At 57.6% G+C, this 223,257-nt stretch carries 222 protein-coding genes, 1 tRNA gene, 1 other RNA gene, 2 pseudogenes and 1 riboswitch (1 of these 227 only partly in view); of the genes and pseudogenes, 128 read left to right on the forward strand and 98 right to left on the reverse strand.

Annotation, left to right across the window (positions count from 1 at the left end):
• The 4 genes and pseudogenes from B9Z39_RS17205 to B9Z39_RS00020 form a co-directional block, all read left to right on the forward strand.
• Positions 1–1,002 (forward strand): annotated as a pseudogene (locus tag B9Z39_RS17205) (FG-GAP repeat protein); the annotation flags it as partial.
• Between the two features lie 139 nt (positions 1,003–1,141).
• Complete coding sequence (locus B9Z39_RS00010) at positions 1,142–1,870, forward strand: glycosyltransferase family 2 protein (RefSeq protein ID WP_108300313.1); 729 nt, start codon at positions 1,142–1,144, stop codon at positions 1,868–1,870.
• Positions 1,871–1,887: 17 nt separating this feature from the next.
• On the forward strand, positions 1,888–4,113 hold the full coding sequence (locus B9Z39_RS00015) for a tetratricopeptide repeat protein (RefSeq protein WP_158269435.1): 2,226 nt from the start codon (positions 1,888–1,890) through the stop codon (positions 4,111–4,113).
• Positions 4,106–5,749 (forward strand): radical SAM protein, encoded by a 1,644-nt coding sequence (locus B9Z39_RS00020; RefSeq protein WP_108300315.1) that lies wholly within the window; start codon positions 4,106–4,108, stop codon positions 5,747–5,749. Before B9Z39_RS00015 ends, B9Z39_RS00020 begins: the two co-directional genes overlap by 8 nt.
• A gap of 10 nt (positions 5,750–5,759) precedes the next feature.
• Here the strand turns inward: B9Z39_RS00020 and B9Z39_RS00025 are convergent, their stop codons facing one another.
• From B9Z39_RS00025 to B9Z39_RS00060, 8 genes are all read right to left on the reverse strand, one after another.
• Positions 5,760–6,149: a hypothetical protein gene (locus B9Z39_RS00025; protein WP_108300316.1), complete on the reverse strand. Its 390-nt coding sequence runs from the start codon at positions 6,147–6,149 to the stop codon at positions 5,760–5,762.
• Between the two features lie 85 nt (positions 6,150–6,234).
• The gene (locus B9Z39_RS00030; protein ID WP_108300317.1) at positions 6,235–7,548 is read right to left on the reverse strand and encodes a citrate synthase; all 1,314 of its coding nucleotides are present in this window, start codon (positions 7,546–7,548) and stop codon (positions 6,235–6,237) included.
• A gap of 28 nt (positions 7,549–7,576) precedes the next feature.
• Positions 7,577–7,900: a succinate dehydrogenase assembly factor 2 gene (locus tag B9Z39_RS00035; protein ID WP_108300318.1), complete on the reverse strand. Its 324-nt coding sequence runs from the start codon at positions 7,898–7,900 to the stop codon at positions 7,577–7,579.
• Positions 7,901–7,931: 31 nt separating this feature from the next.
• Positions 7,932–8,636, reverse strand: a complete 705-nt coding sequence (locus tag B9Z39_RS00040) for a succinate dehydrogenase iron-sulfur subunit (protein ID WP_100147073.1) — start codon at positions 8,634–8,636, stop codon at positions 7,932–7,934.
• Positions 8,637–8,649: 13 nt separating this feature from the next.
• Positions 8,650–10,446, reverse strand: coding sequence for a succinate dehydrogenase flavoprotein subunit (gene sdhA / locus B9Z39_RS00045; protein ID WP_108300319.1), 1,797 nt, complete (start codon positions 10,444–10,446; stop codon positions 8,650–8,652).
• Between the two features lie 3 nt (positions 10,447–10,449).
• Positions 10,450–10,815, reverse strand: coding sequence for a succinate dehydrogenase, hydrophobic membrane anchor protein (gene sdhD, locus B9Z39_RS00050; protein ID WP_108300320.1), 366 nt, complete (start codon positions 10,813–10,815; stop codon positions 10,450–10,452).
• Between the two features lie 18 nt (positions 10,816–10,833).
• On the reverse strand, positions 10,834–11,265 hold the full coding sequence (sdhC, locus tag B9Z39_RS00055; protein ID WP_100147070.1) for a succinate dehydrogenase, cytochrome b556 subunit: 432 nt from the start codon (positions 11,263–11,265) through the stop codon (positions 10,834–10,836).
• A 90-nt stretch (positions 11,266–11,355) separates the two neighbouring features.
• Positions 11,356–12,168 carry a GntR family transcriptional regulator gene (locus B9Z39_RS00060; RefSeq protein WP_108300321.1) on the reverse strand — a complete coding sequence of 271 codons (813 nt, stop codon included), beginning with the start codon at positions 12,166–12,168 and terminating at the stop codon, positions 11,356–11,358.
• A 146-nt stretch (positions 12,169–12,314) separates the two neighbouring features.
• Here B9Z39_RS00060 and B9Z39_RS00065 point away from each other — a divergent pair, with 146 nt between their 5' ends.
• The 4 genes from B9Z39_RS00065 to acnB are packed head-to-tail and all read left to right on the forward strand — an operon-like array spanning position 12,315 to position 17,590.
• Entirely contained in the window at positions 12,315–13,304 is a 990-nt protein-coding gene (locus tag B9Z39_RS00065; RefSeq protein ID WP_100147068.1) for a malate dehydrogenase, read from the forward strand.
• 22 nt (positions 13,305–13,326) lie between these two features.
• On the forward strand, positions 13,327–14,370 hold the full coding sequence (locus tag B9Z39_RS00070; RefSeq protein WP_108300322.1) for a CoA ester lyase: 1,044 nt from the start codon (positions 13,327–13,329) through the stop codon (positions 14,368–14,370).
• Positions 14,363–14,968 carry a hypothetical protein gene (locus B9Z39_RS00075; protein WP_100147066.1) on the forward strand — a complete coding sequence of 202 codons (606 nt, stop codon included), beginning with the start codon at positions 14,363–14,365 and terminating at the stop codon, positions 14,966–14,968. Before B9Z39_RS00070 ends, B9Z39_RS00075 begins: the two co-directional genes overlap by 8 nt.
• Positions 14,969–15,004: 36 nt before the next feature.
• The gene (acnB, locus tag B9Z39_RS00080) at positions 15,005–17,590 is read left to right on the forward strand and encodes a bifunctional aconitate hydratase 2/2-methylisocitrate dehydratase (RefSeq protein WP_108300323.1); all 2,586 of its coding nucleotides are present in this window, start codon (positions 15,005–15,007) and stop codon (positions 17,588–17,590) included.
• 90 nt (positions 17,591–17,680) lie between these two features.
• Here the strand turns inward: acnB and B9Z39_RS00085 are convergent, their stop codons facing one another.
• The 3 genes from B9Z39_RS00085 to B9Z39_RS00095 are packed head-to-tail and all read right to left on the reverse strand — an operon-like array spanning position 17,681 to position 21,148.
• A complete protein-coding gene (locus tag B9Z39_RS00085; RefSeq protein ID WP_108300324.1) occupies positions 17,681–18,757 on the reverse strand; it encodes a nitronate monooxygenase family protein in 1,077 nt (358 codons plus the stop codon).
• An 18-nt stretch (positions 18,758–18,775) separates the two neighbouring features.
• A complete protein-coding gene (gene yegQ / locus B9Z39_RS00090) occupies positions 18,776–20,143 on the reverse strand; it encodes a tRNA 5-hydroxyuridine modification protein YegQ (RefSeq protein WP_108300325.1) in 1,368 nt (455 codons plus the stop codon).
• Positions 20,144–20,176: 33 nt separating this feature from the next.
• A complete protein-coding gene (locus B9Z39_RS00095) occupies positions 20,177–21,148 on the reverse strand; it encodes a tripartite tricarboxylate transporter substrate binding protein (protein WP_100147062.1) in 972 nt (323 codons plus the stop codon).
• Between the two features lie 88 nt (positions 21,149–21,236).
• On the opposite strand from B9Z39_RS00095, the gene B9Z39_RS00100 reads away from it, so the two are divergent.
• A complete protein-coding gene (locus tag B9Z39_RS00100; RefSeq protein ID WP_108300326.1) occupies positions 21,237–22,451 on the forward strand; it encodes an FAD-dependent oxidoreductase in 1,215 nt (404 codons plus the stop codon).
• On the opposite strand, the gene B9Z39_RS00105 is transcribed toward B9Z39_RS00100, so the two are convergent.
• The 3 genes from B9Z39_RS00105 to B9Z39_RS00115 are packed head-to-tail and all read right to left on the reverse strand — an operon-like array spanning position 22,448 to position 24,884.
• Positions 22,448–22,759: a YkgJ family cysteine cluster protein gene (locus B9Z39_RS00105; RefSeq protein ID WP_108300327.1), complete on the reverse strand. Its 312-nt coding sequence runs from the start codon at positions 22,757–22,759 to the stop codon at positions 22,448–22,450. The genes B9Z39_RS00100 and B9Z39_RS00105 overlap by 4 nt on opposite strands.
• Complete coding sequence (gene argF / locus B9Z39_RS00110) at positions 22,759–23,691, reverse strand: ornithine carbamoyltransferase (RefSeq protein ID WP_108300328.1); 933 nt, start codon at positions 23,689–23,691, stop codon at positions 22,759–22,761. Before argF ends, B9Z39_RS00105 begins: the two co-directional genes overlap by 1 nt.
• Positions 23,688–24,884, reverse strand: coding sequence for an aspartate aminotransferase family protein (locus B9Z39_RS00115; RefSeq protein WP_108300329.1), 1,197 nt, complete (start codon positions 24,882–24,884; stop codon positions 23,688–23,690). The genes argF and B9Z39_RS00115 overlap by 4 nt, the downstream gene beginning before the upstream one ends.
• 218 nt (positions 24,885–25,102) lie before the next feature.
• On the opposite strand from B9Z39_RS00115, the gene B9Z39_RS00120 reads away from it, so the two are divergent.
• A complete protein-coding gene (locus tag B9Z39_RS00120) occupies positions 25,103–25,423 on the forward strand; it encodes a DUF3579 domain-containing protein (RefSeq protein WP_100147057.1) in 321 nt (106 codons plus the stop codon).
• A gap of 117 nt (positions 25,424–25,540) precedes the next feature.
• On the opposite strand, the gene rpsT is transcribed toward B9Z39_RS00120, so the two are convergent.
• Positions 25,541–25,840: a 30S ribosomal protein S20 gene (rpsT, locus tag B9Z39_RS00125; protein WP_100147056.1), complete on the reverse strand. Its 300-nt coding sequence runs from the start codon at positions 25,838–25,840 to the stop codon at positions 25,541–25,543.
• A 114-nt stretch (positions 25,841–25,954) separates the two neighbouring features.
• Here rpsT and murJ point away from each other — a divergent pair, with 114 nt between their 5' ends.
• Together murJ and B9Z39_RS00135 are read left to right on the forward strand one after the other, a co-directional pair.
• Positions 25,955–27,523 (forward strand): murein biosynthesis integral membrane protein MurJ, encoded by a 1,569-nt coding sequence (murJ, locus tag B9Z39_RS00130; RefSeq protein ID WP_369908101.1) that lies wholly within the window; start codon positions 25,955–25,957, stop codon positions 27,521–27,523.
• 14 nt (positions 27,524–27,537) lie between these two features.
• Positions 27,538–28,248, forward strand: a pseudogene (locus B9Z39_RS00135) (SirB1 family protein); the annotation flags it as partial.
• Positions 28,249–28,270: 22 nt separating this feature from the next.
• Here the strand turns inward: B9Z39_RS00135 and purM are convergent.
• The gene (gene purM / locus B9Z39_RS00140) at positions 28,271–29,299 is read right to left on the reverse strand and encodes a phosphoribosylformylglycinamidine cyclo-ligase (protein ID WP_108300331.1); all 1,029 of its coding nucleotides are present in this window, start codon (positions 29,297–29,299) and stop codon (positions 28,271–28,273) included.
• A gap of 85 nt (positions 29,300–29,384) precedes the next feature.
• Between purM and B9Z39_RS00145 the strand changes: the two genes are divergently transcribed.
• From B9Z39_RS00145 to B9Z39_RS00180, 8 genes are all read left to right on the forward strand, one after another.
• Complete coding sequence (locus B9Z39_RS00145; protein ID WP_100147053.1) at positions 29,385–30,458, forward strand: AI-2E family transporter; 1,074 nt, start codon at positions 29,385–29,387, stop codon at positions 30,456–30,458.
• A 6-nt stretch (positions 30,459–30,464) separates the two neighbouring features.
• Complete coding sequence (gene hda, locus B9Z39_RS00150) at positions 30,465–31,151, forward strand: DnaA regulatory inactivator Hda (protein WP_100147052.1); 687 nt, start codon at positions 30,465–30,467, stop codon at positions 31,149–31,151.
• A gap of 1 nt (position 31,152) precedes the next feature.
• Entirely contained in the window at positions 31,153–31,824 is a 672-nt protein-coding gene (locus B9Z39_RS00155; RefSeq protein WP_100147051.1) for an HAD family phosphatase, read from the forward strand.
• On the forward strand, positions 31,821–33,374 hold the full coding sequence (pcnB, locus tag B9Z39_RS00160) for a polynucleotide adenylyltransferase PcnB (protein ID WP_100147050.1): 1,554 nt from the start codon (positions 31,821–31,823) through the stop codon (positions 33,372–33,374). Before B9Z39_RS00155 ends, pcnB begins: the two co-directional genes overlap by 4 nt.
• Before the next feature lie 12 nt (positions 33,375–33,386).
• Positions 33,387–33,875, forward strand: a complete 489-nt coding sequence (gene folK / locus B9Z39_RS00165) for a 2-amino-4-hydroxy-6-hydroxymethyldihydropteridine diphosphokinase (RefSeq protein ID WP_100147049.1) — start codon at positions 33,387–33,389, stop codon at positions 33,873–33,875.
• Positions 33,872–34,234, forward strand: coding sequence for a DMT family protein (locus tag B9Z39_RS00170; protein ID WP_100147048.1), 363 nt, complete (start codon positions 33,872–33,874; stop codon positions 34,232–34,234). Before folK ends, B9Z39_RS00170 begins: the two co-directional genes overlap by 4 nt.
• Positions 34,235–34,298: 64 nt before the next feature.
• On the forward strand, positions 34,299–34,946 hold the full coding sequence (locus tag B9Z39_RS00175) for a DUF47 domain-containing protein (RefSeq protein ID WP_100147100.1): 648 nt from the start codon (positions 34,299–34,301) through the stop codon (positions 34,944–34,946).
• Positions 34,947–34,959: 13 nt separating this feature from the next.
• The gene (locus tag B9Z39_RS00180) at positions 34,960–35,970 is read left to right on the forward strand and encodes an inorganic phosphate transporter (RefSeq protein ID WP_100147047.1); all 1,011 of its coding nucleotides are present in this window, start codon (positions 34,960–34,962) and stop codon (positions 35,968–35,970) included.
• A gap of 1 nt (position 35,971) precedes the next feature.
• Here the strand turns inward: B9Z39_RS00180 and B9Z39_RS00185 are convergent, their stop codons facing one another.
• Positions 35,972–36,418 (reverse strand): TM2 domain-containing protein, encoded by a 447-nt coding sequence (locus B9Z39_RS00185; RefSeq protein ID WP_100147046.1) that lies wholly within the window; start codon positions 36,416–36,418, stop codon positions 35,972–35,974.
• A gap of 110 nt (positions 36,419–36,528) precedes the next feature.
• On the opposite strand from B9Z39_RS00185, the gene rpsP reads away from it, so the two are divergent.
• From rpsP to B9Z39_RS00215, 6 genes are all read left to right on the forward strand, one after another.
• The gene (gene rpsP, locus B9Z39_RS00190) at positions 36,529–36,780 is read left to right on the forward strand and encodes a 30S ribosomal protein S16 (protein WP_100147099.1); all 252 of its coding nucleotides are present in this window, start codon (positions 36,529–36,531) and stop codon (positions 36,778–36,780) included.
• Positions 36,781–36,792: 12 nt separating this feature from the next.
• Complete coding sequence (gene rimM / locus B9Z39_RS00195) at positions 36,793–37,362, forward strand: ribosome maturation factor RimM (RefSeq protein WP_100147045.1); 570 nt, start codon at positions 36,793–36,795, stop codon at positions 37,360–37,362.
• A gap of 21 nt (positions 37,363–37,383) precedes the next feature.
• Positions 37,384–38,145 carry a tRNA (guanosine(37)-N1)-methyltransferase TrmD gene (gene trmD / locus B9Z39_RS00200; RefSeq protein WP_108300332.1) on the forward strand — a complete coding sequence of 254 codons (762 nt, stop codon included), beginning with the start codon at positions 37,384–37,386 and terminating at the stop codon, positions 38,143–38,145.
• A gap of 89 nt (positions 38,146–38,234) precedes the next feature.
• Complete coding sequence (gene rplS / locus B9Z39_RS00205) at positions 38,235–38,630, forward strand: 50S ribosomal protein L19 (protein WP_100147043.1); 396 nt, start codon at positions 38,235–38,237, stop codon at positions 38,628–38,630.
• A 72-nt stretch (positions 38,631–38,702) separates the two neighbouring features.
• The gene (locus tag B9Z39_RS00210; RefSeq protein WP_100147042.1) at positions 38,703–39,377 is read left to right on the forward strand and encodes a CoA pyrophosphatase; all 675 of its coding nucleotides are present in this window, start codon (positions 38,703–38,705) and stop codon (positions 39,375–39,377) included.
• 34 nt (positions 39,378–39,411) lie between these two features.
• Complete coding sequence (locus B9Z39_RS00215; protein ID WP_108300333.1) at positions 39,412–40,398, forward strand: CobD/CbiB family protein; 987 nt, start codon at positions 39,412–39,414, stop codon at positions 40,396–40,398.
• Between the two features lie 14 nt (positions 40,399–40,412).
• Here B9Z39_RS00215 and rsgA read toward each other — a convergent pair whose 3' ends face one another.
• Both rsgA and B9Z39_RS00225 read right to left on the reverse strand, forming a co-directional pair.
• Positions 40,413–41,300: a ribosome small subunit-dependent GTPase A gene (gene rsgA, locus B9Z39_RS00220; protein WP_100147040.1), complete on the reverse strand. Its 888-nt coding sequence runs from the start codon at positions 41,298–41,300 to the stop codon at positions 40,413–40,415.
• A complete protein-coding gene (locus tag B9Z39_RS00225) occupies positions 41,297–42,553 on the reverse strand; it encodes a M48 family metallopeptidase (RefSeq protein WP_108300607.1) in 1,257 nt (418 codons plus the stop codon). The genes rsgA and B9Z39_RS00225 overlap by 4 nt, the downstream gene beginning before the upstream one ends.
• Before the next feature lie 54 nt (positions 42,554–42,607).
• On the opposite strand from B9Z39_RS00225, the gene orn reads away from it, so the two are divergent.
• Together orn and B9Z39_RS00235 are read left to right on the forward strand one after the other, a co-directional pair.
• On the forward strand, positions 42,608–43,189 hold the full coding sequence (gene orn / locus B9Z39_RS00230) for an oligoribonuclease (protein WP_108300334.1): 582 nt from the start codon (positions 42,608–42,610) through the stop codon (positions 43,187–43,189).
• A 196-nt stretch (positions 43,190–43,385) separates the two neighbouring features.
• Positions 43,386–45,176 carry a DEAD/DEAH box helicase gene (locus tag B9Z39_RS00235; protein WP_233248883.1) on the forward strand — a complete coding sequence of 597 codons (1,791 nt, stop codon included), beginning with the start codon at positions 43,386–43,388 and terminating at the stop codon, positions 45,174–45,176.
• A gap of 71 nt (positions 45,177–45,247) precedes the next feature.
• On the opposite strand, the gene B9Z39_RS17210 is transcribed toward B9Z39_RS00235, so the two are convergent.
• Positions 45,248–45,373, reverse strand: a complete 126-nt coding sequence (locus B9Z39_RS17210) for a hypothetical protein (protein WP_255408417.1) — start codon at positions 45,371–45,373, stop codon at positions 45,248–45,250.
• On the reverse strand, positions 45,370–45,978 hold the full coding sequence (locus B9Z39_RS00240; RefSeq protein WP_100147038.1) for a hypothetical protein: 609 nt from the start codon (positions 45,976–45,978) through the stop codon (positions 45,370–45,372). Before B9Z39_RS00240 ends, B9Z39_RS17210 begins: the two co-directional genes overlap by 4 nt.
• Before the next feature lie 99 nt (positions 45,979–46,077).
• Here B9Z39_RS00240 and B9Z39_RS17045 point away from each other — a divergent pair, with 99 nt between their 5' ends.
• Positions 46,078–46,248: a hypothetical protein gene (locus B9Z39_RS17045; protein WP_199172976.1), complete on the forward strand. Its 171-nt coding sequence runs from the start codon at positions 46,078–46,080 to the stop codon at positions 46,246–46,248.
• 78 nt (positions 46,249–46,326) lie between these two features.
• On the opposite strand, the gene minE is transcribed toward B9Z39_RS17045, so the two are convergent.
• Genes minE through minC form a run of 3 tightly spaced genes read right to left on the reverse strand, consistent with a single transcriptional unit; the run spans position 46,327 to position 48,184 of the window.
• The gene (minE, locus tag B9Z39_RS00245) at positions 46,327–46,581 is read right to left on the reverse strand and encodes a cell division topological specificity factor MinE (protein WP_100147037.1); all 255 of its coding nucleotides are present in this window, start codon (positions 46,579–46,581) and stop codon (positions 46,327–46,329) included.
• A gap of 3 nt (positions 46,582–46,584) precedes the next feature.
• Positions 46,585–47,400: a septum site-determining protein MinD gene (gene minD / locus B9Z39_RS00250; protein ID WP_100147036.1), complete on the reverse strand. Its 816-nt coding sequence runs from the start codon at positions 47,398–47,400 to the stop codon at positions 46,585–46,587.
• Positions 47,401–47,440: 40 nt separating this feature from the next.
• Positions 47,441–48,184 carry a septum site-determining protein MinC gene (gene minC, locus B9Z39_RS00255; RefSeq protein WP_108300335.1) on the reverse strand — a complete coding sequence of 248 codons (744 nt, stop codon included), beginning with the start codon at positions 48,182–48,184 and terminating at the stop codon, positions 47,441–47,443.
• Between the two features lie 73 nt (positions 48,185–48,257).
• Here minC and B9Z39_RS00260 point away from each other — a divergent pair, with 73 nt between their 5' ends.
• Together B9Z39_RS00260 and B9Z39_RS00265 are read left to right on the forward strand one after the other, a co-directional pair.
• Positions 48,258–50,420 carry a TonB-dependent siderophore receptor gene (locus tag B9Z39_RS00260; protein ID WP_108300336.1) on the forward strand — a complete coding sequence of 721 codons (2,163 nt, stop codon included), beginning with the start codon at positions 48,258–48,260 and terminating at the stop codon, positions 50,418–50,420.
• Positions 50,417–51,280: an alpha/beta hydrolase gene (locus B9Z39_RS00265; protein WP_108300337.1), complete on the forward strand. Its 864-nt coding sequence runs from the start codon at positions 50,417–50,419 to the stop codon at positions 51,278–51,280. Before B9Z39_RS00260 ends, B9Z39_RS00265 begins: the two co-directional genes overlap by 4 nt.
• A gap of 55 nt (positions 51,281–51,335) precedes the next feature.
• Here B9Z39_RS00265 and B9Z39_RS00270 read toward each other — a convergent pair whose 3' ends face one another.
• Positions 51,336–52,313: a GMP reductase gene (locus B9Z39_RS00270; protein WP_108300338.1), complete on the reverse strand. Its 978-nt coding sequence runs from the start codon at positions 52,311–52,313 to the stop codon at positions 51,336–51,338.
• Positions 52,314–52,539: 226 nt separating this feature from the next.
• Here B9Z39_RS00270 and B9Z39_RS00275 point away from each other — a divergent pair, with 226 nt between their 5' ends.
• Genes B9Z39_RS00275 through B9Z39_RS00300 form a run of 6 tightly spaced genes read left to right on the forward strand, consistent with a single transcriptional unit; the run spans position 52,540 to position 63,264 of the window.
• A complete protein-coding gene (locus tag B9Z39_RS00275; protein WP_108300339.1) occupies positions 52,540–55,605 on the forward strand; it encodes a type I restriction endonuclease subunit R in 3,066 nt (1,021 codons plus the stop codon).
• Positions 55,595–56,905, forward strand: coding sequence for a restriction endonuclease subunit S (locus tag B9Z39_RS00280; protein WP_108300340.1), 1,311 nt, complete (start codon positions 55,595–55,597; stop codon positions 56,903–56,905). Before B9Z39_RS00275 ends, B9Z39_RS00280 begins: the two co-directional genes overlap by 11 nt.
• Positions 56,902–58,143, forward strand: a complete 1,242-nt coding sequence (locus tag B9Z39_RS00285; RefSeq protein WP_108300341.1) for an AAA family ATPase — start codon at positions 56,902–56,904, stop codon at positions 58,141–58,143. Before B9Z39_RS00280 ends, B9Z39_RS00285 begins: the two co-directional genes overlap by 4 nt.
• Positions 58,144–58,177: 34 nt before the next feature.
• Complete coding sequence (locus B9Z39_RS00290; protein ID WP_108300342.1) at positions 58,178–59,260, forward strand: YhcG family protein; 1,083 nt, start codon at positions 58,178–58,180, stop codon at positions 59,258–59,260.
• A complete protein-coding gene (locus B9Z39_RS00295) occupies positions 59,257–60,864 on the forward strand; it encodes a type I restriction-modification system subunit M (RefSeq protein WP_108300343.1) in 1,608 nt (535 codons plus the stop codon). The genes B9Z39_RS00290 and B9Z39_RS00295 overlap by 4 nt, the downstream gene beginning before the upstream one ends.
• Positions 60,865–60,900: 36 nt before the next feature.
• Positions 60,901–63,264: a UvrD-helicase domain-containing protein gene (locus B9Z39_RS00300; RefSeq protein WP_108300344.1), complete on the forward strand. Its 2,364-nt coding sequence runs from the start codon at positions 60,901–60,903 to the stop codon at positions 63,262–63,264.
• Between the two features lie 9 nt (positions 63,265–63,273).
• On the opposite strand, the gene B9Z39_RS00305 is transcribed toward B9Z39_RS00300, so the two are convergent.
• Together B9Z39_RS00305 and B9Z39_RS00310 are read right to left on the reverse strand one after the other, a co-directional pair.
• Positions 63,274–64,050 carry a BPSS1780 family membrane protein gene (locus tag B9Z39_RS00305; protein WP_108300345.1) on the reverse strand — a complete coding sequence of 259 codons (777 nt, stop codon included), beginning with the start codon at positions 64,048–64,050 and terminating at the stop codon, positions 63,274–63,276.
• 2 nt (positions 64,051–64,052) lie between these two features.
• Entirely contained in the window at positions 64,053–65,024 is a 972-nt protein-coding gene (locus B9Z39_RS00310) for a homoserine kinase (RefSeq protein WP_108300346.1), read from the reverse strand.
• A gap of 99 nt (positions 65,025–65,123) precedes the next feature.
• Between B9Z39_RS00310 and polA the strand changes: the two genes are divergently transcribed.
• Positions 65,124–67,928 carry a DNA polymerase I gene (gene polA, locus B9Z39_RS00315; RefSeq protein ID WP_108300347.1) on the forward strand — a complete coding sequence of 935 codons (2,805 nt, stop codon included), beginning with the start codon at positions 65,124–65,126 and terminating at the stop codon, positions 67,926–67,928.
• A gap of 13 nt (positions 67,929–67,941) precedes the next feature.
• Here the strand turns inward: polA and B9Z39_RS00320 are convergent, their stop codons facing one another.
• Both B9Z39_RS00320 and B9Z39_RS00325 read right to left on the reverse strand, forming a co-directional pair.
• On the reverse strand, positions 67,942–68,232 hold the full coding sequence (locus B9Z39_RS00320; RefSeq protein WP_100147028.1) for an addiction module antidote protein: 291 nt from the start codon (positions 68,230–68,232) through the stop codon (positions 67,942–67,944).
• A complete protein-coding gene (locus B9Z39_RS00325; RefSeq protein WP_369823320.1) occupies positions 68,216–68,524 on the reverse strand; it encodes a type II toxin-antitoxin system RelE/ParE family toxin in 309 nt (102 codons plus the stop codon). The genes B9Z39_RS00320 and B9Z39_RS00325 overlap by 17 nt, the downstream gene beginning before the upstream one ends.
• 102 nt (positions 68,525–68,626) lie before the next feature.
• On the opposite strand from B9Z39_RS00325, the gene B9Z39_RS00330 reads away from it, so the two are divergent.
• Positions 68,627–69,490 carry a ZIP family metal transporter gene (locus B9Z39_RS00330; protein ID WP_108300348.1) on the forward strand — a complete coding sequence of 288 codons (864 nt, stop codon included), beginning with the start codon at positions 68,627–68,629 and terminating at the stop codon, positions 69,488–69,490.
• A gap of 58 nt (positions 69,491–69,548) precedes the next feature.
• Here the strand turns inward: B9Z39_RS00330 and B9Z39_RS00335 are convergent, their stop codons facing one another.
• Genes B9Z39_RS00335 through B9Z39_RS00345 form a run of 3 tightly spaced genes read right to left on the reverse strand, consistent with a single transcriptional unit; the run spans position 69,549 to position 72,457 of the window.
• Positions 69,549–70,406 (reverse strand): sulfurtransferase, encoded by an 858-nt coding sequence (locus B9Z39_RS00335; RefSeq protein WP_100147026.1) that lies wholly within the window; start codon positions 70,404–70,406, stop codon positions 69,549–69,551.
• Positions 70,407–70,424: 18 nt separating this feature from the next.
• Positions 70,425–71,321 carry a DMT family transporter gene (locus B9Z39_RS00340; protein ID WP_108300349.1) on the reverse strand — a complete coding sequence of 299 codons (897 nt, stop codon included), beginning with the start codon at positions 71,319–71,321 and terminating at the stop codon, positions 70,425–70,427.
• Positions 71,322–71,326: 5 nt separating this feature from the next.
• Positions 71,327–72,457 carry an aromatic ring-hydroxylating dioxygenase subunit alpha gene (locus B9Z39_RS00345; protein ID WP_108300350.1) on the reverse strand — a complete coding sequence of 377 codons (1,131 nt, stop codon included), beginning with the start codon at positions 72,455–72,457 and terminating at the stop codon, positions 71,327–71,329.
• A 169-nt stretch (positions 72,458–72,626) separates the two neighbouring features.
• On the opposite strand from B9Z39_RS00345, the gene B9Z39_RS00350 reads away from it, so the two are divergent.
• From B9Z39_RS00350 to B9Z39_RS00365, 4 genes are all read left to right on the forward strand, one after another.
• Positions 72,627–72,869: an exodeoxyribonuclease VII small subunit gene (locus tag B9Z39_RS00350; protein ID WP_100147023.1), complete on the forward strand. Its 243-nt coding sequence runs from the start codon at positions 72,627–72,629 to the stop codon at positions 72,867–72,869.
• 5 nt (positions 72,870–72,874) lie between these two features.
• Positions 72,875–73,798 (forward strand): polyprenyl synthetase family protein, encoded by a 924-nt coding sequence (locus B9Z39_RS00355; protein ID WP_108300609.1) that lies wholly within the window; start codon positions 72,875–72,877, stop codon positions 73,796–73,798.
• Positions 73,799–73,803: 5 nt separating this feature from the next.
• Positions 73,804–75,651 carry a 1-deoxy-D-xylulose-5-phosphate synthase gene (gene dxs / locus B9Z39_RS00360; protein ID WP_108300351.1) on the forward strand — a complete coding sequence of 616 codons (1,848 nt, stop codon included), beginning with the start codon at positions 73,804–73,806 and terminating at the stop codon, positions 75,649–75,651.
• Positions 75,652–75,828: 177 nt separating this feature from the next.
• Complete coding sequence (locus B9Z39_RS00365; RefSeq protein ID WP_100147021.1) at positions 75,829–76,908, forward strand: TRAP transporter substrate-binding protein; 1,080 nt, start codon at positions 75,829–75,831, stop codon at positions 76,906–76,908.
• 68 nt (positions 76,909–76,976) lie between these two features.
• On the opposite strand, the gene B9Z39_RS00370 is transcribed toward B9Z39_RS00365, so the two are convergent.
• From B9Z39_RS00370 to B9Z39_RS00390, 5 genes are all read right to left on the reverse strand, one after another.
• On the reverse strand, positions 76,977–77,504 hold the full coding sequence (locus B9Z39_RS00370) for a hypothetical protein (protein ID WP_108300352.1): 528 nt from the start codon (positions 77,502–77,504) through the stop codon (positions 76,977–76,979).
• A 60-nt stretch (positions 77,505–77,564) separates the two neighbouring features.
• On the reverse strand, positions 77,565–79,085 hold the full coding sequence (locus tag B9Z39_RS00375; protein ID WP_100147019.1) for a TRAP transporter large permease subunit: 1,521 nt from the start codon (positions 79,083–79,085) through the stop codon (positions 77,565–77,567).
• 13 nt (positions 79,086–79,098) lie between these two features.
• The gene (locus B9Z39_RS00380) at positions 79,099–79,638 is read right to left on the reverse strand and encodes a TRAP transporter small permease subunit (protein ID WP_100147093.1); all 540 of its coding nucleotides are present in this window, start codon (positions 79,636–79,638) and stop codon (positions 79,099–79,101) included.
• Positions 79,639–79,754: 116 nt separating this feature from the next.
• Complete coding sequence (gene selD, locus B9Z39_RS00385; protein WP_100147018.1) at positions 79,755–80,834, reverse strand: selenide, water dikinase SelD; 1,080 nt, start codon at positions 80,832–80,834, stop codon at positions 79,755–79,757.
• 7 nt (positions 80,835–80,841) lie between these two features.
• Positions 80,842–81,972 (reverse strand): substrate-binding domain-containing protein, encoded by a 1,131-nt coding sequence (locus B9Z39_RS00390; RefSeq protein WP_100147017.1) that lies wholly within the window; start codon positions 81,970–81,972, stop codon positions 80,842–80,844.
• 61 nt (positions 81,973–82,033) lie between these two features.
• Between B9Z39_RS00390 and B9Z39_RS00395 the strand changes: the two genes are divergently transcribed.
• The 9 genes from B9Z39_RS00395 (at position 82,034) to B9Z39_RS00435 (ending at position 88,986) form a co-directional block, all read left to right on the forward strand.
• Complete coding sequence (locus B9Z39_RS00395) at positions 82,034–82,771, forward strand: ABC transporter permease (RefSeq protein ID WP_108300353.1); 738 nt, start codon at positions 82,034–82,036, stop codon at positions 82,769–82,771.
• Positions 82,768–83,472, forward strand: coding sequence for an ATP-binding cassette domain-containing protein (locus B9Z39_RS00400; RefSeq protein WP_108300354.1), 705 nt, complete (start codon positions 82,768–82,770; stop codon positions 83,470–83,472). Before B9Z39_RS00395 ends, B9Z39_RS00400 begins: the two co-directional genes overlap by 4 nt.
• Positions 83,469–84,284, forward strand: coding sequence for a substrate-binding domain-containing protein (locus B9Z39_RS00405; RefSeq protein ID WP_108300355.1), 816 nt, complete (start codon positions 83,469–83,471; stop codon positions 84,282–84,284). Before B9Z39_RS00400 ends, B9Z39_RS00405 begins: the two co-directional genes overlap by 4 nt.
• A 171-nt stretch (positions 84,285–84,455) precedes the next feature.
• Positions 84,456–84,932, forward strand: a complete 477-nt coding sequence (locus B9Z39_RS00410; protein ID WP_100147013.1) for a 4Fe-4S dicluster domain-containing protein — start codon at positions 84,456–84,458, stop codon at positions 84,930–84,932.
• A 22-nt stretch (positions 84,933–84,954) separates the two neighbouring features.
• A complete protein-coding gene (locus B9Z39_RS00415) occupies positions 84,955–86,802 on the forward strand; it encodes an aldehyde ferredoxin oxidoreductase family protein (protein WP_108300356.1) in 1,848 nt (615 codons plus the stop codon).
• 11 nt (positions 86,803–86,813) lie between these two features.
• Positions 86,814–88,109, forward strand: a complete 1,296-nt coding sequence (locus B9Z39_RS00420; RefSeq protein ID WP_108300357.1) for an NAD(P)/FAD-dependent oxidoreductase — start codon at positions 86,814–86,816, stop codon at positions 88,107–88,109.
• Between the two features lie 24 nt (positions 88,110–88,133).
• Positions 88,134–88,388, forward strand: coding sequence for a MoaD/ThiS family protein (locus tag B9Z39_RS00425; RefSeq protein ID WP_100147010.1), 255 nt, complete (start codon positions 88,134–88,136; stop codon positions 88,386–88,388).
• Positions 88,389–88,434: 46 nt separating this feature from the next.
• Positions 88,435–88,749, forward strand: coding sequence for a hypothetical protein (locus tag B9Z39_RS00430; protein WP_108300358.1), 315 nt, complete (start codon positions 88,435–88,437; stop codon positions 88,747–88,749).
• A gap of 9 nt (positions 88,750–88,758) precedes the next feature.
• Entirely contained in the window at positions 88,759–88,986 is a 228-nt protein-coding gene (locus tag B9Z39_RS00435) for an oxidoreductase-like domain-containing protein (RefSeq protein WP_233202634.1), read from the forward strand.
• Here B9Z39_RS00435 and B9Z39_RS00440 read toward each other — a convergent pair.
• From B9Z39_RS00440 to B9Z39_RS00450, 3 genes are read right to left on the reverse strand one after another with little or no spacing between them, the layout of a single operon-like run.
• A complete protein-coding gene (locus tag B9Z39_RS00440) occupies positions 88,967–90,277 on the reverse strand; it encodes a TRAP transporter large permease (RefSeq protein ID WP_108300359.1) in 1,311 nt (436 codons plus the stop codon). The two genes, B9Z39_RS00435 and B9Z39_RS00440, sit on opposite strands and share 20 nt — an antisense overlap.
• A 13-nt stretch (positions 90,278–90,290) precedes the next feature.
• Positions 90,291–90,824, reverse strand: a complete 534-nt coding sequence (locus tag B9Z39_RS00445) for a TRAP transporter small permease (RefSeq protein WP_108300360.1) — start codon at positions 90,822–90,824, stop codon at positions 90,291–90,293.
• A complete protein-coding gene (locus B9Z39_RS00450; RefSeq protein WP_108300361.1) occupies positions 90,824–91,828 on the reverse strand; it encodes a TRAP transporter substrate-binding protein in 1,005 nt (334 codons plus the stop codon). The genes B9Z39_RS00445 and B9Z39_RS00450 overlap by 1 nt, the downstream gene beginning before the upstream one ends.
• A gap of 142 nt (positions 91,829–91,970) precedes the next feature.
• Between B9Z39_RS00450 and B9Z39_RS00455 the strand changes: the two genes are divergently transcribed.
• Positions 91,971–92,504, forward strand: a complete 534-nt coding sequence (locus tag B9Z39_RS00455) for a winged helix DNA-binding protein (protein WP_100147005.1) — start codon at positions 91,971–91,973, stop codon at positions 92,502–92,504.
• 15 nt (positions 92,505–92,519) lie between these two features.
• Positions 92,520–96,170, forward strand: a complete 3,651-nt coding sequence (locus B9Z39_RS00460; protein ID WP_108300362.1) for a hydantoinase B/oxoprolinase family protein — start codon at positions 92,520–92,522, stop codon at positions 96,168–96,170.
• Here B9Z39_RS00460 and B9Z39_RS00465 read toward each other — a convergent pair.
• From B9Z39_RS00465 to gyrA, 12 genes are all read right to left on the reverse strand, one after another.
• Positions 96,167–96,466, reverse strand: a complete 300-nt coding sequence (locus B9Z39_RS00465) for a DUF655 domain-containing protein (protein ID WP_108300363.1) — start codon at positions 96,464–96,466, stop codon at positions 96,167–96,169. The two genes, B9Z39_RS00460 and B9Z39_RS00465, sit on opposite strands and share 4 nt — an antisense overlap.
• Before the next feature lie 72 nt (positions 96,467–96,538).
• Positions 96,539–97,543 carry an ADP-glyceromanno-heptose 6-epimerase gene (gene rfaD / locus B9Z39_RS00470; RefSeq protein WP_108300364.1) on the reverse strand — a complete coding sequence of 335 codons (1,005 nt, stop codon included), beginning with the start codon at positions 97,541–97,543 and terminating at the stop codon, positions 96,539–96,541.
• 46 nt (positions 97,544–97,589) lie between these two features.
• Positions 97,590–98,519, reverse strand: coding sequence for a D-glycero-beta-D-manno-heptose-7-phosphate kinase (rfaE1, locus tag B9Z39_RS00475; protein ID WP_100147001.1), 930 nt, complete (start codon positions 98,517–98,519; stop codon positions 97,590–97,592).
• Positions 98,516–99,667, reverse strand: coding sequence for a lipopolysaccharide assembly protein LapB (gene lapB, locus B9Z39_RS00480; RefSeq protein WP_100147000.1), 1,152 nt, complete (start codon positions 99,665–99,667; stop codon positions 98,516–98,518). The genes rfaE1 and lapB overlap by 4 nt, the downstream gene beginning before the upstream one ends.
• Complete coding sequence (locus tag B9Z39_RS00485; protein ID WP_108300365.1) at positions 99,657–99,938, reverse strand: lipopolysaccharide assembly LapA domain-containing protein; 282 nt, start codon at positions 99,936–99,938, stop codon at positions 99,657–99,659. Before B9Z39_RS00485 ends, lapB begins: the two co-directional genes overlap by 11 nt.
• A 43-nt stretch (positions 99,939–99,981) precedes the next feature.
• Positions 99,982–100,299 carry an integration host factor subunit beta gene (locus tag B9Z39_RS00490; protein ID WP_100146998.1) on the reverse strand — a complete coding sequence of 106 codons (318 nt, stop codon included), beginning with the start codon at positions 100,297–100,299 and terminating at the stop codon, positions 99,982–99,984.
• Positions 100,299–101,981, reverse strand: a complete 1,683-nt coding sequence (gene rpsA / locus B9Z39_RS00495) for a 30S ribosomal protein S1 (protein WP_100146997.1) — start codon at positions 101,979–101,981, stop codon at positions 100,299–100,301. The genes B9Z39_RS00490 and rpsA overlap by 1 nt, the downstream gene beginning before the upstream one ends.
• A 166-nt stretch (positions 101,982–102,147) precedes the next feature.
• On the reverse strand, positions 102,148–104,163 hold the full coding sequence (locus tag B9Z39_RS00500) for a bifunctional 3-phosphoshikimate 1-carboxyvinyltransferase/cytidylate kinase (RefSeq protein ID WP_108300366.1): 2,016 nt from the start codon (positions 104,161–104,163) through the stop codon (positions 102,148–102,150).
• Positions 104,164–104,188: 25 nt separating this feature from the next.
• The gene (locus tag B9Z39_RS00505) at positions 104,189–105,094 is read right to left on the reverse strand and encodes a prephenate dehydrogenase/arogenate dehydrogenase family protein (RefSeq protein WP_108300367.1); all 906 of its coding nucleotides are present in this window, start codon (positions 105,092–105,094) and stop codon (positions 104,189–104,191) included.
• Positions 105,091–106,191 (reverse strand): prephenate dehydratase, encoded by a 1,101-nt coding sequence (gene pheA, locus B9Z39_RS00510; protein ID WP_108300368.1) that lies wholly within the window; start codon positions 106,189–106,191, stop codon positions 105,091–105,093. The genes B9Z39_RS00505 and pheA overlap by 4 nt, the downstream gene beginning before the upstream one ends.
• Before the next feature lie 15 nt (positions 106,192–106,206).
• Positions 106,207–107,301, reverse strand: coding sequence for a 3-phosphoserine/phosphohydroxythreonine transaminase (gene serC, locus B9Z39_RS00515; RefSeq protein WP_108300369.1), 1,095 nt, complete (start codon positions 107,299–107,301; stop codon positions 106,207–106,209).
• A 10-nt stretch (positions 107,302–107,311) separates the two neighbouring features.
• Entirely contained in the window at positions 107,312–109,990 is a 2,679-nt protein-coding gene (gene gyrA / locus B9Z39_RS00520; protein ID WP_100146993.1) for a DNA gyrase subunit A, read from the reverse strand.
• Positions 109,991–110,215: 225 nt separating this feature from the next.
• Between gyrA and ompA the strand changes: the two genes are divergently transcribed.
• From ompA to B9Z39_RS00545, 5 genes are all read left to right on the forward strand, one after another.
• Positions 110,216–110,842: an outer membrane protein OmpA gene (gene ompA, locus B9Z39_RS00525; protein WP_100146992.1), complete on the forward strand. Its 627-nt coding sequence runs from the start codon at positions 110,216–110,218 to the stop codon at positions 110,840–110,842.
• Between the two features lie 66 nt (positions 110,843–110,908).
• Positions 110,909–111,625, forward strand: a complete 717-nt coding sequence (gene ubiG, locus B9Z39_RS00530) for a bifunctional 2-polyprenyl-6-hydroxyphenol methylase/3-demethylubiquinol 3-O-methyltransferase UbiG (protein ID WP_100146991.1) — start codon at positions 110,909–110,911, stop codon at positions 111,623–111,625.
• The gene (locus B9Z39_RS00535) at positions 111,625–112,284 is read left to right on the forward strand and encodes an HAD-IA family hydrolase (protein WP_108300370.1); all 660 of its coding nucleotides are present in this window, start codon (positions 111,625–111,627) and stop codon (positions 112,282–112,284) included. Before ubiG ends, B9Z39_RS00535 begins: the two co-directional genes overlap by 1 nt.
• An 18-nt stretch (positions 112,285–112,302) precedes the next feature.
• Positions 112,303–112,692: a transfer-messenger RNA gene (ssrA, locus tag B9Z39_RS00540) on the forward strand.
• Between the two features lie 372 nt (positions 112,693–113,064).
• Entirely contained in the window at positions 113,065–113,598 is a 534-nt protein-coding gene (locus tag B9Z39_RS00545) for a DUF2721 domain-containing protein (protein WP_158269436.1), read from the forward strand.
• 16 nt (positions 113,599–113,614) lie between these two features.
• On the opposite strand, the gene arsB is transcribed toward B9Z39_RS00545, so the two are convergent.
• From arsB to B9Z39_RS00560, 3 genes are read right to left on the reverse strand one after another with little or no spacing between them, the layout of a single operon-like run.
• A complete protein-coding gene (gene arsB / locus B9Z39_RS00550; RefSeq protein ID WP_108300372.1) occupies positions 113,615–114,676 on the reverse strand; it encodes an ACR3 family arsenite efflux transporter in 1,062 nt (353 codons plus the stop codon).
• Complete coding sequence (locus B9Z39_RS00555; RefSeq protein ID WP_108300373.1) at positions 114,669–115,193, reverse strand: arsenate reductase ArsC; 525 nt, start codon at positions 115,191–115,193, stop codon at positions 114,669–114,671. The genes arsB and B9Z39_RS00555 overlap by 8 nt, the downstream gene beginning before the upstream one ends.
• A 5-nt stretch (positions 115,194–115,198) precedes the next feature.
• Entirely contained in the window at positions 115,199–115,522 is a 324-nt protein-coding gene (locus tag B9Z39_RS00560; RefSeq protein WP_108300374.1) for a helix-turn-helix transcriptional regulator, read from the reverse strand.
• A gap of 189 nt (positions 115,523–115,711) precedes the next feature.
• Here B9Z39_RS00560 and B9Z39_RS00565 point away from each other — a divergent pair, with 189 nt between their 5' ends.
• Positions 115,712–116,671: a tripartite tricarboxylate transporter substrate binding protein gene (locus tag B9Z39_RS00565; protein WP_108300375.1), complete on the forward strand. Its 960-nt coding sequence runs from the start codon at positions 115,712–115,714 to the stop codon at positions 116,669–116,671.
• A gap of 2 nt (positions 116,672–116,673) precedes the next feature.
• Here the strand turns inward: B9Z39_RS00565 and B9Z39_RS00570 are convergent, their stop codons facing one another.
• The 15 genes from B9Z39_RS00570 to B9Z39_RS00640 form a co-directional block, all read right to left on the reverse strand.
• A complete protein-coding gene (locus tag B9Z39_RS00570) occupies positions 116,674–117,951 on the reverse strand; it encodes an HlyD family efflux transporter periplasmic adaptor subunit (RefSeq protein ID WP_199173015.1) in 1,278 nt (425 codons plus the stop codon).
• An 8-nt stretch (positions 117,952–117,959) separates the two neighbouring features.
• Positions 117,960–120,095, reverse strand: a complete 2,136-nt coding sequence (locus B9Z39_RS00575) for an ATP-binding cassette domain-containing protein (RefSeq protein ID WP_108300376.1) — start codon at positions 120,093–120,095, stop codon at positions 117,960–117,962.
• 22 nt (positions 120,096–120,117) lie between these two features.
• The gene (locus B9Z39_RS00580; RefSeq protein WP_158236206.1) at positions 120,118–121,365 is read right to left on the reverse strand and encodes a TolC family protein; all 1,248 of its coding nucleotides are present in this window, start codon (positions 121,363–121,365) and stop codon (positions 120,118–120,120) included.
• Between the two features lie 173 nt (positions 121,366–121,538).
• Entirely contained in the window at positions 121,539–121,985 is a 447-nt protein-coding gene (locus B9Z39_RS00585) for a GatB/YqeY domain-containing protein (RefSeq protein ID WP_100148135.1), read from the reverse strand.
• A gap of 103 nt (positions 121,986–122,088) precedes the next feature.
• Complete coding sequence (gene rpsU / locus B9Z39_RS00590; RefSeq protein WP_007833691.1) at positions 122,089–122,301, reverse strand: 30S ribosomal protein S21; 213 nt, start codon at positions 122,299–122,301, stop codon at positions 122,089–122,091.
• A gap of 126 nt (positions 122,302–122,427) precedes the next feature.
• Positions 122,428–123,675 carry an NAD(P)/FAD-dependent oxidoreductase gene (locus B9Z39_RS00595; protein WP_100148134.1) on the reverse strand — a complete coding sequence of 416 codons (1,248 nt, stop codon included), beginning with the start codon at positions 123,673–123,675 and terminating at the stop codon, positions 122,428–122,430.
• 35 nt (positions 123,676–123,710) lie between these two features.
• On the reverse strand, positions 123,711–124,508 hold the full coding sequence (gene cobA, locus B9Z39_RS00600) for a uroporphyrinogen-III C-methyltransferase (RefSeq protein ID WP_108300377.1): 798 nt from the start codon (positions 124,506–124,508) through the stop codon (positions 123,711–123,713).
• A 25-nt stretch (positions 124,509–124,533) separates the two neighbouring features.
• Positions 124,534–125,439: a DNA-binding protein YbiB gene (gene ybiB / locus B9Z39_RS00605; RefSeq protein ID WP_108300378.1), complete on the reverse strand. Its 906-nt coding sequence runs from the start codon at positions 125,437–125,439 to the stop codon at positions 124,534–124,536.
• 34 nt (positions 125,440–125,473) lie between these two features.
• The gene (locus B9Z39_RS00610; protein ID WP_108300379.1) at positions 125,474–128,287 is read right to left on the reverse strand and encodes a nitrate reductase; all 2,814 of its coding nucleotides are present in this window, start codon (positions 128,285–128,287) and stop codon (positions 125,474–125,476) included.
• A 2-nt stretch (positions 128,288–128,289) separates the two neighbouring features.
• Positions 128,290–128,628, reverse strand: coding sequence for a nitrite reductase small subunit NirD (gene nirD / locus B9Z39_RS00615; protein WP_108300380.1), 339 nt, complete (start codon positions 128,626–128,628; stop codon positions 128,290–128,292).
• A 14-nt stretch (positions 128,629–128,642) separates the two neighbouring features.
• Positions 128,643–131,105, reverse strand: a complete 2,463-nt coding sequence (nirB, locus tag B9Z39_RS00620) for a nitrite reductase large subunit NirB (RefSeq protein WP_108300381.1) — start codon at positions 131,103–131,105, stop codon at positions 128,643–128,645.
• Entirely contained in the window at positions 131,102–131,935 is an 834-nt protein-coding gene (locus tag B9Z39_RS00625; protein WP_100148128.1) for an ABC transporter ATP-binding protein, read from the reverse strand. The genes nirB and B9Z39_RS00625 overlap by 4 nt, the downstream gene beginning before the upstream one ends.
• Positions 131,932–132,726, reverse strand: coding sequence for a nitrate ABC transporter permease (ntrB, locus tag B9Z39_RS00630; protein WP_100148127.1), 795 nt, complete (start codon positions 132,724–132,726; stop codon positions 131,932–131,934). Before ntrB ends, B9Z39_RS00625 begins: the two co-directional genes overlap by 4 nt.
• Positions 132,727–132,736: 10 nt before the next feature.
• Positions 132,737–133,981: a CmpA/NrtA family ABC transporter substrate-binding protein gene (locus B9Z39_RS00635; RefSeq protein ID WP_100148126.1), complete on the reverse strand. Its 1,245-nt coding sequence runs from the start codon at positions 133,979–133,981 to the stop codon at positions 132,737–132,739.
• A 232-nt stretch (positions 133,982–134,213) separates the two neighbouring features.
• Positions 134,214–134,867 carry an ANTAR domain-containing response regulator gene (locus B9Z39_RS00640; protein WP_100148125.1) on the reverse strand — a complete coding sequence of 218 codons (654 nt, stop codon included), beginning with the start codon at positions 134,865–134,867 and terminating at the stop codon, positions 134,214–134,216.
• Positions 134,868–134,964: 97 nt separating this feature from the next.
• Here B9Z39_RS00640 and tsaD point away from each other — a divergent pair, with 97 nt between their 5' ends.
• Positions 134,965–136,008 carry a tRNA (adenosine(37)-N6)-threonylcarbamoyltransferase complex transferase subunit TsaD gene (gene tsaD, locus B9Z39_RS00645; protein WP_100148124.1) on the forward strand — a complete coding sequence of 348 codons (1,044 nt, stop codon included), beginning with the start codon at positions 134,965–134,967 and terminating at the stop codon, positions 136,006–136,008.
• 5 nt (positions 136,009–136,013) lie between these two features.
• On the opposite strand, the gene B9Z39_RS00650 is transcribed toward tsaD, so the two are convergent.
• Positions 136,014–136,376, reverse strand: a complete 363-nt coding sequence (locus B9Z39_RS00650) for an Hsp20/alpha crystallin family protein (protein ID WP_108300382.1) — start codon at positions 136,374–136,376, stop codon at positions 136,014–136,016.
• 276 nt (positions 136,377–136,652) lie between these two features.
• Here B9Z39_RS00650 and rpsO point away from each other — a divergent pair, with 276 nt between their 5' ends.
• The 22 genes from rpsO to B9Z39_RS00760 all read left to right on the forward strand — a co-directional run bounded on the left by rpsO (position 136,653) and on the right by B9Z39_RS00760 (position 157,800).
• Complete coding sequence (gene rpsO, locus B9Z39_RS00655; protein ID WP_100148143.1) at positions 136,653–136,916, forward strand: 30S ribosomal protein S15; 264 nt, start codon at positions 136,653–136,655, stop codon at positions 136,914–136,916.
• A gap of 232 nt (positions 136,917–137,148) precedes the next feature.
• Positions 137,149–139,368 (forward strand): polyribonucleotide nucleotidyltransferase, encoded by a 2,220-nt coding sequence (gene pnp / locus B9Z39_RS00660; RefSeq protein WP_108300383.1) that lies wholly within the window; start codon positions 137,149–137,151, stop codon positions 139,366–139,368.
• Between the two features lie 25 nt (positions 139,369–139,393).
• A complete protein-coding gene (locus tag B9Z39_RS00665) occupies positions 139,394–140,398 on the forward strand; it encodes an NAD(P)H-quinone oxidoreductase (protein WP_108300610.1) in 1,005 nt (334 codons plus the stop codon).
• Positions 140,395–141,153, forward strand: coding sequence for a triose-phosphate isomerase (gene tpiA / locus B9Z39_RS00670; protein ID WP_108300384.1), 759 nt, complete (start codon positions 140,395–140,397; stop codon positions 141,151–141,153). The genes B9Z39_RS00665 and tpiA overlap by 4 nt, the downstream gene beginning before the upstream one ends.
• A 23-nt stretch (positions 141,154–141,176) precedes the next feature.
• Positions 141,177–141,539: a preprotein translocase subunit SecG gene (gene secG, locus B9Z39_RS00675; protein ID WP_100148120.1), complete on the forward strand. Its 363-nt coding sequence runs from the start codon at positions 141,177–141,179 to the stop codon at positions 141,537–141,539.
• A gap of 102 nt (positions 141,540–141,641) precedes the next feature.
• Positions 141,642–141,726: transfer RNA gene (locus B9Z39_RS00680), tRNA-Leu, on the forward strand.
• Positions 141,727–141,813: 87 nt separating this feature from the next.
• Complete coding sequence (locus B9Z39_RS00685) at positions 141,814–142,173, forward strand: NADH-quinone oxidoreductase subunit A (protein WP_100148119.1); 360 nt, start codon at positions 141,814–141,816, stop codon at positions 142,171–142,173.
• 41 nt (positions 142,174–142,214) lie between these two features.
• On the forward strand, positions 142,215–142,691 hold the full coding sequence (locus B9Z39_RS00690; protein WP_100148118.1) for an NADH-quinone oxidoreductase subunit B family protein: 477 nt from the start codon (positions 142,215–142,217) through the stop codon (positions 142,689–142,691).
• Between the two features lie 14 nt (positions 142,692–142,705).
• A complete protein-coding gene (locus B9Z39_RS00695) occupies positions 142,706–143,317 on the forward strand; it encodes an NADH-quinone oxidoreductase subunit C (RefSeq protein WP_100148117.1) in 612 nt (203 codons plus the stop codon).
• Between the two features lie 90 nt (positions 143,318–143,407).
• Positions 143,408–144,661 carry an NADH-quinone oxidoreductase subunit D gene (locus tag B9Z39_RS00700; RefSeq protein WP_108300385.1) on the forward strand — a complete coding sequence of 418 codons (1,254 nt, stop codon included), beginning with the start codon at positions 143,408–143,410 and terminating at the stop codon, positions 144,659–144,661.
• On the forward strand, positions 144,658–145,179 hold the full coding sequence (gene nuoE, locus B9Z39_RS00705; RefSeq protein WP_108300386.1) for an NADH-quinone oxidoreductase subunit NuoE: 522 nt from the start codon (positions 144,658–144,660) through the stop codon (positions 145,177–145,179). The genes B9Z39_RS00700 and nuoE overlap by 4 nt, the downstream gene beginning before the upstream one ends.
• 85 nt (positions 145,180–145,264) lie before the next feature.
• A complete protein-coding gene (nuoF, locus tag B9Z39_RS00710; protein ID WP_108300387.1) occupies positions 145,265–146,617 on the forward strand; it encodes an NADH-quinone oxidoreductase subunit NuoF in 1,353 nt (450 codons plus the stop codon).
• Positions 146,618–146,629: 12 nt separating this feature from the next.
• Complete coding sequence (gene nuoG / locus B9Z39_RS00715; RefSeq protein WP_108300388.1) at positions 146,630–148,753, forward strand: NADH-quinone oxidoreductase subunit NuoG; 2,124 nt, start codon at positions 146,630–146,632, stop codon at positions 148,751–148,753.
• Entirely contained in the window at positions 148,753–149,835 is a 1,083-nt protein-coding gene (gene nuoH, locus B9Z39_RS00720; protein WP_108300389.1) for an NADH-quinone oxidoreductase subunit NuoH, read from the forward strand. The genes nuoG and nuoH overlap by 1 nt, the downstream gene beginning before the upstream one ends.
• 16 nt (positions 149,836–149,851) lie before the next feature.
• Positions 149,852–150,364 (forward strand): NADH-quinone oxidoreductase subunit NuoI, encoded by a 513-nt coding sequence (gene nuoI, locus B9Z39_RS00725; RefSeq protein WP_100148111.1) that lies wholly within the window; start codon positions 149,852–149,854, stop codon positions 150,362–150,364.
• A gap of 11 nt (positions 150,365–150,375) precedes the next feature.
• The gene (locus tag B9Z39_RS00730) at positions 150,376–151,107 is read left to right on the forward strand and encodes an NADH-quinone oxidoreductase subunit J (protein ID WP_108300390.1); all 732 of its coding nucleotides are present in this window, start codon (positions 150,376–150,378) and stop codon (positions 151,105–151,107) included.
• Positions 151,104–151,412 carry an NADH-quinone oxidoreductase subunit NuoK gene (gene nuoK, locus B9Z39_RS00735; protein ID WP_100132908.1) on the forward strand — a complete coding sequence of 103 codons (309 nt, stop codon included), beginning with the start codon at positions 151,104–151,106 and terminating at the stop codon, positions 151,410–151,412. Before B9Z39_RS00730 ends, nuoK begins: the two co-directional genes overlap by 4 nt.
• A 92-nt stretch (positions 151,413–151,504) precedes the next feature.
• Positions 151,505–153,532, forward strand: a complete 2,028-nt coding sequence (gene nuoL, locus B9Z39_RS00740) for an NADH-quinone oxidoreductase subunit L (RefSeq protein ID WP_108300391.1) — start codon at positions 151,505–151,507, stop codon at positions 153,530–153,532.
• Between the two features lie 12 nt (positions 153,533–153,544).
• Positions 153,545–155,023: an NADH-quinone oxidoreductase subunit M gene (locus tag B9Z39_RS00745; RefSeq protein ID WP_100148108.1), complete on the forward strand. Its 1,479-nt coding sequence runs from the start codon at positions 153,545–153,547 to the stop codon at positions 155,021–155,023.
• Positions 155,024–155,036: 13 nt separating this feature from the next.
• Positions 155,037–156,524 carry an NADH-quinone oxidoreductase subunit NuoN gene (nuoN, locus tag B9Z39_RS00750; RefSeq protein ID WP_100148107.1) on the forward strand — a complete coding sequence of 496 codons (1,488 nt, stop codon included), beginning with the start codon at positions 155,037–155,039 and terminating at the stop codon, positions 156,522–156,524.
• Positions 156,525–156,616: 92 nt separating this feature from the next.
• Positions 156,617–157,237 (forward strand): NUDIX domain-containing protein, encoded by a 621-nt coding sequence (locus B9Z39_RS00755; RefSeq protein WP_108300392.1) that lies wholly within the window; start codon positions 156,617–156,619, stop codon positions 157,235–157,237.
• Positions 157,238–157,263: 26 nt separating this feature from the next.
• A complete protein-coding gene (locus B9Z39_RS00760) occupies positions 157,264–157,800 on the forward strand; it encodes a DUF1178 family protein (RefSeq protein ID WP_100148141.1) in 537 nt (178 codons plus the stop codon).
• Here the strand turns inward: B9Z39_RS00760 and miaA are convergent.
• On the reverse strand, positions 157,781–158,767 hold the full coding sequence (miaA, locus tag B9Z39_RS00765; protein ID WP_108300393.1) for a tRNA (adenosine(37)-N6)-dimethylallyltransferase MiaA: 987 nt from the start codon (positions 158,765–158,767) through the stop codon (positions 157,781–157,783). The genes B9Z39_RS00760 and miaA overlap by 20 nt on opposite strands.
• On the reverse strand, positions 158,767–160,680 hold the full coding sequence (gene mutL / locus B9Z39_RS00770) for a DNA mismatch repair endonuclease MutL (protein ID WP_108300394.1): 1,914 nt from the start codon (positions 160,678–160,680) through the stop codon (positions 158,767–158,769). The genes miaA and mutL overlap by 1 nt, the downstream gene beginning before the upstream one ends.
• Positions 160,681–160,712: 32 nt before the next feature.
• Here mutL and B9Z39_RS00775 point away from each other — a divergent pair, with 32 nt between their 5' ends.
• Positions 160,713–161,357, forward strand: coding sequence for a VTT domain-containing protein (locus B9Z39_RS00775; RefSeq protein ID WP_100148103.1), 645 nt, complete (start codon positions 160,713–160,715; stop codon positions 161,355–161,357).
• Between the two features lie 6 nt (positions 161,358–161,363).
• Here the strand turns inward: B9Z39_RS00775 and B9Z39_RS00780 are convergent, their stop codons facing one another.
• From B9Z39_RS00780 to tsaE, 4 genes are read right to left on the reverse strand one after another with little or no spacing between them, the layout of a single operon-like run.
• Positions 161,364–161,624, reverse strand: a complete 261-nt coding sequence (locus B9Z39_RS00780; protein ID WP_100148102.1) for a VF530 family DNA-binding protein — start codon at positions 161,622–161,624, stop codon at positions 161,364–161,366.
• Between the two features lie 3 nt (positions 161,625–161,627).
• The gene (locus B9Z39_RS00785; RefSeq protein WP_108300395.1) at positions 161,628–162,782 is read right to left on the reverse strand and encodes an aminotransferase class V-fold PLP-dependent enzyme; all 1,155 of its coding nucleotides are present in this window, start codon (positions 162,780–162,782) and stop codon (positions 161,628–161,630) included.
• 8 nt (positions 162,783–162,790) lie between these two features.
• Positions 162,791–164,224, reverse strand: a complete 1,434-nt coding sequence (locus B9Z39_RS00790) for an N-acetylmuramoyl-L-alanine amidase (RefSeq protein ID WP_233248884.1) — start codon at positions 164,222–164,224, stop codon at positions 162,791–162,793.
• Positions 164,221–164,709 (reverse strand): tRNA (adenosine(37)-N6)-threonylcarbamoyltransferase complex ATPase subunit type 1 TsaE, encoded by a 489-nt coding sequence (gene tsaE, locus B9Z39_RS00795; protein ID WP_100148099.1) that lies wholly within the window; start codon positions 164,707–164,709, stop codon positions 164,221–164,223. The genes B9Z39_RS00790 and tsaE overlap by 4 nt, the downstream gene beginning before the upstream one ends.
• A 53-nt stretch (positions 164,710–164,762) precedes the next feature.
• Here tsaE and queG point away from each other — a divergent pair, with 53 nt between their 5' ends.
• Both queG and B9Z39_RS00805 read left to right on the forward strand, forming a co-directional pair.
• Positions 164,763–165,839, forward strand: a complete 1,077-nt coding sequence (gene queG, locus B9Z39_RS00800; RefSeq protein ID WP_100148140.1) for a tRNA epoxyqueuosine(34) reductase QueG — start codon at positions 164,763–164,765, stop codon at positions 165,837–165,839.
• A 306-nt stretch (positions 165,840–166,145) separates the two neighbouring features.
• Positions 166,146–168,626 carry an autotransporter-associated beta strand repeat-containing protein gene (locus B9Z39_RS00805; protein WP_108300396.1) on the forward strand — a complete coding sequence of 827 codons (2,481 nt, stop codon included), beginning with the start codon at positions 166,146–166,148 and terminating at the stop codon, positions 168,624–168,626.
• A 77-nt stretch (positions 168,627–168,703) separates the two neighbouring features.
• On the opposite strand, the gene mltB is transcribed toward B9Z39_RS00805, so the two are convergent.
• Positions 168,704–169,759: a lytic murein transglycosylase B gene (gene mltB / locus B9Z39_RS00810; RefSeq protein WP_108300612.1), complete on the reverse strand. Its 1,056-nt coding sequence runs from the start codon at positions 169,757–169,759 to the stop codon at positions 168,704–168,706.
• A gap of 147 nt (positions 169,760–169,906) precedes the next feature.
• Here mltB and B9Z39_RS00815 point away from each other — a divergent pair, with 147 nt between their 5' ends.
• From B9Z39_RS00815 to B9Z39_RS00840, 6 genes are all read left to right on the forward strand, one after another.
• Positions 169,907–170,860: a histone deacetylase family protein gene (locus B9Z39_RS00815; protein ID WP_108300397.1), complete on the forward strand. Its 954-nt coding sequence runs from the start codon at positions 169,907–169,909 to the stop codon at positions 170,858–170,860.
• 15 nt (positions 170,861–170,875) lie between these two features.
• Positions 170,876–172,111, forward strand: coding sequence for a mechanosensitive ion channel family protein (locus B9Z39_RS00820; protein ID WP_100148096.1), 1,236 nt, complete (start codon positions 170,876–170,878; stop codon positions 172,109–172,111).
• A 125-nt stretch (positions 172,112–172,236) separates the two neighbouring features.
• A complete protein-coding gene (locus B9Z39_RS00825; RefSeq protein WP_100148233.1) occupies positions 172,237–172,986 on the forward strand; it encodes an electron transfer flavoprotein subunit beta/FixA family protein in 750 nt (249 codons plus the stop codon).
• A 32-nt stretch (positions 172,987–173,018) separates the two neighbouring features.
• Entirely contained in the window at positions 173,019–173,951 is a 933-nt protein-coding gene (locus tag B9Z39_RS00830; RefSeq protein ID WP_108300398.1) for an electron transfer flavoprotein subunit alpha/FixB family protein, read from the forward strand.
• 67 nt (positions 173,952–174,018) lie between these two features.
• A complete protein-coding gene (locus tag B9Z39_RS00835; protein WP_108300399.1) occupies positions 174,019–175,839 on the forward strand; it encodes an acyl-CoA dehydrogenase in 1,821 nt (606 codons plus the stop codon).
• Between the two features lie 18 nt (positions 175,840–175,857).
• Complete coding sequence (locus tag B9Z39_RS00840) at positions 175,858–176,811, forward strand: nitronate monooxygenase family protein (RefSeq protein ID WP_108300400.1); 954 nt, start codon at positions 175,858–175,860, stop codon at positions 176,809–176,811.
• A 66-nt stretch (positions 176,812–176,877) separates the two neighbouring features.
• Here B9Z39_RS00840 and B9Z39_RS00845 read toward each other — a convergent pair whose 3' ends face one another.
• A complete protein-coding gene (locus B9Z39_RS00845) occupies positions 176,878–177,321 on the reverse strand; it encodes a universal stress protein (RefSeq protein WP_100148171.1) in 444 nt (147 codons plus the stop codon).
• A gap of 107 nt (positions 177,322–177,428) precedes the next feature.
• Here B9Z39_RS00845 and B9Z39_RS00850 point away from each other — a divergent pair, with 107 nt between their 5' ends.
• The 9 genes from B9Z39_RS00850 to B9Z39_RS00890 all read left to right on the forward strand — a co-directional run bounded on the left by B9Z39_RS00850 (position 177,429) and on the right by B9Z39_RS00890 (position 185,143).
• Positions 177,429–179,678, forward strand: coding sequence for a cation-translocating P-type ATPase (locus B9Z39_RS00850; RefSeq protein WP_108300401.1), 2,250 nt, complete (start codon positions 177,429–177,431; stop codon positions 179,676–179,678).
• On the forward strand, positions 179,678–179,815 hold the full coding sequence (gene ccoS / locus B9Z39_RS00855) for a cbb3-type cytochrome oxidase assembly protein CcoS (RefSeq protein WP_100148173.1): 138 nt from the start codon (positions 179,678–179,680) through the stop codon (positions 179,813–179,815). The genes B9Z39_RS00850 and ccoS overlap by 1 nt, the downstream gene beginning before the upstream one ends.
• A 61-nt stretch (positions 179,816–179,876) precedes the next feature.
• Entirely contained in the window at positions 179,877–181,304 is a 1,428-nt protein-coding gene (ccoN, locus tag B9Z39_RS00860) for a cytochrome-c oxidase, cbb3-type subunit I (RefSeq protein WP_100148174.1), read from the forward strand.
• A gap of 9 nt (positions 181,305–181,313) precedes the next feature.
• The gene (gene ccoO / locus B9Z39_RS00865) at positions 181,314–181,937 is read left to right on the forward strand and encodes a cytochrome-c oxidase, cbb3-type subunit II (RefSeq protein WP_100148175.1); all 624 of its coding nucleotides are present in this window, start codon (positions 181,314–181,316) and stop codon (positions 181,935–181,937) included.
• 11 nt (positions 181,938–181,948) lie between these two features.
• Positions 181,949–182,086: a cbb3-type cytochrome c oxidase subunit 3 gene (locus B9Z39_RS00870; protein ID WP_100148176.1), complete on the forward strand. Its 138-nt coding sequence runs from the start codon at positions 181,949–181,951 to the stop codon at positions 182,084–182,086.
• 30 nt (positions 182,087–182,116) lie between these two features.
• The gene (gene ccoP / locus B9Z39_RS00875; protein WP_100148177.1) at positions 182,117–183,046 is read left to right on the forward strand and encodes a cytochrome-c oxidase, cbb3-type subunit III; all 930 of its coding nucleotides are present in this window, start codon (positions 182,117–182,119) and stop codon (positions 183,044–183,046) included.
• Between the two features lie 5 nt (positions 183,047–183,051).
• Complete coding sequence (ccoG, locus tag B9Z39_RS00880) at positions 183,052–184,497, forward strand: cytochrome c oxidase accessory protein CcoG (RefSeq protein WP_369908102.1); 1,446 nt, start codon at positions 183,052–183,054, stop codon at positions 184,495–184,497.
• A gap of 4 nt (positions 184,498–184,501) precedes the next feature.
• Complete coding sequence (locus B9Z39_RS00885) at positions 184,502–184,780, forward strand: FixH family protein (protein WP_100148178.1); 279 nt, start codon at positions 184,502–184,504, stop codon at positions 184,778–184,780.
• A 57-nt stretch (positions 184,781–184,837) separates the two neighbouring features.
• A complete protein-coding gene (locus B9Z39_RS00890) occupies positions 184,838–185,143 on the forward strand; it encodes a hypothetical protein (protein WP_108300402.1) in 306 nt (101 codons plus the stop codon).
• A 63-nt stretch (positions 185,144–185,206) separates the two neighbouring features.
• Here B9Z39_RS00890 and fnr read toward each other — a convergent pair whose 3' ends face one another.
• Positions 185,207–185,932, reverse strand: a complete 726-nt coding sequence (gene fnr, locus B9Z39_RS00895; RefSeq protein WP_100148180.1) for a fumarate/nitrate reduction transcriptional regulator Fnr — start codon at positions 185,930–185,932, stop codon at positions 185,207–185,209.
• Between the two features lie 88 nt (positions 185,933–186,020).
• Between fnr and hemN the strand changes: the two genes are divergently transcribed.
• Positions 186,021–187,442, forward strand: coding sequence for an oxygen-independent coproporphyrinogen III oxidase (gene hemN, locus B9Z39_RS00900; RefSeq protein WP_108300403.1), 1,422 nt, complete (start codon positions 186,021–186,023; stop codon positions 187,440–187,442).
• The gene (locus B9Z39_RS00905) at positions 187,442–188,161 is read left to right on the forward strand and encodes a sulfite exporter TauE/SafE family protein (RefSeq protein ID WP_100148182.1); all 720 of its coding nucleotides are present in this window, start codon (positions 187,442–187,444) and stop codon (positions 188,159–188,161) included. The genes hemN and B9Z39_RS00905 overlap by 1 nt, the downstream gene beginning before the upstream one ends.
• A 51-nt stretch (positions 188,162–188,212) precedes the next feature.
• Here B9Z39_RS00905 and B9Z39_RS00910 read toward each other — a convergent pair whose 3' ends face one another.
• Complete coding sequence (locus B9Z39_RS00910; RefSeq protein ID WP_108300404.1) at positions 188,213–191,302, reverse strand: FAD-binding and (Fe-S)-binding domain-containing protein; 3,090 nt, start codon at positions 191,300–191,302, stop codon at positions 188,213–188,215.
• A 3-nt stretch (positions 191,303–191,305) separates the two neighbouring features.
• Complete coding sequence (locus tag B9Z39_RS00915; protein ID WP_108300405.1) at positions 191,306–192,013, reverse strand: GntR family transcriptional regulator; 708 nt, start codon at positions 192,011–192,013, stop codon at positions 191,306–191,308.
• 115 nt (positions 192,014–192,128) lie between these two features.
• On the opposite strand from B9Z39_RS00915, the gene B9Z39_RS00920 reads away from it, so the two are divergent.
• From B9Z39_RS00920 to B9Z39_RS00935, 4 genes are all read left to right on the forward strand, one after another.
• Positions 192,129–193,343 (forward strand): alanine--glyoxylate aminotransferase family protein, encoded by a 1,215-nt coding sequence (locus tag B9Z39_RS00920; protein WP_108300614.1) that lies wholly within the window; start codon positions 192,129–192,131, stop codon positions 193,341–193,343.
• A 46-nt stretch (positions 193,344–193,389) separates the two neighbouring features.
• Entirely contained in the window at positions 193,390–194,367 is a 978-nt protein-coding gene (locus B9Z39_RS00925; protein ID WP_108300406.1) for a tripartite tricarboxylate transporter substrate binding protein, read from the forward strand.
• A 74-nt stretch (positions 194,368–194,441) separates the two neighbouring features.
• A complete protein-coding gene (locus B9Z39_RS00930) occupies positions 194,442–194,714 on the forward strand; it encodes a prevent-host-death protein (protein ID WP_108300407.1) in 273 nt (90 codons plus the stop codon).
• Positions 194,715–194,718: 4 nt separating this feature from the next.
• Positions 194,719–195,138: a PIN domain-containing protein gene (locus tag B9Z39_RS00935; RefSeq protein ID WP_108300408.1), complete on the forward strand. Its 420-nt coding sequence runs from the start codon at positions 194,719–194,721 to the stop codon at positions 195,136–195,138.
• A 27-nt stretch (positions 195,139–195,165) separates the two neighbouring features.
• Here the strand turns inward: B9Z39_RS00935 and B9Z39_RS00940 are convergent, their stop codons facing one another.
• From B9Z39_RS00940 to B9Z39_RS00950, 3 genes are all read right to left on the reverse strand, one after another.
• On the reverse strand, positions 195,166–195,981 hold the full coding sequence (locus tag B9Z39_RS00940; RefSeq protein WP_108300409.1) for a sulfite exporter TauE/SafE family protein: 816 nt from the start codon (positions 195,979–195,981) through the stop codon (positions 195,166–195,168).
• Between the two features lie 220 nt (positions 195,982–196,201).
• Positions 196,202–196,504, reverse strand: a complete 303-nt coding sequence (locus B9Z39_RS00945; protein WP_100148186.1) for a cell division protein ZapA — start codon at positions 196,502–196,504, stop codon at positions 196,202–196,204.
• Complete coding sequence (locus B9Z39_RS00950) at positions 196,501–196,722, reverse strand: DUF904 domain-containing protein (RefSeq protein WP_108300410.1); 222 nt, start codon at positions 196,720–196,722, stop codon at positions 196,501–196,503. Before B9Z39_RS00950 ends, B9Z39_RS00945 begins: the two co-directional genes overlap by 4 nt.
• 35 nt (positions 196,723–196,757) lie before the next feature.
• Positions 196,758–197,003, forward strand: a riboswitch (cobalamin riboswitch).
• A 74-nt stretch (positions 197,004–197,077) separates the two neighbouring features.
• Between B9Z39_RS00950 and B9Z39_RS00955 the strand changes: the two genes are divergently transcribed.
• The 6 genes from B9Z39_RS00955 to B9Z39_RS00980 are packed head-to-tail and all read left to right on the forward strand — an operon-like array spanning position 197,078 to position 203,979.
• The gene (locus B9Z39_RS00955; protein ID WP_146183256.1) at positions 197,078–198,931 is read left to right on the forward strand and encodes a TonB-dependent siderophore receptor; all 1,854 of its coding nucleotides are present in this window, start codon (positions 197,078–197,080) and stop codon (positions 198,929–198,931) included.
• Positions 198,932–198,935: 4 nt separating this feature from the next.
• Positions 198,936–199,748: an ABC transporter substrate-binding protein gene (locus B9Z39_RS00960; RefSeq protein ID WP_108300411.1), complete on the forward strand. Its 813-nt coding sequence runs from the start codon at positions 198,936–198,938 to the stop codon at positions 199,746–199,748.
• A complete protein-coding gene (locus B9Z39_RS00965; RefSeq protein WP_108300412.1) occupies positions 199,741–200,682 on the forward strand; it encodes an ABC transporter substrate-binding protein in 942 nt (313 codons plus the stop codon). Before B9Z39_RS00960 ends, B9Z39_RS00965 begins: the two co-directional genes overlap by 8 nt.
• Complete coding sequence (locus tag B9Z39_RS00970; RefSeq protein WP_199221154.1) at positions 200,679–201,713, forward strand: iron ABC transporter permease; 1,035 nt, start codon at positions 200,679–200,681, stop codon at positions 201,711–201,713. The genes B9Z39_RS00965 and B9Z39_RS00970 overlap by 4 nt, the downstream gene beginning before the upstream one ends.
• Positions 201,710–202,507 (forward strand): ABC transporter ATP-binding protein, encoded by a 798-nt coding sequence (locus tag B9Z39_RS00975; protein WP_108300413.1) that lies wholly within the window; start codon positions 201,710–201,712, stop codon positions 202,505–202,507. The genes B9Z39_RS00970 and B9Z39_RS00975 overlap by 4 nt, the downstream gene beginning before the upstream one ends.
• A complete protein-coding gene (locus tag B9Z39_RS00980; protein ID WP_108300414.1) occupies positions 202,504–203,979 on the forward strand; it encodes a cobyric acid synthase in 1,476 nt (491 codons plus the stop codon). Before B9Z39_RS00975 ends, B9Z39_RS00980 begins: the two co-directional genes overlap by 4 nt.
• Here the strand turns inward: B9Z39_RS00980 and B9Z39_RS00985 are convergent.
• Positions 203,963–204,286, reverse strand: a complete 324-nt coding sequence (locus tag B9Z39_RS00985; protein WP_100146222.1) for a type II toxin-antitoxin system HicB family antitoxin — start codon at positions 204,284–204,286, stop codon at positions 203,963–203,965. The genes B9Z39_RS00980 and B9Z39_RS00985 overlap by 17 nt on opposite strands.
• Positions 204,283–204,531 (reverse strand): toxin HicA, encoded by a 249-nt coding sequence (locus tag B9Z39_RS00990; RefSeq protein WP_100146221.1) that lies wholly within the window; start codon positions 204,529–204,531, stop codon positions 204,283–204,285. The genes B9Z39_RS00985 and B9Z39_RS00990 overlap by 4 nt, the downstream gene beginning before the upstream one ends.
• Before the next feature lie 97 nt (positions 204,532–204,628).
• On the opposite strand from B9Z39_RS00990, the gene B9Z39_RS00995 reads away from it, so the two are divergent.
• From B9Z39_RS00995 to B9Z39_RS01030, 8 genes are all read left to right on the forward strand, one after another.
• Positions 204,629–205,621, forward strand: coding sequence for a tripartite tricarboxylate transporter substrate binding protein (locus tag B9Z39_RS00995; RefSeq protein ID WP_100146251.1), 993 nt, complete (start codon positions 204,629–204,631; stop codon positions 205,619–205,621).
• A gap of 5 nt (positions 205,622–205,626) precedes the next feature.
• Positions 205,627–206,514 carry a MaoC family dehydratase N-terminal domain-containing protein gene (locus tag B9Z39_RS01000; protein WP_108300415.1) on the forward strand — a complete coding sequence of 296 codons (888 nt, stop codon included), beginning with the start codon at positions 205,627–205,629 and terminating at the stop codon, positions 206,512–206,514.
• A gap of 10 nt (positions 206,515–206,524) precedes the next feature.
• Positions 206,525–207,709 carry a CaiB/BaiF CoA-transferase family protein gene (locus B9Z39_RS01005; RefSeq protein ID WP_108300416.1) on the forward strand — a complete coding sequence of 395 codons (1,185 nt, stop codon included), beginning with the start codon at positions 206,525–206,527 and terminating at the stop codon, positions 207,707–207,709.
• Between the two features lie 99 nt (positions 207,710–207,808).
• Complete coding sequence (locus B9Z39_RS01010) at positions 207,809–208,792, forward strand: tripartite tricarboxylate transporter substrate binding protein BugD (protein WP_108300417.1); 984 nt, start codon at positions 207,809–207,811, stop codon at positions 208,790–208,792.
• Positions 208,793–208,804: 12 nt separating this feature from the next.
• The gene (locus tag B9Z39_RS01015) at positions 208,805–209,395 is read left to right on the forward strand and encodes a KilA-N domain-containing protein (protein ID WP_199172951.1); all 591 of its coding nucleotides are present in this window, start codon (positions 208,805–208,807) and stop codon (positions 209,393–209,395) included.
• Positions 209,396–209,578: 183 nt separating this feature from the next.
• Positions 209,579–211,240 (forward strand): FAD-dependent oxidoreductase, encoded by a 1,662-nt coding sequence (locus B9Z39_RS01020; RefSeq protein ID WP_108300418.1) that lies wholly within the window; start codon positions 209,579–209,581, stop codon positions 211,238–211,240.
• 15 nt (positions 211,241–211,255) lie between these two features.
• On the forward strand, positions 211,256–211,504 hold the full coding sequence (locus tag B9Z39_RS01025; protein WP_108300419.1) for a DUF2783 domain-containing protein: 249 nt from the start codon (positions 211,256–211,258) through the stop codon (positions 211,502–211,504).
• A gap of 13 nt (positions 211,505–211,517) precedes the next feature.
• Positions 211,518–212,051, forward strand: coding sequence for a VOC family protein (locus B9Z39_RS01030; RefSeq protein ID WP_108300420.1), 534 nt, complete (start codon positions 211,518–211,520; stop codon positions 212,049–212,051).
• 20 nt (positions 212,052–212,071) lie between these two features.
• Here the strand turns inward: B9Z39_RS01030 and B9Z39_RS01035 are convergent, their stop codons facing one another.
• The 3 genes from B9Z39_RS01035 to nth form a co-directional block, all read right to left on the reverse strand.
• Positions 212,072–212,548 (reverse strand): RES family NAD+ phosphorylase, encoded by a 477-nt coding sequence (locus B9Z39_RS01035; protein ID WP_233248886.1) that lies wholly within the window; start codon positions 212,546–212,548, stop codon positions 212,072–212,074.
• Positions 212,549–212,553: 5 nt separating this feature from the next.
• Positions 212,554–213,066, reverse strand: a complete 513-nt coding sequence (locus tag B9Z39_RS17120) for an antitoxin Xre/MbcA/ParS toxin-binding domain-containing protein (RefSeq protein ID WP_233248887.1) — start codon at positions 213,064–213,066, stop codon at positions 212,554–212,556.
• 93 nt (positions 213,067–213,159) lie between these two features.
• On the reverse strand, positions 213,160–213,798 hold the full coding sequence (nth, locus tag B9Z39_RS01045) for an endonuclease III (RefSeq protein ID WP_108300422.1): 639 nt from the start codon (positions 213,796–213,798) through the stop codon (positions 213,160–213,162).
• 42 nt (positions 213,799–213,840) lie between these two features.
• Between nth and B9Z39_RS01050 the strand changes: the two genes are divergently transcribed.
• From B9Z39_RS01050 to B9Z39_RS01060, 3 genes are read left to right on the forward strand one after another with little or no spacing between them, the layout of a single operon-like run.
• Complete coding sequence (locus B9Z39_RS01050; RefSeq protein ID WP_108300423.1) at positions 213,841–215,031, forward strand: PLP-dependent aminotransferase family protein; 1,191 nt, start codon at positions 213,841–213,843, stop codon at positions 215,029–215,031.
• A gap of 30 nt (positions 215,032–215,061) precedes the next feature.
• Positions 215,062–215,286: an addiction module protein gene (locus B9Z39_RS01055; protein ID WP_158269437.1), complete on the forward strand. Its 225-nt coding sequence runs from the start codon at positions 215,062–215,064 to the stop codon at positions 215,284–215,286.
• A 28-nt stretch (positions 215,287–215,314) separates the two neighbouring features.
• Entirely contained in the window at positions 215,315–215,623 is a 309-nt protein-coding gene (locus B9Z39_RS01060; protein ID WP_199221155.1) for a type II toxin-antitoxin system RelE/ParE family toxin, read from the forward strand.
• Between the two features lie 3 nt (positions 215,624–215,626).
• Here B9Z39_RS01060 and B9Z39_RS01065 read toward each other — a convergent pair whose 3' ends face one another.
• On the reverse strand, positions 215,627–216,064 hold the full coding sequence (locus tag B9Z39_RS01065; RefSeq protein ID WP_108300425.1) for a MarR family winged helix-turn-helix transcriptional regulator: 438 nt from the start codon (positions 216,062–216,064) through the stop codon (positions 215,627–215,629).
• Between the two features lie 69 nt (positions 216,065–216,133).
• Between B9Z39_RS01065 and B9Z39_RS01070 the strand changes: the two genes are divergently transcribed.
• Positions 216,134–217,282, forward strand: a complete 1,149-nt coding sequence (locus B9Z39_RS01070; protein WP_199221156.1) for a PLP-dependent aminotransferase family protein — start codon at positions 216,134–216,136, stop codon at positions 217,280–217,282.
• On the opposite strand, the gene gcvH is transcribed toward B9Z39_RS01070, so the two are convergent.
• Both gcvH and B9Z39_RS01080 read right to left on the reverse strand, forming a co-directional pair.
• Complete coding sequence (gcvH, locus tag B9Z39_RS01075) at positions 217,279–217,644, reverse strand: glycine cleavage system protein GcvH (RefSeq protein ID WP_100146210.1); 366 nt, start codon at positions 217,642–217,644, stop codon at positions 217,279–217,281. The two genes, B9Z39_RS01070 and gcvH, sit on opposite strands and share 4 nt — an antisense overlap.
• Positions 217,645–217,649: 5 nt before the next feature.
• Positions 217,650–219,356: an electron transfer flavoprotein-ubiquinone oxidoreductase gene (locus tag B9Z39_RS01080; protein WP_108300426.1), complete on the reverse strand. Its 1,707-nt coding sequence runs from the start codon at positions 219,354–219,356 to the stop codon at positions 217,650–217,652.
• 110 nt (positions 219,357–219,466) lie between these two features.
• On the opposite strand from B9Z39_RS01080, the gene B9Z39_RS01085 reads away from it, so the two are divergent.
• The gene (locus tag B9Z39_RS01085) at positions 219,467–220,249 is read left to right on the forward strand and encodes an SDR family oxidoreductase (protein WP_108300427.1); all 783 of its coding nucleotides are present in this window, start codon (positions 219,467–219,469) and stop codon (positions 220,247–220,249) included.
• The gene (locus B9Z39_RS01090; RefSeq protein ID WP_108300428.1) at positions 220,246–220,668 is read left to right on the forward strand and encodes a thioesterase family protein; all 423 of its coding nucleotides are present in this window, start codon (positions 220,246–220,248) and stop codon (positions 220,666–220,668) included. The genes B9Z39_RS01085 and B9Z39_RS01090 overlap by 4 nt, the downstream gene beginning before the upstream one ends.
• Here B9Z39_RS01090 and B9Z39_RS16845 read toward each other — a convergent pair.
• The 5 genes from B9Z39_RS16845 to B9Z39_RS01110 all read right to left on the reverse strand — a co-directional run bounded on the left by B9Z39_RS16845 (position 220,658) and on the right by B9Z39_RS01110 (position 222,758).
• Positions 220,658–220,918, reverse strand: a complete 261-nt coding sequence (locus tag B9Z39_RS16845; RefSeq protein ID WP_158236144.1) for a YkgJ family cysteine cluster protein — start codon at positions 220,916–220,918, stop codon at positions 220,658–220,660. The genes B9Z39_RS01090 and B9Z39_RS16845 overlap by 11 nt on opposite strands.
• Positions 220,918–221,502: a peroxidase-related enzyme gene (locus tag B9Z39_RS01095; protein WP_108300429.1), complete on the reverse strand. Its 585-nt coding sequence runs from the start codon at positions 221,500–221,502 to the stop codon at positions 220,918–220,920. Before B9Z39_RS01095 ends, B9Z39_RS16845 begins: the two co-directional genes overlap by 1 nt.
• Positions 221,503–221,533: 31 nt before the next feature.
• Positions 221,534–221,926: a type II toxin-antitoxin system VapC family toxin gene (locus B9Z39_RS01100; RefSeq protein ID WP_108300430.1), complete on the reverse strand. Its 393-nt coding sequence runs from the start codon at positions 221,924–221,926 to the stop codon at positions 221,534–221,536.
• Positions 221,923–222,138: an AbrB/MazE/SpoVT family DNA-binding domain-containing protein gene (locus B9Z39_RS01105; protein WP_100146204.1), complete on the reverse strand. Its 216-nt coding sequence runs from the start codon at positions 222,136–222,138 to the stop codon at positions 221,923–221,925. The genes B9Z39_RS01100 and B9Z39_RS01105 overlap by 4 nt, the downstream gene beginning before the upstream one ends.
• 65 nt (positions 222,139–222,203) lie before the next feature.
• Positions 222,204–222,758 (reverse strand): PAS and helix-turn-helix domain-containing protein, encoded by a 555-nt coding sequence (locus B9Z39_RS01110; protein ID WP_100146203.1) that lies wholly within the window; start codon positions 222,756–222,758, stop codon positions 222,204–222,206.
• Between the two features lie 88 nt (positions 222,759–222,846).
• On the opposite strand from B9Z39_RS01110, the gene B9Z39_RS01115 reads away from it, so the two are divergent.
• Positions 222,847–223,257: the 5' portion of a CoA transferase subunit A gene (locus B9Z39_RS01115; protein WP_100146202.1), read on the forward strand. 291 nt of this gene lie beyond the right edge of the window; 411 of the gene's 702 nt are visible here — the first part of the coding sequence; its start codon is at positions 222,847–222,849; its stop codon lies beyond the right edge, outside the window.

A 223,257-nucleotide genomic window follows, 5' to 3' on the forward strand; every position in this document is an offset into this window, starting at 1 on the left:
TCAGACCCCGTCACAGGCAGCAATGCAGGGCGCAGCTATGTGGTGTTTGGCAAGACCGGTACGGCAGCGGTGGATTTGTCTGCCGTGGCGGTGGGCAATGGGGGATTTGCCATCACCGGAGAGACGGACAGCGACAGCAGCGGTTATTCGGTCAGTGCGGCTGGTGACGTCAACGGTGACGGCTTGGCCGACTTGTTGGTGGGCGCACCCAATTCGTCTGGCACAGCGGGTGCCAGTTCAGGGCGCAGCTATGTGATTTTTGGCAGCACCAGCGGCGCGTTTGCGCAAACGGCAGTCGACCAAATGGGCACTTCAGGTGCCGACAGCCTCACCTCCACCGGCAGCCAAACCCTGGTGGGCGGTGCGGGCAATGACACGCTGACAGCCAGCGCCACCACAGGGGCCGATGTGCTGTATGGCGGCTCTGGCAACGACACCTTCGTGGTGACCAGCGCCATGGTGACGGCCTTGCGAAGCAGCTTTGGCTCGGGCGGCAACACCACACAACTGGCGTGCATTGACGGGGGCACGGGCATTGATGTTTTGCAATTGGTCAGTGGCACAGCCCGCGCCATGGCCGGTGCAGCGTTTGATTTGACGGCCATCAAAAACGCCGGGGTGGACGGTTCTCGTTTGAGCGCCATCGAGGTGATTGACCTGTCTGCCGATACCTCCACCAGCAGCAGCAAAGGCAACATGTTCACACTGGGATTGAATGATGTGTTGGACATGGCGGGCATGAACGTGTTCAACCTCAGCACTTCAGGCCTCGGCAGTTCGGGTGGCACGGCATTGGGGGGGAGCGTGGCCATGCACCAATTGATGATTTGGGGGGATGCGACGGATTACGTCACCCTGGGTGTTGCCAACTGGACCAAGTCAACGACCAATACCGCCATCACCTACGGCGGACACACCATGACGGTTTACACGTCAAATTCAGGGTACGCCCAATTGTTGATTGATAACAATATCGTGAATGCGTCAGGGCATGTGATTTGATGTGGGATGCACAGTGGGCCAGATACACTTTCAGCCGTTTGTTCGGTGGTCCATGGCAGGTGTTTTTTGCCGTGGGGTGTGGCGCGAAAGACAGGAAGGGTTCGATGGCTCAGTGGCTCCATGGTGGCGATGATGTGGCATGTTCAGACATGTGCTCTTGCCGGGCGCAAGCTTGCGACAGGTGCATGCGATGGCGTTGATTTTTGTCACCGCCACCCGCTGGACGCAGGCCGAGTTTGAGGCCCGTGCCCCTTTGAGCCACTCGCTTGCGCCGGTGCACGAGGTCACGCCGCTGGAGTTGCGGGTGTTTGCCAATAACACGCAAGCGTTGGCCTTGCATTACAACGCGGTGATTGACGCCGCTGCCCCCGACGATGTGCTGGTGTTTGTGCACGACGATGTGGTGGTGGACGACTGGATGCTGGGCTGGCGTGTGCAAGAGGCTTTGCTGCACTTTGATGTGGTGGGGGTGGCAGGCAACCGGCGTCGTCGACCCGAACAAACCGCCTGGCTGATGTTGCCCCACAGCAGCCAGTGGGATGCGGCGTATTTGAGTGGTGCCATCATGCACGGCCAACCAACTGCCAAGGCGTTGACTTTTTTTGGCCCCACGCCTGCAGAGGTGCTGCTGCTGGATGGTGTGTTGCTGGCGGCACGTGCCGGGCGCTTGCAGGCGCAAGGGGTGCGCTTTGACCCGCAGTTTGACTTTCATTTGTACGACATGGACTTTTGCCGCAGCGCCCAACAGCAGGGTCTGCGCCTGGGCACTTGGCCGTTGGCCATTACCCATGCGAGTGGTGGTGGGAGTTATTTTTCGCCGGCGTGGCAACGCAACGCCAACACCTATTTGAAGAAATGGGGCGTTTGAGCCCTGGAGACACTGCATTGACCCATCCAAAAGCCAGCCAGGCTTGGCAAGCATTGAGGAAAGCCCCCGTAAGTTCTGCGCTGTGGATGGGGCTACTGCGCCACTATGTGCGCCAAGCGCTGCCTTGGCATGCCCGTTATGTGGCCATCCAGGCGCAGCGTTGTGAAGCCCGTTTGGGCACCGAGACCCAGAGGCTGCTGAGCCAGCTCGACGTGGATGAGCCCTGGCTAGGCGGCGACCAGGTGTTGATGCAGGCCGCGCCCGTGTGGCCTGGGCTGGCCCAGGCGATGGCCTTGTTGCAAGCGCAAGTGGCTGCCGATGCCGGTGACTGGCTGAGTTGGTTGTATTTGGCGCGCTGTCACGAGCTGGCTTTGCCCGCTGGCGAAAGCACCCAGATGTCGCCTGTGTTGCGTGACGCGGTGGTGCATGCCTTGGCCTGCGAGCCTGTGCTGGGTGAGACGGGGCACTGGTTGGCGGTGTGGCGCTTGCGCAGTGGCCAGGCCGCAGGCGCTTTGGCAGCTTTGCAGGCGGTGTTGCAACAAGCCCCTGGGCGTTTTGGGTCTTGGTTGTTGCAGGCCGAAGCGCACATGCACCTGGGCAATGCCGCTGCGGCAGAACAATCGTTTGCCCGAGCGGGGGAGTCACAGAACCCTGACTTTTTGGGGTTGTTGGCCAACACCTTGTTTTTCAACAATTACTGGGAGCAGGCGTTGCAAGTGCGCGAGGCGGTGGTGCGTTTGCGGCCCAACCATGTCGAGTCGTTGCTGGCCTTGGGGCAGTTGCAGAGCAAGGTGTGGTTGAGTGAGCAAGCCGAACAAAATTTGCAGCGGGTGTTGGAGATGGAGCCCGACAACGTCGAGGCCAAAGGCGCGCTGGACGATTTGCACAACAGTGGCGTGAGCCGCCCACAGTTTGACCGTGCGTTGGCTGCCTTCGAGGCTCAGGGTGTGCTTAACAACGGGGTGGGGGCCACCCGCTTGCTGATGCAAAGCTTGTACCAAGACCATTTGAGTGCCGAGTTTGTGGCCCAACTGCACCGCCGTGTGGGCGACGCTTTGCTGGCTGATTTTGCGCAAACCTACCCCGACATGGCGCAAGCTGCGACAAGACCTGAGGTCCAGGCACATGGGGCTGTTGTTGTGCCAGCGCAGGCAACCAAGCGGCGTTTGCGGGTGGGCTATGTGTCGGGTGATTTACACCGCCAGCACCCAGTGAATTTGTTCATGTTGCCTGTGTTGAAGCGCCACGACCACAGCCGCCTGGAAGTGTTCATCTACCACGTGGGCACCATGCACGACGAGTACACACGCCAGGCGCGTGCGTGTGCCGACCACTGGCGCGAGGCCACCAAATTGGACGACCCTGCCTTGCACGCCATGGTGCAAGCTGATCAACTGGATGTGTTGGTCGATTTGGCGGGGCATACCTCATCGCATCGCTTGGGGGTGTTTGCCATGCGTGGCGCGCCGGTGCAAATGACGTACCTAGGCTATCCCCACTCCACGGGCTTGCGTTGCTTTGATTGGTTGATTGCTGACCGGGTGGTGGCCCCCCCAGAGCATGAGCGTTTGTTTGTGGAGCGCGTGGCGCGTTTGCCGGGCAGTGTGTTTTGCTGGGCACCGGTCGACCATGACCCGTTGCAAGCTGATGTGCTAAACCCTGTGCAAGGGCCGTTGGTGTTTGGTTCGTTCAATAACCTGCTCAAGCTGAGCGACAAAACAGTGGCCCTGTGGGCCCGGGTGCTGGCAGCGGTGCCTGATTCGGTGTTGTTGGTCAAAGCCCCGGTGCTGCGCGACGAGGCGGTGCAGGCGATGATGCAACAACGTTTTGTGGCACAGGGGGTGGACCCAGGTCGCTTGCAGTTCCGAGGGCCGACCGAGTTGAGCCAGATGATGCAGGAGTACCACGATGTGCACATCGCACTCGACCCCACCCCGTACAACGGGGGTACCACCAGCTTGCAAGCTTTGTGGATGGGCTGCCCGATGGTCACCTTAGAAGGCGCAAACTTTGTGTCTCGCATGGGGGCCAGTTTTTTGCGCGCCATGGGCCGGGACGATTGGGTGGCACGCGACGAGGCCGACTACGTGCGCATTGCGGCTGAACTGGCGCAGCAACTGCGCCAAAAGGCGTGGTCACGCCACGCGTTTCGCGCGCAGATGTTGGCGTCGCCAGTGTGTGACATTGAAGCGCACACGCGGCATATTGAAGCGGTGTATGAGGAGGCTGTGAAACATGTCTGAATTGTCCAAGCGACGTATCACGCTGGTGTTTCCACCGATGACGATGCCAACTTCGCCGCCCTTGGGGGTGGCCATGCTCAAAGGGTTTATTGAGCGTGAGTTGCCGCAGTGGCAGGTGACGGTGCTGGACCTGAATGTGTGGTTGTTTCAATTTTTGTTGGGCGGCATCGCCCGGGGAGAAATTCATCTGACGCCTGCCGTGCATGAGCGTATGGGGGCTGATTCACGTGTGTTGCTGCAGGCTGCGCAAGCGTTCACGGGCGGTGACGACACGGCTTTTTATGAACAGCCCCAGGTGTACGACGTGTATGGCCGGGTGTTCATTCAGTTCACGGATGTGTTTGTGGAGATTTTGACCGCCGAGTGTGCCCAGTGGGAGCGCACGGGTGAGTTGTCGGTGATGCTGCAAGCCTTGGTGGATCAGGTGTTGCAGACGCAGCCTGAGGTGGTGGGGGTGTCGATGATTTTTTCTCAGCAGTTGCCGATTGGGGCCATGCTGGGACGCTGCATGCGCGAGCAGCAGATGAAGGTGTTTTTTGGTGGCAGCTGCTTCACCGAAGGGGTGGAGCACTTCATGCGTTGGTACCCCAATGCAGCGGACGTGATTGTGACGGGGGACGGCGAGTTGCCGCTGAAGGCCTTGCTAGAACAGCAAGGCAACCCACGTGGTGTGCCGGGCGCTTTTTATTGGCAAGGTGAGCAGGTGGTGCGTGAGGCACCGGTGTTTCAAAAAAACATCGACGCGTTTGGCGCGCCGGATTTCAGAGCCGTGGATTTTTCAAGGTATTACTCGCCCCGTCCGGTGGCCGCGTTGTTGCTGTCGCGGGGGTGCTATTGGCGCAAATGTACGTTTTGTGTGCACTACTTTTCAGCGGGAGACAGCTACCGCTTGCATGGCTTGGAGCAGGTGGTGGCGATGCTCAAGACGATGGTGGCGCAAGGGGTGCGGCATTTCTCTTTTGTGGACGAGATGATTGCGCCTGGCCATTTTGTGCGCTTGGCACAAGCCATTCGCGCGGCGGATTTGGATATTGCGTATTACGCCTTGTCTAAGCCGAACAAAACTTTCACGCCCGAGATTTTGAAAGAAATGGCGGCCTCCGGTTGCAAATATATTTTGTGGGGTTTGGAGAGCGCGAACCAGCGCATTTTGGATTTGATGGGCAAAGGCACACAGGTGGAGGAGGTGGAGCAAGTGCTGCGCGATGCACGAGCTGCCGGTATTCACAACCACGTGTATGTGATTTGCGGTTTTCCGACGGAAACACCGCAAGAGTTTGCGGATACGTTGCAGTTTTTGGATCGCAACCAAGCTTTTATTTCAGCCATTCACCGCAGTGTGTTTTCGCTGGAGCAGGGGTCGCCGATTTCCAAGGACTTGCCCAAATTTTCCATTGAAGAGGTGTGGCTGCGCCAAGAAAGCCCGCTCGGCGGACGCATGGGCTATCGGTGCGCTTCTGGCATGACGATGGAGGAGGCAGCACAAAATTTTCAAGCGGCTTTGCCTTTCTTTAGGCGTTTCAACCCTTATGCGCAGTACTTGGCCAATTTCCGCGACCATGCGCTGTTGGTGTATGACCAACGTGGGCCCACACTGAATTTCGCGTCCCGCGGTATTCCAGCCTTGGCGGCGTGATCCGAAGGTCTTAGAGGTCTGAATTGATCAAGTCCGCGTCTAAGCGACGCGCGCGGTGGTCCACGTAGTAGCCACCAAACTCGGTGTAGCGCAGCACGTGTTGTTGGCAGCGCGTGCAGGCAAACACGTCGCAGCGGTTGTACGGAAAGTGTTTCACCGCCACAGGGGCTTCGGGCGAGTCGTAGCGCGTGCCGTTGGGGTGGTGTTCTTCAAAGGTGGGTTCGTACAGCTCGGGGTCGCGCAAGGTGGCAGCGATCTGTAGGTGTGCGTCAGGCCATTCGGTCTCGGTGATGCTTTCCCAACCCGCGCAGCGTTGCAGGCTGCATTGACAGTCGGTGTGGGGTGTGCGGGCCAGCGCGCGCAAGGCGTCGGGTGTGGGCAAGAAGGGGGCAGAACTCATGGGCCGAGAGCCTATCACTGTGTGTGGGAGGGATAAAAAAATGCCCCGCGGGTGCGGGGCATGGCAGAGACGAGTCTCGCAGCAATTACTTGCGTTGAGAGATAGGCAAAGCTTCGCGCACAGGTGAGCCAGTGAACAACTGACGTGGGCGACCAATTTTGTATTCGGGGTCGCTGATCATTTCGTTCAACTGGGCAATCCAGCCGACGGTGCGGGCCAAGGCAAAGATACCGGTGAACAGGTTCACAGGGATGCCGATGGCGCGTTGCACGATGCCAGAGTAGAAGTCGACGTTGGGGTAGAGCTTGCGGCTGACGAAGTATTCGTCTTCGAGGGCAATTTTCTCCAGCGCTTTGGCCAGTTTGAACAGAGGGTCGTTCTCTAAGCCCAACTCTTTGAGCACTTCGTCGCAAGTCTCTTGCATGAGCTTGGCGCGTGGGTCGTAGTTTTTGTACACGCGGTGACCAAAACCCATGAGCTTGACACCGGAGTTTTTGTCTTTGACCTTCTCCATGAACTCGCCCACTTTGGCCACGCCGCCCATGGCTTGAATCTCTTCCAGCATGTTCAGGCAAGCTTCGTTGGCACCGCCGTGTGCGGGGCCCCAAAGACAAGCCACGCCCGCTGCGATGGCTGCAAAGGGGTTGGTGCCCGACGAACCGCACAAGCGCACGGTGGAGGTGGAGGCGTTTTGTTCGTGGTCAGCGTGCAAGATGAAGATGCGGTCGAGGGCACGCTCGAGCACGGGGTTGACCACGTACTCTTCGCACGGTGTGCCAAACATCATGCGCAAGAAGTTGCCCGAGTAGCTCAGGTCGTTCTTGGGGTACATGTAGGGCTGGCCAATGGTGTACTTGTAGGCCATGGCCACGAGGGTTGGCATTTTGGCGATCAAGCGGATGGCCGAGATTTCGCGGTGCTCTGGGTTGTTGATGTCGGTGCTGTCGTGGTAGAAGGCCGACAAAGCGCCGACCAAGCCCGTCATGACGGCCATGGGGTGTGCATCACGGCGGAAACCACGCAAGAAGAACTGCATTTGCTCGTTGACCATGGTGTGGTTGGTCACGGTTTTGACGAAGGTTTCTTTTTGTGCCGCGTTGGGCAACTCGCCCTTGAGCAAGAGGTAACAGGTTTCGAGGTAGTCGCAATTGGTGGCGAGTTGTTCAATGGGGTAGCCGCGGTAGAGCAGCTCGCCTTTGTCGCCGTCGATGTAGGTGATGCCCGACTGGCACGACGCGGTGGACAAGAAGCCGGGGTCGTAGGTGAACATCCCGGTTTGACCGTAGAGCTTGCGGATGTCGATCACATCGGGGCCAATGCTGCCGTTGTAGACGGGCATGTCGATGCTGGGGCTGCCGTTGCTGAACGACAGGGTGGCTTTGTTGTCAGATAGTTTCATGGCTCTTTTTCCTAAAAATCTTGTTGAGTCAATGTCTCAGCATCGTCAGCACTTGGCGTGCTTCTTGTGGGGTGTTGGCGTCTGGCAATTCTTTGCGCTGCAAGAGCAGGTCGAGCAAGTCGTTGTCAGACAAATCCATCAGGGCGTACAAGCCGCGTGCATGGCTCACGGTCAAGCGAGTTTCGTGCCGCTCAAAAAACCGCTGGATGAACAAGTCGTTTTCCAGCAGGCCACGGCGGCAGCGCCAGCGCAGTTTGCTGAGTGCGCGCTCGTTGAGCACCTCTTGTCCATCCAAACCGTCGAGCAAAGGGTCACCCACCGAGGTGTCGCGAAATGGTGCGTCCACATCCATGTTGGTGCTCCTGTGCTTGGGGTGATGCGCCTTAGATGGCGCGACGCACCATCAACTCTTTGATCTTGCCAATGGCCTTGGTGGGGTTCAAACCCTTGGGGCACACGTCGACGCAGTTCATGATGGTGTGGCAACGGAACAAGCGATACGGGTCTTCGAGGTTGTCCAGACGGCCAGCGGTGTCTTGGTCGCGGCTGTCGGCAATGAAACGATAGGCCTGCAACAAACCGGCGGGACCGACAAACTTGTCGGGGTTCCACCAGAACGAGGGGCAGCTGGTGGAGCAGCTCGCGCACAAGATGCACTCGTACAAACCGTTCAACTCGTCACGCTCTTCGGGTGACTGCAGGCGCTCTTTTTCGGGCGGCTGGGTGTCGTTGACCAAGTAGGGCTTGATGGAGTGGTACTGCTTGAAGAACTGGGTCATGTCCACGATCATGTCGCGAATGACAGGCAGGCCAGGCAGAGGCTTCAACACGATGGTGCCGGGCAAGGTGTTCATGTTGGTCAAACAAGCCAAGCCGTTTTTGCCATTGATGTTCATGGCGTCCGAACCGCACACGCCTTCGCGGCATGAGCGGCGGAAGGAGATGGTGGGATCGACGGCCTTGAGTTTCATCAAGGCGTCCAGCAGCATGCGCTCGCTGCCGTCCAATTCAACCTCAATGGTTTGCATGTAAGGCTTGGCGTCGGTGTCTGGGTCGTAGCGGTAGATTTGAAACGTGCGTTTTGTCATGGTGCGTGCCTGATCAGAAAGTACGGGTCTTGAGCTCGACGCTCTCAACGGTGAGCGGTTTCATTTGAACCGGCTTGTAAGACAACTGGTTGCCTTCTTTGTGCCACAGGGTGTGCTTGTGCCAGTCGGTGTCGTTGCGGCCGTTGGGGTGCTCAGGCGTGTCACCGTAGTCGTCCACGGTGTGTGCGCCACGGCTTTCGTGACGGGCGGCAGCAGACACGATGGTGGCTTGTGCGGCTTCGATCAAGTTCTCGACTTCCAGCGCTTCGATGCGCGCGGTGTTGAACACCTTGGACTTGTCTTTGAGACCGATGTTTTGCACACGCTCACGCAACTCAGCAATCTTGGTCACGCCTTCGTCCATCAGCGCCTGGGTGCGGAACACGCTGGCGTGCGATTGCATGGCGTTGCGGATGTCGTTGGCCACGTCTTGGGCGTATTCTCCGGTGCTGTTGCTGTCCAAGCGGGCCAGACGGGCCAGTGACATGTCGGCAGCGTTTTCTGGCAGTGGCTTGTGGTGTTTGTTTTGCTGGTTGAACTCCACAATGTGGTTGCCTGCAGCGCGGCCAAACACCAGCAAGTCGAGCAGCGAGTTGGTGCCCAGGCGGTTGGCGCCATGCACGCTCACGCAAGAGCATTCGCCCACCGCGTACAAGCCATTGACCACCACGCTTTGGTTGTTGGCGTCTTGTGTGACGACTTGGCCGTGGATGTTGGTGGGGATGCCACCCATTTGGTAATGGATGGTGGGCACCACGGGGATAGGCTCTTTGGTGATGTCGACGTTGGCAAAGTTATGGCCAATCTCAAACACCGAAGGCAGACGCTTCATGATGGTCTCGACGCCCAGGTGGGTCATATCGAGGTTGATGTAGTCCTTGTTGGGCCCGCAGCCACGGCCTTCTTTGATCTCTTGGTCCATGCAGCGTGACACGTAGTCGCGTGGGGCCAAGTCTTTGTAGGCAGGGGCATAGCGCTCCATGAAGCGCTCGCCATTGCTGTTGCGCAAAATGGCGCCTTCGCCACGGCAGCCTTCGGTCAACAACACGCCCGCACCGGCCACGCCTGTGGGGTGGAATTGCCAGAACTCCATGTCTTCGAGTGGAATGCCTGCGCGTGCAGCCATGCCCAAGCCGTCGCCGGTGTTGATGAAGGCGTTGGTTGATGCGGCAAAGATGCGGCCTGCACCGCCGGTGGCCAGCATGGTGGTCTTGGCTTCCAAGATGTACAACTCGCCGGTTTCCATTTCCAGCGCGGTCACACCGACCACGTCGCCCGCGTCGTCGCGGATCAGGTCCAGTGCCATCCACTCGACAAAGAAGGTGGTTTTGGCGGCTACGTTTTGCTGGTACAGGGTGTGCAGCATGGCGTGACCGGTACGGTCTGCCGCAGCGCAGGCGCGCTCAACGGCTTTTTCGCCGTAGTTGGCGGTGTGGCCGCCGAAGGGGCGTTGATAAATGGTGCCGTCGGGGTTGCGGTCAAACGGCATGCCCATGTGTTCCAGCTCATACACCACTTTGGGTGCTTCGCGGCACATGTATTCGATGGCGTCTTGGTCGCCGAGCCAGTCGGAGCCTTTGACGGTGTCGTAGAAGTGGTAGTGCCAGTTGTCTTCGTTCATGTTGCCCAAGGAGGCACCAATGCCGCCTTGCGCTGCCACGGTGTGCGAGCGGGTGGGGAACACTTTGGACAACACCGCCACGTTCAAACCAGCGCGTGCCAGTTGCAGCGAGGCGCGCATGCCAGAACCACCAGCACCGACGATGACCACGTCAAATTTGCGACGTGGGATAGAGCTTTTAACAGTCATGAATCAGAGCCTCCAGAGAACCTGAATGGCCCAGCCGAGACACGACACCAGCCAAACCAAAGTGAAAACTTGCAGAACCAAACGCAGGCCCACGGGCTTGACGTAGTCCATCCAAATGTCGCGCATGCCCACCCACACGTGATAGGCCAAGGCAATGAAGATGGTGAAGGTCAGCGCCTTCATCCATTGGGTGCTGAAAATGCCAGCCCATTTGTCGTAACCGATGCTGCCACTGGTCAGCAGCACTTGGGCCAGCACGGCTGCGGTGAACAACACCATCAGGGCGGCGGTGACGCGCTGGGCCAGCCAATCGCGCAAGCCATAGTGCGCGCCCACGACGACGCGCTTGGAACCGTAATTCACGGACATTTCGTTGCTCCTAGGAAATCAGTAAAGGCCAAACAGCTTGGCACCCAGCACGGCGGTCAGGCCCAGGCTCAACACCAGAGTGACGACGGCAGATGACTTGCCAAATTCTTTGGTCACCGCATGGCACATGTCCATGTAGAGGTGGCGCAAGCCGGCAATGATGTGGTGCAGGTAAGACCAGATGATGGCTAAAGCGACCAGCTTGATGAACCAGCCTGGCACGAAGCCCAAACCGATGTTGAATGCTGCGCTGAATTTGGCGAACGAAATTTCGGAAGAGACCGACATGTCGAACATCCAGATGATGAAGGGCAGCAACAAAAACATGATGGCACCGCTGATGCGGTGCAAGATGGACACAATGCCTGCCGCCGGGAGGCGGTAGGTGGGCAGGTCCGTCAGCGCGTTGATGTTGCGGAACTCAGGCCGCTTTTTGGCAAGCTCGGTCATGGGTAAAGGTCTTTCTTCGGGTTTGTCTGCATATGAAAACAACTTTTCATTCTATTGCACCGCAACAAACTGACATGAGGGTTTCAGACATCAGCTCAGCACATTGCGGTAATGGTGGGTGTCGGTGCGGTACAGGCCGCGTCGCAACTCCATGGGGGTGTCGTTGTAGGTGTAAGCCACACGTTCTACGCTGAGCAGGGGGGTGGTGGTATTTACTGCTAGGAGTGCGGCTTGTTCTGCGTCTGGGTTGACGGCACGAATACTTTCATCTGCGCGCACCATGCGCACGCCAAACTCGGTTTCGAACATGGCGTACATGGCACCTTGGTGACTGCTCAGACGCTCTGCCGTCAATCCTTTGAAGGGCGTGCCGGGCAACCACAGGTCTTCCAAGATGGTTGGCACATCGGCAAACGACAGCACGCGGCGTACTTGCAACACCGCATCGCCGGTGCGCAGGCTCAAGGCACGGGCCACTTCTGCGCTGGCACGCAGGCGCTTGCAATCGATGATGGTGCGCGCCGCAGGGCCTTCGCTTTGCGTGTCGCCGTTGTCGGGTTGCAGCTTCAAGAAGCGGTACTGCACCTGGTGCTCGGCATGCGTGGCCACGAAGGTGCCTTTGCCTTGGCGGCGCACCACCAAGTTCTCTGCCGACAACTCGTCAATGGCTTTGCGCACCGTGCCCTGGCTGACGCGAAAGCGCGCTGCCAAGTCCATTTCGCTGGGGATGGCTTCACCGGGCTTCCACTCGCCGGATTGCAGGCTTTGCAAAATGAGCCCCTTGATTTGCTGGTACAGCGGGCTGAAGGCTGGTGTGAGGCTTGCCTGCAAGGTGCCCGAGTCTTGGGTGTCCGCACTGGCCGAGGAGGCAGAGGCGAAAACGGAAGGGGCGTGGGTGGCCATGGGTGGGTGCGAAAAGGAAAGGTGTCAGGTCTTTGTCAACCTCAGATCATATCTTCTATAAGACATAAGACAGGTCGCCCGAGGGTTTTCGAGGGTAAACTTGTCGACATCTTTTTTTCATCCCCTACTTATTTGGAGTTTTCACCATGAGCAAAAAGCCTGTTCGCGTTGCCGTTACCGGCGCAGCTGGCCAAATCGGTTATGCCTTGTTGTTCCGCATCGCCTCGGGCGAAATGCTTGGCAAAGACCAACCCGTGATCTTGCAATTGTTGGAAATTCCAGACGAGAAAGCCCAAAAAGCACTCAAGGGTGTGATGATGGAACTCGAAGATTGCGCGTTCCCCTTGCTGGTGGGCATGGAAGCCCACGCTGACCCGATGACGGCCTTTAAAGACACCGACTACGCGTTGTTGGTGGGCTCACGTCCTCGCGGTCCAGGCATGGAGCGTGCCGAGCTGTTGGCCATCAACGGCGCCATCTTCACAACCCAAGGCAAGGCCTTGAATGCCGTGGCGTCGCGCGATGTCAAAGTGCTGGTGGTCGGCAACCCCGCCAACACCAACGCCTACATCGCCATGAAGGCGGCCCCTGACCTCAAGCCTGGCAACTTCACCGCCATGCTGCGTTTGGACCACAACCGTGCGGCCAGCCAAATTGCGGCCAAGACTGGCAAAGCTGTGGCCGATATCGAAAAACTCACTGTGTGGGGCAACCACTCGCCCACGATGTACGCCGATTACCGTTTTGCCACCATCAAGGGCGAGTCGGTCAAGGACATGATCAACGACCAAGAATGGAACGCCAACGTGTTCTTGCCCACCGTGGGCAAGCGCGGCGCTGCCATCATCGAAGCCCGTGGCTTGTCGTCGGCTGCTTCAGCTGCCAACGCTGCCATCGACCACATGCGTGACTGGGCCTTGGGCACCAACGGCAAGTGGGTGACCATGGGTATTCCTTCGCAAGGCTGGTATGGCATTCCTAAAGATGTCATGTTTGGTTTCCCTGTGACCTGCGAAAACGGCGAATACAAAGTGGTCGAGGGCTTGGCCATCGACGCCTTCAGCCAAAGCTGCATCGACAAGACGCTCAAAGAGCTGACCGACGAGCAAGCTGGCGTGGCCCACTTGGTCAAGTAAGCCACCACAGGACGTCACCCGCATGAGCCTTGCTGCCGCCCCTACCGCCCAAAAGGTTGGAGGGGGTGCGCACCCGCGCGATGTGCTGTTGGGCGCGCAAGCCTCGGGCATTCAGTTGCCCGTGTGCGACCACTACAGTGGTGTCGAGGTGCGCATGCGCAAAAGCTTGCAACTGCAAGCGGAGATGACGCAAGAGTTTGGTACCTGCGTGTTTGACGCCACGCTGGATTGTGAAGATGGTGCGCCGGTGGGCGGCGAAGCCGAGCATGCGGCCTTGGTGACTGAGCTCGCACTCGGCGCAGCCCAAGAGGCGCGTGTGGCGGTGCGTGTCCATCCTGTCGACCACCCTTCGTTTGAAGCAGACATTGCTCAGATCGCCGGCAAAGCGGGCCACCGCTTGCGCCACATCATGGTGCCCAAGGTCGAGTCGGTGGCTGACGTTGAGCGTGCCGAGCGTGCCTTGGTGCAAGCCGGGGCAGGACATTTGCCTTTGCAGGTCTTGATCGAGTCACCCGCTGCGGTCCACCGTGCGTTTGAGATTGCAGCCCATCCCCGCGTGCAGTCGCTGAGTTTTGGACTGATGGACTTTGTGTCGGCGCATGGCGGTGCTATACCTGCACAGGGCATGACGTCTGCGGGGCAATTCACCCACCCACTGGTGGTGCGTGCCAAGCTGGAAATTGCCAGCGCATGCCATGCCCATGGCAAAGTACCTTCTCACTGTGTGGTGACGGAGTTCAGCGACACTCAGGCCATGCGCGCTGCGGGGCAACGTGCCGCGCATGAGTTTGGTTTCACCCGCATGTGGAGCATTCACCCAGCGCAAATCCGTCCGATTCTGGAGGCCATGGCCCCCAATGCGGCCGACATTGACCAAGCCACAGAGATTGTTCTGGCTGCACAGGCCGCTGATTGGGCACCGATCAGCCACCAAGGTCATTTGCATGACCGGGCCAGCTACCGCTTCTTTTGGCATTTGCTGGAGCGTGCGCACAGCACGGGGCGCCGGTTACCAGCCGAGGTGCGGCCATTTTTCACACACAACGAAGGAGACGGTCATGCGTAACTGGATCATGGGGTGTTGGGTCTCGCTGCTGGTCTTGCCCGGCGTGGCGGGGGCGGTCGTCGCAGATGGGGCTGAAAACCACGCCACCAAGTCAGCCCTCAAGGCCAAGGCGGATGCCAAACACAAAGACCGTGCACAGGCCAAAGCCAAAGCACCGGTGAAGACGGTGGCCGCTTACAAATACCCTGGCTTGCCAGCGCCTGTTGTGGCAGCGGAGCCCCCCATGGAACAAGAGCGCACCGCGGTGGCTGAGCAAGTCCACACCGGGCGTATGGTGTGCGAACTGGGTAACTCAGTGAACGTGATGGCAGACACGCAAAACCCTGGACACTTTCATGTCCAGATGCAAAAACACACCTACCACATGAGCCCTGTGGTGTCGGCCACGGGCGCCATTCGTTTGGAAGACAGCCATGCGGGCGCGATGTGGTTGCAGTTGTCCAATAAGTCGATGTTGATGAACAGCAAACTTGGCCAGCGCATGGCCGACGAATGCCAAAGCCCGCACCAAATGGCTGTGGCCGAAGCCATGAAATTGGCACCCCCTGTGAGCTTGCTGGAAGGCTTGAACACGGGTGCGAGCTTGGCTAAAAAATAAACCCTCATTTTGATTTGATAGACCGGAGAGAAAACCATGTTGAAAGCCTACCGTGACCATGTGGCCGAGCGCAAAGCGCTGGGCATTCCCCCGCTGCCCCTGACGGCGCAGCAAACCGGCGAGCTGATTGAGCTGCTGAAGAGCCCACCCCAAGGCGAAGAAGCCACCTTGGTTGACCTCATCACCCACCGCGTGCCTGCCGGTGTGGATGATGCAGCCAAAGTCAAAGCCAGCTATTTGGCCGCTGTGGCCCATGGCACTGAAAAAAGTGCGCTGATCAGCCGTGAAAAAGCCACCGAATTGTTGGGCACGATGCTGGGTGGCTACAACCTGACCCCGTTGATCGACTTGCTCGACGACGCGGCCGTGGGTGGTGTGGCAGCCGAAGCGCTGAAGAAAACACTGCTGATGTTTGACCAGTTCCATGACGTCAAAGACAAGGCCGACAAGGGCAACGCCAACGCGAAAGCCGTGCTGCAAAGCTGGGCCGACGCCGAGTGGTTCACCAGTCGTCCCGAAGTGCCCAAGAGCATCACCTTGACCGTGCTCAAAGTCACGGGCGAAACCAATACCGACGACTTGTCGCCCGCGCCCGATGCCTGGAGCCGCCCTGACATTCCGCTGCACGCCTTGGCCATGTTGAAGAACAAGCGCGATGGCATCACGCCCGAAGAAGATGGCAAGCGCGGCCCCGTCAAATTCATCGAAGACCTGCGCGCCAAGGGCAACCTAGTGGCCTACGTGGGCGATGTGGTGGGTACCGGTTCAAGCCGCAAATCGGCCACCAACAGCGTGTTGTGGTTCACCGGCGAAGACATTCCGTTTGTGCCCAACAAGCGTTTTGGTGGTGTGTGCTTGGGCAACAAAATTGCCCCTATTTTCTACAACACCATGGAAGACGCGGGCGCATTGCCCATCGAACTTGATGTGTCGCAAATGAACATGGGTGACGTGATTGAGTTGCGCCCTTACGAAGGCAAGGCTTTCAAAGACGGCCAAGAAATTGCCAGTTTCACCGTCAAGAGCGAGGTGTTGTTTGACGAAGTGCGTGCCGGCGGCCGCATTCCCTTGATCGTGGGCCGTGGCTTGACCACCAAAGCACGTGAAGCGCTAGGTCTGCCCGCTTCCACCATGTTCCGTCTGCCCCAAGTGCCGACCAACAAAGTCAAGGGCTTTACCTTGGCGCAAAAAATGGTGGGCCGTGCTTGTGGTTTGCCAGAAGGCCAAGGCGTGTTGCCCGGTACTTACTGCGAACCCAAGATGACCTCGGTGGGTTCACAAGACACCACGGGTCCCATGACCCGTGACGAGTTGAAAGACTTGGCCTGCTTGGGCTTTAGTTCTGACTTGGTGATGCAGTCGTTCTGCCACACCGCGGCATATCCGAAGCCCGTGGACGTGAAGATGCATCACGAGTTGCCTGAGTTCATCAGCAACCGCGGTGGTATCAGCTTGAAGCCCGGTGACGGCATCATCCACAGCTGGCTCAACCGCATGTTGTTGCCCGACACCGTGGGCACCGGTGGCGACAGCCACACACGTTTCCCGATCGGTATCAGCTTCCCCGCAGGTTCAGGCTTGGTGGCGTTTGCCGCTGCCACGGGCGTGATGCCCCTGGACATGCCGGAGTCGGTGTTGGTGCGCTTCAAAGGCAAGATGCAGCCTGGTGTGACCCTGCGCGACTTGGTGCACGCCATTCCGCTGTATGCCATCAAGCAAGGCTTGTTGACGGTGGAAAAGAAAGGCAAGAAGAACATCTTCTCTGGCCGTATTTTGGAAATCGAAGGCCTGCCCGACATGAAGGTCGAGCAAGCGTTTGAGTTGTCTGACGCCTCAGCCGAGCGCTCTGCCGCAGGTTGCACCGTGCACCTGAACAAAGAGCCTGTGATCGAGTACCTCAACAGCAACATCGTGTTGTTGAAAAACATGATTGCCCAAGGCTATGCCGATGCACGCACCATCACGCGTCGTATCCAAGCCATGGAAGCCTGGTTGGCCAACCCCCAACTGTTGCAGCCTGACGCAGGTGCCGAGTACGCGGCGGTGATCGAGATCGATTTGGCCGACATCACCGAACCCATCGTGTGCTGCCCCAACGACCCCGATGATGCCAAGACCTTGTCGGACGTGGCAGGTGCCAAGATTGACGAAGTGTTCATTGGCTCTTGCATGACCAACATTGGCCACTTCCGTGCCGCTTCCAAGTTGCTCGAAGGCAAACGCGATATCCCAGTCAAACTGTGGATGGCGCCTCCTACCAAGATGGACGCCCAGCAACTGAGCGAAGAAGGCCACTACGGCATCTTCGGCAATGCGGGTGCCCGCATGGAAATGCCAGGCTGCTCGCTGTGCATGGGTAACCAAGCGCAGGTGAAAGAGGGCGCGACGGTGATGTCCACCAGCACCCGTAACTTCCCCAACCGTTTGGGTAAAAACACACAGGTGTATTTGGGCTCTGCCGAGTTGTCGGCTGTGGCATCGAAGATTGGTTGCATTCCCACCAAGGCGGAGTACTTGGCCGACATGGGCGTGATCAACGCCGATGGCAGCAAGATCTACAAGTACCTCAACTTTGACCAGATTGCTGAGTACAAAGCAGCGGCTGACAAAGTGACGGCTTAACGATCTCACGTGCGGGGGCAACCCCGTCGCCAAGACCAAGGCCCCATGCGTGCAAACGCGTGGGGCCTTGGCTTTTAGGATTGTCCGAAATCAGTGTGGCATCAACGCCTGTGCGTCATGCCACAGCTGCCGCACCAGCGCACTCGCGGGTGCGGCTTGTGCCAAACGACTGGCCTGTCCGGCCCAGGCTTGCATGCGCTCAACGTCGTTGGCTTTCACGGCATCGTCACGCATGGCTGCCGTCAGTGCGCGTTGCACCGGGTAGGGGGCGGGCGCTGGGGCGTTTTCTGAATGAGCGGCTCGCACATAAGCGTTGGACAAGCTTCTGCCCAAGCGGCCGCTGAAGGCGCGTGTGAGGACGGTGTCTTCGGGTTGGGTCTGGGCCATCGCGTCAGCCCACGCGCGTGGCAGGTGCGCCTCGGGGCAGCGCATGAAGCCAGAGCCCATTTGTACGGCGCTGGCGCCCAAGGCAAAAGCGGCGCCAATGCCGCGAGCATCGCCAATGCCGCCCGTGGCCACCACGGGGACTTTCACAGCGTCCACGATGGCAGGCAGCAGCGCAAATAAACCGACCAACTGGTCTTGGCCCAAGCTTGCATCAAAACAACCGCGATGGCCGCCAGCCTCCATGCCTTGGGCCACGATCACATCGGCTCCCGCTGCTTCTGCGGCCAGCGCTTCGCCTACAGTGGAGACGTTGGCAAACCAGGCAATGTCTGCGGCTTTCATGGCCTGCACGAACGCAGGCGGATACAAGCCCATGACCGACGAAATCACCGCTGGCTTGACGTCGAGTATGGCCGCACATTGGTCTGCGAAATGGGGTGGTTTGGCATCGGCTGCGTCGGGCGCAACGGCAGGTCCCCATGCCCCAAGAAAGTCACGCCATTGCTGTTCATGTGTCGCATCGCGGCGTGGGGCAGGATCGGGAATCCACAAATTCAGATTGAAAGGCCCATGGGTGTGGGCGCGCACGTCAGCGGCCCAGCGGTGGATGGCCTCGGCCTGCATGAGCAAGGTGCCACAAGCCCCCATGCCCTGCGCCTGCATGACGGCAATGGACAAGCTGGGTGGACTCACACCGGCCATGGGGGCCAGCAAGATGGGGACCCCCAGGTTGAAGCGCTGACAGAACGCTTGGCTTTTGTGTGAAGAAGAGGTGGTCATGGTCTGACGCCAAGTCCATCACAGCAAGCGCGCGACCAAGGCTCCGTCACGGTTGGCAGGCAGTGGAATCCACACGCGCACAGGGTTGCCAACAGCCACCTGAATGGCTTCGCCTTGGGCGTTTTTCATGGCGGTGAGTTCAATGGTTTGGTTGCCACTGGGGTGGATGATTTCAAGCCGGTCACCCACTGAGAACTTGTTCTTTGTTTCCACCTCTGCCCAGCCATCGGCCGTGGCTTTGACTTCGCCCACAAACTGGCTGCGGTGAGCCACCGAGTGGCCTGTTTCGTAATTTTGGTAATCGTTGGCCGGGCGGCGGTCCATCAGGCCTGCGGTGTAGCCGCGGTTGGCCAAGCCTTCGAGTTCGGTGATGAGTTCGGGGTTGAACGGGCGTCCAGCCACCGCATCGTCAATGGCGCGGCGGTACACCTGGGCCGTGCGTGACACGTAGTAGAGCGATTTGGTACGGCCTTCAATCTTGAGCGAGTCAACGCCAATTTGGGTCAGGCGCTCGACATACTCCACCGCACGCAAATCTTTGCTGTTCATGATGTAGGTGCCGTGCTCGTCTTCCATGATGGGCATCAGCTGGCCGGGGCGACCTTTTTCTTCGAGCAAGTAGATGTTGTCAGCGGCGGGGTGGCGCTTGCCGTCGCCGCAAGCCGAGAAGGTGGATTCGGCTTCCTGCTGGGCCGTGGCAAAGTCAAAGTCGCCTTCCATCGGGACTGCCATAGCTTCCCCCGTGTTGGGGTCGGTGGCACTGGCTTGCGTGCTGTAGCCCCAGCGGCAGGCGTTGGTGCAGGTGCCTTGGTTGGGGTCGCGGCGGTTGAAGTAGCCCGACAGCAAACAGCGACCCGAGTAGGCAATGCACAGTGCGCCATGGACAAACACCTCCAGCTCCATGTCGGGGCATTCTTGGCGAATTTTTTCAATCTCGTCCAGGCTGAGTTCGCGCGACAAGATGATGCGAGTCAGCCCGATTTTTTGCCAAAACTTCACCGCCGCCCAGTTCACCGTGTTGGCTTGTACCGACAGATGGATCGGCACCTCGGGCCACTTTTCGCGCACCATGGTGATGAGCCCTGGGTCGGCCATGATCAACCCATCTGGCTTCATGGCAATCACAGGTTCAATGTCACGCAGGTAGGTGCGCACCTTGTCGTTGTGCGGGAGTAAGTTGCTGGTGACGAAAAACTTCTTGCCCCGTTGGTGTGCTTCGGCAATGCCAATGCCAATTTGTTCCAAGCGGAATTCGTTGTTGCGAGCGCGCAAGCTGTAGCGGGGTTGGCCAGCATAGACGGCGTCGGCGCCAAAGTCGTAAGCGGCGCGCATTTTGTCGAGCGAACCTGCAGGTAGCAGGAGCTCAGGGGCTTTGAGGGTGGTCATAAAGATGGGCTGCTGGCAGGGCAGCCAAGAAAATCATTCAGGGTCGATTTTCGCATCACGCACGACCTTGGCCCAGCGTGGTGCTTCCGCCTTGATGAGTGCTGCAAACTGCTCGGGCGTACCGCCGCCCACTTCGTTGCCTTGGCTCAAGATTTTTTCTTTCACTTCGGCGGTTTGCAAGGCTTGGTTGCATGCCGCGTTGAGTTGCTTGATCAGTTCCGCAGACATGCCTTTGGGGCCAATCAGGCCTTGCCAGTTGAGCACTTCCACCTCGGGGAAACCTTGCTCAGCCATGGTTGGGATGTTGGGCAACAGGGGCGAGCGCTTTTTGCTGGTGATGGCCAGCGCCCGCATGCGACCTCCTTGGATGGAGGGCATGGCGGCATACATTTGTTCGAACATCATTTGCACCTGGCCACCCATCAAGTCGGTGGCGGCGGCGGAGCCGCTTTTGTACGGGGCATGAATCATGTCAATGCCAGCGGCATGCTCAAACAAAGCGCCGCTCAAATGGTGCGAGCCACCAATGCCACCCGAGCCGTAGCTGAGTTTGCCAGGTGATGCTTTGGCGGCTGCCACGAGGTCTTTGACGGTTTTGTACGGCGAGTCGTTGCGCACCATCAAGATGAGTGGGCCGCGCTCAATCAGGCAAATGGGGGTGAGGTCGTTGAGGGGGTCAAAGTTGAGTTTCTTAAACAAGGACTGGTTCACTGCCAACGGTGCAAAGTTGCCCATGCCTAAGGTGTAGCCATCGGGTTTGCCGCGTGCAATGGCTTCGGTGCCAATGTTGCCGCCAGCCCCAGCCTTGTTGTCCACGATGATGGGCTGCCCCAGCACCGCACTCATGGCTTTGGCCACTTGGCGCGAACGGCTGTCGGCATTGCCGCCTGCGGCATAGGGGCAAATCCACATCACGGGCTTGCTGGGGTATTTGTCTTGCGCTTGCGCCAAAGTGGGCAGGAGCGCTGACCCAATGGAAGCTTGAATGAGAGTTCTGCGTTTCATGGGGCGACCTTTGTTGGATGTCAAAGAAAGCATGGATCATAAAAGTTCTGGGCTGGTTTGTCGGCCTGGGACATGCACAATCACAAAAATGACAGAAACAGTGTTGATTGCAGGCGGGGGCATTGGCGGGCTGGCGAGTGGCTTGGGCCTGGCCCGTGCGGGTGCGGTGGTTCGCGTGTTGGAGCGTGCACCCGCTCTCACGGAAGTCGGCGCAGGGGTGCAATTGGGGCCCAATGTCACGCGCATCCTTGGCGCCTGGGGCTTGTCTTCTGGGCTTGAATCGGTGGCCGCATTTCCTGCCGGCTTGCACGCGCGCAGTGCGTTGTCAGGCGAGCTGTTGGCCACGTTGTCTTTGCGCGATATGACGGCACGCTACGGCGCGCCCTACGTCACCATTCACCGTGCTGATTTGCAAACACTTTTGTTGCAGGCTGCCCAAGCGCAGGGTGTGGCGGTGCGATGCGATGCACACGTTCAGGATGTGCAGAACCTGGGGGATGCCGTTGCTGTGGCACTGGCCCACCAAGGCAGTGAGTTGACTGAGCGTGCCGATGCACTGGTGGTGGCCGATGGGGTGTGGAGTGTCTTGCGCCAACAGTTACTCCGTGATGGTGCGCCCCTTATGACGGGGCATTTGGCCTATCGGGCGTTGGTGGCTCAGTCAGACTTGCCTGTTCATTTGCGCACGCAAGATGTGACGGTGTGGATGGGCCCTCGTGTGCATGTGGTTCAGTACCCGGTGTGTGGCGGTGAATGGCTCAATGTGGTGTGTCTCACCGAGGGGCAGCTTGAAGGGGTGGCTGTGCAAGAACTGCAGGGCTGGAACTTGCGCAAGACAGCCGCGGCTACCCGCGCCGATTTACAAGCGGCGTTAACAGGCGCTTGCCCGACCTTGCATGCTCTGGTCGACGCTTGTGGTGAGTGGCGCCTGTGGCCGCTGTGTGACCGTGTGCCCATGCGCACTGCTCACGAGCATGTGCAGGGCCGTGCTGTGTTGGTGGGGGATGCGGCCCACCCGATGCGGCCCTATTTGGCGCAGGGAGCAGGCATGGCCATTGAGGATGCGGCAGAGTTGGGTCATCAGTGGATGGCACAGGCAGGTCGCGACGTGCCAATGCGCCTGAATGCATTTGCGCAGGCCCGCTGGCAGCGTAACGCCCAGGTGCAAGCACGTGCCATTCGCAATGGGGACGTTTTCCATGCCACCGGACCGGTGCAATGGGCGCGTGATGCGGGCTTACGCATGCTGGGCGCACGCTTGATGGATATGCCCTGGCTGTACGGGTATCGCCAAGGGGCTTAGGACACGTTGAGCGGGGGCAGGTGGTGGCGACGACGTGCCTGTTCGCAGGCATCACTGCCTTCTTCAAACTCACGACAAGGCGATGGACGCCACTCGTAAATGCCACAGGTGGCTTTTTGGCCAATGGCGCCCATGAGCGCAGCGCAGCGCGGCGGTGAGTGGTCGGTGCCGCGCATGCGGCATAAGGTATTGGTCAAGTCCAAAGCCAAGCCAGTGGGTACTTCGCCACCGTGGTCATCGCGCTCGAACACCGAGAAGTCAACCCGAAAGCTGGCGCAACAGGCGCCGCACGAAGTACACGCAGACATCACTGGCGACCGAGCAGCAAATACTCCATCAAGGCTTTTTGGACGTGCATGCGGTTTTCGGCTTCGTCCCACACCACCGATTGGTCGCCGTCGATCACATCGGCGCTGACCTCTTCGCCACGGTGCGCCGGCAAGCAGTGCATGAACAAGGCGTTGGGTTGGGCCACCGCCATCATGTCGGCATCGACACACCAGTCGGCAAAAGCACGTTGGCGTGCTTCGTTTTCGGCCTCGTAGCCCATGCTGGTCCAGACATCGGTGGTCACCAAGTCTGCGTCTTGGCAGGCGTGCATCGGATCGGCGAAGACCTTGAAACACTCGCTGTGGGTCATCAGGCCTGCAATGGCGGGGTCCACCTCATAGCCGGTGGGTGTGCTGACGTGAACGGTAAAGCCCAGTAAGTCAGCGGCTTGCAGCCAAGTGTTGGCCATGTTGTTGCCGTCGCCCACCCAGGCCACCACCTTGCCTTTGAGGCAATCCAGGGGATGGCTCACGTCCCCCCGGTGCTCAATGAAGGTGAGCAAGTCGGCCATGATTTGGCAAGGGTGAAATTCGTTGGTCAAACCATTGATCACAGGCACGCGCGAGTTGGCGGCAAAGCTGTTGATCTTGTCTTGTCCGTAGGTGCGAATCATCACCAGGTCGACCATGCGGCTGATGACTTTGGCGCTGTCTTCAATGGGTTCTGAGCGTCCCAACTGGCTGTCGCCCGTGGTCAAGTGCACCACCGAACCGCCGAGCTGGTACATGCCGGCTTCAAAACTCACGCGCGTGCGGGTGGATGCTTTTTCGAAAATCATCGCCAGCGTGCGGTCTGCCAGTGTGTGGTGTTTTTCGTAGGCCTTGAACTTCTTTTTGATCAGCGCTGCACGTGTGAACACATAGGCGTACTCGTCGACGGAGAGATCGGTGAATTGCAGGTAGTGCTTCATACAGGTTCGGCTAAAAATGTTTTCACCAGAGGAGCCAAGATAGCCACCACTTCGTCCGCCTCTTCGGGGGTGATGATCAAGGGGGGCACCAAACGGATCACGCTGTCGGCAGTGACGCTCAGCAGCAAGCCTGCGTCGAGTGCGCGTTGCATCAGTGCGCCACAGGGACGTGTCAGTTCAATGCCCAGCATCAGGCCTTGGCCGCGAATTTCTTTGACGCCAGGTAGGTCGCCTAATTCGCGCTGTAGGGCTGCACGCAGATGTGCGCCCACTTTTGCTGCGTTTTCCAGCAAGCCATCTTCTTCCATGATGCGGATGGTCTCCACACCCGCACGCATGGCCAGCGGGTTGCCACCGAAGGTGGTGCCGTGGTTGCCGGGTTGAAAGATGTGGGCTGCTTTAGGTCCCGCCACCACGGCACCAATGGGCACACCCGAGCCCAGGCCTTTGGCCAGCGGCATGACGTCTGGCACGATGCCCGCCCATTGATGGGCAAACCATTTGCCAGTACGGCCCATGCCGCATTGCACTTCGTCAATCATCAGCAGCCAATCGTGCTCGTCACACAACTGGCGAACTTCTTTCAGGTACTGCGCAAACATGGGCTGGATGCCGCCTTCGCCCTGGATGGTTTCAAAAAACACCGCGGCCACATTGGGATTGCCTTGGGTGGCTTTTTTCAGCGCTTCGATGTCGTTGACAGGGACGCGGATGAAGCCCTCCATCATGGGGCCAAAGCCTTCTTTGATCTTTTCGTTGCCAGTTGCCGCCAATGTGGCGAGCGAGCGGCCGTGGAAGGCTTTTTCGTAGACCACGATTTCGGGTTTTTCAATACCTTTGTTGTGACCGAACTTGCGTGCCAATTTGAGCGCTGCTTCGTTGGCCTCCAGGCCGCTGTTACAAAAAAACACATTGGTCATGCCCGAGAGCTCAACCAGCTTGGCCGCCAAGGCCTCTTGGTTGGGGATATGGTAGTAATTGCAGCTGTGGATGATCTTGCCAATTTGGTCTTGCAAGGCTGGCGTGAGCTTAGGGTGAGCGTGGCCCAAGGTGTTGACGGCAATGCCTGCCAACGCATCCAAATAGCATTTGCCATCCGTGTCCCACACGCGCAAGCCTCGGCCATGTGACAGGGCCACAGGAAGGCGGCCATAGGTGTTCATGGTGTGGGGCGATGCAGCAGACGTGGTCATGGTTTCTCCAAATGAAAACGACCCAACGAAGGTTGAGCCGTTGAAACGCGATTTTAGAGGGTGCTGTGTGACGGTTGTTCGATGTAGTTTGCGTTCGGCGCTTACCTGGCTGCCGAGACATTGAATCGTCACAAGTCTTATATAAGATAGAATAGTTGTAACCCCGGTGACACGGGCTGATCCCCAGTCACCAAGACCCTGTTTTCAGCCTCTACCCGATGGTTTCTCACTCCGCCAAAGAAGTTTTTATCTTAGGGATTACCCAAGACGGAAGGACGTTCCGACCCAGTGACTGGGCCGAGCGTTTGGCGGGTGTGATGAGCCAGTTCAGACCTGGTGGGGCTGTGCCCGGTAGCCATTTGAGTTATTCGCCCTGGTGTGTGCCCAACACGCTGGATGGCAACAAATGTGTGATCGTTCACACCGATTTGCGTGATGACGAGCCCATGGCTTGGGATTTCGTGATGAACTTTGCCAAGGACAATGGCCTGCAAGTGGTGGAAGCCTGCTTGCTGCCAGACGTTCCCCTAAAACCTTGATGTTTGTGTTTGACCAGACAACAAAAAACCGCTCCTGAGAGCGGTTTTTGCTTTGCTGCAGCGCACCCGTTACAAACGGCGGTCTGACAATTCAGACCGGGCTGTTTGCCTGATTTATCAGGCGGCGGTAACCAAGGCCTTGACCTTGGTAGAGAGGCGGCTCTTGTCGCGAGCAGCTTTGTTTTTGTGGAAGATGCCTTTGTCGGCCACTGTGTCCACCACAGCTTGCATTTTGGCAAACAGTTCGGTGGCTTTGGTCTTGTCGCCTGCCAGAACAGCTTTTTCGACGTTCTTCACAGCAGTACGGTATTTGGAGCGCAGCGAGGTGTTCGCGGCGTTGATTTTGATGTCCTGACGGACGCGTTTACGACCCGACGCCAGGCGTGGGTTCTTTTTCTTGGGTTTGGCTGATGCCATGGTGAGAGTTCCTTAAGGTTTGAGGATGATGCAGCAAAGCCCGCAAGTATATCAAACCCCCTGTACATCACGAATGCTTTCCCGATTCGACAGCCAGCGTCTCGCTACACTGTGATGGTGTCTTTGTTCAAATCTGCCTCCATCGTTTCAGGCCTGACCCTGGTTTCCCGCATCACAGGGTTGATGCGCGAGTTGTTGATTGCTTCCATATTTGGTGCCAACGCACTGACCGATGCCTTCAATGTGGCATTTCGTATTCCAAATTTGTTTCGCCGTTTGTTTGCTGAAGGCGCATTCAGTCAAGCTTTTGTGCCGGTGCTGGCTGCCAGCAGGCAGCAGCATGGTGATGATGCGACCCACGTATTGATCAACCAAGTGGCGACTTTGCTCTTGTGGGTGCTGTTGTGGGTCAGTGTGTTGGGCGTCGTGGCTGCTCCTGGTTTGGTCTGGGTGATGGCCAGTGGTTTGCAGCAGTCGCCCCAGGGTTTCGATGTGGCGGTCGTGATGACGCGCTGGATGTTCCCCTACATCGCATTCATGTCTTTGGTGGCTTTGGCTGCGGGGGTGCTCAATACCTGGAGACGTTTTGCGGTTCCTGCGGCCACACCGGTGCTGTTGAATGTGTCCATGATTGCGGCCGCATGGTGGGGCGGGCCTTGGCTGGCGGTGTGGGGTTTGCCGCCCATTTATGTGTTGGCTGCTGGTGTGATCCTGGGTGGCTTGTTGCAACTCACGATGCAGTTGGTGGCTTTGCGCCGACTTGGCTTGTTGCCCCGCATTGGCATGGGCTGGCGCGCTGTGCGCGAGGCTTGGTCTGCCGAGGGACCTAAACGCATCTTGCGACTCATGGCACCCGCTTTGTTGGGGGTGGGTGTGGCACAAATTTCTTTGCTGATCAACACCCAGATTGCTTCGCACCTCACACCCGGCAGTGTCAGCTGGCTCAGCTACGCAGACCGGTTGATGGAGTTTCCTACCGCTTTGCTGGGCGTGGCTTTGGGCGTGGTGCTGATGCCCCAGTTATCAGCCGCCAAAGCGGCAAACAATACCGTCCAGTACTCCGACATGCTCGACTGGGGCCTGCGTTTGGTGGTTGTTCTGGCTGTGCCTTGCGCGGTGGCTTTGTTGGTTTTCTCGCTGCCTTTGGTAGCAGTGCTTTACAACTATGGGGCATTCAGTGCCCACGATGTGCAACAAACCACGTTGGCTTTGATGGGCTATGGCGTGGGGTTGCTTGGTTTGGTGGCGATCAAGGTGCTGGCGCCAGGTTATTACGCCAGCCAGGACATTCGCACCCCGGTGCGCATTGCCATCGCAGTGCTGATCATCACTCAGTTGTTTAATTTGATGTTGGTGCCTTATCTGGCACATGCGGGTTTGGCTCTGTCGATTGGCTTGGGGGCTTTGGTCAATGCGACGTGGCTGCTTTGGGGCTTGCGCAAGGCAGGCACGTACAGGCCTTGTCACGGTTGGTGGCGCTTGGTCTTGCAGGTGGTGGGCAGTAGCGCGGTGTTGGGGTGCTGGTTATTTTGGTCATCGCAGCATTGGGACTGGACACTGTTACACGCCACGCCTTGGTTGCGTGTGTTGGTGATGGCGGGTGTGTTGATGCTCAGCGCGTTGCTGTACTTCGCTTGCTTGGCCATTGTGGGCTTGAAACTGCGTGCGCTGTTGCGCCGATAAGGAGATGTCAGGGCATGGATTTCAAACTCGAAATTCCCACCGCGCTGCAGTATTTTGCGGCCCTGGTTCAAAGCGACGAACATTTTCCCTTGCTCGAAGCGGCCACCAGCTTGGCGCAAGACGAGTACCCGGATCTCGACATCCAGCATGTGCTGGAGCAGGTGGATCAATTGGGCGAGCGCATCAAACGTCGTTTACCGCCAGACGCTGGTGGTTTGCACAAATTGCGCTTGCTCAACAGTTTCTTTTTCGATGATTTGGGCTTTGCCGGTAATTTGAACAATTACTACGATCCCGACAACAGCTTTGTTCACACGGTGCTGCACACCCGTCGTGGCATTCCCATCAGCTTGGCGGTGATTTGGTTGGAGCTGGCTTTGGGTTTAGGTTTGGATGCTTCGGGGGTGAGTTTTCCAGGCCATTTTTTGCTCAAAGTCAAATTGCCCTTCCCGCACGAGGGGCAGGTGGTGATGGATCCGTTCACGGGGCAATCGTTGAGCAAAGAGGACTTGTCGGAGCGTTTGGCGCCTTTGCATGCTGAAACTGGTCTGGTGCGCGATGGCGATGTTTCAGATGCCTTGCTCAAGCATTACTTGAGGCCTGCAACACCCCGCGAAATTGTGGCGCGTATGTTGCGCAACTTGGATGAAATTTACATCACCCACGGTGACGTGGTGCGTCGTGGGTGGGTGAAAAAACGCTTGGGTGTGTTGCTGCCCCAGGCCAGCAAATTGCCCTGATCGGGCTTTAGGCCACCACCACAGCCGCACCATCGCCGCGCTCAGCGATGACGCCGATGGTGTGCACCTGTTCGCCTTGCGCGCGCAAGACCTCGGCGCACGCTTGGGCATTGGCTGCGTCAACCACGACCACCATGCCAATGCCATTGTTGAAGGTGCGGTTCATTTCGATGTCATCAATGCCTGCGGTGGCTTGCAGCCAGGCAAACAGTTCGGTTTGTGGCCAGCTACCTTTGCGCAGGTGTGCGGCCAAGCCTTCGGGCAGAACGCGCGGGATGTTTTCCAGCAAGCCGCCGCCGGTGATGTGGGCCAAGGCCTTGATCGGTTGTGTGGCCAAGGCAGCAAGCACGCTTTTCACATACAGGCGAGTGGGGGCCATGATGGCTTGTTTGAACGGCTGTCCATCCAGGGTGGCAGGCGTGTTGTGACCCGCACGCTCAATCACTTTACGGACCAGAGAAAAACCGTTGGAGTGCACGCCTGCTGAAGCCAAACCCAGCACAACGTCACCCACTTGCACGTTTTGGCCAGTCAGAATTTTGGATTTTTCGACTGCACCCACCGCAAAACCAGCCAAGTCGTATTCGCCATCGGGGTACATGCCAGGCATTTCAGCGGTTTCGCCACCAATCAGTGCACAACCAGACAACTCACAGCCTTTAGCGATGCCCCCCACCACGGCGGCTGCCGTGTCGACATCCAATTTGCCGCATGCAAAGTAGTCTAAAAAGAACAAAGGTTCTGCGCCTTGAACCAACACGTCGTTGACACTCATGGCCACCAAGTCAATGCCCACGGTATCGTGCATTTGCCACTCGAATGCCAGCCGCAGCTTGGTGCCTACGCCATCGGTACCGCTCACCAATACAGGCTCTTTGTAGCGCTTTGGCACTTCGAACAATGCGCCAAACCCCCCGATACCGGCCAGCACGCCCTCGCGCATGGTTTTTTTAGCCAGAGGCTTGATGCGTTCGACCAAGGCATCACCAGCGTCAATATCGACGCCAGCATCTTTATAAGAAAGGGGTTTATTCATTGTGGGTGAGGGTGCTGTGGCGCGCCAGAAGGTGCGCGCCGATAGAATCAAGGTGCAATTTTAAAGCCCATCCTCTACCCGCTGTATGCAATTCACTTCCGCACAACAACAAACCCTGGCCTGGGTTGCCATCGCTGCATTGGTGACACTGCTGTTGTGGTTGTTAGGGCCCGTGTTGATGCCATTTGTAGTGGCTGGGGTGTTGGCTTATGCGCTGAATCCCTTGGTGCGTGGACTTGAGCGTGCCGCAGGGGGGTACTTGCCCCGCGTGGCTTGTGTGTTGCTGGTTGAGGCGGTTTTTGTATTGGTGGTGCTGGCGCTGCTGATGTTGCTGCTGCCCATCTTGGCCAACGAGATACCGCGTATGCGCGAACAGTTACCAGCGCTGATCGAGCGTGGCCAAGCCTTTGTGAACCCTTGGTTGCAGAGCTTGGGGGTGTCGGTCAAATTGGATGCTGCCAGCCTCAAAACCTTTGTCTTGAAAAATTTCAACACCTCGTTTGAAGATGGGTTCAAGCAAGCACTGGCCTCGTTGCGTATCGGCGGCAGTGTGGCTCTGGCGGTGGTGGGCAATATGGTGCTGGTGCCCGTGGTGTTGTTTTACTTGCTTTTAGATTGGCGTCGTTTTGTGCGCCATGTCGAGGCCTTGGTGCCCTTGCCCATGCGCAGTGCCTACGACAGCTTTATGGCTGAGGCTGACTTGGTGCTGGGGCAGTACCTCAGAGGCCAGTTGTCGGTCATGTTCGTGCTGGCTTTTTATTACGGCCTGGCGTTGTGGTGGTTTGGTTTGGAGTTGGCGTGGCCGATCGGTGTGTTCACGGGGCTGGCCGTCTTCGTGCCTTATGTGGGTTTTGGTTTGGGTTTGTGTCTGGCATTGCTTGCGGGGTTGTTGCAAATGACGCCAGCTGAAACTGCGTGGATGGTGGCGTTGGTTTATGGCGTGGGGCAGTTGCTTGAGAGTTTTGTCCTGACCCCGCGTTTGGTGGGCGAGCGCATTGGCCTGCACCCCTTGCATGTCATTTTTGCGTTGATGGCCTTTGCGCAGTTGTTCGGTTTCTTGGGGGTTCTGGTGGCGTTACCCGCTAGCGCTGTGTTGCTGGTGGCGATTCGACGCATACGCCGCCAATACCAGGCGAGTGCCTTGTACCGAGGTGCTTGAGCGGGCATGAAGCAAATCGCACTCGACATTGGCTTGGCCCCCGGCCCTAGCTTGCACAACTTCTTGGCAGGCCCCAATTTGGCGGTTTTGCAGCATTTGCAACTCTGGGTTGGCAATGACAAGCGCTCGCCTGTGCCCAGCTACCTGTGGGGTGAGTCGGGCAGTGGCAAGACCCATTTGCTGCGCGGGGTGCAAGCGGCTTTGCGTGAGCAGGGGTGTCTTGTGGGGTGGATGGATGCTTCTCAGCTTGACCCTGCTGTGTTTGATGACCGTTGGCGGGTGATTGTGCTGGACGATGTGCATTTGTACACAGCTGTACAGCAACATGCAGCGTTCAATTGGTTTGTCAACGCCATGACGCCTCACGATGGACAGCAGCGCTGGGTTTTGGCTGCCGGATTGGTGCCGCCCAGTGATTTGCATTTGCGTGAAGATTTGCGCACCCGTCTGGGCTGGGGGCATATCTATCAGTTGCAAGTGCTCAGCGAATCCGAGCGGCGTGCGGTGCTGCGTCAGCAGGCTGATGAGCGCGGTATTTTTTTGAGCGACGAGGTCATGGACTTCATGCTGAACCGCTTCAGTCGTGATCTGGGCAGCTTGATTCAGTTGCTTGATCAACTCGATGGCTATGCTTTGCAAACACAACGCGCCATCACCATCCCTTTGCTGAAATCGATGCTTGAGAACCTTTGACATGAAACTTGCGTTGTTTGATCTGGATCACACCTTGCTGCCGATTGACTCGGATTACGCCTGGGGTGAATTCACCATTGCCTTGGGATGGACAGATCCTGTCGAGTTCGCGGCCAAGAACGACGAGTTTTACGCCCATTACCAGGCCGGTACTTTGGATATCCATGATTACGTGCGTTTCGCCACCGAGGCGTTTCGTCTGCAAGGCCCCGACAAAGCTGCACGCGCCCATGCGCGTTTCATGCAAGAGGTGGTCATGCCTGCCATTCGTACAGAAGCCCTTGCGTTGATAGACAAACATCGTGAAGCGGGGGATCGTCTGGTCATCATCACAGCCACCAATGAATTCGTCACGCGACCGATTGCCGAGGCGTTGGGTGTGCGTGAGCTGATTGCCGTTGAGCTGACCCGTGGTGCTGATGGGTGGTTCACCGGCGAAATCAACGGCGTGCCTTCCATCCGCGAGGGCAAGGTGCAACGTCTGCAACAATGGCTACAAGCACAAGGCTTGGATTGGCGTGATGTGGACAGCACGTTTTATAGCGACTCCAGCAACGACTTGCCCTTGCTCAAACGCGTCAACCATCCGGTGGCCACCAATCCAGACGCCAAACTGCGAGCCACTGCTCTTGAACAGGGGTGGCCGATCTTGGAACTCTTCTCTCAACAATGATCAAACAATTCATCAATAAGCTGATGGGCAAAACCACCAGCAGCAAGCCCTCACTGGGTAAGCGCCATGTGGTGCCAGCCAAGGTGCATGGCATCAATGTCGACTGGGTCGATGAGCGGGCACTCAATGTGGTGCGCACCCTGCAAGACCGTGGTTTTGAAGCTTACATCGTCGGTGGTGCTGTGCGTGATCTGCTCCTGGGTCTCAAGCCCAAAGATTTCGACGTTGCCACTGACGCCACACCCGAACAAGTCAAGGCGGCATTTCGTCGGGCCTTCATCATTGGACGACGCTTTCGCATTGTTCACGTCGTCTATGGCCGCGGACGCGAACATGAAGTGATTGAGGTGTCGACCTTCCGTGCCCATTTGGACAGTGCTGATGCAAGCCAAGTCAAAGGCAACGAGCGCAGCAGCAAGCAAGAGCTGGCCGGCATGAAGCACGCCGTCGATGCCAGTGGCCGTGTGTTGCGCGACAACGTGTGGGGCCCACAAGACGAAGATGCCGCACGCCGTGACTTCACCATCAACGCCATGTATTACGACCCAGAAACGGGCAACGTGATCGATTACCACGGCGGCATTGCCGACGCTAAGAAAAAAGTTTTGCGCATGATTGGTGACCCCGCCATGCGTTACCGCGAAGACCCTGTACGCATCATTCGTGCCGTACGTTTTGCCGCCAAACTGTCAGCTTTGGGTTTCAAGATGGAGGCGAAGACGGCTGCGCCTTTGAAACGCGCGGTGAAGTTGTTGGCGGATGTGCCACAAAGCCGTTTGTTTGATGAGATGCTCAAACTTTTGCAAACGGGTCATGCGCTTGCCAGTGTGGAGCAACTCAAGCTGCAAGGTTTGGCCAAAGGCATTTATCCCTTGCTCGATATTGTGGTTGAGCGCGCTGATCAAGAATTTGTGAAAACAGCGCTGCAAGATACCGACCGTCGAGTGGGTGAGGGCAAGCCGGTAGCCCCTAGCTTTTTGTTGGCTTGCGTGTTGTGGTCGGACGTGCGTGAGTCATGGGCCCAGCGGCTCGTCAAGCAACCGCCGTTCCCGGCCTTGCAAGATGCGATCGATGAAGTGTTCGAGTCCCGCATTGGCGATGTTTCGGGACGTGGCAAGCTTGGTGCCGACATGCGCGAGATTTGGATGATGCAACCGCGCTTTGAAAAGCGCGTGGGCAGTGGCCCCTGGAGCTTGGTGGAGCAAGCGCGTTTCCGTGCTGGTTTTGATTTCATGCGCTTGCGTGCTGATGTGGGGGAGGTCGATGAAGCATTGGCCGACTGGTGGCAAGAGTTCAGCTTGGCCGATGACAGCACGCGCGAAGACTTGCTGCAACAAGTACGTCTAGAGAGCCAAAAGGCACAACGTGCTCCGCGCGTGCATTCGGTGCGTCGTGCGGACAAGCCCGCAGAAGACCCGCGTTTTCGCGCCTCGGATGAAACGCCCTCGGGTGATGCTGAGCAAGATCCTGCTGATGCACCGGCCAAGAAACGTCGCCGTCGTCGTCGCAAGCCGACGGGTGGTGCTGAAGGCACAGCATCCAGCGAGTAAAGCACTGTTCTTATGCGCAGTGGCACCACCGTGACGGCTTGCATTGCAGTTGGCGCCAACCTGGGCTACGCCCAGGTGACTGTGCGACAGGCCTTGATAGATTTGGCGCGGTTGCCGCAAAGTCAGCTGCTCAAGGCTTCGGCGCTGTACCGCTCAGCACCTTTTGAGGCTACGGGGCCAGACTTTATCAATGCGGTGGCACTGGTCGAGACACAACTCTCTGCCCAGGCCTTGCTGGCAGCTTTGCAAGCCCTGGAGCTTCAAGCCGGACGCGAGCGGCCTTATCAAAATGCGCCGAGAACCCTGGATCTGGATTTGATCTTCCATGGCGAGCAAGTGTTGTCGACGCCAACATTGACCCTGCCGCACCCGCGCTGGCAAGAGCGCGCTTTTGTGTTGTTACCACTGGCTGAAATTTGCCCTGAGCGTGTGAGCGAGGCGATGTTGGCGCGGGTCAAACACCAAGCGATCGAGCGCATCCCCGACGACGTTGCATCATGAACTTCTCGCTTCTCTCCTTTTCTGCGCAAGCTGTTTTGCTGTTGATCGCTGCGAATGTGTTCATGACGTTTGCTTGGTATGGGCATCTCAAAAGCTTGGCCAATTCACCTTGGTATACCGCTGTCTTGGTGAGTTGGGGCATTGCTTTGATGGAGTATGTGCTGCAAGTTCCTGCCAATCGCATTGGCTTTCATGATGCTGGTTTGCAGGTGGGGCAACTCAAAATCATGCAAGAGGTGATCACGTTGGCGGTCTTCGTTCCGTTTTCGGTGTTTTTCCTCAACGAACCACTCAGACTCAACTATTTATGGGCAGGTTTGTGCATGGTGGGGGCGGTGTATTTCATTTTTAAAGCGTGAGCAACGATTACACTTCCGCCTGTCATCAAAATGTCACATGCAGTTGGATTCACAGGAGTACCGCATGCTATTTGGAAAGTTGTTGCCCACAGAGGGCAATTTTTTTGAAATGTTCAACCAGCACGCCGACCGCATCGTCGAGGCTGCGGTGGCCTTTTCTAATTTGGTTGCCAACTACAGCGATCCCATCTTGCGTGACAAATACAACCAAGAAGTGGACAACGCCGAGCGCGCTGCCGACCGTGTCACCCACGAAGTCAACCGTGCGATTCACAAAACCTTCATCACACCGATTGATCGCGAGCAAATTCACTCGTTGATCAACACCATGGACGATGTGGCCGACCTGATTCAAGACTCCGCCGAAACCATGGCTTTGTATGACGTGCGTCACATGACAGACGAGATTTCACGTCTGACAGATTTGAGTTTGAAGTGCTGCGAGCGCGTGCGCCATGCGGTGAAGTTACTCGACAAAATCACTGACCCAGCCACCGCTGAAGCCGCGCTCAAAACTTGCGAAGAAATTGACAAGCTTGAGTCAGACGCTGATCGCGTGATGCGCAGCGCAATGAGCAAACTGTTTCGTGAAGAGCCTGATGTGCGCGAAGTCATCAAACTCAAAGCGATTTACGAGTTGCTCGAAACCATCACCGATAAATGTGAGGACGTCGCCAATTTGATCGAGGGTATCGTCCTCGAAAACTCCTGAGTACAGGCGCCCCATGGAATCCGTACAAACTGCGTTTTGGGTGGTCGCTTTGTTGGTCGTGATGGCGTTGCTGTTTGACTTCATGAACGGCTTTCACGATGCGGCTAACTCGATTGCCACGGTGGTCTCCACCGGTGTGCTCAAGCCGGCTCAAGCGGTTTTGTTTGCCGCTTTTTTTAACTTTGTCGCAATTTTTATCTTCCACCTCAGTGTGGCCGCCACGGTGGGAAAAGGCATTGTTCAACCGGGCATTGTGGACACCCATGTGGTGTTTGGTGCGCTGTTGGGCGCCATCACTTGGAACATCATCACCTGGTACTACGGCATTCCCAGCAGCTCATCGCATGCATTGATCGGCGGTATTTCCGGTGCTGTGATCGCCAAGGCAGGCACCAGTGCCTTGATTTCAGGCGGCATCTTTAAAACGGTTGCCTTTATTTTCGTGTCTCCTGTGCTGGGTTTCTTGCTTGGCTCGTTGATGATGGTGGCCGTGGCCTGGATTTTCAGAAGCTTTCGTCCGTCACGCGTGGACAAATGGTTTCGCCGTTTGCAACTGATCTCGGCGGGTGCTTACAGCTTGGGTCACGGTGGCAATGACGCGCAAAAAACCATTGGCATTATTTGGATGCTTTTGCTGGCCACCGGCTATGCGTCCAGCGCGGAATCATCTCCGCCCACATGGACCATCGTGTGTTGCTACGCGGCCATTGGTCTGGGCACCATGTTCGGTGGCTGGCGCATTGTCAAAACAATGGGTCAGAAAATCACCAAACTCAAACCTGTGGGGGGCTTTTGCGCTGAGACAGGGGGGGCCATGACGTTGTTCTTGGCCACCGCCTTGGGTATTCCTGTTTCGACTACTCACACCATCACTGGTGCGATCGTCGGTGTGGGCTCGACTCAGCGTGCCAGTGCGGTGCGCTGGGGCGTGGCGGGCAACATTGTGTGGGCTTGGATCTTGACCATTCCTGCGAGTGCCTTTGTGGCAGGCGTGGCGTATTGGGTCAGCTTCACTCTGTACTGAGTCACTGCGAGATTTTCTGCGCTTCTTCGATTTGGTATTCGAAGTAGCGCTGACCACTGAACACGATGCTGGACATCAGTGCTGTGGCCCCAATCATGAGTGACACCACGATGGCCCCAATGGTTCCCCAGTTGGTTTGTCCGGCTGGGTCGTCACTGTTAGCCACTGGGTTGAATTTGGCATTCCAAACTTCTGGCGTCATCAAGGCATACACAATGGCATTGAGGGCACAGGCCGCGATCGTGAAACCCAGCATGGGGATGAGCCACCAACTGGCCATGTCATCCAGCCCGTTTTCTTGCACCCGCTCGATCCCGTAGAGTCCGAGTGCCGTTGGTATGGGCAGCAGCCAGCCCAAGGTGTCATTGAGTCCAAACAGGTAAAAGCGGTGCAGTCCCAAGGGGCCACCCAGGAAGGTCAGCCAAGCGGCGATGGTTTTGTTTTTCATGGCATCAGTGTAGACGGCTATAATGGAGAGCTTTTCAGCGTGTCGCAGGCCGGGTGGCCTTAGCGCGTGTCTCAAACGTTGAAAACACCCACCCACCCGAAGGATTCATCATGGTCGTCATTCGACTCTCCCGCGGCGGCTCTAAAGCCCGTCCGTTTTTTAACATTGTTGTGGCAGACAAGCGCGTTCGTCGCGATGGTCGCTTCATCGAGCGTATCGGTTTTTACAACCCCATCGCCAAAGGCGGTGAAGAGGGCCTGCGCATTGCGCAAGATCGTCTGACCCACTGGACTGGTGTGGGCGCACAGTGCTCGCCTACGGTCGAGCGTTTGATCAAGCAAGCTGCCAAAGCAGCCGCTTAATCGACCACAGGCATGGCGATGACCCTGGGCTTGGAGCCTGCAGATTTACCTGCAGACGCCGTGGAAGTCGGGCGCATCGCCGATGCATGGGGCATCAAGGGCTGGTTCAAGGTCCTGCCCTACAGCGCTTCTCCGGAAGCGCTTTTTTCTTCCAAGCGTTGGTTTTTATTGCCCGCTGAAAAAGGTGCCAAAACTTTCGCTGGCACCCTGCTTCTGAAAATTATTGAAGCCAAAGAACATTCCGATACGGTCGTGGCCAGTGCCCAAGCCGTCTCAGACCGAACGGCTGCTGAAGCCCTCAAAGGCGCGCGTATTTTTGTCGCCCGTTCTAGTTTTCCCACCCCAGATGCCGACGAGTACTACTGGGTGGACTTGATCGGGTTGGATGTCGTCAACCGTGAAGGCGTTGCCCTTGGGCAAGTCAAAGAGTTGTTGCATACCGGTCCGCAAACAGTGCTGGTTCTGAGCTTTACCGAAGGCGATACCGTCAAAGAGCGCATGATTCCGTTTGTCGGTGTGTATATTGATGCGGTGGATTTAGCCGCACGTCGCATCACCGCTGACTGGCAGCCCGATTACTGATGCGCTCGGCTGGGGTTATTCGTGCGTTTTGACGTCATCACGTTGTTCCCTGAGTTTTTTGAGCCGTTTTTGAAAACCGGTGTGACCCGTCGCGCCTACGAGTCGGGTGCTGTTGTGGTGAGGTTGTGGAATCCTCGTGATTACGCACAAGGCAACTACCGCCGCGTGGATGATCGGCCCTTCGGTGGCGGCCCAGGCATGGTGATGATGGCCGAGCCATTGTTGCTTTGCTTGAACGCCATCCGCGCCGATCGAGGACAAAACCGCGAGGTCGCGCCTTTGCTGCTGTTTTCACCCACGGGCGATCTGATGCTTCATGCTTTGGTGCAGCGCTGGTCCGACAGTGCGGGTGCTGTCTTGCTGTGTGGTCGTTATGAAGGTATTGACCAGCGATTCATTGATGCGCATGTGGACGCCCAACTCAGTTTGGGCGATTTTGTGCTCTCTGGTGGTGAATTGGCCGCCATGGCTTTGCTGGATGCCGTGGCGCGTCTGCAACCCGGCGTCCTCAATGACGAAGGTAGCCACCAATTAGACAGTTTCAACCCGGCGTTGGATGGTTTGCTGGACTGTCCGCACTACACACGGCCTGAGGTGTGGGAAGGGCAGGGCGTGCCCTCTGAGCTGTTATCGGGGCATCATGTGCACATTGAACGTTGGCGACGCGACCAGCGTTTGCGGTTGACCGCGCAATTGCGCCCAGAGTTGATTGAAGCGGCACGTGCGGCCCATCGGCTCAGTGCCGTAGACGAGGCCATTTTGGCGGCTAAGAAACAGCTATAATCATGGGCTTTCGATCCTCTGATCGGCCGCTTCTTGTCACCGTGCCAGAAGCCTTTTGTGTAGCGCGATCAAGATCTTTAGAGGAAAACATGAACCTGATCCAAACCCTTGAGGCAGAAGAAATTGCTCGCCTCGGTAAAACCATCCCCGAATTCGCACCTGGCGACACAGTCATTGTGAGCGTCAACGTGGTTGAAGGCACCCGCAAGCGTGTCCAGGCCTATGAAGGTGTGGTGATTGCAAAACGTAACCGTGGCCTCAACAGTGGCTTCACGGTGCGTAAAGTGTCCAGCGGCGAAGGTGTGGAACGTACCTTCCAAACCTACAGCCCCTTGATTGCAAGCATTGAAGTCAAGCGTCGGGGCGATGTGCGTCGTGCCAAGTTGTACTACTTGCGTGATCGCAGCGGCAAATCGGCTCGCATCAAAGAAAAGTTGGTCAGCAAGTCGGCAGCGGCCTCCAAGGCAGCCGCCGCAGCGCAGTAAGCAGGTTTTACCTCGTCAGCTGTTTGCTACCCACAAAGCCACCCCAAGTGAAAGCTTGCGGTGGCTTTTTCTATGTCTAAACCCCCCTTGTTCGATCCCCTGCAAGTTCCCGTGATTCGCGTGGATCAGCATTTGCCGGCGGTTTCACCAGATCAACTCACGCCACAGGCTTTGGTTGCGAGATTTGCACACCCGCCCTTGTGGGAGCCTGAGCTGGTGCGTGAGCGTCGATTCATGGACCGTGAGCCAGCTCACGCCGCTGTCTTGCTGGGGGTGGTGATGCGCGACCAGCCCACAGTGTTGCTGACGCAGCGAACAGCGCATTTGTCGACCCATTCAGGGCAGATTGCGTTTGCCGGGGGTAAGTCAGATCCCGAGGATGTGGATGCTGCTGCGACCGCCCTGCGTGAGGCACATGAGGAAGTCGGGCTGGAGGCTCGCCATGTGAAAGTATTGGGGCAACTGCCGATCTACATCACGGGGTCTGCTTTTCACGTCACGCCAGTTGTTGCGTTGATTTCTCCAGACATGGCCTTGCAGCCCAACCCTTTTGAGGTGGCCCATACGTTTGAAGTGCCTTTGGCGTTCTTGATGGACCCTGCCAACCACCGTTGGCATCGTGTGGAGCATGAGGGGTTTCATCGGGAATGGCTCTCTATGCCCTACCAAGATGGCGCGCACTTGCGCTTTATTTGGGGCGCCACTGCGGGCATGTTGCGCAACTTCTACCGTTTTTTGCAGGCCTGATTTAGAGGTTGGAGCGTCCCGCTATCATCGACCCATGAGTTTTTTGGCCCTGCTCTTTGCTTTGTTGATTGAACAAGCCCGTCCCTTGTCCTCGGACAACTGGTTGCGTCGTTTGTTGCGTAGCTGGATTTCTTGGATCAGTCGAACTTTGGATGCTGGGCACCATCAATTGGCCTGGACCACTTGGTCCTTGGCGGTCGGTGTACCGACGCTAGTGACACTGTCTGTGCATTGGCTGTTGCTGTATTTTTTGGGCTGGCCTGTGGCCATGGTGTGGAGCGTGTGTGTGCTCTATGCCTCTTTGGGGTTTCGTCAATTCAGCCACCATTTCACAGACATTCGTGATGCTCTGGATGCTGGTGACGAACGACTTGCCCGCGAACTGCTTGCGCAATGGCAGCACGTGTCGGTGGGCAGCTTGCCCCGCAGTGAACTGCTGCGCCATGTGATTGAGCACTCAGTGCTTTCCGCACATCGTCATGTGTTCGGTGTGCTGGCTTGGTTCTCTGTGTTGGCTGCTTTGGGCTTTGGGCCTGCGGGTGCCGTGTTTTATCGCATGAGTGCTTGGGTCTCGCGTTCGTGGCAGGCGTCATCTCAGCCTAAAAAAGGCTGGGTCAGCGAGCCCTTGCAAATGGCCGCACAAACAGCCTGGCATCGGGTGGACTGGCTGCCCGCACGCGTCACTGCCGTGGCCTTCGCGGTGGTTGGCAATTTCGAAGAGGCCATCGATTGCTGGCGTACGCATGCACAGCGATTTCCAGATGACAACGATGGCGTGGTCTTGTCTGCCACGGCGGGTGCGTTGAATGTGCGCTTAGGGGGCGAAGCCCTGAATGCACAAGCCGAACGTGGTGGCATGTTGTTGAGCGACGAACCTCATGAGTCGCAAGATAGCGAAAGCACGCCAGGACGAGCCCCTGAGTTGGCACATTTGCCCAGTGTGGTGGGCTTGGTGTGGCGCAGCGTGGTGTTGTGGATGGTTCTGCTGGCTTTGTTGACCTTGGCACGTTTGCTCGGTTAGAGACCGTCCACGTTTCAATAATGAGCGGGCTGTGTCAGCTCTGCAAATAACAAGCCATACAAACGGTAGCGCGAGGCGTTGATGGATCCGTTTTCCACGGCATCCCGCACCCCACAGCTGGGCTCATGCAAATGCGTGCAGTTGTAAAACTTGCAATGCGCCACATGGGGTTTGAAGTCAGGCATATAGGCAGCCAGCTGCATGGCATCAATGTGGTGTAGGCCAAACTCTTGGAATCCTGGTGAGTCGATCAAGCCCGTTGTGCGCTCACCATCGACCCAATGCCAAGTGGTTGCCGTGGTGGTGTGTTTGCCAGAGTTGAGCGCGTGCGAAATTTCCCCCGTGGCGACGTTGGCGTTGGGAATCAGAGCATTGATCAAGGTGCTCTTTCCGGTGCCTGAGGGGCCTAAAACCAAGGTGGTTTTGTGATTCAGGCGTTCGGGCAAGTCACCTAAATCACCCGTCTTAAGTGCGAGTGACAACACGGTGTAACCCATGGCCACATAAGGTTGCAAGCGAGCCAAGGCTCTTTCAAACAAAACGGTCAGATCACGTTTGTTCAGGGCGATCACAGGGGTGATATGTTCTGCCTCGGCGGCAATCAAAGCACGCGCAAGTTGCATCTCCGAGAACTCAGGCTCTGCGGCGATCAAGATGAGTACTTGGTCTAAATTGGCAGCGAAAGACTTGGTGCGCACTTCATCTTGTCGGTAAAACAAATTGCGCCGTGGTTCGACTTTTTCGATCGTCCCTTCATCTTCACTGGCCAGCCATTGAACCCGGTCGCCCACCACGACCTGACTTTTTTTGCCCCGAGGATGGCAAATGCGGCGCTCGCCGTCAGGTGTTTCCACCACACAGTGACGTCCGTGGGTGGCAATCACCAAGCCGCTGAGCGTCATGCGGCGATCCGCGCCAAGCGTTGTGAAGCCGGTGGGTGAGAGTAATAAAACGTCACAAACCAAGGATCGGGTGTGAGTGTGGAGGCATTGTCTTGGTACAGCTTGAGCAAAGCGCTGCCCAATGCTTGGGCATTGCTATTGGCCACTGCGTAAGCGTCAGCCTCAAACTCAAAACGCCGTGATCGACGCGCCGATAACGGGGACACAAAGAAAGTCACCAAAGGAAGTGTCAGCATGAACAACAGCAATGCCAACGCGCTGTTGCTGCTGTTTAAATTGGGAGACACCCCCAATCCGGTGTAGAACCACACTTGCTGTGACAACCAGCCCAGCAGAGCCAAGCCACCTAAGCTGAAAGCAAAGCTGGTGAGCATCATTTTCAAGATGTGACGGTGCTTGAAATGTCCTAGCTCGTGCGCCAACACAGCCTCCATTTCATCGGCATTGAGTTGTGCCAACAAGGTGTCAAAGAACACCACCCGTTTGGCTGATCCCACGCCTGTGAAAAACGCATTGGAATGGGCGGAACGACGGCTGCCATCCATGACAAAAAAACCTTTGGCAGTGAAACCCGCGCGGTTCATCAATGCAGTCACGCGTTCTTTCAAGGTGGCGTCTTCCAAGGGGGTGAACTTGTTGAACAGAGGCATGATCACATTGGGTGCAATCCACATCACCAGCAATTGGTAGGCCACCAAGGCGCCCCAGGCATAAAGCCACCAGGTGGCACCTCCCGTGTCCATCAACCACAACACCAATGCCAAGATGGGTAGACCCAACACCAACCCCACCAACAGTCCTTTGAGCATGTCGCTCACCCACAAAGCGGGCGTCGTGTTGTTAAAGCCAAAACGTTGTTCAATGCCAAAGGTTTGATACAAGGTCAGGGGCAAACCGATTAGGCCACCGATCAACGCAAAACTCACCACCAACACCAGTTGCTGGGTCATGCCTGCACCCAGCCAATTCAGCGTCAATTGGTTGAGTGCATCCAAACCACCCAGCAAGGTCCACCCCATCAACAGGACTGCATCCAATGCCATGTCAATCAAGCCCACGCGTGCCTTGGCCAAGGTGTAGTCCGCCGCTTTTTGATGTGCATCTAATGAAATCGTGTGTGCGAATGTTGCCGGCACGGCCTGGCGGTGCTGTGCCACATGGCGCACTTGACGCCCGCTCAGCCAGAGTTTGGTGAGCAAATTAGCCAGCAAAACCACAGCGAGCGCGACAGACATCGAAAGAGAAGGATTCATCATGTGGGGGAGTTTAGATGAACGTGTCGTGGCGATGGGTGACAATCTCTCCCCATGTCTGAAGTGTCTTCCCCCACCCCTGTGCCAAGCTTGGCGAAATCTGATCTGAATTTGGTCTGGCTTGATTGTGAAATGAGTGGACTCGATCCTGATCGTGAGCGATTGCTGGAAATAGCCATCATCGTGACTGGTCCCGACCTCACTCCCCGTGTCGAGGGGCCAGTGCTGGTGATCCACCAAAGTGATGAGCTGTTGGGCAAGATGGACGCTTGGAACAAAGGCACACACAAAAAGAGTGGTTTGATCGACAAAGTCAAAGCCTCGACCTTGACGGAAGAGCAGGCACAGGAGCAACTCATTGCCTTTCTGAAGCCCTATGTGTCTAAAGGTGTTTCGCCCATGTGTGGTAACACCATTGGTCAAGACCGTCGCTTCTTGAACAAGTACATGCCCAAATTGGAAGCCTGGTTTCACTACCGTAATTTAGATGTGAGTACCTTGAAAGAGCTGTCTCGTCGTTGGAAGCCTGAGGTGTTCAATGCATTTAAAAAAGCACAAAAGCACACCGCTTTGGCTGATGTGCACGAGTCCATCGATGAGCTGATGCACTACCGCGAACACTTCTTGAAACTTTAACTCGGGTTTTCCCGAATTTGTGCGACAATACAGATTGCAACATGAAACACGTGTTCGCTTTCATCGCACATCTACCTCACACACAAGGGCTCACACAGTGAGCCGCCCGCGCCGAGCACGGCGTAGAACTTCGTTTGATGGTTGATGTTGTTCAACCCTCGACGGAGCCGCTGCATCAATGCGAGCGGACGTGAAAATGACCGACTCTTTTGAGCTGGGCACTGCTGTGCCAGCTGATCTTTCCATTGTTACTGACGACTTAGCGCTTGCGCCTGAGACTGAGGTGATTGACGAGCCTATGGCGCCTGCTGCGCCTAATGGTTTCCAACTTTTAGGCTTGGCCCCTGAGTTGATCGCTGCAGTGGCTGACCTGGGTTATACCCAGCCCACCACCGTGCAATCCAAAACCATTCCATTGGCCATGAACGACGGCGCAGCCGGTAAGTTCAACGACCTGATGGTGTCTAGCCAGACCGGTAGCGGTAAGACAGCCGCTTTCTTGTTGCCTGTGCTCAATACCTTGATTGCTCAGATGCACGCCCAAGACGCCCAAGAAACGGCTGAATGGGAAGCCGTGGTGGCCGAAGCCGCTGCCAAAGGCGAGCCTGCGCCTAAGCGTGCACGCCGTAAAGATCCGACCAATCCACGCAACTTCAAGGCGCCAACGCCTGGCGCTTTGATCGTTTGCCCAACCCGTGAGTTGGCTCAGCAAGTGGCGCATGATGCCATCGGCTTGGTCACCCACTGCCGTGGTTTGCGCGTGGCCAACGTGGTGGGTGGCATGCCTTACCAACTGCAAATCGCCAAGCTGCAAAACGCCAATTTGGTGGTGGCTACCCCAGGTCGTTTACTTGACTTGCAGCGCTCGATGCAAATCAAGCTGGATCAAGTTCAATTCTTGGTGGTCGACGAGGCTGACCGCATGTTGGATTTGGGCTTCTCGGATGACTTGGCTGAAATCAACCAACTCACCATCCAACGTCGCCAGACCATGATGTTCAGCGCCACTTTTGCGCCGCGCATTCAGCAATTGGCAACACGTGTGATGCGTGAACCCCAACGTGTGCAAATCGACTCGCCTCAAGAAAAGCACAACAACATTCGCCAAATCTTGCACTGGGCCGACAACGCAGCGCACAAGCGCCGCCTGTTGGATCACCTCTTGCGCGACACCACGATTGACCAAGCCATTGTTTTTGCCAGCACCCAAATCGAGTGCGATGGCTTGGCCAATGACTTGCAACAAGACGGTTTTTCCGCTGTGGCATTGCATGGTGCTTTGAGTCAAGGTTTGCGCAATCGCCGTTTGATGGCACTGCGCCAAGGTCAAGTTCAAATCCTGGTTGCCACCGACGTGGCCGCTCGCGGCATTGACGTGCCCACCATCACCCACGTGTTCAACTTTGGCTTGCCCATGAAGTCGGAAGACTACACCCACCGCATTGGCCGCACAGGCCGTGCCGGTCGTGATGGCTTGGCCGTGACGTTGGCTGAGTTCCGCGACAAACGCAAAATCTTTGATATCGAAGCCTACACACGCCAGCCGTTCACAGCTGAAGTGATCCCAGGCATGGAGCCGACCCAACGCGTCGAGCGCGGGCGTGACTTCGCACCGCGCAAAGGTGGTGGCAAGTTTGACGGCCGCCGTGGTGGCAACTTCGGTGGTGGTGGTGGTTTCGGCGGCAACGACCGTTTCGATAACCGCAAAGCCGGTAATTCATTCGAGGCCCGTCAAGGCGGCGCACCTCGTGGCGGTTTTGGCGAAGGTCAGAGCCAAGGTCGTGGTGGTTTCGGTGGCGGTCAAGGCTTTGCCCATCCCGCAGGCCCACGCAGCTTTGATGACCGTCCTGCACGTGGCCCACGTCAGGCTGGTTTTGAAGCCGGTCGCACCCCGTTTGACAAGCCTGCCCGTCCGGCAGGCAAGCCTTTCAGTGGTGGTGGCTTTGATGCTAAAAAACGCAGCCCCAAACCACGCTTTGACCGTTAAGCGCTGAGCATTCTTTGCTCTAAAAAGGCCAGTTGTTTCGGCAACTGGCCTTTTTCATGTGCGCTCAGCACTTAGACAAAGATCAATGACAACATGGCTGCATCGTCGATCAAGTTGATCACCGCATAGGTGGCCAATCGATACAGCATCCAGGTGAATGCTTCCAACCACTCAGAATTCGGTAACGTTTCGCTCAAGAATTCTCTTCCTTGTTTCGATCAAGTTGACTCAGTTGAGCACGCAGCCGTTCTAGCTCGCGTTGGTAGCTTTGGGCATCACCATAGTCCACAAAACCAGCGTAATAGGGATGTGCCTGCAGCACTTTGCGCGCATGCTTGATGGGGCACCAATACATTTCGGTGCGCGCCACGATCTCGCGTGCATAGGCCATCAGGCCATTGCCATACGAGCAATAGGCGCAGTTGACTTTCTCGATCACATTCAAATACGCCAAGTGGGTGCGGTCATAGACAAAATAATCGCTGCGTTTGACGCATGGAATGCCATAAATGGGAAAGCAAACGCGCTGGTACACCGTCACGAACACATCCAGCAGCAACAAAGGGCCCAACACGGAATAAATCAGCGGAGCTGTCAACACACTCAGCCAGTTGGCCGTGATCATGTAGTTGAGCAAGCCTGTTTTGAAGCGGCGGTGTTGCGCCAAGACCTCTCGCTCGAAGCGCACACGTTTGTCTTCAAAATCGGCTTGCAACTCGGCGCGTCGCCGTTTGGTTTCTTCCTCAATCTGGTGCTCGATCTCGCGGATACGATCTAGCAGTTCGCTGATTTTGGGGTTCATAGAGACCTTTGTTTAGACAGATTATGCGTGCAGGGCGGTGTAAATCAGGGTCAACCTGTGGCCTAATATAGGGTTTTAAACCTATCTCTGGAAAATTAAATGGGCAACAAAATCGTCACCGAAGCCGACCGCAAGCGCACACCTGCTCCTACCCCCTTGCCTGGCACCACGCCACGCACCGGTGGTCGTGGCCAACGCATCAGTCTGGAGCGCGGTGTTGCCACTCGCAGCAAGAAAAATCCGGGCAAACGCTCAAGCAAGGGCGGTTGATCCGCTGTTGCGTGCGACACCAAAAAACAAAGCGTCCCGAGGGACGCTTTGTTTTTTTAGTTTGTGAGTTGTGTCGCGTCAAGCGTCAGGCAACTCAATCTTGACTTCCAACACTTCCAAATTGTCATGACGCTCCACATTGACTTTGATGTCGCTGGGGTTGATCTTGACGTACTTTGACAAAACGGCAACCAAGTCGCGTTGCAAGGCAGGCAAATAGTCTGGCTGCGTGTTGCGGTCTGTGCGCTCGTGGGTCAGGATGAACTGCAAACGTTCTTTGGCAACGTTGGCAGTTTTTTTCTTTTCGCCGAGTAAAAAAGACAGGAGGGACATGACTTATTTCCCACCAAAAATGCGTTTCAGGAAACTGGGCTTGACGTGTTCCGTAAAACGCATCGGCAGATCTTCGCCCAAGAAGCGACTGATCACGTCTTTGTAGGCTTCCGACACGTCGGTATTGACCAAGTGAACGGCAGGCAAACCTTGGTTGGAGGCTGTCAGAACCGTCTCTGACTCAGGAATCACGCCAATCAGAGGAATACGCAAAATGTCCTGGATGTCTTCCAGCGAGAGCATCTGGCCTTCTTCCACACGGCTTGGGTTGTAGCGTGTGATCAGCAAGTGTTCTTTGATGGGTGTGTCACCCTCAATGGCGCGCAGCGTTTTGCTGCTGAGCATGCCCAAGATGCGGTCTGAGTCACGCACCGAAGACACCTCAGGGTTGGTCACCACCAAGGCCTCGTCTGCAAAGTGCATGGCCATCATGGCCCCCACTTCAATGCCGGCAGGTGAGTCGCAAATGATGTAGTCAAAGCCCATCCCTTTGAGCTCGGTCAGAACGCGTTCAACCCCTTCTTTGGTCAACGCATCTTTGTCGCGTGTTTGCGAAGCGGCCAGCACGTACAAGTTGTCGCACTGCTTGTCCTTGATCAAGGCTTGGTTCAGCGTGGCTTCTCCGTTGATCACGTTGATGAAGTCGTACACCACGCGACGTTCACAGCCCATGATCAGATCCAGATTGCGCAGGCCGACGTCAAAGTCAATCACGACTGTCTTGAAACCGCGTAACGCCAAGCCAGAGGAAAAACTGGCGCTGGTCGTGGTCTTGCCTACGCCGCCCTTGCCAGATGTCACCACAACGATTTTTGCCATGAAATAAGCCTTTGGTTGTTCTCAAAATCAATCGGCAATTTTACAGCCGCTGCATCACCAACTTATCACCCAGCAAAGAGATTTGCGCCGGTTTACCCGCCACCTCAGGCGGCAGTGGCGTATCGCTGGTGCGGTAAGTGCCTGCGACAGAAATCAATTCAGCTTCGAGCGACAAAGTGAAGATGCGCGCCTCTTCGTTGCCGCGTGCACCTGCAATCGCTTTGCCACGCAGGGGCGCATACACATGGATATGTCCATCGGCCATGATTTCTGCGCCTGGATTGACCATGGCCAGCACGACCAAGTCACGTCCCTTGGCATACACGTGCTGGCCAGACCGCAAGGGCTTGTCGATCACCATCGCACCCATGTGCTCGGCGGGCACCTCACGCACGACTTCGACCTCACGAATCACCTCTTGAATCACAGTCTCCACGCGCGAGGCGCTTGCTTTTTGTGAGCTCAAGTCACGTGCTTCAAACAAGCCGGCGCTTTGAGCGTTGGCGATGTGGTGTGGCTGCCCACCACGCACTGCCACAGGCACCATGCGGTGCTTGCGCAGCAGCACGCAGATGGCGGCAAAGTCCAAGGCGCTATCGGGTTGTTCCAGGTTGCTGAGGTCAATCACCACCGGGTCGTTGTCAAAGAAATCGGGCGTGTCTCCAAGCCGACGTGTCAAATCGGCTTCCAACGCAGACAGGTCATGTGTTTTGAGGACAAAAGCAACCAAAGGCAGCGAGGCGCTCTTGATCTCATAGGCGTGGGGCGCAGCAGCGTGGCTCATGGTTCGGGCAAACGAAAATTAAAACCCAGACTTTACACGGCAAGGGCTTTCACCAACCGGTAAACTTTTTGAAATGACAACACCCCATTTTTTGCGCCACTTGCTGTGGTCTTTCCCTTTGGCAGTGAGCGTAGATTGTGCCCATGCACAACAACAACCTGCTGCGCCAGTCCAAGATTTGGGTCGTGTCGAAATCACCAGCGGACGTGACAACGACACGCAGCAGCGTCGCGAATCGACGGCTAGCAAAATTGTCATTGGTCGCGAGGAGATTGAACGCCAAGGCGATGCCAATTTAGGCGAAGTCCTCAAACGCATGCCCGGCATCACCTTGGGCGGCGTCCCTGGGCGCGGTTCTGGCGTTCGCATGCGAGGGTTGAGTGCGGGGTACACCCAAATCTTGTTGGATGGCCAGCGCGTGCCGCCGGGTTTTTCGGTGGAGTCTTTGACCCCCGAGATGATTGAACGCGTTGAAATTTACCGCGCACCCACTGCCGAAACCGGTGCACAAGCCATTGCGGGCACCATCAACATCATCACCCGTGAGGGCCGCCGCGGCATGCCGGCGGAACTCAAAGTCGGGTCTTCATGGCAAGGCGGATATGCCTCGCCCAACGGATCAATCACCAAATACCAAGAGACCGAACGCTGGAGCAGCAACTACACCTTGTCGGTCAACCGCTATGCAGCCCCTGATCACAGCGAATCCTCACTCGATCGTGTGTCTGGCCCTTTGCAGCGCAACCGTGTCAGTGACAGCCACTACGTGCGTGAAGGCCTCAACACCACCGCGCGCTTGCAGTGGAAAGGCGACCCAGGAGAAAGCCTCACCCTCATGCCTTTTCTGGTGGTGTCTCATGGCACCACCCCTGGCAGCATCGCGCTAGACCAAAGCACCAACAATGCCGCGCGCATTTACGACAGTGCCAGCACCTTGAACGACAACCACTTTGGTTTGGCGCGTATGAACGGTCAATGGCGCCGCAAACTGAGTGCCGACAGCAATATGGAGTGGAAATTCAACGTGGGGGGCTGGGACAGCCGAAGCAACTTCACACAAACACCCACAGGCTCCGGTTCGGTCTACACCTCCACCCTGTCAGAAGCCACGCTCACCAAAGACCGTTCTGCCAGCCTGAACGGCAAATACACCCACGTGTTGGGGGGCGGGCATCAGTGGGTCAGTGGTGCTGAAGTGGAGGCTGTGCGCCGCACCCAAAACGCCACTGCCACCTATGCCGACGGTGATGCCGACTTGCAAGCGCAATCAATGCGCTTTGCTGCCTACACCCAAGACGAGTGGCAACTCAACCCGCACTGGTCTGCCCACGCAGGTGCCCGCTATGAGCAACTCACGACAGAGGGCAACACCACCAGCGGTGATGTAGTCAACCGAAGCAGCGTCTTCACCCCGCTCTTGCACGCGTTGTGGAAGCCCAACCCAGAGAGTCGCGACCAAGTGCGCATGAGCCTCACGCGCAGCTTCAAAACGCCGAACATGCAAACTCTGCTGGCGCGCTACGTGCGCTCGCGCGACGATGCTCTGGGGGGCAGCAACGGCCCCACCAATCCCGACCGCATTGGCAACCCCAACCTCAAACCTGAATTGGCCACAGGCATTGACGTGGCCTTGGAGCGGTATTTGCCCCAGGGCGGCGTGCTCAGTGCTTCAGTCTTTCACCGCAACATTCAAAACCTGATCCGCAACGTTACCGTGCAAGACGCGACGTATGGCAATCGTTGGGTCTCCACCCCACAAAACTTCAGCCAAGCCGTGACCGAAGGCGTGGAGCTGGAGGCCAAATTTCGGCTGGACCAATGGATCGAGGGAGCCATGCCTGTGGATGTGCGCAGCAATGTGAGCTTTTACCGTTCACGCGTGCTCAGTGTGGTGGGGCCCAACAATCGGCTCGACCAGCAGCCCGACATGACGGCCAACCTCGGTGGTGACTACCGTTTGCGTAGCATGCCCCTGACGGTGGGCGGCAACATCAATTACAACCCCGGATACACCACGCACTTGAGTGACCCGGAGTTCATCACTGTGTCGCAAAAGCGGGTGATGGACCTGTACGGCTTGTGGCGGGTTGACGCCACCACCTCGTGGCGTTTGACCCTGAGCAACCTCGACCCACGCAACTACGTGACCGATCGCAGTTACAGTGGCGTCGAGAGTAGCAGCACGCGTGACCGCAGTTGGACCAGCGTGCAAATTCGTTTGGAGAAAAAATTATGAGTTCCACCCCGCCAGATGGCGCATGGCTAGACCGCATGTACAACAACCGAGCCTTGGTGCCGGAGCATGCAGCACACTTTGCGCATTGGCGCGAGGCCTCACAGAAAACGCGTGCCACAACACGTTGCTTCCAAGACGTGGCTTATGGACGGGGATCGAACGAAACCCTTGATATTTTCCCGACGGACAAGCCGACAGCCAAACGGGGGGCACCCGTGCTCGTGTTCATTCACGGTGGCTACTGGCGCTCACTGGACAAAGCAGATCACTCCTTCGTGGCCCCAGCCTATACGGCGCAAGGTGCTTGCGTCGTGGTGCCCAATTACGCGTTGTGCCCGGCTGTGACCATCCCAGACATCAGCTTGCAAATGGTCAAGGCCTTGGCTTGGGTATGGCGCAACATTGCGCGTTTTGGCGGTGACCCGAGTCGCATCACGGTGGTGGGACATTCGGCGGGTGGGCACTTGGCGGCCATGCTGTTGGCCTGCCACTGGCAGGCTTATGCCAAAGACTTGCCCGCAGATTTGGTGCCACGCGCCATGTCGATCTCAGGCCTGTTCGAGTTGGAATCGGTGCGCTTGACGCCGTTTTTGTCTGACCTGCATCTCACCCCGAAAGATGCGCTGCGCTGCAGCCCCGCCTGGATGCTAGCACCCAAGGCGGGCCGTTTCTACACCGTGGCTGGTGCTTTGGAGAGTGCGGAGTTCTTGCGTCACAACCTGTTGATTCAACAGGCCTGGGGCAAACAACGCGTGCCCGTGTCGGAGGCCTTGCCTGACTTGCAACACTTCAGCATCGTCGAGGCCTTTGCGCAACCCGGTCATCGTTTGCACCAACTCACGTTGGATCTGATGGCCTAAAAAAACAGCCTGCGGTGCGAGGGCACAGCAGGCTGTTTGAGGGGCGTGGTGCCGCTTACATCAACAGGTGTTCGCCTGCGTTGTCGCCACCCAGGATGACGTAGTTCACCTTGCGCACATCCATCAGCTTGGTGCCGCCGGAATAGCTGATCGAGCTTTGCACGTCTTGCTCCATCTCGATCAGTGTGTCGGCCAGCTTGCCTTTGATGGGCTCCAAAATGCGCTTGCCTTCCACGTGCTTGTACTCGCCCTTGTTGAAGTCTGATGCTGAGCCGTAATACTCTTTGAACAATTCGCCGTCCACTTCAACCGTTTTGCCAGGGGACTCTTCGTGACCGGCGAACAACGAACCAATCATCACCATCGAGGCGCCAAAGCGGATGCTCTTGGCAATGTCACCGTGGCTGCGAATGCCGCCGTCGGCAATGATGGGCTTGGTGGCCACGCGGGCACACCACTTGAGCGCTGACAGTTGCCAGCCGCCTGTGCCAAAGCCGGTTTTGAGCTTGGTGATGCACACCTTGCCAGGGCCCACACCCACTTTGGTGGCGTCAGCGCCCCAGTTTTCCAAGTCGATCACCGCTTCAGGCGTGGCCACGTTGCCAGCAATCACAAAGCTGGTGGGCAACTTGGACTTGATGTAGCCAATCATGTCGCGCACGCTGTCGGCGTGGCCATGGGCAATGTCGATGGTGATGTACTCGGGCACCAGGCCTGCGGCTGCCAGTTCATCCACCGTGGCGCGGTCGGGGACTTTCACGCCCAAAGAGATCGAGGCATAGACGCCTTTGGCGTGCATGTCACGCACAAACTGGACGTTGTCCAGATCGAAGCGGTGCATCACGTAGAAATAGTTGTTTTGTGCCATCCACAGGCAGATGCTTTCATCCACCACGGTTTTCATGTTGGCGGGCACCACGGGCAAGCGAAACTTGCGGTTGCCGAGTTCTACGCCAGCATCGCATTCTGAGCGACTTTCCACGCGGCACTTGCGTGGCAACAACAAGATGTTGTCGTAATCAAAAATTTCCATATCCCAAGCTCCAGAAAAAAACGTTCGAAGATTGAGCGCTTGGCTTGGTCGGCTTTTCTGACGCACAAGGGCAGTCCAAAAAAAACCGAGCGCAAGAATCTTGGGCCCGGTGGCTGATTTTAGCAGCTTGTATACACGCCCACGGCGAGTGGCTACCACGGCGGTCTTTGGCCGTATTAGCGCTTAAGATTTGACCTTTGAAAATAATAAATTTCGCCTCATCCACATGACTTCGTCTAACTTCACCTACGGCTCATCATCAGGCTCTACGCGCCATGCCGTGAGAGAAGAGCACATTGAAGACGGTTTCATTGGCAAGCTTCAATCGCTCAAATACGAATACCGCCGCGACATCCGTGACCGCGCAGCGCTGGAGCGCAACTTTCGTGAAAAATTTGAAGCGTTGAACCGCGTCAACCTCAGCGATGGCGAATTCGCCCGCTTGTTAGAAGACATCGTTACCCCTGACGTGTTCACCGCCGCCCGCACCCTGCGCGAGCGCAATGCATTTACGCGCGACGACGGCACGCCGCTCAACTACACCTTGGTCAACATCAAAGACTGGTGCAAAAACACCTTTGAGGTGGTCAACCAGCTGCGCATCAACACCGACTACAGCCACCACCGTTACGACGTGCTCATCCTCATCAACGGCGTGCCTTGCGTTCAGGTGGAGCTAAAAACGCTCACCGTCAACCCGCGCCGCGCTATGGAGCAAATCGTTGACTACAAAAACGATCCGGGCAACGGCTACGGCAAAACCTTGTTGTGCTTCTTGCAGTTGTTCATCGTTAGCAACCGCAGCAACACCTATTACTTCGCCAACAACAACACGCGCCACTTTGCGTTCAATGCAGACGAGCGCTTCTTGCCCATCTACCAGTTCGCCGACGAAGCCAACACCAAGATCAACCACCTCGATGACTTCGCCGAGAAGTTCTTGCCCAAATGCACGCTGGGCGAAACCATCAGCCGCTACATGGTGCTGGTGGCCAGTGAACAAAAGTTGTTGATGATGCGGCCCTATCAGGTGTACGCCGTCAAAGCCATCGTGGACTGCATTCACGACAACTCTGGCAATGGCTACATCTGGCACACCACGGGCAGCGGCAAAACGCTCACCTCGTTCAAAGCCTCTACGCTGCTCAAAGACAACCCCGACGTTGAGAAATGTCTCTTTGTGGTGGACCGCAAAGACTTGGACCGTCAAACCCGCGAAGAGTTCAACCGCTTCCAAGAAAACTGCGTTGAAGAAAACACCAACACCGCCAGTCTGGTGCGTCGCCTGCTGTCTGACGACTATGCCGACAAGGTGATCGTCACCACCATCCAAAAGCTAGGCCTAGCATTGGATGAAAACAGCAAGCGCAATAAGCAACGCACCAACAGCGGCCAAGCCACCTACAAAGAACAGCTCGCGCCGCTGCAAGACAAACGCATCGTCTTCATCTTCGACGAATGCCACCGCTCGCAGTTTGGCGAGAACCACAAAGCCATCAAAGCCTTCTTTCCCAAGGCTCAGTTGTTTGGCTTTACCGGCACGCCCATTTTTGAAGACAACGCCAGCCGCACGCAGATTGAAGACGAGCAAGCCAGCCTGCGCACGACTGAAGATATCTTTCAAAAGCAGCTACACGCCTACACCATCACCCACGCCATTGAAGACGCCAACGTGCTGCGCTTTCATGTGGACTACTTCAAGCCCGAAGGTAAAAGTGTGCCCAAGCCTGGCGAGGCCTTGGCTAAGAAAGCTGTGATTGATGCCATCTTGGCCAAGCACGACACCGCCACCGCAGGCCGCCGCTTTAACGCCGTGCTGGCCACCGCCAGCATCAACGACGCCATTGAGTACCACGCACTGTTTAAAGAGGCACAAGCAGCCAAGCAAAAGGCTGATCCTGCCTTTGTCCCGCTGAACATTGCCTGTGTGTTTTCACCGCCCGCCGAAGGCAATCCCGACGTGCAGCAAATTCAAGAAGACTTACCGCAAGAGAAGCTTGACAACCAGGTAGACCCCGACAACAAAAAAGCCGCACTCAAAGCCATCTTGGCCGACTACAACACGCGGTATGGCACGAACCACACCATCAACGAGTTCGACCTGTATTACCAAGACGTTCAAAAGCGCATCAAAGATCAGCAGTGGCCCAACGCCGACTACCCAGCCGCCAATAAGATTGACATCACAATAGTGGTGGACATGCTGCTGACCGGCTTTGACAGCAAATACCTCAACACCCTGTATGTGGACAAAAACCTCAAGCACCACGGCTTGATACAGGCCTTCTCGCGCACCAACCGCGTGCTCAACGGCACCAAGCCCTACGGCAACATCCTCGACTTTCGTTCACAAAAAGACGCGGTCGATGCCGCCATTGCTTTGTTCTCTGGCGAAAAGAGCGAAGAAAAAGCCCGCGAAATTTGGCTGGTCGACAAAGCGCCTGTCGTCATCGAGAAGCTGCAAGCTGCCGTGCAAGAGCTGGCCGACTTCATGCAAACACAAGGCTTGGCCTGCGCCCCCGAGGCGGTGCCCAACCTCAAGGGTGACGATGCCCGCACCGCTTTTGTGAAGAAATTCAAAGAAGTGCAGCGCCTCAAAACCCAGCTGGATCAATACACCGACCTCACCCCAGACAACGCTGCTGCCATTGAGCAGATATTGCCCAGCGAAGTGCAGCAAGGCTTCAGGGGCGCGTACATCGAAACCGCGCAACGCCTCAAAGCGCTGCAAGATAAAGCAGGCAAAGACGAAGGTGGCAACACCACCGACGAGGTGGACCAGCTCGACTTTGAGTTTGTATTGTTTGCCAGCGCCGTCATTGACTACGACTATATCGTGGGCCTCATGTCGCGCTTCTCTAGCCAAGCGCCGGGCAAGCAGAAGATGAGCCGTGAAGAGCTGATTGGCCTCATCAGCGCCGACGCCAAGTTCATGAACGAGCGCGATGACATTGCGGCCTACATTGCCACCCTCAAGGTGGGCGAGGGCTTGAGCGAGGCCTCTATCCGCGATGGCTACGCCCGCTTCAAAAAAGAAAAAGACAGTGCAGAACTGAGTGCCATGGCCGAACAACACAACTTGGCCCCCGCCGCACTGCAAGCCTTTGTGGACGGCATCTTGCAGCGCATGATTTTGGATGCCGACGCCTTGACCGACCTAATGGCCCCGCTGGAGCTGGGCTGGAAAGCCCGCGCACAGGCGGAGACGGCGCTGATGAAAGAGCTGGGGCCACTGCTGACCAAACGCGCCCAAGGGCGTGAGATTTCTGGATTGAGCGCGTATGAGCACTGAAGAGAAAAAGACGCAGGTGCCTATGCTTCGCTTTCCTGAGTTTTTGGAAGCTGATGCATGGGTAAAGGGCAAGTTAATTGACACTGCCGATCGCTCAATTAAATGGAGTTTTATTGGTGGTCCTTTTGGTTCTAACCTGAAATCTTCAGACTATGTTGAGACTGGTGTGCGGATCATTCAGTTACAAAATATTGGTGATGGCGAATTCTTTGACGACTACCGCATCTTTACAACAGTCGGAAAAGCCGATGAGCTGCGGAGTAACAATATTTACCCTGGCGAAATCATCATGTCGAAGATGGGTGATCCAGTTGGACGCGCTTGTTTGATTCCAAATTTGCACGACAGGTATGTCATGTGCTCAGACGGCATTCGGCTTGTAGTTAATGAAAAAATACATGCAAAGTACTTTGTGTACTCACTCATTAACTCCCCTCGGTTTCGCGCAACTGTAGAAAAAACTGCAACTGGCTCTACGCGTAAACGAATAGGTTTAGACGAACTAAAGAATTTGCCAATGTTGCTCCCGACAAAAGGGGAGCAACAAAAAATCGCCGAATGCCTAAGCTCCTTGGACGAACTGATCGTCGCGCAAGGGCGCAAAGTGGATGCGCTCAAGACTCACAAAAAAGGGCTGATGCAGCAACTCTTCCCCCGCGAAGGCGAAACCCAACCACGGCTGCGGTTTCCTGAATTTCAAAACGCTGAGGGGTGGAGTTCCGATGCGTTGGGAAACCTCTTTGACACTTCATCTGGCGGGACTCCAGACCGCACCAAAGGGGAATTTTGGAATGGGAACGTACCTTGGATCACGACGTCATTGGTTGGCTCCAGCGTCATCATGTACGCAGACGAATTTATCAGTGATGAGGGACTGAAGAATTCATCGGCGAAGGTCTTTCCAGAAAAGACGATTTTGATGGCAATGTATGGCCAAGGAAAGACGCGCGGTCAGGTCGCAATGCTTGGGATCAAAGCTGCGACAAATCAAGCATGCGCCGCAATCCTGCCACGGGACGAAATTGATCCGCTTTTCGTTTTTTTGAATCTGGCCAGTCGCTACGAAGAACTGCGGGGTTTAAGCAACAGTGGTGGGCAAGAAAACTTGAGCCAAGGGCTTATTCAGGGACTTCAGTTTTCGTATCCTGGAGACAAAGCTGAACAACAACGCATCGGCTCGTGCCTGAGCAGCCTCGATGCCCTCATCACCGCCGCCACCCGAGAACTCGACGTTCTCAAGACCCACAAAAAAGGTTTGATGCAGCAGCTTTTCCCCTCGGCGCAGGCGTTTGAAGCATGAGCGGCAATCAGAAAGTTCAAAGCTTCGAGAGCTTGCAAAAACTGGTCACTCGTTTGCGTGATGACTTGAATGGCGGCAATCAAGACTTTGTGCTGCTCTATGCCTACAACGGCACGGGTAAAACGCGGTTGTCGATGGACTTCAAGGATGCTGGAAAAAAAACGAGAACGCGCCCATTCGATGTGAATGATGCGGTTGACCAGCCTCTCACCATCAAGGATGCATTGGGCGATACGCTGTATTTCAATGCTTTTACCGAAGACCTTTTTTATTGGGATAACGACCTAGAGAAGGATAGCGAGCGTCGGTTTCATATCAATGCTGACTCCAAGTTTTTCAAGGGTCTCAAAGACTTGGCGCTGGATGAGCGCATCGGGTTCTACCTTGCGCGTTACGCAGACTTTTTGTTTGACATCGACTACGACCAATGGACTGTGAGTTTTCGCAAAGGCGATGCACAGCACATCAAGGTGTCTCGTGGTGAAGAGAACATTTTCATCTGGTGCATCTTTCTAGCCATCTGCGAACGGGTGATTGACGGTGCGGAGTCTTATGAATGGGTGCAGTACATCTACATTGATGACCCGATTACCTCATTGGACGACAACAACGCCATTGCCGTGGCTAGCGATCTGGCCAAGTTGCTTAGAAAAGCCAAAGGACGCCTCAAAAACGTTGTGACTGGGACGGAGTTCTCTGAAGGAAAAGAGACAGTCGTCATACAACAGATGGCCGACCCCATCAAGGCGGTGGTTTCGTCTCACCACGCGCTGTTTTTCAATGTGGTGTGCAATGAGCTGAAGATCGATAAACACAAAAAGTACTTTTTGCATCGTCCCGATCGAGGCACGGCCTACACCTTGCGAGCTACAGACGAGACGCCGTTTTTTCACCACGTGGCCATGTTGGCGGAACTTCAAAAGGCCGCAGACAGCGATAAGTTGTTCACCTTTCACTTCAACATCTTGCGCAGTATTTTGGAGAAGACAGCCACATTCTTTGGGCGGGATGATTTTTCAGCCTGCATTCATGGCCTTGAGGATTCCGAGTTGTTTGCTCGTGCGCTCAATTTGCTGAGCCACGGCAAATACGACATTTACCAACCCATGGAAATGGTGGATGACAACAAGAAGCTATTCCGCCAGATCTTGAATGCTTTTTTAGGCCGCTACGAGTTCTCTTTGCCAGAGATTTTTGGGCGTACGTCTAAAGATGCCAACGGAGTCGTGCCTGCATGATGTTCTCAAGCTCAACGCTCATAAAGGGACACTGATGCCCCCTAAAAACCAGATGCCATCTAAGGCCCCAGTCCACCAAGCCGAAGGCATTACCCCTTTGCTGGGCAGCCTGCGCCAACTTATTGCCAAATCACGCCAGCAAGTGCTGCGTGCGGTGGACGTGGTGCAGGTGCAAACCTACTGGCACATTGGGCAGCACATTGTTGAGTTTGAACAAGGCGGAGCACAGCGGGCAGCCTATGGGCGTGGCTTGCTGGTGCAGCTGGGGCAGGCGCTGTCCGTCGAGTTTGGGCGCGGGTTTGATGCCACCAATTTGCGCCATATGCGGGGCTTTTACCTGGCTTTTCCAATTCGCGACGCAGTGCGTCGCGAATTGAGCTGGACGCACTACCGCCTCCTGCTGCGGGTGGATAGCCCAGAGGCCCGCCAGTGGTACGTGAATGAGGCGGCCACCCAAAACTGGAGCACACGGGCATTGGAGCGCCAAATTGGCAGCCTGCATTACGACCGTCTGCTGCTGAGCCAAGACAAAGCGGCCGTAAACGCCGAAGCGCAGGCCAACTTGGCTGCACTGGATGAATCCCCCAGGGCTTTTGTGCGCGACCCGGTGATGCTGGAGTTTTTGGGCCTGCCCGACACGGGGCGCTTGCTAGAGGCCACGCTCGAAACAGCGTTGATGGACAAGCTACAGCAGTTTTTGATGGAGCTGGGCAAGGGCTTTGCGTTTGTGGCCCGCCAGCAGCGCATCAGCACCGAAACTCAAGACTTCTACATCGACTTGGTGTTTTACAACTACCTGCTCAAATGCTTTGTGCTGATCGACCTGAAAACCGGGCCGCTGACGCACCAAGACGTGGGGCAGATGGACATGTATGTGCGCATGTACGACGAGCTGCGCCGAGGTGAAGGCGACAACCCCACGGTGGGCATTTTGCTGTGTGGCAGCAAAGACCAATCGGTGGCACGTTACTCGGTGCTCAACGGCAGCGAGCAATTGTTTGCCAGCAAATATCGCCTGATATTGCCCAGTGAGGAAGAGCTGCGCCTAGAGTTGCAACGCGACCGCCAAGCCATTGAAGAACATAAAAATTTGAGCATTGAAGACGACACCCCATGACCGAACAAAACCAAAAACAATTGGGCAAGACGCTCTGGGCCATTGCCGACCAGCTGCGCGGCTCGATGGACGCAGACGACTTTCGCGACTACATGCTGTCGTTTCTTTTCTTGCGCTACCTGTCTGACAACTACGAAGCTGCCGCCCAAAAAGAGCTGGGCGCTGATTACCCCAAGGTAGATGCTGAGGCCAAGCAAGTGCCACTGGCGGTTTGGTATGCCGCCAACGCAGCAGATGTGCCCGCGTTTGAAAAGCAGATGCGCCGCAAGGTGCATTACGTCATTCAGCCTCAGCACTTGTGGAGCAGTGTGGCCCATATGGCGCGCACGCAAGACGGTGAGCTGCTAAACACGCTGCAAGCGGGTTTCAAGTACATCGAAAACGAATCGTTCGAGAGCACGTTTGCAGGCCTGTTCTCTGAGATTGATTTGGGCTCATCCAAATTGGGCAAGGGCTACAGCGAGCGCAATGCCGTGCTGTGCACCGTCATTCAAAAAATTGCCGAAGGCTTGGCTGATTTTTCGACCGACATTGACGCGCTGGGCGATGCCTATGAATACCTGATTGGCCAGTTCGCCGCAGGGTCGGGCAAGAAGGCGGGCGAGTTTTATACGCCGCAGCAAATTTCAGACATCTTGTCCACCATCGTCACGCTGGACAGCCAAGAGCCCAAGACCGGTGCCAAGCAGCGGCTGGAGAGCGTGATGGACTTTGCCTGTGGCTCTGGCTCGCTGTTGCTGAATGTGCGTAAGCGCATGGGGCCGCACGGCATTGGCAAGATTTACGGCCAAGAAAAAAACGTCACCACCTACAACTTGGCACGCATGAATATGCTGCTGCACGGGGTGAAAGACACCGAGTTTGAAATCTTCCACGGTGACACACTCACCAACGAATGGGACAAGCTGCGCGAGCTGAACCCCGCCAAGAAACCATTGTTCGACGCCATCGTGGCCAACCCGCCGTTCAGCCTGCGCTGGGACGCCAGCGAGGCCATGGCCGACGATGTGCGGTTTAAAAACCACGGTTTGGCCCCAAAGTCAGCAGCAGACTTTGCCTTTTTGCTGCACGGTTTTCACTTCCTCAAAGACGAGGGTGTGATGGCCATCATCTTGCCGCACGGCGTGTTGTTCCGTGGCGGGGCCGAAGAGCGCATTCGCACCAAGCTGCTCAAAGACGGGCACATTGATACGGTGATTGGCCTACCGTCCAACCTGTTTTATTCCACTGGCATTCCGGTGTGCATCTTGGTGCTCAAAAAGTGCAAGAAGCCAGACGATGTGTTGTTCATCAACGCGGCAGAACACTTTGACAAAGGCAAGCGCCAAAACCAGTTGAGCGAAGCGCACATTGCCAAAATCATCGACACCTACAAGAACCGCCATGAAGAGGCGCGTTACTCACGCAGGGTCGAGATGGCTGAGATTGAGAAGAACGATTTCAACCTCAACATCTCGCGCTACATCAGTACAGCGATGGCAGACGCCGAGATTGATTTGTCGGCCACACACCAGCAGTTGGTCAGCATTGAAGCGGATATCAAGGCCGCCAAAGACAAGCACAACGCTTTTTTGAAAGAGCTGGGTTTGAGTCTTTTGCCTTGATCGGGCAGCACCTCCGGGGCTTTCTACAATTCCCCAATGCACTTCTCTACCGGGCTTGACGCCTTTGCCCCATCCCAAACCGCTGCTGGCAGCACATCCCCCTTGCTGCAAGGCCTCAACCAAGAACAGGCGGCAGCGGTCACCTTGCCGCCTGAACATGCGCTGATCTTGGCCGGTGCTGGCTCGGGCAAGACGCGGGTGCTTACCACCCGCATTGCCTGGTTGTTGCAAACCGGGCAAATGTCTCCCGGCGGTGTGTTGGCGGTGACCTTCACCAACAAGGCCGCCAAAGAAATGCTGACCCGTTTGACCTCCATGCTGCCCGTCAATGTGCGTGGCATGTGGGTGGGCACCTTCCACGGTTTGTGCAACCGCTTTTTGCGCGCGCACTGGAAACTGGCCAACTTGCCGCAGACGTTTCAAATCTTGGACACGCAGGACCAACTCAGCGCCATCAAGCGCCTGAGCAAACAATTCAATGTCGACGAAGAGCGCTTTCCCCCGAAGCAAACCATGTGGTTCATTGCGGGCTGTAAAGAAGACGGCTTACGCGCCAAAGATGTGGAAGTGCGCGACGAGGAAACCCGCAAAAAAGTGGAGCTGTACGAGCTGTACGAAGCCCAGTGCCAACGCGAAGGCGTGGTCGATTTTGGTGAGCTGATGCTGCGTTCCTACGAGCTGCTGCGCGACAACGATGCGGTGCGTGAACACTACCGTCGTCGCTTTCAGCACATCCTGATTGACGAGTTTCAAGACACCAACAAGCTGCAATACGCCTGGATCAAACAACTTGCCGGGCCTGTGGGGCAGGGCGGCGGGGCCATCTTTGCAGTGGGGGACGACGACCAAAGCATTTACGCCTTCCGTGGCGCACGCGTGGGCAACATGGCCGACTTTGTGCGCGAATACCAGGTGCAGCACCAGATCAAGCTGGAGCAAAACTACCGCAGCTTCAGCAACATCTTGGACAGTGCCAACCACCTGATCAGCCACAACAAAAGCCGCTTGGGTAAAAACCTGCACACCACCCAAGGCGCGGGTGAGCCGGTGCGCGTGTACGAGTCCCCCACCGACTTTGCCGAAGCTCAGTGGATGGTCGATGAGATGAAGCAATTGCTGCGCGATGGCCAAAACGGCGATGGCAGCCAAGGCGTGGCGCATCGCCACGAAATTGCGGTGCTCTACCGCAGCAACGCGCAAAGCCGGGTGATTGAAACCGCGCTGTTCAATGCGGCCATGCCGTACCGGGTGTATGGTGGCTTGCGCTTTTTTGAGCGTGCCGAAATCAAACACGCCTTGGCCTATTTGCGACTGTTGGAGAACCCGCGTGATGACACCAGCTTCATGCGGGTGGTCAATTTCCCGCCGCGTGGCATTGGGGCACGCAGCATCGAACAGTTGCAAGACGCTGCGCGTGCCATGGGCTGCGCCATGCATGACGCGGTGAGCGCGGTCTCCGGCAAAGCCGGTGCCAACCTGAGCGCGTTTGTAGCCAAGATCGATGTGCTGCGTGAGCAGACCCAGGGCCAAACGCTGCGCCAAATCATTGAGTTGCTGTTGGACCACTCCGGCTTGACCGAGCATTACAAGGCCGAGCGTGAAGGCGCAGACCGTCTGGAGAACTTGGCCGAACTGGTCAACGCGGCGGAGAGCTTTGTGACCCAAGAAGGCTTTGGCCGCGAGGCCGTGGCTTTGCCGGTGGATGGCCAAATGATCAACCCCGACACGGGTGAAACCATGTCCCCTCTGGCGGCATTCTTGACCCATGCCGCGCTGGAGTCTGGCGACAACCAAGCCCAGGCGGGGCAAGACGCGGTGCAGTTGATGACGGTGCACGCCTCCAAAGGTTTGGAGTTTGACTGCGTGTTCATCACCGGCATGGAAGAGGGCCTGTTCCCCCATGAAAACTCGATGAACGACTACGACGGGCTAGAGGAAGAGCGCCGCCTGATGTACGTGGCCATCACACGCGCACGTCGGCGCTTGTACCTCAGCCATTCGCAAACCCGCATGCTGCATGGCCAAACCCGCTACAACATCAAGAGCCGATTCTTTGAAGAGTTGCCTGAACACACCCTGAAATGGATCACGCCCGCACGCTCGGCCTTTGCCGATCCGCAAACCTCACGGCGCGATGCTTGGCAAAACCCCGCATGGCAAAACAACCCCTGGGGTGGTGGCTCTGCCACGGCCGCGGCACCCGTGGTGCAACGCGCGGCACCCACCAGTGGCCCCAATGCCTGGGTGCGCAGCGGCGTGCAGGTGTTTCACACCAAGTTCGGTGAGGGCACGGTGATCAGCTTGGAAGGGGTGGGAGATGACGCCCGCGCCCAGGTGAAGTTTGGTCGCCATGGCATCAAGTGGCTGGCGCTCAGTGTGGCCAAACTCACCCAGGTGTGAGCGTCACACTCAGGCGTAAATCACGTCGGACACGAAGCTGTCGCGAAAGCTGTAGTAGGTCGAGCAAAAAAACATCGCGGCCAACATCAGCATGACGGGCAGCAAAGCCAGCGAAGCAAATTCGCTGTCGCCCGTGAAGCTGGAAATCAGCGTGATCACCAACGCCGTGAGCAGAAAAATAAACGACCACAACAGGCCGAACACCAAAAACGCACGCCAGTTGCTCAAACAGGCCACGGTGCTGAAAAACAAACTCTTGATAGCCGGCACGCCATGCCAATGCACCAAGGCTGGCGCATGCCAGAACACAGCCGACAAAGGCAGGTACAACAACATCGATAACCACATGGCGTTTTGAAACTCCGGCGTCATCAACGTTTCCTTGTCCAGCGCGCCACCGACCAGGTAGAGCTTGGCAAAGTCACCGCCATCGACCAGCATGGACAAGCCCATCACGCCTATGAAGCCCAGCGCATAAAGCAGCCCCAGCACCAGCATGTCACGCTTGCGTTCTTTGCCCGCGCGAAACCCACTGGCCAAAATCATTGGCATGGGGAACTTACCCAAATCCACCTCACGCGTGGCCGCCATGAGCCCCAAAGAAGCGGCAGGCAGCAGCATGAGTGCAAAAAAGCTCCCTATTACGGGCACCAGCGATGACACCGACATCAGCGCCATGAACATGAAAAACAAGCCGCTCAACGCGATGGGCTGTTTCCAGAAAGTGCGAATGCCTTGACGTACCCAAAGGGCGCCGGTGCGTGCAGGAACAACATGGAGTTTCATGGTCACAGGTGTACCGGTTGGGTCACGCGTTCGCGCAACACGTGCTCGAAGTGGCTGGGGTCGTGGGCCTGCAACAAGCTGGCTTCACGCGGCAAATGGAAGTCCCACAAGCGTGAGACCCAAAACCGCAAAGCACCGGCACGCAAGGTGGCGTTGAACAGCTGGCGCTCTGCGGCAGTCAGTGGGCGCACGGCTTGGTAGGCCTTGACCAGGGCTTGCATTTTTTCGGGGTTGTGGCGGCCATCTGTTGACGCGTCATGGTCAATGCACCAATCGTTGATGCACACAGCCAAGTCAAACAACCAGGTGTCCACACCTGCGAAATAAAAATCAAAAAAGCCGGTCAATTCGGGCGTATCGAGGGGGCCATCAAACATCACGTTGTCGCGGAACAAGTCGGCATGCACCGGGCCACGGGGCAGCGCGGTGTAAGCCGATGAAGCCGCCACGTGGTGCTGGTAGGCCAATTCCGATTGAATCAAGGTGGACTGTGAGGCATCTAAAAACGGCAACACCACAGGCACGGTCTGCGCCCACCAGTCCAGCCCACGCAAATTGGGTTGCTCACGCGCAAAGTCGCGCCCTGCCAGGTGCATGCGTGCCAGCATGTCGCCCACTGCCGCACAGTGGATGGGGGTGGGTGCCAGCTCGCTTTTGCCGCGCAAACGGTTCACCACGGCGGCAGGCTTGCCTTGCACGGTGAGCAAGATGTCGCCGTGGCGGTCAGACACCGGGTCTGGCACCGGAATGCCACGCTCAGCCAAATGCTTCATCAGGTACAGATAGAAGGGCAGTTGCGCGTGGGTGAGTCTCTCAAACAGGGTCAGCACATAAGCGCCTTCGCTGCTGGTGAGGAAGTAATTGGTGTTTTCAATCCCGCCTTGGATGCCCTTGAGTTCGACCAATTCACCCAGCTTGAGTTGTGTCAGCAGATCTTGCGCGGTGGACTCGGAAACTTCGGTGAAAACAGCCATGACGGGTTGGGGGATGAAAAGTATCTGAATTGTAGTGGTCGCCCTTGCGGGCCCCCGCTGGACGCCAACAACAGGCCATGGGCACGGCACAATCGCGGCATGTCAGAAAACAAGACCTTGCTGCTGGTAGACGGTTCCAGCTACCTCTACCGTGCTTTCCATGCCATGCCCGACCTGCGTGCCGTGCCGGGTGATCCCACCAGTGCCGCCACCGGCGCCATTCGCGGCATGATCAACATGATGCAGGCCTTGCGCAAAGAAGTGCCCACCCAATGGGCCGCCTGTGTGTTTGATGCCAAGGGCCCGACCTTTCGCGATGCCATGTACCCCGAGTACAAAGCCCACCGCTCGCCCATGCCCGACGACTTGCGCAGCCAAATTGAGCCCATCCATCAGATGGTGCGCATGCTGGGCTGGACCGTGCTGGATGTGCCGGGTGTGGAGGCCGATGACGTGATCGCCACCTTGGCGGTGACGGCTGCTCAGCAGGGCATGACGGTCGTGGTCTCCAGTGGTGACAAAGATCTGAGCCAATTGGTGAACGAACACATCACCATCATGGACACCATGAACGGCAAAAAACGCGACGTGGCGGGCGTGACCGCCGAGTTCGGCGTGCCGCCGAGTTTGATGATCGACTTTCAAACCTTGGTGGGCGACACCGTGGACAACGTGCCCGGCGTGCCCAAGGTCGGCCCCAAAACAGCCGCCAAGTGGCTGATGGAATACGGCTCGCTCGACGCCTTGCTGCAAAACGCCGATGCCATCAAAGGGGTGGCCGGGGAGAACTTGCGCCAGGCCCGCGAATGGCTGGTCACGGGTCGCCAGTTGGTAACCATGAAAACTGATTGCGATTTGTCAGACCATGTGCCGGGCTTGCCGGCGCTGGACGCCCTGCATTTGGCTGAGCCTGACAAGCCTGCGCTCAAAACCTTTTACGAAACCTATGGCTTCAAAGGCCTGGCGCGTGCAATGGGGGAGGCACTTGCCAGCCCTTGGGCAAGTGCGGCAGACACACACAGCTCAGGCGCAGGCGATCAGTCGCCGGGTGGCAATTTGGGTTTGTTTGACGAGCCAGCGCCCACGCCTTCGCAAGTCACCACCAAGTCCTATGACTGCGTGCTCAGCTGGGAGTTGTTTGATGCCTGGTTGACCAAAATTCAAGCCGCTGAGTTGGTGGCGTTCGACACCGAAACCACCTCGCTCGACGCCATGCGCGCCGAGGTGGTGGGCTTGAGCTTTTCTGTGCAGCCCGGTGCCGCCTGTTACATCCCACTGGCGCACAGCTATGGGGATGCACCCACGCAGTTGCCCCTCAACGAAGTGCTGGCCAAACTCAAACCCTGGTTTGAAAACCCCGACGCCAAAAAGCTGGGCCAGCACATCAAGTACGACCGCCACGTCATGGCCAACCACGGCATCGAGGTGCAAGGCTATGTGCACGACACCATGCTGCAAAGCTATGTGCTGGAAGTGCACAAGCCGCATGGCTTGGCCAGTTTGGCCGAACGCCATGTGGGCCGCAAAGGCTTGAGTTACGAAGACCTGTGCGGCAAGGGCGCACACCAAATTCCGTTTTCCCAAGTGGATGTGGCACCTGCCACCGAGTACTCGTGCGAAGACTCGGACATGACGCTGGAGGTGCACCAAGCCCTGTGGCCGCGTTTGCAAGCCGACGACAAGCTGCGCTTTGTCTACGAGCTGGAAATTGCCAGCAGCGAAGCGCTCTACCGCATTGAACGCAACGGTGTGTTGATCGACGGGCCCACCTTGGCGGCGCAAAGCCATGCTTTGGGCCAGCGCATTGTGCAACTTGAAGCTGAGGCCTATGAGATTGCTGGGCAACCGTTCAACTTGGCCAGCCCCAAGCAGTTGGGCGAAATCTTTTTTGACAAGCTCGGTTTGCCCGTCGTCAAAAAAACCGCCACTGGGGCGCGCAGTACCGACGAAGAAGTGCTGGAAAAACTGGCCGAAGACTACCCATTGCCTGCCAAGATTTTGGAGCACCGCTCCTTGAGCAAGCTCAAAGGCACCTACACCGACAAGCTGGCGCAGATGGCGCTGCCGCGTACCGGGCGCGTGCACACCCATTACGCACAAGCGGTGGCGGTGACGGGACGTTTGTCCAGCAACGACCCCAATTTGCAGAACATCCCCATCCGCACCGCAGAAGGTCGCAAAGTGCGCGAAGCCTTTGTGGCCCCTGCTGGCAGCGTGATTGCCAGTGCTGACTACAGCCAAATCGAGCTGCGCATCATGGCGCATTTGAGCGACGACGAGGCCTTGGTCAAAGCTTTCCATGACGGCTTGGATGTGCACCGTGCCACGGCTGCCGAGGTGTTTGGTGTGGCGGTGGACCAGGTGAGCACCGAACAGCGTCGCTATGCCAAAGTCATCAACTTTGGTTTGATCTACGGCATGAGCGCCTTTGGCTTGGCCAAGGCACTGGGCATCGACAACACCGCTGCCAAAAACTACATCACCCGCTACTTTGAGCGCTTTGCCGGTGTCAAACGCTACATGGACGACACCCGCGCGCAGGCCAAAGCACAGGGTTATGTGGAGACCGTTTTTGGCCGTCGCTTGTATCTGCCTGAAATCAACAGTCCCAATGGCCCGCGCCGCGCGGGGGCAGAGCGGGCGGCCATCAACGCGCCCATGCAAGGCACGGCGGCAGACCTGATCAAGCTCAGCATGGTCAAGGTGCAACAGGTGCTGGACGCGCAACACCGTTCGATCAAAGTGATCATGCAAGTGCACGATGAACTGGTGTTTGAAGTGCCCGAGTCAGAAGTGGATTGGCTCAAGACCGAAGTACCACGCCTGATGGCCGAGGTGGCACAGCTCAAAGTGCCCTTGCTGGCGGAAGTGGGCGTGGGTCGCAATTGGGACGAGGCGCATTAGAAACAATTGCTTGCTATTGCGTTTCAACTGAATAGGCCTGAATACGTACCCCTAATGCATGCATGACTTTCAGCATGGTGTCAAAGCGTGGTTTTGAGCCAGCCCTCAAAGCTTTGTAGAGACTTTCGCGTCCCAAGCCTGAATCAATTGCGACTTGCGTCATCCCACGTGCCTTGGCAATGTCTCCAATGGCCAAAAGCAGCAAGTCGGTATCGCCGCTTTCAAAGGCAAGGTTAAGGTATTGGGCAATCATGTCCTCGCTGTCAAGATAGCTTGCAGCATCAAATTCAATGGTCTTGCTCATCGACGTATTCCTTTGCCAGTTTGAGTGCGCGTGCAATGTCTTTCGCTTGGGTCGATTTATCGCCGCCTGCCAAAAGCAAAATTAACTTTTGGTTGCGTCGTGAGAAATAAACCCGATACCCCGGTCCGATGTGAAAGCGTAATTCAGCCACGCTGTTTTCGAGTTGCTTGAAATCGCCCAAGTTACCTGCTTCGATGCTCTTGAGTCTCAACACAATCGCAGCTTTTGCTCGAATATCTTTGAGCCATTTCACAAATTGAGGTGTTTGTGAAATTTGGTAAATTGTATCCACTTGGATACTCCTTGTCTTTGGCTTGTGTGTTCGTGAAGAACTCTAAAAAGACAGTTCCATGGGTGCTGAGGGTGCGACTTACAAAGTCCCTATGATTCACCCATGACGTTGCTTTCTATTCTGGTCGGCACTTTGGTCGCTGGCATGGGCAGTGTGTGGCTGGCCGCTTTGCTAGCCTATGCCTTGCTTTCTCGTTTCACCCAACACTTGTTGAGCTTGGCGGCGGGCGCTTTGCTGGCCACGGCTTTCATGCGCTTGTTGCCCGAGGCGTTCGAGCAGTCGGTGTCGGCAGGCGTGTCGGCACAGGCCTTGTTTGCGGTGTTGCTGGTGGGCTTGGTGTTTTTCTTTCTGCTCGACAAGGCCGAGTTGTGGCACCACGGACATGAACACCACCAAGCTGAGTCACAAGCAGAAGTCCACAGCCATGACCCCCACGACGCACACCATGGCCATGTTCATCCACATGCACATGCAGCACATGCCGGTGCAACGCACGACCATGGCCATCACCACGCACACGGCGGTGGGTGGGCGGTGTTGTTGGGCGACAGCGTGCATGCGTTTGGCGACGGCATTTTGATTGCGGCTGCTTTTGTGGCCGATTGGCGTTTGGGCTTGGCGTCTGCGGTGGCCGTGATGGCCCACGAGGTGCCCCACCATGTGGGGGACTTGGTGGTGTTGCGCCAAACCTTGGCCACACCGCGTGCGGCCTTGTTCAAACTCTCACTGGCCGGTGGTGTGACGGCCATTGGCGGTCTGGTGGGCTATTTGCTGGTGGGGGCCATGCACGAGTACCTGCCGTACTTTTTGGTGGTGGCTGCCAGCAGCTTCATCTATGTGGCGCTGGCCGACTTGATTCCGCAATTGCAAAAGCGCCTGAGCCCTGCGCAAACTGCCGCGCAAGTGGCGTGGTTGTTTTTAGGCATGGGCTTGGTGGCCTTGCTGGGCGAGTTGGCACAGCACTGATCGCGCAGGCCGCGCCTTCGATCGGGTTGTGGCCGACCCCGCGCTGCCACTCAGTGGCTTAGCCCCTGGCCACGGGCAAGCCAGGGGTGGTGCACCACTCGCTCCAGCTCCCGGCATACAAGCCGCTGCCACCCAACCCTGCCACTTCCATGGCCAACACATTGGGCACTGCGCTCACACCGCTGCCGCAGTGGTGCACCACACCTAGGGGCGTGCGCCCATCCAACAGAGCCACAAATTCTGCGCGCAACACCTCAGGTTTTTTGAAAAAACCTTGTTCGTCCAGGTTGCTGTTGAAGGGCCGGTTCAGCGCACCTGGAATGTGGCCTGCCACGGGGTCGATGGGTTCGACCTCGCCACGGTAACGCGGGGCGCCTCGGGCGTCGATCAAGGTTTGTTGCGGCACATCCAGTCGACTTGCCACGGTGGGGGTGTCGACCAAGGTCACCAACGGCGCATGCAAGGCGAAGTGAGACGGTGTGGGGGTGGGCGCGACGCCTGACGCGGTGGCACCGCCCGCAGCTAGCCAAGCTTGCCAGCCGCCATCAAGCACCGCCACGGCGTCGTGCCCACACCATTTGAGCATCCACCACAAACGGCCACAGTAGTTCATGCCGTTGCGGTCATACACCACCACTTGCATGTCGTTGGTCAAGCCAATGCTTTGTAACCATTGGGCAAATACTTCACGTTTGGGTAAGGGGTGGCGTCCACCGTTGACCGCGTGGGCAGCGTCTTTGGCACTCAGGTTGTCATTCAGGTCGGCGTACAACGCACCCGCAATGTGCTGCTCTTGAAACTGTTGCGGTCCTACGGCGGGTTGCATCAAATCGCAAGTGCAGTCGATCACCATCACGGGCGCATGCTGCGACTGCAAGGTTTGCAACTGGGTCACGCTGATGAGGGTGGTGTACATGGTGTCTCCTGGATGGTTTCAGTGTTCTTCTGCGGGTGCGTTGGGCGCTGCGCGGGCACGTAGCAAGGTGGCCACCATGCCACTGGCCACGATCAAGGCCATGCCAGCCCAGCCCATGAGCGGAATGTCGTCACCAAACAGCAGCAAGCTGTAGAGTGCCGCAAACACAATGCCCGAGTATTGCAAATTGGCAACCACCAGGGTTGCGCCCTGGCTGTAAGCGCGTGTCAAGCACAGTTGACCCAGTGACGCAAACACACCAACAGGCAGCAGCCACACAGCATGTTGCCAGTCCCAGGCAGAGACGCCATCAAACACCATCACGCCGCCGCCCGCCACCGCAGTTCCGATGGCAAAGTAAAACACGGTGCGTGTTTCCGGTTCACCCACACGGCCCAACGCCATGACTTGCATGAAGGCAAATGCGGCGACAAAGCCAGACATCAAACCGATGAGGCCGGCAAAGATTTGGTTTTGGTCGATGGTGGGGCGCAGCATCATCACCACCCCGGCAAAACCGGTCAGCACGGTGACGGCCAGCGGGCCTTGTGACCATGCGCTTTGTCCATCTTGGGGGTTCCAGTTGAGCAAGGCCCCGCCCACCAAAAAGGCCGCCACCCACACACCACTCATGTAATTGAGGGTCATGGCCGTGGCCAAGGGCAGGTGAGCAATGGCATAAAACCAAGACCCCAGCGACAACACGCCCACCGCCGAGCGCCACACATGCATGCCCGGATAACGCGTGCGCAACGAGATGCCTTGTTGCTTGGCAATGACAGCCAAAAACACGATGCCGACCAAGCCACGGTAGAACACCAGTTCAGCCGGGCTGAAATAGGCGGATGCAAACTTCACACACACGCCCATGGTGGCGAAGAAGGCTGCGCCCAGCAGCATCCACAGGGCCTGCATGGACGTTACGCGGTGGTGAAGTTCAGCTTGCCGCGGTACCACTCGTGGAAGTGCTGCATACCGTCTTCCATGGGGCTTTGGTAGGGGCCTACTTCGTTGTCGCCGCGTTGCATCAAGGCCTTGCGACCTGCGTCCATGCGCTCTGCAATTTCGTCGTCTTCAATGCACGTTTCCATGTACGCGGCTTGTTGTGCTTCCACAAATTCGCGCTCAAAAGCGACGATCTCTTCGGGGTAGTAAAACTCCACCATGTTCAGCGTCTTGCTGGGGCTGATCGGGTGCAGTGTGGACACGGTCAGCACGTGGGGATACCACTCCACCATGATGTGCGGGTAGTAGGTGAGCCAAATGGCGCCTTGCTCGGGCAGCTGACCGTTGCGATATTTCAGCAGCACGTCATGCCACTTTTGGTAGGTGGGCGAACCGGGCTTGCCAAAACCGCTGGACACACCCACGGTTTGCACCGAGTAGTTGTCTTTGAATTCCCAGCTCAGGTCATCGCAGGTGACAAACTGGCCCAGTCCTGGGTGGAAGGGCCCCACGTGGTAGTCCTCTAGATACACCTCAATGAAAGTTTTCCAGTTGTAGTTGCACTCGTGCAATTCCACGCGGTCCAGCGCAAAGCCTGTGAAGTCCAGCGCAGCGCGTGGCCCCATGTGGGCCAGGTCCGCTTCGATGTCTAAACCGTTGTCTTCAAACAGCAGGCCATTCCACTCCCGCAGTTTGTAGTTGTTGAGGTTCAGGCACGGATCGTGGGAGAAGTGCGGGGCCCCCAACAATTGGCCAGAGGGCGAATAGGTCCAGCGGTGCAGAGGGCACACGATGTTGCCACCGGCTGCGCCCACGCCTTGTGTGTTGAGTGAGCCACGGCCTTTGAGCATGACAGCTTGGCGGTGACGGCAGACGTTCGAGATGAGCTCGATGCCTTGCTGTGAGCGCACCAAAGCACGCCCTTCGCCTTCGTGCGGAAGCGCGTAGTAGTCGCCCAATTCGGGCACAGCCAATTGATGGCCCACATAACGGGGCCCGAGCTGAAAGATGGTCTCCAGTTCACGCTGAAACAGCGCTTCATCGAAGTAACTGGTAACTGGTAGTTGGCTAGATGCCTGCTGCAGTTGAAGACTTAAATCAGACATGGGGGACCTGACCTAAAGACTCCCCACAGGGAGGTGGTATGACAAAAATAAATCAGCCCATAGGCTGATTAGAGAAGCACCATTGTACCTTTCGGGGGCAGGCCCTCTCAGAGAGCCGCCTAAAATACACAGCTCTTTGACCTTTCTCACATTAGAAAGCCCGTACCGCATGCCCAAGGCAACCCCTACCACCCGTGCAGACACTGCGCCTGCCAGCTACGAAGCGGCTTTGAAAGAGCTGGAGAGCTTGGTCCAACACATGGAGTCCGGGCAAATGCCGCTGGCCGAGTTGTTGTCGGGTTACCAGCGTGGCGCTGAACTTTTGGCTTACTGTCGCGCCCAACTTGATGCTGTCGAGCAGCAAATACAGGTGTTGGACAACGGGGTCATGAAACCTTGGACGGCGACTTGAGCACCATGCGCATCTCTACAAACAACGCCTTCGATTTAGATGCCTGGAGTGACCAAGCGCTGACTCGTGTGGAGCAAGCCTTGTCGCTGTGGATCAGCCCCCAAGCCCCGGCGGGTTTGGGCGAAGCCATGCGCTACGCCGTGTTGGATGGTGGCAAACGTTTGCGCCCCTTGCTGGTGTTGGCTGCACGTCAAGCCGTGGCAAACGATGAGCCCCACTTGGGGTTGGACGAGGCGGCCTTGCGCGCGGCATGTGCGGTTGAACTGATTCATGCGTATTCCTTGGTGCACGACGACATGCCCTGCATGGACAACGACGTGTTGCGTCGTGGCAAACCCACGGTGCACGTCCAGTTTGGCGAAGCCCAGGCGCTGTTGGCGGGGGACGCTTTGCAAGCCTTGGCGTTTGAGTTGCTCACGCCTGAGTCCTTGACCATTGACGACGCTGTGCAAGCCCGTTTGTGCCGTTTGCTGGCACGTGCGGCAGGGCACGCTGGCATGGCCGGTGGCCAAGCCATTGACCTGGCCAGCGTGGGCTTGAGTTTGAATGAAGACCAGTTGCGCCAGATGCACCGCCTGAAAACCGGTGCGTTGCTGGAAGCCAGCGTGCTGATGGGGGCGGCTTGTGGGCGTCCCAGCGTCGAGGCTATTCAAGGTTTGCAGCGTTACGGTCAGGCCTTGGGCCTGGCCTTTCAGGTGGTGGACGACATCTTGGATGTCACCGCCGACTCGGCCACCTTGGGCAAAACTGCTGGCAAAGATGCTGCCAATGACAAACCCACCTATGTCTCACTGCTGGGGTTGGCGCGCGCACAAGCCTACGCCAATGCCTTGCTCGACGAGGCCTTGACCGCCTTGACTGCCAGCCAATTGACCCACACCCAAGCGCTGGCGGCACTCGCTCAGCGGGTGGTGAACCGGAATACCTGACCCCTATGTCTTCTTTGTTGTCCACCATCAACTCTCCCGCCGATTTACGGGCTTTGCCGCGTCAGCAATTGGGCACGCTGGCCGATGAGTTGCGCAGTTATCTGTTGCACAGCGTGGCCAAAACCGGTGGGCACTTGAGCTCCAACTTGGGCACGGTGGAGTTGACGGTGGCGTTGCACTACGTGTTCAACACGCCCGATGACCGCGTGGTGTGGGACGTGGGTCACCAAACCTATCCGCACAAAATTTTGACGGGTCGTCGCGAGCAGATGGCCTCTTTGCGTCAACGTCATGGTTTGAGCGGTTTTCCTAAGCGAGATGAAAGCGTGTACGACGCCTTTGGCACGGCGCATTCTTCCACCAGCATTTCTGCTGCACTGGGTATGGCGTTGGCCTCGCAGCAAAAAGGTGAGCAACGCCACGCCATTGCCGTCATCGGCGACGGTGCCATGACGGCGGGCATGGCCTTTGAAGCGCTCAACAATGCGGGCGTGAGCAATGCGCGCTTGTTAGTCATCTTGAACGACAACGACATGTCCATCAGCCCGCCTGTGGGCGCACTCAACCGCTACTTGGCGCAACTCATGAGCGGGCGTTTTTATGCCGCAGCCAAAGAAGTGGGCAAGCAAGTGCTCAAAGGTGCGCCGCCGCTGTTTGAGTTGGCCAAACGTTTTGAAGAGCATGCCAAAGGCATGGTGGTGCCTGCCACCTTGTTTGAAAAATTTGGTTTCAACTACATCGGCCCCATCGATGGCCATGACTTGGACTCTTTGATCCCCACGCTGGAAAACATCAAACACTTGGAAGGCCCGCAGTTCTTGCACGTGGTCACCAAAAAAGGCCAAGGCTATGACTTGGCTGAGGCCGACCCCGTCGCCTACCACGGCCCCGGCAAGTTTGATCCTGCTGTGGGCTTGACCGCACCTGCCACACCCGGCAAAACCACCTTCACGCAGGTGTTTGGTCAGTGGTTGTGTGACATGGCCGAACAAGACCCGCTGCTGGTGGGCATCACACCGGCCATGCGCGAAGGCTCGGGCATGGTGGCGTTTCATCAGCGCTTTCCCGATCGCTATTACGACGTGGGCATTGCCGAACAACACGCCCTGACTTTTGCGGCCGGTTTGGCCTGTGAAGGCGTCAAGCCGGTGGTGGCGATTTACTCCACCTTTTTACAGCGTGCCTACGACCAGTTGATCCATGACGTGGCCTTGCAAAAGTTGCCCATGGTGCTGGCGCTGGATCGTGCGGGCATTGTGGGCGCTGACGGTCCGACCCATGCAGGTTTGTACGACATTGCATTTTTGCGTTGTATTCCCAACGTGAGCATCGCGTGTCCGGCTGACGAAAACGAATGCCGTCAGTTGCTCACCACCGCTTACCAGCAAGACCACTGCGTGGCCGTGCGCTACCCGCGCGGCGCCGGGGCCGGTGTGCCTGTGCAAGCTGGTTTGAATGCACTGCCTTTTGGCAAAGCTGAAGTTCGACGTCAGGGGCAACGCATTGCCATCTTGGCCTTTGGCACTTTGCTATACCCCGCCTTGCAAGCAGGAGAAGCACTGAACGCCACGGTGGTCAACATGCGTTGGGCCAAGCCGTTGGATATTGATTTATTGGCGCAAATCGCAGCCAACCATGAGGCCTTGGTCACAGTGGAAGAGGGTGCACTGATGGGCGGCGCAGGCTCTGCCGTGTTGGAGGCTTTGCAGCAGTTGCAACTCCTCAAGCCCGTGCTGACATTGGGCGTGGCTGACGTCTTCACAGAGCATGGAGACCCAGTGAAGTTGCTGGTTGAACTGGGCTTGGATGCTGCCGGTATCCAAGCCTCCATCACCCAGCGATTTGGAAAATGACGGACTGCGGCTTGATGCCTTTTCACGTGGCGTGAAGTTTTTTTCAACGCCATCTGTCTCTGGTAGAAACCCGCACGAAGTCGCGCGAGCGACTGCATACAATGCCCCATCCTTTAGGCGAGCCTCTCAGAAGCGAAGCCTGTTCAGGATCTGTTGTAACAACTCAAGGGAGTCTTCATGGACCGTCGTTCCGTTATTAAAAACGCAGGTATTGCAGGTATTTTGGCAGCCGGTGCTGCTCCCGCAGTGCATGCACAAGCCGCCATCCGTTGGCGTTTGGCTTCGAGCTTTCCCAAGTCGCTGGACACCATCCATGGTGCTGCCGACACGTTTGCCCGTGCCGTCAAAAACATGTCAGGCGGCAAGTTTGAAATCTCGGTGCACGCTGCTGGCGAAATCATGCCTGCCTTTGGTGTGGTGGATGGTGTGCAACAAGGCTCCATCGAAATGGCGCACACAGCCCCTTACTATTTCTTCGGTAAGGACGAAACCTTTGCCTTGGGTTGTGCCATTCCTTTCGGCCTGAACAGCCGTCAAATGACCGCCTGGATGTACGAAGGCAACGGCTTGAAGCTGATGCGCGAGTTCTACGCCAAGTACAACATCGTCAACTTTCCTGGCGGCAACACGGGCGCTCAAATGGGTGGTTGGTTCCGCAAGGAAATCAAATCGGTGGCAGACCTGAAAGGTTTGAAATTCCGTATCGGTGGCTTTGGCGGCAAAGTGCTCGAGCGCTTGGGCGTGGTGCCCCAAAACATTCCAGGCGGAGACATTTACCCCGCCCTGGAAAAAGGCACCATCGACTCTGCCGAGTGGATTGGCCCTTATGACGACTTGAAGCTGGGCTTCAGCAAAGTGGCACCGTTCTACTACTACCCAGGTTTCTGGGAAGGCGGCCCTGAGCTTGACTTCTTCATCAACGACAAAGCCTTCAATGCTTTGAGCCCTGAGTACAAAGCCATTGTGGAAGCTGCTGCGGCACAAGCCCACACGGACATGCAAGCCAAGTACGATGCACGCAACCCTGGCGCCTTGAAGCAATTGGTGGGCTCTGGCACCAAGCTGCGCGAGTTCCCCAAAGACGTGATGGCAGCCAGCTTCAAAGAAGCCATGGCCTTCTACGAAGAGCTGTCTGCCAAGAACGAAAACTGGAAGAAGGTCTACACAGACTATTCCAAATTCCGTGGCGATCAGAACCTGTGGTTCCGTTTCACTGAAGCGCGTTTTGACGCATTCATGCAAGCACAAAAGCTGTAACCAGCCTTTTAGCTGACCAAAAAAACCGCGCTCTCGGGCGCGGTTTTTTTATGCGTGGGTGTTGAACTTCACATCTGGCGAAATGCTTTGAGTTCCGCAGACAGGCGCTCGCACTCAGCCAAGACCGTGACGTCTGTCACATAGAACACGGCGAACTTGCCCACCAAGGTGCGTACGTACAAGCGTGGCGCCATGAACCATTCCAAGCCACGAATGCGAATCAGCTTGGCAAATGCCAAGTCATCAAACGCCATGTGTTTGTCCCAGATCCAGGTTTGATGAATGCCCTGCGCATCGATGCGGACACGGCTTTGCAGCACATGCCACGCGGTCCAGGCCAGCAAGGCCCACGCCACGATGAACCAGCCAGCGGCTTTCAACCCAGCCACGCCTGTGTCACCGCCAAATTTGCCTTGTTGCCACAAGCTCAATAGCCAATAGGCAGAGCCCAACACGATCAACCCGGTGAGGGTTTGAAAGCTGCGTGAAAACGCGGCCCCCTCCAGCACCTCGGGGTGCGGTTGAAAGTGGAAAGGCGCGATGCCTGGTTTGGTCTGCGGCTCAACAGAGGCAGGCGAGTGAGTGTCGTGGTTCATGGGTTACCAAGAAAAAGCCCCTCACGGTTGGACCGGAGGGGCTGGAGAGAGGGAGACGATTTATTTTTTGAACAAGTCGTCGATCTTTTTCTGCTCATCGGCAGCATTTTCCGCAGCCGACGGCTTGCTGCCATCGAGCTTGAGTTCGGCTTCTGGCACTTCTTGTTCAGAAGGCATGTCGATCACCACTTTGTCGAGGTCCACCTTTTCTTCTTTGTCCAAGAACATGGTGACGGTTTCAGGCACAAAGATCACGATCACGACCAAGATCAATTGCATGATCACCCAAGGAATGGCACCCATGTAAATGTCGTTCGAGCGCACGGGTTTTTCAATGCGACCTTCTTTGAACAAGGTGTCGGCAATGCCGCGCAGGTAGAACAGCGCAAAACCAAACGGCGGGTGCATGAAGCTGGTTTGCATGTTCACGCACAACAGCACGCCGAACCACACCATGTCGATGCCCATTTTTTCGGCCACGGGCCCGAGCATGGGCAAGATGATGAAGGCGATTTCAAAGAAGTCGAGGAAGAAGGCCAGGAAGAAGATGAACACGTTCACCACCACCAAAAAGCCCACTTGACCGCCGGGCAAGCCCGACAGCAAATGCTCCACCCATTTCGCACCATCGACGCCTTGGAACACCATTGAGAATACGCGTGAGCCGATCAGGATGAACACCACCATCGCCGTCAGGCGCATGGTGCTGTGCATGGCTTCCCAAATCAGGTCTTTGTCCAAGCGCTTGTGCATGGCCGCCAAGACCAAGGCACCCACGCAGCCCATGGCCCCTGCTTCGGTGGGGGTGGCGATGGCAGTGTTGATGCCAGGCAGTCCGCCCATCGAGCCCAACACGGCAAAAATCAAGAACGCGGAAGGAATGATGCCGCGCAAGCACTTGGCCCACAGCGCCCAACCGTTCAAGGTGCGTGCTTCTTTGGGCACGCCGGGCACGTACTCGGGTTTGAGCAGTCCCAAGCCAAAGGTGTAGAGCGCGAAGATGCCCACTTGCATCAGCGACGGGCCCCAAGCCCCTTTGTACATGTCGCCTACTGAGCGGCCCAGTTGGTCAGCCATCACCACCAACACCAGCGAAGGCGGGACCAATTGTGTGATGGTGCCCGAGGCCGCCAGCACGCCGGTGGCGTAACGCATGTTGTAGCCGTAGCGAATCATCACGGGCAAGGAGATCAAGGCCATGGCAATCACTTGACCCGCCACAGTGCCGGTGATGGCGCCCAAAATGAAGCCCACGATGATCACCGAGTAGCCCAGGCCGCCTTTGACGGGGCCAAAGAGCTGACCCATGGAGTCGAGCATGTCTTCGGCCAGGCCGCATTTCTCAAGAATGGCCCCCATGAAGGTGAAGAACGGAATGGCCAGCAGCAAGTCGTTGCTGAGAATGCCAAAAATGTTCAAGGGCAGATTGGCCATAAAGCTGGCGGGAAACCAGTCCATGCTGATGGCGAAAAAGCCGCAGGCCAGACCTAGAAAGGACAGCGAGAAAGCGACCGGGAAGCCAATCAACATGGTGAGCACAAGGCCCACAAACATGATGGGTGCGAAGTTTTCCATTTGCATGATCGTGTGTCCTTTATTGCACCGGCTTTTCGTAGTGCGTGTCCATTTCAAACTTGCCTTGCAAGTAAGCCACGCGCTTGATGATTTCACTCACACCTTGCAGGAACATCCACGCAAAGCCCAACGGCAGCAACAACATGGCGGGCCAGCGGATCAGGCCCCCAGCGTTGCTGGACATCTCGTTGGTGACCAACATTTTCAAAAACAAGGGAAAGCTCAGGTAGGTCAAGGTCACCATGACAGGCAACAAGAACACAACCAAACCCAACAGGTCGATGTAGACCGGACCCTTGCCTTTGAGCTGGCCGTAAAAAATGTCAACGCGCACATGCTCGTTGAGCTTGAGCACCAAAGGTGCACCCAACATCACCGTGGCTGCAAACAGATACCACTGAATTTCGAGCCAGCCATTGGAGCTGACATCAAAGCCATAACGAATGAACGCATTGCCCGCAGAAATCAAGGCTGCTGCCAGCACGGTGAATGCGGCCACATGCCCAAACTGTTGACTCGTCTTGTCAACACCCAATGCAAATTTAAGAAGTTTTGACACGTTGTGTCTCCATTTTTTGCCAACCGGCGATCCTACCAATTCTTGGCATCTGGCTGAATACTTCAGGATGAACTTTCACCCTGTATTTGTGAAATTACTTCAATCTGGCGTCGGGTTTACCCGTTGACGCGTAAGCCGCTGCCTGCTTGAACTGTGCCAATCACGCGGGCTTGTTCGAAGCCGCCTTGCTGAAAAAGTCCCAACACATCGGCGACGGCTTCGGGGGCACAACTCACCAGCAAGCCGCCGGAAGTTTGGGGGTCACTGAGCAGCGCTTGGTCAGCGCTGGCAAAACCGCTGGGCAGTTGCACTTCGTGGCCGTAGCTGGCCCAGTTGCGGCCCGACGCGCCCGTGATGAAGCCTTGCTCGGCCAAGGCACGTGCCCCCGCCACCAATGGGACAAGTTTCCAATCGATCGTGACTTGGTTGTGTGCGCCGCGTGCGATTTCCAAGGCATGACCGGCCAAGCCAAAGCCCGTCACGTCCGTCAAGGCATGCACCCCGGGGTGCTTGGCCAAGGCAATGCCCGGTCGGTTGAGTTGGGTGGTCAAGCGGATCATGTCTTGGTAGCCGGCTGCGCTGAGCGCTTCTTTCTTGAGTGCGGCAGACAAAATGCCCACACCCAGAGGTTTGCCCAGCACCAACACGTCGCCCACTTGTGCGCCGTTGTTGCGCTTGACCTGAGAGGGGTGGACCAAGCCCATCACCACCAAACCGTAAATCGGCTCCACCGAGTCAATGGTGTGTCCGCCTGCGATGGGAATGCCTGCGGCATGGCACACGTCTTGACCGCCTTGCAAGATGCGGCCAATCGTTTCAACGGGCAACACATTCACCGGCATACCGACCAAGCCCAGCGCCATGATGGGGGTGCCGCCCATGGCGTAAACGTCGCTGATGGCGTTGGTGGCGGCAATGCGGCCAAAGTCATACGGGTCGTCCACGATGGGCATGAAGAAGTCGGTGGTGGCGATCAACGCCTGCTCATCGTTGAGTTGGTAGACCGCCGCATCGTCGGCGGTCTCAATGCCCACCAGGAGTTGCGGGGGCATCACAAAACCGGTGCTGTGCTGCATGCTTTGCAAGATGTCGCGCAGCACGGCGGGGGCAATCTTGCAGCCGCAGCCGCCGCCATGCGACAGCGAACTCAAACGGGGGACAGGGGGTGGGGTGAGGGAGGGGGGAGAGGCAACCATGCCCCAATTATCGGGCGGCCTTGGTTTCTGACTTTTTGGCGCGCTTGAAGGTCCACCAGGGCAACAAGGCGCGCAGCGACTGGACCTCACCACTGTGGTCACTTTGGTAGCCGGCCAGTGCGTTGAGCTGCGATGCCCATTCGGTGGTGCGCAACACGTGGCGCAGAGCTTGGGTGGCCGGTGTGTCCAGGGCCGACTTCAAGCAGACCAGATGAAAGTGTTCTTGTGTCAGCGCCACAAAACCCAAGCCCCGTGCACGTGCCGTGCTCTCTAAACCCAGGCCCACATCGCCCCGACCGGCTGCAATGGCTTCAGCCAGTGCTGTGTGCGAGGGCTCGGCGTCTGCGTTGCAGTTCAAGCTGGCGCTGTTGAGCTGTGCTTGTTGCAACAAGTCGTCCAGCAAGACGCGCGTGCCTGTGCCCAGGCTGCGCTGTACAAAACGGGCTTGGGTGCGCGCCACATCCATCAGACTGTGCAAGCGCAGCGGATTGCCGGGGGCCAACATCAGTCCTTGGGTGCGTGTGGCAAAGCCAATGATTTTGTGCAAGCCGGGTTGGAGCAGATGTTCGTAGGCTTGTTTGGTGTGTGTGCCCATGCCCGGTTGCGTCTGGGTGTGAAACCCCGCCAGCGTGCAGCGGCCTTCGTTGAGGGCGCGGATCGCGTCCACACTGCCACAAAAACGAATGTCCAAGTGCAGGCCAACGCTGCTCGTGTGTTCACGCAAGCGCGGCAGTGCGTCGTCATGGCTGGCGTACAGCGTCAGCACATGGGCCTTAGGGTCAAACGCCACGGCAAAGGTCCGCTCCAGATCGGCGCGCAGGGCTTCGATTTGTGGGGCCAGACGGGCCTGGGTTTGGCGTTCGGCCCACATCAGCTTGGTGCCGAATTCGGTCAACCTGGCCGACTGGCCTTTCTCCCACACGATCAACTCTTGCCCCATCACCTCTTCCCAGCGTTTGAGCTCGCCCCACACATGACGGTACGACAAGCCCAGGTCACGTGCCGCAGCAGAGATCGAGCCGTGCAAGGCCACGGCTTGCAGCAGCGTGATCAGGGGATGGCGCAGCAACGCGGCGTCGTTGCTGGGGGCGCTGTCATCACGATGGCCGAGGGTGTAGTGGAGGTTGACGCTATGCACAGGGGTTCATATGGCAGGGTTTTAGAAGCCTCACTACGATAGCGCAACTTTTTTGGCTCCGATGAATTCTTTCTCTGACAGCGCATGGTCTGCGCTGGAACTCCTTTTCAATGTGGATCCCGTGCTGTGGTCCATCGTGGGCCGCTCGTTGTGGGTGAGTCTGCTTGCGTGCAGCATCGCTTGCACGGCCGGTGTCGTGTTGGGTGCATGGCTGGGCGTGGCGCGCTTTGCCGGGCGTGATGCGCTGCTGACGGTGCTCAACACCTTGTTGGCCTTGCCTTCGGTGGTGGTGGGCTTGCTGGTGTACTTGCTGTTGTCGCGCAGTGGGCCATTGGGATTTTTAGGCTGGCTGTTCAGCATCAAAGCCATGGTGTTGGCACAAGCCGTGTTGGTGCTGCCCGTGGTCACCGCGCTCACGCGCCAGTGTGTCGAAGATGCGGAGCGCAGCCACGGAGAGCAATTGCAGTCTTTGGGCGCACACACGTGGATGCGCAGTCTGTTGCTGGCCTGGGACGAGCGCTATGCCTTGCTCACCGTGCTGATTGCCGCATTCGGGCGTGCCGTGTCTGAGGTGGGGGCCGTCATGGTGGTGGGTGGCAACATCGAAGGCTTCACCCGCGTGATGACCACGGCGATTGCTCTGGAAACCAGCAAGGGCGATTTGCCGCTGGCGCTGGCCTTGGGCTTGGTGTTATTGGCCGTGGTGCTGGTGCTCAACGTGTGTATTTCTGCGCTGCGTCGCTGGCGCCAAGGGCTAGATGGTGCATTGATCACCTCGTTGCAAGGAGGTGTGTCATGACCTCGGCTGTCCTGCGTTTGGATCGGGTCTCTGTGCAGTTCGGTTCGCATGTTGCCTTGCGTGATGTGCAGTTGTCTATCCGTGCTGGTGAGCGTGTGGCCCTTGTAGGTGCCAATGGTTCTGGCAAGAGCACGTTGTTGCGTGTGGCCCATGGCTTGCTGCCCGCCACCCGCGGTGAGGTGCAAGCAGCCCCTGCGGTCCGTCAGGCGATGGTGTTTCAGCGCCCGCATATGTTGCGCACCAGCGTGTTGCGTTTTGTGGTCTGGGGCTTGTGGTTGCAAGGTGTGGCTTGGCGTCGTGCCCATGCGCAAGCAGCGGCAGCCTTGCACCGCGTCGGGCTGCATGATTTGGCCGAACGTTCTGCCCGCACCTTGTCTGGAGGTCAGCAACAACGCTTGGCCTTGGCCAGGGCATGGGCCTTGCAGCCCGACGTCGTGCTGCTGGACGAACCCACCTCCAGCCTGGATCCACATGCCAAACGCGAGGTTGAACGTTTGGTGTCTGACTGGTTCTCGGCGGCGGGCACCACCTTGCTGTTCAGCAGCCACAACCTGGGCCAAGTCAAACGCTTGGCCACACGCGTGATTTATTTAGAGGCCGGCCGTGTCATGGCCGACTTGTCTGTCGACCATTTTTTCAACCAATCGTTGGTGCACAGCCACCCCGAAGCCCATTTGTTTTTAAAAGGAGAACTGGTATGACCCGTCGTTCGCATCTCATCGCTTGTGTGACCTTAACGGGCGCTTTGTTCGCAGGCCACGTTTGGGCACAAAGTACACCGTCTCTCGTGATGGCCTCGACCACCTCCACCGAGCAGTCAGGCCTGTTTGCCCACTTGTTGCCAGCATTCAAGCAAGCCACGGGCATTGAGGCCAAGGTCGTCGCACTCGGTACGGGCCAGGCCTTGGACATGGGCCGTCGTGGCGACGCGGATGTGTTGTTTGTGCATGACCAAGCCGCCGAAGAAAAGTTTGTCGCTGATGGCTTTGGCGTCAAACGTTTCCCCGTCATGTACAACGACTTTGTGTTGGTGGGCCCCGCCAGTGACCCAGCCAAAACACGCGGCAAAGACATCGTGTCTGCCTTGCAAAAAGTAGCCGCTGCGCAAGCGCCTTTCATTTCACGCGGCGACAAGAGTGGCACCCACGCCGCCGAGTTGCGCTACTGGAAGCAAGCCGGCCTGGACGCCAAAGGCGCGGGCTACAAAGAGTGTGGCTGTGGCATGGGCCCGGCACTCAACATGGGGGCATCGATCGGCGCGTATGTGCTGACGGATCGTGGTACCTGGTTGAGTTTCAAAAACCGACAAGACTTGCAGATTTTGGTGGAGGGCGACAAACAGTTGTTCAACCAATACGGCGTGATGGTGGTCAACCCCGCCAAGCATCCGCATGTCAAAGCGGACTTGGCGCAGAAGTTTGTGGACTGGGTGGTCTCACCTGCGGGCCAAGCCAACATTGCCAGCTACAAGGTGGGCGGAGAAACCTTGTTTTTCCCAAACGCCAACAAGTAAAGCATGCGTTGCGTCCTTTGACGCCGCGTCGTCTCTAGCCCACCTTGGCGTGGGCTTTTTTTGCTTTCTAGGGTTAGTCCTTAGGTTGGGTGCTTCATAGGGTTCTCAAAATCCTATGCATACCCATTCATAGAGAAGGGGTGTTCACCATCCCTGCCTCAGGAGACACAGATGCAAAAAATCTTGCACATCAACCCCGACAAATGCACCGGCTGCTTGCAGTGCGAAATGGCTTGTTCTTTCGAGAACTACGGCACCTTTGCCACTGCCAAGTCGCGCATCAAGGTGTTCGACTTCCACGAAACCGGCAAAAAAGTGCCCTACACCTGCACCCAGTGTGACGAGGCCTGGTGCTTGCACGCGTGTCCCGTGGAGGCCATCACGCAAGACAAAACCACCGGCGCGATGGTGGTCAACGAAACCACCTGCGTAGGCTGCAAGGTCTGCACCATTGCCTGCCCGTTCGGCACCATCAACTATGTGCAAGAAACCGGCAAAGTGCAAAAGTGCGATTTGTGCGGTGGTGACCCGGCTTGCGCTTCGGCTTGCCCCACCGGTGCCATCACCTTTGTCGACGCCAACTGGACCGGCCTCGACAAGATGAAGCAGTGGGCCAACAAATTGGGCAACCAAGCGTCTGCCGCTTGAGCCAACACAAGGAGAACACATCATGACTTGGGCTGGAAAAATCCTCCGCATCAACCTCACCGCAGGCACCGTCAAAAGCGAACCCCTGAACATGCAATGGGCGCGCGACTACGTGGGCTCACGCGGTTTGGGCTCCAAATACCTCATCAGCGAAATCGACCCCAAGGTGGACCCGCTGTCGCCTGAGAACAAACTCATCTGGGCCACGGGCCCCTTGACCGGCACCATGGCCTCCACGGGTGGGCGCTACACCGTCATCACCAAGGGGCCCTTGACGGGGGCCATTGCCTGTTCCAACTCGGGTGGCTACTTTGGCGCCGAGCTCAAGATGGCGGGCTGGGACATGGTGATTTGCGAAGGCAAGTCGCCCAAGCCGGTTTACCTCTACATCAACGACGGCGTGGCCGAGTTGCGAGATGCCGCTGATATTTGGGGCAAGAGCGTGTGGGAGACCGAAGCCCACCTCAAAAAGACCTTGCAAGACCCGCTGGTGCGTGTGTCGTCCATCGGCAAAGCGGGCGAGAACCATGTGCTGTATGCCTCGGTGGTGAACGACTTGCACCGTGCGGCAGGCCGCTCAGGCGTGGGCGCTGTGATGGGCAGTAAAAACCTCAAGGCCCTGGCCGTACGTGGCACCTTGGGCGTGGGCAATGTGCGCGATCCCAAGGCCTTCATGAAGGTCACCGCCGAGAAGAAAAAAATCTTGGCCGACAACGCGGTCACAGGCCAGGGCTTGCCTACGTTTGGCACCCAGGTTCTGATGAACGTCATCAACGAAGTGGGGGCCTTGCCCACGCGCAACCACCGCGATGTGCAGTTTGAAGGTGCCAAAGACATTTCTGCCGAAGCCATGGCCACGCCGCGCGAGAGCGACGGCAAAAAACACCTGGTCACCAACCAGGCCTGCTTTGGTTGCACCATCGCTTGCGGGCGCATCAGCAAGATGGACGAGACCCACTTCACGGTTCAAAACAAACCGCAGTATTGGGGCGCGTCTGGTGGCTTGGAGTACGAAGCGGCCTGGGCTTTGGGCGCGGCCAACGGTGTGAACGACTTGGAGGCCTTGCAGTACGCCAACCTGCTGTGCAACGAAGAGGGCATCGACCCCATCAGCTTCGGGGCCACCGTCGGCGCCGTGATGGAGTTGTACGAAATGGGCGTGCTCACCCAACAGCAGCTGGGCATCGACGCCAAGTTTGGGTCGGCCCAAGCCCTGGCCTTCTTCGCGGAAGAAACTGTCAATGGCCGAGGCTTCGGCAAAGAGATTGGCCAAGGCTCCAAGCGCCTGACCGAAAAATACGGCCACCCCGACCTCAGCATGAGCGTCAAAGGCCAAGAGTTCCCAGCCTATGACGGTCGCGCCATCCAGGGCATTGGCTTGGCGTACGCCACCTCCAACCGGGGTGCCTGCCATTTGCGGGGCTACACCATCGCGTCGGAAGTGTTGGGCATTCCCGTCAAGACCGATCCGCTGGAACACGAAGGCAAGCCAGAGTTGGTCAAAGCCTTCCAAGACGCGACCGCTGCGTTTGACTCGTCGGGCTTGTGCATCTTCACCACCTTTGCGTGGGGGCTGGCCGACTTGGCACCGCAAATGCAAGCCGCCTGCAACGAGGACTACACCACCGAAGAGCTGGAGAAAATTGGCGAGCGCATTTGGAACATGGAGCGCGAGTTCAACAACGCCGCAGGCTTCACCTCCAAAGACGACAGCCTGCCCAAGCGCTTGTTGACCGAAGCGGCCAAGACCGGCCCGGCCAAAGGTAAGGTCAGCATGCTGCCGCAAATGTTGCCCAAGTACTACGACGTGCGCGGTTGGGACAAGGACGGTCGTCCGACCGAAGCCACCAAACAACGCCTCGGACTTTGAGGCGTTAGGTCATGACCCATCACGTCATTCTTGGTGCTGGCCCAGCGGGCGTGATTGCCGCAGAAACCATCCGCAAGCACGCGCCCCACGACCGCATCACCCTGGTGGGCGATGAGACCGAGCCACCATACTCGCGCATGGCGATTCCGTACTTGTTGATCGGCAACATCGATGAGCGTGGCACCTATCTGCGCAAAACCGCAGACCATTTCAAGCGATTGAACGTGACGCAGGTCACGGCCCGCGCGGAATCGGTGGATGTGTCCGTACGCCAAGTGGTGCTCGACAACGGCAGCCGTTTGGACTTTGACACCTTGCTGATCGCCACCGGATCGCGTCCGGTGCGCCCACCCATTCCAGGGATCGACAGTGCCGGCGTGCACCCATGCTGGACCTTGGAAGACGCACGCGCCATCATGGCCTTGGCTCAACCCGGCGCACGCGTGTTGCAAATGGGGGCGGGCTTTATTGGCTGCATCATCATGGAAGCCTTGGCGTCACGCGGTGTGAAGTTGAGTGTGGTGGAGATGGGTGACCGCATGGTGCCGCGCATGATGGGCCCGGTGGCCGGCGGCATGATCCGCAACTGGTGTGAGGCTAAAGGCGTGCGGGTGTTCACAGGTGCCAAGGTCGAGGCGATTGTGCCGACTGGCGGCGCGCACGACACCACCGATGCTCACCTGCAAGTGCGCTTGTCCACGGGTGACAAAATCGCCGCCGATTTGGTGATCAGCGCCACCGGTGTGAAGCCCTGCATCGACTTTCTTCAACACAGCGGCATCACCTGCTTGCAAGGGGTGTTGACCGACGAGCATTTGCAAACCAATGTGCCGGGCATCTACGCTGCGGGCGACTGCGCCGAAGCGTTCGACAAAGTCAGCGGCACCACCATCGTCAGTGCCATCCAACCCAATGCGGCCGAGCAGGCTCGCGTGGCTGCCTTGAACATGGTGGGTCAACACACGGCCCTCAAAGGGGTGACGCAAATCAACGTGCTCGACACCCTGGGGCTGATCTCGGCGAGCTTTGGCAACTGGCAAGGTGTGCCCGGCGGCGAACACGCCGAACTCACCGCCGATGGTCGCCACCTGAGCTTGCAGTTCAAAGACGATGTGCTGGTGGGCTGCAACAGTGTGGGCTGGACCGAGCATGTGGGCGTGATGCGTGGCTTGGTCGAAGGTCAGGTGCGACTGGGCGCTTGGAAAGACAAGCTACGGCAAGACCCCACACGCCTGATGGACGCCTACTTGGCGTGTGCCCAGGGGCAGGGGCAGTGGTCGGGTGCCACGGATCACCGCCGCCGTTGAGGCGTGCGTGTAGAGTCTCGCGGCATGCAGATCACCTTCAAGCTTTTTGCCACGCTCACCGACTACCTGCCGCCCGCTGTGCGGCGTGACAACCTGATACAGCTAGAGGTGGCGCCTGAGGCCACCATTGCCCAAATCATCGAGCCCTTTGGCATGCCCCCGAAGCTGGTGCACTTGGTGCTGGTGAATGGCCGCTACATCGAACCCGAGAAACGCTTGACCACCACCTTGGTCGAGGGCGATGTGCTGGCCATTTGGCCGCCAATCGCGGGTGGTTGACGTTCAGTTCACCCTTTACTCCCTCGCGCCCCGAACCTTTCCAACTGTGCAATCGCATTACGACGCCTCCTTTGCCCGCGAGACGGGATGCACTGAAGCCGAGTGGTTGGGCTGGTTGCCTGCTGCCATCGGCGCCCATGCCTGGCAGCGCGAGGGGCAGTGTGTGTGCATCACCTTGAACGAACCCAACACTGTCCCTGCCGGCTTGTGCATCCGCTGGTCGGTGGGCGAGCCCCGTGTGATCGCGCTGGTGCGCATCCCGCGCTTGCTGGTGCAGTTTGATTTCAGCGCGGCCGATGCGGCGCAGCGTTACCGCTTCATGCGTCGCTTTGACCTCTACATGCAACGTGGTGGTGGCTAAGATCTCGCGATGTTGTTAGAGCGTTTGAAATACATGCCCCTGCGCGACGCCACCGAGGCACGTGCAATGTTTGCGGCTGGGCAGGCCTTGGCCGCCCAGCATGGGCTGGCCATGCGTTCACCGCCGCCCGAGCCCACCACCTGTTGTGGCCGTGGCTGCAACGGGTGTGTGTGGGACGGATTCTTGAGTGCTGCCGAATACTGGCGCGAAGACGTGCTTACTTCTCTACACCCATGACCATGTCGGGCAGGATGGTGACGATTTGTGGGAACACCGTGATCAACACAATGCACACCACCAAGCAGGCAAAAAACGGAATGGCCGCTTTGGCAATCGTGTTGCTGTCTTTGCCGGTCATGTTTTGCAACACAAACAGGTTGAAACCCACAGGCGGTGTGACTTCGGCAATTTCGACCAGCAGCACAATGAAAATGCCAAACCACACCAAATCGAAACCTGCTTTTTGAATCATCGGCAACACCACCGCGCTGGTGAGCACGATCATGCTGATGCCGTCGAGCGCCGTGCCCAAAATCAAGTACACCACGGTCAACACCGCGATCAAGGCCAACGGTGACAGGTGCATGCCATTGACCCACTCAGCCAGTTCACGCGGAATACCGGTGAAGGCCATGGTCTTGGTGAGAAACGCCGCACCGGCCAGGATGAACATGATCATGCAGCTGGATCGGGTGGTGCCCATCAGGCCTTCGCAGAAGTTGTTCCAGGTCAGGCTGCGACTCCAGGCAGCCAAAGCCAACGAGCCCACCACCCCGTATGCAGCGCATTCGGTGGCGGTGGCGTAGCCCGCAATCAGCACCCAGCAAACAAACACAATCAAGGCGCCGCACGGAATGAGGCTGCGTGAGAGTTTGATTTTTTCCCAAAAGGTGGTGGGGGCGTCCGCCGGTGGTACTTGGTCGGGGTGGCGCAAGCTCCACCACATAATGTAGCCGCTGAACAGCGCCATCAACAGCAGCCCCGGCAGAAAGCCCGCCAAGAAAATACGAATGATCGACGCATCGGCGGCCACCGCATACACCACCATGGTGATGGAGGGTGGAATTAAAATACCCAAGGTGCCCGCTGTGGCCAGCGAGCCCAAGGCCAGCTTTTCGCTGTAGCCGCGTTTCATCAACTCGGGTAAAGCCACCTTGCTGATGGTGGCGCAGGTCGCCGCCGAAGAACCGGACACCGAGCCAAAAATGCCGCAACCCAAGATGGTGGTGTGCATCAAACGACCCGGCACCCGGTTGAGCCAAGGGCGCAGGCCTTCAAACATCTCTTCACTCAGCTTGGTCCGAAACAAAATTTCGCCCATCCAAATGAACAGTGGCAACGCGGCCAGCTCCCAGCTGGCGTTGCTTTCCCAGAATGCGCTGAACAGGTTTTTACCTGGTTGCGTGTCAGTGAAGAACGCCTGACCCACCCAGCCGCAAATGGCCAGCGTCATGGCAATCCACACGCCACCCGAGAGCAGCATGAACATGATGAGCAGCAACAAGCCGCCTACGAGAAGAATTTCCATAGAACCTTGGGGCTTAGACGTCGGAAGAAAAGTCACCGCGTGCGTGCCGCTCTTCGACCTCGCGCACATACGTGGGGGTTTGGCCGCGCAGCACCAAGACCAGCTCATCGAGCACGGCAATCAGCAGCAGCACCGAGCCAATAGCAAAGCTCAGTTGTGGAATCCACATGGGGATGGGCAACAGGCCTTGGGCGATGTCGTTGAATTCCCAGCTCTCGTAGGTGAATTTGCAGGCCCACCAAGCCAGGTAAGCCACCGCGACCGAACCCACGCACAAGGCAGCAAGTTCGAGGCGCTTGCGCCAAGGGGCAGACACCGCTTCGAGCAACAAGGTCACGCGCACAAAGTCGCCGTGCTTGAAGGCGTGGGCCATGGCAAAAAATGCGGCCGCGGCACAAAACCAAGACACCACGTCGTTGACGGCGCCCGTGCGCACACTGAACTCACGCAGAATGCTTTGGGCCACCATCAAGACACAAATCAAGGCAATGAAAAGGGCCCCCAGGGCCCCCGCGGCAAGGTAGAGCCGATCGAGAAAGCGGCGCATCACTTCTTGCCAGCTTTGGCCGCAGCCGGTGCCGACTTGGCATAGGCCGCAATGATGGCTTCACCATCGGGCCCGGCTTTCTTTTGCCAATCGGCCAGCATGATGCTGCCCACTTGCCGCATGTCCTCCATCAGCTTGGCGCTGGGTGTGACCACCTTCATGCCTTTTTCACCCAAGGCTTTTTTGTAGAAGCCGTCTTTTTCTGCGCTGACCTTCCAACCACGCGCTTCCGCTTCGGCAGCCGTTTTGGTCAAGGCGGCTTGGGTGGCAGGGTCGAGTGCTTCGAACGCCTTCTTGTTCACGATCACGGCGTTCTTGGGCAACCAGGCCTGGGTGTCGTAGAAGTACTTCAAGCTCTCGTAGGTTTTGGTGTCGTAGCCCGTGGAGCCCGAGCTCATGTAGCTTTCCACCACACCCGTGGCCAGGGCTTGCGACAACTCAGCCGCTTGGATGGTGACGGGTTGGGCGCCAATCAGCTCGGCAATTTTGGCGGTGGCGGGGCTGTAGGCGCGCCACTTGATGCCCCGCAGGTCGGCCACCGAGTTGATTTCTTTCTTGGCAAAGATGCCTTGCGAGGGCCAAGCCACGGCAAACAGCAACTTCATGCCCTGGGCACCCAGCAGCTTGTCGAGCACCGGCTTTTGCGCGTCGTACAAACGCTTGGAGTCGGCATAGCTGGTGGCCAAAAACGGAATGCCGTCGGTGCCGTAAATCGGGTTTTCGTTTTCAAAGTTCACCAACAGAACTTCGCCAATTTGTGCCTGACCGCCCTGCACGGCGCGTTTGATTTCGTTGGCTTTGAACAGCGACGCGTTGGCATGCACGGTGATTTTGAGTTTGCCAGCAGTGGCCGTGTCCACGTCTTTGGCGAACTGAATCAAGTTCTCCGAATGGAAGTTGGTGGCTGCATAGGCCGCGGGCAAGTCCCATTTGGTTTGAGCGAATGCGCTACCAGCAAACAAGGCGAGGGCGAGTGCGGTGAATGGGAAGCTTCGACGTTGCATGAAAACTCCAAATAGAAAAGGGATACCCACGAGGGTGGTATGGCTTGACTATAGCCAGTGTTGTACTGGAGCTTACCTCAGTGATTTCCCGTATTGTTGATAAATTGTCGGTAATTTGTTGTTTAAATTTCTACAATCTCGCATGGCTAAAAAACCCACCCCACCGGCTGCCCACAAGTCGCACATCGTGTCGTCGGCCCACTTGGTGTCGCCCCAGAGTGCCGAGTTGAGCGAGTTCGAATTTGGCCTCATCGTCTCAGGCAACGCCTTTGAACGCTGGATCGTGCATTGCATGAGCGCGGCCGGTTTGAAAGACCTCACGCCTTTGGATGTGCTGGTGTTGCACCACGTGACCCACCGTGCGCGCGACAAACGGTTGGCCGACATTTGTTTCATCATGAATGTGGAAGACACCCACCTCATCAACTACGCACTCAAGAAGTTGCTGGGCTTGGGTGTGGTGGCCGCGCAAAAGAAGGGCAAGGAAGTGACCTACGCCGCCACGCCCGAGGGCCAAGGCTTTGTGCAGCGTTACCGAGAGATTCGAGAAAACTGTTTGATCCAAGTGCTCAAAGCCGACCCGGCCTTGAACAAAGACATTGGTGACCTGGCGCGTCTGTTGCGCGTCTTGTCGGGTATGTACGACCAAGCGGCACGTGCTGCCGCATCGCTTTAATTGTTGAGACTGTGTATGACCTCATTGGCAACCCCTGATCCCCGCTGGCAATTTTGGATTGACCGCGGCGGCACCTTCACCGACATCGTGGCCAAGCGGCCCGATGGCAGCCTGGTGACCCACAAGCTGTTGTCTGACAACCCCGAGCAGTACCGCGACGCCGCCGTGGCGGGCATTCGCCACTTGCTGGGCTTGCAGCCCGGCCAAGTCATTTCGGCGGACCAAGTGGCCTGCGTGAAGATGGGCACGACAGTCGCCACCAATGCGTTGTTAGAGCGCAAAGGTGAACCCACGTTGTTGGTGACCACCCAAGGGTTCAGAGATGCTTTGCGCATTGCCTACCAAAACCGTCCACGTTTGTTTGACCGCCACATCGTGCTGCCCGAGCTGCTGTACCAAGAGGTGATCGAGGCGCATGAACGCGTGGGCGCCCACGGTGAGGTGGTGCAAGCTTTGGACCTTGCCCATTTGCGTGGCGAGTTGCAAGCCGCATTCGCGCGTGGCCTGAGTAGCGTGGCGGTGGTCTTCATGCACGGTTACCGCTACACCGCACACGAACAAGCGGCCGCCCAACTGGCGCGTGAGGTGGGCTTCACCCAGGTGAGCACGTCGCACGGCACCAGCCCGATGATGAAGTTCGTCAGCCGGGGTGATACCACGGTGGTGGATGCGTATTTGTCGCCTATTCTGCGCCGCTATGTGGACCAAGTGGCCGCCGAGATGCCGGGCGTGACACTGTTTTTCATGCAGTCCTCGGGCGGCTTGACCGACGCCCATGTGTTTCAAGGCAAAGACGCGATTTTGTCGGGTCCAGCGGGTGGCATTGTGGGCATGGCACGCACGGCCGAACTGGCCCATGCCGAAGACGCACCGGGCGATGGCGTGAAGGTGATTGGCTTTGACATGGGGGGTACCTCGACCGATGTGTCGCACTACGCCGGTGAGTTTGAGCGTGAGTTTGAAACCCAGGTGGCAGGAGTGCGCATGCGCGCGCCCATGATGAGCATCCACACCGTGGCGGCAGGGGGCGGGTCGATTTTGAGCTTTGATGGTGCTCGCTTGCGCGTGGGGCCACAAAGCGCAGGCGCCAACCCGGGGCCTGCCAGCTACCGACGTGGTGGGCCACTGACCGTGACCGACGCCAACGTGATGCTGGGCAAGGTGCAACCCGCGTACTTTCCGAAAGTGTTTGGCCCGCAGGCCAACGAGCCGCTCAACCACGCCGTGGTGGCGCAGCAATTCGAGGCGATGGCGCATGGCTTGCAGCGCACGCCCGAAGCCCTGGCCGAAGGCTTTGTGCAGATCGCGGTGCAACAGATGGCCAATGCCATCAAGAAAATATCGGTGGCACGCGGCTATGACGTGACGCGCTACACCTTGCAGTGCTTTGGTGGTGCGGGTGGACAACACGCGTGCCTGGTGGCCGACGCCTTGGGCATGACCCGTGTGTTGGTGCATCCCTTGGCGGGGGTGCTGTCGGCCTATGGCATGGGACTGGCCGACCAAAACGTGATCCGTGAACAAGCCATTGAGCTGCCCTTGGTGCCGGCCAGCATGGACAGCCTCACACAGACCCTGGCCTCGCTTCAGGCCGCAGCACAAGCCGAACTGTTGCAGCAGCAAAGTGCCCCAGGCGCGGTGTCGGTGCGGCGCAGCGTGCATGTGCGCTACCAAGGCAGTGACTCGGCCTTGCGTGTGCCCATGGGCGAATTGCCCGACATCGTGGCCGCGTTTGAAGCCGCTTACCGCCAGCGTTTTGCATTCTTGATGACGGGCAAAGCCTTGGTGGTCGAGGCCGTGTCGGTGGAAGTGCTGCTGGCGGGCGATGCCCCTAGCGAGCAGCGCCACACCGTGCATCCCCCCCGTGAGGTGCCACGTCGCGACACGGTGCGCATGTATGCCGAGGGGGCTTGGCACGACGCCGCGCTGGTGGTGCGCGAGGACTTGCAAGCCGGCGACGTGGTCACGGGCCCGGCTATCGTGGCCGAGAAAAATGCCACCACGGTGGTGGAGCCGGGTTGGCAAGCGCGCTTGAGTGCGCTGGACCACTTGGTGTTGACCCGTCACGTGGCACGCAGCGTGCGTTATGCCGCAGGCACGCAGGTGGACCCGGTGCTGCTGGAGGTGTTCAACAACCTGTTCATGAACATTGCCGAGCAAATGGGTTTGCAACTGCAAAACACCGCGCACTCGGTGAACATCAAAGAGCGGCTCGACTTTTCGTGCGCCTTGTTCGACGCCCATGGCCATCTGATTGCCAATGCACCGCACATGCCGGTGCACCTGGGGTCGATGGGGGAGAGCATCAAAACCGTGATCCGAGAGAACGCCGCCACCATGCAGCCGGGTCATGTGTATGTGCTCAACGACCCGTACCACGGCGGCACCCACTTGCCCGACATCACCGTCATCACCCCGGTGTATCTGGACGATGCGGTACAGCCGAGTTTTTATGTGGGTTCACGGGGCCACCATGCCGACATTGGCGGCACCACGCCGGGCTCCATGCCACCGTTCTCCACCCGCATTGAAGAAGAGGGTGTGCAGCTCAACAACGTGCTCTTGGTTGAGCGCGGTGTGTTGCGCGAAGCCGAGATGCTGCGCCTGCTGCAAAGCGGCGACTACCCCAGCCGCAACCCGGCGCAGAACATGGCCGACTTGAAGGCGCAAATTGCCGCCAACGAAAAAGGCGTGCAAGAGCTGCGCAAGATGGTGGCGCAGTTTGGCCTGGACGTGGTGCAAGCCTACATGGGCCATGTGCAAGACAACGCCGAAGAGGCGGTGCGTCGCGTGATCACGCGCTTGAAAGACGGGCAATTCACGCTGCCGCTGGACAACGGTGCGCAAATTCAGGTGGCGATTCGTGTCAACGTGGCTGAGCGCACGGCAGAGATTGACTTCACCGGCACCTCGGCCCAGCAACCCAACAACTTCAACGCCCCCACGGCGGTGTGCATGGCCGCTGTGTTGTATGTGTTTCGCAGCTTGGTGAACGACGACATTCCGCTCAATGCGGGTTGTTTGAAGCCGCTTCGTGTGACCATTCCTGCGGGCTCCATGCTCAACCCCAACCCACCGGCCTCGGTGGTGGCGGGCAATGTGGAAACCTCCACCTGCATCACCAATGCCTTGTTTGGGGCGCTTGGGATGATGGCGGGCAGCCAGCCCACCATGAACAACTTCACCTTTGGTAACGCGCAGTACCAGTACTACGAAACCATCTCCGGTGGCAGCGGTGCCGGTGTGGAGACGGACGATGCAGGCCAGGTCACAGGCGGCTTTGACGGCACGAGCGTGGTGCAAACCCACATGACCAATTCACGCCTGACCGATCCCGAAATTTTGGAGTTCCGTTTCCCGGTGCGCTTGCTGAGCTACGCGATTCGGGAAGGCTCTGGCGGCGCTGGACGTTGGCGTGGGGGCGATGGTGGGGTGCGGCGCATTGCGTTCTTAGAACCCATGACGGCCAGCGTGTTGTCGAACGGTCGCATCCATCCCGCGTTTGGCGCCGCAGGCGGGCACGCTGGTGCGGTGGGCATCAACCGTGTGGTGCGCTCAGATGGACGCATTGAGGACTTGGGCCACATTGCCCAAGCTGAGATGGCGGTGGGCGATGTGTTTGAAATTCACACGCCAGGGGGTGGGGGCTACGGGGCTGAGGGTTAAGGCTTCAGGGGTTGACCGTTGACGGTCAGCCCTTGGTCTGAGAATTGCTGAGCTTTGGCAGGTCCAAAGCCTGAGACACGCTTCATCACATCGCGCCAAGATTCAAATGGCCTTTGCTCACGCGCTTGCAACACCTTGGTGCTGAGCGCCGGGCCCATGCCACGCAGGCTGTCGAGTTCGGCGGCGTTGGCTTGGTTGATTTCGAGCGCATAGCTGCTGACGCATAGGCACATGGCGCACAGGCCTGAGGCGATGCGCCAACGAGATGCCGTGAGGTCATGGAGCAGGGCGCGCATAGGGTCTGAGCGAGGTGTGAGGCTGTGCACGTGTGACGCTCAGCGATTCCCCTAGCGCATGTCCGTCAGCCATCAGGCTGTTTGGCTCAGCGTGGCCATGTACTGTGTCACGCCGCTTTGCACATCGGCAAAGGCGTGGTCGCAACCGCTGGCGCGCAAGGCGGTCAAGTCGGCCTGGGTGTAGCACTGGTATTTGCCACGCAGTGCATCGGGGAAGGGCACGTACTCGATCAAGCCCGCTTGGGCTGCGCCTATCAAGTCAAGCGCGCTGTCGCCCTTGGTCGCGCGCAAGGCATTGACCACCGACAGCGCCACGTCGTTGAAGGGTTGTGCCCGGCCCGTGCCGAGGTTGAAGATGCCTGATTGGTTGGGGTGGTCGAGGAACCACAGGTTCACGGCCACCACGTCGTCGATGAACACAAAGTCGCGCATTTGGCCGCCCGCAGTGTAGCCACCGTAATCACCAAACAACTTGACCCGACCTTCGGCGTTGAACTGGTTGAATTGGTGAAACGCCACACTGGCCATACGGCCCTTGTGCTGCTCGCGTGGGCCGTAGACGTTGAAGTAACGAAAGCCCACCACTTGGCGTTTGAACTTTTTGAAGTTGTCCCCGCACTCGCGGCGCATGCGCTGGTCGAACAGCAACTTGGAGTAGCCATAAACATTGAGCGGGCGCTCAAATTCGGGCGTTTCGCGGAAGGTGTCGCTGCCGCCGTAGGTGGCGGCTGACGAGGCATAAATCAGGCGTGTGCCTGCTTGCTGGCAACTGTTGAACAAGCCACACGACAAGGTGTAGTTGTTGTCCATCATGTACTTGCCGTCGCTCTCCATGGTGTCGCTGCAAGCGCCTTCGTGGAACACGGCTTCGACCTTGCCAAACGCACCTTCGGCAAACAGTTCGTAGAACACGTCTTTGTCGAGGTAGTCGGCAATTTTCAGGTCCGCCAGGTTGCGGAATTTGTCGCCCTCGGTCAGGTCATCGACCGCGATGATGTTGTCGATGCCGCGGGCATTCAAGCCCCGGATGATGTTGCTGCCAATAAAACCCGCGGCGCCGGTGACGACGATTTTCATGAGGCTTCCTTTACGCGCATCGCGCCAGTGTGTGTGGTCAAAAAATTCACGCGAACAATTCCTCAAAGCTGACCGTGGCGGTGCCAAACTTGCCCACCACAATGCCACCGGCGCGGTTGGCCAGGGGCATGGCCTCGCGCAAGTTCAGGCCGCTGGCCACCAGGGCAGCGAGCGTGGCAATCACCGTATCTCCTGCACCGGTGACGTCAAACACTTCGCGTGCTTGTGCCGACACATGCAGCTCGCCTTGGGCGTCAAACAAGGTCATGCCTTCTTCGCTGCGGGTCAGAAGCAAGGCGTCGAGTTGCAACTCCTCTCGCAGTGCGTGGGCTTTGTGGCGCAAGTCGTCTTCGCTGGTCCATTCGCCAATGACTTGTTGCAGTTCTGCGCGGTTGGGGGTGATGCAGCTGGCCCCGGCGTAGCGCGAGTAGTCGCTGCCTTTGGGGTCAATCAACACGGTTTTGCCTGCTGCGCGGGCGGCGGCAATCATCTGGCTCACGTGGGCCAAGCCGCCTTTGCCGTAATCAGAGAACAACACCACGGCATGCGCGGGTAGCAGCTTGGCAAACAGAGCCGACTGTGATGCCAGTACTTCGGTCTGTGGTGTGTTTTCAAAGTCCACCCGCAGCAACTGTTGCTGGCGACCAATGATGCGCAGCTTGACGGTGGTTTGGAGTTGGGCGTCGCGCCCGAGATGAGGGGCAATGCCAGTCTTGGCCACCAGATCTTCCAGCAAGTGGCTGGCGTCATCGTCGCCCACCACCGACAGCAAGCTGGCATGCGCGCCCAGGCTGACCACGTTGTAAGCCACGTTGGCGCAACCGCCCAGGCGGTTTTCTTCGCGTGTGACGCGCACCACGGGCACCGGGGCTTCAGGGCTGATGCGCTCCACCGCGCCATACCAATAGCGGTCTAGCATCACGTCGCCCACCACCAGCACCTGGGCTTGGGTGAGTTGTTCACGGCTCACGGTCATAGTTCCTCCACCCGCCTAGCGGGGTAGCTGTCCCAGGCTTGGCAGCCGGGGCATTGCCAAAAATGTTGGCTGGCTTCAAAACCACAGGCGGCGCAGCGGTAGCGTTGCAGCGGCTTGGCCGCACGCTCCAAGGCACGTTGTACCTGCGGGTGAAATTGGTCATGTTCGAACTTCTCGTGCGCAATCCATTGCGTCGCGGCTACCAATGAGGGCTCACGTTCCAGGTGTTGGGCGTAACGGGCGTTGGTGTGGGCATCGCCTTGTGCGGCACGCAGGCTCACGATGGCGTTGAGCACATCGAGCGAGGCAGTTTGGGCATAGCTGGCTTCGAGCAGGGCCAGCGCCTGGTCGATGCAACCCAAGGTGTGTGCCAAGGCGGCGAGCTTAGGCGCCAACAAAGGCCAAGCTGAGGGCACGTGTTGGGCCAAGGCTTCGAGGGTGGCGTAGGCGTCTTGCGGGCGCTGGCTATCGGCCAAGGCTTGGGCCAGGGCCATGCGTGCGCGTGCTGATTGGGGGGCCACGGCGATGGCGCGCTCGAGCAAGGCCAGCACGTCGTCGCCATGCTGTGCCAGGTCCAGGCTGGCTGCTTGCTCGCACAGGTAGTGGGCCAAGCGTCCTTGGAAGCTGCCTTGTCCGCTGTCGCTGAGTTTTTGGGCGATGACCGAGGCTTTGGCCCAGTCGCGTGAGCGCTCATAAATGCTCAGCAGCGCCAGGTGGGCTTGGGGGGCATGCACCGTGCCTTCGAGTTTGTGCAGCGCGTCTTCGGCGCGGTCTAACAAACCGGCCTTGAGGTAGTCGAGGGCAAGTGCGTGTTGGGCACGGTCACGGTCGTTTTGGCTCAGGTCGCCGCGCGACAGCAGATGCTGGTGTACTCGCACCGCACGTTCGTATTCGCCGCGGCGACGAAACAAGTTGCCCAGTGCAAAGTGCAGCTCCGAGGTGTCGGGGTCGTGCTGAACGGCTTCGATGAAGGCATCGATGGCCTGGTCTTGCTGCTCGTTGAGCAAGTGGTTCAAGCCCTTGAAATAGGCCTTGGGGGTTTGTCGGTTTTCCAGTCGCAGCTGGCGCAAGTCCATGCGTGAGGCCAACCAACCCAAACCAAAGGCAATGGGCAGGCCAATGAAAATCCAGGTGAAATCAAATTCCATGGGTGGGGTCTGTCTGTGTGGTGTTGGCGCTGGCTGGCGCTTGCTTGGCCAAACGACGATGACGCCACCAGCGGGGCACCATGCCGAGCACGCCTACGGCCACGCCCACGACAAAAGCACTCAGGACCACCAGCACCAAGGGTGCTTGCCACGTCGTGCCAAAAAAGAAATGGACCACGGCGTCGTGCTGGTTGTTGAGTGCAAAAGCGAACAGGGTAAAAAAAATGGCTGCTTTCAGTGTTAACTGAAGCAGCCACATGAGGTTTTTCAAGGCGACTCCTCTGTGACGAGGAGAATTTTAGCCCCGCCTCTGGTTAACTTTTGAGTTCTGACTTGGCCAGCAGTTCTTGCGTGCGAGCGTCCACCGCTTCGCGCAGGGCTTTGCCCGGCTTGAAGTGAGGGACGCGCTTTTCCGGAATCGCCACACTCTCGCCAGAACGCGGGTTGCGTCCCATGCGAGGAGGGCGACGGTTGATGGAAAAGCTGCCAAAGCCGCGCAGCTCGATGCGGTGCCCGCGCACCAGGGCGTCGCTCATCGCGTCAAGCAAAGTCTTGACTGCGAATTCGGCGTCGCGGTGCGTGAGCTGGCCAAACCGAGCGGCCAGTTCTTCGACCAAGTCGGAACGGGTCATCAGTTGTTGTTGTCAAGCTTGGCACGCAACAAAGCGCCCAAGCTGGTGGTGCCAGCGTTCTCACGGGCCGACTGTTGCGACAAGGAAGCCATGGCTTCTTGTTGGTCCACAGCGTCTTTGGCTTTGATCGACAACTGGATGTTGCGGGTCTTGCGATCCACGTTCACCACCACGGCTGTGACTTCGTCGCCTTCTTTGAGCACGCTGCGCGCGTCTTCCACGCGGTCACGCGAAATTTCGCTGACGCGCAAGTAGCCGATGATGTCTTCGCCCAGGTCGATTTCAGCGCCCTTGGCATCCACGGTCTTGACCTTGCCTGTGACGGTTTGGCCTTTGTCGTTGACCGACACAAAGGTGGTGAAGGGGTCAGAGTCGAGTTGTTTGATGCCCAAGCTGATGCGCTCGCGGTCCACGTCCACAGCCAAGACCAAGGCCTCGACTTCTTGACCCTTCTTGTATTCGCGCACGGCGTTTTCGCCGGTTTCGTTCCAAGACAGGTCAGACAGGTGCACCAAGCCGTCGATGCCGGCAGCCAAGCCCACGAACACGCCGAAGTCGGTGATCGACTTGATCGGGCCTTTGACGCGGTCGCCACGCTTGGTGTTGAGCGCGAACTCTTGCCAAGGGTTGGCTTTGCACTGCTTCATTCCCAAGCTGATGCGGCGCTTGTCTTCGTCGATCTCGAGGACCATGACTTCGACTTCGTCACCCAAAGACACGATCTTGGAAGGTGCCACGTTCTTGTTGGTCCAGTCCATTTCAGACACGTGGACCAAGCCTTCGATGCCGGGTTCGAGTTCCACAAACGCACCGTAGTCGGCGATGTTGGTGATCTTGCCGAACAAACGGGTGCTTTGTGGGTAGCGGCGGTTGACGCCCATCCAAGGATCGTCGCCCATTTGCTTCAAGCCCAAAGACACGCGGTTTTTCTCGGTGTCGAACTTGAGGATCTTGGCAGTGATTTCTTGACCGGCCGTGACCACTTCAGAGGGGTGACGGACACGACGCCATGCCATGTCGGTGATGTGCAACAGGCCGTCGATGCCGCCCAAGTCCACAAACGCACCGTATTCGGTGATGTTCTTGACCACACCGTGCACGATGGAGCCTTCTTTGAGGGTTTCCATCAGCTTGGCGCGCTCTTCGCCCATCGAAGCTTCCACCACAGCGCGGCGTGACAGCACGACGTTGTTGCGCTTGCGGTCGAGCTTGATGACCTTGAATTCCATGGTCTTGTTCTCGTAGGGAGACAAGTCTTTGATCGGACGGGTGTCGATCAGTGAGCCTGGCAAGAAGGCGCGGATGCCGTTGACCAACACGGTCAGGCCGCCCTTGACTTTGCCGCTGGTGGTACCAGTGACAAATTCGCCAGATTCCAGTGCTTTTTCCAAGCTCATCCACGATGCCAAACGCTTGGCGGTGTCGCGGCTGAGGATGGTGTCGCCGTAGCCGTTTTCAACGCTACCAATGGCCACAGACACGAAGTCGCCAGCTTGGACTTCGAGTTCGCCCTTGTCGTTTTTGAATTCTTCGATTGGCACGTAGGCTTCAGACTTGAGGCCAGCGTTCACAACCACGTGGTTGTGCTCGATGCGGACCACTTCAGCAGTGATCACTTCACCTGTGCGCATTTCGGAGCGCTTCAGGGATTCTTCAAACAGGGCGGCAAAAGATTCAGACATGTAGTTCCTTGTGTCTAACCACGGGAAAGAGGGCAGCACCATTGCTGCGCCACATGGGCCTGCGGTTAGCGGTGGGTTGTGGCGTGAGCCACGGGTTAAGTTGTCGATCCACTCAAGCCAGTGCGCATGTGCCGCGCGAGAGGAGCCGAGTGGGCCAGGGTGCAGCCTAGAAAGGCTGCTTGGCTTTCCACCACGTCAACACCTGATCCACCGAAGCCTCGATGGACAACGCGGAGTTGTCGAGTTGCAAAGCATCTTGTGCTGGTTTCAAGGGCGCCACGCTGCGCGATGAATCGCGGGCGTCACGAGCCTCCAAATCGGCACGAAGACTGTCAAGTGTAGTCGAAAAACCCTTTGAAATCAATTGCTTATGACGGCGCTCGGCACGCTGTGCGGCACTGGCAGTCAAAAACACCTTCAACGGGGCTTGCGGGAAGATCACGGTGCCCATGTCGCGACCGTCGGCGAGCAGCCCAGGCAGGCGCTGAAAGCTGTGTTGCAGGGCTACCAAGGCGGTACGCACGGTGGGTAAGACGGACACCTTGGAGGCATTCATGCCCGCTTCTTCGGTGCGAATGGCCTCGCTCACATCCTGGTCGCCGAGCCAGACGGTGTCGCCTTCAAAGCGCACCGGCAGGCTGCGGGCCAAGTCGGCAATGGCCGGCTCGTGGGCTGTGTCGAGCACCAAGCCTGCTTGCAGCGCTGCGTAGGCGGTGACGCGGTAGAGGGCGCCCGAGTCGAGGTAGTGGTAGCCCAAGGCGTGTGCCACGCGGCTGGCCAGCGTGCCTTTGCCTGAGGCGGTGGGGCCGTCAATGCAAATCACGGGGATGTGCGTGGTGTTGGCGTGCGCCACCGAGAACAGGGTTTCAAAGTAGTCGGGAAAAGTTTTGGCGACGCACTTGGGGTCTTCGATGCGCACGGGCAGTTGCTTGGCATTGAAGGCGGCGAGCGAGAAGCACATGGCCACCCGGTGGTCGTCGTAGGTGTGGATGCTGGCGCGCTGCCAGTGCCCCTGTGCCGATGTGTTGGCGGATGGGCCGTTGGGCAGCGGGTGGATGCGCAGCCAGTCATCCCCTTCTTCCACCGTGGCGCCGAGTTTGCGGCATTCGGTGGCCATGGCGGCAATGCGGTCGGTTTCTTTGACACGCCAGCTGGCGATGTTGCGCAGGGTGGTGGGGCTGTCGGCGAAGAGCGCCATGACGGCCAGGGTCATGGCGGCATCGGGAATGTGGTTGCAGTCGAGCGCTATCCCGTGCAGCGGCCAAGCCCCGCGCTGTACCTGCAGCCAGTTGGGGCCGCTGGTGATGTGCGCGCCCATCTGGGTGGCGGCTTCGATGAAGCGGATGTCGCCCTGAATCGAGTCGGCCCCCACGCCTTGGATGCGAATGCCTTCGCCGCTGGCGATGGCGCCGAGTGCGATGAAGTAACTGGCCGACGACGCATCGGCCTCGACGTGGATGCTGCCCGGCGACTGGTAGCGACTGCCCGCAGGAATGGTGAAGCGTTGCCAGCCTTCGCGCTCAACGGCGATGCCGTAGCGTGTCAACAAGTTGAGCGTGATGTCGATGTAGGGCTTGCTGATCAGCTCGCCCACCACCTCGATGACGATGGGTTTGTGTTGCGCCGCCAAGGGCAGGGCCATCAACAAAGCGGTCAAGAACTGGCTGGACACATCGCCGCGCACTTGGATGGGCGCATCGAGTTGCAGTGTGGGTTGCCCAATGTGCAGCGGAGGAAAACCTTCTTGGCCCAGGTAGTCAATCTGGCACCCGAGCAAGCGCAGCGCATCAACCAAGTCGCCAATGGGGCGCTCGTGCATGCGTGCCACGCCGGAGAGCGAGAAGTCGCCCCCCAGCACGGCCAAGGCGGCGGTGAGTGGACGCATGGCGGTGCCTGCATTGCCCATGAAGAACGCGACGGGTTCGTGGTGTGCCAGTTGACCACCTAAGCCGGTGATGGTGACGGTGCTGCCTTGCACGTCGACGCCACATTGGAGTTGCCGCAGTGCGTCGAGCATGACGCGGGTGTCGTCCGAGTCGAGCAGGTCCTGGACCACGGTGGTGCCTTGGCACAGGGCCGAGAGCAAGAGCACGCGGTTGGAGATGCTTTTGGAGCCCGGCAAGGTCACGGTGCCGGAGGCACCCTGCAAGGGTGGCAAGTCGAGAAAGGCCGTGGAGAACATGACGGAAAAAAGTAAGACCTGAAGCTTAGGCGTCAGAGGTCGTGTTGCACGAGGTGTGGGCTTGCAGTTGCCAGCCAGCGCGTACCTCGCTGGCTTGTTGGATGAGTTGTTGCAAAGCGTGTGTGTTGCCACTTTTCAGCGCAGCTTCGAACTGGTCGAGTGCGGCGCGAAAGTGCGCTGCTTGGGTGAGCACTTCTGCACGGTTGGCGCTCAGAATGTCGCGCCATACGGCCGCATCGCTGGCTGCGATGCGTGAAAAATCTCGAAAACCTGGGCCCGCCATGTCCAAGAACGCTGCCCCCTGAGGCTGCGAGGTGAGGGCATTCACCGCTGCAAAGGCCAACATGTGGGGCAAATGGCTGACGGCGGCAAAGGTGGCGTCGTGGGCCTCGGGTGTCATGGTGCTGACGTGGCTGCCAATGGCGGCCCAGACGTCGTGTGCGGCTTGCAAGCGCGCTAAGCCCGTCTTGGGCAGCGGCGTGAGGATGGTGCGGTGGTTTTGGTACAGGGCCGCTTCGGCGTGCTCAATGCCCGCGACTTCTTTGCCTGCAATCGGATGGGCGGGGACAAAGCAAGCCAGGCGTTCGCCCAAGCCTGCTTGAGCTGCGGCGATCACGTCGCATTTGGTGGAGCCCACGTCCATCAGCAAGGCGTTGGGGGCCAGTGCATCACGCATGGCTTCAAAGCTGGTCTGCATGGCTCCTACGGGCACAGCCAGCAACACCAGGTCGGCGCCTTGCACGGCTTGGGCCACGCTGGTGCAGGCTTGGTCGATGACCTTGAGCGCTACCGCACGCTGGCGGGTGGCGTCCGACGAGCTAAAGCCTGCGATGGTCTGGACCATACCTGCTTCACGCAAGGCCAGGGCAAAGGAGCCGCCCATCAAGCCGCAGCCGATGAGTGCCAGGCGTTGAAATGTCGGCGAACTCATTCGCTGACGGGGTAAGAGCCCAAAACTTTGTAGAAGGCGCACAGGCCTTGCAATTCTTGCAAGGCGGCGGCCACATGGGTTTGAGAGATATGGCCTTGGATGTCGATGTAGAAGTAGTACTCCCACTGGCCCGATTTGGCCGGGCGCGACTCAAAGCGCGTCATGGACACGCCGTTGTTTTTGAGTGGCACCAACAGGTCGTGCACGGCACCTGGGCGGTTGGGCACCGACACCACCAAGCTGGTGCAGTCTTTCCCTGACGCTGGAGGCGTGGCCAAGGTTTGCGGCAGGGTGATGATGGCAAAGCGGGTGCGGTTGTAGGCCTCGTCTTGGATGGCGTGGTGCACGATGTGCAGGCCAAACTGACCCGCGGCACGTTCACTGGCCAAGCCCGCCCAGGCGGGGTTGGTCGCGGCCAGCCGTGCGCCTTCGGCATTGCTGGAGACTGCACGTCGTTCGGCGTTGGGCAGGTGTTGGCTCAGCCAGACCTGGCACTGCGCCAGGGCTTGAGGGTGTGCCATGACCACCTCAATGCCGTCGAGAGAATTGATTTGACGCAACAGGTTATGACGCACCAAGAGGCTGACTTCGCCCACCACATGCACGGGGGAACGCAAGAACAAATCGAGCGAGCGTGCCACCACACCTTCGGTGGAGTTTTCCATCCCGACTACACCGTATTGGGCGGTGCCCGCCGCTGTGGCGTGGAACACCTCGTCAAAGTTGGCGCAGTAAATCAGGTTGGCGGCGCTGCCAAAGAACTCAATGGCGGCTTGCTCGCAGAAGGTGCCTTGTGGGCCCAACACGGCCACGCGTTGCGGGGCTTCAAGGGCCAGACACGCCGACATGATTTCGCGCCAGATCGCCGCGACATGTTGGTTCTTCAGCGGGCCTGGGTTGGCTTGGGTGATTTTGTCGATCACTTGAGCTACGCGGTCTGGACGAAAGAACGGTGAACCTTCGGCGCGTTTGATTTCACCAACTTGCTCGGCCACATGGGCGCGTTGGTTGAGCAGGCTCAGCAGTTGTTTGTCCAGCGCGTCGATTTGCACGCGCAGCTCGCCCAAGGCGTCAGACTGAATAGGTGTTTGGCTCATGGTGCTCAAAAGGCGTCAAGCCTGAGTTTGTTCAAACGCACGCATGTAGTCCACCAAGGCTTGTACGCCTTCGATGGGCATGGCGTTGTAGATGCTCGCGCGCATGCCGCCCACCGACTTGTGGCCTTTGAGCTGGAGCAGTCCAGCCGCTTTGGCGCCTGCCAAGAAAGCGTCGTTGCGCGCGGCGTCGGCCAAGAAGAAGGGCACGTTCATGCGTGAGCGGCAGTCAGCGGCCACGTGGTTGCTGTAGAAGCTGGAGCTGTCCAAAAAGTCGTACAGCAGTTGGGCTTTGGCGATGTTGCGTTGTTCCATTGCCGCCACGCCGCCTTGGCGTTTGAGCCATTGAAAGGTCAAACCCGCCATGTAGATGCTGTAGGTCGGCGGGGTGTTGTACATCGAGCCGTTGTCGGCCACAGTTTTGTAGTTGAACGCGCTAGGACACACCTTGAGCGCGTGGCCCAACAAGTCTTCACGCACCACCACCAATGTCACACCGGCAGGGCCAATGTTCTTTTGGGCGCCGCCAAAGGCCAGGCCCACTTTGGACCAATCGACCGAGCGCGACAGCACGTGGGATGAAAAGTCAATCACCAGTGGTGCGTTGGAGCCCAAGGCTTGCAGGTCGGGCAAGGTATGGAACTCCACCCCATGAATGGTTTCGTTGGTGCACACATGGACATAGCGTGCATTCGCGCTGAGTTGCCACTGAGCCGGTGCAGGCAGGGTGGTGAAGTGGCTGTCGGCACCAGATGCTGCCAAATGCGGCGTGCAGTACTTGGCTGCTTCTTTGAATGACTTCTCGCTCCAGCTGCCGGTGACCACCAAGTCAACCTGTTCACCGCGTGACAGGTTGAGGGGCACGATGGCATTTTCAGCAATGCCCCCGCCTTGCATGAACAAGACCTTGAAGTTGACCGGAATGGCCAGCAGCTCACGCAAGTCGGCTTCGGCTTGTTCGTAAATAGCAATGAATTCTTTGCCGCGATGGCTCATTTCCATCACGCCCATGCCACTGCCGTGCCAGTCGGTCATTTCTGAGGCGGCTTGTTGCAGCACCTCCAGCGGCATGGCCGCTGGGCCAGCAGAAAAGTTATAGGAGCGCGTGCTCATGCCGTGTGCCTCAAGCTTCGTTGGGCGTGCTGGTGTCGCCTGCTTGGCCGTCTTCGGTGCCTTCGCTGTCGTTCGCGTTGGCATCGTTTTCAACGATGCGTTGCAAGCCGCTGAGCTTGGCGCCAGCATCCAAACCGATCAAGGTCACGCCTTGGGTGGCACGACCGAGTTCGCGGATTTCAGACACGCGCGTGCGCACCAACACGCCGGTGTCGGTGATGAGCATGATTTCGTCGTCGGCTTGGACCAGTGTGGCAGCCACCACTTTGCCGTTGCGCTCTGATTGCTGGATGGCAATCATGCCTTTGGTGCCACGTCCATGACGCGTGTACTCGGTGATGCTGGTGCGTTTGCCGTAGCCGTTCTCGGTGGCGGTCAGCACACTGGCGCGTACCGCATCGGCGGGCGCGTTGGGGTCTTCTTGTTCAGACACCAGCATCGCGATCACGCTTTGGCCGTCTTCGATCATCATGCCGCGCACGCCACGGGCGCTGCGACCCAAGGGGCGCACATCGTTCTCGTCAAAGCGCACGGCCTTGCCGCCATCGCTGAACAACATCACATCGTGTTTGCCGTCGGTCAGGGCAGCGCCCACCAGGAAGTCACCATCGTCCAAGTTCACGGCAATGATGCCGCCCTTGCGTGGGTTGTTGAACTCGTCGAGCGAGGTCTTTTTGACGGTGCCCATGGAGGTGGCCATGAACACGAACTGATTTTCAGGGAAGGTGCGAGCTTCTCCTGTGAGTGCCAAGACGACGTTGATTTTTTCGCCCTCTTGCAGAGGGAACATGTTGACGATGGGGCGTCCGCGCGAGCCACGTGAGCCTGCGGGCACTTCCCAGACCTTGAGCCAGTACAGGCGACCACGGTTTGAGAAACACAAGATGTAGTCGTGCGTGTTGGCGATGAAGAGTTGGTCGATCCAGTCGTCTTCTTTGGTGGCGGTGGCTTGCTTGCCTCGGCCCCCGCGCTTTTGTGCGCGGTATTCGCTCAAGGGCTGGCTCTTGATGTAGCCGCTGTGGCTGAGTGTGACCACCATGTCGGTGGGGGTGATCAGATCTTCGGTGCCCAGGTCTTGGGCGTTGTGCTCGATCACACTGCGGCGTGCGCCGAGTTTGGTTTGTCCGAACTCTTGTTTCACCACATTGAGCTCGTCGCCAATGATGGTGGACACACGCTCAGGCTTGGCCAAGATGTCGAGCAAGTCGTCGATCTCGGCCATCACGTCTTTGTATTCGTTGACGATCTTGTCTTGTTCCAAACCGGTCAAACGTTGCAGGCGCATCTGCAAAATTTCTTGAGCTTGGGTGTCACTCAGGCGGTACAAGCCGTCGTTGCCCATGCCGAATTCTTTTTCCAAGCCATCAGGGCGGTAGTCGTCGGCATTGATCACACCACCATCGGCGCGGCTGCGGGTGAGCATTTCGCGCACCAGCTTGCTGTCCCAAGGACGGGTCATCAGCTCGGCCTTGGCTACCGGTGGGGTGGGGGCGTTGCGGATGATGGCGATGAATTCGTCGATGTTGGCCAAAGCCACCGCCAAACCTTCCAGCACATGGCCGCGTTCGCGTGCTTTGCGCAGGGTAAAGATGGTGCGGCGTGTGACCACTTCGCGGCGGTGCTGCAAAAAGACGCTGATCAGATCTTTCAGGTTGCACAACTTGGGCTGGCCATCGATCAAGGCCACCATGTTGATGCCAAAGGTGTCTTGGAGCTGTGTTTGCTTGTACAGATTGTTGAGCACCACCTCAGGCACGGCGCCGCGCTTGAGTTCGATCACCAAGCGCATGCCCGATTTGTCGGACTCGTCTTGGATGTGACTGATGTCTTCGATTTTCTTTTCGTGCACCAACTCGGCCATGCGTTCTTGCAAGGTCTTTTTGTTCACTTGGTAGGGCAGCTCGTCGACGATGATCGATTGGCGTTGGCCACGATCAATGTCTTCGAAGTGGCACTTCGCACGCATGACCACACGGCCACGACCGGTGCGGTAGCCGTCTCGCACGCCACTCATGCCGTAAATGATGCCGGCGGTGGGGAAGTCAGGCGCGGGGATGATTTCCATCAACTCATCGATGCTGGCTTGCGGGTGACGCAACATGTGCAGACAAGCGTCGACCACTTCGTTCAAGTTGTGCGGCGGAATGTTGGTGGCCATGCCCACCGCGATGCCAGACGAGCCGTTGACCAACAGGTTGGGGATGCGGCTGGGTAAGACCAAAGGTTCTTTTTCTGAGCCGTCATAGTTGGGGCCGAAGTCAACGGTTTCTTTGTCAATGTCTGCCAACATTTCGTGGGCAATTTTGGACAAGCGGATTTCCGTGTAACGCATGGCCGCAGCGTTGTCTCCATCGACTGAGCCGAAGTTACCTTGGCCATCGACCAGCATGTGGCGCAAGGAGAAGTCTTGTGCCATGCGAACGATGGTGTCGTAAACCGCACTGTCACCGTGTGGGTGATATTTACCAATCACGTCACCGACGATACGTGCCGACTTTTTATAAGGACGGTTCCAGTCGTTGTTGAGCTCGTGCATCGCAAACAACACACGACGGTGCACCGGCTTCAAGCCGTCACGCGCGTCGGGCAGTGCGCGCCCCACGATCACACTCATGGCGTAATCTAGGTAACTGCGACGCATCTCCTCTTCTAGGCTGATGGGCAATGTTTCTTTGGCAAACTGAGTCATGAAAGCGGCCGTAAAGCGGGAAACCGGACATTTTAGGCTGATAACTCCTTTGGGTCAGTTGTGGCTCACTGGCAACAGACCCGCGCATACGTCAGCATGACTTCTCTGAATTGGGTGCGGCGCATAGGAGATATGGCACAATATTTACAGCGTTATGGTGTTTGCACCTTGAATGCCTGGAATCGCAGCAAGGTCTGCGGCTTTTAAATCCCTCAGAGGTGAATCATGAAAAACTTGAAGAACTTGGCAGCTTTTGTTGCTACTGCTGCATTGGCAACTGCCGCTGTTGCTCAAACTGTTGACAACTGGCGCAATTCGTCAGGCGATGTGTGGAAAAACTCCACGGGCCTGTGCTGGCGCGATGCCAACTGGACGCCAGCAACGGCTGCCAAAGATTGCGACGGCGCAATCGTTCCTGCTGCACCTGCTGTTGTGGCCCCTAAAGCTGCTGCTCCAGCACCAGCTCCAGCTCCCCAAGCTCCCCAAGCTCCTGCTGCATCTAAAGTGACTTACGCTGCTGATGCATTCTTTGACTTCGACAAGTCGGTGCTCAAGCCCGCTGGCAAAGCCAAGTTGGATGACTTGGTTGGCAAAGTCAAAGGCATCAATTTGGAAGTGATCATTGCTGTGGGTCATACCGATTCGATCGGTACCGATGCTTACAACCAAAAACTGTCGGTGCGTCGTGCCGAGTCTGTGAAGGCTTACTTGGTGTCTAAAGGCATCGAGAAAAACCGCATCTACACCGAAGGCAAAGGCGAAAAACAGCCAGTGGCTGACAACAAGACCAAAGAAGGTCGCGCCAAGAACCGTCGCGTTGAGATCGAAGTCGTTGGCACCCGTGCTAACTGATCTTTTTGATCTTTGCGAGAACCCCGCTTCGGCGGGGTTTTTTATTGGATAAAGGACAATCGAGCCATGCAAACTTCATCACACGTCAATGTTGACCCGGCCGAATTGGCCAAGTTTTCAGATCTGGCCCACCGTTGGTGGGATCCAGAAAGTGAATTTCGTCCGCTACACCAAATCAATCCTTTGCGTTTGGAGTGGATCAACGGACTTGCGCCGCTCAAAGGCCAACAAGTGCTGGATGTGGGCTGCGGTGGCGGTATCTTGAGTGACGCCATGGCACGTTCGGGCGCTCAGGTCATGGGTATTGATTTAGCCACCAAGTCACTCAAAGTCGCTCAGTTACATGCGTTGGAAGTGCAAACGCCTAACGTTCAATACAGAGAGGTGAGCGTGGAGGCTTTGGCGGCTGAGCGACCTGCCAGTTTTGATGTGGTGACATGCATGGAAATGTTAGAGCACGTCCCCGATCCTTCGTCCATTGTTCGTGCTTGCGCACAATTGGTCAAACCCGGTGGTTGGGTGTTTTTCTCAACGCTCAATCGCAATCCCAAGTCTTTTTTGTTTGCCATCGTAGGGGCCGAATATGTGTTGAACATGCTCCCTAGAGGTACACATGAATACGCAAAATTCATTCGCCCGAGTGAACTGGCGCATGCCTGTCGTGAGGTTGATTTGGAGTGGCATCACACCCGTGGCATGGAATACAACCCTTTGACCCGCCGTTACTGGTTGAGTGCTGACACCAGCGTGAACTATTTGGTGGCTACTCAGAAAGCTGTTTGATGCTGACCCATATTCGAGCCGTTTTGTTTGACTTGGATGGCACGTTGATTGACAGCGCGCCAGACTTGGGCGATGCAGCAGACAAAATGCGCACCGACCGAGGCTTACCCTCTTTGCCGGAGGAGATGTACCGTCCTATGGCAGGCGCAGGAGCGCGTGGCATGCTCAAAGTTGCTTTTGGCATCACGCCAGAGGATGCAGACTACGACGTCATGCGCGAAGAGTTCTTTGTGAACTATGAGCATGCGATGACCCTGCGCACCTACGTCTTCGATGGCGTGCAAGAAGTGATCGAGTCACTGCGCCAGCGTGACCTGCTGTGGGGTGTGGTCACTAACAAAATGGCTCGGTTCACCGATCCTTTGACTCAAGCTATGCCTTTGTTCGCGACGGCATCCACGATCGTCAGTGGTGACACCACGCCGCATGCCAAGCCGCATCCTGAACCCATGTTTGAAGCCGCGCGTCGTTTGGGTCTGGCTCCTGAGTTGTGTTTGTATGTGGGGGACGATGAGCGTGACATCGTGGCTGGGCGTGCTGCAGGCATGCGTACGGTGGCTGCGAGCTACGGTTATTTGGGAGAAAAGACAAATATTGTCAGCTGGGGGGCCGATTTACACATAGATTCACCCGTCAAGCTCTTGAAATTGCTTGCATAGGCCTAAAATAGAAAACTTGGGGCTGCACTGGTTTCGACATGAGTTCGGACGCGTGGCAGGGCATGTCGAGGTTCTGTTACCTCGTTAAACAGCAGAAAAAAAACTAACTGCAAACGACGAACGTTTCGCACTCGCCGCTTAATCCGGTGAGCCTTGCAACAGTTGGCCGATAGGCTGGGTTAGGGTGAAGGGGGCGTTAAAACCTCACAAGTCCTAGCTGCAAGGTAACTCATATTGGCTGGCATGACACCGGGCACCTTGGTGTTGTGTGAGATCTAAGGATGCTGGTTGGGTACATAGCGTGTCGCTGCGCGATGTATTTGATGAGACTCAAATCAGACGACTACACATGTAGAACTGTACGAAAAAGACTTATGGACGCGGGTTCAAATCCCGCCAGCTCCACCATCCGTAAAGACGAAAGCCGCTAGATAGCAATATTTAGCGGCTTTTTTCATCATGAGGTGCAATCATTGTTACTCGATGATTGACATATACATATTCTGAATCAGGTATTAAAATTAAACTTTAAGTTTTATTTCTAATGGCCTTATGACTGAAGTAATTAAACTATTTGTTGTTCTTGTAGCGTTTGTAGGCTTGGTTGGGCTTGGCTTACGTGGTTCATTATTTTTACGCCAATTTGACATTCCAATGCCAAAGAGCAGAAAAAGGAAATTTCCGAAGGTCTCCAAAAGCTAAAGCTTTTCTTCCGTTATCGCCGCTTCGGATCGCTGGGCATCTGATGTGATGCTTTGCACCATTTCACGACCAAGTTACATGTTACAAACAGCATCCAGTAATAAAAGCCCTAAAACGATAGCTTGGATAGATTTGATGGATATGAGTGTAATTTCTGAAGCGATTCGATTGGCAACCGCACCTGTGTTTCTATTGACTGGAGTCGGGGGTATTCTCAACGTGTTGGGTAACCGACTTGGTCGAGTCATTGATCGAGCCAGAAAAGTACAGAATCTGATCGACGATTCCACGGACAGTCGAGGCGTTGTCTCAAGGCGCATTGAGCAATATCACCTTGAACTGGCGTCATTAGAGTATCGAAAATTAATCATCAACATCGCAACAGCCTTCTTGGTTTTTAGCGCTGTGCTGATTGCCTTGACTGTGATTGAGTTGTTTTTTTCAGTCAGTATTGAGCCCGGCAAGCTTCACTTGTCCAACTGGGTTGCGATCACCTTCATTGGCAGTTTTTTGGCGCTTGTCAGTTCATGTGTCTTGTACCTGGTTGAGATCTTGTATGCGTCACACACCATCAGTTTTAAACCGTTGTCACAAATTGATCGAGTCGACTGAACAGGGCTGATAGGTATCACTTGCATTCGTACCATTTTTTGGAATTGTTCACCACAGAGACAACCAACAGCATGGCGGGTACCTCGATCAATACGCCGACGACAGTTGCCAGTGCTGCCCCCGAGTGAAAACCAAACAAGCTGATTGCCGCAGCAACGGCAAGTTCAAAGAAATTGGACGCGCCAATCAATGCTGATGGGCAAGCGATGTTGTGCTTTTCTCCCACAGTGCGATTGAGCCAATATGCCAAGCCCGAGTTGAAAAAAACTTGAATCAAGATAGGAACCGCCAGCAAGCCAATGACCAAAGGTTGGCTCAAAATAGCTTCGCCTTGAAACGCGAAGAGTAAAACCAGCGTGGCAAGCAGTGCTGTGATAGACCATGGACCGATACGCTCCATGGCGGCGTCAAAAGCGGCCTGACCTTTTGTCAGCAATGATTGCCGCCAAACCTGAGCCAATACCACCGGAATCAAGATGTAAAGCACAACGGATGTTAAGAGCGTGTCCCATGGCACCGCTATTGCAGAGATGCCTAGGAGTAGGCCCACCAGCGGTGCAAACGCGATGATCATGATGCTGTCGTTCAAAGCGACTTGTGACAGCGTGAACAAAGGGTCACCGGCTGTCAGTCTGCTCCAGACAAAAACCATCGCAGTGCAAGGTGCTGCAGCCAACAAGATCAGTCCAGCAACATAGCTGTCGAGTTGATCTGAGGGCAAATAAGGTGCAAACCAATGACGGATGAACAACCAAGCAAGCAAGGCCATTGAAAATGGTTTGACCATCCAATTGACAAACAAAGTCACTCCGATACCTTTGATATGTTGGCGCACCTCCCCCAATGCATGGAAGTCCACTTTGACCAACATCGGAATGATCATGATCCAAATTAACAAACCGACTGGCAGGTTGACATGTGCAATCTCCATGCGACCAATAATTTGAAATGTGCCAGGAAGCCATTGACCGACGGCAATGCCAATGACGATGCACAGGAGGACCCAAACGGTCAGGTAACGCTCGAATACGCTCATTGGAGCCGCGATGTTGGCGGTTATTTCGGGTTGCTTATTCATGGAATGCTTTATCCAATTGGGTCAAATCACGTGCTGTTTGTTCGATGGCAAGACGCGTCAGACTGGATGCTGGCAGGTTCACAAAAATTTCTAAGCGTTTGCCAATGAGATGCAGCGTTTGGATAAAGGCTTCACGCTTCTTCTCGTCTTCACCCTCAACTGTGGAAGGATCTGCATACCCCCAGTGCGCTGTGGCAGGTTGCCCAGGCCAATAAGGGCATACTTCTCCCGCTGCGTTGTCGCAGACTGTGATGACCAAGTCCATATGAGGAGCGTCGGGCTTGGCGAACACATCCCAGCTTTTACTAGATAAACCTTCGATTGAAACACCAGCCATGCGCAAAGTGTCCAAGGCAATAGGGTTGGGTTTTTGGTTTTCGCGTGGACTGCTGCCGGCTGAATAAGCTTTGAACCGACCTCGTCCCAGGTGATTCAGCATCGCCTCAGCCAAGATACTCCGTGCGGAGTTGTGTGTGCATAGAAAGAGCACGTTGAATGGTTGGATATCGATGTTCATTTTCTTTAGCACTTGCATTCAGTGGCAACAGTTGTCAGACACGCTTGACCTTCACAACAGTTTTGCGTCAGGTACGAGAGCACTTGGTTCATTCGGTCAAATTGCGCACGGTAGATGAGATTGCGGCCTACACGCTCTTGTGTGACCAAGTCAGCATGTGCGAGTTCCTTCAGATGAAAAGAAAGAGTGTTCGCGGCGACATGCAATGACTCGCTCAGAGCGCTGGGTGTGAGTCCTGTCTCTCCTGCCACAACGAGTGCCCTGAAAATTTGCAAACGCGAAGGCTGAGCCAAGGCGCCCAATGCTTTGATCACCGCTTTTGATTCCATACTTCGATATTAATTGAAATATGTGAAAAAATTGTGACAAAGGTTCCCAATCGGCTGCTGCTGCTGACTGTTGTGCGTGCTTGCAGGTAAAGTGGCGCGTGCGATGGTGCTGATTGGGCTGTGCTCTACGAATGTGCAAGGCCGCAGTTTCAGTGGCCTGTTGATTCATGACATATACAAGGAGACACGATGGACTTCAAGAAAATAGCGGGGGTGATGTTGCTTGGCGTCGCACTGCCCATATTTGCCCAAAGCTACCCCAACAAGCCCATCAAAGCGATTGTTCCATTTGCTCCTGGTAGTGCAACCGATCAAATTGGTCGCGCATTCGCATCCAAGATGTCTGATGTTTTGGGTCAACCCATCATCGTAGAGAACAAAGCTGGTGTGAATGGCATGCTGGGTGCCGATGCGGTCGCCAAATCGGCAGCAGATGGCTATACCTTGCTGATTGGCACTAACAGCACCAATGCTGCCCTTAAAAGCTTGATGAAGAAGCTGCCTTACGACCAAGACATCGCTTTTGCACCCTTGGGTTATTTGGGGTCTGTTCCATTGGTTGTCGCCATCAACAACGACGTTCCTGTGAAGACGTTGCGTGATTTGGTGAACTTGGCTAAATCAAAGCCTGGTCACGTCACATTCGCCAGCGCCAGTACATCTCAATTGGTGTCCAGTGAGGTGTTGGCAAATATGGCAGGAATTGAGATGACCAGTGTCCCTTACAAAAGCGGGCCAGCGGCTATGACAGATCTCATTGGTGGACAAGTGATGCTGTTCACTGCCGACTTCGCCGTCATGCTACCCCAGGTGAACGCTGGAAAGATTCGAGGCTTGGCCGTGACATCAATGAAACGCTCTTCTGCGATTCCTGAGTTGCCGACAGTCAACGAGGCTTTGGGTCTTAAAGATTACGAAATGATTGCTTACTTTGCCATGTTCGCACCCGCAGGCACGCCTTCGGAAATCGTCACAAAACTCAACCAAGCCATCAATGTGGCCGCGCAAAGCAAGGACCTTCAAGAGAAGTTCTCTCAGATTGGTTTTGTGGTCGAGCCCGGCACGCCTGAAGCATTGGGGCGTCGCACCCAACTGGAGAGCGCTAAGTGGGCCAAAGCGATCAGAGACGCGAAAATCGAACCTCAATAATTTCAACGTTCACCCATGGATTGACTGAACGCCTTGCTGAGTGGCTTGACCAAATAGCTCAGTACAGAGCGTTCATTGGCTTTGATGTCCACCGATGCGCTCATACCAGGCTTGAGTTGAATACGACTGCCCTTGTCTGTTTGTAAGTGCCCAGCCTCTGGGCGAATGCGTACCCGGTAGTACAAAAAGGGGCCTTGTCGGGTGTCTTCACTCAGCACGTCTGAGCTGATGTAAGTTACCTTGCCTTGTAGTGATCCAAAAATGGAAGAGTCGTAGGCGTCGACTTTGATGTTGGCGTCTTGTCCGACCAAGACGAAGGCAATATCAACGGGTGTGACTTTGGCTTCGATGATCAATTCTTCGCTCCAGGGCAGCAACTCCATCACCGACTCCCCTTGACGCACGACACCGCCCAGGGTGTTGATGCGGATGTTGTTGACAACACCATCTACCGGCGCCGTCAGCACCGTGTGTTCGAGCAATTGGTTGCGATCTCTCAGCAGCTCACTTTGCGTGCTGAGATCTTCCTGCGCCTTGGTCATTTCGGCCTGAGCATCTTGAAAGTATTTGTTCTTTTTGCTGGCCAGTTGTGCGCGCACATCTGCAACCGAGCGTTCTAGGCGCAAAACTTCGGTTCTGCTCACGTCACCGCTGGCTTCCAGTTTTAAATTGATTTTTAACTCGCTGTCACTGAGCTCCAGTATCTTGGTCAGTGCATCAATGTCTTCGCGAAACGCCTGTTGTCTTTTTTTGTATAGATCGGTTTGGTTGCTGATGTATTCAGGATAGGCTTTCAAGTCGTTGTCAAAAGTCAATGGACGGCCATAGACCTCTGCTTGCAGGCGAACCAAGGTAATGCGCAGAGCTGCCACTTTGGCTTTGGTTTCTGACACAGCTGCTTCTGCACGCTCTTTTTGCAGCGTGGCCAGCACTTGCCCAGCTTTGACTTTGTCACCTTCTTTCACATGCAATTCGGTCAGCACGCCGCCATCGGGAGACTGAATGACTTGGGTTCTTGCCTCTGCCACTACCTGGGCTTGCGCGCGTGTCACTTGATCCAGTTTTCCAAGGGCAGCCCAGGTGACCAGCAATAACAATCCGGCAAACATGACGCGCAAGGTGGTGCGAGCACCACGAGGATGCTCTTGGTCATTCAGATTTCCAGACAGCGATTTCGGATTCGACTTCGGCAGCACGTCCTTGGCTGTGTCCGCAGCAACAGCTTCGCTGGTTATCTCTGTCTCGTGGCGTGATGGTGCTTCGTTGTCTGGATGCTGCATGTTTAACTTTAGATCGCGGGGTTTAAGACGGTCGGTGGTGCAGGTTGAGCCGTTGCGGGTTGAGACAATCGTTGCAGCACGGCATCGCGGGGGCCATCCATGGCAATGGTGTGCCCGGCCACGATGATGATTCGAGAGACAAGCGGCAAGATGTTGGGCTTGTGTGTGACCACGATCAACATTTTTCCGGCCTTCACGAGTTCTTGCATCACACGGATGCAACGGCGCTCTTGTTCATCGTCCATGCTGGCGGTGGGCTCATCCAACAAAAGAATGTCTGGATTGCACAAAATCAAACGTGTGAATGCAAGCAATTGACGTTGTCCACCGCTGAGCCCTTTGCCGCCTTCCATGATGGGACGATCTAAGCCTTTCGGATGCGCTGAGACAAAGTTAATCATGCCAGTACGTTCCATGGCTTGCTTGATGACGGTATCACCCGGATCCGGCATACCAATCAGCAAGTTTTCTCTCAGCGTGCCTTGAAAAAGGCGATGGTCTTGCTGTAGATAGCCTACTTTTTGGCTGATGACTTGTCGGCTGATGTGCGACAGATCAAGCCCGTCGAGCAGCACCTGTCCCTCCTGCGGCACGTACAGACCGCTGAGCAGGCGCAACAAGGTGGATTTACCCGCTCCGATGGGACCCAAAATGGCAATGTTCTCACCGGCTTGGATATTCAAATTTGCTACCACCAAAGCGGGAGGATTACCTGGGTAAGCAAACTTGGCAGAAACGATCTTGAAGTGCCCCTGTAGATGGTCTGGCACCAGTGGGCGCTGTACACCATGGGTATCTGTTTTGAGTTGGTAAATTGCTTCAATGCCTTTGAGTGCCGCCATGGCTTGTCCCTGTTGCACAAGCAAACCGGGCAAGGCCAGGATGGGGGCTAACACTCTGCCGCTCAAAATAGAACACGCGATCAATGCGCCCATGGTCATGCTGCCTTGCATGACCAGCATGGAGCCTACTATCACCAAACCGGCATAACTGAGTTGTTGGGTCATGGCCGAGATGTACCCAATGCCTTCAATGAAGCCACGCATTTTCGAATCGCTTTTGATCGTGTGGCTGTTCACCGCAATCCAACGTGCTAAGAACTTCCAACCACCTGAACCTGCTTTGATGGTTTCTACACCTTCAACCGCTTCAACCAATAGCCCTGTTTTGGCGTTTGAATATGCGGCCGAGTCCATCGAAAACTGATTGATTCTTTGTCGAGATGCCACCCCAATCAAAATACTCAGCACACCAAACACCAGTGGAACCAGGGCCACCCACACACTACCGATGGCCATCATTCCTAACAAAAAGATGATGCCAAAAGGCAAATCAATCAAGGTGAACATGGTGGAGCTGGTGTAAAACGCACGCAATTGTTCGTAGCCGCGCAGCTGTCCTGCCAGACTGCCCACAGAGGGCGGCAGTTGATCGACCCGCAGTTGCAACAAGCGGTGAAAAATTTCGCGTGACAGGCGGCTGTCAACCCCCACCACCACGTAGTCCATGAGTTTGGAGCGTGCATATTTCATGGCCAGTTCGAACAGGATCGACAACATCACACCCAGGCTCAAGATCAACAGGGTGTATTCACTGCGCGTCGGAATCACACGGTCGTATACCTGCATCGAAAACATCGATGTGGTGAATGCCAACACGCCGATAAAAAACGAAGCCAAGGAGGCCTCTACCAGCTCAGCTTTGTAATGTTTGATCGTTCCCAATGCGAATTGAATGAAGCTCTTGGTCAACATCGAATCGCCCGCTTCTGTGCTGCCGATCCAAGTTTGTTCGCTCTGAAATTTGATCAAAAACGCACCAGCAGCCAAGGCTTCAGCCGTCGTTGTGAATTCTTCTTTCTCGCTGCGCACCAACCACTGGTCTGAGGCGTCTTGGTTGAGTACAACACCCCATCCATGGTTGGAGTCACCGTAGAGAAACGGCAAATCAACGGCTTCTGGCACGACCGATTCAGATGCCAGCTCAGCATCCAAGGCCTCACACACGAGAGTCAGTTGCTGACGTGCTGGCAAGTTGTCTTGCATGTCTGCGAGACAGGTGTTGAGTTTGAGCAAATCCAGATGCTCGCCTTTGAGGCGCGCCAGATGTTGAATAGCCCATGTCAATCCGTTGTGGTTGGTCATTGTGATGGCGTCTTTGAGTCTTTTACAGTGGTATTCCAGCTCGAACTTGGTATCTGTAGACAGCGCCCATCAGACTTGTCTTTGCGTCTGCCAGTGCGTATTCGTTTTGCGTCAATTCGCGCACTGCATTGAGCAGGTCGAGCCATGATTTCTTACCACCTTGAAACTGTCGTTGGTACGAAGCCAAAACGGCTTCTGAGCCTGCGACGGCACGCAGCAAGGCCCGTACGCGTTTGTGCGACGCGACGATGTCTTCTCTGTCGTTTTGAAAGGCTTCAATCACTTCGCGCTGCGTGGTCTCTACCAGTTGTTGTGTGCTCTCAATGCGCGTGACCAAGGCCTGGGCTTGCAGCAAATTGGAGAACCCGGCGTTGGGTGTGTATTGCAGTCCCACGAACGCACTCATGCGTGTGTCTGTGTAGCTGACAACTTTGCCAATCGGTTGATCGACGCGCACAAAAATTTGCGGCCACTTCTCAGCATCCTTTGTGTTAAACCGTGCACGGGCTGCTTCCACCTCAGCTTGGGCACGCAACACAGCGTTGTCGCGAGATGCCAAGTACTCAAAGTCTTGGGACTGGATGTTTAAGAACATCGCATTGGCTTGCTGTGGGCTGTAAAAATCAAATGCAATGCGCCCTGGTTGTCGCAGTCCTAATAAACCCGTGATCTGCTCGAGACGGCTGATGCCATTTGCATAGGCACTTTGAGCAGTGCTCAATTCAACGTCTGTTTGAAACACACGCGCGTCAACCAACTCCAAGTCAATTTTGGGGGAGGCCAAGGCTTCAACCCGGCGTGCCATTTGGGCTTGAAACTCTTGCAGTCGAGACAAGGCGCGTTCAGCTGTGAGAATTCTTTCCTTGCTGGACATCACGCTTTGCCATGCGCTGACCACTGCCTGAAAAACTTGCTGCTGCTGTTGGTAGTACTTGTGCGTGGTGACTTTTTTCTGCGCCTCTGATTCAGAAACGACAGAAGCAATACGTCCGCCATCCCACAAAGGCTGTTGTGCGCGCAACGCTCTAGAAGGTGTACTGGATACCGTGCCTGTTTTAGATTCCACAATGGCTGACAGGACGGGCCATTTGCCCCGCTCTGCCACTTCTAGGTCTTGTCCACTGGCCATCACATCCAACCAAGACGCTTTGAGTTGCGGATTTCCTTCGACAGTGGCCATCAGTAAATCAGGTAAGCCAGCGCCTGGTTCTTTGGCATGGCTACCGAAGCTTGCAGCAGCAAGAGCGATACCGATTGCCACAGAGGCCATGAATGTATTCATCATCACCGCTAAAATAATCCTAAAGTTTAATTATTGTATTTGATTTAGATATTAAAGTTTAAAAAATATCAAAAACGATACAACAATTTATAAGAATTTTATGCGGCTTTTCCTACAGCCCTTTGCTTTTTGCGTGCGTTAAATGTCAACGACGTGTGTGCTTAGCCAGCCAGTGCTGTTTTGACCGCAGCAGAGACCAGTCCCATATCAGCTTTGCCAGCCAACTGAGCTTTCACCGCGCCCATGACTTTGCCCATGTCGCCAGGTCCCGTTGCACCCACTTGGTCCACGATGGCTTGAACTGCCAAGGTGATTTCTTCAGCGCTCAAACGCTGGGGTAGGTAGACCTCTAAGACCCTCATTTCAGCGGACTCCACATCGGCCAAGTCTTGGCGGTTGGCGCTCAGGTAGGCCGTCACCGAATCTTTGCGTTGCTTGATCAGTTTGTCGACGATGGCAATCACAGTGGTGTCATCCAGCTCGACGCGCTCATCCACTTCTTTTTGCTTCATGGCCGCCATGAGGAGACGAATTGTCCCCAAACGTGCGCTGTCTTTGGCACGCATCGCGGTTTTCATGTCTTCGGTGATTTGGTCTTTGAGGCTCATGGGAACTCCAGTAAAAAAATGATTGACGAAAAAAAACTCGCTTGAGCGTCCCCAAGCGAGCTTCTGAATAGACCCAGCAGGTCTGCTTCAGGGAAGAGGCTGATTAATACAGCTTCTTCGGCAATTGCATGCTGCGCACACGCTTGTAATGGCGTTTCACGGCAGCTGCTTTTTTACGTTTACGTTCAGCGGTGGGCTTCTCGTAGAACTCGCGGGCACGCAAGTCGGTCAACAGACCGAGTTTTTCAATGGTGCGCTTGAAGCGACGCAGCGCGACGTCAAACGGTTCGTTTTCTTTTACACGGATGGTGGTCATTACCAAATGTTTCCAAATATTGCAGCCAGAGGGTTCACAAGAAGATCGTGCTTATGCGCCATGTCTGCGGGGTTCCCCAACACAAAGTTGATCAGGCCGTTGGGGGTTTGCCAGCAAAGACGATGATTATAGCGGCTTTAATGCCGCCCCCAAAGCCCGGCCACACGCGTGCGCACTGGCCCAGGCCCACTGAAAGTTGTATCCCCCCAGCCAGCCGGTGATGTCCACCACTTCCCCAATGAAATACAAGCCCGGCTGTTTGGATTCCATGGTTTGCTGAGACAAATCTCGCGTGTCCACGCCACCTACCGTCACTTCGGCTTTTTTGTAGCCCTCTGTCCCTGTGGGTGTGAGGGGCCAACTGCCCAAGCGCTGTGCCAGTTGCATCAAGGCTTTGTCGCTCGCCTCCAAGACGGGGCGTTGCCAGGCGGCGTCTTGGCTGGTCCAGGCATCGGCCAGTCGCGAGGGCACCCAAGCAGCCAAAGCGTTGGCAATGAGCTTTTTGGAATGTTGCTTGGCCTGCATCAGTTGCTCACGCAAATCGATTTCTGGTGCCAGATTCACCCGAATGTCGCTGCCCGTTTGCCAGTAGCTGGAAATTTGCAGCACCGCCGGACCGGACAGGCCGCGGTGGGTGAAGAGCAGGTCTTCGTCAAATCCTTGCAAGTTCTTCTTCGATCCTGTTTCGATGCGCACAGGCAGCGACAGACCAGACAGTTGTGCATAAGGCGCCCAGTCTGCGCCATCAAACGTCATGGGTACCAAGCCCGGACGGGGTTCCACCAAGCGCAAGCCGAATTGCTTCGCGAGTCGATAGCCCAAATCTGTTGCGCCGATCTTAGGAATGGACAGGCCACCCGTGGCAACCACTACCGATGCGGCACTGACCGTGCCTTGGTCGGTGTCGACCTCATAACGCAAAGCGGTGGGAGCGGCTGCGTTGAAGCGCACTGCCTTCAAGCCACAGGGCTGCCAGCGGGTCACATGCCCGCCTTGCGCACCTGCCTCGCACTCGCGCAGCAGCATCTGAATCAGGTCTTCGGCAGAGCGGTCGCAAAACAGCTGCCCTTTGTGCTTTTCGTGAAAAGGGATTTGATACCGCTGCACCAGTGCAATGAAATCCTGCGGGGTGTAACGCGACAGCGCGCTGCGACAAAACTGTGGGTTCTCGCCGAGAAAGTGCTTGTGCGGTGCACGCACATCGAGTTCGCGGTTGGTGAAGTTGCTGCGCCCACCGCCTGAGATGCGGATCTTCTCGGCCACCTTCTCGCTGTGGTCCAGCACCAGCACCTGCAAACCTTGTTGGGCGGCCACGCCCGCACAAAACAAACCGGCAGCACCGGCTCCGACAATCACCACATCAAACGAATTCATGCGGTGAGTTTAGTGGGGTCAGTGTGTGTGGCGCTTTAGCGCGATGCTTGTCGCGGTGCCTCGGCGTGAGCGTTTTGCATCTCCAACAAGCCTTTGAAGACATCGCCCACCACGATCACCGAGGGACTGGCCATGGCTTCGCGCACCACGGTGTCATGCAAGCAGCCCAAGCTGCACACCACATGGCGCTGTGTGGGCAAGCTCACGTGCTGCACCACCGCCACGGGCGTCTGCGAGTCCAGGCCTTGAAGCAAGGCGGCTTGCAATTGAGCCGCGCCACTCATGCCCATGTAAATCACCAAGGTCAATTTGGCCTGCGCTGCTGTGTGGGCCAAGCCGACCCAGTCCACGCCATTGCCGTCACCTTGTTTGGCGTGGCCGGTGATGAACACCACCCCATGGGCGTGTTCACGGTGGGTGAGTGACACCCCCAATGAGGTGACGCCCGCCAAACCAGCGGTGATGCCGTTGACCACCGTCACCGACACCCCAAGGGCCTGCAAATGCTCAAGCTCTTCACCGCCACGGCCAAAGATGAAGGGGTCGCCACCTTTGAGGCGCACCACGTTTTCACCCGCTTTGGCTTCTTGCAGCATCAGTTTTTCAATGAAGGCTTGCGGGGTGGAGCGGCAACCTCCGCGTTTGCCAACGTACACAATGCGTGCCGTGGGCGCCGCGTAGGCCAGCACCGCGTCACTCACCAAGTCGTCCACCAACAAGACCGTGGCGGCACCAATCGCTTTGACCGCTTTGACGGTCAGCAATTCAGGGTCACCGGGGCCTGCGCCGACCAAGGTGACGTGTGGGGTGGGGGCGGCGTGTGACAAGGTCATGGCGGTGTGCTCGTGACAAGAATGTTCAAAGGGCCAAAGCCTGCAAGGCGGCTTGGACTTGGCGTGCAATTGGGGCTGGCACGGGCAGTTGGCCATTCAGCACGCGTTGGATGTAGCGCGCCGTGGTCACTGCATCGATCTGCGTGGGCACGTCGGGCAGTTGCATCAGGGAGCCAGTTTGCCCTTGAACCAAAGGCCTGCGAGCCCCATGGGCAAAGGCGTCAATTTGCGGTTGACGGCGTGCATCGGCCACCACCTCGCCTTCGGTGCCGCGCAGCAGCAGCGCGCGCGCACCTGTGAGTGCCCAAGTGTTGGCCATGGACACAGCGTATTCAGGGTGCGTGTAGCTGCCCACCAGCAAGGCGTCGCCTGCCATGGGGTTCATTAGCTTGACCAAGCTGTGTGCCGGGTTGCGCAACCCCACCACGCGGCGCACATCCAGCAAGCGCTTGAGGCCTGGGCACAACACTTCGGTCGGCACAAACACCTGCTCGCCCGCTTGCACATTGCGTACATCGTGGAGAGGCGCTTGGCCCATGGCGGCCAGCACCTCTTGGGTGGTGACGCGGGCTGACTCGGTGGCGCAGCCATGCACCACCACGGCCAGCCCCTCGCGTGTCAGCAGGGCAGCCAGCAACGGGGTGAGCACCGGCAGTTTGCGGGCACCGTTGTAGGTGGGCAGCACCACCACACGCGTGCTGGCGTCTGCGCCCATGGGCCGCAGGCGGGCGTGGGTGGCATCCAGAAACCCAGCCATTTCTTCGGGCGTTTCGCCTTTGATGCGCATGGCCAAACAGAAGGCGCCAATTTCCAAGTCGCTCACGTTGCCATCGAGCACCTGGCCCATCAAGTCGGCGGCCTGCGCGCGGTCAATGGCGCGTGCGCCATCGCGACCGCGGCCAATGACTTTGAGGTAGTGTGCAATTGCCATGCCCGTATTGTCCCGCAGCACTGATAACTTGACGCTATAAGGCCAATGACGGCGTGACCGCCTCAGGCGCTAAATACAGGCGAATCATGCGCCTCAGCTCAGGCACGCACGACCCGCACTGGGTGCCGCATTTCAGTGTGCCTTGCAAGTCCGACAGGCAGCTGTTCTCGTCTTGCTGCGCGCTGTGTGCAAGCTGCGCTTGAATCGCCAGATCGCGCACACCCACGCAGGTGCACACCGTTGTGCCAACGCTGGTCAAGGCGACTGGGGGCGTGTGACCCGTCATCAGCAAGCGACGGCCATAGGCTTTTGCCGACTGTTGGGTTTGTAGCAAGGCTTTGAGCCAAGCTTCGGCCGAGGTGTCGCCTGCAATCACAAAGGCGTCCAAGGTGCAGTCTGACTCGGCACGCAAGCGCATGCAACGCAGCTGGCTGCGCTTGGCGTCGACATAGCGCAAGCTGTTGTCTTCACTCAAGCCCAGTTGTTGCTCGACGTCTTGCACCACCGCCATATCCGGTGGCTCGCTGCACGCGGCACGCAGCAGCACGCCTTGGCGCGGCGTGTCGGTGTTGCCGCTGTCGGCAAAGGGCACACAGCTGGCAAATTCAAACTGGGCCATGCGTGCACGCAGGGCTTGCAACACGGTGTGCGCGCTGTCCTCGGGCAGCCAAGCCACGGCCAGCAGCGTCCAGGGTAATTCGGCTTTGAGTACTTTGACGGCGGCGTGTTTGAGTTCGGGTTGCTTGGAGGTGGGGCAGTACGCCGAGGTGGTGATGGCATTCACACCCGCCAGTGGTTTGTTCTGGTGGTCACGTCCGCCCAAAAAGGCGGGGCCCCAGTGCATGGCGATGAACGCTTGCTGTGGTCCCATGTCGGGGCTGGCTAAGGCGGGGACCACGATGGAGCCGCGTTTGCTGGTGACGTGGACCAAGGTGCCGTCGGACAACCCCAAGCGCGCCATGTCGTCGGGGTGCAGCTGCACCGAGGGTTCGGGCACATGGCCAAACAATTTACCCACCACGCCCGTGCGTGTCATGCCGTGCCACTGGTCGCGCAGGCGCCCGGTGTTGAGCGAAAACGGAAAGCGCGATTCACGCGCTTCGGCCACAGGCACGTAGTCGATGGCTGCAAAGCGGGCTTTGCCGCTGGGTGTGGCAAACACCCCGTCTTGGTACAAACGTTCTTGGCCATGGGCCGCGCCCTCAGGCATGGGCCACTGTTGGGGGGCAACTTCCAGCTGGGCATAGCTCAAGCCCGTGATGTCTAAGTCGCGCCCACGGGTCGATTCGCGGTGCTCCAACCAAATGGCTTCGGGCGAGCTGTAGTTCATGTGCAAGCCCTCACGACGTTCGCCCACGCCAGGTTCTTGGGCCAGACGCTGCGCCAGATCGACCACGATCTGCCAGTCATGGCGGGCCAGACCGGGAGGCGGCACGGCGGCGCGTACACGCGTGATGCGGCGTTCGCTGTTGGTGACCGTGCCTTCTTTCTCGCCCCAGGTGGTGGCCGGCAGCAGCAAGTCGGCAAAGTCGCAGGTCTCGGCGGTGGCAAAGGCCTCTTGCACCACCACAAACTCGGCACGCTCCAAGGCACGACGCACCGTGTGTTGGTCGGGCATAGATTGGGCCGGGTTGGTGCACGCAATCCACAAGGCTTTGATTTCGCCGTCCGCTGCGGCTTCAAACATTTCGACGGCGGTCTTGCCGGGTTTGGCGGGCACCTCGTCAATGCCCCATAGCGCGGCCACTTCGGCGCGGTGCACGGGGTTGGCCAGGTCGCGGTGGGCACTGAGCAAATTGGCCAAGCCGCCCACCTCGCGTCCGCCCATGGCGTTGGGCTGGCCGGTGAGCGAGAAGGGCCCAGCACCGGGTTTGCCGATCTGCCCAGTGGCCAAGTGCAGGTTGATCAGCGAGGCGTTTTTGGCGGTGCCACTGCTCGACTGGTTCAAACCTTGGCAATACAGGCTGAGCGTGGCTTTTGCTGTGGCAAACCAGCGCGCAGCTTGCAGCAAGTCTGGCATGGGCAGACCGCAGAGTTGGCTCACGCGCTCGGGGGTGAAGTCGCGCACCAAGGTTTGCAGGGCGGCAAAACCTTCGGTGTGCGCGTGGATGTAGGCCGTGTCGACCCAGCCTTCGCGCAACATGATGTGCAGCAGGCCATGGAACAGCGCCACGTCGGTGCCGGGCTGCAAGGGCAGGTGCAGGTCGGCGCTGCTGGCGGTGTCGGTGCGGCGTGGGTCGGCCACGATGATTTTCAAATTTGGGTTTTGCGCGCGGGCTTCTTCGATGCGGCGAAACAAAATCGGGTGGGCATAAGCCGCGTTGCTGCCGGCAATGAACAAGCAGTCGGCCTGCATCACATCGTCATAGCAAGCCGGTGGCGCGTCGGCCCCCAGGGTGAGCTTGTAGCCCGCCACCGCGCTGCTCATGCACAGGCGGGAGTTGGTGTCGATGTTGTTGCTGCCCAGCAAGCCTTTGACCAGCTTGTTGAACACGTAATAGTCTTCGGTCAACAGCTGACCCGACACATAAAAGCCCACCGCTTCAGCGCCATAGGTGCGCACGATGTGGCCCAAGCTTTGGCTGGCCCATTGCAGCGAGGCGTCCCACGACATGGGCAGCAGTTGGCCGCCGCGCACCAAGCGCCGCTGAGGTTGCAGCAAGCGGGTTTGGGCGCCTGCCACGGGGCTGGCACTCAGGTGCAGGGTCGAGCCCTTGCTGCACAGGCGACCCAAATTGGCAGGGTGCTCGGGGTCGCCGCGCACACCCGTGATGCGTGCGCCCGACGATTCGATGATCACGCCGCAGCCCACACCACAGTACGGACAGGTGGAGCGGGTTTCTTTCATGTTTAGTCCAGGGCCAAGCTGGCCAGCTCTGCACGGTTGAGGGAGACCTCACCGTTGGCCACCTGCACCGCAAAGCGTTGCGCACAGCCCTCGTCAGGCGCTTGGGCACAGCCGTCTGCCAAACCAATTTGCCAGTTGTGCAACGGGCAGGCCACGGTCGTGCCATACACAATGCCTTGGCTCAAGGGGCCGCCTTTGTGGGGGCAGCGGTCGAGCAGGGCAAACACCTCATCTTCAGCGTTGCGAAACACCGCCACCTCACAGCCTTGTGCGCGCTGCACGCGGCGTGCGCCCAGCACAGGAATGTCTTCGACTTTGCAAATGACTTGCCAATCGCTCATGGTGTGGCTCCGATTCAAGCGGTGATCTGGGGAACGATGGGCACAAACTGGCGTGTGTCCACTTGGGCTTTGGCGTGCTCGAACCAGGGGTCGGGTTCGCCTTCCAGGGCAAATTGCAAGCGGGCCCACAGGGCTTGGCGGCCTGCGTGGTCGTCCAAGATTTTTTGCTTCACATAGTCCAAGCCGACGCGGTTGACGTAATGCACCGTGCGCTCCAGGTACCAGCCTTCCTCGCGGTAGAGCTGCATGAAGGCGCCGGTGTACTCCAGCACTTCGGCGGCGGTTTTGACCTTGGTGAAGAAATGTGCCACCTCGGTCTTGATGCCGCCGTTGCCTGCGATGTACATCTCCCAGCCACTGTCCACGCCGATGATGCCCACGTCCTTGATGCCGGCTTCGGCGCAGTTGCGCGGACAACCCGAGACCGCGAACTTGACCTTGTGCGGTGCATACATGCGCCACATGGCGCGCTCCAGGTCTTTGCCCATTTGCGTGCTGTCTTGCGTGCCCATGCGACACCATTCGCTGCCGACGCAAGTTTTCACGGTGCGCAAGGCTTTGGCGTAGGCGTGGCCACTGGGCATGCCAATGTCTTTCCACACGTTCACCAAGTCTTCTTTTTTCACGCCCAGCAAGTCGATGCGCTGCCCGCCGGTGACTTTGACGGTGGGAATCTTGTACTTGTCCACCACATCGGCAATGCGGCGCAACTCGTCGGCGGTGGTCTCTCCCCCCCACATGCGCGGAATCACGCTGTAGGTGCCATCTTTTTGGATGTTGGCGTGGCTGCGTTCGTTGATGAAGCGGCTTTGTGGATCGTCCACTGCCTCTTTGGGCCAGCTGCTCAAACGGTAGTAGTTGATGGCCGGGCGACAGCTGCCACACCCGGTGGGCGTGCGCCACTCTAGGAACTTGAACACCGCGTCGTTGGTCAGCAGCTTGTGGTCCCGGATGGCGTCGCGCACGTCTTGGTGGCTGTGGTCGGTGCAGCTGCACACGGCTTTTTTCTTCGGCGTGGCCGAGTAGTCGCCACCGGCAGTGAACATCAAAATTTGCTCCACCAAGCCGGTGCACGAGCCGCAGGAGGCGCTGGCTTTGGTGTGCTTGCGCACCTCATCGAGTGTGAACAAACCCTTTTCTTGAATGGCTTTGCAGATGGTGCCTTTCTTGACCCCGTTGCAGCCACACACCTCGGCGTCGTCGGGCATGGCGGCGGCTTTGTTGTGGCCTGCGTGGCCCACGTCACCGATGTTGGACTCGCCAAACATCAGCTTTTCGCGAATGTCGGCCACGCTGCGACCATCACGCAGCAGTTTGAAATACCAGCTGCCATCCACCGTGTCGCCGTACAGGCAGGCACCGATGAGTTGGTCGTTGCGGATCACCAGTTTTTTGTACACCCCATCGTGCGGATCGCTCAGCACAATTTCTTCGGTGCTGCCATCGGTGCTGCCCATGAAATCGCCCGCACTGAACAGGTCGATGCCTGTGACTTTGAGTTTGGTGGATGTCAATGAGCCGGTGTAGCGGCCAATGCCGTACTCCGCCAAATGGTTGGCCAAGACCTTGCCTTGTTCAAACAAAGGCGCGACCAAACCATACGCAATGCCACGGTGTGCCGCGCATTCGCCCACGGCATAAATGCGTGGGTCGGTCACGGTTTGCAAGGTGTCGCTCACCACGATGCCGCGTTCACAGTGCAAACGCATTTGCTCGGCGAGTGCGGTGTTGGGACGAATGCCCACCGCCATCACCACCAGCTCGGCGGGCACATGCGTGCCGTCTTTGAACAGCACAGACTTCACACGACCGTTCGCGTCACCTAGCAATTCTTGGGTCTGTGCACCCAGACGGAACTGCATGCCACGTTCTTGTAGTGAGCGTTGCAACATACCGCCGGCCACGCGGTCGAGCTGGCGCTCCATCAGCCATTCGGCCACGTGCACCACCGTCACGGACATGCCGCGCTTCATCAAACCGTTGGCGGCTTCCAGGCCCAACAAGCCGCCGCCAATGACCACGGCATGCTGGTATTTTTTGGCCGCATCAATCATGGCCTGGGTGTCTGCCATGTCGCGGTAGGCCAACACGCCGTCAAGTTCACGACCTGGAATGGGCAGCATGAACGGGTTGGAGCCGGTGGCCAACAGCAAGCGGTCATAAGGCGCTGTGCGGCGCTCACCGGTGGCGTTTTCGGCGGTCACCAGGCGTTTGACGCGGTCCACCTCGGTCACCTTCCAGCCCGCATGCAGGGTGATGCCGTTGTCGCGGTACCAGTCGAAGGGGTTCAGCACGATCTCGTCCATGGTCTGCTCACCGGCCAAGACCGGCGACAACAAGATGCGGTTGTAGTTGGGGTGAGGCTCGGCCCCAAACACCGTGATGTCGTACAGGTCTGGCGTGAGCTTGAGCAGTTCTTCCAGCGTGCGCACACCGGCCATGCCATTGCCAATCATCACCAATTTGAGCTTGTTCATGTTTTCTCCACATGCGCTTGGCGCGTGTACAAAAAGTCGATCACGGCTTTGCGGTACTGCAAATAGCGCGGATCGTCCGCCAACTGCACGCGTGAGCGTGGGCGTGGCAGGTCGACGCTGAGCACCTCGCCAATGGTGGCGGCGGGGCCGTTGGTCATCATCACAATCTTGTCGGACAGCAACACCGCTTCGTCTACATCGTGCGTCACCATGACCACCGTGCTGTGGGTGGCTGCCACGATAGACAGCAACTCGTCTTGCAGCTTGGCGCGCGTCAACGCATCGAGAGCGCCAAACGGTTCATCCATCAGCAGCACCTGGGGCTCCATCGCCAGGGCCCGTGCAATGCCCACGCGTTGCTTCATGCCGCCCGAAATTTCTCCGGGCCGCTTGTGTGCCGCATGGCTCAAACCCACCAGGTCCAAGGCCGCATCGGTGCGGGCTTTGAGTTGCAGCTTGGTTTCTTTGGCTTTGCCGTCGACCAAACCCGATTGACCAAACACACGCTCCACCCCAAGGTAGATGTTTTCAAAACAGGTGAGCCAGGGCAGCAGCGAGTGGTTTTGAAACACCACCGCACGCTCTGGGCCGGGCCCTGAGATTTCGCGGTTGGCGCAAATCAGGTTGCCTTGGGTGGGGGTCGTCAATCCGGCAATCAGGTTGAGCAGGGTGGACTTGCCGCAACCGGAGTGGCCAATGAGGGCGACAAACTCACCTTTGGCCACCGTCAGGTCGATGTCGCGCAGGGCAGGAAAGTCTCCTTTGGCCGTGCGAAAGGTTTGGGCCACGCCCTGAATTTCTAAGAACTTGTGGGTCAGCGACGCATTCATGAACGCACCTCCTCAAAGGTAAACGCGGTGGCGAGTTTGATGAGTGCGTACTCCAGCACCAAGCCGACGATGCCAATCACAAAGATGGCGATGATGATGTTTTTGACGTTCAGGTTGTTCCATTCGTCCCAGACCCAAAAGCCAATGCCCACACCACCGGTCAACATCTCGGCGGCCACGATGACCAGCCAAGCAGTGCCCACAGCCAGGCGCACACCAGTCAACATGTAAGGCAGCACAGCAGGGAACAAAATTTTGCTGATGATCTTCCACTCAGACAGGTTGAGCACACGCGCCACGTTCATGTAGTCCTGGGGCACGCGCTGCACACCCACGGCGGTGTTGATGACCATGGGCCAGATCGAACAAATGAAGATGGTCCAAATGGCCGCAGGGTTGGCCCCTTTGAACACCAACAAGCCAATCGGCAACCAGGCCAACGGGGACACGGGGCGCAGCAAGCTGATGAGCGGGTTGAACATGCGCGACAAAAACTCGAAACGCCCAATCAAGAACCCCATTGGAATGCCCACCAATGCCGCCAAACCAAAGCCCATGGCCACGCGCTTGAGTGAGCTCAGCACGTTCCAGCCCACGCCTTGGTCGTTGGGGCCGTTGCTGTAGAAGGGGTCACTGAACACCGAGATGGCTTGCACCAAGGTGTCACTGGGGCTTGGAAAGTTGTTGGTGCTGCTGAGCGACACCAACGACCAGATGCCCACTAGCAGTGCCAGCCCCAAGAAGGGCGGCACCAGCTGTGACAGCAGCGATTTGAAAAAGCGAGCCAGCATGCCGTTGTCCTTAAGCTTTGACTTTGAAACCGTCGGCGTATTTCTTAGGGTCTTTGCCGTCCCACACCACACCGTCGACCAGCTTGCTGGTGCGCATCACGTCTTTGGGCAGCGGGGTTTTGCTGGCCGTAGCAGCTTGTTTGTAGACGTCAATGTGGTTGACTTCTTTGGCCACCTTCAGGTAGTCGGGGTGGTCTTTGAGCAGGCCCCAGCGCTTGTGCTGGGTCAAGAACCACATGCCGTCCGAGAGGTAAGGGAAGGTGGCCTGACCGTCGGCGTAAAACTTCATGTGGTTGGGGTCGTCCCAGGTTTTGCCCAAGCCGTTTTGGTAGCGGCCCAAGATGCGCTGGTTGATCACGTCCACACTGGTGTTCACATAGGCTTTGTCGGCAATCGTCTCGGCCATCTTCATCTTGTTTTGCAAGCCCGCGTCAATCCATTTGCCGGCTTCCAAAATAGCGGCCGTCACAGCGCGTGCGGTGTTGGGGTATTTCTTGACGAACTCGGCCGTGGTGCCCAGCACTTTTTCCGGGTGGTCTGGCCAGATGTCTTGGGTGGTGGTGGCGGTGATGCCAATGCCATCGGCAATGGCGCGGTGGCCCCAGGGCTCACCCACACAGTAGCCGTCCATGTTGCCCACGCGCATATTGGCCACCATTTGCGGAGGCGGCACAGTGATCACCTTGGCGTCTTTGAGCGGGTTGATGCCCACACTGGCCAACCAGTAGTACAGCCACATGGCGTGGGTGCCGGTTGGGAAAGTTTGGGCGAAGGTGTATTCGCGTTTCTCGGTGTTCATCAGCTTGGCCAAGCTGGCCGCATCCACGGCCCCTTTGTCTGCGAGCTTTTTGCTCAGGGTGATGGCCTGGCCGTTTTGGTTCAGGTTCATCAGCACGGCCATGTCTTTTTTCGGACCCGAGGTGCCCAGATGCACGCCATACACCAAGCCATAGAGCACGTGGGCGAAGTCCAGTTCGCCGTTCACCAATTTGTCGCGCACACCGGCCCAGCTGGCTTCTTTGGTGGGAATGATCTTGACGCCGTACTTTTTGTCGATGCCCAGCACCGAGGCCATGACCACGCTGGCGCAGTCGGTCAGCGGGATAAAGCCAATGCGCACTTCTTCTTTTTCGGGCTTGTCTGAGCCTTGGGCATAGACCGCTGCGCGCAAGGCGGGCGCAATAGTCAGGGCACTGGCGGTGGCGGCTTGCAGCACATTGCGACGGCTCATAGGGGTCTCCAGCAGATCGGTCATGAATCACTCCTTGAAAAAAACAGGCAACTCCAAAAGCCTTGAGGCAAAGAAAAAGGCGTCCGCAGAGACAGCTCGTGAAAGCCATGTCTGGGGACGCCTTTGTCCGTTCGAACCTTGGAGGGTTATGTCTTCAACAATGCAAAGCCTGTGCCAGGTAATTCCATGCTTGTTGAGCTAGGGTTTGCTCTGATTGGGTGCGCGACCCGGTGCATGCGGGGCATTGCGCACCAAATTAGGACAATAGATCAGCCATGTCCAGAATGCGCTGTGCCACATCGGCCAGCTTGAGGCCTTTGTCCATCGCTACTTTGCGTAATTTCGCGTGGGCTTGCGCTTCGGTGAGTGATTGTTTGTCCATCAACAGAGCTTTGGCCCGGTCCACCAGACCGCGCTCTTGCAGTGCGTGTCGAGCCTGGTCACGTTCGTCACGCAAATTTTGTTCGTATTCGAAGCGCGCCATCGCCACATCCAGGATCGGGCGAATGCGCGTGCTGGAGAGACCGTCCACGATGTAGGCCGACACACCGACCGCCACGGCATCGCGCACATGGCTGGTGTCGTTGTCATCGGTGAACAACACGATGGGCCGCCTCGCATCACGGGTGGCAAACACCACATGCTCCAGTGCGTCACGGGCCTCGGATTCGGCATCCACAATGATCAGGTCGGGTTGCAACTGGCTGATGCGGTCGGCCAAAAACACATCGGCGGGCAGTGTCGCAATCAGGTTGAAGCCGCTTTCCAGCAAGCCAATGCGCAACGCACGTGAGCGCTCGGCTTGGGTGCGTGCATGGTCGTCGTGGGGGTCGGTCACCACCAAGTCAGGAGCCACCACCACGATGCGCAAGGCTTCCTGGGGTTTGATCTTCTTGGGGCTGGCTTTCATTCCGGAACTTTCTAGGCACACTCACTGTCGGTGTGAGTGATGCAAATTGTGCGCCAGTCATGTGAGGCAACAACCCATCCGCATAAACTTGTCCACTATGTTGATCCTTGGTATTGAATCTTCTTGCGACGAGACCGGCGTGGCTTTGGTGCGCGCCGATGGACAGGCCTTGCCTTGCTTGTTATCGCATGCATTGCACAGCCAAATTGCCATGCACCAAGCCTACGGGGGCGTAGTGCCCGAGCTGGCCAGCCGTGACCACATCCGTCGCGTCATTCCTCTGGCGCGTGAGGTGTTGGCCCAAGCGCAGCAAAGCTTGCAAGCGGTGGACGTGGTGGCTTATACACGTGGCCCAGGCTTGGCCGGCGCTTTGCTGGTGGGAGCGGGTGTGGCCTGTGCGTTGGGCGCAGCTTTGGGCAAGCCGGTGCTGGGCGTACACCATCTGGAAGGGCACTTGCTGTCGCCGTTTTTGAGTGAGGATGCGCCAGAGTTCCCGTTTGTGGCTTTGTTGGTGTCGGGGGGGCATACGCAGCTGATGCGGGTGGATGGGGTGGGCCGGTATGTGTTGCTGGGCGAAACCATCGACGACGCCGCAGGCGAAGCCTTTGACAAATCAGCCAAGCTGATGGGCTTGGGTTACCCAGGTGGACCTGCTTTGTCCAAGCTGGCGCAACAAGGTGATGCCACGGCGTTCAAGTTGCCGCGCCCTTTGCTGCACAGCGGAGATTTGGATTTTTCGTTTGCAGGGCTCAAAACAGCTGTGCTGACCCAAGCGCAAAAGTTGGGGGCGCAACTTGAGGCGCGCAAGGCGGACTTGGCCGCTTCGACCGAGGCCGCGATTGTGGAGGTGTTGTTGAAGAAGTCCTTGGCCGCTTTGCGCCAGACCGGCTTGACACGCTTGGTGGTGGCTGGTGGTGTGGGAGCCAATCGTCACCTGCGTGAGCAGCTCAACGCGGCTTGTGCGCGTTTGAATGTGCGGGTGCACTACCCTGAGTTGCATTTGTGCACCGACAACGGCGCGATGATTGCCATGGCCGCTGCCATGCGCTTGCAGGCCGAGTCTCAAGAGAGCTCGGCACTGTCCACCAGTTATAGCTTTGACATCAAACCGCGCTGGCCTCTGGCCGAGCTGGTTGGATGACACTGTTATTGCACCGACAGTGAGGTGGCGTTGCTCTTGGGTTGCTGCTTGACCAATTCCAAGGTCAACACGCCATTTTCCAATTTGGCACTGCTGCTGGCGGTGTCAATGTGCTGCGGCAATTCGTAGCTGCCACGGTATTGACGGGGGGCATCGGCCACAGTTTGGATACGCACCACGTTGTCTTCAATCTCAATTTGCAATTGCTCACGGCTGATGCCTGGCACATCAAAACTCAGACGATAGGCCTTGTCGTCTTGTTGGAAGTTTTGTGAGGGGCCGGTTTGACGCATCGCATCACCCAAAAAACGCTCAAACGAGTGGAGAGCGGGGCGGTTCAAACGGGCATTGACGGGGGTAAACAACATGGTGATTTCTCCTTGCAAATAGCGGGCTGCACTGCGGAATGCGGTGCAGCATGAACAGAAATTGCGCGCGGCTCGGCTGATTTCAAGGGCATGGCAAAGAGGAATATTTTTGGATCTTGTGACTTGAAAAAGCGGCCCTTGGCGCTATGGCAAACGCCGGTCAGCGGCCTAAAGTTGGGGTTTGCTATACTCTGTGGGCTTTATCTATGAGGTGAAGCAAGCACGTTGGGTCTAAGTTCCATGGCCCAACGCAAGTCAAACATCAAAGGAAAACACATGCTGACTGCAAAAATTGCTGAAGTTGTCAAAGACAACGCACGCGCCGCTGGTGACACCGGTAGTCCTGAAGTGCAAGTTGCACTGCTGACTGCCCGCATCAACGAACTCACCCCTCACTTCAAGACACACGCCAAAGACCACCATGGTCGTCGTGGCTTGTTGCGCATGGTGAGCCGTCGTCGCAAATTGCTCGACTACCTCAAGTCCAAAGACTTTGACCGTTACGCTGCACTGATTGCCAAGCTTGGCCTGCGCAAGTAATCGCTGAAGTTCGCGACAAACGCCTGAGTTATTTAAATAGCTCAGGCGTTTTGCACTTGTTGCACTGAAATTCTTAATCCAACGGAACGGTACGAGGCGCAGATTCGAAAAGCTGTGTCATTCCAAAAAAGACGACCTAGTGGGCTTTTTTGGAATGGCATCGTTTGCTGCACCAGTTCCTCCGGGCTTCGGCGAAGTGGCCTGCACTTCCCAAACTCTTTAGGAGAAAACCATGTCACTTTTCAACAAAGTCACCAAAACCTTCCAGTGGGGCCAACACACGGTCACCATGGAAACCGGCGAAGTTGCTCGCCAAGCCGGCGGCGCTGTGCTCGTCAACATGGATGACACCGTGGTCTTGGCCACGGTGGTGGGTTCGAAGATTGCCAAAGCTGGCCAAGACTTCTTTCCTTTGACCGTTGACTACATCGAAAAAACCTATGCCGCAGGCAAGATCCCTGGCAGCTTTTTCAAGCGCGAAGCCAAGCCCAGCGAACACGAGACGCTGACCAGTCGCCTGATCGATCGTCCGATCCGTCCTTTGTTCCCTGAAGGTTTCTACAACGACGTGCACGTGGTGATTCACACCGTGTCCTTGAACCCTGAAGTCGACGCCGACATTGCCGCCTTGATCGCCGTGTCTGCTGCCCTCAGCATTTCGGGCATTCCTTTCAATGGCCCTATCGGCGCAGCCCGCGTGGGTTACATCAACGGCGAATACGTCTTGAACCCCGGCCAAACCCAGCGCAAAGACAGCCTGATGGACTTGGTGGTGGCAGGCACTGAAGCCGCTGTGTTGATGGTGGAGTCCGAGGCTCAACAACTGTCGGAAGACATCATGTTGGGTGCTGTGGTGTTTGGCCACGAGCAAGGCAACATTGCCATCAATGCCATTCACGAGTTGGTGCGCGACGCTGGCAAACCCGCTTGGGACTGGACTGCACCTGCTAAGGACGAGCCGCTGATCGCCAAGGTCACCGCACAAGCTGAAGACAAGCTGCGCGCTGCCTATCAGATCCGCAACAAACAAGCCCGTACCCATGCTTGCCGCGAAGCCTACGCCGCCGTCATGGCTGGCCTCAAGGCTGACGGTGTGGAGTTTGACGCCGTCAAGGTTGAGAGCATGTTGTTTGACATCGAAGCGCGCATCGTGCGCAGCCAAATTTTGGCTGGCGAGCCCCGCATCGACGGTCGCGACACGCGCACCGTGCGTCCCATCGAAATTCGCAACAGCGTGTTGCCCCGCACCCACGGTTCGGCTTTGTTCACACGTGGTGAAACCCAAGCTTTGGTGGTCACCACTTTGGGTACCGAGCGCGACGCACAACGCATTGACGCCTTGGCCGGTGAGTACGAAGACCGTTTCATGATGCACTACAACATGCCTCCCTTTGCCACTGGCGAAGTGGGTCGCATGGGCAGCACCAAGCGCCGCGAAATCGGCCACGGTCGTTTGGCCAAACGTGCGTTAGCGGCGGTGTTGCCAAGCAAAGAAGAATTCCCCTACACCTTGCGTGTGGTGTCTGAAATCACCGAGTCCAACGGTTCATCTTCTATGGCTTCGGTCTGCGGCGGCTGCTTGTCGCTGATGGACGCTGGCGTGCCCATGAAAGCCCACGTGGCCGGTATTGCCATGGGTCTGATCAAAGAAGGCAACCGCTTTGCCGTGTTGACCGACATCTTGGGTGACGAAGATCACCTGGGCGATATGGACTTCAAAGTGGCCGGTACCACCCACGGCATCACCGCTTTGCAGATGGACATCAAGATCCAAGGCATCACCAAAGAGATCATGCAAGTGGCTTTGGCTCAGGCCAAGGAAGCACGCATGCACATTCTGGGCAAGATGCAAGACGCCATGGGCGAAGCCAACACGCAAGTCTCTGACTTTGCACCCAAGCTCTTCACCATGAAGATCAACCCTGAAAAAATCCGTGACGTGATTGGCAAGGGTGGTTCTGTCATTCGTGCGCTGACCGAAGAAACCGGTTGCCAGATCAACATCGACGAAGACGGCACCATCACCATCGCTGCCACCGATGGCGACAAGGCCCAAGAAGCAAAGAAGCGCATCGAGCAAATCACAGCTGAAGTGGAAATTGGCAAGGTCTACGAAGGCCCGATCACCAAGATCTTGGACTTCGGCGCTTTGGTTAACCTGTTGCCAGGCAAAGACGGTTTGCTGCATATCAGCCAAATCAGCCACGAGCGCATTAACAAGGTCACCGATGTGTTGGCCGAAGGTCAGATCGTGCGCGTGAAAGTGTTGGAGACGGACGAAAAAGGTCGCGTCAAGTTGTCGATGAAAGCCTTGACCGAGCGTCCTGCTGCTGAGCACCAGGGTGAGCATCAAGGCGAGCAGCGTCACCACCATGGTGAGCGCCAGCACGCTGACAACCAACATGCTGAGCGTCCCCATGCAGGGGATGCCCATCAAGACCATCAGTCTTGATTTGACAGCCGAGGTGACGCACATGATGCGCATTGTTGACATCACATCGCCCGGTGCTCCTGAGGTGCTGCGTCCAGGCCAACGGCCTGCGCCGCAGCCAGGCGTGGGCGAGTTGCTGATTCGCGTCAGCGCCAGCGGCGTGAACCGCCCTGACGTGTTGCAGCGTACTGGCAACTACCCTGTGCCTCCTGGGGCATCGGATGTGCCTGGGCTGGAAGTCGCCGGTGTCATCGCCTCAGGCGACGCAGCGGCTATGGCGGCTGCAGGTCTGAAGGTGGGTGACCGTGTGTGTGCCTTGGTGGCCGGTGGCGGTTATGCCGACCATTGTGTGGCACCTGTCGGGCAGTGTTTGCCAATTCCAAAAGGTCTGAGCGATGTCGAGGCTGCATCGTTGCCAGAGACATTCTTCACGGTGTGGAGCAATGTGTTTGACCGCGGTCGTCTACAGGCAGGGGAAACCTTGTTGGTGCAAGGCGGCTCGAGCGGCATTGGTGTGACGGCCATTCAAATGGCTAAAGCCCTGGGTGCCAAGGTCATCGTGACTGCGGGCAGCGACGACAAATGCGCCGCCTGCGTGGCGCTGGGGGCAGATCACGCCATCAATTACAAAACACATGACTTTGTGGCTGAGGTCAAACGCCTGACCGATGGCAAAGGCGTGGATGTGGTGCTCGACATGGTGGCGGGCGACTATGTGGCGCGTGAGGTTGAATGTTTGGCTGAAGATGGCCGTTTGGTCATCATCGCTGTCCAGGGTGGGGTCAAGAGCAACTTTAACGCAGGCTTGGTCCTGCGTCGCCGTTTGACCATCACCGGTTCAACCCTGCGCCCACGTCCGGTGGCATTCAAAGCAGCCATTGCCAGCAGTCTGCGCCAGCAGGTTTGGCCCCTGATCGAAGCCGGTCGAATCAAGCCGGTGATTCATTCAACTTTTGATGCAGCCTCGCTGGATGGCGCTGAACGGGCCCATCGCTTGATGGAGTCGAACCAGCACATTGGCAAGATTGTGTTGACTTGGAACTTGTCATGAAACAAAAACTCATTGCAGGCAATTGGAAAATGAATGGCAGCTTGGCTGCCAACCAGGCTTTGGTGCACAGCATTGCACAAGGGTTGAGTGCAGCACTCGCGGGTCAGCAAGCGCAAGTGGCGGTATGTGTGCCTGCGGCTTATTTGTCGCAAGTGCAGCAACTGACACAGAGCTCGGGCATTGAGCTGGGCGCGCAAGATTTGTCTGCGCACGAGCAAGGTGCCTACACCGGTGAAATTTCTGCTGCCATGTTGAAAGACTTTGCGGTGCGTTTTGCCATCGTGGGGCACTCTGAGCGTCGTCAATACCATGCCGAAAGCGATGAGTTGGTGGCTATCAAGGCGCAACGTGCCTTGTCGGCAGGCATCACACCCATCGTGTGTGTGGGTGAGACCTTGGCCGAGCGCGAAGCCGGTCAAACCGAAGAGGTGGTGAAGCGCCAACTGGCTGCGGTCATTCACACCAACGGGCATTGCATCAGCGAGATCGTGGTGGCTTACGAGCCCGTGTGGGCCATTGGCACAGGCCAAACTGCCACGCCAGAGCAAGCTCAAGCCGTGCACGCTGTGTTGCGTGCGCAATTGCAGGCAGCGACTGCACATGCGGACCGCGTGCAAATTCTTTATGGTGGCAGCATGAACGCTGCCAATGCGGCTCAGTTGCTGAGCCAACCAGATATTGATGGTGGGTTGATTGGCGGCGCGGCGTTGAAGTCGGCTGACTTTTTGACCATCATCGCAGCGGCTGCCCGCTGACACACAGCTATTTCGGAGTTTTTATGAATTTGATTCTTAACATTGTGCAAGTGGTTCAGTTGTTGGCTGCTTTGGCCATGATCGGCCTCATCTTGGTCCAGCACGGCAAAGGTGCCGACATGGGCGCAGCTTTTGGCAGTGGCAGCTCAGGCAGCTTGTTTGGTGCCAGTGGTGGTGCGAACTTTTTGTCGCGTACCACGGGCGTATTAGCCGCTGTATTTTTTGCTTGCACGCTGGCCTTGGCTTACTTTGGCAACTTGCGTCCTGCCAGTTCGGGCAGTGTGCTTGAAGGTGCGGTGGTGGCACCTGCTGCGGGTGCCTCAGCCGATGCTGTTCCTGCCGCTGTTGTGCCTGCGTCTGGCGCGGCACAAATCCCCACCAAGTGAACATAAAACCTCAAGCTTCAGAGAGAAAATCGTTCTTTTCAGGGTAAACTCTGAGGCTGTTCAGTAAGCGTTATTCCTCTTCGTTGAACTGAACGCATACAAGCCGTCGTGGTGAAATTGGTAGACACGCTATCTTGAGGGGGTAGTGGCGAAAGCTGTGCGAGTTCGAGTCTCGCCGACGGCACCATCCAAACAAAGTCTGCTGTCAATCTGGTGTCAACCAGGTCGGGCAGACTCGCAGACTAAGAACGACTAGTCATACCGCGAGATTGCGATGAGCCTTGAACAGTACCTCCCCGTCCTCCTGTTTATCCTTGTAGGCCTTGGCGTGGGGGTTGTCCCCCAAGTTCTGGGTTACTTCCTGGGCCCTAATCGCCCCGACCCTGCCAAAAACTCCCCTTACGAATGCGGTTTTGAAGCGTTTGAAGACGCCCGCATGAAGTTTGATGTGCGTTACTACCTGATCGCCATCCTCTTCATTTTGTTCGACCTCGAAATTGCATTTTTATTTCCTTGGGCCGTGGCGCTCAAGGAAATTGGTTTCATCGGCTTCATCGACATGATGATTTTCCTGGCCATTTTGGTTGCAGGCTTTGCCTACATGTGGATCAAGGGTGCCATCGATTGGGAGTGATCCCGAGCGTTGCATGGCAGGAAAAGAATTAAGGAACTCATATGGCAATTGAAGGCGTTTTCAAAGAAGGCTTCATCACCACGTCCTACGACTCGGTGGTGAACTGGGCCAAGACTGGCTCGTTGTGGCCCATGACCTTTGGTCTGGCTTGCTGCGCGGTGGAGATGATGCATGCGGGCGCTGCCCGTTACGACATCGACCGCTTTGGCATGTTGTTTCGCCCCAGCCCCCGTCAATCGGACCTGATGATCGTGGCCGGCACCTTGTGCAACAAGATGGCGCCTGCTTTGCGCAAGGTCTACGACCAGATGTCTGAGCCGCGTTGGGTCTTGTCTATGGGCTCATGCGCCAACGGTGGCGGCTACTACCACTACAGCTATTCGGTGGTGCGCGGCTGTGACCGTGTGGTGCCGGTGGATGTGTATGTGCCCGGTTGCCCGCCCACTGCGGAAGCCTTGCTGTACGGCATCTTGCAATTGCAGAGCAAGATTCGCCGCGAAAACACCATTGCCCGTTGAGCAGGACTGCGACCATGAGCCACTCCATTCACACGCTTCAAGCCAACCTGCAAGAGGTGCTGGGCGACAACATCCAGCAACTTGATGCGGCGCTGGGCGAGGTCACGCTGACCGTGTCAGCCGCCAACTACCACGCGGTCATGCGCACCTTGCGCGATGACGCGCGCTTGGGCTTTGAGCAACTCATCGACTTGTGCGGCTTGGACTACTCCAGCTACAAAGACGGTGCCCATTCCAAATTCACCGACGCCCCGCGCTTTGCGGTGGTGAGCCATTTGCTGTCCATCGCCCACAACTGGCGCTTGCGCGTGCGGGTTTTTGCTGTGAGCGATGACATGCCCTTGGTGGCTTCGGTCAACGATGTGTGGAATTCTGCCAACTGGTTCGAGCGCGAAGCCTTTGACCTGTATGGCATCGTGTTTGAAGGCCATGAAGACCTGCGTCGCATCTTGACCGACTATGGCTTCATTGGCCATCCGTTCCGCAAAGACTTCCCGACTTCGGGCTATGTCGAAATGCGTTACGACGCTGAACAAAAACGTGTGGTGTACCAGCCGGTCACCATTGAGCCGCGCGAGATCACGCCGCGCATCATCCGCGAAGACAACTACGGCGGCTTGGCATGATGCATCGCCCCCACGCTCATCACTTCGTGTATTCGCTGCCCCTCGAGGGCGCGCAGGCCTCCCTTAGGGCGGCCCGGCGGGAGTCCAATCATGGCTGATATCAAAAACTACACCCTCAACCTGGGTCCGCAACACCCAGCCGCGCACGGCGTGCTGCGTTTGGTGCTTGAGCTCGATGGCGAAGTGGTGCAACGCGCCGATCCGCACATCGGTCTGCTGCACCGCGCCACTGAAAAATTGGCCGAGAGCAAAACCTACATCCAATCGCTGCCCTACATGGACCGTCTCGATTACGTGTCCATGATGAGCAACGAACACGCTTACTGCTTGGCGATTGAAAAAATGATGGGCATCGAGGTGCCCGAGCGTGCCCAGTACATCCGCGTCATGTATGCCGAAATCACCCGTTTGCTCAACCATTTGTTGTGGTTGGGTTGCCACGGGTTTGACTGTGGCGCGATGAACATCTTGATCTATTGCTTCCGCGAACGCGAAGACCTGTTTGACATGTACGAGGCGGTGTCGGGTGCCCGCATGCATGCCGCTTATTTCCGTCCAGGCGGCGTGTACCGCGATCTGCCCGACACCATGCCCCAGTACAAGGCGAGCAAGGTGCGCAACGCCAAAGCCATCGCACGTTTGAACGAAAACCGCCAAGGCTCTCTGCTCGATTTCATCGACGACTTCACGCAACGCTTCCCCAAGCTGGTGGACGAGTACGAAACCCTGCTGACCGACAACCGCATCTGGAAACAGCGTTTGGTCGATGTCGGCATCGTCACGCCCGAGCGCGCCAAAAACCTCGGCTTCACCGGTGCCATGCTGCGTGGCTCAGGCATCGCCTGGGACTTGCGCAAGCACCAGCCGTATGACGTGTATGACCGCATGGACTTTGACATCCCTGTTGGTAAAACGGGCGACTGCTATGACCGTTATTTGGTGCGCGTGGAAGAAATGCGCCAATCCAACCGCATCATCCAGCAGTGCGTGCAGTGGTTGCGTGTCAACCCAGGCCCTGTCATCACCGACAACCACAAGGTGGCCGCGCCCAGCCGCGAGGGCATGAAGTCCAACATGGAAGAGCTGATTCACCACTTCAAGCTCTTCACCGAAGGTTTTCATGTGCCCGAAGGCGAGGCTTATGCCGCCGTCGAGCACCCCAAAGGCGAGTTTGGCATTTACCTCGTGAGCGACGGTGCCAACAAGCCTTACCGATTGAAAATTCGCGCCCCTGGTTTTGCCCACTTGGCAGCCATGGATGAAATGGCGCGTGGCCACATGATCGCTGACACCGTGGCGGTGATTGGCACCATGGACATTGTGTTCGGGGAAATTGACCGATGAGTTCTCACACCACCACCCACAGCCCCGCGCTGTCGGCCCAAACCTACGCGCGTTTCGACCGCGAAGTGGCCAAGTACCCCGATGACCAAAAGCAGTCGGCCGTCATGGCCTGCTTGGCTATCGTGCAGCAAGAGCAGGGCTTTGTCAGTGCTGACAGCGAGCGCGCCATTGCCCAGCACCTGGGCATGGCACCGATGGCTGTGCATGAAGTGACCACCTTCTACAACATGTACAACCAGAAACCGGTTGGCAAGTTCAAGATCAATGTGTGCACCAACCTGCCATGCCAGTTGCGCAATGGCCAAGCGGCTTTGGTGCACTTGGTCAACAAGTTGGGCATTGAGGTGGGCGAGACTACCTCTGATGGCCTGTTCACTGTGCAGCCCGGTGAGTGCATGGGTGCTTGCGCCGATGCACCCGTGCTGTTGGTCAACGACCGCACCATGTGCAGCTACATGAGCAACGACAAGATCGACCAGTTGGTCGATGGTTTGCGTGCGGTGAAGGAAAACACATGATGCCCCCACGTTCATCGCTGCGCGTATTCACTGCCCCCCTTGGGGGCTCTGGCCTGCCTTGGGGCGGCCCTGCGGGAGTCCAACCATGAACCTCCAACACCTGCTTTCTCAGTTTCAGACCAACGCGGTCGAGACCTGCTTTCATGGCCGTCACCTGGGCCCCCAAATCTTGGCCGACTTGAATGGCAGCAATTGGTCGCTGCAAGACTATGTGGCGCGTGGTGGCTACCAGGCCTTGCGCAAAATCTTGGGCCAAGACGGCGGCCAGGGCCTGACCCAAGACCAAGTCATTGCCGCCGTCAAAGAGTCGGGCCTGCGTGGTCGCGGCGGTGCGGGTTTTCCCACCGGTTTGAAGTGGAGCTTCATGCCCCGCCAGTTCCCTGGCCAAAAGTATTTGGTGTGTAACTCGGACGAAGGTGAGCCGGGCACTTGCAAAGACCGTGAGATCTTGCAACACAACCCTCACATCGTGATTGAGGGCATGGCCATTGCGGCCTATGCCATGGGCATCAGCGTGGGTTACAACTACATCCACGGCGAAATTTTCCAGACCTACGAACGCTTTGAAGCGGCCCTCGAAGAAGCGCGTGCCGCAGGCTTTTTGGGCGATCGCATCATGGGCTCGAACTTCAGCTTCCAGTTGCATGCGGCCCATGGTTTTGGTGCTTACATCTGCGGTGAAGAAACCGCGTTGCTGGAGTCGCTCGAAGGCAAGAAGGGTCAACCCCGCTTCAAGCCGCCATTTCCAGCCAGCTTTGGTTTGTACGGCAAACCCACCACCATCAATAACACCGAAACCTTCGCAGCTGTGCCGTGGATCATTCGCAACGGGGGGCAGGCTTACCTCGAATGCGGCAAGCCCAACAACGGCGGCACCAAGATCTTCTCGGTCAGCGGTGACGTGGAACGTCCTGGCAACTACGAAATCCCCATGGGCACGCCGTTCTCCAAATTGTTGGAGTTGGCGGGTGGCGTGCGCCAAGGTCGCCAGCTCAAAGCGGTGATTCCTGGCGGATCATCCGCCCCGGTGTTGCCAGCCCACATCATCATGGACTGCACCATGGACTACGACTCGATCGCCAAAGCGGGCTCGATGTTGGGTTCGGGCGCTGTCATCGTGATGGACGATTCACGCTGCATGGTCAAGAGCCTGCAACGCCTGAGCTATTTCTACATGCACGAATCATGTGGCCAATGCACCCCTTGCCGCGAAGGCACAGGTTGGCTGTGGCGCATGGTGGATCGCTTGGAGCGCGGCGAGGGCCGACCCAGTGACATGGAGTTGTTGGACAACGTGGCAGAAAACATCATGGGCCGCACGATTTGCGCCTTGGGTGACGCCGCCGCCATGCCTGTGCGCGGCATGCTCAAACATTTCCGCCACGAATTTGAACACCACATCACGCACAAGACCTGCATGGTCCCGGCGTACGTTTGACGGATAAGCACCATGGTTGAAATCGAACTCGACGGCAAAAAGATAGAAGTCCAAGAAGGCTGCATGGTCATGCATGCGGCTGAAAAGGCGGGCACCTACATTCCGCACTTTTGTTACCACAAGAAGCTCAGCATTGCGGCCAACTGCCGCATGTGTCTGGTCGATGTGGAAAAAGCCCCCAAGCCCATGCCCGCCTGTGCCACGCCCGTGACGCAAGGCATGATCGTTCGCACCAAGAGCGACAAGGCGGTCAAAGCGCAGAAGTCGGTGATGGAGTTCTTGCTCATCAACCACCCGCTCGATTGCCCGATTTGCGACCAAGGCGGTGAGTGCCAGTTGCAAGACTTGGCGGTGGGTTATGGTGGCTCGACTTCGCGTTACGAAGAAGAAAAACGCGTCGTGTTCCACAAAGACGCAGGTCCGCTCATCAGCATGGAAGAGATGAGCCGTTGCATCCATTGCACCCGCTGCGTGCGCTTTGGCCAAGAAGTGGCCGGCATCATGGAGCTGGGCATGTCGCACCGCGGCGAGCATGCCGAGATTGAAACCTTTGTGGGCCAGTCGGTGGACTCCGAGTTGTCGGGCAACATGATCGACATCTGCCCCGTCGGCGCTTTGACCAGCAAACCCTTCCGCTACCAGGCCCGCACCTGGGAGTTGAGCCGTCGCAAGTCGGTCAGCCCGCATGACGCCACCGGCGCCAATTTGATTGTTCAAGTCAAGAACAACAAAGTGCTGCGTGTTGTGCCTTTGGAAAACGAAGACGTCAACGAGTGCTGGATTGCCGACCGTGATCGCTTCAGCTACGAAGCCTTAGAGAGCGCCGACCGCTTGACCACCCCCATGCTCAAGCAAGGTGGCGAGTGGAAAGAAGTGGATTGGCAAACCGCCTTGGAATACGTGGCCAATGGCCTGCAAGGCGTCAAAGCCCAGCACGGTGCACAGGCCATCGGCACCTTGGCCAGTCCGCACAGCACCGCCGAAGAGTTGTTCCTGGCCGCATCGCTCATGCGCGGCTTAGGCAGCCAAAACATCGACACGCGTTTGCGTGCCGCAGACTTCCAGCACGATGCGACAACGCGTTGGCTGGGCACTTCATTGGCATCGCTGAGCACATTGCAGCGTGTGTTGGTGATTGGCAGCAACATCCGCAAAGACCAGCCTTTGATGGCACAACGCCTGCGCCAAGCGGTGCGCAACGGTGCCAAGCTGCATGCCTTGAACGCGCAGTCCTACGACTGGGCCATGCCGGTGGCCAACACTTTGCTGGCTGACGCCGCCCATTGGGTGCAAGCCCTGGCCGATGTCGCCGCTGCGGTAGGGGCCATCACCGGGGCTGCGGCACCTGTGGTGGGTAACGCCAGCAACGCACAAGCGCAAGCCATCGCCAAGTCTTTGACGGGTGGTGAGCGCAAAGCCATTGTGTTGGGCAATGCCGCCGCGCACCATGCACACGCATCGAGCTTGTTGAGCTTGGCCAACTGGATTGGCGCGCAAACCGGCGCCACCGTGGGTTATCTCGGCGAAGCCGCCAACACCGTGGGTGCCCAAGTGGTGGGGGCCTTGCCTGGGGCTGGTGGCCTGAATGCAGGCCAAATGTTGGCCGGTGGTTTGAAAGCCGTGGTCTTGCTCAACACGGAACCTGTTGCTGACGCTGCCAACGGTGCTGCGGCTGCACAGGCCATTGGTCAAGCCGAGATGGTGGTCACCTTGTCACCGTTCAAAACCAATCTGGACATCAGCGATGTGCTGTTGCCCATCTCGCCTTTCACCGAAACAGCAGGCACCTTCATCAACACCGAAGGTCGCGTGCAAAGCTTCCACGGCGTGGTCAAACCTTTGGGTGAAACCCGCCCCGCATGGAAAGTGTTGCGCGTCTTGGGTTCGATGTTGCATGTGCCAGGTTTCGCCTTCGAGACGATTGACGAAGTGCGTGCCCAGGCCATTCCTGCCAACGTGGCAGCCTTGTTGTCCAACGCTTGTAGCGCGCAGGTGGATGTCAGCCCAGTCGCAGGGCAACCTGCCACGGCCGCGATTTACCAACTCGACAGCTTGGTGCGTCGCGCACCGTCGCTGCAGCTCACGGCGGATGCCAAACAACCTACGGTCGATGCGAAGTTGGAAGGAGGTCTGTGATGGTGGACGCAATTTTCAACGCAGGCCTGGCCCTGTCATCCCAAGCATGGTGGACCACCATGGCGTGGCCAGTGTTGTGGACGCTGCTCAAAATTGTCGCGGTGCTGCTGCCTTTGATGGGCTGCGTGGCTTACCTCACGCTGTGGGAGCGCAAAGCCATTGGCTACACCCAAATCCGCAAAGGTCCCAACCGCACCGGTCCCGGTGGTTTGTTGCAACCGATTGCCGATGCACTCAAACTATTGACCAAAGAAATCATTGTGCCGACCCCAGCCTCTACCGGCTTGTTCTTGCTCGGCCCCATCATGACCATCATGCCTGCGCTCGCCGCCTGGGCGGTGATTCCCTTTGGCCCGGATGTGGCCTTGGCCAATGTCAATGCTGGCTTGCTGTTCTTGATGGCCATCACCTCGCTGGAGGTGTACGGCGTGATCATTGCGGGTTGGGCTTCCAACTCTAAATACGCTTTCTTGGGCGCCATGCGTGCCTCGGCCCAAATGGTGAGCTACGAAATCGCCATGGGCTTTTGCTTTGTGATCGTGTTGATGGTGTCTGCCAGCCTCAACATGAGCGACATCGTGATGGGCCAGGCCAAAGGCATGATGGCCGACAAAGGCCTGACCTTTCTGTCGTGGAACTGGTTGCCCCTGTTGCCCATCTTCTTGGTCTATTTCATCTCTGGCTTGGCTGAAACCAACCGTCACCCGTTTGACGTGGTGGAAGGCGAGTCTGAAATTGTGGCCGGCCACATGATCGAGTACTCGGGCATGTCATTTGCCATGTTCTTCTTGGCCGAATACGCCAACATGATTTTGGTGTCCATGCTGGCCGTGGTGATGTTCTTGGGCGGCTGGTTGTCTCCTCTGGACAACGCACTGTTCAACCTGGTGCCGGGCTGGATTTGGTTAGGCCTCAAAACCTTCGTGGTCGTGACCATGTTCCTGTGGGTGCGCGCCACCTTCCCACGCTACCGCTATGACCAGATCATGCGTTTGGGCTGGAAGATTTTTATTCCCGTGACCTTGGTTTGGTTGCTGGTGGTGGGTGTCTGGATGCAGACCCCATGGAACATCTGGAACTGATGCCGGAGCACACACCATGACTACAACGACACATTCCGCCCCTTTCTCGTTGCGCGACTTTTTGTCGAGCTTCTTGCTCACCGAGCTGTTCAAAGGCATGGCCTTGACTGGCAAGTACATGTTCTCGCGCAGCATCACGGTGCAGTTTCCTGAAGAGAAAACACCCATGTCGCCACGCTTTCGTGGCCTGCACGCCTTGCGTCGCTATGAAAACGGCGAAGAGCGTTGCATTGCCTGCAAGCTGTGCGAAGCTGTGTGCCCGGCCATGGCCATCACCATTGAGTCCGACCAACGTGCCGATGGCAGCCGCCGCACCACACGCTATGACATCGACCTGACCAAATGCATCTTCTGCGGTTTTTGCGAAGAGAGCTGCCCGGTCGACTCGATCGTCGAAACCCACATCTTTGAGTACCACGGCGAAAAGCGCGGTGACCTGTACTTCACCAAAGAGATGTTGCTGGCCGTGGGTGACCGCTACGAACCCGAGATTGCGGCCAACAAAGCTGCTGACGCCAAATACCGCTGAAAGATTTCATGATGGACGTTCAATCGGCTCTTTTCTACGCGTTCTCAGCAGTCTTGCTGTTTGCCGCATTCCGCGTCATCACGGCGCGTAACCCTGTGCACGCCGCCCTCTATTTGGTGCTGGCGTTCTTCCAGGCTTCGGGCGTGTGGATGCTGCTCAAAGCAGAGTTCCTCTCCATCGCCTTGGTGCTGGTGTACGTGGGTGCTGTGATGGTCTTGTTCTTGTTTGTGGTGATGATGCTCGACATCAACATCGACAGCATTCGCCAAGGCTTTTGGAAACACTTTCCTCTGGCTGCCACGGTGGGCGCGGTGATTGCGCTTGAACTGGCTGCCGTGCTGTTGGGTGGCTTTCGCGTCAGCGAGCCACGTGTCTCGGCCTTGCCCTCGGTGGTCACGCCCGTGGTCGTGACGGCTCCTGCTGACACAGCCTCTGCGGCGCTGGCCGCAGCGTCTCAGGCGGCCGATGTGGGCCATGTGGTGGTGGCGCAAGTCTCCAACACCAAGGCCTTGGGCGTGTTGCTCTACACCGAGTACCTCTACCCCGTGCAAGTGGCAGCGATCATTTTGTTGGTGGCCTTGATTGCTGCCATCGCCTTGACCTTGCGCGCCCGCAAAGACACCAAAACCCAGGACCCGAGTCAGCAAGTGCGCGTCAAAGCGCGTGACCGTGTGTCCTTGGTCAAGATGGCAGCGGTTCAACCTGCCGCTGAGCCCGCCCCTGAGCAGGAGAAACAAGCATGAGCATCACCTTAGGCCACTACCTGACGTTGGGCGCGATTTTGTTCGCCTTGTCTGTGACCGGCATCTTCTTGAACCGCAAAAACTTGATCGTCTTGTTGATGGCGATTGAGTTGATGCTGCTCGCTGTCAACATGAACTTTGTGGCGTTCTCGCACTACTTGGGCGACTTGAACGGTCAAATTTTTGTTTTCTTCATCTTGACGGTGGCGGCTGCTGAGTCGGCCATCGGTCTGGCGATTCTGGTGCAGTTGTTCCGCAACAAGTCCAGCATCAACGTGGATGAACTCAACACGCTCAAGGGCTGATATGAAGCCCCCACGTTCATCACTTTGTGTATTCACTGCCTCCCAAGGGGGCTCAGGCCTGCCTTGGGGCGGCTCTGCGGAGGTCTGACACCATGTCACAAACCCTACAAGCTTCTACTTTGCTGGCCGTTCCCCTGGCCCCGCTGGTTGGCTCAACTTTGGCTGGCCTGTTTGGCACCCGTTTCGGTGGCAACTGGATTGGCCGTCGCCTGACCCACACCTTGACCATTTTGGGCGTGTTCATCGCCTTTGTGTTGTCGGCCATGACGCTCAAGAGCGTGGCCATCGACGGTGCCCGCTTCAACGAGACCCTCTACACCTGGATGGTGGTGGGCGGTTTGAAAATGGAAGTGGGCTTTTTGGTGGATGGCCTGACCGCCATGATGATGTGCGTGGTCACCTTCGTCTCATTGATGGTTCACCTCTACACCATTGGCTACATGGAAGAGGACGAGGGCTACAACCGCTTCTTCTCCTACATCTCGCTGTTCACTTTCTCCATGTTGATGCTGGTCATGAGCAACAACATGCTGCAACTGTTCTTTGGTTGGGAAGCCGTGGGCTTGGTGTCGTACTTGTTGATCGGTTTCTGGTTCAACAAACCCACGGCCATCTTCGCCAACATGAAAGCCTTTTTGGTCAACCGCGTGGGTGACTTTGGTTTCATCTTGGGCATTGGCTTGATCGTGGCCTATGCCGGCACCTTGAACTACACCGAAGCCTTTGCCAAAACGGCTGAGCTGGGTGCCATCACCTTCCCCGGCACCGACTGGATGTTGGTGACGGTGATCTGTATTTGCCTGTTCATTGGCGCCATGGGCAAATCAGCCCAATTTCCCTTGCACGTGTGGTTGCCTGACTCGATGGAAGGCCCCACGCCCATTTCTGCCTTGATCCACGCCGCCACCATGGTGACCGCTGGCATCTTCATGGTGACGCGCATGTCGCCCTTGTTTGAGTTGTCGGATACCGCGCTCAACTTCATCTTGGTGATCGGTGCCATCACGGCTTTGTTCATGGGCTTTTTGGGCCTGATTCAAAACGACATCAAGCGCGTGGTGGCTTACTCCACCTTGTCGCAATTGGGTTACATGACGGTGGCCTTGGGCGCGTCGGCTTACTCGGTGGCGGTGTTTCACCTCATGACCCACGCCTTCTTCAAAGCCCTGTTGTTCTTGGGTGCTGGCTCGGTCATCATGGGCATGCACCACAACCAGGACATCCGTTGGATGGGCGGCGTGCGCAAGTACATGCCCATCACCTGGATCACTTCGTTGCTGGGCTCGCTGGCTTTGATTGGTACGCCATTCTTTGCGGGCTTCTATTCCAAAGACAGCATCATCGAAGCCGTGGCTGAAAGCCATTTGCCCGGCGCGGGCTTTGCGCACTTTGCTGTGTTGGCCGGTGTGTTTGTCACCGCCTTTTATTCCTTCCGCATGTACTTCTTGGTGTTCCATGGCGAAGAACGATATGACCAGAACCCTGATGCACACCACGCACACGATGACCACCATGGCCATGATGACCATGGCCACGACCACAGCCCGCACGAGTCACCCTGGGTGGTGACGGTGCCTCTGCTGTTGTTGGCTATTCCTTCGGTGGTCATTGGCTACCTCACCATCGACCCGATGCTCTATGGTGAGTTCTTCAAAGACGCCATCTTCATCGACGCCGACAAACACCACGCCATGCATGAGCTGGCCCACGAGTACCACGGTGCCGTGGCCATGGCCTTGCATGCCTTCAGCTCGCTGCCGTTTTGGTTGGCGCTGACAGGGGTGGCCAGTTCGTACTACATGTACATGGTCAACCCCGCCGTGCCCACTGCCATCAAACGCGTGTGCCAACCCATCTACACCTTGTTGGAAAACAAGTACTACCTGGACTGGTTCAACGAAAACGTCTTGGCCCGTGGCGCACGTGCCTTGGGCACAGGGCTGTGGAAGGGTGGCGACCAAGCCATCATCGATGGCGGCATCGTCAACGGTTCCTGGAAGCTGGTGGGTTGGGTGTCTTCGGTGACACGTGGCTTGCAGTCGGGCTACCTCTACAACTACGCCTTGGTGATGATCTTGGGCGTGTTCGTGCTGATGACTTGGTTCGTCTGGCTCAAATAAGGAGAATAAAAAATGGGTTTGTTGAGCCTTGCCATTTGGACGCCAATTTTCTTCGGCGCTGTGTTGTTGGCCTTCGGGTCAGACCAACAGGCCAAGACGGTGCGTTGGATTGCCCTGATCGGCTCGCTGGTCAGCTTGGCAGTCACCGTGCCCTTGTACAACGGCTTTGAGCTGGGCACCTCGGCCATGCAGTTTGTCGAGAAAGCCTCTTGGATTGAACGCTTCAATGTGTTCTACCACCTGGGCGTTGACGGTTTGTCGCTGTGGTTTGTGCTGCTCACCGCATTCATCACCGTCATCGTGGTGATTGCCGGCTGGGAGGTCATCACCGAGCGCGTGAACCAATACATGGGCGCGTTCCTGATCTTGAGCGGTTTGATGATTGGCGTCTTCAGCGCCATCGACGGCATGCTGTTTTATGTCTTCTTCGAAGCCACACTGATTCCGATGTACCTGATCATTGGTATCTGGGGCGGTCCGAACAAGATTTACGCGGCTTTCAAGTTCTTCCTCTACACCTTGCTCGGCTCTTTGCTGATGCTGATTGCCTTGATCTATTTGTACACCCAGTCGGGTGGCAGCTTCGATTTGGCCACTTGGCACAAACTGCCCTTGCCGGCCAACGCACAAACCTTGTTGTTCTTTGCCTTCTTCGCTGCCTTTGCGGTGAAGGTGCCCATGTGGCCAGTTCACACGTGGTTGCCTGACGTGCACGTGGAAGCGCCCACCGGTGGTTCTGCCGTGCTGGCGGCCATCATGCTCAAGCTCGGTGCCTATGGCTTCTTGCGTTTTTCATTGCCCATCGCGCCCGATGCAGCGCGCGAATTTGCGTGGCTCATGATTGCCTTGTCCTTGGTGGCGGTGGTCTATGTAGGCTTGGTGGCCATGGTGCAAGAAGACATGAAAAAGCTGGTGGCTTATTCATCGGTGGCGCACATGGGGTTTGTCACACTCGGCTTTTTCATCTTCAACGACATCGGTGTCTCTGGTGCCTTGGTGCAGATGATCGCGCACGGCTTTGTGTCGGGTGCCATGTTCTTGTCCATCGGTGTGCTCTACGACCGCATGCACTCGCGTGAAATTGCCAGCTACGGTGGCGTGGTCAACACCATGCCCAAGTTTTCCGCCTTTGCGTTGTTGTTTGCCATGGCCAACTGCGGTTTGCCAGGCACCGCTGGTTTTGTGGGCGAGTGGATGGTCATCCTGGGTGCCATCCAATACAACTTCTGGATCGGCTTTGCCGCTGCTTCCGCTTTGATCTTTGGTGCGGCCTACACCTTGTGGATGGTCAAACGCGTGTATCTGGGCCCTGTGGCCAACGACCACGTGAAAGAGCTCACCGACATCAACAGCCGCGAGTTCCTGATGCTGGCTTTGCTGGCCATTGCGGTGCTGGCCATGGGCTTGTTCCCCAAGCCCTTCACCGACGTGATGGACACCTCTGTGGCTGACTTGCTCAAGCACGTGGCTGTCTCCAAGTTGCCCCAATAAAGAGGGATAGAAAATGTTTGAAAAACTGAGCATCGCTGCGGTTTATCCTGAAATCTTGCTGGCTGTCATGGCGATCGTCATTGCCATGATCGACCTGTTCGTCAAGAGCCCACGTCGTACCACCACCTATGCCTTGTCGCTCATCACCCTCGGCGTGGTGGCTTGGTTGGAGGCCAACGCCGCAGGTTCAGGCAGCACCGTGTACAGCTTTGGCAACATGGTGGTGTCTGACCCCATGGGCAACTGGCTCAAGTGCTTTGCCTCGCTGGCCGTGATGGTCACCCTGGTCTATGGCCGCCCTTATGCGGCAGACCGTGACATGTTGCGTGGTGGCGAAATATTCACCTTGGGTTTGTTTGCGTTGCTGGGCATGTTTGTCATGATCTCGGGCAACAACTTCCTCGTGCTGTACCTCGGCCTCGAATTGCTCACGCTCTCCAGCTACGCCTTGGTGGCTTTGCGTCGCGACAACGCCACCGCCAGCGAAGCCGCCATGAAGTACTTTGTGCTGGGCGCTCTGGCCAGTGGCTTCTTGCTCTACGGCTTGTCCATGCTGTACGGTGCCACCGGTTCGCTCGACATCAGCACCGTGTTCAAGGCGGTGGCCTCGGGCCAAATCAAGCACCAAGTGTTGGTGTTGGGCTTGGTGTTTGTGGTGTGTGGCCTGGCGTTTAAACTGGGCGTGGTGCCTTTCCACATGTGGATTCCCGACGTGTACCAAGGTGCCCCCACAGTGGTGACCTTGATGATTGGTGGTGCGCCCAAGTTGGCTGCTTTTGCCATGACCATCCGCTTGTTGGTGGAAGGCTTGCTGCCTTTGGCGATTGACTGGCAGCAAATGTTGATGGTGCTCTCCATCGGCTCCTTGCTGGTGGGTAACCTGGCCGCCATTGCACAGACCAACCTCAAGCGCATGTTGGCTTTCTCCACTATTTCGCAAATGGGTTTTGTGTTGATCGGTCTGCTCTCTGGCGTGGTCAACGGCAACACCGTCGCGGCGGCCAACGCCTACAGCTCGGCCATGTTCTACGTGATCACCTATGTGCTCACCACCTTGGCCACCTTCGGCATCATCTTGCTGTTGGCGCGCGAAGGCTTTGAAAGCGAAGAAATATCCGATCTGGCAGGCTTGAACCAACGCAGCCCGCTGTACGCAGGTGTCATGGCCGTGTGCTTGTTCTCGCTGGCAGGCGTGCCACCGTTGGTGGGCTTTTATGCCAAGCTGTCGGTGCTGCAAGCCTTGATCGCGTCAGGCCAAACCAGTGCCCTGGTGCTGGCTGTGTTCGCGGTGATGATGTCGCTCATCGGTGCCTTCTACTACCTGCGCGTGGTCAAAGTCATGTACTTCGATGCCCCCATCACCGCCAGCACCGTGTCGGCTGGTATCGATGTGCGCGTGGTGTTGACCATCAACGGCGCTTTGGTGTTGATCTTGGGCCTGTTGCCCGGTGGCCTGATGGCGCTGTGCGCGCGTGCCATCGTTTCGACCCTGGGCACTTGAGTTCAGCCCTGTGAGACTGAACCTTCGCAAAAGCCAGCCACGTGCTGGCTTTTTGCTATTTATCCGCTGACCTCTGAGACGGGACTCGACGCATGACGTTTGTGCATCACGCATTTCCCAACAACGCGCCCATCGCAGCGCAAGACCAACATTTGGTCGAGCAGACCTTGCACCAAGCCGAGGTGTTCAAAGGCCACTTTCTGCACGCGTTTCGTGACCAAGTGCGTTTGCCCAACGGCGACATCGCCACCCGTGAGTACGTGATCCATCCGGGTGCGGTGATGGTGATTGCCTTGTTGGATGACGGCCGCTTGGTCATGGAGCGCCAATACCGCTACCCCATGCAGCAGGTGATGATTGAGTTTCCGGCAGGCAAGCTCGACCCGGGCGAAGACCGCTTGGCCTGTGCCCAGCGTGAGCTGCTGGAAGAAACCGGCTACCGCGCCACCGAGTGGGCCCATGCGGGCGTGCTGCACCCGGTGATCAGCTACTCCACCGAGTTCATCGACATCTGGTTTGCCCGTGGCTTGCGTCTGGGTGAGCGTCAGCTGGACCAAGGCGAATTCTTGGATGTGTTCAGCGCCAGTGTGGACGAGTTGCTGGCCTGGTCACGTGACGGGCAATTGACCGACGCCAAAACCTTGACCGGTTTGCTGTGGCTGCAAAACCACCTCAGCGGTGCATGGCCTTTGCGCTGGCAGCCTGCACCCTGAACCTTGGCCTGCGGGATAATCGAGGCATGAAAGTTCTCGACTTGCACTGCGCCCACCAACACAGCTTTGAAGGCTGGTTCGCTTCGGAAGACGACTTCCAAAGCCAGCTTGCACTTGGTTTGGTGACATGCCCGATGTGCGGCGACGCCAGCATCACCAAAATGCTCAGCGCCCCTCGCTTGAACTTGAGCAGCGCACGCGGCGAGCCTGAGCCGCGCAGCACCCCAAGCGCCAACGCAGACACGACCGAACACGAACAGCACGCTGGCGTGCCCCCCGCACCATCTTCTGTTCCCGCCACCGTCAGCCCCCAAGAGGTGGCCAGCCTGGCACCCGCGCAACTGCAAGCGGCCTGGATGCAGATGGTGCGCCATGTGGTGGCCAACACCGAAGACGTGGGCACTCAATTCTCAGAAGAAGCCCGCAAGATGCACTACGGTGAGAGCGAGCCACGCAACATTCGCGGGCACGCCACGCCAGAAGAAACAGAGGCCTTGCTGGACGAAGGCATTCAGGTCGTGCCCTTGCCCATGCCCGACGCGCTCAAAGGTCCGCTGCAATAAACCCTTGCGCCGCGCGCACCGTCTGTTGCAGCGCGTCGGCTGCGTCACAGGCCACCACCACCCGATCGTCCATGCTGCGCAGCCAGGTCAACTGACGTTTGGCCAACTGCCGCGTGGCGGCGCTGCCGAGTTCATGCAACACCGGCAACAAGCGCTCAAACGCCATGCCGCGCAACTCGGCCTCATCAAGCAACTCCCACGCTTGGCGGTACCCCACACAGCGTATGCTGGGCAAGTCGGCATTCAACTCAGGGCGTTGGCGCAAGGCGCGCACTTCTTCCACAAAGCCGGCGGCCAGCATGGCGTCAAAGCGTTGGCCAATGCGTGCATGCAACCAGGCTCGGTCGTGGGGTTCGAGCGACAGCACCGGCATGTTCAGCGCCTTGGGCGTGCTGCGTTGTGCATCCGCTTCGGCGAACCACTGCGACAGAGGCTTGCCGCTGACCCGCCACACTTCGAGCGCGCGCGAAATGCGCTGCGCATCGTGGGGCGGCAGGCGCTGGGCGGTGATGGGGTCCACCCGTGCCAACTCAGCGTGCAGTGCGGGCCAACCTTCGCGCGCGGCCTGTGCGTCGATCTCGGCACGCAGCGCGGGTTGCGCCGTGGGCAAGTCGTCCAGACCTTCGCGCAGGGCTTTGAGGTAGAGCAGGGTGCCGCCCACCACCAGAGGCAGGCGACCACGGCTGCGTATGTCGGCCATCAAGGCCTTGGCATCACGAGCAAATTCAGCCGCGCTGTAGGCCTGCGTGGGCTCGCGGATGTCGATCAGGTGGTGTGGCACCTGGGCCAGCTCGGCGGCGCTGGGCTTGGCGGTGCCAATGTCCATGCCACGATAAACCAAAGCCGAATCCATGCTGATGATCTCGACTGGCCAACGCTCTGCGATGGCCAGTGCTGCCGCTGTTTTGCCGCTGGCAGTAGGGCCCACCAAGGCCAAGGCATCCACGTTGAATTCAGGGCTGGGCATCAACGTCCGCGCAAAAACAGGGCGTCAAGTTCACGCATGCTCAGTTGCCGCCAGGTGGGGCGACCGTGGTTGCATTGGTCGGAACGTTCGGTCACTTCCATTTGGCGCAACAGGCCATTCATCTCGTCCAGCGTCAAACGCCGGTTGGCGCGCACCGCCCCGTGGCAGGCCATGGTGGCCAACAGTTCGTTGCGCGCGCGTTGCACCACCGTGCTGGCGTCGTGTTGTGACAACTCGGCCAACACACTGCGCGCCAGTGCCACCGCATCGCCTTGCGCCAAGCTGCTGGGCACCGCACGCACGGCCAAGGTTTTGGCGGACAAGGCAGAAATTTCCAGCCCCAGCTCCAGCAGCGCTTCGGCACAGGCCTCGGCGGTGGCCACCTCTTGCGCGGTGGCGTTGAAGGTGGCGGGAATCAACAGCGGTTGGCTGGCCATGGCCTGCACGTCCATCTGTTGCTTGAGTTGTTCGTACACGATGCGTTCGTGCGCAGCGTGCATGTCGACCAGCACCAGGCCTTGCGTGTTCTCGGCCAAGATGTACACGCCGTGCAACTGGGCCAGGGCTTTGCCCAGCGGCCACGTGCCTTCTGGGTGCTCGCTGGGGTTGGCCGTTGTCGTGCTGGCCGCGTTGCCAGATGCGTCATAGGCAAAGCTGCCGGGGGTTTCTTCTTGTGCCGTGGGTTGCGTTCGCACGCTGGGTTGCCACAGCTGACCCACGTCGCTGACCCGGTTGCCGCTCAGGGGCATGGCGGCTTGCTGCCAGTTGGCGTTGGGCCAGGCGGGAGCGGAAGGGCGCAGTACAGGTGTGGACGGGTTCAGCACAGGTGCTGAGGGGTTCAGCACAGGCGCTGAGCCTGGGCCGTCCAACAACTCGGGGGAGGTGTCGCCAATCAAGGTGGCGCGGGGAATAGCCAATGCGTTCTCCACCGCATGGCGCACCGCTTGGTGTACCTCGCGGCCATCGCGAAAACGCACCTCAATTTTGGTGGGGTGCACGTTCACATCCACCCGTGTGGGGTCTATCTCCAGGTACAGGGCGTAGACCGGTTGGCGCTGGCCGTGCAGCACGTCTTCGTAGGCGCTGCGTGCAGCGTGGCTCATCACCTTGTCGCGCACATAGCGGCCATTGACGTAGGCGTATTGGTGGTCTGAGCGGGCCCGTGCGGCGTCTGGAATGCCCGCGCGGCCCACCACGGTGAAGTGACCGCTTTGGTAATTCACCGCCACCGAGTCGCGTACAAAGTCCTCGCCCAACACATCGGCCAAGCGGCGGTCAAGCGCACCGTCGCCTTGCTGTGCGCGCCACTGCTCCACCAACTTGCCTTCGTGCCAAATGGCAAAGCCCACTTCGGGGCGCGTCAGCGCATGGCGGCGCACAGCCTCCACGCAATGCGCCAGTTCGGTGTTGTCGGTCTTCAAAAATTTGCGCCGTGCGGGCGTGCTGTAGAACAGCTCTTTCACTTCCACCGTGGTGCCTTGGGCACGTGCCACAGGTTGCAACTCGCCGCTGCGACCGTCGAGCAGCATGGCGCTGTCTTGCTCGGCGGTGCGCGACAACACCGAGAGTTCAGACACCGAGTGAATGGCAGCCAGCGCCTCACCGCGAAAGCCCATGGTGCCCACCGACTCCAGCTCGTGCAGGCTGTCGATCTTGCTGGTGGCGTGGCGCTTGAGGGCAATGGGTAACTCGGCAGCAGGAATGCCCACGCCGTTGTCTTCCACACTGATCAAGCGCACGCCCCCGGCCAGCAGACGCACGGTAATTTGCGTGGCCCCCGCGTCGAGCGCGTTGTCCACCAACTCGCGCACCACCGAGGCGGGGCGCTCCACCACCTCGCCAGCAGCGATCTGGCTGATCAGTTCATCGGGGAGTTCGCGGATGGGGCGAGAAGGTTGGTGGGTTGGATGCACGGGCGGATTTTAGAGCCTGCAATAATCCAAACATGAACTCCCTCACCTTCTTCCTCGACTTGGTTCTTCACATCGACCACCACCTTGAAGCCTTGATGGAAACCTTCGGGCTTTGGGGTTATGCGTGGTTGTTTTTGATTGTCTTTGTCGAAACGGGCATTGTGGTGATGCCGTTTTTGCCTGGCGACTCTTTGCTGTTTGTGGTGGGCACCTTGTGTGGTCTTGGCATGATGGACTACAACTTGTCGGTTGGTTTGTTGTTTGTCGCGGCGGTGGCGGGTAACCAAACCAATTACACGATTGGTCGCTACTTCGGACCCAAGGTGTTTGGGTGGGAGGACTCCAAGTTGTTCAACCGCCGCGCCTTTGACCAAGCCCATGCGTTTTACGAACGCTATGGCGGCATCACCTTGGTGGCTGCGCGCTTCATGCCCTTTGTGCGCACCTTTGCGCCCTTTGTGGCAGGTGTGGCACAAATGACGCGACGCAAGTTCATCTTGTTCGACGTGCTCGGCGGCGCACTGTGGGTGGGCAGCCTCGTTACCACTGGCTATTTGTTTGGCAACCTCTCATGGGTCAAAGCTCACCTGGGGCAAATCATTTGGGCCTTGATTTTGATTCCCAGCACCCTGGCGATTTACGGTTCCTGGAAAGCCTCGCGCAGCAACAAAGCGTGATCGGTTTCAGTCCTTGTGGGCGCGGCGCACGTCGCGCAGCATGAACAGGTAGAGGCCCTCTACCTTCTCACGCGCCCAAGGCGTTTTACGTAAAAACTTCAGACTCGACGCCACGCTCGGGTCGTGCGTGAAGCAGCGCACCGCAATGCGCTCCCCCAAACCTTCCCAGCCGTAGTGGGCTTCGAGCGCCAGCAAGATTTTTTCTAGCGTCATGCCATGCAGCGGGTTGCGGGCTTGGGGGGCGGGGGTGCTGTCGTGTTCGGTCATGGGTCAAGGCTTTGTGGTCAGGTGAGTTAAGGCCGTCACCAGCGCTTCGATTTCTTCGTCGCGGGTGTCGGTGTGGGCCGAGGCGCGAACCACGTTATGCAGGCCACGTGCCGCCATGTCCAGCGGCGTGAACGACAAGCCATTCACGGCCACGTCCACGCCGTGCGTCATGAGGTGGGCGCGCACCACGCTGGCGGGCATACCTTTTACGGTGAAGGCCACCAGGGCAGAGCGTTCGGTGCCCAGGTCTTGCAACTGCACGCCCTCTATCGCAGACAAGGCGTGACGCATGCACTCGGCGCGTTCACGCACTTTGGCTTGAATGGTCTCCACGCCCATCGCCAGGGTTTGACGAATGGCCACCCCCAGCCCCAAGCGTGCGGCCATGCAAGCCTCAGAGGTTTCAAACCGCTTGGCGTCTGCGCGCAAGTGGTAAGCCCCATCACGGTAAGGCGCCGAGTATTGGTCGACGGTGTTGGGCACGAGCTGCGCCATGAAGTCGCGCCGCACATACAGCAGGCCGGTGCCACGTGGACCTCGCAACCACTTGCGCCCGGGTGCTGTCAGCACATCGCAGCCCAGCGCACGCACATCCACGGGCAGCTGTCCCAGCGCTTGTGCAGCGTCCAGCACATAAGGCACGCCAGCGGCACGTGCCAGGGCACCGACTTGTTGTGCGGGTTGAATCAAGCCACCGTTGGCGGGCAGCCAGGTCAGCGAGATCAAGCGCACACGTGCATCCATCATCTGGGCCAACTGCGTCAAGCACAGCGTGCCGTCGGCGGTGCACGGAATCACCTCCACGCGGGCCCCTGTGCGTTGCGCGATGTGGGTGAGGGCGGCGTAGTTGCCGCCCCATTCGCTGCGTGCCACCAAGATGCGGTCGCCCGCTTCAAAGTGCATGCTGCCCACCACCTCTCGCCAGCCACTGGCGTGGCCGGTGGTCAGCGCCACCTCGTCGGCCTCGCATCCCATCAACTGGGCCGCATCGGTGTACACAGCGTCCAGTTCGGGGGCCATGGCCGCCGCTGCGGCGTAGCCACCGAGCACCGACTCGCGCGCCAGGTGGTCCACCATGGCTTGGCGCACAGCTGGGGGCATCAACGAAGCACCTGCGTGGTTGAGATAGGCCTTGGGGGTTTGTAAAGAAGATGGCATGAACGGGCTCAGGTGTTGCGCGTGCGCGCGAGCGGCGGGTTGCGTGAGAAATAGCGCTCGATGCTGCGCATCAGCGCGTCGGCCAACTCGTTTTGGTAGCTGTCGCTGACCAGCCGGGTTTCTTCGTCGGGGTTGCTGATGAAGGCCGTTTCCACCAACACACTGGGAATGTCGGGGGCTTTGAGCACGGCAAAGCCAGCTTGTTCGACTTTGGGTTTGTGCAGTTTGCCAATGCGTCGGATTTGGCCCAGCATCTCGCCGCCGAGTTTCAGGCTGTCGTTGATTTGGGCGGTGGTGCTCATGTCCAACAAGGCGCGTTGCACAGTGGCGTCTTGCACCTTGAGGTTCAAGCCCCCCACCAAGTCGGCACGGTTTTCTTGGGTCGCCATCCAACGCGCGGCGGCGCTGGAGGCCGCACCCTGGCTGAGCGCAAACACGCTGGCACCCCGTGCCTCCGGGGTGAAAAAAGCATCGGCGTGCAGGCTGACAAACAAGTCGGCTTGCACCCGCCGCGCTTTGTCGACGCGCACATGCAAGGGCACAAAAAAATCTGCATCGCGGGTCAGGAAGGCACGCATGGGCAAGGTGCCGTGACGGGTTTTGATCTGCGCTGCATTGATGCGATCGCGCATGCGGTGTGCGATCTGCAACACCACGTCTTTTTCTTTGGTGCCACGCGGGCCAATGGCACCCGGGTCTTCACCGCCGTGGCCAGGGTCGAGTGCCACGATGATGAAGCGCTCGTCTGTGCTGGGCGCTTGGGCCGCAGAGGCGGCAAAGGTGATGGGCGCAGCCTGCACCACGGCTGGCGCAGGGGGCAGGGCAGTGGGCTGGCGTTTTTGGGTGGACAGCAAGTCACCCAGTGGGTCGGCAGAGCTGCCCAGCTTCGAAGCAGAGGGGGGCGCAGGCAAGGCCGTCATCGATGGCGCTGTGCTGGCCGCACTTGCGCCCAGGCGCTCAGCAATCAGCGCTTCCAGTGGGTCGGCCACTTGGGTGGGGTAGAGGTCAAGCACCAGGCGGTGTTGGTAGCGTGCATTGCCCGCTTGCACCGGGGTGAGGTTGAACACCTGCGGTTGCACCATCTGGCGCAGGTCCAGCACCAAGCGCACGGTGCTGGGGGTGTACTGGCCCACCCGCACGCCGGTGATGTAGGGGTCGTCCGAGCGCACCTTGCCCACCAACTCGCGCAGGGCGGGGTTGAGTTCAATGCCTTCAATGTCCACCGCCAAGCGCGGTGGGTTGGCCACAAACAAGGGCACGGTTTTCAGCGCCGTGTCGCTCTCAATCGTGACGCGGGTGTAGTCGGCAGCGGGCCACACCCGCACGGCCACAATGGTGGCCCCTCTCGCAATGTCGGCTTGCCCCAACAGCAACCACAGCGCGCCGGTTTGCAGCAAGGTGCGGCGCTTCATGGGCTGGTGGTGAACGTGTGGGTGTGTCATGCCAGCAGCGATTCGCCCAAGGGGGTGTTGGCGTGCAGGGTGACCTGACGTTGCGTGTCGGTGTCGACTTGGATGTGCAGGTCCAGGTCGGGCGTGGGCATCACGCCTTGGGCGTGCTCGGGCCATTCACACAGCTTCAGGCCGGGGCTGGCAAAGATGTCGCGAAAGCCCGCGTCTTCCCACTCGCGTGGGTCGCTGAAGCGGTAAAAGTCAAAGTGCCAGATGTGCAGGGGCTGTGCCAACGCCGTCACCTCATAAGGTTCAACCACCGCATAGGTGGGGCTCTTGATGCGACCCGTCACCCCCAAGGCGCGTAGCAGGTGGCGCGCGAAGGTGGTTTTGCCTGCGCCCAAATCGCCGTGCAAAGCCAGGCAGGCGTTGGGCCCGTGTGTGCCAGGTGACAGGCACAGCGCGTGCGCCAGTTGCTGGGCAAAGGCAGCGGTGGCCGCTTCGTCGGGCCAGGAGAGGGTTTTTACAATGGACAAATTGTTCTAGGGAATTACGGTTGTCGAACCACCACACATTGTTGCTGTCACAGATGCAGATTTGGGCTCGGGCCCTGGGATTTTCCCAAATTGCAGTGGCCCCTGTGGATTTGTCGTCGGCTGAGCCCGGCTTGCGCGATTGGTTGGCCCACAACTTCCACGGCGACATGGACTATATGGCCCGCCACGGCATGAAACGCGCCCGTCCCGCCGAGCTGGTGCCTGGCACCCTCAGCGTGCTCACCGCCCGCATGAACTACCTGCCGCGCGACACACCGCCCGATTGGCAAGACCTGGAGTGGCAACGCTTGCGCACCCCGCAACAAGGCGTGGTGTCGGTCTATGCGCGAGGGCGCGACTACCACAAGGTGCTGCGCCAGAGGCTCGACACACTGGCCCAGCAAATTGATGCGCACTTGCGCGCCCACACCGCTGGTGAAGCGCCCTTGCAGTACCGCGCCTTCACCGACTCAGCCCCCGTGCTTGAAGCCGAGTTGGCGACCCGCAGCGGCCAAGGCTGGCGCGGCAAACACACGCTGGTGCTCAACCGCGAGGCGGGCTCGATGTTCTTCTTGGGCGAGATCTACCTCAACCTTGCGCTGCCCACCAGCGAGCCCGTGAGCGCGCATTGCGGCCAGTGCACGGCCTGCATCGATGTCTGCCCCACGCAGGCCATCGTGGCCCCCGGCGTGGTGGATGCACGGCGTTGTATTTCGTACCTCACCATCGAGCATGCGGGGCCCATCCCCGAGGCCTTGCGCCCTTTGATGGGCAACCATGTGTATGGGTGTGACGATTGCCAATTGGCTTGTCCTTGGAACAAGTTTGCACAAACTGCCGACTTGCCCGACTTTGATGTGCGCGAGGGCTGGGTGGACACGGACTTGGCCCAGTGGTTGGGGTGGTCTGAGACTGAATTTTTACGCCGCACCGAAGGCAGTGCCATTCGCCGCATTGGCCACGTGCGCTGGCTGCGCAATGTGGCGTTGGCGGCGGGCAATGCCTTGCGTGTGTCGGACTCGCAGCCCTTACGCCAGGCCTTGGGTGTTCACCTCACGCACCCCAGTGACGTGGTGCGTGAGCAGGTGCAGTGGGCGTTGCAACAAGCACCGGTTTCAGGCTGCGATTGAGCCATGCAGCTCCATACGATGCACTGAACACGTGCAACGCCCTTCTGCTGCCAAGAAGTATCGCCACGCCGAAACACGCGGGTCTGTCCACTAGGCGTGGCGTGCCTCTCCAGCACCAACACTTGCTTGCCAGTGACAGCTGCCAACTTTTGTTGGGGTAATTTAAATACGCTGAGATATTTAATAATATTTACCGAAATGCTAATGGATAAATTTTTACAATATTCAATATATTTAATTTAATTTAATTTTTTTATTAATATTTTAATGTTATTTATTTGACTTTTCGAATTTAGAAAATTAGTTATGATTGGATTGCAACTATTTCTTCGAAAAATGAAATCAACGTTTTCAAAAATTTTATTAGGTTCGTTGGCGTTTTCTTTAGCTTCCGGCCCATTTGCTCACACGACATCTATTGGGTATACCGTACAAGGTACTGATACTGTCAATATTTGGTACGGGTCTTACCATACGGGCACAACGTTTAACGAAGGTTCGCTGACGCTCGTTGGAATCAACGGCAACTCTTATGCTTCCAATACGGTACCCTTTTCATTTGTCAGCCAGTCGTTGCCTAATGGCTTGGTTTCAGGAGTCAATTATTTTGGGACAACGGGCGGTAGCGGTGCTCTAAATGCCACGTTGATAGGATTCGATCAGTCCTACTATGCGTTGACGCAGAACCTACCGCAAACAGTATTTCAGGGGGCGCAATTCTCGAGTCTTGGGGTTGGAACATATCAGTTTACATACCAGCCTCTTGGTGCTCCATCTGCAAACTGGGCGCCAATTAATAATTCAATTCTTACTTCTCAGTTTACGTTGGGTGCAGGAGGGTCAATATCTGTTCCTGGAGTAACTGCGCCAACCTCATCAGTTCCTGATATTGATACCCAAGCTGCTCAATATACAGTGCAACAAATCAATAATTCACAAGTTAATCCAAGATTTACTGGTGGCACGCTACAAATAGCATCGGGCGGCACTATCACGACTAATTTTACTATTACCAATTCTAATGGAACAATAGATCAAAATGGTAATTCAACTACCATAGCTGGACGAATCTCAGATGATAGTAGCAGCGACCATGGAAAAATGATCATCACCAACAGCGGGACAGCAGGCAGCGGGAAAATTGTTTTGTCTGCTACTAATACCAACTCTGGGGGCTATGAAGTCAACGCTGGCGCAATATTAGAAATTGCCTCTGCTTCAGCACTTGGAACCGGCACGCTAGCTCTTGTGGGAAGTTCTACCGTCCCTGCAACACTTTCAGTTACGGCAGATACGACGATTTCAAACGCCATCACTGTCTCAGGTGATCCCGTATTTAATATCGCGTCTGGAACTACCACAACGATATCTAGTTCAATCACTGACGGAGCTCAGTCAGGTGATGTCGTCGTTCAAGGCGGCGGTACATTGTTATTAACGGCAGCAAATACATACACAGGCCCTACGACTGTGGATCAAGGCTCAACACTGGCCCTAAGCAGTTCTGGCAGCATTGCCGCATCAAGCAGTGTGACCAATAATGGCACATTTGACGTGACAGGAAAAACAGGCAACATCGGTTTAAAGAATTACTCGCAGTCTTCAACAGGTACATTGGTGATGAGTTTTTCACCAACTAATAATCAACGTATAAATATTGATGGATCGGCCAGCTTGGGCGGTGGATTATCCTTAGCCGCCAGCTCTGGATCTTATGCGCTAGGCCGATACACATTGATAACAGCTAACAGCGGAGTATCTGGCACTTTCTCTTCATTTAATTCAAGCTCATTGGCTGGATATACGAGTTATTTGTACTCATTGAGCTACGACGCCAATAACGTATATTTAGATTTGAAATTGGATAGCCCCGACACACAAAGCGCACTCTTGCAATCAGCCGCTGCTCTGCGTAGTGTCTATAACATGCAGGCAGCCACGATCAATAACAGTCTCAATTATGACTGCACAGTATTTGCTGAAAATAAATTGTGTGTAAGTGCGGGTGGTCGCTATGCAACAACTAACAATATCACGGGTGAGCAAACGAGTACATTGCTAGTTGCGGCATATAAGGTTAAGGATAACTTGCGTTTAGGTACATTTATTGACCAAAATGCGCCCACAATTAATGCCACTGGCATCACGCTTGAGAAGAGTCCCGTCTATGGCGTGTTTGGGGTTTGGAATGAAAATTCTGATGCGATGGGATATCAAGTTCGTTTGTCTACAAGTTACGCAAACCAGAATATCAGGCAGACTCGTAATGTTGTCGCTACATCAGAAGCTGGAACAGGCACTGCTTCATTGACTTCGCAAGCAATCTCAGGTGTCGTCAGCTATGCCATGCCATTATCTGACAGCAGCTGGATTGCAAGCCCTTATTTTGGGGTTCGTAAAACCAAAATCAATCGCTCTGGCTATACAGAAACCAATGCTGTCACAACACCATTGACTTATAGCGATCTGACACAAAACATCACAACCGCTTTGGTTGGTGTGCGCACGAGCAAGAAATATGGCGACGATTTGCATGTATCAGCCAGTGTTGGAGTTGAGCAAAACATTGATTCGAGCATCAGCAACTTGAATGCGACGGGCATAACGGGTTTGACGGCGACTGACTTCAGTGCCAACTATGCCAAAACACGTCCAGTGGCTTCAGTTGGCGCCAGCTACGCTATTGCAAAAGATCAACGCATCAGCTTGACTGCTATGTATCGCAAAGAGGCGTTCCAATCCGCTGGTAGCACCACGGCTTTGTTCATGTACCAAGTAGGTTTGTAATCACTGGATCACACGATGTGCATAGACGCATGATCAAAGTCTGTTCGTTGCAACAGACGCCAACGCCCAGAGCCATCTCAGGGTAGTGCCGCTTTCACGGCGGCACCCAGTTCAATCACCGCCAGCGCGTAGTAGCTGCTCCAGTTGTAGCGCGTCACCACGTAAAAGTTGTCGGTGCCTGCCACGTAGCTGGGGGCGTCGTCGCCGTTGAAGAGTTCAACCAAGGCCAGTGGGCCAGGGTGTTGTTGGGCCACGTCGTCCAGCACCGCGCCTTTGTCTTGAAAGTTGCGCACGCTGAACGAGGGCAAGATGTCGGGGGCCAACAGCGTGGGCTTGTCTAAGCGCGCTTCATCAAAGCGCACCGGGTAGTGGGTGGGCATGTCGGTTTGCCAGCCAAAGGCCTTGAAGTAGTTGGCCACCGAGCCAATGGCATCTACCGGGCTGTTCAACAAATCAATACGGCCATCGCCATCAAAGTCCACTGCAAATTGCCCCCAGCTCGACGGCATGAACTGCGGCCAACCCATTGCACCGGCAAAGCTGCCTTTGATGGGCGCAGCCCCGGCAGGCTGTTGGCGCATTTGCACCAGAAAGTGCCCCAACTCCGATTGAAAGAACGCTTGTCGCTCGGCAGCGCGTGGGTGCTCTGGCGGAAAGTTCAAGGCCAGGGTGGTCAAGGCATCGAGCACCCGGTAGTTGCCCATGTGCTGACCATAAAAAGTTTCCACGCCCAAGATGCCCACCACCATTTCGGCAGGCACGCCGTAGGTGGCCTCGGCCTTTTCCAATGCGCTGCGGTGGGTTTGCCAAAAGGCCACGCCTGCGTTGACGCGACGTGGTTCGATGAAGCGCTCGCGGTAAGCACGCCAGTTCTTGGGTGTGCTGACGGGGGGCGGCAACACCAGTTTGGGCACGCCGCGTAGAAACTGTGCCGTGCCGAGTTGCTGGCGCACCCAGGCGCGCGGCAACTGGTGACGCTGTGCCAGGGTGTCGGCCAATTGCAGGACATCAGGGGTGGCGCCAAAGGGTGTTCCGCTGGTGGCACGCGAGTTCTGTGACACATGCTTGCGGGCGTGGTGCTTGACCGCTGCGTGGGTGGACCCCAACAGCAAGGTCATTGCCAAGTACGCCATCAGTGGAAGCCAGGCGCAGCGCATGGGTTTGCGCCACATCAATGGCAAGGAGGAAGAGGGTGGCACGCGGTGCATGTGTAGGTCGAAAGCAAGGCTCGCATGTTAAGCTGGATCGAGACCTTCAAAAGACGACAGAGACGAGAGACGATGCGTAAAACTGGTTACTACACCCATTCCGTTTGTTGGCAGCATGAGATGGGCGCGGGGCACCCCGAATGTCCCGACCGGCTGAGTGCCATTCAAGACCGATTGCTCATCAGTGGCGTGGACTTTGGGCTCACCCAGATGGAGGCGCCAGAAGCACCTTTGGCCGATATCGAGTTGGCGCACGACCGCATGTACATCGCCGCTTTGCGTGGCATGTCGGATCGACTGGTGGAGGATATGGAAGCGGGTGGCCCAGCTTACGCGCACATGGATGCCGACACGGCCATCAATGCCCACACTTGGAAGGCCGCTTTGCATGCCGCTGGGGCCGCGATTGCAGCCACCGATGCGGTGCTTGCAGGCGAGTTGGAAAACGCTTTTTGTGCGGTGCGTCCTCCAGGCCACCATGCCACGTCCAAGCAGGCCATGGGTTTTTGCTTTTTCAACAACGTGGCAGTGGCTGCCAAGTACGCGCTGGAGCGTCATGGTTTGAAGCGCGTGGCGGTGGTGGACTTTGACGTGCACCATGGCAATGGCACCGAAGACATCTTGTCTGGCGATGATCGTGTGTTGATGGTGAGTTTTTTTCAGCACCCGTTTTATCCCCACACCGGCACAGACAACCCGGCTTCGAATATGCTCAATTTGCCTGTTCCAGCGTACACCAAAGGCATGGAGATCCGTGAGTTGATCGAGATTTATTGGGTGCCGCGGCTCGAAGCGTTCAAGCCCGAGATGATTTTTATCAGTGCAGGGTTTGATGCCCACCGTGAAGATGACATGGGCCAAATGGGCTTGGTGGAACAAGACTACGCTTGGATCACCGACCGGATTCGCCAAATCGCGTTGCGCCATGCCAAAGGCCGCATCGTGTCTTGCCTCGAAGGAGGCTATAGCTTGAGTGCCTTGGGCCGCAGTGTGGAAGCGCACTTGCGTGTCTTGGCTGACATTTGATGTGACCTCCCCGACATGAACGACTTGCAAGAACTGCTGCTGGATTTGCAAAGCCCTGCCATTGCGCTGGAGCTGGGCGGCTTGTTGCTGTGCCTGGGGCTGGCGTGGTGGATCAGCCACATGTTGGGGCGTGGCTTTTCTGGGCCCTCCATTTGGTTTGGTCGCCGCACGGTGGATGGCGTGTTGTTCCCGGCCTTGAGCTTGGTGTTGACCTATGCCTTGAAGTTGGGGTTGTTGAAAATCCAGCATGTGCCGGTGCTCAAGGTGGCGTTGCCTGTGTTGGTGTCTTTGGTGGTCATTCGCCTGATTGCCCGTGTCTTGGCTTCGGTTTTTCCTGACTCCAACGGCGCACGCGCCATTGAACGTGTGGTGTCGTGGATGGCCTGGGGCTTGGCTGTGTTGTGGATCACGGGTTGGATGGCCCCGGTGCTTGACGAACTGGATGGCGTTCAGATTGCCTGGGGCAAAACCCACATCACCTTGCTGCATGTGCTGCAAGTCGTGATGACTTCCAGCTTGGTGTTGGTGGTGACCTTGTGGATTTCTGCCGCTTTGGAAGATCGGGTGTTGCGTCGGGCCGTGACGGATTTGTCGATGCGCCGTGTGCTGGCCAATGCCATGCGCGCTTTGTTGTTGGTGTTGGGGGCTTTGTTTACCTTGTCAACGCTGGGGGTCGACCTCACCGCTTTGTCTGTGCTGGGCGGTGCGTTGGGGGTTGGCTTGGGCTTTGGTTTGCAAAAGCTGGCGGCCAATTACGTGAGTGGCTTTGTTATTTTGCTGGAGCGTTCGCTGCGCATTGGCGACTATGTGCGGGTCGATGGGTTTGAGGGCAGTGTGTCGGACATCAAAACCCGCTACACCTTGCTGCGGGCCAACAACGGCATTGAGTCGGTGGTGCCCAACGAGTTGTTGATCACCCAGCGGGTGGAGAACTTGTCGTTGGAAAACAGCCGCATGCTGCTGACCTGTCACTTTTGGGTGGGGCTCGATGCCGATCCGGTGCTGGTGCAAGGCCTGTTGGTGCAAGCTGCGTTGGGCGCGCCACGCGTGTTGGCTGATCCCGGACCTTCGGCTTTGTTGACGGAAGTCACGCCTCAGGGCCTGCATTTCAGCCTGAACTTTTGGATGGATGACCCCTCCAGCGGCCAAGCCCCGGTGCGCTCTGGCGTCAACCTGGCGGTGCTCAGTGCCTTGCGTGGTGCCAAGATTGCTTTGGGTCAGGCCCCTCAAGAAATGGTGATAAAGCGTTGATAGTTTTTTCGACGAAAATCGTAAAAAAGCACGAGCGTTCTAAAATGCTCGCTGGTGAACCTTACAATGTGACGTTTACGTAAACGTCAATCTCTTTTTTTCAATTCAACCGTGGAGTTTTTCCCATGAAAGCATTGGTCGCTGTCAAACGCGTGGTGGACTACAACGTCAAAGTCCGGGTCAAGTCGGACAACTCGGGCGTGGACATTGCGAACGTGAAGATGAGCATGAACCCGTTTGACGAGATTGCCATCGAAGAAGCGGTGCGTCTCAAAGAGGCGGGCGTGGTGAGCGAAGTCATTGCGGTGTCGTGCGGCGTGACGCAATGCCAAGAAACCCTGCGCACGGCCATGGCCATTGGTGCCGACCGCGGCATCTTGGTCGAAACCAGCGAAGAGCTGCAGCCCCTGGCCGTGGCCAAACTGCTCAAAGCCCTGGTGGACAAAGAACAACCTGGCCTCATCATCTTGGGCAAACAAGCCATTGACGACGACTGCAACCAAACCGGCCAAATGCTCGCGGCCCTGGCCCATCTGCCCCAAGCCACCTTCGCTTCCAAAGTGGTGGTGGCCGATGGCAAAGCCCAAGTCACCCGCGAAGTCGACGGCGGGTTGGAAACCCTCTCCATCAGCCTGCCAGCGGTGATCACCACCGACTTGCGCTTGAACGAGCCGCGCTATGTGACCTTGCCCAACATCATGAAGGCCAAGAAAAAGCAACTCGATGTCTTCAAACCCGAAGACCTGGGCGTCAACGTAGCCCCGCGCATCAAGACCCTGAAAGTCAGCGAGCCGCCCAAGCGCAGCGCGGGCATCAAAGTGGCCGACGTGGCCGCTCTGGTGGACAAGCTCAAAAACGACGCCAAAGTTATCTAAGCACACGCAGAACCGATCAAGGACCACACACCATGACATCTCTCGTCATTGCAGAACACGACAACGCCAGCATCAAGGCGTCTACCCTCAACACCGTCACCGCAGCTCTGGCCATGGGTGGTGACGTGCACGTGCTGGTCGCGGGCCACCACGCCGCAGCCGCCGCCGCAGCCGCAGCCCAAATTGCTGGCGTGGCCAAAGTGCTGCACGCCGATGGCGCCACCCTGGCCGACGGCTTGGCAGAAAACGTGGCGGCCCAAGTGTTGGCCGTGGCAGCCAGCTACAGCCACATCCTGTTTCCAGCCACGGCAGGCGGCAAAAACGTGGCACCCCGCGTGGCCGCGCTGTTGGATGTGGGGCAAATCAGCGACATCACCCGCGTGGACAGCCCCGACACCTTTGAGCGGCCCATTTATGCGGGCAACGCCATGGCCACGGTGCAGTCGACAGACGCCACCAAGGTGATCACCGTGCGCACCACAGGCTTTGATGCGGCAGCCGCCACCGGTGGCTCCGCCAGCACCGACAGCGTGGCGGCAGTGGCTGACTCGGGCCAAAGCAGCTTTGTGGGGCGTGAAGTCACCAAGAGCGACCGCCCTGAGTTGACCGCGGCCAAGATCATTGTGTCGGGTGGCCGCGCTTTGGGCAGCGCTGAAAAGTTCAACGAAGTGATGACGCCGCTGGCTGACAAGCTGGGCGCGGCCTTGGGAGCCAGCCGTGCGGCGGTGGACGCGGGCTACGCGCCCAACGACTGGCAGGTGGGCCAAACGGGCAAGATCGTGGCACCGCAGTTGTATGTGGCGTGTGGCATCAGTGGGGCCATTCAACACTTGGCGGGGATGAAAGACAGCAAGGTGATCGTGGCGATCAACAAAGACCCCGAGGCACCGATCTTCAGCGTGGCGGACTTTGGCCTGGAGGCCGACTTGTTCACCGCTGTGCCTGAGCTGGTCGCAGCGCTGTAAGAAACGTTTCAAAAGGCACCCTGAGGGGTGCCTTTTTTTCTGTTGCATTGATTTTTGGAGACACACCGTGAGCTACATCGCACCCGTCAAAGACATGCTGTTCAACATGCAACATCTGGCTGGCCTAGATCAGATTGCGCAAATTCCGGCCTTCGAAGACATGGGCATTGAAACCGCCCAAGCCGTGCTCGAAGAGTGCGCCAAGTTGAATGAGTCTGTGTTGGTGCCTTTGAATTGGGAGGGCGACAAAAACCCCTCATTCTTCAAAGACGGGAAGGTCACCACCACACCGGGTTTCAAAGAGGCCTATGCGCAGTTCACCGAAGGTGGCTGGCAGAGCTTGCAACACCCGGCTGCGTATGGTGGTCAGGGCTTGCCCAAAACGATTGGCGCTGCATGTGGCGAAATGCTCAACTCGGCCAACATGAGTTTTGCCTTGTGCCCGATGTTGACCGATGGCGCGATTGAAGCGTTGTTGACCGCAGGTTCTGATGCCTTGAAGGCCACTTACCTCGACAAACTGGTGTCAGGTCAGTGGACCGGCACCATGAACTTGACCGAACCGCAAGCAGGTTCCGATTTGGCCGCAGTGCGTACCCGCGCCGAGCCACAGCCAGATGGCACGTACAAGGTGTTTGGCACCAAAATTTTCATCACCTACGGTGAGCACGACATGGCCGAAAACATCATCCATTTGGTGTTGGCGCGTGTGCAAGGGGCGCCTGAGGGCGTGAAGGGCATCAGCTTGTTTGTGGTGCCCAAATTCATGGTGAATGCCGATGGCTCACTGGGCGCACGCAACGATGTGCAGTGCGTGAGCATTGAGCACAAGATGGGCATCAAGGCCAGCCCGACGGCGGTGCTGCAGTATGGCGACGGCACGGTGGGCGGTGTTGCAGACAGCGCCGGACCCGGCGCTGTGGGCTTTCTGGTGGGCGAAGAAAACCGTGGCCTCGAGTACATGTTCATCATGATGAATGCGGCTCGCTATGCGGTGGGCGTGCAAGGCATTTCCATTGCTGAACGTGCTTACCAAAAAGCGGTGCAGTTCTCCCGCGACCGCGTGCAAAGCCGTCCGGTGGATGGCAGCATGAAAACCAGCGCGCCGATCATTCACCACCCCGATGTGCGCCGCATGCTCATGACCATGCGTGCTTACACCGAAGGTTGTCGTGCCATGGCCTCGGTGGCTGCTGCCGCGTATGACGCATCGCACCACCACCCCGATGCCGCGACACGCAAAGACAATTTGGCTTTCTACGAATTCTTGGTGCCGCTGGTCAAAGGCTTCAGCACCGAGATGAGTTTGGAAGTCACCAGCCTGGGCGTGCAAGTGCACGGGGGCATGGGCTTCATCGAAGAAACCGGTGCGGCGCAGTATTACCGCGACGCCAAAATTTTGACCATCTACGAAGGCACCACCGCCATCCAGGCCAACGACTTGGTGGGGCGTAAAACCGGACGTGATGGCGGCCAAACCGCCAAGGGCATCGCCGCGCAAATTGCGCGTACCGAGGCTGAGTTGATCCAGCAAGGCAGCGCCCATGCCACAGCCGTGGCCGCGCGCTTGAAAGCGGCCCGTGAGGCGTTTTTGAACGTGGTGGACTTTGTGGTGGCAGGAGGAAAAAGCAACCCGAATGCCGTCTTCGCAGGCAGCGTGCCCTATCTCATGCTCACTGGCAATTTGGTCGCGGGTTGGCAGTTGGCACGTGCTTTGTTGGTGGCTCAAGAGGCGCTGACGAAAGGCGAGGACGTGGCTTTCATGCAAGCCAAAATCACCACGGCACGTTTTTATGCCGACCACATCTTGTCCAAAGTGCCCGGTGTGCGCGACAGCATTGTGGATGGTGCGGACAGCGTGACCGACATGGCGCTTGAGGCTTTTTGAGATCAACACGGAGACACCATGTCCAAATTACCCCCCGTTTTTGCGCAACTCAAGTTTCCGGTCATTGCCTCGCCGTTGTTCATCATCAGCAACCCCAAGCTGCTGATTGCACAGTGCAAGGCGGGGGTGGTGGGCTCGATGCCCGCACTCAACGCCCGACCTGCCGCGCAATTGGAGGAATGGTTGATGGAGATCACCGAGGCTTTGGCAGCGTACAACCGCGATCACCCAGATCAGCCCGCGGCGCCGTTTGCGGTCAACCAAATCGTGCACAAAAGCAATGATCGCTTAGAGCACGACATGGCGCTTTGCGTGAAATACAAGGTGCCCATCATCATCACCTCGCTGGGTGCACGTGAAGATGTGAATGCCGCCGCCCACAGCTATGGTGGTGTGGTGATGCACGACATCATCAATAACAAATTTGCCAAAAAGGCAATTGAAAAAGGTGCGGACGGTTTGATCGCTGTGGCCGCCGGCGCGGGTGGGCATGCAGGTGTGAAGAGCCCGTTTGCCCTGATTCAAGAAATCCGCGAATGGTTTGACGGCCCCGTGGCGTTGAGTGGCTCGATTGCCACGGGAGGCGCAGTGTTGGCGGCCCAAGCCATGGGGGCTGACTTTGCCTACATTGGCTCAGCGTTCATTGCCACCGAAGAAGCGCGTGCTGCGGACGATTACAAACAAGCCGTGGTCGATGCCAGCTCGGACGACATCGTCTACAGCAACTTGTTCACCGGGGTGCATGGCAACTACTTGGCACCGTCCATTCGCAAAGCGGGGTTGGACCCAGAGAACTTGCCTGAGAGCGATCCGAGCGCCATGAACTTTGGCGGTGATGCCAAGAAGGCCTGGAAAGACATCTGGGGTTGCGGCCAAGGCATTGGTGCTGTCAAGGCAGTGGTGCCAGCAGCCGACTTGGTGGCGCGCTTGAAGCGTGAGTACCAAGAGGCGAAGTCGCGCATCACAGCCTGACGTTGGTTGGCAAACGCCCAAACAAAAAGCCGGACATGTCCGGCTTTTTTGCTGAGTGGGGAGCGCTTAGCGCAGAACCAACACTGGAATGCTGGCGTGCGTCAGCACTTGTTGGGTTTCGCTGCCCAACAGCAAGCGCTTGATGCCACGACGGCCATGCGAAGCCATGACGATCAAATCAGCTTTGTGCTTTTTGCTGGCAGCAATCAGGGCATCTGACACGATGTCTGACTTGACCACCACCGCCTTCGCTGTCACACCTTTGGCTTTGGCGGCTTTGACCACAGCATCCAACACTTTTTGTGCGTTGTCCGTCCACTGTTTTTCAATCTTGGCAACTTCGGTTTGGGCCAAAGGCAACGAACCTTCAAAGTAGCTCTGTGGGTAACGTGGCGTGATTTTCACAGCCACCAATTCAGCGCCACTCAGTGCTGCCAAATCAATCGCGCTGGTGATTGCTTTTTTGGACAAGGTCGAGCCATCGGTGGCCACTAAAATTCGTTTGTACATACAAGAGCTCCTTTGTTGTGAACAGGCTCAAGCTTAACGCAGTCTTGGGGCCCACTCTTGACCCATGTCAAGTGCGTGTCACGCAAACCCGTTAGGCTCTCTCCTCCATGTCTTTTGACCCCTCGACTGTTGCGCTGCTTGACGACCGTCAAGAGTGGTTGCGCTTCAGCCAACCGCATCCACCCGACGCCTCTGCGCAAGGCGCGGTGTGGGACTCGCATGTGGTGATCCAGGGCATGCATTGCGCGGCTTGTGCGTTCACGGTAGAGGCCGCGTTGATGGCGGTGCCTGGTGTGCGTGCGGTGCAAGTCAATGCCGCCACGCACCGGGCCAAGGTCGTGTGGTCTGAAGCGGTGGTCAAACCCTCTGTGTGGCTGCACGCCATTGCCGCAGCGGGTTATGGCGCGCTGCCCGCTGCCGACAGCACGTTGCGACAACGCCGACAAGAAGAAACACGCCGTGCGTTGTGGCGCTGGCTGGTGGCCGGCTTTTGCATGATGCAAGTCATGATGTACGCCTACCCGGCCTATGTGGCGGGCGAGGGCGACATCACCCCCGACATGGTGCAATTGCTGCGCTGGGCTTCGTGGGTGCTGACCTTGCCCGTGGTGTTTTTTTCCTGTGGTCCATTTTTCAGCAGCGCCTTGCGCGATATCCGGTTGCGCCGCATCAGCATGGACTTGCCGGTGGCTTTGGGCATGGCCATCACCTTCGGGCTCAGTTCGGCTGCCACATTCGAGCCCACTGGCATGTTTGGGGGCGAGGTGTACTTTGACTCGCTGACCATGTTCGTCTTCTTTTTGTTGACTGGGCGCTGGCTGGAGTTGCGCTTGCGTGACCAAACCGCCGGAGCCCTTGAGGCTTTGATGAACCGTTTGCCCGACAGTGTGTTGCGTCAATCGGGCGATGGTTCATTTGAGCGTGTCGCGGTTCGGCGCTTGTTGCCCGGTGATGTGATTCGCGTGCTGCCCTCGGAGGGGTTTCCGTCAGACGGCGTTGTTCTGGAAGGGCAAACCTTGGCCGATGAAGCTTTGCTCACGGGTGAGTCGCGGCCCCAATCGCGGGGCGTAGGGCAGCAGGTGGTGGCGGGTAGCCACAACTTGTTGGCTCCTGTGTTGGTGCGTGTTACGCAGGTGGGCGAAGACACCCGGTTCTCTAAGATCGTGGCCTTGATGGAAAACGCCTCTCTGCAAAAGCCACGCCTGGCGCAATTGGCCGACCGTGTGGCGAAACCATTTTTGGCGGGCGTTTTGGTGATGGCGGCCATGGCTGCTGCGTGGTGGTGGCCAACCAACCCAGCCCATGCCTTGATGGTGGCCGTCGCGGTGTTGGTGGTGACATGCCCGTGTGCTTTGTCTTTGGCCACGCCTGCCGCCATGTTGGCTGCCGCAGGTGCTTTGGCCCGTCAAGGGGTGTTGGTGCGACACCTACAGTCCCTGGAGGCTTTGGCCAGCATTGACACCGTGATTTTTGACAAGACCGGTACCCTCACACGCGATGCACAACGCATCACGCACGTGTTTGTCAACGACGGATTGAGCATGGAATGGGCACTTGCACGGGCCGCTGCTTTGGGGGAGCATTCCTTGCATCCCTTGTCTCGGGTGTTGGTGGCCGCGCACGATGCATCTGACCAGCCCCGCCTGATGGCCGACGATGTGGTGGAAACAGTGGGCCAAGGCCTGCAAGGGCAGCTGGGGGATGTGTTGCGTCTGGGGTCCGCTACTTTTTGTGCCGACTGGGGCGTGGTGGTGCCTGAGTTTGCGCGTGCTGCGCAGGTGCATTTGTGTCGCAAGGGCGAATGGTTGGCCAGTTGGCAGTTATCCGAAGACGTGCGTGAAGATGCGGCACAGACGGTACAAGCCCTGAAAGACATGGGGGTTGATGTGTATGTGTTGTCGGGTGACCATTCGCAAGCGGTGCAACAAGTGGCCCAAGAGCTTGGCATCGATTTGGCATATGGTGCATGCACCCCGCAAGACAAATTAGCGCGCATGATGGGCTTGCAATCCGAGGGGCATCATGTGGCCATGGTGGGGGATGGGTTGAACGACGGTCCGGTGCTGGCCGGTGCCCATGTGTCGATGGCGTTTGGCCAAGCGGTGCCACTGGCACAGTCCAAGTCTGACTTGGTGTTGATGGGCGACAAGTTGTCGGTGGTGGTGGCCAGTTTGCGTTTGGCCCGTCAAACCTTGCGGGTGGTGCGACAGAACTTGGTCTGGGCCGCGCTCTACAACGCCGTGTGCGTACCTCTGGCCGTGGCAGGGTGGTTGCCTGCGTGGTTGGCAGGCTTAGGCATGGCGCTGAGCTCGCTGTGGGTCGTTTTGAATTCTTTAAGGTTGACGAAAGCACACTGATGGACATTTTGTATGTACTGATCCCGCTCTCGGTCTTCTTGGTGCTGTGCATCTTGGCTGGCCTGTGGTGGGCTATTTACCGTGGGCAGTTTGAAGGCGTGGACCAAGAAGGGGAGCGCATTCTTCGTGACGATTGACTTGCATCAATAAGAAACCAAGGGTAATCATGGATACTGGCAAAAAAATGAAAGGTGACCGATGAACTCATCACAACAAGCCGTCTACAGCGACACCGTTGTCCGGCAGTTTTCCATCATGGCGGTGGTTTGGGGCGTGGTTGGCATGTTGGTGGGCGTGATCATCGCCTCTCAACTCGCTTGGCCAGAACTGAACTTTGGCATCCCTTGGCTCACGTATGGTCGTCTGCGACCCTTGCACACCAACGCGGTGATTTTTGCGTTTGGTGGCAGTGCCTTGTTTGCCACCAGCTATTACGTGGTGCAGCGCACCTGCCACACGGTGCTGTTTTTACCCAAGTTGGCGGCCTTTACCTTTTGGGGCTGGCAATTGGTCATCGTGGCAGCCGCCATCAGCTTGCCCTTGGGCTTTACCCAGGGCAAAGAATACGCTGAGCTGGAGTGGCCAATTGACTTGTTGATTGCTGTGGTTTGGGTGGCTTACGCCGTGGTGTTTTTTGGCACCGTGGGCACACGCAAGGTCAAGCACATTTATGTGGCCAACTGGTTCTATGGTGCCTTCATCATTGCGGTGGCTTTGTTGCACATCGTCAACAGCGCCGCTATTCCTGCGGGTTGGATGAAGTCTTACTCCGCCTACGCCGGAGCACAAGACGCCATGATCCAGTGGTGGTACGGCCACAACGCCGTGGGCTTTTTTCTCACCGCAGGTTTCTTGGGGATGATGTATTACTTCATTCCCAAACAAGCCGAGCGCCCCGTGTACTCGTATCGCCTGTCGATCGTGCACTTCTGGGCTTTGATCTTCACCTACATGTGGGCGGGTCCTCACCATCTGCACTACACCGCCTTGCCCGATTGGGCGCAGTCTTTGGGCATGGTGTTCTCGCTCGTGTTGTTGGCACCCAGCTGGGGCGGCATGATCAACGGCATCATGACCTTGTCGGGCGCATGGCACAAATTGCGTGACGACCCGATCTTGCGTTTCTTGATCGTGTCCTTGTCTTTCTACGGCATGTCGACCTTTGAAGGTCCGATGATGGCCATCAAAACGGTGAATGCCTTGAGCCACTACACCGACTGGACCGTGGGCCACGTGCACTCGGGCGCTTTGGGCTGGGTGGGCTTGGTGTCCATGGGGTCGATCTACTTTCTGATCCCCAAGTTGTTTGGACAGAAAAAGATGTACAGCGTCAAAGCCATTGAAGTTCACTTCTGGCTGGCCACCATTGGCATCGTGCTCTACATCGCTGCGATGTGGATTGCTGGTGTGATGCAGGGCTTGATGTGGCGTGCTGTCAACACCGACGGTACCTTGACCTACACCTTCGTGGAATCGGTCAAAGCCACTTACCCGTTCTACGTGATTCGTGTGATGGGCGGTTTGTTGTACTTGGGCGGCATGCTGATCATGTTCTGGAACGTGGTCAAAACAGCCACCCAGGGCAATGCTGTCAGCGTCGCTATTCCTGCCCCCGCACACGCTTGAGGAGCCTACATGTCTGATAACAACGCCAAAGGTTTCTCCCACGAGCGCGTGGAGACCAATAACTTTTTGATGATCGTGCTGATTTTGATTGCGGTGGCCTTTGGTGGCATCGTTGAAATCGTGCCGCTCTTTTTCCAAAAATCGACCACCGAACCGGTGACTGGCGTCAAGCCCTACACCGCCTTGCAATTGGCAGGACGTGATGTGTACATCCGCGAGGGTTGCTACAACTGCCACTCGCAGATGATCCGCCCGTTCCGTGCTGAAACACTGCGCTATGGCCACTACTCGGTCGCTGGCGAGTCGGTGTATGACCACCCCTTCCAGTGGGGCAGCAAGCGCACGGGCCCTGACTTGGCACGTGTGGGCGGCAAATACAGCGACGAGTGGCACCGTGTGCACCTGAACAACCCACGCGATGTGGTGCCCGAGTCCAACATGCCTGAATACCCATGGTTGTCGAAAAACATGGTGGACCCCAGCGATATGGCGCCTCGCATGAAAGCTTTGCGCATGGTGGGTGTGCCTTACAGCGACGAAGAAATTGCCAAGTCAGCAGAAGACGTCAAGGGTAAAACCGAGTTGGATGCGGCCATTGCGTATTTGCAATCGCTCGGTCTTGCGCTCAAGTAAGGAGGTTCTCCATGGACGTCAATGACTTACGCATCGCCACGACCTTGCTCTCGTTTGCCATTTTCATTGGCATCTTGGTGTGGGCTTTTTCTCGGCGCAACCAAACAGATTTCGACGCAGCTGCCCAGTTGCCGTTCGATCAAGACTAGGCCTGAGTGCCTGTGTAAAGGAATCGAATCATGAGTGATTTCACCAGTAATTTTTGGTCGCTTTTTGTGGCCGTCATCTCGATCTTGGGCATCGTGTACTGCGCCGCTTTGCTGTGGTTCTCGTCCAAAGTCAAAGTCTCTTCGCACAACACGCAAGACGGCACCACCGGTCACGTGTGGGATGAAACCCTGCGCGAAATGAACAACCCATTGCCCCGTTGGTGGCTGTGGCTGTTCATCATCACCATTGTGTTTGCGGTGGTGTATGGCGTGGCTTACCCAGGCTTGGGCAGCTTTGCTGGCAAATTGGGTTGGTCGTCGCAAGGTCAGTATGACGCTGAGGTGGCCAAAGCCAACCAAGAGTTGGAGCCCTTGTATGCGGCTTTCACAGCCCAGCCTCCTGAGCAATTGGCCGGTGACCCCAAAGCCATGGCGGTGGGCGAACGCTTGTTCATGAACAACTGTGCGCAGTGTCACGGCTCTGATGCACGCGGTTCCAAGAGCTTCCCCAACTTGACCGACGGTGACTGGCTGCACGGTGGCACTCCTGACAAGATCAAGGAGACCATCACCAAAGGTCGTATTGGTCAAATGCCACCGATGGGCGCTGCGGTGGGTACACCAGAGGACATTCGTAACGTGTCGCACTATGTGTTGAGCTTGTCGGGCAGCCCGCATGACTCGGTGCGTGCTTCGTTGGGTAAATCCAAGTTTGGTGCTTGCGCGGCCTGTCACGGCATGGACGGCAAAGGCAACCAAGCCTTGGGCTCTGCCAACTTGACCGACAAGATCTGGTTGCATGGCTGGGGTGAAGAAGCCATCACGGCCATGATCAATGGTGGCAAGGTCAACCAAATGCCAGCTCAAGAGGGCCGTTTGACCGAATCCCAAATCCATGTGCTGACCGCTTATGTGTGGGGCATGTCAAACAAACCTGAAACACCTGCTGCTGCGAAGTAATTGTTTTGAATTCTGACGACACCCAGCAGCGCAAGACCATCCCCATCGTTCCTGAGCCTTCGGGCTCAGAGGACGAGGCGATGGTCTCGCTTTATGCGGCCAGCCAAAAAATCTACCCCCGTTCTGTCGAAGGCATCTTTGCCTATTGGCGTTGGATCTTGGTGGTCCTGACCCAGTTGCTTTTTTACGGTCTGCCCTGGCTTGAATGGGGCACGCGTCAGGCGGTGTTGTTTGATCTGGCCTCGCGCAGGTTTTATATCTTTGGTTTGGTCTTGTACCCACAAGACTTCATTTACCTCACCGGCTTGTTGGTGATCTCAGCCTTGTCGCTGTTTTTGTTCACTGCCGTGGCGGGCCGTTTGTGGTGTGGTTATGCCTGTCCACAAACTGTGTACAGCGAAATATTTTTATGGATTGAGCGAAAAATCGAAGGTGATCGCTCAGCCCGCATGCGCTTGGACGATGCCGAGTTCTCGCTCGAAAAGCTGGTGAAGAAGTGGTACAAGCACCTGATCTGGATTTTCTTTTCCATCTGGACCGGCTTCACCTTTGTAGGCTACTTCACGCCGATTCGTGAGTTGGCCATGGAATTCTTTTTGAGCCACATGAGTTCATGGGAACTCTTTTGGGTGTTTTTCTACGCTTTTGCCACCTACGGCAACGCGGGTTTCATGCGTGAGCAAGTGTGCAAATACATGTGTCCTTATGCACGCTTTCAAAGCGCCATGTTTGACCATGACACCTTGATCGTCACGTATGACACCGAACGGGGCGAACCCCGTGGCCCACGCTCACGCAAAGCCGATTTGGGCACGCTCAACTTAGGTTCTTGTGTGGATTGCTCTTTGTGTGTGCAGGTATGCCCGACGGGCATTGATATTCGCCAGGGCTTGCAGTACGAGTGCATTGGTTGTGGTGCGTGCGCCGATGTCTGCGACACCGTGATGGACAAGATGGGCTATGCCAAAGGCCTGATTCGTTACACCACACAAAACGCGATGGAAAACAAATGGACGCCACGTCAGATGTGGATGCGTTTGTTGCGTCCCCGTGTGCAGATCTACACCATGATCCTGGTGGCGTTGGTGGTGGGCTTGCTGGTGTCGTTGAGCATGCGTACACCGTTCAAGGTGGATGTGGTGCGCGACCGCGCGTCGCTGGCGCGTATCACCGAGTACGGCACTTTAGAGAACGTCTATCGCCTGCAAATCATGAATGCAGCAGAGTCTGAACAGACCTACCACTTGACGGTCAAAGGTTTGCCACAGCTACGCATTGAAACTGAAACCGATGTGGTCGTTGCACCCGCTCAAGCTCGCTGGATTGTGTTGCGCGCCGATATCCCGTATGGTTCTGCTGAGGCTGGATCTCACAAAATCGAGTTTGAAATTCAAGCACAGGAGTCTGGCCAATCGGTGGTCGAGAAGTCAGTGTTCATTGTGCCGAGGTAATCCTATGACTGCATTGAAACAACAACACGACACGCAACCTTGGTGGAAGTACGGCCATGTGTGGCTCATCATTGCAGGGCCAGCGGTGGTCGTGGTGGCTGGGTTCGTGACCTTGGCCATCGCCATCCGCATTCCTGATCCGGTGGTGGCTGAGGACTATTACCGCCAAGGCCTGAACATCAACAAAACCCTAGCTGAACAAGCGCAGCAGATGATGCCAGCCATGCAAGCGCGCAACCACGTGGCGACGCCAAAAGCGCAGATGCCCACGAAAACCCCATGATGGAAAACCATCAAGCGGGCCTACACTGATGACGAGTTCCTAACAAGGAGAATTTTGATGTTGGCACAACGCATGATGTGGATCGTATGGCCCGCCTTTTTGGTGGCAGGTGTTTTGGAAGTCGTGGTGTTTGCCATGTTTGACCCCCAAGACATGCAATGGTTCGGACAACCTGTTGAGATGTCGCGTCAAGGCATTTACACCCTGTCTTTTTTCGCCTTTTGGATCATCACCGCAGGGTCCAGTGCGCTGACCACCTTGTTGTCCATGTCTCCGTTTGAAACCAACCGTTGCCCGATGGTCCCTACCGAGCGGCCCGATGGATGTCCTAAACAAGAATCCTGCTGCGAGCAACCTGTTTGAACACTTGATTTACTCCAAACAAAAGGCCTGCATCAGCAGGCCTTTTGTTTGGGGCGCAAGCGCTTAAGTGGGCTGGCACGTTTGTGCGTTGACCAACAGCTTGAGGGCTTCGGTGTTCAAGATGCGCACATGACGCTGCTTCACTTCGACAATGCCTTCGTCGGCAAATTTTGAAAACGTGCGGCTCACGGTTTCAAGTTTGAGCCCCAAATAGCTGCCAATTTCCTCGCGCGTCATACGCAAAATCAACTCGGATTGCGAAAACCCACGTGCATGCAAGCGTTGCACCAAGTTCAACAAAAAGGCCGCCAAGCGTTCTTCAGCGCGCATGCTGCCCAACAGCAACATCACGCCGTGTTCGCGCACGATTTCGCGGCTCATGATTTTGTGCACATGACGCTGCAAGGCATTGATGTCGCGCGACAGTTCTTCGATGCGGTCAAAAGGCATCACACACACTTCGGCATCTTCCAGCGCCACGGCATCACAGGTGTGCAGGTCGCTGACGATGCCATCCAAGCCAATGATTTCGCCCGCCATCTGAAAGCCCGTCACTTGGTCACGACCATCTTCTGAGGAGACACAGGTTTTGAAGAAGCCGGTACGAATGGCGTAGAGCGCGTTGAACTTTTCACCATTCCTGAACAAGCTTTCGCCACGGGGCACACGTCGGCGGATGGCCACGATGTCATCGATGCGATTGAGTTCGTCGTCAGACAGACCCAAAGGCATACACAGCTCGCGCAAGTTGCAGTTGGAGCAAGCGACTTTGATGCTAGGGATACTCATAGGGTGGGATAAAACAGTGAGTTGATACAGGTCAAAGTGTGTCAGTCAACTTATGGGCACATTATCCTCCTGAAAAGGATAACCATCGATGACCTCTCCTCAAACCAACAACCTGGCTTCAAGACCTGTCGATGTGATGAGCCCAGATCTACTGCGTCGCTACGACGTGGCAGGCCCACGCTACACCTCCTACCCCACCGCCGATCGGTTTGTCGAGGCCTTTGGCGAGAGCGATTATTTGCAGGCGCTGCAACAGCGTCGCGAAGGCGTGGCGGTCAAAGCCTATCCGCTGTCCTTGTACATCCACATCCCGTTTTGTGAGGCGCTGTGTTACTACTGTGCCTGCAACAAGATCATCACCAAACACCATGAGCGGGGTGCTGAGTATTTGCGCTACCTGGAGCGCGAGGTGGCTTTGAATGTGGCGCACTTAGGCGCAGGCCAAACGGTGTCACAACTGCACCTGGGTGGCGGCAGCCCCACGTTTTTGAGCGATGACGAGCTGCGCGCGTTGATGGCCATGTTGCGCCGCAATTTTGAATTTGCGCCCGGTGGCGAATACTCCATCGAGGTTGACCCGCGTACCGTGACCGCCGAGCGTTTGAACACCTTGGCGTTGCTGGGCTTCAACCGTCTGAGCTTTGGCGTGCAAGACTTTGACCCCGACGTGCAAAAAGCCGTGCACCGCATTCAGCCTGCACAGCAGGTGTTTGACTTGGTGGCCGCGTCCCGCGCACTGGGCTTTGACTCGGTCAACATCGACTTGATTTACGGCCTGCCCATGCAGACGCCTGAGACTTTTGAACGCACTCTGGCCCAAGTGGTGGACTTGCGCCCTGACCGCATTGCTTTGTATGGCTATGCGCATTTGCCAGAACGCTTCAAACCGCAGCGGCGCATTCACAGCCAAGACTTGCCGCCTGCCAGCGCCAAGTTGGTCATGCTCTCCAGTGCATTGCGTGTGCTCATGGGCGCGGGCTATGTGTACGTGGGCATGGACCACTTTGCTTTGCCCAACGATGCCTTGGCCGTGGCCAAACGCCAAGGTCGCTTGCACCGCAATTTCCAGGGCTACAGCACGCAGCCCGATTGCGACTTGATCGCGCTGGGTGTCTCCGCCATTGGCCATGTGGGGGCCACGTTCAGCCAAAACGTCAAAACCTTAGAGGCTTACTACGACCTGCTTGACCAAGGGCGTTTGCCAGTAGAACGCGGCTTGGCTTTGTCTCGCGACGATTTGGTACGCCGCACCATCATCATGGCTTTGATGTGCCAAGGCCATGTCCTGTTTGAGTCGGTCGAAGTGGCGCATTTGCTGGATTTCAAAAAGTACTTCGCCACCGAGCTTCAAACCTTGGCGGACATGCAAGCGCAGGGCTTGGTCACGCTGGATGGCAATGGCATTCAGGTCACCGAGTTGGGTTGGTTTTTCGTACGTGGCGTGGCCATGGTGTTTGACAAATATTTGCAAGCTGACCGAACCCGCGCGCGCTTCTCTAAAATCATCTGATGAACTCTACTTTGGCCCTCACCGCACTCCTGATGGGGCTGGCGGGCGGGCCACACTGCTTGGCCATGTGTGGCGCTGCGTGTGCTGGCATTGGGCGGGCCGCACAAAAGCAAGGCGTGGGCCCTGGGCGCGACACCCGCGCCATGCTGCTGTTTCAAATGGGGCGCATCGTGGGTTACAGCACCTTAGGGGCATTGGCTGCTTCCACCATGCAAGGGGTGGGCTGGCTCACCACCCAGTCGGCCGTGTTTCGCCCGGTCTGGACCTTGTTTCATATCCTTGCTTTTTTGATCGGTGGCCTGCTGTTGTGGCGCGCTGAGCAACCGCTGTGGCTAGACGGTGTGGGCCGCGGTGTGTGGCGCAAGGTGCAGGCCATGACCGCGCACCTGAAGCTACAACGCGGTGGCCCCATGCTGCTGGGCATGTTGTGGGCGTTGATGCCTTGTGGCTTGCTCTACGGCGCCTTGTTGGTGGCCGCTTTGAGCAACAGCCCTTGGGAAGGCGCTGGCGTGATGGCCTTGTTTGCCTTTGGCAGTGCGGTGGTGTTGACCCTGGGGCCCTGGCTGTGGCTGCGCTTGCGCGGCTTCAAGCCTGCGGGTGACAACAGCGGTGCCTGGGGTGTGCGCTTGGCGGGTGCTGCCTTGATGGCCAGTTCAGGCTGGGCGCTGTGGATGGGCTTGGTGGAGTACCAAGCGCCGTGGTGCTTGGTGCCTCAATAACCAGCGGCACACAGTCCTTGTGTGCCTTAGCACCCTCGGACCCGCGCACCTTCAGGCATGGTGCTTGAGGTGGTCACTCAATAGCTTGGCCACGTGCACCGCTTGGCGTTGTGCGCCATCGGCAATTTGGTGGCGACAGCTCGTGCCATCGGCCACCACCAAGGCGTCGGGTTCGGCACGCACCGCAGGCAACAAACTCAACTCGGCCATGGCCTTTGAGACTTCTAAGTGGGAGGCCTCGTAGCCAAAGCTGCCGGCCATGCCGCAGCAACTGCTCTCGATCAGCTGAGGTTTGGCACCGGGAATCAGACGGATCACTTCCAACACGGGTGGCATCAGCCCAAACGCTTTTTGGTGACAGTGGCCGTGCAGCAAGATGGGTTGACGCGTGGGCTCAAGCTTTGATTTGAGTGCATCGAGCCGTCCGGCTTGCGCTTCGCGCGCCAAAAACTCTTCGAACAACATGGCTTGTTCGCTCACCTTGTGCGCCACTTCACCCAGGCCCAGCACCAGGGCTTCGTCCCGCAAGGTCAGCAGGCATGAGGGCTCTAAGCCGACGATGGGAATGCCCCGCTTGGCGAATGGCAGCAATGCGTTGAGCAGCTCTTGCGCATGTTCACGCGCCTGGTCTACCATGCCATTGGCCAGAAAGGTACGGCCACAACACAGATGGCCTTGGTCACTGCCATGACCTTGCCGAGTCTTGGACGCCACGTGCACTTGGTAGCCTGCGGCTTGCAACACGCGCATGGCAGCACGTGCGTTGTCAGATTCGAAGTAGCCGTTGAAGGTGTCCACAAACAGGACCACGGGCTTGGGGGCAATCAGCACTTCTTCGGCGGTTGAACCCAAGGTGCTGCGGTTGAAAAAGTGATCACGCTGCCAAGTGGGCCAACTGCGCTCGGCAGACAGACCTGTGAGGCTTTGGGCCAGTTTGGCCAACAGTGGCACGCGGTTGCGCAAGTTCAACAGGCCTGACCAACGTGCTGCGTGTTTGGCGTAGCGCGGCAAAAATCCAATCAAGCGGTCTTTGAGCGTGTGGCCGTGGTAGCGCTTGTATTGGTGCAAGGTTTCGATCTTCATGCGTGCCATGTCCACGCCGGTGGGGCAGTCGCGTTTGCAACCTTTGCAGCCCACACACAGGTCCATGGTTTGAAGCAGTTCTTCGCTGGTCAGCGCATCGGTGCCGAGTTGCCCGCTCAGTGCCAAACGCAAGGTGTTGGCGCGTCCACGGGTGAGGTGCTGTTCGTCACGCGTCACACGGTAACTCGGGCACATGGTGCCCGCATCGAACTTGCGGCAGGTGCCGTTGTTGTTGCACATCTCCACTGCTTTGGCGAATCCCAGCGCCGGGTCACCGCCGGTGCCGGGTGCGGTGGTTTGTTCGGTGGCGGGGTCGTTGTGGACGTTCCAGGCGCTCCAGTCGAGTGCGGTTTGGATGGGGATGACTTGGTAGGGCATGCCGTTGGGTTGGCCATAACGCATCAGGGTTGTGTCGTCCATCTTGGGTGGGTTGACCACGCGTTGGGGCGATAACAGGTGCAGCGGGTCGAGTGCTTGTTTGATCTGCCCCAGGGCTTCGGTGATCTTGGGGCCGAACTGCCATGAAATCCATTCCCCACGGCACAACCCATCGCCGTGTTCGCCGCTGTAAGCACCTTTGTATTTGCGCACCAAGGCGCTGGCTTCTTCGGCAATCGCGCGCATCTTGGCAGCGCCATCGCGTCGCATGTCCAGAATCGGGCGTACATGCAGTGTGCCCACCGACGCGTGCGCGTACCAGGTGCCTTTGGTGCCGTGTTTCTTGAACACCTCGGTCAAGGCATCGGTGTACTCGGCCAGGCTCTCCAGGGGCACCGCGCAGTCTTCGATAAAGCTCACGGGTTTGCCGTCGCCCTTCAAGCTCATCATGATGTTCAGGCCCGCCTTGCGCACTTCCCACAGGTTTTTCTGCGGTGCGTCGTCGATCATCTCCACCACGCTGCTAGGCAATCCCAGGTCACCCATGAGTTCCACCAACTGGCGCAGTTTGGGTTTCAAACTGTCTTTGTCTGCTCCGGCAAATTCCACCAGCAACACCGCTTCAGGTTCGCCAATCAGTGCCGTGCGAATGGTGGGCGCAAAGGCTGGGTTTTGCAGCGACAAATCAATCATGGTGCGGTCTACCAGTTCCACCGCCGTCAAGGTGCCGTCGCCCAACTTGACGATGTGCTGCGCCGCATCCATCGCCTTGTAAAAGCTGGGGAAGTTCACCACCCCCAGTACCTTGGCGCGTGGCAACTCGCTCAAGCGCAGGGTGAGCGACTTGGTCATCGCCAGCGTGCCTTCGCTGCCGACCAGCAGATGGGCCAAGTTCACCGAGCCGTCGTCGGTGTAAGGCCGTTCGTTTTGGTTGCAAAAAATGTCCAGGTTGTAGCCCGCCACGCGACGCAGCACCTTGGGCCAATGGGCCTCGATGTCGGGTTGCAGTTCATTGGCCAGGCGTTTCACAAAGTCACCGATCTGGCGCGCCCGCCCGCTGCTCGCGTCGTAGCGGCCCCACTGCAACAAGTCGCCGTCGCCCAACCAGGCCGAAGCACCCACCACGTTGTGCACCATGTTGCCGTAGGCAATCGAGCGGCTGCCACATGAGTTGTTGCCCGCCATGCCGCCCAAGCTGGCCTGCGCGCTGGTAGACACATCCACTGGAAACCACAGGCCGTGGGCTTTGAGTTCGGCGTTGAGGTGGTCCAGCACCAAACCGGGCTCGACCTCGACGGTGCGTTGGTCCACATCGAGGTGAACGATTTGGCGGATGTGTTTGCTGTGGTCAATCACCAAGCCCGCGCCCGTGGTCTGGCCGCACTGGCTGGTGCCGCCGCCGCGCGGCACGATGGGCACGCCTAAGTCACGACAGATTGCCATGGCGATGGGCACCTCATGGGCATGGCGCGGCACGAACACGCCCACGGGCGTGACTTGGTAAATCGAGGCGTCGGTGGCGTAGCGTCCCCGATCAGCCGCAGAGAACAACACCTCGCCCTCGGTTTCGGCACGCAGTCGGGCGGCCAGACGACCGGCCACCTCGTTGCTGGTGCTGGCCACGCGCTCAAAGACTTGGCTGGCGGTTTCGGTGATGTGTCGGGGCAGGGGGGCGTTCATGGGTCAGGCTTTGCGTGAGGTTTTGGGTGGGGTCGTGGGCGTGTCGGCACTGGCTTGCAGCTGCGCCAGCACCACATCGCGTTTGTGTTCGAGGTGGCGCACCAGCACATCGCGCAGCACCTGGGGCTGGTGCGCTTGCAAGGCTTCGATCATCTGCGTGTGTTCTTGCACGGCGCTGTGCCACTTGTCGTCGTCCTGGTTGGACTTGAAGCGCAGCGCTTGCAAACGCGCATTGACTTGCTCGTAGGTGGCGCTGAGCACCGGGTTTTTGGCCGCGGCATGGATGGCGCGGTGAATGCTGGCATTGAGCCGGTAATAGCTGGAGAGATCGCGCCTTGTGTAGGCGGCCATCATCTCGAAGTGCAGGGCTTGAATTTCGTTGAGTTCGCTGTCGGTGATGCGCTCGGCGGCCAACATGCCCGAGATGCCCTCCAAGCCCGCCATCACCTCGAAGGTGTGGCGCACATCGTCAAGCGTGAGCGACACGGCCACCGCCCCCCGGTTGGGCAGCAACTCCACCAGGCCTTCGGCAGCCAGTGTTTTGATGGCTTCGCGCAGCGGCGTGCGCGACACGTGCAGCGATTCGCACAAGGCCCGCTCATTGAGCTTGGCGCCGGGTGCAATCTGGTTTTCCACCAGCATTTGACGCAGCCGATGCGTCACATGGCCGTGTAAGGCCGTGCGGGGCATGGACAACAGTTCAGCAGTCATGGGAATATTTTGTATGCAAAAAATAGCAAGGTCAATCAACAGTCTAAGGGTGAACTCTAGTTGACGGTTTTATTTTGTATGCAAAAAATAGCTTCATCTCAGGAGATTCTTGTTCATGCTTAACCTCGACTTTCACCCCACGGGCCGTCACTTTTTGCAAATCCCCGGTCCATCGCCCGTGCCCGACCGCGTGCTGCGCGCCATGAGCCTGCCCACTATTGACCACCGGGGGCCTGAGTTTGGTTCGCTGGGCCTGAAGGTGTTGGCCGACATGCAAAAGATTTTCAAAACCCAGCGCCCGGTCATGATTTACCCCGCCTCGGGCACCGGGGCGTGGGAAGCGGCCTTGGTCAACACCCTGAGCGCAGGCGACCATGTGCTGATGTTTGAGACCGGCCACTTCGCTTCGTTGTGGAACAAACTGGCCACCCGTTTGGGATTGAAATCGGAATTCATTGGGCTGCCCGGTGTGGAGGGCTGGCGCCATGGTGTCAAGGCCGACATGATCGAGACCCGCCTCAAGGCGGACACGGCGCACAGCATCAAGGCGGTTTGCGTGGTGCACAACGAAACCTCGACCGGGGTGACCAGCGACATCGCGGCAGTGCGCCGCGCCATCGACAACGCCAAGCACCCTGCGTTGTTGATGGTGGACACCATCTCGGGCCTGGCTTCAGCCGACTACCGTCACGACGAGTGGGGCGTGGACGTGACCGTCAGTGGCTCGCAAAAAGGCCTCATGCTGCCGCCCGGCATCAGCTTCAACGCCTTGTCGCCCAAAGCGATTGAGGCCAGCAAAACGTCCACCTTGCCCAAATCGTTTTGGGCCTGGGACGAGATGCTGGAGATCAACAAAACCGGCTACTTCCCCTACACCCCCAACACCAACCTGATGTACGGCCTGAGTGAAGCCTGCGACATGATCTTGGGCCAGGGCCTGGACGTGGTGTTTGCCCGTCACAAGCGTTGGTCCAAAGGTGCGTGTGCTGCTGTGACTGCTTGGGGTTTGCCCATTCAGTGCGCGGACCCGGCGCTGTATTCGCCCATCTTGACCGGCGTGATGACGCCTGAGGGGGTGGACGCTGACGCCGTGCGCAAGATGATTTATGAGCGCTTTGATTGTTCCTTGGGCACGGGCCTGGGCAAGGTCAAAGGCCGCATGTTCCGCATCGGCCATTTGGGCGATTGCAATGACCTGACCTTGATTGCCGCCTTGTCGGCGTGCGAGATGGGCCTCAAGCTCAGCGGCGTCAAGCTGGCGGGCTCGGGCGTGCAAGCGGCGATGGATTACTTCTCGGCCCATCCCATTCCGGCGCTCATCCGTTCCTGACCCGAAGCACAACACGCCCAAGAGCGTGCCACTAGGAGACCTCAGCATGCAACGCAGAACACTGCTCCAAGCCAGCGCCGCCAGTGTGGCGACTTTGGCGGCACCCATGATCAAAGCCCAGAGCTTGCCCAATGGGCCGATTCGCATCGTGGTGGGCTTTCCACCCGGCGGGGGAACCGACGCGCTGGCGCGGGTGTTGGCGCAAAAGCTGCAAACCCTGTGGAACCTCACCATCGTGATCGACAACAAAGGCGGCGCAGCTGGCGTGATCGCTGCCGACTATGTGGCCAAGCAACCTGCAGACGGCAACACCTTGCTGATGGCGCACATCAACAGCCATGCGTTGGCACCCAGCTTGCAGCCCAAGCTGGGCTACAACGTGGAGCGCGACTTCACGCCGATTGGTTTGGTGGGCGTCACCCCCAACTTGTTGATCTGCAACGAGAGCCAACCGGCCAAAAACGTCAAAGACCTGGTCGCCTTGTGCAAACAAAACCCCGGCAAGATCAGCTTTGCGTCGGCGGGCGGAGGCTCGGCTCAGCATCTGGCGCTTGAAATGTTCAAGCTGCGCGCCGGCATTGACGCCTTGCACATCCCCTACAAAGGCTCAGGCCCCGCACTGACCGATTTGATTGGCGGTCAAGTGCAATATTGTTTCGAGACCATGACCTCGGCCACCCCGCATGTCAAAAGTGGTAAAGCTATTGCACTTGCCCAAACGCGACCTAAGCGCGCCAAAGGTCACCCGAATGTGCCCACCATGGACGAGCAAGGCTTTGCGGGTTTTGATGCCACCACCTGGTACGGCTTGGTGGGGCCAGGCAAGTTGAACCCGGCTTTTGTGAAACGCATCAACGAAGACATGAACCGCGTCATGGCCATGCCCGATGTGATCGAGAAGTTTGACCAGTACGGTGCCGAAGACGGCGGCGGCACACCTGAGCGTTTTGCCGACTTCATCCGCAATGAAACCCAGAAGTGGGCCAAGGTCGTCAAAGATGCCAAGGTGCAGGCAGACGCCTGAAGCTTGACTTGCCCAGAGTGCTGCTTGTAAAGTGTGTACACATTGATTCACAACTACGGGCGGGCAGGAAAGTCATGGAAGCAACAAAAGTTGGTATCAGAGAATTTCGCTCAGACTTGGCGGAATTCATTGCATCGAGCACGCCAGTCGCGGTCACACGCCATGGTCAGACAGTGGGTTACTTCATCCCAACGCGAGGGCAAGTGGTCGCAGATTTAGCCTCGCTTCAACAAGCCAGCAAAACATTGGATCAACTGATGGCCAAGCATGCTGTCAATGAGGATGATGTGGTGGCTGAGTTCAAAGTCGCTAGAAAAAAACAAGCAGTCAAAAACAAGCGGACTTAACGCCATGGGTGGTAAGGCCATCGTTTTAGACGCCAATATCTTGGTGCGCGCTGTGCTGGGTCGACGCGTTCGTGAACTTCTTCTTGAGCATGCCGAACACATCAAATTCTTCACGCCTGATGTGGCCTATGAAGACGCCAAGAAATACTTGCCTGGTTTGCTAGACAAACGAGGGGTATCTGAGGTGGTGGTTGTTCAGGTGTTAGACCAACTTCAGTCAATCATCCAAGTGATCGACAGTGAAATTTATGGCGCTATGAAAACACAAGCACTTCAGCGTATCGCTTCTAGAGACGCTGACGACTGGCCAGTGCTTGCGTGTGCCATGGCATTGAATTGTCCGGTTTGGACAGAAGATGCCGATTTCTTTGGCTCGGGTGTCGCGACTTGGACCTCTGACCGTATCGCACTGTATTTCGCTTGATTGAGCGACAAACAGCGCGAACTCCGATCAGCTCGACAAACCTTTGTAGAGCATGTAAATCGCCAGCGCATACAAGATCATGGCAAAAATGCGCTTGAGCTTTTTCACGGGCAAGCTATGGGCAGCTTTGGCACCCAGTGGGGCGGTGAACACACTGCACAGGGCAATCACCACCAAGGCGGGCACCCAGATGTAGCCAATGGCGTCATCGGGCAAGCCCGTCACCGACATGCCACTGATCACGTAGCCTGCCACGTTGGCCAGCGCAATCGGAAAACCCAGTGCCGAGCTGGTCGCCACGGCGGTGTGAATCGCCACATTGCACCAGGCCATGAACGGCACACTGATGAAGCCGCCACCCGCGCCCACCAAGCCCGACAAAAAGCCAATCGCGCTACCAGCAGCCACCAAACCTGCCGTGCCCGGCACTTGGCGTGAAGGCGCAGGCTTTTTGTCCAAAAACATTTGTGTGGCAGAAAAGCCGACAAACAAACCAAAAAAGATCGCCAAGTTCGCACCCTTGAGCATGGCAAACACACCCATGCTGGCAATCATGCTGCCCAGCACAATGCCGGGGGCCAGGCCTTTGACCAAGTCCCAACGCACCGCACCGCGTTTGTGGTGGGCACGCACGCTGGAGATGGAGGTGAAGATGATGGTGGCCATCGAGGTGGCAATCGCCATCTTGACGGTCAGGTTGGCGTCTATCCCGCGTTGCGACAACATGAAGGTCAAAAACGGCACCATGATCATGCCCCCGCCAATGCCTAAGAGTCCGGCCAAAAAGCCAGTACAAATGCCCAGCAGGGCCAGTTCGATGATGAGTTGGGGTTGGATGTCCATGACGCGCCTAGGCAGGTGTGAATAAGGTGTCTGCAAGGTGCCTGGAGCCGTCATCCTGAACCGGGGGTTCAGGTGGGCGAGGTCAGACTGACGTTGGGTTCATCTGACGCGAGACGATCACGCTCATCAGCCGATGTTCCAAGCCCGGGCTCGTATGAGCATTGGTTCAAGGAAATATAAAGCCCCAGGGACCGAGCAGACCTAAGGATTGTAGGTGGCTTCAGAGCAGTTGGTTGTCGCGTGTGAGCACGCTGTCCAAGCGTTGCAGCAGTTGCTGTAACTGGGGCGACGAGTCACTGGTGTCGCCACTGGCGGTGGTCACAGGTTTGTCGGTCAAATCGAACGCCAAGTTCAAAGCAGCCAGCACCGCAATGCGGTCACGCGCTTTGATCTTGCCCGCGTCGCGAATCTTGCACATGGCCTCATCCACCTTGGCCACGGCCTGCCCCAAGCGTGTCTCACCGCCTTCGGGGCAACCCAACACATAGCCCTGGCCCATGATTTGTACTTCGATTTGTTTCATGCCATGTCCTTGGTGTCAGCGCCCTTGGGCAGTCGATCAATCAGTGCGTCAATGCGATGACGCGCAGCGCCCAAACGGGACTTGAGCAAGTCGCGCTCATGGCTGAGCTCTTGCAACTGTTGCGTCAACAAGGCATTGGTGCGTTGCAGTTCTTCGTGACGCACAAGCAAGCGTTCCACGCGCTCGGCGATTTGATCGATTTGGGTGGTGTTGGACATGGCCCGTGCATTTTAAGGTGCCAGAAAGCTTCCTCAGTAGAATTGAAACTGTTGGTGCTCGCAGCGTGGTTCACATGCCGCAGTTCAACGGGAAGCAGGAAGGTCACGTCGACCAAGCTCGACAACACCCAACCTGCGCTGCCCCCGCAACGGTCAAACGGACGAGCTCTTGAGCTCCGCTTCTGTCACACACGCCACTGGACGCCTTGAACAAGCGTCTGGGAAGGCGACAGAGGTTGCTTCCGTCAGCCCGGATACCGGCCAACAAGGTGGCGGTGCGTCTGACAACGTGCCGCTTGAACGCTCAAGCACTGTCGGGGAAGGCGGTGAGGGCACTTTGTGTTGGGTTCAAATCATGAAGAAATTTATCCGTGCGCGTGGCTTTTGGCCTGCGTTGTCTATGTTGTCTTTGGCTTGTGTGGGCGCAGCGCAAGCTCAAACAATTTCGCAAGATGTGGTTGTGACTGCCAGTCGCACAGAGCAAATCATCACAGACGTTTTGCCGCACACCACGGTGCTTGGACGTGATGTCATTGAACAGTCGCAGTTGATGGATTTACCCTCTCTGCTGGCGCGTGAAGCTGGCTTTCAATTCACTCAGAACGGTGGGCGTGGCGCTCAAGCGAGTGCATTTTTAAGAGGTGCTGCTTCATTGCAAGTGCTTGTTTTGGTGGACGGTGTTCCTATGACTAAACAAGACACCACAGGGGCTGTCAGCCTTGAACACATCATGCTCGATCAGGTTGACCACATCGAAATTGTCCGAGGCAACGTGTCTGCAATTTATGGCAGCGGTGCCATTGGTGGTGTGATTCAGGTTTTCACGCGACAAGGCAATGGCGAGCCCACAGCCTTTGCAACAGCCGAGCTTGGCTCTTATGGGTCACAACGACTGGTCGTGGGCACACAAGGCAAGGCAGGAGATTGGCACTACGCCCTATCTGCGGGGAACAATTCAACGCGTGGTATCAGCGCGCTCAATCCAGCGCAAGGCTCGAACGTCAACCCAGATTCAGATGGGTATAAAAATGAAAGTTACAGCCTCAACCTGTCTTATGACCTGAGCCAGGACCACAAAATTGGCTTGCGTTCGAACGGGTCGAATGGACGCTTTGACTATGACGTGTCAGACGCCACGTATGCAGCTGCCACAGACATCAACAAAGGCATAACCAAAATCAACAGCAACACCTTGTACTGGACTGCGCGTTACAACGATAGATGGAAAAGTAGATTCAATGTGTCAGACAGCACAGAGAAAAACACCACTGACACAGCGGGGCTCTACCCGCTCAAAACACAAGCCCAGACGCACACACAACTGTTGTCATGGGTCCATGAGTTCACGCTTCACAACTTGGTGGCCACTTTGGGTTTGGACCGCCAGCTACAGGCGATAGATGCCAGCGACGATTATTCGGCGTTGTCTAAAAAGCGATCTGCCAGTGCCATCTATGGCGGTATGGTTTACACACGTGGTGCTGATAGTTTTCAACTGAACTTGCGCAACGACGATGTGCAAGAGATAGGTGCCAAAAACTCCACTTATTTGGGCTATGGTCATGATTTGGATCGTCAGTGGAAGTTGATCTTGGCGCATTCGACTGCTTTCAATGTGGCCCCTCTTGGCTACCTTTATGACCCCTACAGCGGCAATCCAAATTTAAAGCCAGAGACAGCCAAAACCAACGAGGTGGGCTTGCAGTGGGCCCAAGGCAACCACCGTGTGCGCTCAACGTTGTTCAGCACTCGAACGCACGACTTGCTGCTCTATGACATGACGACTTGGCAATTCAGCAACGTCTCCAGCGCCAAGAATGAGGGGCTTGAAACCAGCTACAGCGGTCGTTTTGATCGCACGGATGTGCGCGCAAGTTTGACGCTGCAAAACCCGATCAACGAAGCGACGGGGGACCGCTTGGTGCGTCGTGCCAACACCTTGGCATCTACCTCGGTATCGCACACGCTGGCGGGGTGGACCTTAGGCACTAGCCTTCGCTACACAGGATCGCGGCCTGACACATCCGGCAAGCCGGAACTAGCCAGCTACACCTTGGTTGATGTGACAGCCCGCTATCCCCTGTCCAAAGACTGGGTGGCCTTTGGTCGCGTGGAGAACGTGACAGACAAAAGCTACCAGACCGCATACGCCTACAACCAGTTGCCACGTACCTTCTATGTGGGCGTGACTTGGAAAACCAAGCCTTGATGACATGACTGTCTCTGACGCCTTGCTCCCCTCCCGCATCGTCTGCCTCACCGAGGAGACCACGGAGTGGCTGTACCTGTTGGGGCAAGATGCGCGCATCGTCGGCATTTCAGGCTACACGGTGCGCCCGCGTCGGGCGCGGGCTGAAAAGCCCAAGGTCAGCGCGTTCTTGAGCGCCAAGATCGACAAAATCTTGGCGCTTGAGCCCGACTGCGTGTTTGGTTTTTCAGATTTGCAAGCCGATATTGCGGCTTCGCTCATTCGTGCGGGCGTGCAAGTCACGGTGTTCAACCAACGCAGTGTGGAGGAGATTTTTTCCATGCTCTACCAAGTGGCTGCGATGGTGGGGCAAGCTGACCAAGGCCTGCAACGCTTGGCGCACATGCGTGTGCAGTTGGACGAGATACGTCACACCGCGGCTACCTTCAAGCGTCGCCCCAAGATTTATTTTGAAGAGTGGGACGAGCCCCACATCAGCGCCATCCGCTGGGTGTCAGAGCTCATGGGCATCGCGGGGGGTGACGACTGCTTTCCTGATCTGGCGCGCATGTCGCTGGGCAAAGACCGCATCATTGCCGATGGGCAAACCATCGTGGAACGTGCGCCCGACATCATCATTGGTTCATGGTGTGGCAAAAAATTTCGCGCTGACAAGATGGCTGCGCGCCCCGGTTGGCAAGACGTGCCTGCCGTGCGCCATGGGCAGTTGTTTGAAATTAAATCAGCCGACATCTTGCAACCCGGCCCCGCCGCCTTGACCGATGGCGTGGCGCAGTTGCACCGCATCGTGCAGCAATGGGTGGTGCAACATGGCTGAGCACACCCTGGCGCGTGCTGGGTGCTTGCCGCGTGAGCCGCGGGTTACGCGTCTACGGGGTTGGCTGTGTCTGTGCGTTGTGTGGCTGTGCATCGCGTGGCTGTGTGTGGGGCATGCCCATGCGGTGGTGGTGCGCGATGACCGGCAGGTCGAGGTGACACTCACCCACACACCGCAACGCATCGTCAGCCTGCTGCCATCCCTCACAGAAACCGTGTGTGCCTTGGGCCAATGCCAGCGGCTGGTGGGTGTGGACCGCTATTCCAACTGGCCCGAGCCGGTGGCCAAGCTGCCGCGTTTGGGTGGCGGCATCGACCCGCAAATCGAAAGCGTGGTCGCCCTTGCCCCCGACCTCGTGCTGATGGCCAGCTCTGCACGTGGTGCCGATCGTCTGCGTGCCTTGGGGCTTAAGGTGTTGTCGCTCGAGCCCAAGTCACACGCCGACATGCAGCGCGTCATCACCACATTGGGCCAAGCCCTGGGTTTAGCCAACGCAGACGCACAACGTGTGTGGCATGACATGCAGTCTGGGGTGGAGGCAGCCGCCCAATCGGTGCCCGCGTCGGCGCGTGGCGCACGTGTGTACTTCGAAGTCAGCCCCGCGCCGCATGCGGCCAGCGAGGCTTCTTTCATTGGCGAGACCTTGACGCGCTTGGGCGCACGCAATGTGGTGCCCGCCGCGTTGGGGCCGTTTCCGCAACTCAACCCAGAGTTTGTGGTGCGCGCCCAGCCCGATGTGATCATGGTGGGCGACAGCAACTGGGCCCTGATGCGCAACCGTCCTGGCTGGGCCAACCTGAGCGCCTTGCATCAGCAACGGGTGTGCACCTTCACGCCCGAGCAGTCGGATGTGCTGGTGCGTCCCGGTCCGCGCATGGCTGAAGCGGCGGCACTGATGGCCCAATGTCTGCGCAGTGTGCGAGGTGCGCCATGAGCCGCACGCGTGTCACAACCAGGCAGGCCATTCACCCCTGGCACTTGGGCAGCGTGTTGCTGCTGCTCAGCCTGATCGGCTTGGTGATGGGCAGCGCGGTGGGCAGCACAGGGGTATCTCGCGTGTGGGCGCTGTGGCAAGACCCCCTGTCATGGCAAATCGTGTGGGACATCCGTCTGCCGCGCTCGGTCGGTGCTTGGGTGGGCGGGGCCTTGCTGGGGTTGGCTGGGGCGCTGGCGCAGGGTTTGTTTCGCAACCCCTTGGCCGATCCGTATTTGTTGGGCAGCGCCTCCGGTGCGTCGCTGGGTGTGGCGCTGGGCTTGGCACTGTTGGGGCCCAGCGTGGCAACAGGGCTGTGGCTGCATGTGGGACTCACGGGCATGGCGTTTGGAGGGGCCGTGTTGGCGGTGGGGCTCACGCTGGTGTTGGCGCGTGGCGTGCAGTACAGCTTGCGTTTGTTGTTGGCGGGTGTGATTGTGGGCGTGGTGCTGGGCGCGGTGTCGTCGCTCATCACCTTGTTGCGCCCCGAAGTGTTGCAAGGCATGCAAGGCTTTGTGTTGGGCTCGACCGCGTTTGTCAGTTGGCCGGCTTGCGGGTTGATGTTGGCGGTGCTGCTGTTGTGCAGCGCGCTGGCGGCATGGCTGAGCCCCTTGTTGGATGCGCTGAGTTTGGGCGAGTCCACCACTTTGAGTTTGGGGCTGCCTCTGGGGCCCATGCGGGTGGTGTTGGTGGGCGTGCTCTCGTTGGCCACGGCCACCGCTGTGGCGCAACTGGGCTTGATTGCCTTTGTGGGCTTGGCCGCGCCGCATGTGGTGCGCGCCATCACCCACAGCACCCACCGCTGGGGCGGGGTGTTGTCGGCGGGCATGGGGGGGGCGTTGCTGTTGTGGGCCGACGTGCTGGCGCGCGCTGTGCTGGCCCCGCAAGAGTTGCCGGTGGGGCTGCTCACCGCCGTGTTGGGCGGTGTCTATTTGTTGTGGCTCATGCACCGCAACCAAGGGCAAGAACAAGGGTCAGGGGGGGCTTTATGAACACCTCAACCCGCATGGCCTTGCGGGCTCAAGGGCTGCATGTGTCCTTGGGCCGTCGCCCCGTGTTGCAGGATGTGAATGCCACGTTTGCCGCCGGGCGCTGGACCAGCATCGTGGGGCCCAATGGCGCGGGCAAGTCGAGCTTGCTCAAGGTGTTGGCGGGTGTGTTGCCCGCAGCCCAAGGCCAGGTGTTCTGGTTTGACCAACCGGTGCAGGCCATGCACCGCCGTGCACGTGCGCAGCAGCTGGCTTGGTTGGGACAAAGCGAAGCGGCGTCAGACGATGTGCGTGTCTGGGATGTGGTGATGCTGGGGCGCTTGCCACACCAAGATTGGCTGGCTGGCCCCAGTGCACAAGACCATGCCGAGGTGATGCGCGCGCTGCATGCCACCCAGTCGTGGGACTGGCGTGAGCGGCGCTTGGGGGCCTTGTCGGGCGGCGAACGCCAACGCGTGTTGCTGGCGCGTGCGCTGGCGGTGCAAGCGCAGGTCTTGTTGATGGACGAACCCTTGGCCAATCTTGACCCGCCTTACCAAGTGGACTGGTTGCAGCAGATGCGCGCCTTGGTGGCCGAGGGCAAAACCGTGGTCAGTGTGCTGCACGAAATCGGCATGGCCTTGCAGGCTGATGAACTGGTGCTGATGCAAGCCGGGCGGGTGGTGTTTCAGGGCGCGTGCGCACAAGCGGCCACGCACCGCGCGGTGGAAGCGGTGTTCGAACACCGCATTGCCATCCATGCTGTGGCCCAGCAGTGGGTGGTGGTGCCTCATCTCTCATCTCAGGGGGCTGTATGACCGCACGTTGTGTCATGGTGCTCGGCACGTCCAGTGGGGCGGGTAAAAGCTGGTTGGCCACGGCCTTGTGCCGCTGGTATGCGCGCCAGGGTTTCAAGGTGGCACCGTTCAAAGCGCAAAACATGAGCAACAACGCCCGGGTGGTGGCCTCTGCCCACGGCTTGGGCGAGATCGGTTCGGCCCAGTACTTTCAGGCCTTGGCGGCGCGTGCCGTGCCCGACGTGCGCATGAACCCCTTGCTGCTCAAGCCTGAGGCCGACACCCACAGCCAGGTGGTGTTGCTGGGCGACGTCAACCACGCACTCACCCACACGCCCTGGCGCGAACGCAGCGAACATGTGTGGCCGCACATCGCGGCGGCGCTGGATGCGCTGCGGGCTGAGCACGATGTGGTGGTGATCGAAGGGGCGGGCTCGCCCGCCGAGATCAACCTGATGGACAGCGACATCGTCAACCTGCGCGTGGCACGACACGCCGACGCACGCTGCTTGCTGGTGACCGACATCGACAAAGGCGGCGCTTTTGCGCATCTGTACGGCACCTGGGCCTTGCTGCCGCCCACCGACCAGGCGCGCATTGCCGGGTTTGTGCTCAACAAGTTTCGTGGCGATGCCAGCTTGCTGGCACCTGCGCCCGAGCAATTGCAAATCTTGACCGGCGTGCCCACCGTGGCCACCTTGCCCATGTGGTGGCAGCACGGCTTGCCAGAAGAAGACGGTGTGTTTGACGACCGCAGTCGCAGCACAGGTGCCGTCACCCGCACCGTGGCTGTGGTGGCCTATCCGCGCATCAGCAACCTGGATGAATTTCAGCCCCTTAAAAACGTGCCTGGCCTGCGCTTGGTGTGGGCGCGCACGCCCGCTGATGTGGCGGGCTTGACGCCCACCGATTGGCTCATCTTGCCCGGCTCCAAACACACCAGCAGCGACTTGGCCTGGCTGCGCGCCCAGGGTTTGGATCAGGCCGTGGCCCAACACGCCGCGCAGGGTGGGGCGGTGTTGGGCATTTGTGGTGGGCTGCAAATGTTGGGCGAAGCCTTGATCGACACCGATGGCATTGACGGCAATGCGCCCGGTTTGGGCTTGCTGCCTTTGGTCACCGTGTTTGCCACCGACAAAACCGTGCGCCACACACAGGCCAGGTTTGCGCCCATGACGGGGGCTTGGTCAGCGCTGTCGGGCGTGGATGTGCAAGGCTATGAAATTCATCACGGCCAAACCGCTGAGCACACCGCCATGGCAGCCGCGGGCCAACGCGCGGTGGAGGTGTTGCCGCATTTGGCATGGCAAAACCTCAGCGGCAATGTGCTGGGCATTTACCTGCATGGCATGTTGGAAGACCCCCGTGTGCTGCACGCCTTGTTCGGTCAACACGTCCCCACGTTAGACACCGTGTTCGATGGCTTGGCCGATTTTGTGGCCAAGCACATGAGCGTGGACACCTTGCGGCGCTTGCTCACATCGCCAACTTAGCCGACACCAAACGGTTGAGGCTGACGCCTTGCTCAGCAGCCTCGGTGGCCAAACTTCGATGCACCACGGATGGCACGCGAACAATGAAGCGACCACTGTAATTTTTTTCTGACAAAGCTTCTGGAATCAGCTCTTTGTTGGCTTGCATGTCTGCCACCACGTTGCTGACGACTTTGCGGATACCTGCCAGCGCTTTCTCAGGGCTTGGTGCCAACCAAGACAGCGACGGGAACTCGGCGCACAGGCCAATATGTTCGTTGTCATCGGGTGACCACGTCACGCGGTAGGTGTAGTGGTTGATGTTCATGGTTTCACTCCCAATCGGTCCAGTGCTAACAGTACTTGCTTGACCTGATAAGCCTTTGCTTTACCTTTGTCGTTTTGAATGTTCACCCTTGGGTCCCCAGGCCACGGAGTTTTGAAAATCGAATGGCTGCCGCCTTGCTGCCTTGCTTTGCCAAAGTAAAATTCGCAAAGCTTGTGCAGATCAGCAAAGCGAACATTGGCAGGTTCACGCCGCATTTGCTCCAAGATTTTGTCGAGGTTGGCCATTGAGTAATGATATCTTTATTGATACTTCTTGCCAAGCCGAATGACGACGGCCTAAGGCTTGCGTCAGTTGTCACAGCAGATTCGGCAAAATGCGGCCATGAACATCCAACGTCGCCTCCTTCTTCGTGCCGCCGTGTGGCTGGCGTTCACCGCCACAGGCTGGTGTGTGCAAGCTGCCATGGCGCAAAGCCACTACCCCAGCAAACCGATTGTGATGGTGGTGCCGCAAACCGCGGGTGGCACCAACGACATCGTGGGACGTGTGGTCAGCCAAAAACTCTCTGAGGTGCTGGGTGCGCCTGTGGCGGTTGAAAACCGTCCCGGTGCCGGCGGCAACATCGGCACGCAGTACGCCGCCAAAGCGCCCAAAGACGGGTACACCTTGTTGATGACCATCAGCAGCAGCCAGGCCATCAACCCCGCGCTGTACAAGAACCCGGGCTTTGACCCGGTGAAAGACTTCAAGCCCATCAGCCTCATTGGTGCCGTGCCCAATGTGTTGTTGGCACACCCAGGCTTTGCGCCCAACTCGGTGAAAGAACTCATCGCCTTGGCCAAAGCCAAACCCGGCTTTTACCAATACGCCTCAGCAGGCAATGGCACCCTCAACCACCTGCTGGGTGAAATGCTCAACAGCATGGCTGGCATCGACTTGCAGCACGTGCCCTACAAAGGCGTGGCACCAGCCCTGAACGATGTACTGGGTGGGCAGTTGCCGCTGGTGTTTGCCAGCTTGCCTTCGTCGCTGTCGCATATCAAGGCCGGCAAACTTAAGCCGCTGGCGGTGAGCAGCCCACGCCGCTCCCCCGCCTTGCCTGACGTGCCTGCTTTGTCAGAGGTGGTGCCGGGTTACAGCGGCACGCTGTGGATTGGCCTGTTTGCCCCAGCGGGTGTACCGAGCGATGTGTTGGCCAAGTTGCAAGACGGCATGGGCAAAGCCTTGGCCGCCAAAGACTTGCGTGACAAGCTGGAACTGCAAGGCGTGGAGTTGGCCGCGCCCACCACGCCCGAGCAATTTGCCGCCTTGCTAAACGAAGACATGGTGCGCTGGGCACAGATCGTCAAAAGCTCCGGCGCTTCGGTGGACTGACGCCCATGAGCACGTTGCTCACGCCCGACACCTTGGCGCACTTGCAAAGCTGGCAAGGCCGCAGTGAAACCCTGCAAGACCTCATCACGCCAGCGCCGTTGCGCGCCCTCAGTGCCACGCTGGACCGTGACGATGCCGAGCCTGTGGCGGGCACCGAGTTGCCGCCGCTGTGGCACTGGTTGTTTTTTTTGCCGCACCACCGTCAGTCCGAGATTGGCCCCGATGGTCATGCCAAGCGCGGTGGGTTTTTGCCGCCCGTGCCATTGCCGCGTCGCATGTGGGCGGGTGGGCGTTTGGAGTGGCATGCACCGTTGCGTGTGGGCGATGCGGTGCGCCGTGTCTCCACCATCGCGTCGGTCACGCACAAGGCTGGCCGCACGGGTGACTTGTTGTTTGTGTTGGTCAAACACGAGGTGCACAACGCACACGGTTTGTGCTTGACGGAAGAGCACGACATCGTCTATCGCCCGGCTGCCCAGCCGGGCGATGCCGCCCCAGCACCGTTGTCTGCGGCGCAGCAAGTGCAGCCAGGCGCCGTGTGGCAGCGCGAGGTGGTGCCTGACGATGTGCTGCTGTTTCGCTACTCGGCGCTGACCTTCAATGGCCACCGCATCCACTACGACCGCCAGTACGTCACCCAGGTCGAAGGTTATCCCGGTTTGGTGGTGCATGGTCCCTTGATCGCCACCTTGTTGGTGGATCTGGTACGCCGACACAGCGATCGTCCGATGCGACGCTTTGAATTCAAAGCCCTGCGCCCCACGTTTGAGTGTGCCGACCAGCGCCATCTGCGCGTGAGCGGCCAGCCCGATGCCAGTGGCCAACACATCCGCCTGTGGGCGCAAGACCACGCAGGCTGGCTCACCATGCAAGCCAGCGCCGAACTTGTCTGATCGATTTCTCATGACATCCCACAACCCCTCAGCCCCACACAAGCCCCGTCCGCTCGACCACATCACCGTGGTGTCGCTCGAGCACGCCATTGCGGCACCGTTTTGCACCCGCCAATTGGCCGACCTGGGTGCCCGCGTCATCAAGGTTGAGCGTCCGGGGGTGGGCGACTTTGCCCGTGCCTATGACCAGCGTGCCCACGGCCAGTCGTCCCACTTTGTGTGGGTCAACCGCTCCAAAGAGAGCTTGGCGCTTGACCTCAAAGACCCGCAACACTTGGCCGTGCTCAAGGCCTTGTTGGCCAAAGCCGATGTGTTGGTACAAAACCTCGCACCTGGTGCTGCGGCCCGCATGGGGCTAGATGCCCCCACGCTGATGGCGGCGCAGCCACGCTTGATCGTGTGCGACATCTCGGGCTACGGCAACGACGGCCCTTACCGCGACAAGAAGGCGTATGACTTGCTGATTCAAAGCGAAGCGGGTTATTTGTCGGTCACGGGCACGCCCGAGCAGCCCAGCAAAAGCGGTAACTCGATTGCCGACATTGCAGCGGGCATGTACGCCTACACCAACATCTTGTCGGCGCTGTTGCTGCGCGACAAAACCGGGCAGGGCTCGCACATTGACGTGTCCATGCTGGAAGCCTTGAGCGAGTGGATGGGCTTTCCCATGTACTACGCCATGGACGGTGCCTCGCCACCGCCTCGTACAGGGGCCGCGCATGCCACCATTTACCCGTATGGGCCTTTCCAGGCGGGCGATGGTGGCACGGTGATGTTGGGCCTGCAAAACGAACGTGAGTGGGTGCAGTTTTGCCAGCACGTGTTGTTGCAACCCGAGTTGGCGACCGATGCGCGCTTTGACAGCAATGCGCGACGCAACACCCATCGCGTGGCCTTGCAACACATCATTCTGGACAGCTTTGCCGAGTTGACCGCCGCCCAAGTGATTGAGCGGCTGGACGTGGCACACATCGCCAACGCCCGCATGAACAGCATGGCCGAGGTGTGGGCCCATCCGCAGTTGCAGGCGCGCGCGCGCTGGACCTCGGTGGGTTCACCCGCCGGGCCTATGCCTGCGTTGTTGCCGCCGGGCAAGCAAAGCAGCTTTGACTACCGCATGGATGACATTCCCTCGGTGGGCCAACACACCGAGGCGATTCTGCAAGAGTTGGGGCTGACGCTGCCGCCTCTCTGAGCTTCATCTGCAAGGGCAGGGCGGGTTAACCGGGATGTGCATGAGGGTGTGTGTGATTCACCATGCACCCCTGCGATGTCGCACACCTGAGGACCCTGGATGAAAAACACACGCTCTATTTGGCTGTTGGTTTGTTGCCTGTTTAGCGGCTGGGTGCAAGCCCAACCCACCGTGCCGAGCTATCCCGACAAACCTGTCACCTTGATCATCCCGTTCGCGGCGGGTGGCCCCACCGATGTGGTGGCACGCATGATGGCTATTCCCATGGGCAAATCGCTCGGGCAGTCGGTGTTGGTGGAAAACGTCAACGGGGCAGGCGGCACCATTGCCTCCAACCGGGTGGCGCGTGCGGCCCCCAATGGCTACACCATTTACTTGCACCACATGGGCATGGCCACTGCGCCTGCCTTGTACAAAAAGTTGCCGTTCGATCCGCTCAAAGACTTCGAGTACATCGGCCAGGTGCTGGATGTGCCCATGACCTTGCTGGCACGCAAAGACATGTCTGCCAACACCTTCCCCGAGTTGCTGGCCTACATCAAGGCCAACAAAGACAAGGTGTCTTTGGCCGATGCGGGGCTGGGCGCGGTGTCTAACCTGTGCGGCCTGTTGTTCAAGAGCATGATTGGCGTCGACATCAACACCATCCCTTACAAAGGCACAGGCCCGGCGATGAATGATTTGCTGGGGGGGCAGGTGGACATGCTGTGCGACCAAACCACGCAGACCGTGCCCATGATCAAAGAGGGCCGCGTCAAGGTGTATGGCGTCACCACCACCAAACGGCTGGCCGCGTTGCCCAACATTCCCACGCTGGACGAGCAAGGACTCAAAGGCTTTGAAGTCAAGGTCTGGCACGGCATGTACGCGCCCAAAGGCACACCCGCACCGGTGCTTGACAAAATCAACGCCGCCTTGCGCTTTGCCATGCAAGACCCCACGGTCAAACAACGCATGGCTGACTTGAGTTCAGACATTCCACCGCTGGAAAAAATCACGCCCCAAGGTTTGAAAACCCACTTGGAGGCCGAGATCGCCAAGTGGGACCCGATCATTCGCAAGGCGGGTGTGTCGGCAGATTGAGCGGGCAGTGCTTTGGCTGAAGCCACCTTCGGGTGGCTTTTTTGCATTTGTTGGCAGATCAACAACCCAGGTTTTAATTCCCTCGAATTCGAGGGAATTAAAAACGAAGCGGGGCGAAACAGTTTCTACTTGTCGACCAAGAAATGGATTGATGCCACAGGGGCCATTGGCCTTTTGGCAAAAGCAGGGCGATACGGCGGTACGTTTGCACACAAAGACATTGCATTCGAATTTGGATCATGGCTGAGCCCGGAGTTCAAGCTATACCTCATTAAAGAGTTTCAACGTCTCAAAGACGAAGAAGCGAAGAGCACCGCGTTGGAGTGGAACTTTCAACGCACCTTGACCAAGGTGAACTACAAAATCCACACCGATGCGATCAAGGCGCACTTGATCCCCCCGCGACTGACCAAGGCACAGACGGTAACTGTGTATGCCAGTGAGGCAGATTTGTTGAACGTAGCCTTGTTTGGTGCAGCTCAACGGTATTGCTATCCGTCAGATGCGTTCGCTCGTGGGAATGAACGAAATAAAAAAATTGAGCAGCATCACAATCCCTGCTGTCAAAGCAAAAAAATAATTTTCAAGATTGACATCCAATGAGCCTGCTTCAAGGCGACATGCACACGCTCAGCCAAATCCCTTTTTTCAGTCTTTGAGTACAAAAGCGTAATCTCGGTGTTACTTGGTTTGAGCTCTTTGAAATTTCGATTAGAGAAATCAATTTACCAATGTTAAACTTCTGCATGAGACATTCGCACATCTAAAAAGCAGGAGACATGCCCCATGGGGTCTTACACCTACCCGAAATTCGCTTACGTGCCGCCCACCGATTTGATGACCACGCCGCCGCAGCGCCGGCCTCTGGTGGTCATCGGTGCCGGGCCTGTGGGCTTGGCTGCCGCCGTGGATGCGCGCTTGCAGGGCTTGGAGGTGTTGCTGTTTGACGAGGACGACTCGGTGTCGGTGGGTTCGCGTGCCGTGTGCTACGCCAAACGCACCTTGGAAATTTTGGACCGGCTGGGCATTGGCCAACCCTTGTGTGACAAAGGTGTGAGCTGGAACATTGGCCGCACCTTTTTGCAAGAGGACGAGGTCTACCAGTTCAACCTGGTGCCCGAGCCCGGGCACAAGCGCCCAGGCATGATCAACCTGCAGCAATACTATTTGGAAGAAGCCTTGGTGGCGCGTGCGCTGGAATTGGGCGTGGACATCCGCTGGAAGTGCAAAGCGGTGGGCGTGACCTCCGAGGCCGACCATGCGGTGGTGCGCATCGAGTCGCCCGAGGGTGAGTTCAGCATCGAGGCCGACTGGCTGGTGGTGGCCGATGGGGCACGCAGCCCGATACGCCGCATGTTGGGCTTGGACATGGAAGGCCAGGTGTTCAAAGACCGCTTCTTGATTGCCGATGTGGTGATGAAAGCCGACTTTCCCGCCGAGCGTCGCTTGTGGTTTGACCCTCCGTTTCACCGGGGCCAAAGTGTGCTCTTGCACAAGCAGGCCGACAACGTGTGGCGCATTGACTTTCAACTCGGCTGGGACGCCGACCCCGAGGAAGAAACTAAGCCCGAGCGGGTGGTGCCGCGCATCCAAGCCATGCTGGGTGACGAGCGTCCGTTCGCGTTGGAGTGGGTCAGCATCTACACCTTCCAGTGCCGGCGCATGAACAAGTTCAAGCACCAGCGTTTGTTGTTTGCGGGCGATGCCGCGCACCAGGTGTCGCCGTTTGGCGCACGCGGTGCCAACTCAGGCCTGCAAGACGCCGATGGCCTGATGTGGAAGCTGGCGCTGGTCATTAAGGGTTTGGCCCCCGAGTCATTGCTGGAGAGCTACAACGACGAGCGTGTCTACGCTGCTGACGAAAACATCTTGAACTCGACCCGCTCGACCGACTTCATCACGCCCAAGAGCCCCACCAGCGTGCTGTTCAGGCAAGCGGCGCTGGAGTTGGCGCGGCATCACCCGTTTGCCCGCAAGTTGGTCAACTCGGGCCGTTTGTCGGTGCCGAGCTTCATCACCCACTCGGTGCTCAATACCCCCGACGTTGATGTGTTTGCGGGCGACATGTTGCCGGGCGCACCGATGGACGATGCGCCCATCACCTGCAACGGCCAAAGCAACTGGTTGCTCGACCAACTCGGTCATCGGTTTCAGTGCTTGGTGTATGTGGACGAGGTGGCGCAACTCGATGCCCAGACCTTGCGTGATCTGCAACGCTTGGCGCAAGATGCGGTGGCGGTAGAGCCCATCGTGGTCAGCCGTCAGGCGGGTGCGGTGGACGGCGTGACCGTGCTGGTCGATGCGCAAGGCCTGTTTGCCAAGCGCTACGACGCACAGCCTGGCAGTGCCTGGCTGGTGCGTCCTGACCAACATGTGGTGGCGCGTTGGCGCGGCATCCACCGCGACGCGATTGCCGCCGCGCGTGACCGTGCCATTTGTAATGTGTGACGCCAGGAGCCGACCATGACACAGACCCTGAACCTCGCCCCCAACTTCAACGAAGCCGGCAAGCGCTACTTTCGCGATTTCACGCCGGGCGATGATTTTTACCAAGCCCTCATCGACACCCACCGGGGCCTGAGTGACGCACAAAGCGCCTTGGTCAACGCCAAGCTCATCTTGCTGTTGGCCAACCATGTGGGTGATATGCACGTGCTGCGCGAGGCTTTGAACCTGGCGCGTGCCGATGTGGCCGCAGACCCTCAACCTTGACAGGAGAACTCGCATGAAGCTCAACCGCATTCACCACGTGGCCTACCGCTGTCTTGACGCCAAAGCCACGGTGGAGTGGTATGTCAAGCACCTCCACATGGACTTTGTGCTCGCCATTGCCGAAGACCAAGTGCCCAGCACCCACGCGCCCGACCCCTACATGCATGTGTTTCTCGATGCGGGACACGGCAATGTGCTCGCGTTTTTTGAGTTGCCCAACTCACCCGCGATGGGGCGTGACACCAACACGCCTGAGTGGGTGCAGCACTTGGCCTTCAAAGTCGACACCGTGGCTGAATTAGAAGAAGCCAAAGCCCGCTTGCAAGCGGCAGGCATTGCCGTGGTGGGTGTGACCGACCACACCATCTTCAAGAGCATTTACTTCTTTGACCCCAACGGTCACCGCCTCGAATTGGCATGTGACATTGGCACGCCAGAGATGTACAAAAAGCTCGACGAGGTGAAATGGGCGATGCTCGAAGAGTGGAGCCAAACCAAGCGCGCGCCCAAACATGCCGCTTGGATGCACGAGAAAGAGTTGGCTTAAGGTCGTTTAAAAAGCGACGATCAGGTGGTGCTTGGGGCGCGTGCTCTGGCGTCGTAAAGCCACTTGCGCATCACCTCGCACTTGATCTTGTGGGTGTCTGCATGCAGCGGGTTGATCAAAACCACCTGCTGCTCGACCACGATGCTGGACGGCACGACCAGAATGGCTTGTGATTGTTGACTCAGCCATGTGTTGCCCATCTCGATGCTGACCATGCTGGCAGGTTGCGCATCCCACTGAGGGTCGAGTTCTTTGACGGTGTAAATCTTGCGTTTATCCCACACCGCTTGCGGTATGCGTACCCTCACCAAGTAGCGGTTAAGCGGCAGCGTGTTGTTGAGGTGGACCAAGGTTTCCAAACAAGCCAACGCGGGAGAGTCTGCGCAATACAGCATGGGCTTACCGATGGCGTTCCAGCGACCGCCTGACAACTCCGCGCCTTTGCCTGTGGTGTCGTCCGCCTTGTAGCTAGGGGTGGCGTTGGCAATTCGCCACACGTCGATCACGCGTAGGCCCCAGTCTGCATTTGCAACAGCAGCTTCGAGACCATGTGTTGCCCCGTCACCGTGCCCAGAAACTCAGCCGGTGCGCGGCCTGCGAGCCCTGCATTGGGTTGTCGCAGCCAAGTGGCCATCCATTCTTCGGCATTGAAGCCTTTGGTGTTGCCAGACTCCGCGACCATGTGTTTGACTTGATCGAGCAAACGGCGCAGACCCAGTACGCGCTCGCTTTGATCGGGTGCCAAAATTTCATTGGCTTTGACTTTGCGATCAATGGTGCTGGCTGCAATGTTCAGCGCCCGCCAAAGTTCGGCATTGGGCATGGTGGTGAACGACCGCATCACCAAGTCTGCGTCTTTGGCTGAAACACCAAGTTGAATCAACCCAACAAACTGCGCATCACCCAATTTGTATAAGTTCTGCTTGGGCGCTTTGAATTTTGAAACGGTTTCTCTGGCGATGAGAGGTTTGGTGGGCTTGGTGCGGTACTTGGATGCATTGGAGGGGATGGGCATATAAATCTCCATTTGGCAGATTTAATTTTCCTATTTGGATTTTCAGTCTGCAAGCACTTTTTGTGTGACTCAAACTCTCCGCATCAAGGGGTGTTAAGGCTTGGCCGTCTTGGGTTTGAAGCTGCAATAGTCAGACACCGCGCACTGCCAGCACAAAGGCTTGCGGGCTTGGCACACATAGCGGCCATGCAAGATCAACCAATGGTGCGCGTCCACCAAGTATTCGGGCGGAATGCGCTGCATCAGCTTCATCTCCACCTCATACGGTGTTTTGCCGGGGGCCAGCCCGGTGCGGTTGCCCACTCTGAAAATGTGTGTGTCCACCGCCATGGTGGGTTCGCCAAACGCCACGTTCAACACCACGTTGGCGGTTTTGCGGCCCACGCCGGGCAGGGCTTCGAGGGCTTCACGTGTGCGCGGCACCACGCTGTGGTGTTGTTCCACCAAGATGCGACAGGTCTCCATCAGGTGACGGGCTTTGCTGCGGTACAGACCAATGGTCTGGATGTAACGCTCCAAACCTTCGAGCCCTAAATCCAAAATTTGTTGCGGCGTGTTGGCCACCGGAAACAGCTTGCGCGTGGCCTTGTTCACCCCCACATCGGTGGCTTGCGCACTCAGCAGCACAGCGGTGAGCAACTCAAACACGCTGGTATATTCCAACTCGGTATTGGGCTGCGGATTGGCTGCTTTCAGCGTCGCAAAAAATGGCTCAATGTGCTCTTTTTTCATATTCCATCGAATCAATTGGGGTCAGAACCCAATTATCTTCCTATGCAATTTGCCGACCGCCTCAACAACGTAGAAACCTCTGCCATTCGTGAACTATTCAAGCTGTTGGGCAAGCCCGGCATCATCAGTTTTGCCGGTGGGTTTCCAGACAGCGCCATGTTTGATGTGGAGGGCATTCGCGAAGCCAGTGCCCGTGCCTTGAGCGAAGAGCCCGGTGCTGCTTTGCAATATGGCGCTACCGAGGGCTACAACCCTTTGCGCGAACAGTTGGCCCACTTCATGGCCAGCAAGGGCGTGACGGGTTTGTCGCCCGAAGGCCTGATCGTGACCACGGGCAGCCAGCAGGCGCTCGACTTGATTGCCAAGACCTTGCTCAACCCAGGCGACGTGGCGCTGGTGGAAGGTCCTACGTTTTTGGCCACCATCCAGTGTTTCCGTTTGTATGGTCCGCACGTGTTGGGTGTGCCCATTGATGCCGACGGTGTGCAAGTGGAAAAACTCGAAGAGATGATCGTGCAGCACCGACCCAAGCTGGTGTATTTGATCCCCACGTTTGGCAACCCCAGCGGTGCCATGCTGAGTTTGGAGCGTCGTTTGCGCGTGCTTGAACTGGTCGTGAAATACCAAACCGTGGTGGTGGAAGACGACCCCTACGGCGACTTGTACTTTGGTGATGCGCCGCCGCCTTCGTTGCTGGCTTTGAGCGACCGCGTGCCGGGCAGCCGTGATTGGTTGGTGCACTGCGGCTCGCTGAGCAAAGTGCTGTCACCCGGCTTGCGTTTGGGCTGGATGATTGCGCCGCCCGAGTTGTTGGCGCGCGCCACTATGTGCAAGCAGTTCAGCGATGCCCACACGTCGACTTTTGCGCAAGCCACGGCTGCGCAATATCTGAAAGCGGGCCGCATGCCCGCCACGCTGGCCACGGTGCGTCGTGTGTATGGTGAGCGCGCGCATGCCATGGGCGAAGCGCTGCGCCGTGAGATGGGCGACGCCTTGACCTTCACCCAACCGCAGGGTGGCCTGTTCTTCTGGGCCAACCTCACCGGGGCAGGTGGCAAAGTGAAAGATGGCAACGAATTGGCCAAACGTGCGATTGAAAAAGGCGTGGCCTTTGTGCCAGGCGCGCCTTTCTTTGCCAACGACCCAGACACCAGCGCCATTCGCTTGAGCTTTGCCACCGCCGATGTGGCCAAAATTCAAGAAGGTATTGCGCGCTTGGGAACGGCGCTGTGATTTAAGATGATTCGCACACGAGGGGACGCCATGGAACTTCACGAATTAACCCAACTCTCAACGCAAGATCGCCTACAGGCGATGGAGTTGCTATGGCAGTCGTTCTCAGAGCAACAAGGCGTTGATCTGATTCCAGCATGGCATCAGCAAGTGCTGAATGACCGAATGGCCCGCATGCAAGCTGGGGTTGAAAAAACAACGCCATGGCAGACCGCAAAAGACCGCCTGCGTGACCTGACCCGAGCTGCTACCTGATCCGTGTTGGCAAAGAGGAGAAATCCTTTTGAATGGTTGTAACAGCATCAGCATCACAGATGCTGCGCAAGACGATTTATTGGCTGGCTTTTGGTTTTATCAGGCTCAGCTTGCGGGTTTGGGTGCCTACTTTCTTGATAGCTTATCGGCAGACATTGACTCGCTCATCATTCATGCGGGTGTTCATGCCAACAGCAACGGTGTTTACCGTAGTCTTGGAAGCCGTTTCCCCTACGCTATTTACTATCTTCTTCAAAGTGATGTGGTCACTGTGATCGCAGTTTTAGACACAAGACGTGACCCCGCTTGGACGCGTTCGAAACTTGCCACGCGCTAGGTGTTAACTGTTGGCTTGGTTGCTCAAAACACCCATCACTGCCAGCCAACCGGCTTGGGCCTTCGGGCCTGCTTGGTCAAAAGCCGCTTGCAACTGCTTGACTTGGGTGCCGGTCAGTTGTGCTTCTAGCTGCGCGCCTGCTTTGGTCAGTACCAATTGGCGCACGCGCCCGTCATGGGCGGCGGTGTTGTTGGCGATCAGTCCCATTTCAATGAGTTGACGCAAGGGCGCGTTCAAGGCCTGCTTGCTGACCTTGAGCGTGGCCAACAAGTCGTTGACCGTGGTGTGGGGTCGTACCCCCACAAAGTACAAGATGCGGTGGTGCACCCGGCTGAGTCCGCGCTTGTCGAGCATGCGGTCGGGCTGCTCGGTGAATGCGCGGTACGCAAAGTACATCTGTTCAATGGCTTGACGCGATGGGGCACTGGATAGGTCAATCATGTTGACATGATAAATCGCTTGGCTTTAAGATAAAAGGTCAACAAGATTGACATTTATCGGATCATTGCCATGAACCTCCAACTGTCCACACGTGTTCACGATTTACATGCTTCACCAATCCGCGAAATCCTGACGGTCATCGACCAACCGGGCATGGTTTCTTTTGCCGGTGGCCTGCCCGCACCCGATAGTTTTCCGTCGTTCAGTCTTGAAGGTATGCCACCCGACGTGTTGCAGTACGGTGGGAGCGAGGGCGAGTGGGATTTGCGCCAACACATTGCGCGTGACTTGAACACCCAGGGCTTGCCGTGTGATCCCGAGCAGGTGCTGGTGCTGTCTGGCTCACAGCAGGGCATTGACTTGGTCGCCAAGTTATTCATCGATCCAGGCACACCCGTGGCGGTGGAGTCACCCACCTATTTGGCAGCTTTGCAGGTGTTTCGTTTCTTTGGCGCACGCTTTGTGGCCTACGACCCTGCAACGATTGATGCCAAAGCATGGCGTGCCGACAAGCCTGCATTTGCGTATGCCATTCCTACCTTTCAAAACCCCACGGGGCGCTGCCTCAGCCATGACGAGCGCGAGGCCTTGGCCCATGCATGCGATGCCTCTGACACGCCTTTGTTCGAAGACGATCCGTACCGTGACTTGGTGTACGCCGCTTGTGACCGCAGCCCCGTGTGTGCGCGTCTTCAAAAAGCACCTTGGGTGTACCAGGGCTCGTTCTCCAAAAGCCTGGCACCGGGCTTGCGGCTGGGGTATTTGGTGGCGTCACCTTCTTTGCTACCGCTGCTGACCCGGTTGAAGCAAGCCGCCGATTTGCACAGCAACCGCATGAGCCAGTGGTTGGTGTTGCAGCAATTGCGCGATCCTGCACGCGGCCTGCGCTTGGAGGCCTTGGCCCAGCGCTATGGCGCGCGCCGTGATGCGTTTGATGCTGCGCTGCATCGGCACTTGGGGCATCTGGCGACTTGGCAAAAGCCAGCAGGCGGCTTGTTTTTTTGGCTCACACTGCGCCAGCCCATCGACACGCGTGCGTTGCTGCCGTTGGCGATTGAGCGCGGCGTGGCGTTTATGCCGGGAGAGCCGTTCATGCCCGCCCCCACGCAGGGCACAGGCCAGCTTCGTTTGAATTTCAGCCATGCCAACGAAGCACAAACCGAGCGTGGTTTGGCCGTGCTCGCAGAGCTGATTCAAGCCCAAGGCGTGGGTGTTTAACCCGTGTGTGCTTGGTAGGCTGCGGCGTCCATCAAGCTGTCGAGTTCTTGTGGGGCACTCAACTGCACTTTGTAGAACCAGCCTGCGCCTTCTGGGTCGCTGTTGGCCAATGACGGGTCGGCGCGCAAGGCTTCGTTGACTTCCGTCACTGTGCCGCTGGCTGGCATGTGCACGTCAGCGGCCGCTTTGACCGACTCCACCACACCGGCGACGCTGCCTTGGGCAAAGGTTTTACCCACCTCTGCGAAGTCGACAAACACGATGTCGCCGAGAGTATCTTGGGCATGGGTGGTGATGCCGACCGTGGCCGAGCCGCCGTCGATGCGAACCCAGGTATGTTCTTGGTGGTATTTGTGGGTCATAACAATCACATGCCGCTGTAGTTGGGGCCGCCACCGCCTTCGGGTGTGACCCAGACGATGTTTTGGGTGGGGTCTTTGATGTCGCAGGTTTTGCAGTGCACGCAGTTTTGAGCGTTGATTTGCAAGCGGTCCGAGTTGTCGTCGTTCTTGACAAACTCATACACACCGGCTGGGCAGTAGCGGCTCTCAGGCCCCGCGTATTGCGCCAGGTTGATGTGCACGGGCACGGTGGCGTCTTTGAGTGTCAGGTGCGCGGGCTGGTTCTCTTCGTGGTTGGTGTTGCTGATGAACACCGAACTCAGACGGTCAAAGGTGAGCTGACCATCGGGTTTGGGGTAATCAATCTTGGCGCATTCGGCGGCGGGCTTGAGGCTCAGATGGTCCGGCTTGTGGCCATGCAGGGTCCACGGCGGCGTGTCGATGCCGATCTTGGGCAACAGCCACTGCTCAATGCCGGTCATCAGGGTACCCACGGCCATGCCTTTTTTGAACCACAGTTTGAAGTTGCGGTACTTGTCCAACTCACGGGCCAGCCAGCTGGCTTCAAAGGCCTGGGGGTAGGCACTCAATTCGTCGCTGCTGCGGCCTGCGGTCACAGCTTCGAACGCCGCTTCACCGGCCAAGGCGCCGCTCTTGATGGCGGCATGGCTGCCTTTGATGCGTGCGGCGTTGAGGTAACCGGCATCGCAGCCAATCAGTGCGCCGCCTGGGAACACGGTTTTGGGCAGGGCTTGGGGCGTGCCGTTGTTGATGGCGCGTGCGCCATAGCCAATGCGTTTGCCGCCTTCCAGGTGGGCGCGAATCGCAGGGTGCGTTTTCCAGCGCTGCATTTCTTCGAATGGGCTGAGCCAGGGGTTTTTGTAGTCCAAGCCGAGCACAAAGCCCAGGGTGACCTTGTTGTCTTCCAGGTGGTACAGAAAGCCACCACCAAAGGTGTCGTCTTGCATGGGCCAGCCCGAGGTGTGCACCACTAGACCGGGTTTGGCTTTGGCGGGGTCCACTTCCCACAGCTCTTTGATGCCGATGGCGTAGGTCTGGGCATCGCGACCTTGGTTGAGTTTGTATTTGGCAATCACTTGTTTGCCAAGGTGACCCCGTGCGCCTTCTGCAAACACGGTGTATTTGGCATGCAACGCCATGCCGAGCTGGAAGTTGTCGGTGGGTTCACCGTCTTTGCCAATGCCTAGGTTGCCGGTGGCCACGCCCTTGACTGAAGCGACACCACCATGTGCGGCAGCATCGTCGTTGTAGAGCACCTCGGCAGCGGCAAAGCCTGGAAAGATTTCCACGCCAATCGACTCGGCGTGTGCTGCCATCCACTTCACCACATTGCTCAACGACACCACATAGCACCCGTCGTTGTGGAAGTTGCGTGGCGTCAACCAGTTTGGGGTGCGGGTGGCACCTGTTTCGGTCAACATCAACAAATCGTCGCCTGTGACCTCTTGGTTCAGGGGGCAACCCAGTTCTTTCCAGTTGGGAATCAACTCGGTCAGCGCTTTGGGGTCCATCACCGCGCCCGACAAGATGTGCGCGCCAGGTTCTGAGCCTTTTTCAAGCACCACCACCGACACGTCTTTGCCGCTTTCGTTGGCCAGTTGTTTGATGCGAATGGCCGTGGCCAAACCGCCGGGCCCGCCACCGACGACGACCACGTCGTATTCCATGGCTTCACGTGGACCGAACTGGGCGAGGATGTCTTGTGGGGTCATGTGGGGAGTCTCAAGCAGTTGTCAGAATTGCGACTGATTTTATGCGGTGTCGCAGGGCGCGACCCATGGGCACTTGTCATAATGAAACGACACATCAGCAGGAGGCATTCATGGCGTACAGCATTGATTTATCGGGTCGCGTGGCCTTGGTCACTGGTGCATCCAGTGGCTTGGGCATGCAGTTTGCCAAAACGCTGTCTCGTGCGGGCGCCGCCGTGGTGTTGGCCAGCCGTCGGGTTGAAAAGCTCAAGTCGCTGCGAGCCGAGATCGAGGCCGAGGGTGGCGACGCTCACGTGGTGGTGCTGGATGTCACGGATTTAGACAGCATCAAGTCTGCGGTGGCCCATGCGGAGACCGAGGTAGGCAGCATTGACATCTTGGTCAACAACTCGGGTGTGAGCACCATGCAGCGCGTGCAAGACATCAGCGAAGAAGACTTTGACTTCATCTTTGACACCAACGTCAAAGGCTCGTTCTTTGTGGCGCAAGAGGTGGGCAAGCGCATGTTGGCGCGTGCCAAGGGCGCGGCGCCTGGCAGCTACACCGGCGGACGCATCATCAACATTGCCTCGGTGGGCGGGATCAAGGCCTTGCCGCAGATTGGCGCCTACTGCATGAGCAAGGCCGCTGTGGTGCAAATGACGAAGGTGCTGGCGGTGGAGTGGGGGCGCTTTGGCATCAACGTCAATGCCATTTGTCCGGGCTACATCGACACTGAAATCAACCACCACCACTGGGAAACCGAGCAGGGGCAAAAGCTGGTCAACATGTTTCCGCGCAAACGTGTGGGGCAGGTGCAAGACCTGGATGCCTTGCTGGTGATGTTGGCCAGCGCTGAAAGCAACTTCATCAACGGTGCCATCATGACGGCGGACGATGGGTTTTCTTTATGAAGTTTGAAATTCCAGCACACAAAAAACTGGTGCACCAAATGACGATCCCCATCCGATGGGGCGACATGGATGCCATGGGGCATGTGAACAACACCACGTATTTCCGCTACCTAGAGACCATTCGCATCGACTGGTTTTATGCCATTGGCACAGGCCCCGACCCCACAGGCTGTGGCCCGGTGATCGTGAATGCGTTTTGCAACTTTTACAAACAGCTTGAATACCCGGGCGATGTGCTGATGAAGATGTACACCAGCGACCCCGGGCGCACCACTTTTGAGTCGTGGGCCACCATGGAGTTGGTGGATCAGCCTGGGGTGATTTATGCGGCGGGTGGTGCCACCACGATATGGGTGGATTTCCCCAAACAAAAAGCAATTGAATTGCCAGATTGGGTGCGCGCGATCGTCACGCCCTAGGCGTTGTTGCTGCCTCAAGTTGCGTGAGCCACAGCATGGCCGTTGTGGCGTCAGTGCCGCACATCTCCGCAGAAGGTTGCAGCCCACCGCAAAACCCTGGGCGTTGCGGGGTGCCAAACACGGCGCAGCGCATGTTGGGCAGCAACTGAACGCAGGGCACACCTGCTGGTTTGCCGTGTGGCATGCCAGGCAGTGGGCTGGTGATGGACGGTGCAATGCAGCACGCGCCACAGCCGCTACGGCACTGCATTACTTTTGCTTGGGCGCGCGACCCAACAGATAGAACTCGGGGTTGGGCATCATGCTGCTGAAGCTGGCCATGCGGTTGCTGAGGCCAAAAAAGGCAGTGATGGCGGCAATGTCCCAAATGTCTTCGTCGTTGAAACCATGGGCGTGCAGGGCGGCAAAGTCGGCATCTTCTACCGTGTCGCTGTGCAAGCACACCTTCATTGCAAAGTCGAGCATGGCGCGTTGGCGCACCGTGATGTCGGCCTTGCGGTAGTTGACGGCCACCTGGTCTGCCACCAATGGCTTTTTCTCGTAAATGCGCAAGATGGCACCGTGTGCCACCACGCAGTACAGGCAGTTGTTGGCCGCGCTGGTGGTGGTGACGATCATCTCTCGGTCACCCTTGGTCAAGTTGCTGTCGCGTCCCACTGTCTCGGGCAGCATCAACGCATCGTGGTAGGCAAAGAAAGCACGCCATTCGGCGGGGCGACGGGCCAGGGCCAAAAACACGTTGGGCACAAAGCCCGCTTTGTCTTGAACTTCCAAGATCTTGGTGCGAATGTCTTCGGGCAGGTCTGTGAGTTCGGGGTGGGGGTAGCGGTGCATGTGGTGGTGTGCTCAGGGCGCAGTTGAGGGTTTAAGGTTTGGCGAAATAAGTGACCTGTGGCAACTTGGCAAAGTGCGCGTCGCAAGTGATGAGCTGTGCACCTTTGTATTGCGCCGTGGCGTACACAATGGCATCTGCTGTTGTCAATTTGTGTTCGCGGTGTAGCGACGCAGCAAGCAAGGCAATGTGGGTGTCGAGTGGAACGACTAGACACTTCTGGGTGTAGGCCAGCACTTGATCGGCTTCATCTTCGCCCACTTCGCGAGCCATCCACTTGGCAAGTTCCAACTGAACCATGGTTGGCACGACGCAATGCTTTTGATCCGGAAAATGAGCGCCAATTTTTCTGCCCAAGGGGCTGTCGATCAACCATTCCACCCACGCAGAGGTATCGACCACACAAAGTGGCGAGGAGGTGCTCAAACCCGGTCCTTGCGGTCACGTACGTTATGCGTCTTGGCCCCTTTGGCAATGCCCCGCAATTGTTTCAATTCAGGTGCCGGCATCATCAGCATGCCTTTGCCTTTAGGGATGAAAACAAACTCTTGGCCTGCTTCCCAATGCTGTTCTTCTCGAACTGCCTTGGGGATAGAGATTTGGAACTTACTCGACAGAGTGGTAGTGATGGTTTGCATGGTGTTTTTATCGATCGGACTTTGGTAAGAATACAAGGTTTTGTAGCCCTTGTCACGCTGCTTTCTTATCCCACCAACAGCTTGTGCACCAAGTCTGCTGTGGTGGACGCTTTGTATTTGCGCATCAGCTTGGCGCGGTAAATCTCAACGGTGCGGTGGCTGATGGCCAGGGCTTTGCCAATTTCTTTGGAGGTCATGCCGTCCATCAAGAAAGCGGCCACTTCGCGCTCGCGGGCTGTCAACTCGGCGCGTACCGGGCGGTGGGCGCTCAAGTCTTCAAAGCTCCAAATGCCCGCTTCATGCGGGGCTTCGCGGTTGAGTGCGCGACCGGTGACATGGCACCAAAAGGGCTCGCCTTTGAAGCGACCGTCGATACGCTTCATCACCCGGTCGTCGGCGTACAGACCCTTGGCGTTCAAGATGGGTTCAATGCGAGCCCCTGTGCGCTCGTACTCGTCGGCACTGGGATAGAGCAGTTGGAACGATTGCCCAATCAACTGCTCGCGAGGTGCACCAAACATGTCGCACAGGCGTTGGTTGCAGTCCACCATCGTGCGGTTGCGTGACAGCACCAAGCCAATCGGGGCGAGGTCAAAGGCGAGTCGGTAATCGATCTTCATGGCGAGCGGGGGTCTGTGCTTACGGAAAACTACGTAGCGTCTTACGTAGTATCGTAGCGTCATCTTGTAGAACCTTTTGGAGCATCTCTTGAACAAAGTTTTTCCATCCGCTGAGGCGGCACTCAAGGACATCGTGGCCGACGGTCAATTGATGGCCGTTGGTGGGTTTGGCCTGTGCGGCATTCCTGAAGCGCTGATTGACGCCTTGCGCGACTCTGGCGTGAAAGACCTGACGGTGATTTCCAACAACGCAGGGGTCGACGGTTTTGGCCTGGGCAAGTTGCTGGAAACACGCCAGATCAAAAAAATGATTTCCAGCTACGTGGGCGAGAACAAAGAGTTCGAACGTCAGTATTTGGCCGGTGAGTTGGAGTTGGAGTTCACGCCCCAAGGCACCTTGGCTGAAAAGCTGCGTGCGGGCGGTGCAGGCATTCCCGCCTTCTTCACCAAAACCGGTGTGGGCACCTTGGTGGCCGAAGGCAAAGAGCTGCGTGAGTTT

Origin of the sequence: Limnohabitans sp. JirII-29 (genome assembly GCF_003063395.1) — a bacterium.
GTDB lineage: Bacteria > Pseudomonadota > Gammaproteobacteria > Burkholderiales > Burkholderiaceae_C > Limnohabitans.

Bases quoted from the DNA above. Each gene is read 5' to 3' on its own strand.
- B9Z39_RS00990 (WP_100146221.1), bottom strand. From the start codon at position 204,531: ATGGCCAACCTCGACAAAATCTTGGAGCAAATGCGGCGTGAACCTGCC.
- B9Z39_RS00845 (WP_100148171.1), bottom strand. From the start codon at position 177,321: ATGTACAAACGAATTTTAGTGGCCACCGATGGCTCGACCTTGTCCAAA.
- B9Z39_RS00685 (WP_100148119.1), top strand. From the start codon at position 141,814: ATGAGCCTTGAACAGTACCTCCCCGTCCTCCTGTTTATCCTTGTAGGC.
- B9Z39_RS01030 (WP_108300420.1), top strand. From the start codon at position 211,518: ATGAAGCTCAACCGCATTCACCACGTGGCCTACCGCTGTCTTGACGCC.
- ubiG (WP_100146991.1), top strand. From the start codon at position 110,909: ATGCAAACTTCATCACACGTCAATGTTGACCCGGCCGAATTGGCCAAG.
- B9Z39_RS01110 (WP_100146203.1), bottom strand. From the start codon at position 222,758: ATGAAGATCGATTACCGACTCGCCTTTGACCTCGCCCCGATTGGCTTG.
- B9Z39_RS00775 (WP_100148103.1), top strand. From the start codon at position 160,713: ATGAACTCCCTCACCTTCTTCCTCGACTTGGTTCTTCACATCGACCAC.
- rpsT (WP_100147056.1), bottom strand. From the start codon at position 25,840: ATGGCATCAGCCAAACCCAAGAAAAAGAACCCACGCCTGGCGTCGGGT.
- rfaD (WP_108300364.1), bottom strand. From the start codon at position 97,543: ATGAAAATCGTCGTCACCGGCGCCGCGGGTTTTATTGGCAGCAACATC.
- B9Z39_RS00450 (WP_108300361.1), bottom strand. From the start codon at position 91,828: ATGCAACGTCGAAGCTTCCCATTCACCGCACTCGCCCTCGCCTTGTTT.
- B9Z39_RS00935 (WP_108300408.1), top strand. From the start codon at position 194,719: ATGGGTGGTAAGGCCATCGTTTTAGACGCCAATATCTTGGTGCGCGCT.
- B9Z39_RS01020 (WP_108300418.1), top strand. From the start codon at position 209,579: ATGGGGTCTTACACCTACCCGAAATTCGCTTACGTGCCGCCCACCGAT.
- folK (WP_100147049.1), top strand. From the start codon at position 33,387: ATGCGCAGTGGCACCACCGTGACGGCTTGCATTGCAGTTGGCGCCAAC.
- B9Z39_RS00915 (WP_108300405.1), bottom strand. From the start codon at position 192,013: ATGACTGCTGAACTGTTGTCCATGCCCCGCACGGCCTTACACGGCCAT.
- B9Z39_RS00350 (WP_100147023.1), top strand. From the start codon at position 72,627: ATGCCCAAGGCAACCCCTACCACCCGTGCAGACACTGCGCCTGCCAGC.
- B9Z39_RS00275 (WP_108300339.1), top strand. From the start codon at position 52,540: ATGACTTCGTCTAACTTCACCTACGGCTCATCATCAGGCTCTACGCGC.
- B9Z39_RS00690 (WP_100148118.1), top strand. From the start codon at position 142,215: ATGGCAATTGAAGGCGTTTTCAAAGAAGGCTTCATCACCACGTCCTAC.
- polA (WP_108300347.1), top strand. From the start codon at position 65,124: ATGTCAGAAAACAAGACCTTGCTGCTGGTAGACGGTTCCAGCTACCTC.
- B9Z39_RS00960 (WP_108300411.1), top strand. From the start codon at position 198,936: ATGACTGTCTCTGACGCCTTGCTCCCCTCCCGCATCGTCTGCCTCACC.
- B9Z39_RS00825 (WP_100148233.1), top strand. From the start codon at position 172,237: ATGAAAGCATTGGTCGCTGTCAAACGCGTGGTGGACTACAACGTCAAA.
- B9Z39_RS00020 (WP_108300315.1), top strand. From the start codon at position 4,106: ATGTCTGAATTGTCCAAGCGACGTATCACGCTGGTGTTTCCACCGATG.
- mltB (WP_108300612.1), bottom strand. From the start codon at position 169,759: ATGGCGTACTTGGCAATGACCTTGCTGTTGGGGTCCACCCACGCAGCG.
- B9Z39_RS00545 (WP_158269436.1), top strand. From the start codon at position 113,065: ATGTTACAAACAGCATCCAGTAATAAAAGCCCTAAAACGATAGCTTGG.
- B9Z39_RS00950 (WP_108300410.1), bottom strand. From the start codon at position 196,722: ATGTCCAACACCACCCAAATCGATCAAATCGCCGAGCGCGTGGAACGC.
- B9Z39_RS00445 (WP_108300360.1), bottom strand. From the start codon at position 90,824: ATGCGCCGCTTTCTCGATCGGCTCTACCTTGCCGCGGGGGCCCTGGGG.
- B9Z39_RS00905 (WP_100148182.1), top strand. From the start codon at position 187,442: ATGAACTCTACTTTGGCCCTCACCGCACTCCTGATGGGGCTGGCGGGC.
- B9Z39_RS00405 (WP_108300355.1), top strand. From the start codon at position 83,469: ATGACCCGTCGTTCGCATCTCATCGCTTGTGTGACCTTAACGGGCGCT.
- nuoG (WP_108300388.1), top strand. From the start codon at position 146,630: ATGGTTGAAATCGAACTCGACGGCAAAAAGATAGAAGTCCAAGAAGGC.
- B9Z39_RS00970 (WP_199221154.1), top strand. From the start codon at position 200,679: ATGAGCCGCACGCGTGTCACAACCAGGCAGGCCATTCACCCCTGGCAC.
- B9Z39_RS01005 (WP_108300416.1), top strand. From the start codon at position 206,525: ATGACATCCCACAACCCCTCAGCCCCACACAAGCCCCGTCCGCTCGAC.
- B9Z39_RS00240 (WP_100147038.1), bottom strand. From the start codon at position 45,978: ATGAACCCCAAAATCAGCGAACTGCTAGATCGTATCCGCGAGATCGAG.
- minC (WP_108300335.1), bottom strand. From the start codon at position 48,184: ATGAGCCACGCTGCTGCGCCCCACGCCTATGAGATCAAGAGCGCCTCG.
- selD (WP_100147018.1), bottom strand. From the start codon at position 80,834: ATGGTTGCCTCTCCCCCCTCCCTCACCCCACCCCCTGTCCCCCGTTTG.
- B9Z39_RS00260 (WP_108300336.1), top strand. From the start codon at position 48,258: ATGACAACACCCCATTTTTTGCGCCACTTGCTGTGGTCTTTCCCTTTG.
- nirD (WP_108300380.1), bottom strand. From the start codon at position 128,628: ATGAGCGATTGGCAAGTCATTTGCAAAGTCGAAGACATTCCTGTGCTG.
- ccoS (WP_100148173.1), top strand. From the start codon at position 179,678: ATGGACATTTTGTATGTACTGATCCCGCTCTCGGTCTTCTTGGTGCTG.
- B9Z39_RS00145 (WP_100147053.1), top strand. From the start codon at position 29,385: ATGCAATTCACTTCCGCACAACAACAAACCCTGGCCTGGGTTGCCATC.
- B9Z39_RS00415 (WP_108300356.1), top strand. From the start codon at position 84,955: ATGACTTGGGCTGGAAAAATCCTCCGCATCAACCTCACCGCAGGCACC.
- B9Z39_RS00570 (WP_199173015.1), bottom strand. From the start codon at position 117,951: ATGCAGCATCCAGACAACGAAGCACCATCACGCCACGAGACAGAGATA.
- B9Z39_RS17045 (WP_199172976.1), top strand. From the start codon at position 46,078: ATGGGCAACAAAATCGTCACCGAAGCCGACCGCAAGCGCACACCTGCT.
- B9Z39_RS00730 (WP_108300390.1), top strand. From the start codon at position 150,376: ATGGACGTTCAATCGGCTCTTTTCTACGCGTTCTCAGCAGTCTTGCTG.
- B9Z39_RS00625 (WP_100148128.1), bottom strand. From the start codon at position 131,935: ATGAATGCGTCGCTGACCCACAAGTTCTTAGAAATTCAGGGCGTGGCC.
- B9Z39_RS00505 (WP_108300367.1), bottom strand. From the start codon at position 105,094: ATGAGTTCGCCGACATTTCAACGCCTGGCACTCATCGGCTGCGGCTTG.
- arsB (WP_108300372.1), bottom strand. From the start codon at position 114,676: ATGAATAAGCAACCCGAAATAACCGCCAACATCGCGGCTCCAATGAGC.
- B9Z39_RS00815 (WP_108300397.1), top strand. From the start codon at position 169,907: ATGCGTAAAACTGGTTACTACACCCATTCCGTTTGTTGGCAGCATGAG.
- gyrA (WP_100146993.1), bottom strand. From the start codon at position 109,990: ATGACTCAGTTTGCCAAAGAAACATTGCCCATCAGCCTAGAAGAGGAG.
- B9Z39_RS00075 (WP_100147066.1), top strand. From the start codon at position 14,363: ATGCGTAACTGGATCATGGGGTGTTGGGTCTCGCTGCTGGTCTTGCCC.
- cobA (WP_108300377.1), bottom strand. From the start codon at position 124,508: ATGACCTTGTCACACGCCGCCCCCACCCCACACGTCACCTTGGTCGGC.
- nth (WP_108300422.1), bottom strand. From the start codon at position 213,798: ATGAAAAAAGAGCACATTGAGCCATTTTTTGCGACGCTGAAAGCAGCC.
- pheA (WP_108300368.1), bottom strand. From the start codon at position 106,191: ATGAGCCAAACACCTATTCAGTCTGACGCCTTGGGCGAGCTGCGCGTG.
- B9Z39_RS00980 (WP_108300414.1), top strand. From the start codon at position 202,504: ATGACCGCACGTTGTGTCATGGTGCTCGGCACGTCCAGTGGGGCGGGT.
- B9Z39_RS00155 (WP_100147051.1), top strand. From the start codon at position 31,153: ATGAAACTTGCGTTGTTTGATCTGGATCACACCTTGCTGCCGATTGAC.
- B9Z39_RS00175 (WP_100147100.1), top strand. From the start codon at position 34,299: ATGCTATTTGGAAAGTTGTTGCCCACAGAGGGCAATTTTTTTGAAATG.
- B9Z39_RS16845 (WP_158236144.1), bottom strand. From the start codon at position 220,918: ATGCAGTGCCGTAGCGGCTGTGGCGCGTGCTGCATTGCACCGTCCATC.
- B9Z39_RS00650 (WP_108300382.1), bottom strand. From the start codon at position 136,376: ATGTTGTTTACCCCCGTCAATGCCCGTTTGAACCGCCCCGCTCTCCAC.
- B9Z39_RS00290 (WP_108300342.1), top strand. From the start codon at position 58,178: ATGCCCCCTAAAAACCAGATGCCATCTAAGGCCCCAGTCCACCAAGCC.
- B9Z39_RS00215 (WP_108300333.1), top strand. From the start codon at position 39,412: ATGAGTTTTTTGGCCCTGCTCTTTGCTTTGTTGATTGAACAAGCCCGT.
- rfaE1 (WP_100147001.1), bottom strand. From the start codon at position 98,519: ATGACCGTGAGCCGTGAACAACTCACCCAAGCCCAGGTGCTGGTGGTG.
- B9Z39_RS00455 (WP_100147005.1), top strand. From the start codon at position 91,971: ATGGCTAAAAAACCCACCCCACCGGCTGCCCACAAGTCGCACATCGTG.
- B9Z39_RS00170 (WP_100147048.1), top strand. From the start codon at position 33,872: ATGAACTTCTCGCTTCTCTCCTTTTCTGCGCAAGCTGTTTTGCTGTTG.
- B9Z39_RS00575 (WP_108300376.1), bottom strand. From the start codon at position 120,095: ATGACCAACCACAACGGATTGACATGGGCTATTCAACATCTGGCGCGC.
- B9Z39_RS00995 (WP_100146251.1), top strand. From the start codon at position 204,629: ATGAACATCCAACGTCGCCTCCTTCTTCGTGCCGCCGTGTGGCTGGCG.
- B9Z39_RS00065 (WP_100147068.1), top strand. From the start codon at position 12,315: ATGAGCAAAAAGCCTGTTCGCGTTGCCGTTACCGGCGCAGCTGGCCAA.
- B9Z39_RS01055 (WP_158269437.1), top strand. From the start codon at position 215,062: ATGGAACTTCACGAATTAACCCAACTCTCAACGCAAGATCGCCTACAG.
- hemN (WP_108300403.1), top strand. From the start codon at position 186,021: ATGACCTCTCCTCAAACCAACAACCTGGCTTCAAGACCTGTCGATGTG.
- rpsO (WP_100148143.1), top strand. From the start codon at position 136,653: ATGCTGACTGCAAAAATTGCTGAAGTTGTCAAAGACAACGCACGCGCC.
- B9Z39_RS01085 (WP_108300427.1), top strand. From the start codon at position 219,467: ATGGCGTACAGCATTGATTTATCGGGTCGCGTGGCCTTGGTCACTGGT.
- rpsU (WP_007833691.1), bottom strand. From the start codon at position 122,301: ATGACCACCATCCGTGTAAAAGAAAACGAACCGTTTGACGTCGCGCTG.
- nuoK (WP_100132908.1), top strand. From the start codon at position 151,104: ATGAGCATCACCTTAGGCCACTACCTGACGTTGGGCGCGATTTTGTTC.
- B9Z39_RS00885 (WP_100148178.1), top strand. From the start codon at position 184,502: ATGACTGCATTGAAACAACAACACGACACGCAACCTTGGTGGAAGTAC.
- B9Z39_RS00370 (WP_108300352.1), bottom strand. From the start codon at position 77,504: ATGAACCACGACACTCACTCGCCTGCCTCTGTTGAGCCGCAGACCAAA.
- B9Z39_RS00975 (WP_108300413.1), top strand. From the start codon at position 201,710: ATGAACACCTCAACCCGCATGGCCTTGCGGGCTCAAGGGCTGCATGTG.
- B9Z39_RS00490 (WP_100146998.1), bottom strand. From the start codon at position 100,299: ATGACCCGTTCCGACTTGGTCGAAGAACTGGCCGCTCGGTTTGGCCAG.
- B9Z39_RS00235 (WP_233248883.1), top strand. From the start codon at position 43,386: ATGACCGACTCTTTTGAGCTGGGCACTGCTGTGCCAGCTGATCTTTCC.
- pnp (WP_108300383.1), top strand. From the start codon at position 137,149: ATGTCACTTTTCAACAAAGTCACCAAAACCTTCCAGTGGGGCCAACAC.
- nuoH (WP_108300389.1), top strand. From the start codon at position 148,753: ATGGTGGACGCAATTTTCAACGCAGGCCTGGCCCTGTCATCCCAAGCA.
- B9Z39_RS00465 (WP_108300363.1), bottom strand. From the start codon at position 96,466: ATGCGCGCCCTGCTCCATGACCTCACGGCATCTCGTTGGCGCATCGCC.
- murJ (WP_369908101.1), top strand. From the start codon at position 25,955: ATGGTGTCTTTGTTCAAATCTGCCTCCATCGTTTCAGGCCTGACCCTG.
- B9Z39_RS00105 (WP_108300327.1), bottom strand. From the start codon at position 22,759: ATGTCTGCGTGTACTTCGTGCGGCGCCTGTTGCGCCAGCTTTCGGGTT.
- B9Z39_RS00345 (WP_108300350.1), bottom strand. From the start codon at position 72,457: ATGTCTGATTTAAGTCTTCAACTGCAGCAGGCATCTAGCCAACTACCA.
- gcvH (WP_100146210.1), bottom strand. From the start codon at position 217,644: ATGACCCACAAATACCACCAAGAACATACCTGGGTTCGCATCGACGGC.
- B9Z39_RS00580 (WP_158236206.1), bottom strand. From the start codon at position 121,365: ATGGCCTCTGTGGCAATCGGTATCGCTCTTGCTGCTGCAAGCTTCGGT.
- B9Z39_RS00435 (WP_233202634.1), top strand. From the start codon at position 88,759: ATGTTGTTAGAGCGTTTGAAATACATGCCCCTGCGCGACGCCACCGAG.
- B9Z39_RS00225 (WP_108300607.1), bottom strand. From the start codon at position 42,553: ATGAATCCTTCTCTTTCGATGTCTGTCGCGCTCGCTGTGGTTTTGCTG.
- B9Z39_RS01090 (WP_108300428.1), top strand. From the start codon at position 220,246: ATGAAGTTTGAAATTCCAGCACACAAAAAACTGGTGCACCAAATGACG.
- sdhA (WP_108300319.1), bottom strand. From the start codon at position 10,446: ATGACTGTTAAAAGCTCTATCCCACGTCGCAAATTTGACGTGGTCATC.
- B9Z39_RS00425 (WP_100147010.1), top strand. From the start codon at position 88,134: ATGCAGATCACCTTCAAGCTTTTTGCCACGCTCACCGACTACCTGCCG.
- dxs (WP_108300351.1), top strand. From the start codon at position 73,804: ATGTCTTCTTTGTTGTCCACCATCAACTCTCCCGCCGATTTACGGGCT.
- tsaD (WP_100148124.1), top strand. From the start codon at position 134,965: ATGTTGATCCTTGGTATTGAATCTTCTTGCGACGAGACCGGCGTGGCT.
- B9Z39_RS01065 (WP_108300425.1), bottom strand. From the start codon at position 216,064: ATGATTGACCTATCCAGTGCCCCATCGCGTCAAGCCATTGAACAGATG.
- B9Z39_RS00985 (WP_100146222.1), bottom strand. From the start codon at position 204,286: ATGAACATCAACCACTACACCTACCGCGTGACGTGGTCACCCGATGAC.
- B9Z39_RS00420 (WP_108300357.1), top strand. From the start codon at position 86,814: ATGACCCATCACGTCATTCTTGGTGCTGGCCCAGCGGGCGTGATTGCC.
- B9Z39_RS00035 (WP_108300318.1), bottom strand. From the start codon at position 7,900: ATGGATGTGGACGCACCATTTCGCGACACCTCGGTGGGTGACCCTTTG.
- ccoP (WP_100148177.1), top strand. From the start codon at position 182,117: ATGAGTGATTTCACCAGTAATTTTTGGTCGCTTTTTGTGGCCGTCATC.
- minE (WP_100147037.1), bottom strand. From the start codon at position 46,581: ATGTCCCTCCTGTCTTTTTTACTCGGCGAAAAGAAAAAAACTGCCAAC.
- rpsP (WP_100147099.1), top strand. From the start codon at position 36,529: ATGGTCGTCATTCGACTCTCCCGCGGCGGCTCTAAAGCCCGTCCGTTT.
- B9Z39_RS00265 (WP_108300337.1), top strand. From the start codon at position 50,417: ATGAGTTCCACCCCGCCAGATGGCGCATGGCTAGACCGCATGTACAAC.
- nirB (WP_108300381.1), bottom strand. From the start codon at position 131,105: ATGAACAAGCTCAAATTGGTGATGATTGGCAATGGCATGGCCGGTGTG.
- B9Z39_RS00610 (WP_108300379.1), bottom strand. From the start codon at position 128,287: ATGAAAGAAACCCGCTCCACCTGTCCGTACTGTGGTGTGGGCTGCGGC.
- B9Z39_RS00555 (WP_108300373.1), bottom strand. From the start codon at position 115,193: ATGAACATCGATATCCAACCATTCAACGTGCTCTTTCTATGCACACAC.
- sdhD (WP_108300320.1), bottom strand. From the start codon at position 10,815: ATGTCCGTGAATTACGGTTCCAAGCGCGTCGTCGTGGGCGCGCACTAT.
- B9Z39_RS00755 (WP_108300392.1), top strand. From the start codon at position 156,617: ATGACGTTTGTGCATCACGCATTTCCCAACAACGCGCCCATCGCAGCG.
- B9Z39_RS00940 (WP_108300409.1), bottom strand. From the start codon at position 195,981: ATGGACATCCAACCCCAACTCATCATCGAACTGGCCCTGCTGGGCATT.
- B9Z39_RS00785 (WP_108300395.1), bottom strand. From the start codon at position 162,782: ATGCCATCTTCTTTACAAACCCCCAAGGCCTATCTCAACCACGCAGGT.
- B9Z39_RS00585 (WP_100148135.1), bottom strand. From the start codon at position 121,985: ATGAGCCTCAAAGACCAAATCACCGAAGACATGAAAACCGCGATGCGT.
- pcnB (WP_100147050.1), top strand. From the start codon at position 31,821: ATGATCAAACAATTCATCAATAAGCTGATGGGCAAAACCACCAGCAGC.
- fnr (WP_100148180.1), bottom strand. From the start codon at position 185,932: ATGAGTATCCCTAGCATCAAAGTCGCTTGCTCCAACTGCAACTTGCGC.
- ybiB (WP_108300378.1), bottom strand. From the start codon at position 125,439: ATGGCAATTGCACACTACCTCAAAGTCATTGGCCGCGGTCGCGATGGC.
- B9Z39_RS00840 (WP_108300400.1), top strand. From the start codon at position 175,858: ATGTCCAAATTACCCCCCGTTTTTGCGCAACTCAAGTTTCCGGTCATT.
- B9Z39_RS00595 (WP_100148134.1), bottom strand. From the start codon at position 123,675: ATGAATTCGTTTGATGTGGTGATTGTCGGAGCCGGTGCTGCCGGTTTG.
- rplS (WP_100147043.1), top strand. From the start codon at position 38,235: ATGAACCTGATCCAAACCCTTGAGGCAGAAGAAATTGCTCGCCTCGGT.
- queG (WP_100148140.1), top strand. From the start codon at position 164,763: ATGCAGATTTGGGCTCGGGCCCTGGGATTTTCCCAAATTGCAGTGGCC.
- B9Z39_RS00790 (WP_233248884.1), bottom strand. From the start codon at position 164,224: ATGACACACCCACACGTTCACCACCAGCCCATGAAGCGCCGCACCTTG.
- rpsA (WP_100146997.1), bottom strand. From the start codon at position 101,981: ATGTCTGAATCTTTTGCCGCCCTGTTTGAAGAATCCCTGAAGCGCTCC.
- B9Z39_RS00070 (WP_108300322.1), top strand. From the start codon at position 13,327: ATGAGCCTTGCTGCCGCCCCTACCGCCCAAAAGGTTGGAGGGGGTGCG.
- B9Z39_RS00925 (WP_108300406.1), top strand. From the start codon at position 193,390: ATGCAACGCAGAACACTGCTCCAAGCCAGCGCCGCCAGTGTGGCGACT.
- B9Z39_RS00355 (WP_108300609.1), top strand. From the start codon at position 72,875: ATGCGCATCTCTACAAACAACGCCTTCGATTTAGATGCCTGGAGTGAC.
- B9Z39_RS00920 (WP_108300614.1), top strand. From the start codon at position 192,129: ATGCTTAACCTCGACTTTCACCCCACGGGCCGTCACTTTTTGCAAATC.
- B9Z39_RS01070 (WP_199221156.1), top strand. From the start codon at position 216,134: ATGAACCTCCAACTGTCCACACGTGTTCACGATTTACATGCTTCACCA.
- B9Z39_RS01000 (WP_108300415.1), top strand. From the start codon at position 205,627: ATGAGCACGTTGCTCACGCCCGACACCTTGGCGCACTTGCAAAGCTGG.
- B9Z39_RS00635 (WP_100148126.1), bottom strand. From the start codon at position 133,981: ATGACCGATCTGCTGGAGACCCCTATGAGCCGTCGCAATGTGCTGCAA.
- yegQ (WP_108300325.1), bottom strand. From the start codon at position 20,143: ATGACCACCCTCAAAGCCCCTGAGCTCCTGCTACCTGCAGGTTCGCTC.
- lapB (WP_100147000.1), bottom strand. From the start codon at position 99,667: ATGGAATTTGATTTCACCTGGATTTTCATTGGCCTGCCCATTGCCTTT.
- B9Z39_RS01080 (WP_108300426.1), bottom strand. From the start codon at position 219,356: ATGACCCCACAAGACATCCTCGCCCAGTTCGGTCCACGTGAAGCCATG.
- rimM (WP_100147045.1), top strand. From the start codon at position 36,793: ATGGCGATGACCCTGGGCTTGGAGCCTGCAGATTTACCTGCAGACGCC.
- B9Z39_RS01025 (WP_108300419.1), top strand. From the start codon at position 211,256: ATGACACAGACCCTGAACCTCGCCCCCAACTTCAACGAAGCCGGCAAG.
- B9Z39_RS00695 (WP_100148117.1), top strand. From the start codon at position 142,706: ATGAGCCACTCCATTCACACGCTTCAAGCCAACCTGCAAGAGGTGCTG.
- B9Z39_RS00535 (WP_108300370.1), top strand. From the start codon at position 111,625: ATGCTGACCCATATTCGAGCCGTTTTGTTTGACTTGGATGGCACGTTG.
- B9Z39_RS00040 (WP_100147073.1), bottom strand. From the start codon at position 8,636: ATGACAAAACGCACGTTTCAAATCTACCGCTACGACCCAGACACCGAC.
- sdhC (WP_100147070.1), bottom strand. From the start codon at position 11,265: ATGACCGAGCTTGCCAAAAAGCGGCCTGAGTTCCGCAACATCAACGCG.
- B9Z39_RS00560 (WP_108300374.1), bottom strand. From the start codon at position 115,522: ATGGAATCAAAAGCGGTGATCAAAGCATTGGGCGCCTTGGCTCAGCCT.
- nuoF (WP_108300387.1), top strand. From the start codon at position 145,265: ATGAACCTCCAACACCTGCTTTCTCAGTTTCAGACCAACGCGGTCGAG.
- nuoI (WP_100148111.1), top strand. From the start codon at position 149,852: ATGACTACAACGACACATTCCGCCCCTTTCTCGTTGCGCGACTTTTTG.
- B9Z39_RS00030 (WP_108300317.1), bottom strand. From the start codon at position 7,548: ATGAAACTATCTGACAACAAAGCCACCCTGTCGTTCAGCAACGGCAGC.
- B9Z39_RS00460 (WP_108300362.1), top strand. From the start codon at position 92,520: ATGACCTCATTGGCAACCCCTGATCCCCGCTGGCAATTTTGGATTGAC.
- B9Z39_RS00295 (WP_108300343.1), top strand. From the start codon at position 59,257: ATGACCGAACAAAACCAAAAACAATTGGGCAAGACGCTCTGGGCCATT.
- B9Z39_RS00955 (WP_146183256.1), top strand. From the start codon at position 197,078: ATGAAGAAATTTATCCGTGCGCGTGGCTTTTGGCCTGCGTTGTCTATG.
- ompA (WP_100146992.1), top strand. From the start codon at position 110,216: ATGAAAAACTTGAAGAACTTGGCAGCTTTTGTTGCTACTGCTGCATTG.
- B9Z39_RS00395 (WP_108300353.1), top strand. From the start codon at position 82,034: ATGAATTCTTTCTCTGACAGCGCATGGTCTGCGCTGGAACTCCTTTTC.
- B9Z39_RS00640 (WP_100148125.1), bottom strand. From the start codon at position 134,867: ATGAAAGCCAGCCCCAAGAAGATCAAACCCCAGGAAGCCTTGCGCATC.
- B9Z39_RS00410 (WP_100147013.1), top strand. From the start codon at position 84,456: ATGCAAAAAATCTTGCACATCAACCCCGACAAATGCACCGGCTGCTTG.
- B9Z39_RS00850 (WP_108300401.1), top strand. From the start codon at position 177,429: ATGTCTTTTGACCCCTCGACTGTTGCGCTGCTTGACGACCGTCAAGAG.
- serC (WP_108300369.1), bottom strand. From the start codon at position 107,301: ATGAGCACGCGCTCCTATAACTTTTCTGCTGGCCCAGCGGCCATGCCG.
- orn (WP_108300334.1), top strand. From the start codon at position 42,608: ATGTCTGAAGTGTCTTCCCCCACCCCTGTGCCAAGCTTGGCGAAATCT.
- B9Z39_RS00115 (WP_108300329.1), bottom strand. From the start codon at position 24,884: ATGACCACGTCTGCTGCATCGCCCCACACCATGAACACCTATGGCCGC.
- B9Z39_RS00700 (WP_108300385.1), top strand. From the start codon at position 143,408: ATGGCTGATATCAAAAACTACACCCTCAACCTGGGTCCGCAACACCCA.
- ccoN (WP_100148174.1), top strand. From the start codon at position 179,877: ATGAACTCATCACAACAAGCCGTCTACAGCGACACCGTTGTCCGGCAG.
- B9Z39_RS00095 (WP_100147062.1), bottom strand. From the start codon at position 21,148: ATGAAACGCAGAACTCTCATTCAAGCTTCCATTGGGTCAGCGCTCCTG.
- B9Z39_RS00440 (WP_108300359.1), bottom strand. From the start codon at position 90,277: ATGGAAATTCTTCTCGTAGGCGGCTTGTTGCTGCTCATCATGTTCATG.
- minD (WP_100147036.1), bottom strand. From the start codon at position 47,400: ATGGCAAAAATCGTTGTGGTGACATCTGGCAAGGGCGGCGTAGGCAAG.
- B9Z39_RS00945 (WP_100148186.1), bottom strand. From the start codon at position 196,504: ATGAAACAAATCGAAGTACAAATCATGGGCCAGGGCTATGTGTTGGGT.
- B9Z39_RS01050 (WP_108300423.1), top strand. From the start codon at position 213,841: ATGCAATTTGCCGACCGCCTCAACAACGTAGAAACCTCTGCCATTCGT.
- B9Z39_RS00930 (WP_108300407.1), top strand. From the start codon at position 194,442: ATGGAAGCAACAAAAGTTGGTATCAGAGAATTTCGCTCAGACTTGGCG.
- B9Z39_RS00340 (WP_108300349.1), bottom strand. From the start codon at position 71,321: ATGCAGGCCCTGTGGATGCTGCTGGGCGCAGCCTTCTTCGCCACCATG.
- ccoO (WP_100148175.1), top strand. From the start codon at position 181,314: ATGTCTGATAACAACGCCAAAGGTTTCTCCCACGAGCGCGTGGAGACC.
- B9Z39_RS00335 (WP_100147026.1), bottom strand. From the start codon at position 70,406: ATGTACACCACCCTCATCAGCGTGACCCAGTTGCAAACCTTGCAGTCG.
- B9Z39_RS00760 (WP_100148141.1), top strand. From the start codon at position 157,264: ATGAAAGTTCTCGACTTGCACTGCGCCCACCAACACAGCTTTGAAGGC.
- B9Z39_RS00060 (WP_108300321.1), bottom strand. From the start codon at position 12,168: ATGGCCACCCACGCCCCTTCCGTTTTCGCCTCTGCCTCCTCGGCCAGT.
- B9Z39_RS01010 (WP_108300417.1), top strand. From the start codon at position 207,809: ATGAAAAACACACGCTCTATTTGGCTGTTGGTTTGTTGCCTGTTTAGC.
- B9Z39_RS00120 (WP_100147057.1), top strand. From the start codon at position 25,103: ATGGTTTCTCACTCCGCCAAAGAAGTTTTTATCTTAGGGATTACCCAA.
- B9Z39_RS00910 (WP_108300404.1), bottom strand. From the start codon at position 191,302: ATGAACGCCCCCCTGCCCCGACACATCACCGAAACCGCCAGCCAAGTC.
- B9Z39_RS00830 (WP_108300398.1), top strand. From the start codon at position 173,019: ATGACATCTCTCGTCATTGCAGAACACGACAACGCCAGCATCAAGGCG.
- B9Z39_RS00665 (WP_108300610.1), top strand. From the start codon at position 139,394: ATGCGCATTGTTGACATCACATCGCCCGGTGCTCCTGAGGTGCTGCGT.
- B9Z39_RS01095 (WP_108300429.1), bottom strand. From the start codon at position 221,502: ATGCACCGCTACCCCCACCCCGAACTCACAGACCTGCCCGAAGACATT.
- B9Z39_RS00870 (WP_100148176.1), top strand. From the start codon at position 181,949: ATGGACGTCAATGACTTACGCATCGCCACGACCTTGCTCTCGTTTGCC.
- B9Z39_RS00180 (WP_100147047.1), top strand. From the start codon at position 34,960: ATGGAATCCGTACAAACTGCGTTTTGGGTGGTCGCTTTGTTGGTCGTG.
- miaA (WP_108300393.1), bottom strand. From the start codon at position 158,767: ATGCCCAGCCCTGAATTCAACGTGGATGCCTTGGCCTTGGTGGGCCCT.
- B9Z39_RS00805 (WP_108300396.1), top strand. From the start codon at position 166,146: ATGATTGGATTGCAACTATTTCTTCGAAAAATGAAATCAACGTTTTCA.
- B9Z39_RS00890 (WP_108300402.1), top strand. From the start codon at position 184,838: ATGTTGGCACAACGCATGATGTGGATCGTATGGCCCGCCTTTTTGGTG.
- rsgA (WP_100147040.1), bottom strand. From the start codon at position 41,300: ATGACGCTCAGCGGCTTGGTGATTGCCACCCACGGACGTCACTGTGTG.
- B9Z39_RS00010 (WP_108300313.1), top strand. From the start codon at position 1,142: ATGTTCAGACATGTGCTCTTGCCGGGCGCAAGCTTGCGACAGGTGCAT.
- B9Z39_RS00285 (WP_108300341.1), top strand. From the start codon at position 56,902: ATGAGCGGCAATCAGAAAGTTCAAAGCTTCGAGAGCTTGCAAAAACTG.
- purM (WP_108300331.1), bottom strand. From the start codon at position 29,299: ATGAATAAACCCCTTTCTTATAAAGATGCTGGCGTCGATATTGACGCT.
- B9Z39_RS17120 (WP_233248887.1), bottom strand. From the start codon at position 213,066: ATGCCCATCCCCTCCAATGCATCCAAGTACCGCACCAAGCCCACCAAA.
- B9Z39_RS00500 (WP_108300366.1), bottom strand. From the start codon at position 104,163: ATGTTCTCCACGGCCTTTCTCGACTTGCCACCCTTGCAGGGTGCCTCC.
- B9Z39_RS00330 (WP_108300348.1), top strand. From the start codon at position 68,627: ATGACGTTGCTTTCTATTCTGGTCGGCACTTTGGTCGCTGGCATGGGC.
- B9Z39_RS00025 (WP_108300316.1), bottom strand. From the start codon at position 6,149: ATGAGTTCTGCCCCCTTCTTGCCCACACCCGACGCCTTGCGCGCGCTG.
- B9Z39_RS00280 (WP_108300340.1), top strand. From the start codon at position 55,595: ATGAGCACTGAAGAGAAAAAGACGCAGGTGCCTATGCTTCGCTTTCCT.
- secG (WP_100148120.1), top strand. From the start codon at position 141,177: ATGAATTTGATTCTTAACATTGTGCAAGTGGTTCAGTTGTTGGCTGCT.
- tpiA (WP_108300384.1), top strand. From the start codon at position 140,395: ATGAAACAAAAACTCATTGCAGGCAATTGGAAAATGAATGGCAGCTTG.
- acnB (WP_108300323.1), top strand. From the start codon at position 15,005: ATGTTGAAAGCCTACCGTGACCATGTGGCCGAGCGCAAAGCGCTGGGC.
- B9Z39_RS00400 (WP_108300354.1), top strand. From the start codon at position 82,768: ATGACCTCGGCTGTCCTGCGTTTGGATCGGGTCTCTGTGCAGTTCGGT.
- nuoN (WP_100148107.1), top strand. From the start codon at position 155,037: ATGTTTGAAAAACTGAGCATCGCTGCGGTTTATCCTGAAATCTTGCTG.
- B9Z39_RS00320 (WP_100147028.1), bottom strand. From the start codon at position 68,232: ATGAGCAAGACCATTGAATTTGATGCTGCAAGCTATCTTGACAGCGAG.
- B9Z39_RS00305 (WP_108300345.1), bottom strand. From the start codon at position 64,050: ATGAAACTCCATGTTGTTCCTGCACGCACCGGCGCCCTTTGGGTACGT.
- B9Z39_RS00270 (WP_108300338.1), bottom strand. From the start codon at position 52,313: ATGGAAATTTTTGATTACGACAACATCTTGTTGTTGCCACGCAAGTGC.
- B9Z39_RS00185 (WP_100147046.1), bottom strand. From the start codon at position 36,418: ATGAAAAACAAAACCATCGCCGCTTGGCTGACCTTCCTGGGTGGCCCC.
- B9Z39_RS00210 (WP_100147042.1), top strand. From the start codon at position 38,703: ATGTCTAAACCCCCCTTGTTCGATCCCCTGCAAGTTCCCGTGATTCGC.
- nuoE (WP_108300386.1), top strand. From the start codon at position 144,658: ATGAGTTCTCACACCACCACCCACAGCCCCGCGCTGTCGGCCCAAACC.
- B9Z39_RS00780 (WP_100148102.1), bottom strand. From the start codon at position 161,624: ATGACCGAACACGACAGCACCCCCGCCCCCCAAGCCCGCAACCCGCTG.
- argF (WP_108300328.1), bottom strand. From the start codon at position 23,691: ATGAAGCACTACCTGCAATTCACCGATCTCTCCGTCGACGAGTACGCC.
- B9Z39_RS00365 (WP_100147021.1), top strand. From the start codon at position 75,829: ATGGACCGTCGTTCCGTTATTAAAAACGCAGGTATTGCAGGTATTTTG.
- B9Z39_RS00085 (WP_108300324.1), bottom strand. From the start codon at position 18,757: ATGACCACCTCTTCTTCACACAAAAGCCAAGCGTTCTGTCAGCGCTTC.
- B9Z39_RS00100 (WP_108300326.1), top strand. From the start codon at position 21,237: ATGACAGAAACAGTGTTGATTGCAGGCGGGGGCATTGGCGGGCTGGCG.
- B9Z39_RS00375 (WP_100147019.1), bottom strand. From the start codon at position 79,085: ATGCAAATGGAAAACTTCGCACCCATCATGTTTGTGGGCCTTGTGCTC.
- B9Z39_RS00820 (WP_100148096.1), top strand. From the start codon at position 170,876: ATGAACGACTTGCAAGAACTGCTGCTGGATTTGCAAAGCCCTGCCATT.
- B9Z39_RS00745 (WP_100148108.1), top strand. From the start codon at position 153,545: ATGGGTTTGTTGAGCCTTGCCATTTGGACGCCAATTTTCTTCGGCGCT.
- B9Z39_RS00310 (WP_108300346.1), bottom strand. From the start codon at position 65,024: ATGGCTGTTTTCACCGAAGTTTCCGAGTCCACCGCGCAAGATCTGCTG.
- B9Z39_RS00300 (WP_108300344.1), top strand. From the start codon at position 60,901: ATGCACTTCTCTACCGGGCTTGACGCCTTTGCCCCATCCCAAACCGCT.
- ntrB (WP_100148127.1), bottom strand. From the start codon at position 132,726: ATGCTGGCTCGCTTTTTCAAATCGCTGCTGTCACAGCTGGTGCCGCCC.
- B9Z39_RS00565 (WP_108300375.1), top strand. From the start codon at position 115,712: ATGGACTTCAAGAAAATAGCGGGGGTGATGTTGCTTGGCGTCGCACTG.
- hda (WP_100147052.1), top strand. From the start codon at position 30,465: ATGAAGCAAATCGCACTCGACATTGGCTTGGCCCCCGGCCCTAGCTTG.
- B9Z39_RS00965 (WP_108300412.1), top strand. From the start codon at position 199,741: ATGGCTGAGCACACCCTGGCGCGTGCTGGGTGCTTGCCGCGTGAGCCG.
- B9Z39_RS01105 (WP_100146204.1), bottom strand. From the start codon at position 222,138: ATGCAAACCATCACTACCACTCTGTCGAGTAAGTTCCAAATCTCTATC.
- nuoL (WP_108300391.1), top strand. From the start codon at position 151,505: ATGTCACAAACCCTACAAGCTTCTACTTTGCTGGCCGTTCCCCTGGCC.